The sequence below is a fragment of the Cedecea neteri genome (genome assembly GCF_000758305.1).
Lineage (GTDB): Bacteria > Pseudomonadota > Gammaproteobacteria > Enterobacterales > Enterobacteriaceae > Cedecea > Cedecea neteri_C.
In genome coordinates, this window is sequence record NZ_CP009458.1 from 1,833,338 (window position 1) to 2,064,023 (window position 230,686).

At 53.7% G+C, this 230,686-nt stretch carries 204 protein-coding genes, 4 tRNA genes, 3 rRNA genes and 1 riboswitch (2 of these 212 cut by a window edge); of the genes, 130 read left to right on the plus strand and 81 right to left on the minus strand.

Going from position 1 to position 230,686, the window contains the following annotated elements; genetic code table 11:
- From carA to folA, 6 genes are all read left to right on the plus strand, one after another.
- Nucleotides 1-45, plus strand: partial view of a glutamine-hydrolyzing carbamoyl-phosphate synthase small subunit gene (carA, locus tag LH23_RS08615; protein ID WP_039290200.1) — the end only. It extends 1,104 nt beyond the left edge of the window; 45 of the gene's 1,149 nt are visible here — the last part of the coding sequence; its start codon lies beyond the left edge, outside the window; the stop codon is at nucleotides 43-45.
- 18 nt (nucleotides 46-63) lie between these two features.
- Nucleotides 64-3,288, plus strand: a complete 3,225-nt coding sequence (carB, locus tag LH23_RS08620; RefSeq protein WP_008461705.1) for a carbamoyl-phosphate synthase large subunit — start codon at nucleotides 64-66, stop codon at nucleotides 3,286-3,288.
- Nucleotides 3,289-3,427: 139 nt separating this feature from the next.
- Nucleotides 3,428-3,661, plus strand: coding sequence for a YgdI/YgdR family lipoprotein (locus tag LH23_RS08625; protein WP_039290203.1), 234 nt, complete (start codon nucleotides 3,428-3,430; stop codon nucleotides 3,659-3,661).
- A 104-nt stretch (nucleotides 3,662-3,765) separates the two neighbouring features.
- On the plus strand, nucleotides 3,766-4,296 hold the full coding sequence (gene kefF, locus LH23_RS08630; protein ID WP_039290206.1) for a glutathione-regulated potassium-efflux system oxidoreductase KefF: 531 nt from the start codon (nucleotides 3,766-3,768) through the stop codon (nucleotides 4,294-4,296).
- The gene (kefC, locus tag LH23_RS08635) at nucleotides 4,289-6,151 is read left to right on the plus strand and encodes a glutathione-regulated potassium-efflux system protein KefC (protein ID WP_039290210.1); all 1,863 of its coding nucleotides are present in this window, start codon (nucleotides 4,289-4,291) and stop codon (nucleotides 6,149-6,151) included. Before kefF ends, kefC begins: the two co-directional genes overlap by 8 nt.
- Before the next feature lie 205 nt (nucleotides 6,152-6,356).
- Nucleotides 6,357-6,836 carry a type 3 dihydrofolate reductase gene (folA, locus tag LH23_RS08640; RefSeq protein ID WP_008461713.1) on the plus strand — a complete coding sequence of 160 codons (480 nt, stop codon included), beginning with the start codon at nucleotides 6,357-6,359 and terminating at the stop codon, nucleotides 6,834-6,836.
- Between the two features lie 36 nt (nucleotides 6,837-6,872).
- Here folA and apaH read toward each other — a convergent pair whose 3' ends face one another.
- From apaH to lptD, 6 genes are read right to left on the minus strand one after another with little or no spacing between them, the layout of a single operon-like run.
- Complete coding sequence (apaH, locus tag LH23_RS08645) at nucleotides 6,873-7,724, minus strand: bis(5'-nucleosyl)-tetraphosphatase (symmetrical) ApaH (RefSeq protein ID WP_039290213.1); 852 nt, start codon at nucleotides 7,722-7,724, stop codon at nucleotides 6,873-6,875.
- 4 nt (nucleotides 7,725-7,728) lie between these two features.
- Nucleotides 7,729-8,106 carry a Co2+/Mg2+ efflux protein ApaG gene (apaG, locus tag LH23_RS08650; RefSeq protein WP_039290216.1) on the minus strand — a complete coding sequence of 126 codons (378 nt, stop codon included), beginning with the start codon at nucleotides 8,104-8,106 and terminating at the stop codon, nucleotides 7,729-7,731.
- Between the two features lie 3 nt (nucleotides 8,107-8,109).
- Nucleotides 8,110-8,934 (minus strand): 16S rRNA (adenine(1518)-N(6)/adenine(1519)-N(6))-dimethyltransferase RsmA, encoded by an 825-nt coding sequence (gene rsmA, locus LH23_RS08655; RefSeq protein ID WP_039290219.1) that lies wholly within the window; start codon nucleotides 8,932-8,934, stop codon nucleotides 8,110-8,112.
- Nucleotides 8,931-9,920: a 4-hydroxythreonine-4-phosphate dehydrogenase PdxA gene (gene pdxA / locus LH23_RS08660; RefSeq protein WP_039290222.1), complete on the minus strand. Its 990-nt coding sequence runs from the start codon at nucleotides 9,918-9,920 to the stop codon at nucleotides 8,931-8,933. The genes rsmA and pdxA overlap by 4 nt, the downstream gene beginning before the upstream one ends.
- Nucleotides 9,913-11,205 carry a peptidylprolyl isomerase SurA gene (gene surA / locus LH23_RS08665; protein WP_008461725.1) on the minus strand — a complete coding sequence of 431 codons (1,293 nt, stop codon included), beginning with the start codon at nucleotides 11,203-11,205 and terminating at the stop codon, nucleotides 9,913-9,915. Before surA ends, pdxA begins: the two co-directional genes overlap by 8 nt.
- A 58-nt stretch (nucleotides 11,206-11,263) precedes the next feature.
- Nucleotides 11,264-13,627, minus strand: coding sequence for an LPS assembly protein LptD (lptD, locus tag LH23_RS08670; RefSeq protein ID WP_039290226.1), 2,364 nt, complete (start codon nucleotides 13,625-13,627; stop codon nucleotides 11,264-11,266).
- Nucleotides 13,628-13,808: 181 nt separating this feature from the next.
- Here lptD and djlA point away from each other — a divergent pair, with 181 nt between their 5' ends.
- On the plus strand, nucleotides 13,809-14,627 hold the full coding sequence (djlA, locus tag LH23_RS08675) for a co-chaperone DjlA (protein WP_008461730.1): 819 nt from the start codon (nucleotides 13,809-13,811) through the stop codon (nucleotides 14,625-14,627).
- A 30-nt stretch (nucleotides 14,628-14,657) separates the two neighbouring features.
- On the opposite strand, the gene rluA is transcribed toward djlA, so the two are convergent.
- The 3 genes from rluA to polB form a co-directional block, all read right to left on the minus strand.
- Nucleotides 14,658-15,317, minus strand: a complete 660-nt coding sequence (rluA, locus tag LH23_RS08680) for a bifunctional tRNA pseudouridine(32) synthase/23S rRNA pseudouridine(746) synthase RluA (protein ID WP_039290229.1) — start codon at nucleotides 15,315-15,317, stop codon at nucleotides 14,658-14,660.
- 135 nt (nucleotides 15,318-15,452) lie between these two features.
- Nucleotides 15,453-18,359, minus strand: coding sequence for an RNA polymerase-associated protein RapA (gene rapA, locus LH23_RS08685; protein WP_039290232.1), 2,907 nt, complete (start codon nucleotides 18,357-18,359; stop codon nucleotides 15,453-15,455).
- A 222-nt stretch (nucleotides 18,360-18,581) separates the two neighbouring features.
- Nucleotides 18,582-20,942, minus strand: coding sequence for a DNA polymerase II (polB, locus tag LH23_RS08690; RefSeq protein WP_039290235.1), 2,361 nt, complete (start codon nucleotides 20,940-20,942; stop codon nucleotides 18,582-18,584).
- Nucleotides 20,943-21,140: 198 nt separating this feature from the next.
- Here polB and LH23_RS08695 point away from each other — a divergent pair, with 198 nt between their 5' ends.
- Nucleotides 21,141-21,908, plus strand: coding sequence for a DedA family protein (locus tag LH23_RS08695; protein ID WP_039290238.1), 768 nt, complete (start codon nucleotides 21,141-21,143; stop codon nucleotides 21,906-21,908).
- Here the strand turns inward: LH23_RS08695 and thiQ are convergent.
- From thiQ to sgrR, 4 genes are all read right to left on the minus strand, one after another.
- The gene (gene thiQ, locus LH23_RS08700; RefSeq protein ID WP_039290241.1) at nucleotides 21,905-22,603 is read right to left on the minus strand and encodes a thiamine ABC transporter ATP-binding protein ThiQ; all 699 of its coding nucleotides are present in this window, start codon (nucleotides 22,601-22,603) and stop codon (nucleotides 21,905-21,907) included. The two genes, LH23_RS08695 and thiQ, sit on opposite strands and share 4 nt — an antisense overlap.
- On the minus strand, nucleotides 22,587-24,197 hold the full coding sequence (thiP, locus tag LH23_RS08705) for a thiamine/thiamine pyrophosphate ABC transporter permease ThiP (protein WP_039290244.1): 1,611 nt from the start codon (nucleotides 24,195-24,197) through the stop codon (nucleotides 22,587-22,589). The genes thiQ and thiP overlap by 17 nt, the downstream gene beginning before the upstream one ends.
- Nucleotides 24,173-25,156 carry a thiamine ABC transporter substrate binding subunit gene (gene thiB / locus LH23_RS08710; protein WP_039290247.1) on the minus strand — a complete coding sequence of 328 codons (984 nt, stop codon included), beginning with the start codon at nucleotides 25,154-25,156 and terminating at the stop codon, nucleotides 24,173-24,175. Before thiB ends, thiP begins: the two co-directional genes overlap by 25 nt.
- 31 nt (nucleotides 25,157-25,187) lie before the next feature.
- Nucleotides 25,188-25,289: riboswitch (TPP riboswitch) on the minus strand.
- Nucleotides 25,290-25,338: 49 nt separating this feature from the next.
- On the minus strand, nucleotides 25,339-26,997 hold the full coding sequence (gene sgrR, locus LH23_RS08715; protein WP_039290249.1) for an HTH-type transcriptional regulator SgrR: 1,659 nt from the start codon (nucleotides 26,995-26,997) through the stop codon (nucleotides 25,339-25,341).
- Nucleotides 26,998-27,084: 87 nt separating this feature from the next.
- Here sgrR and sgrT point away from each other — a divergent pair, with 87 nt between their 5' ends.
- Nucleotides 27,085-27,264, plus strand: coding sequence for a glucose uptake inhibitor SgrT (sgrT, locus tag LH23_RS08720; RefSeq protein ID WP_008461749.1), 180 nt, complete (start codon nucleotides 27,085-27,087; stop codon nucleotides 27,262-27,264).
- Nucleotides 27,265-27,376: 112 nt separating this feature from the next.
- Entirely contained in the window at nucleotides 27,377-28,555 is a 1,179-nt protein-coding gene (locus tag LH23_RS08725) for a sugar efflux transporter (RefSeq protein WP_039290253.1), read from the plus strand.
- 9 nt (nucleotides 28,556-28,564) lie between these two features.
- Here LH23_RS08725 and LH23_RS08730 read toward each other — a convergent pair whose 3' ends face one another.
- From LH23_RS08730 to leuL, 6 genes are all read right to left on the minus strand, one after another.
- Complete coding sequence (locus LH23_RS08730) at nucleotides 28,565-29,287, minus strand: CPBP family intramembrane glutamic endopeptidase (protein ID WP_081946064.1); 723 nt, start codon at nucleotides 29,285-29,287, stop codon at nucleotides 28,565-28,567.
- Nucleotides 29,288-29,417: 130 nt separating this feature from the next.
- Nucleotides 29,418-30,023, minus strand: coding sequence for a 3-isopropylmalate dehydratase small subunit (gene leuD, locus LH23_RS08735; protein WP_039290256.1), 606 nt, complete (start codon nucleotides 30,021-30,023; stop codon nucleotides 29,418-29,420).
- 11 nt (nucleotides 30,024-30,034) lie between these two features.
- Nucleotides 30,035-31,435 (minus strand): 3-isopropylmalate dehydratase large subunit, encoded by a 1,401-nt coding sequence (gene leuC / locus LH23_RS08740; protein WP_039290259.1) that lies wholly within the window; start codon nucleotides 31,433-31,435, stop codon nucleotides 30,035-30,037.
- Between the two features lie 2 nt (nucleotides 31,436-31,437).
- Entirely contained in the window at nucleotides 31,438-32,529 is a 1,092-nt protein-coding gene (gene leuB, locus LH23_RS08745) for a 3-isopropylmalate dehydrogenase (protein WP_039290263.1), read from the minus strand.
- The gene (leuA, locus tag LH23_RS08750) at nucleotides 32,529-34,106 is read right to left on the minus strand and encodes a 2-isopropylmalate synthase (protein WP_039290265.1); all 1,578 of its coding nucleotides are present in this window, start codon (nucleotides 34,104-34,106) and stop codon (nucleotides 32,529-32,531) included. Before leuA ends, leuB begins: the two co-directional genes overlap by 1 nt.
- 90 nt (nucleotides 34,107-34,196) lie before the next feature.
- Nucleotides 34,197-34,280, minus strand: coding sequence for a leu operon leader peptide (gene leuL / locus LH23_RS24430; protein ID WP_139827388.1), 84 nt, complete (start codon nucleotides 34,278-34,280; stop codon nucleotides 34,197-34,199).
- 442 nt (nucleotides 34,281-34,722) lie between these two features.
- Between leuL and leuO the strand changes: the two genes are divergently transcribed.
- The 20 genes from leuO (at nucleotide 34,723) to lpxC (ending at nucleotide 57,893) form a co-directional block, all read left to right on the plus strand.
- Nucleotides 34,723-35,667, plus strand: a complete 945-nt coding sequence (leuO, locus tag LH23_RS08755; protein ID WP_052050155.1) for a transcriptional regulator LeuO — start codon at nucleotides 34,723-34,725, stop codon at nucleotides 35,665-35,667.
- A gap of 404 nt (nucleotides 35,668-36,071) precedes the next feature.
- Nucleotides 36,072-37,796: an acetolactate synthase 3 large subunit gene (ilvI, locus tag LH23_RS08760; protein ID WP_039296477.1), complete on the plus strand. Its 1,725-nt coding sequence runs from the start codon at nucleotides 36,072-36,074 to the stop codon at nucleotides 37,794-37,796.
- A 2-nt stretch (nucleotides 37,797-37,798) separates the two neighbouring features.
- Nucleotides 37,799-38,290, plus strand: coding sequence for an acetolactate synthase small subunit (ilvN, locus tag LH23_RS08765; protein WP_008461768.1), 492 nt, complete (start codon nucleotides 37,799-37,801; stop codon nucleotides 38,288-38,290).
- A gap of 176 nt (nucleotides 38,291-38,466) precedes the next feature.
- A complete protein-coding gene (gene cra, locus LH23_RS08770) occupies nucleotides 38,467-39,471 on the plus strand; it encodes a catabolite repressor/activator (protein WP_008461770.1) in 1,005 nt (334 codons plus the stop codon).
- A gap of 562 nt (nucleotides 39,472-40,033) precedes the next feature.
- The gene (mraZ, locus tag LH23_RS08775; RefSeq protein ID WP_008461772.1) at nucleotides 40,034-40,492 is read left to right on the plus strand and encodes a division/cell wall cluster transcriptional repressor MraZ; all 459 of its coding nucleotides are present in this window, start codon (nucleotides 40,034-40,036) and stop codon (nucleotides 40,490-40,492) included.
- 2 nt (nucleotides 40,493-40,494) lie between these two features.
- The gene (gene rsmH, locus LH23_RS08780; protein ID WP_039290267.1) at nucleotides 40,495-41,436 is read left to right on the plus strand and encodes a 16S rRNA (cytosine(1402)-N(4))-methyltransferase RsmH; all 942 of its coding nucleotides are present in this window, start codon (nucleotides 40,495-40,497) and stop codon (nucleotides 41,434-41,436) included.
- Complete coding sequence (gene ftsL / locus LH23_RS08785) at nucleotides 41,433-41,795, plus strand: cell division protein FtsL (RefSeq protein WP_008461776.1); 363 nt, start codon at nucleotides 41,433-41,435, stop codon at nucleotides 41,793-41,795. The genes rsmH and ftsL overlap by 4 nt, the downstream gene beginning before the upstream one ends.
- Nucleotides 41,796-41,810: 15 nt before the next feature.
- On the plus strand, nucleotides 41,811-43,577 hold the full coding sequence (locus LH23_RS08790; protein WP_039290269.1) for a peptidoglycan glycosyltransferase FtsI: 1,767 nt from the start codon (nucleotides 41,811-41,813) through the stop codon (nucleotides 43,575-43,577).
- Nucleotides 43,564-45,051, plus strand: a complete 1,488-nt coding sequence (gene murE, locus LH23_RS08795; protein ID WP_039290270.1) for a UDP-N-acetylmuramoyl-L-alanyl-D-glutamate--2,6-diaminopimelate ligase — start codon at nucleotides 43,564-43,566, stop codon at nucleotides 45,049-45,051. The genes LH23_RS08790 and murE overlap by 14 nt, the downstream gene beginning before the upstream one ends.
- Nucleotides 45,048-46,406: a UDP-N-acetylmuramoyl-tripeptide--D-alanyl-D-alanine ligase gene (gene murF / locus LH23_RS08800; protein ID WP_039290273.1), complete on the plus strand. Its 1,359-nt coding sequence runs from the start codon at nucleotides 45,048-45,050 to the stop codon at nucleotides 46,404-46,406. Before murE ends, murF begins: the two co-directional genes overlap by 4 nt.
- Nucleotides 46,400-47,482 (plus strand): phospho-N-acetylmuramoyl-pentapeptide-transferase, encoded by a 1,083-nt coding sequence (gene mraY / locus LH23_RS08805; protein WP_039290277.1) that lies wholly within the window; start codon nucleotides 46,400-46,402, stop codon nucleotides 47,480-47,482. The genes murF and mraY overlap by 7 nt, the downstream gene beginning before the upstream one ends.
- 2 nt (nucleotides 47,483-47,484) lie before the next feature.
- Nucleotides 47,485-48,801 carry a UDP-N-acetylmuramoyl-L-alanine--D-glutamate ligase gene (gene murD, locus LH23_RS08810; RefSeq protein WP_039290279.1) on the plus strand — a complete coding sequence of 439 codons (1,317 nt, stop codon included), beginning with the start codon at nucleotides 47,485-47,487 and terminating at the stop codon, nucleotides 48,799-48,801.
- Nucleotides 48,801-50,045 carry a cell division protein FtsW gene (ftsW, locus tag LH23_RS08815; protein WP_039290282.1) on the plus strand — a complete coding sequence of 415 codons (1,245 nt, stop codon included), beginning with the start codon at nucleotides 48,801-48,803 and terminating at the stop codon, nucleotides 50,043-50,045. Before murD ends, ftsW begins: the two co-directional genes overlap by 1 nt.
- Nucleotides 50,042-51,109, plus strand: coding sequence for an undecaprenyldiphospho-muramoylpentapeptide beta-N-acetylglucosaminyltransferase (gene murG, locus LH23_RS08820; protein WP_039290284.1), 1,068 nt, complete (start codon nucleotides 50,042-50,044; stop codon nucleotides 51,107-51,109). The genes ftsW and murG overlap by 4 nt, the downstream gene beginning before the upstream one ends.
- 70 nt (nucleotides 51,110-51,179) lie before the next feature.
- On the plus strand, nucleotides 51,180-52,655 hold the full coding sequence (gene murC / locus LH23_RS08825; protein WP_039290287.1) for a UDP-N-acetylmuramate--L-alanine ligase: 1,476 nt from the start codon (nucleotides 51,180-51,182) through the stop codon (nucleotides 52,653-52,655).
- Entirely contained in the window at nucleotides 52,648-53,568 is a 921-nt protein-coding gene (locus tag LH23_RS08830) for a D-alanine--D-alanine ligase (RefSeq protein ID WP_039290290.1), read from the plus strand. The genes murC and LH23_RS08830 overlap by 8 nt, the downstream gene beginning before the upstream one ends.
- A gap of 1 nt (nucleotide 53,569) precedes the next feature.
- The gene (gene ftsQ, locus LH23_RS08835; protein WP_039290293.1) at nucleotides 53,570-54,406 is read left to right on the plus strand and encodes a cell division protein FtsQ; all 837 of its coding nucleotides are present in this window, start codon (nucleotides 53,570-53,572) and stop codon (nucleotides 54,404-54,406) included.
- Nucleotides 54,403-55,659, plus strand: coding sequence for a cell division protein FtsA (gene ftsA, locus LH23_RS08840; protein WP_008461798.1), 1,257 nt, complete (start codon nucleotides 54,403-54,405; stop codon nucleotides 55,657-55,659). Before ftsQ ends, ftsA begins: the two co-directional genes overlap by 4 nt.
- A 63-nt stretch (nucleotides 55,660-55,722) precedes the next feature.
- The gene (gene ftsZ / locus LH23_RS08845) at nucleotides 55,723-56,874 is read left to right on the plus strand and encodes a cell division protein FtsZ (RefSeq protein ID WP_008461800.1); all 1,152 of its coding nucleotides are present in this window, start codon (nucleotides 55,723-55,725) and stop codon (nucleotides 56,872-56,874) included.
- A gap of 101 nt (nucleotides 56,875-56,975) precedes the next feature.
- Nucleotides 56,976-57,893: a UDP-3-O-acyl-N-acetylglucosamine deacetylase gene (gene lpxC / locus LH23_RS08850; protein ID WP_039290297.1), complete on the plus strand. Its 918-nt coding sequence runs from the start codon at nucleotides 56,976-56,978 to the stop codon at nucleotides 57,891-57,893.
- 8 nt (nucleotides 57,894-57,901) lie between these two features.
- Here the strand turns inward: lpxC and LH23_RS08855 are convergent, their stop codons facing one another.
- Entirely contained in the window at nucleotides 57,902-58,417 is a 516-nt protein-coding gene (locus tag LH23_RS08855; protein ID WP_039290300.1) for a DUF721 domain-containing protein, read from the minus strand.
- Between the two features lie 22 nt (nucleotides 58,418-58,439).
- On the opposite strand from LH23_RS08855, the gene secM reads away from it, so the two are divergent.
- From secM to mutT, 3 genes are all read left to right on the plus strand, one after another.
- Nucleotides 58,440-58,946 (plus strand): secA translation cis-regulator SecM, encoded by a 507-nt coding sequence (gene secM, locus LH23_RS08860; RefSeq protein ID WP_039290302.1) that lies wholly within the window; start codon nucleotides 58,440-58,442, stop codon nucleotides 58,944-58,946.
- A 63-nt stretch (nucleotides 58,947-59,009) separates the two neighbouring features.
- Nucleotides 59,010-61,715, plus strand: coding sequence for a preprotein translocase subunit SecA (secA, locus tag LH23_RS08865; protein ID WP_039290305.1), 2,706 nt, complete (start codon nucleotides 59,010-59,012; stop codon nucleotides 61,713-61,715).
- Between the two features lie 62 nt (nucleotides 61,716-61,777).
- Nucleotides 61,778-62,167, plus strand: a complete 390-nt coding sequence (gene mutT, locus LH23_RS08870) for an 8-oxo-dGTP diphosphatase MutT (RefSeq protein ID WP_039296481.1) — start codon at nucleotides 61,778-61,780, stop codon at nucleotides 62,165-62,167.
- Here the strand turns inward: mutT and yacG are convergent.
- The 3 genes from yacG to coaE are packed head-to-tail and all read right to left on the minus strand — an operon-like array spanning nucleotide 62,164 to nucleotide 63,734.
- Nucleotides 62,164-62,361, minus strand: coding sequence for a DNA gyrase inhibitor YacG (gene yacG, locus LH23_RS08875; RefSeq protein ID WP_038475555.1), 198 nt, complete (start codon nucleotides 62,359-62,361; stop codon nucleotides 62,164-62,166). The two genes, mutT and yacG, sit on opposite strands and share 4 nt — an antisense overlap.
- A 9-nt stretch (nucleotides 62,362-62,370) precedes the next feature.
- Nucleotides 62,371-63,114, minus strand: a complete 744-nt coding sequence (zapD, locus tag LH23_RS08880; RefSeq protein WP_039290309.1) for a cell division protein ZapD — start codon at nucleotides 63,112-63,114, stop codon at nucleotides 62,371-62,373.
- Entirely contained in the window at nucleotides 63,114-63,734 is a 621-nt protein-coding gene (coaE, locus tag LH23_RS08885) for a dephospho-CoA kinase (RefSeq protein ID WP_039290311.1), read from the minus strand. Before coaE ends, zapD begins: the two co-directional genes overlap by 1 nt.
- Before the next feature lie 386 nt (nucleotides 63,735-64,120).
- Between coaE and LH23_RS08890 the strand changes: the two genes are divergently transcribed.
- Nucleotides 64,121-65,164 (plus strand): GMP reductase, encoded by a 1,044-nt coding sequence (locus LH23_RS08890; protein ID WP_039290313.1) that lies wholly within the window; start codon nucleotides 64,121-64,123, stop codon nucleotides 65,162-65,164.
- A 29-nt stretch (nucleotides 65,165-65,193) separates the two neighbouring features.
- Here the strand turns inward: LH23_RS08890 and hofC are convergent, their stop codons facing one another.
- From hofC to nadC, 4 genes are all read right to left on the minus strand, one after another.
- Nucleotides 65,194-66,402 carry a protein transport protein HofC gene (gene hofC, locus LH23_RS08895; RefSeq protein ID WP_039290316.1) on the minus strand — a complete coding sequence of 403 codons (1,209 nt, stop codon included), beginning with the start codon at nucleotides 66,400-66,402 and terminating at the stop codon, nucleotides 65,194-65,196.
- Nucleotides 66,395-67,774 (minus strand): type II secretion system protein GspE, encoded by a 1,380-nt coding sequence (gspE, locus tag LH23_RS08900; protein ID WP_039290320.1) that lies wholly within the window; start codon nucleotides 67,772-67,774, stop codon nucleotides 66,395-66,397. Before gspE ends, hofC begins: the two co-directional genes overlap by 8 nt.
- Nucleotides 67,771-68,226 carry a prepilin peptidase-dependent pilin gene (ppdD, locus tag LH23_RS08905; RefSeq protein WP_039290322.1) on the minus strand — a complete coding sequence of 152 codons (456 nt, stop codon included), beginning with the start codon at nucleotides 68,224-68,226 and terminating at the stop codon, nucleotides 67,771-67,773. Before ppdD ends, gspE begins: the two co-directional genes overlap by 4 nt.
- Nucleotides 68,227-68,410: 184 nt before the next feature.
- Nucleotides 68,411-69,301: a carboxylating nicotinate-nucleotide diphosphorylase gene (gene nadC, locus LH23_RS08910; protein WP_039290326.1), complete on the minus strand. Its 891-nt coding sequence runs from the start codon at nucleotides 69,299-69,301 to the stop codon at nucleotides 68,411-68,413.
- Nucleotides 69,302-69,384: 83 nt separating this feature from the next.
- Here nadC and ampD point away from each other — a divergent pair, with 83 nt between their 5' ends.
- Nucleotides 69,385-69,948, plus strand: coding sequence for a 1,6-anhydro-N-acetylmuramyl-L-alanine amidase AmpD (ampD, locus tag LH23_RS08915; protein WP_039290328.1), 564 nt, complete (start codon nucleotides 69,385-69,387; stop codon nucleotides 69,946-69,948).
- On the plus strand, nucleotides 69,945-70,799 hold the full coding sequence (ampE, locus tag LH23_RS08920; RefSeq protein ID WP_039290331.1) for a beta-lactamase regulator AmpE: 855 nt from the start codon (nucleotides 69,945-69,947) through the stop codon (nucleotides 70,797-70,799). The genes ampD and ampE overlap by 4 nt, the downstream gene beginning before the upstream one ends.
- A 50-nt stretch (nucleotides 70,800-70,849) precedes the next feature.
- Here the strand turns inward: ampE and aroP are convergent, their stop codons facing one another.
- Nucleotides 70,850-72,220, minus strand: a complete 1,371-nt coding sequence (gene aroP, locus LH23_RS08925) for an aromatic amino acid transporter AroP (RefSeq protein ID WP_166876758.1) — start codon at nucleotides 72,218-72,220, stop codon at nucleotides 70,850-70,852.
- A 537-nt stretch (nucleotides 72,221-72,757) separates the two neighbouring features.
- Here aroP and pdhR point away from each other — a divergent pair.
- The 6 genes from pdhR (at nucleotide 72,758) to yacL (ending at nucleotide 83,766) form a co-directional block, all read left to right on the plus strand.
- A complete protein-coding gene (gene pdhR / locus LH23_RS08930; RefSeq protein ID WP_039290334.1) occupies nucleotides 72,758-73,522 on the plus strand; it encodes a pyruvate dehydrogenase complex transcriptional repressor PdhR in 765 nt (254 codons plus the stop codon).
- A 119-nt stretch (nucleotides 73,523-73,641) separates the two neighbouring features.
- On the plus strand, nucleotides 73,642-76,305 hold the full coding sequence (gene aceE / locus LH23_RS08935; RefSeq protein ID WP_008461826.1) for a pyruvate dehydrogenase (acetyl-transferring), homodimeric type: 2,664 nt from the start codon (nucleotides 73,642-73,644) through the stop codon (nucleotides 76,303-76,305).
- Nucleotides 76,306-76,319: 14 nt separating this feature from the next.
- Complete coding sequence (gene aceF / locus LH23_RS08940) at nucleotides 76,320-78,209, plus strand: pyruvate dehydrogenase complex dihydrolipoyllysine-residue acetyltransferase (RefSeq protein WP_039290336.1); 1,890 nt, start codon at nucleotides 76,320-76,322, stop codon at nucleotides 78,207-78,209.
- Nucleotides 78,210-78,384: 175 nt separating this feature from the next.
- Nucleotides 78,385-79,809, plus strand: a complete 1,425-nt coding sequence (gene lpdA / locus LH23_RS08945; protein ID WP_008461828.1) for a dihydrolipoyl dehydrogenase — start codon at nucleotides 78,385-78,387, stop codon at nucleotides 79,807-79,809.
- Between the two features lie 782 nt (nucleotides 79,810-80,591).
- Nucleotides 80,592-83,189, plus strand: coding sequence for a bifunctional aconitate hydratase 2/2-methylisocitrate dehydratase (acnB, locus tag LH23_RS08950; RefSeq protein WP_156108017.1), 2,598 nt, complete (start codon nucleotides 80,592-80,594; stop codon nucleotides 83,187-83,189).
- A 214-nt stretch (nucleotides 83,190-83,403) separates the two neighbouring features.
- A complete protein-coding gene (gene yacL / locus LH23_RS08955) occupies nucleotides 83,404-83,766 on the plus strand; it encodes a protein YacL (RefSeq protein ID WP_039290342.1) in 363 nt (120 codons plus the stop codon).
- Between the two features lie 87 nt (nucleotides 83,767-83,853).
- Here the strand turns inward: yacL and LH23_RS08960 are convergent, their stop codons facing one another.
- Nucleotides 83,854-84,201 carry a YacC family pilotin-like protein gene (locus LH23_RS08960; protein ID WP_008461833.1) on the minus strand — a complete coding sequence of 116 codons (348 nt, stop codon included), beginning with the start codon at nucleotides 84,199-84,201 and terminating at the stop codon, nucleotides 83,854-83,856.
- Nucleotides 84,202-84,345: 144 nt separating this feature from the next.
- On the opposite strand from LH23_RS08960, the gene cueO reads away from it, so the two are divergent.
- Nucleotides 84,346-85,938 carry a multicopper oxidase CueO gene (gene cueO, locus LH23_RS08965; protein ID WP_039290345.1) on the plus strand — a complete coding sequence of 531 codons (1,593 nt, stop codon included), beginning with the start codon at nucleotides 84,346-84,348 and terminating at the stop codon, nucleotides 85,936-85,938.
- A 36-nt stretch (nucleotides 85,939-85,974) separates the two neighbouring features.
- Here the strand turns inward: cueO and LH23_RS08970 are convergent, their stop codons facing one another.
- A complete protein-coding gene (locus LH23_RS08970; protein WP_052050157.1) occupies nucleotides 85,975-88,380 on the minus strand; it encodes a glucose/quinate/shikimate family membrane-bound PQQ-dependent dehydrogenase in 2,406 nt (801 codons plus the stop codon).
- A 181-nt stretch (nucleotides 88,381-88,561) separates the two neighbouring features.
- Here LH23_RS08970 and hpt point away from each other — a divergent pair, with 181 nt between their 5' ends.
- Entirely contained in the window at nucleotides 88,562-89,098 is a 537-nt protein-coding gene (gene hpt / locus LH23_RS08975; RefSeq protein ID WP_008461837.1) for a hypoxanthine phosphoribosyltransferase, read from the plus strand.
- A 63-nt stretch (nucleotides 89,099-89,161) separates the two neighbouring features.
- Here the strand turns inward: hpt and can are convergent, their stop codons facing one another.
- Nucleotides 89,162-89,842 carry a carbonate dehydratase gene (gene can / locus LH23_RS08980; protein ID WP_008461838.1) on the minus strand — a complete coding sequence of 227 codons (681 nt, stop codon included), beginning with the start codon at nucleotides 89,840-89,842 and terminating at the stop codon, nucleotides 89,162-89,164.
- A gap of 97 nt (nucleotides 89,843-89,939) precedes the next feature.
- Here can and LH23_RS08985 point away from each other — a divergent pair, with 97 nt between their 5' ends.
- The 4 genes from LH23_RS08985 (at nucleotide 89,940) to LH23_RS09000 (ending at nucleotide 93,524) form a co-directional block, all read left to right on the plus strand.
- Nucleotides 89,940-90,866, plus strand: a complete 927-nt coding sequence (locus tag LH23_RS08985; RefSeq protein WP_008461839.1) for an ABC transporter ATP-binding protein — start codon at nucleotides 89,940-89,942, stop codon at nucleotides 90,864-90,866.
- Entirely contained in the window at nucleotides 90,863-91,633 is a 771-nt protein-coding gene (locus LH23_RS08990; RefSeq protein WP_039290350.1) for an ABC transporter permease, read from the plus strand. Before LH23_RS08985 ends, LH23_RS08990 begins: the two co-directional genes overlap by 4 nt.
- Nucleotides 91,634-91,748: 115 nt before the next feature.
- Complete coding sequence (locus tag LH23_RS08995) at nucleotides 91,749-92,180, plus strand: PTS sugar transporter subunit IIA (protein WP_039290353.1); 432 nt, start codon at nucleotides 91,749-91,751, stop codon at nucleotides 92,178-92,180.
- A 93-nt stretch (nucleotides 92,181-92,273) separates the two neighbouring features.
- On the plus strand, nucleotides 92,274-93,524 hold the full coding sequence (locus LH23_RS09000; protein ID WP_039290356.1) for a polysaccharide deacetylase family protein: 1,251 nt from the start codon (nucleotides 92,274-92,276) through the stop codon (nucleotides 93,522-93,524).
- A 41-nt stretch (nucleotides 93,525-93,565) separates the two neighbouring features.
- Here LH23_RS09000 and panD read toward each other — a convergent pair whose 3' ends face one another.
- From panD to thpR, 9 genes are all read right to left on the minus strand, one after another.
- On the minus strand, nucleotides 93,566-93,946 hold the full coding sequence (gene panD, locus LH23_RS09005) for an aspartate 1-decarboxylase (protein WP_008461846.1): 381 nt from the start codon (nucleotides 93,944-93,946) through the stop codon (nucleotides 93,566-93,568).
- A 92-nt stretch (nucleotides 93,947-94,038) separates the two neighbouring features.
- On the minus strand, nucleotides 94,039-94,893 hold the full coding sequence (panC, locus tag LH23_RS09010; protein ID WP_039290358.1) for a pantoate--beta-alanine ligase: 855 nt from the start codon (nucleotides 94,891-94,893) through the stop codon (nucleotides 94,039-94,041).
- 13 nt (nucleotides 94,894-94,906) lie between these two features.
- Nucleotides 94,907-95,701 carry a 3-methyl-2-oxobutanoate hydroxymethyltransferase gene (panB, locus tag LH23_RS09015; protein WP_039290361.1) on the minus strand — a complete coding sequence of 265 codons (795 nt, stop codon included), beginning with the start codon at nucleotides 95,699-95,701 and terminating at the stop codon, nucleotides 94,907-94,909.
- A gap of 44 nt (nucleotides 95,702-95,745) precedes the next feature.
- Nucleotides 95,746-96,225, minus strand: a complete 480-nt coding sequence (gene folK / locus LH23_RS09020) for a 2-amino-4-hydroxy-6-hydroxymethyldihydropteridine diphosphokinase (protein ID WP_008461854.1) — start codon at nucleotides 96,223-96,225, stop codon at nucleotides 95,746-95,748.
- The gene (pcnB, locus tag LH23_RS09025; protein WP_217808987.1) at nucleotides 96,222-97,622 is read right to left on the minus strand and encodes a polynucleotide adenylyltransferase PcnB; all 1,401 of its coding nucleotides are present in this window, start codon (nucleotides 97,620-97,622) and stop codon (nucleotides 96,222-96,224) included. Before pcnB ends, folK begins: the two co-directional genes overlap by 4 nt.
- 56 nt (nucleotides 97,623-97,678) lie before the next feature.
- On the minus strand, nucleotides 97,679-98,563 hold the full coding sequence (gene gluQRS / locus LH23_RS09030) for a tRNA glutamyl-Q(34) synthetase GluQRS (RefSeq protein WP_039290363.1): 885 nt from the start codon (nucleotides 98,561-98,563) through the stop codon (nucleotides 97,679-97,681).
- A 71-nt stretch (nucleotides 98,564-98,634) separates the two neighbouring features.
- Nucleotides 98,635-99,090 (minus strand): RNA polymerase-binding protein DksA, encoded by a 456-nt coding sequence (gene dksA / locus LH23_RS09035; protein WP_008460361.1) that lies wholly within the window; start codon nucleotides 99,088-99,090, stop codon nucleotides 98,635-98,637.
- A gap of 192 nt (nucleotides 99,091-99,282) precedes the next feature.
- Nucleotides 99,283-99,987: a DNA/RNA nuclease SfsA gene (gene sfsA, locus LH23_RS09040; RefSeq protein ID WP_039290365.1), complete on the minus strand. Its 705-nt coding sequence runs from the start codon at nucleotides 99,985-99,987 to the stop codon at nucleotides 99,283-99,285.
- Nucleotides 99,988-100,527: an RNA 2',3'-cyclic phosphodiesterase gene (thpR, locus tag LH23_RS09045; protein WP_039290369.1), complete on the minus strand. Its 540-nt coding sequence runs from the start codon at nucleotides 100,525-100,527 to the stop codon at nucleotides 99,988-99,990.
- Nucleotides 100,528-100,600: 73 nt separating this feature from the next.
- Here thpR and hrpB point away from each other — a divergent pair, with 73 nt between their 5' ends.
- From hrpB to fhuB, 6 genes are all read left to right on the plus strand, one after another.
- Nucleotides 100,601-103,036 (plus strand): ATP-dependent helicase HrpB, encoded by a 2,436-nt coding sequence (gene hrpB, locus LH23_RS09050; RefSeq protein ID WP_039290372.1) that lies wholly within the window; start codon nucleotides 100,601-100,603, stop codon nucleotides 103,034-103,036.
- 173 nt (nucleotides 103,037-103,209) lie between these two features.
- Nucleotides 103,210-105,768 carry a bifunctional glycosyl transferase/transpeptidase gene (gene mrcB / locus LH23_RS09055; RefSeq protein WP_039290375.1) on the plus strand — a complete coding sequence of 853 codons (2,559 nt, stop codon included), beginning with the start codon at nucleotides 103,210-103,212 and terminating at the stop codon, nucleotides 105,766-105,768.
- 256 nt (nucleotides 105,769-106,024) lie between these two features.
- Nucleotides 106,025-108,202, plus strand: a complete 2,178-nt coding sequence (fhuA, locus tag LH23_RS09060; protein ID WP_039290378.1) for a ferrichrome porin FhuA — start codon at nucleotides 106,025-106,027, stop codon at nucleotides 108,200-108,202.
- 48 nt (nucleotides 108,203-108,250) lie between these two features.
- Nucleotides 108,251-109,048 (plus strand): Fe3+-hydroxamate ABC transporter ATP-binding protein FhuC, encoded by a 798-nt coding sequence (gene fhuC / locus LH23_RS09065; RefSeq protein WP_039290381.1) that lies wholly within the window; start codon nucleotides 108,251-108,253, stop codon nucleotides 109,046-109,048.
- The gene (gene fhuD / locus LH23_RS09070; protein ID WP_039290383.1) at nucleotides 109,048-109,947 is read left to right on the plus strand and encodes a Fe(3+)-hydroxamate ABC transporter substrate-binding protein FhuD; all 900 of its coding nucleotides are present in this window, start codon (nucleotides 109,048-109,050) and stop codon (nucleotides 109,945-109,947) included. Before fhuC ends, fhuD begins: the two co-directional genes overlap by 1 nt.
- A complete protein-coding gene (gene fhuB / locus LH23_RS09075; protein WP_039290385.1) occupies nucleotides 109,947-111,923 on the plus strand; it encodes a Fe(3+)-hydroxamate ABC transporter permease FhuB in 1,977 nt (658 codons plus the stop codon). Before fhuD ends, fhuB begins: the two co-directional genes overlap by 1 nt.
- A gap of 215 nt (nucleotides 111,924-112,138) precedes the next feature.
- Here fhuB and hemL read toward each other — a convergent pair whose 3' ends face one another.
- Nucleotides 112,139-113,419 (minus strand): glutamate-1-semialdehyde 2,1-aminomutase, encoded by a 1,281-nt coding sequence (gene hemL / locus LH23_RS09080; protein WP_039290388.1) that lies wholly within the window; start codon nucleotides 113,417-113,419, stop codon nucleotides 112,139-112,141.
- A 177-nt stretch (nucleotides 113,420-113,596) separates the two neighbouring features.
- Here hemL and clcA point away from each other — a divergent pair, with 177 nt between their 5' ends.
- Complete coding sequence (gene clcA / locus LH23_RS09085; protein ID WP_039290391.1) at nucleotides 113,597-115,018, plus strand: H(+)/Cl(-) exchange transporter ClcA; 1,422 nt, start codon at nucleotides 113,597-113,599, stop codon at nucleotides 115,016-115,018.
- 80 nt (nucleotides 115,019-115,098) lie between these two features.
- Nucleotides 115,099-115,446: an iron-sulfur cluster insertion protein ErpA gene (erpA, locus tag LH23_RS09090; RefSeq protein WP_008456903.1), complete on the plus strand. Its 348-nt coding sequence runs from the start codon at nucleotides 115,099-115,101 to the stop codon at nucleotides 115,444-115,446.
- 49 nt (nucleotides 115,447-115,495) lie between these two features.
- On the opposite strand, the gene LH23_RS09095 is transcribed toward erpA, so the two are convergent.
- Genes LH23_RS09095 through mtnN form a run of 3 tightly spaced genes read right to left on the minus strand, consistent with a single transcriptional unit; the run spans nucleotide 115,496 to nucleotide 117,630 of the window.
- The gene (locus tag LH23_RS09095) at nucleotides 115,496-116,116 is read right to left on the minus strand and encodes a TRIC cation channel family protein (RefSeq protein ID WP_039290393.1); all 621 of its coding nucleotides are present in this window, start codon (nucleotides 116,114-116,116) and stop codon (nucleotides 115,496-115,498) included.
- Nucleotides 116,117-116,138: 22 nt separating this feature from the next.
- Complete coding sequence (gene btuF / locus LH23_RS09100; protein WP_039290397.1) at nucleotides 116,139-116,939, minus strand: vitamin B12 ABC transporter substrate-binding protein BtuF; 801 nt, start codon at nucleotides 116,937-116,939, stop codon at nucleotides 116,139-116,141.
- Nucleotides 116,932-117,630 carry a 5'-methylthioadenosine/S-adenosylhomocysteine nucleosidase gene (gene mtnN, locus LH23_RS09105; protein ID WP_039296490.1) on the minus strand — a complete coding sequence of 233 codons (699 nt, stop codon included), beginning with the start codon at nucleotides 117,628-117,630 and terminating at the stop codon, nucleotides 116,932-116,934. Before mtnN ends, btuF begins: the two co-directional genes overlap by 8 nt.
- A 94-nt stretch (nucleotides 117,631-117,724) precedes the next feature.
- Between mtnN and dgt the strand changes: the two genes are divergently transcribed.
- Nucleotides 117,725-119,239, plus strand: coding sequence for a dGTPase (gene dgt, locus LH23_RS09110; RefSeq protein WP_039290399.1), 1,515 nt, complete (start codon nucleotides 117,725-117,727; stop codon nucleotides 119,237-119,239).
- 142 nt (nucleotides 119,240-119,381) lie between these two features.
- Nucleotides 119,382-120,824 (plus strand): serine endoprotease DegP, encoded by a 1,443-nt coding sequence (gene degP, locus LH23_RS09115; protein ID WP_039290401.1) that lies wholly within the window; start codon nucleotides 119,382-119,384, stop codon nucleotides 120,822-120,824.
- A 57-nt stretch (nucleotides 120,825-120,881) separates the two neighbouring features.
- Here degP and LH23_RS09120 read toward each other — a convergent pair whose 3' ends face one another.
- The 4 genes from LH23_RS09120 to map all read right to left on the minus strand — a co-directional run bounded on the left by LH23_RS09120 (nucleotide 120,882) and on the right by map (nucleotide 125,835).
- Complete coding sequence (locus tag LH23_RS09120) at nucleotides 120,882-121,271, minus strand: DUF3461 family protein (protein ID WP_008456913.1); 390 nt, start codon at nucleotides 121,269-121,271, stop codon at nucleotides 120,882-120,884.
- Between the two features lie 110 nt (nucleotides 121,272-121,381).
- Entirely contained in the window at nucleotides 121,382-122,206 is an 825-nt protein-coding gene (gene dapD / locus LH23_RS09125) for a 2,3,4,5-tetrahydropyridine-2,6-dicarboxylate N-succinyltransferase (RefSeq protein WP_008456915.1), read from the minus strand.
- A gap of 97 nt (nucleotides 122,207-122,303) precedes the next feature.
- Complete coding sequence (glnD, locus tag LH23_RS09130) at nucleotides 122,304-124,976, minus strand: bifunctional uridylyltransferase/uridylyl-removing protein GlnD (protein ID WP_039290405.1); 2,673 nt, start codon at nucleotides 124,974-124,976, stop codon at nucleotides 122,304-122,306.
- 64 nt (nucleotides 124,977-125,040) lie between these two features.
- Nucleotides 125,041-125,835: a type I methionyl aminopeptidase gene (map, locus tag LH23_RS09135; protein ID WP_039296492.1), complete on the minus strand. Its 795-nt coding sequence runs from the start codon at nucleotides 125,833-125,835 to the stop codon at nucleotides 125,041-125,043.
- A gap of 313 nt (nucleotides 125,836-126,148) precedes the next feature.
- Between map and rpsB the strand changes: the two genes are divergently transcribed.
- The 21 genes from rpsB to LH23_RS09240 all read left to right on the plus strand — a co-directional run bounded on the left by rpsB (nucleotide 126,149) and on the right by LH23_RS09240 (nucleotide 150,268).
- A complete protein-coding gene (gene rpsB, locus LH23_RS09140; RefSeq protein WP_008456923.1) occupies nucleotides 126,149-126,874 on the plus strand; it encodes a 30S ribosomal protein S2 in 726 nt (241 codons plus the stop codon).
- Nucleotides 126,875-127,198: 324 nt separating this feature from the next.
- Complete coding sequence (gene tsf / locus LH23_RS09145; RefSeq protein WP_008456925.1) at nucleotides 127,199-128,050, plus strand: translation elongation factor Ts; 852 nt, start codon at nucleotides 127,199-127,201, stop codon at nucleotides 128,048-128,050.
- A 147-nt stretch (nucleotides 128,051-128,197) separates the two neighbouring features.
- On the plus strand, nucleotides 128,198-128,923 hold the full coding sequence (pyrH, locus tag LH23_RS09150; RefSeq protein ID WP_039290408.1) for a UMP kinase: 726 nt from the start codon (nucleotides 128,198-128,200) through the stop codon (nucleotides 128,921-128,923).
- Between the two features lie 138 nt (nucleotides 128,924-129,061).
- Complete coding sequence (gene frr, locus LH23_RS09155; protein ID WP_008456929.1) at nucleotides 129,062-129,619, plus strand: ribosome recycling factor; 558 nt, start codon at nucleotides 129,062-129,064, stop codon at nucleotides 129,617-129,619.
- Nucleotides 129,620-129,789: 170 nt separating this feature from the next.
- Nucleotides 129,790-130,989, plus strand: a complete 1,200-nt coding sequence (ispC, locus tag LH23_RS09160; RefSeq protein ID WP_039290411.1) for a 1-deoxy-D-xylulose-5-phosphate reductoisomerase — start codon at nucleotides 129,790-129,792, stop codon at nucleotides 130,987-130,989.
- Between the two features lie 186 nt (nucleotides 130,990-131,175).
- The gene (gene ispU / locus LH23_RS09165) at nucleotides 131,176-131,928 is read left to right on the plus strand and encodes a (2E,6E)-farnesyl-diphosphate-specific ditrans,polycis-undecaprenyl-diphosphate synthase (RefSeq protein WP_039290414.1); all 753 of its coding nucleotides are present in this window, start codon (nucleotides 131,176-131,178) and stop codon (nucleotides 131,926-131,928) included.
- An 18-nt stretch (nucleotides 131,929-131,946) separates the two neighbouring features.
- A complete protein-coding gene (gene cdsA, locus LH23_RS09170; RefSeq protein ID WP_039290417.1) occupies nucleotides 131,947-132,804 on the plus strand; it encodes a phosphatidate cytidylyltransferase in 858 nt (285 codons plus the stop codon).
- 11 nt (nucleotides 132,805-132,815) lie between these two features.
- Entirely contained in the window at nucleotides 132,816-134,168 is a 1,353-nt protein-coding gene (gene rseP, locus LH23_RS09175) for a sigma E protease regulator RseP (RefSeq protein WP_039290420.1), read from the plus strand.
- A 33-nt stretch (nucleotides 134,169-134,201) separates the two neighbouring features.
- Nucleotides 134,202-136,607, plus strand: coding sequence for an outer membrane protein assembly factor BamA (gene bamA / locus LH23_RS09180; protein WP_039290422.1), 2,406 nt, complete (start codon nucleotides 134,202-134,204; stop codon nucleotides 136,605-136,607).
- A 123-nt stretch (nucleotides 136,608-136,730) separates the two neighbouring features.
- Nucleotides 136,731-137,231 carry a molecular chaperone Skp gene (skp, locus tag LH23_RS09185; protein ID WP_008456940.1) on the plus strand — a complete coding sequence of 167 codons (501 nt, stop codon included), beginning with the start codon at nucleotides 136,731-136,733 and terminating at the stop codon, nucleotides 137,229-137,231.
- Nucleotides 137,232-137,234: 3 nt separating this feature from the next.
- Nucleotides 137,235-138,260 carry a UDP-3-O-(3-hydroxymyristoyl)glucosamine N-acyltransferase gene (lpxD, locus tag LH23_RS09190; RefSeq protein WP_039290426.1) on the plus strand — a complete coding sequence of 342 codons (1,026 nt, stop codon included), beginning with the start codon at nucleotides 137,235-137,237 and terminating at the stop codon, nucleotides 138,258-138,260.
- Nucleotides 138,261-138,408: 148 nt separating this feature from the next.
- Entirely contained in the window at nucleotides 138,409-138,864 is a 456-nt protein-coding gene (gene fabZ, locus LH23_RS09195) for a 3-hydroxyacyl-ACP dehydratase FabZ (protein ID WP_039290428.1), read from the plus strand.
- Nucleotides 138,865-138,867: 3 nt separating this feature from the next.
- Nucleotides 138,868-139,656 carry an acyl-ACP--UDP-N-acetylglucosamine O-acyltransferase gene (lpxA, locus tag LH23_RS09200; RefSeq protein ID WP_039290431.1) on the plus strand — a complete coding sequence of 263 codons (789 nt, stop codon included), beginning with the start codon at nucleotides 138,868-138,870 and terminating at the stop codon, nucleotides 139,654-139,656.
- On the plus strand, nucleotides 139,657-140,805 hold the full coding sequence (gene lpxB / locus LH23_RS09205) for a lipid-A-disaccharide synthase (RefSeq protein WP_039290434.1): 1,149 nt from the start codon (nucleotides 139,657-139,659) through the stop codon (nucleotides 140,803-140,805).
- Nucleotides 140,802-141,398 carry a ribonuclease HII gene (gene rnhB, locus LH23_RS09210; protein WP_039290436.1) on the plus strand — a complete coding sequence of 199 codons (597 nt, stop codon included), beginning with the start codon at nucleotides 140,802-140,804 and terminating at the stop codon, nucleotides 141,396-141,398. The genes lpxB and rnhB overlap by 4 nt, the downstream gene beginning before the upstream one ends.
- Before the next feature lie 34 nt (nucleotides 141,399-141,432).
- Nucleotides 141,433-144,915: a DNA polymerase III subunit alpha gene (dnaE, locus tag LH23_RS09215; protein WP_039290439.1), complete on the plus strand. Its 3,483-nt coding sequence runs from the start codon at nucleotides 141,433-141,435 to the stop codon at nucleotides 144,913-144,915.
- A gap of 12 nt (nucleotides 144,916-144,927) precedes the next feature.
- Entirely contained in the window at nucleotides 144,928-145,887 is a 960-nt protein-coding gene (accA, locus tag LH23_RS09220) for an acetyl-CoA carboxylase carboxyl transferase subunit alpha (RefSeq protein WP_008456951.1), read from the plus strand.
- 115 nt (nucleotides 145,888-146,002) lie between these two features.
- Nucleotides 146,003-148,144 (plus strand): lysine decarboxylase LdcC, encoded by a 2,142-nt coding sequence (locus tag LH23_RS09225; RefSeq protein WP_039290441.1) that lies wholly within the window; start codon nucleotides 146,003-146,005, stop codon nucleotides 148,142-148,144.
- A 57-nt stretch (nucleotides 148,145-148,201) separates the two neighbouring features.
- Entirely contained in the window at nucleotides 148,202-148,591 is a 390-nt protein-coding gene (locus LH23_RS09230) for a VOC family protein (RefSeq protein ID WP_039290444.1), read from the plus strand.
- A 61-nt stretch (nucleotides 148,592-148,652) separates the two neighbouring features.
- Nucleotides 148,653-149,960 (plus strand): tRNA lysidine(34) synthetase TilS, encoded by a 1,308-nt coding sequence (gene tilS, locus LH23_RS09235; RefSeq protein ID WP_039290446.1) that lies wholly within the window; start codon nucleotides 148,653-148,655, stop codon nucleotides 149,958-149,960.
- Nucleotides 149,957-150,268, plus strand: coding sequence for a c-type cytochrome (locus LH23_RS09240; RefSeq protein ID WP_039290447.1), 312 nt, complete (start codon nucleotides 149,957-149,959; stop codon nucleotides 150,266-150,268). Before tilS ends, LH23_RS09240 begins: the two co-directional genes overlap by 4 nt.
- Before the next feature lie 55 nt (nucleotides 150,269-150,323).
- On the opposite strand, the gene rof is transcribed toward LH23_RS09240, so the two are convergent.
- Both rof and LH23_RS09250 read right to left on the minus strand, forming a co-directional pair.
- Entirely contained in the window at nucleotides 150,324-150,584 is a 261-nt protein-coding gene (rof, locus tag LH23_RS09245; protein ID WP_008456962.1) for a Rho-binding antiterminator, read from the minus strand.
- The gene (locus LH23_RS09250) at nucleotides 150,571-150,771 is read right to left on the minus strand and encodes a YaeP family protein (protein WP_008456963.1); all 201 of its coding nucleotides are present in this window, start codon (nucleotides 150,769-150,771) and stop codon (nucleotides 150,571-150,573) included. Before LH23_RS09250 ends, rof begins: the two co-directional genes overlap by 14 nt.
- Nucleotides 150,772-150,969: 198 nt before the next feature.
- Here LH23_RS09250 and LH23_RS09255 point away from each other — a divergent pair, with 198 nt between their 5' ends.
- The 3 genes from LH23_RS09255 to nlpE are packed head-to-tail and all read left to right on the plus strand — an operon-like array spanning nucleotide 150,970 to nucleotide 152,657.
- A complete protein-coding gene (locus LH23_RS09255; protein ID WP_008456965.1) occupies nucleotides 150,970-151,512 on the plus strand; it encodes a YaeQ family protein in 543 nt (180 codons plus the stop codon).
- On the plus strand, nucleotides 151,509-151,931 hold the full coding sequence (gene arfB, locus LH23_RS09260; protein ID WP_008456967.1) for an alternative ribosome rescue aminoacyl-tRNA hydrolase ArfB: 423 nt from the start codon (nucleotides 151,509-151,511) through the stop codon (nucleotides 151,929-151,931). The genes LH23_RS09255 and arfB overlap by 4 nt, the downstream gene beginning before the upstream one ends.
- Before the next feature lie 36 nt (nucleotides 151,932-151,967).
- The gene (gene nlpE, locus LH23_RS09265; RefSeq protein ID WP_039290451.1) at nucleotides 151,968-152,657 is read left to right on the plus strand and encodes an envelope stress response activation lipoprotein NlpE; all 690 of its coding nucleotides are present in this window, start codon (nucleotides 151,968-151,970) and stop codon (nucleotides 152,655-152,657) included.
- Nucleotides 152,658-152,705: 48 nt separating this feature from the next.
- On the opposite strand, the gene proS is transcribed toward nlpE, so the two are convergent.
- From proS to metN, 6 genes are all read right to left on the minus strand, one after another.
- Nucleotides 152,706-154,424 carry a proline--tRNA ligase gene (gene proS, locus LH23_RS09270; RefSeq protein ID WP_008456972.1) on the minus strand — a complete coding sequence of 573 codons (1,719 nt, stop codon included), beginning with the start codon at nucleotides 154,422-154,424 and terminating at the stop codon, nucleotides 152,706-152,708.
- A gap of 110 nt (nucleotides 154,425-154,534) precedes the next feature.
- Entirely contained in the window at nucleotides 154,535-155,242 is a 708-nt protein-coding gene (tsaA, locus tag LH23_RS09275; protein ID WP_039290455.1) for a tRNA (N6-threonylcarbamoyladenosine(37)-N6)-methyltransferase TrmO, read from the minus strand.
- A complete protein-coding gene (rcsF, locus tag LH23_RS09280; protein ID WP_008456976.1) occupies nucleotides 155,239-155,643 on the minus strand; it encodes an Rcs stress response system protein RcsF in 405 nt (134 codons plus the stop codon). The genes tsaA and rcsF overlap by 4 nt, the downstream gene beginning before the upstream one ends.
- Before the next feature lie 113 nt (nucleotides 155,644-155,756).
- Complete coding sequence (locus tag LH23_RS09285) at nucleotides 155,757-156,572, minus strand: MetQ/NlpA family lipoprotein (RefSeq protein ID WP_008456978.1); 816 nt, start codon at nucleotides 156,570-156,572, stop codon at nucleotides 155,757-155,759.
- Nucleotides 156,573-156,602: 30 nt separating this feature from the next.
- Entirely contained in the window at nucleotides 156,603-157,256 is a 654-nt protein-coding gene (locus LH23_RS09290) for a methionine ABC transporter permease MetI (protein WP_039290457.1), read from the minus strand.
- Entirely contained in the window at nucleotides 157,249-158,280 is a 1,032-nt protein-coding gene (gene metN, locus LH23_RS09295; protein ID WP_039290460.1) for a methionine ABC transporter ATP-binding protein MetN, read from the minus strand. Before metN ends, LH23_RS09290 begins: the two co-directional genes overlap by 8 nt.
- 188 nt (nucleotides 158,281-158,468) lie before the next feature.
- Between metN and gmhB the strand changes: the two genes are divergently transcribed.
- From gmhB to dkgB, 7 genes are all read left to right on the plus strand, one after another.
- Nucleotides 158,469-159,035: a D-glycero-beta-D-manno-heptose 1,7-bisphosphate 7-phosphatase gene (gene gmhB, locus LH23_RS09300; protein WP_039290463.1), complete on the plus strand. Its 567-nt coding sequence runs from the start codon at nucleotides 158,469-158,471 to the stop codon at nucleotides 159,033-159,035.
- A 372-nt stretch (nucleotides 159,036-159,407) separates the two neighbouring features.
- Nucleotides 159,408-160,947: ribosomal RNA gene (locus LH23_RS09305) — 16S ribosomal RNA — on the plus strand.
- 85 nt (nucleotides 160,948-161,032) lie between these two features.
- Nucleotides 161,033-161,108, plus strand: a tRNA-Glu gene (locus LH23_RS09310).
- 212 nt (nucleotides 161,109-161,320) lie between these two features.
- A 23S ribosomal RNA gene (locus LH23_RS09315) occupies nucleotides 161,321-164,226 on the plus strand.
- Nucleotides 164,227-164,325: 99 nt separating this feature from the next.
- Nucleotides 164,326-164,441, plus strand: a 5S ribosomal RNA gene (gene rrf, locus LH23_RS09320).
- Together the 16S, 23S and 5S rRNA genes with 2 tRNA genes alongside form the textbook arrangement of a ribosomal RNA operon.
- A 55-nt stretch (nucleotides 164,442-164,496) precedes the next feature.
- A tRNA-Asp gene (locus tag LH23_RS09325) sits at nucleotides 164,497-164,573 on the plus strand.
- Between the two features lie 175 nt (nucleotides 164,574-164,748).
- Nucleotides 164,749-165,555 carry a 2,5-didehydrogluconate reductase DkgB gene (gene dkgB, locus LH23_RS09330; protein ID WP_039290466.1) on the plus strand — a complete coding sequence of 269 codons (807 nt, stop codon included), beginning with the start codon at nucleotides 164,749-164,751 and terminating at the stop codon, nucleotides 165,553-165,555.
- Between the two features lie 6 nt (nucleotides 165,556-165,561).
- On the opposite strand, the gene yafC is transcribed toward dkgB, so the two are convergent.
- Nucleotides 165,562-166,464 carry a DNA-binding transcriptional regulator YafC gene (gene yafC, locus LH23_RS09335; RefSeq protein ID WP_039290469.1) on the minus strand — a complete coding sequence of 301 codons (903 nt, stop codon included), beginning with the start codon at nucleotides 166,462-166,464 and terminating at the stop codon, nucleotides 165,562-165,564.
- Nucleotides 166,465-166,568: 104 nt separating this feature from the next.
- On the opposite strand from yafC, the gene LH23_RS09340 reads away from it, so the two are divergent.
- From LH23_RS09340 to LH23_RS09350, 3 genes are all read left to right on the plus strand, one after another.
- A complete protein-coding gene (locus LH23_RS09340; protein ID WP_039290471.1) occupies nucleotides 166,569-167,744 on the plus strand; it encodes an MFS transporter in 1,176 nt (391 codons plus the stop codon).
- A 146-nt stretch (nucleotides 167,745-167,890) separates the two neighbouring features.
- Nucleotides 167,891-168,694, plus strand: coding sequence for an endonuclease/exonuclease/phosphatase family protein (locus LH23_RS09345; protein ID WP_039290472.1), 804 nt, complete (start codon nucleotides 167,891-167,893; stop codon nucleotides 168,692-168,694).
- Between the two features lie 71 nt (nucleotides 168,695-168,765).
- Nucleotides 168,766-169,533: a class I SAM-dependent methyltransferase gene (locus LH23_RS09350; protein WP_039290474.1), complete on the plus strand. Its 768-nt coding sequence runs from the start codon at nucleotides 168,766-168,768 to the stop codon at nucleotides 169,531-169,533.
- Nucleotides 169,534-169,579: 46 nt separating this feature from the next.
- Here LH23_RS09350 and mltD read toward each other — a convergent pair whose 3' ends face one another.
- The gene (gene mltD / locus LH23_RS09355; protein WP_039290477.1) at nucleotides 169,580-170,950 is read right to left on the minus strand and encodes a murein transglycosylase D; all 1,371 of its coding nucleotides are present in this window, start codon (nucleotides 170,948-170,950) and stop codon (nucleotides 169,580-169,582) included.
- A 70-nt stretch (nucleotides 170,951-171,020) separates the two neighbouring features.
- Complete coding sequence (gloB, locus tag LH23_RS09360; protein WP_039290480.1) at nucleotides 171,021-171,776, minus strand: hydroxyacylglutathione hydrolase; 756 nt, start codon at nucleotides 171,774-171,776, stop codon at nucleotides 171,021-171,023.
- Between the two features lie 35 nt (nucleotides 171,777-171,811).
- On the opposite strand from gloB, the gene LH23_RS09365 reads away from it, so the two are divergent.
- Nucleotides 171,812-172,576, plus strand: coding sequence for a class I SAM-dependent methyltransferase (locus LH23_RS09365; RefSeq protein WP_039290483.1), 765 nt, complete (start codon nucleotides 171,812-171,814; stop codon nucleotides 172,574-172,576).
- Here the strand turns inward: LH23_RS09365 and rnhA are convergent.
- Complete coding sequence (gene rnhA, locus LH23_RS09370; RefSeq protein ID WP_039290486.1) at nucleotides 172,530-173,006, minus strand: ribonuclease HI; 477 nt, start codon at nucleotides 173,004-173,006, stop codon at nucleotides 172,530-172,532. The two genes, LH23_RS09365 and rnhA, sit on opposite strands and share 47 nt — an antisense overlap.
- Nucleotides 173,007-173,072: 66 nt before the next feature.
- On the opposite strand from rnhA, the gene dnaQ reads away from it, so the two are divergent.
- Together dnaQ and LH23_RS09380 are read left to right on the plus strand one after the other, a co-directional pair.
- Nucleotides 173,073-173,804 (plus strand): DNA polymerase III subunit epsilon, encoded by a 732-nt coding sequence (gene dnaQ / locus LH23_RS09375; protein WP_039290488.1) that lies wholly within the window; start codon nucleotides 173,073-173,075, stop codon nucleotides 173,802-173,804.
- A gap of 134 nt (nucleotides 173,805-173,938) precedes the next feature.
- A tRNA-Asp gene (locus tag LH23_RS09380) sits at nucleotides 173,939-174,015 on the plus strand.
- Between the two features lie 113 nt (nucleotides 174,016-174,128).
- Here LH23_RS09380 and LH23_RS09385 read toward each other — a convergent pair.
- Together LH23_RS09385 and LH23_RS09390 are read right to left on the minus strand one after the other, a co-directional pair.
- The gene (locus LH23_RS09385) at nucleotides 174,129-175,052 is read right to left on the minus strand and encodes a DMT family transporter (RefSeq protein WP_039290491.1); all 924 of its coding nucleotides are present in this window, start codon (nucleotides 175,050-175,052) and stop codon (nucleotides 174,129-174,131) included.
- 147 nt (nucleotides 175,053-175,199) lie between these two features.
- On the minus strand, nucleotides 175,200-176,693 hold the full coding sequence (locus tag LH23_RS09390) for an NCS1 family nucleobase:cation symporter-1 (protein WP_039290494.1): 1,494 nt from the start codon (nucleotides 176,691-176,693) through the stop codon (nucleotides 175,200-175,202).
- A gap of 143 nt (nucleotides 176,694-176,836) precedes the next feature.
- Between LH23_RS09390 and LH23_RS09395 the strand changes: the two genes are divergently transcribed.
- From LH23_RS09395 to puuE, 3 genes are read left to right on the plus strand one after another with little or no spacing between them, the layout of a single operon-like run.
- Entirely contained in the window at nucleotides 176,837-177,550 is a 714-nt protein-coding gene (locus LH23_RS09395; protein ID WP_039290496.1) for a GntR family transcriptional regulator, read from the plus strand.
- Nucleotides 177,551-177,552: 2 nt separating this feature from the next.
- Nucleotides 177,553-178,290, plus strand: coding sequence for an allantoin racemase (hpxA, locus tag LH23_RS09400; protein WP_039290499.1), 738 nt, complete (start codon nucleotides 177,553-177,555; stop codon nucleotides 178,288-178,290).
- Nucleotides 178,291-178,307: 17 nt separating this feature from the next.
- Nucleotides 178,308-179,264 carry an allantoinase PuuE gene (gene puuE, locus LH23_RS09405; RefSeq protein WP_039290502.1) on the plus strand — a complete coding sequence of 319 codons (957 nt, stop codon included), beginning with the start codon at nucleotides 178,308-178,310 and terminating at the stop codon, nucleotides 179,262-179,264.
- 65 nt (nucleotides 179,265-179,329) lie between these two features.
- On the opposite strand, the gene hpxZ is transcribed toward puuE, so the two are convergent.
- From hpxZ to LH23_RS09425, 4 genes are read right to left on the minus strand one after another with little or no spacing between them, the layout of a single operon-like run.
- On the minus strand, nucleotides 179,330-179,713 hold the full coding sequence (gene hpxZ, locus LH23_RS09410; protein ID WP_008457285.1) for an oxalurate catabolism protein HpxZ: 384 nt from the start codon (nucleotides 179,711-179,713) through the stop codon (nucleotides 179,330-179,332).
- On the minus strand, nucleotides 179,714-181,090 hold the full coding sequence (locus tag LH23_RS09415) for an AtzE family amidohydrolase (RefSeq protein ID WP_039290506.1): 1,377 nt from the start codon (nucleotides 181,088-181,090) through the stop codon (nucleotides 179,714-179,716).
- On the minus strand, nucleotides 181,087-181,275 hold the full coding sequence (gene hpxX / locus LH23_RS09420; protein ID WP_039290509.1) for an oxalurate catabolism protein HpxX: 189 nt from the start codon (nucleotides 181,273-181,275) through the stop codon (nucleotides 181,087-181,089). Before hpxX ends, LH23_RS09415 begins: the two co-directional genes overlap by 4 nt.
- 11 nt (nucleotides 181,276-181,286) lie before the next feature.
- A complete protein-coding gene (locus tag LH23_RS09425; RefSeq protein ID WP_039290511.1) occupies nucleotides 181,287-182,870 on the minus strand; it encodes a gamma-glutamyltransferase family protein in 1,584 nt (527 codons plus the stop codon).
- 122 nt (nucleotides 182,871-182,992) lie between these two features.
- Here LH23_RS09425 and LH23_RS09430 point away from each other — a divergent pair, with 122 nt between their 5' ends.
- The 3 genes from LH23_RS09430 to hpxK all read left to right on the plus strand — a co-directional run bounded on the left by LH23_RS09430 (nucleotide 182,993) and on the right by hpxK (nucleotide 186,501).
- A complete protein-coding gene (locus LH23_RS09430) occupies nucleotides 182,993-183,832 on the plus strand; it encodes a MurR/RpiR family transcriptional regulator (protein WP_039296495.1) in 840 nt (279 codons plus the stop codon).
- Between the two features lie 186 nt (nucleotides 183,833-184,018).
- Entirely contained in the window at nucleotides 184,019-185,260 is a 1,242-nt protein-coding gene (locus LH23_RS09435) for a pyridoxal-phosphate-dependent aminotransferase family protein (protein WP_039290514.1), read from the plus strand.
- Nucleotides 185,260-186,501 carry an allantoate amidohydrolase gene (hpxK, locus tag LH23_RS09440; protein ID WP_039290517.1) on the plus strand — a complete coding sequence of 414 codons (1,242 nt, stop codon included), beginning with the start codon at nucleotides 185,260-185,262 and terminating at the stop codon, nucleotides 186,499-186,501. The genes LH23_RS09435 and hpxK overlap by 1 nt, the downstream gene beginning before the upstream one ends.
- A 44-nt stretch (nucleotides 186,502-186,545) precedes the next feature.
- Here hpxK and LH23_RS09445 read toward each other — a convergent pair whose 3' ends face one another.
- Nucleotides 186,546-187,313 (minus strand): amidohydrolase, encoded by a 768-nt coding sequence (locus LH23_RS09445; RefSeq protein ID WP_008457303.1) that lies wholly within the window; start codon nucleotides 187,311-187,313, stop codon nucleotides 186,546-186,548.
- A gap of 95 nt (nucleotides 187,314-187,408) precedes the next feature.
- Nucleotides 187,409-189,853, minus strand: a complete 2,445-nt coding sequence (fadE, locus tag LH23_RS09450; RefSeq protein WP_039290520.1) for an acyl-CoA dehydrogenase FadE — start codon at nucleotides 189,851-189,853, stop codon at nucleotides 187,409-187,411.
- Nucleotides 189,854-190,082: 229 nt separating this feature from the next.
- Here fadE and lpcA point away from each other — a divergent pair, with 229 nt between their 5' ends.
- The gene (gene lpcA, locus LH23_RS09455; protein ID WP_008457307.1) at nucleotides 190,083-190,664 is read left to right on the plus strand and encodes a D-sedoheptulose 7-phosphate isomerase; all 582 of its coding nucleotides are present in this window, start codon (nucleotides 190,083-190,085) and stop codon (nucleotides 190,662-190,664) included.
- A gap of 56 nt (nucleotides 190,665-190,720) precedes the next feature.
- Entirely contained in the window at nucleotides 190,721-191,488 is a 768-nt protein-coding gene (locus LH23_RS09460; RefSeq protein WP_039290522.1) for a class II glutamine amidotransferase, read from the plus strand.
- Here LH23_RS09460 and dpaA read toward each other — a convergent pair.
- The gene (gene dpaA / locus LH23_RS09465; RefSeq protein ID WP_039290525.1) at nucleotides 191,459-192,199 is read right to left on the minus strand and encodes a peptidoglycan meso-diaminopimelic acid protein amidase; all 741 of its coding nucleotides are present in this window, start codon (nucleotides 192,197-192,199) and stop codon (nucleotides 191,459-191,461) included. The genes LH23_RS09460 and dpaA overlap by 30 nt on opposite strands.
- Nucleotides 192,200-192,492: 293 nt before the next feature.
- Here dpaA and dinB point away from each other — a divergent pair, with 293 nt between their 5' ends.
- Entirely contained in the window at nucleotides 192,493-193,548 is a 1,056-nt protein-coding gene (dinB, locus tag LH23_RS09470) for a DNA polymerase IV (RefSeq protein WP_039290528.1), read from the plus strand.
- A 306-nt stretch (nucleotides 193,549-193,854) separates the two neighbouring features.
- Here dinB and pepD read toward each other — a convergent pair whose 3' ends face one another.
- Nucleotides 193,855-195,312, minus strand: coding sequence for a beta-Ala-His dipeptidase (gene pepD / locus LH23_RS09475; protein ID WP_039290531.1), 1,458 nt, complete (start codon nucleotides 195,310-195,312; stop codon nucleotides 193,855-193,857).
- A gap of 255 nt (nucleotides 195,313-195,567) precedes the next feature.
- Between pepD and gpt the strand changes: the two genes are divergently transcribed.
- The 3 genes from gpt to crl all read left to right on the plus strand — a co-directional run bounded on the left by gpt (nucleotide 195,568) and on the right by crl (nucleotide 197,854).
- Complete coding sequence (gene gpt, locus LH23_RS09480) at nucleotides 195,568-196,026, plus strand: xanthine phosphoribosyltransferase (RefSeq protein WP_008457349.1); 459 nt, start codon at nucleotides 195,568-195,570, stop codon at nucleotides 196,024-196,026.
- Nucleotides 196,027-196,147: 121 nt separating this feature from the next.
- A complete protein-coding gene (gene frsA / locus LH23_RS09485) occupies nucleotides 196,148-197,395 on the plus strand; it encodes an esterase FrsA (protein WP_039290539.1) in 1,248 nt (415 codons plus the stop codon).
- 57 nt (nucleotides 197,396-197,452) lie between these two features.
- Nucleotides 197,453-197,854, plus strand: a complete 402-nt coding sequence (gene crl, locus LH23_RS09490; RefSeq protein ID WP_039290542.1) for a sigma factor-binding protein Crl — start codon at nucleotides 197,453-197,455, stop codon at nucleotides 197,852-197,854.
- A 55-nt stretch (nucleotides 197,855-197,909) separates the two neighbouring features.
- Here the strand turns inward: crl and ompC are convergent, their stop codons facing one another.
- Complete coding sequence (gene ompC, locus LH23_RS09495) at nucleotides 197,910-199,007, minus strand: porin OmpC (RefSeq protein ID WP_039290544.1); 1,098 nt, start codon at nucleotides 199,005-199,007, stop codon at nucleotides 197,910-197,912.
- A gap of 298 nt (nucleotides 199,008-199,305) precedes the next feature.
- On the opposite strand from ompC, the gene proB reads away from it, so the two are divergent.
- The 9 genes from proB (at nucleotide 199,306) to LH23_RS09540 (ending at nucleotide 208,344) form a co-directional block, all read left to right on the plus strand.
- A complete protein-coding gene (gene proB, locus LH23_RS09500) occupies nucleotides 199,306-200,409 on the plus strand; it encodes a glutamate 5-kinase (RefSeq protein ID WP_039290547.1) in 1,104 nt (367 codons plus the stop codon).
- An 11-nt stretch (nucleotides 200,410-200,420) separates the two neighbouring features.
- Entirely contained in the window at nucleotides 200,421-201,674 is a 1,254-nt protein-coding gene (gene proA / locus LH23_RS09505) for a glutamate-5-semialdehyde dehydrogenase (RefSeq protein ID WP_039290549.1), read from the plus strand.
- A 111-nt stretch (nucleotides 201,675-201,785) separates the two neighbouring features.
- Nucleotides 201,786-201,861 (plus strand) — tRNA-Thr (locus LH23_RS09510).
- A 158-nt stretch (nucleotides 201,862-202,019) separates the two neighbouring features.
- Nucleotides 202,020-203,204, plus strand: a complete 1,185-nt coding sequence (locus LH23_RS09515; RefSeq protein ID WP_039296498.1) for a tyrosine-type recombinase/integrase — start codon at nucleotides 202,020-202,022, stop codon at nucleotides 203,202-203,204.
- Between the two features lie 224 nt (nucleotides 203,205-203,428).
- Entirely contained in the window at nucleotides 203,429-204,538 is a 1,110-nt protein-coding gene (locus tag LH23_RS09520) for a dsDNA nuclease domain-containing protein (protein WP_039290551.1), read from the plus strand.
- 8 nt (nucleotides 204,539-204,546) lie between these two features.
- Nucleotides 204,547-206,310, plus strand: coding sequence for a hypothetical protein (locus tag LH23_RS09525; RefSeq protein WP_039290554.1), 1,764 nt, complete (start codon nucleotides 204,547-204,549; stop codon nucleotides 206,308-206,310).
- A gap of 287 nt (nucleotides 206,311-206,597) precedes the next feature.
- Nucleotides 206,598-206,831 carry a hypothetical protein gene (locus tag LH23_RS09530; protein WP_039290557.1) on the plus strand — a complete coding sequence of 78 codons (234 nt, stop codon included), beginning with the start codon at nucleotides 206,598-206,600 and terminating at the stop codon, nucleotides 206,829-206,831.
- A gap of 469 nt (nucleotides 206,832-207,300) precedes the next feature.
- On the plus strand, nucleotides 207,301-207,777 hold the full coding sequence (locus LH23_RS09535) for a WbuC family cupin fold metalloprotein (RefSeq protein WP_039290559.1): 477 nt from the start codon (nucleotides 207,301-207,303) through the stop codon (nucleotides 207,775-207,777).
- A gap of 306 nt (nucleotides 207,778-208,083) precedes the next feature.
- Entirely contained in the window at nucleotides 208,084-208,344 is a 261-nt protein-coding gene (locus LH23_RS09540; protein WP_039290561.1) for a helix-turn-helix domain-containing protein, read from the plus strand.
- A gap of 50 nt (nucleotides 208,345-208,394) precedes the next feature.
- On the opposite strand, the gene LH23_RS09545 is transcribed toward LH23_RS09540, so the two are convergent.
- A complete protein-coding gene (locus LH23_RS09545) occupies nucleotides 208,395-208,859 on the minus strand; it encodes a hypothetical protein (protein WP_039290562.1) in 465 nt (154 codons plus the stop codon).
- Between the two features lie 156 nt (nucleotides 208,860-209,015).
- Between LH23_RS09545 and LH23_RS09550 the strand changes: the two genes are divergently transcribed.
- Nucleotides 209,016-209,543: a hypothetical protein gene (locus LH23_RS09550; protein WP_039290564.1), complete on the plus strand. Its 528-nt coding sequence runs from the start codon at nucleotides 209,016-209,018 to the stop codon at nucleotides 209,541-209,543.
- Between the two features lie 53 nt (nucleotides 209,544-209,596).
- Here LH23_RS09550 and LH23_RS09555 read toward each other — a convergent pair whose 3' ends face one another.
- Entirely contained in the window at nucleotides 209,597-210,106 is a 510-nt protein-coding gene (locus tag LH23_RS09555) for a hypothetical protein (RefSeq protein ID WP_039290566.1), read from the minus strand.
- 322 nt (nucleotides 210,107-210,428) lie between these two features.
- Nucleotides 210,429-211,922: an EAL domain-containing protein gene (locus LH23_RS09560; protein WP_081946067.1), complete on the minus strand. Its 1,494-nt coding sequence runs from the start codon at nucleotides 211,920-211,922 to the stop codon at nucleotides 210,429-210,431.
- Nucleotides 211,923-212,620: 698 nt separating this feature from the next.
- On the opposite strand from LH23_RS09560, the gene fimA reads away from it, so the two are divergent.
- From fimA to LH23_RS09600, 8 genes are all read left to right on the plus strand, one after another.
- Nucleotides 212,621-213,160 (plus strand): type 1 fimbrial major subunit FimA, encoded by a 540-nt coding sequence (fimA, locus tag LH23_RS09565; RefSeq protein ID WP_039290571.1) that lies wholly within the window; start codon nucleotides 212,621-212,623, stop codon nucleotides 213,158-213,160.
- A 75-nt stretch (nucleotides 213,161-213,235) separates the two neighbouring features.
- Nucleotides 213,236-213,775: a fimbrial protein gene (locus LH23_RS09570; RefSeq protein WP_039290575.1), complete on the plus strand. Its 540-nt coding sequence runs from the start codon at nucleotides 213,236-213,238 to the stop codon at nucleotides 213,773-213,775.
- A gap of 55 nt (nucleotides 213,776-213,830) precedes the next feature.
- The gene (locus LH23_RS09575; RefSeq protein ID WP_409335181.1) at nucleotides 213,831-214,535 is read left to right on the plus strand and encodes a fimbria/pilus periplasmic chaperone; all 705 of its coding nucleotides are present in this window, start codon (nucleotides 213,831-213,833) and stop codon (nucleotides 214,533-214,535) included.
- A 72-nt stretch (nucleotides 214,536-214,607) separates the two neighbouring features.
- A complete protein-coding gene (locus LH23_RS09580) occupies nucleotides 214,608-217,241 on the plus strand; it encodes a fimbrial biogenesis usher protein (RefSeq protein ID WP_039290581.1) in 2,634 nt (877 codons plus the stop codon).
- A 9-nt stretch (nucleotides 217,242-217,250) separates the two neighbouring features.
- Entirely contained in the window at nucleotides 217,251-217,778 is a 528-nt protein-coding gene (locus tag LH23_RS09585) for a fimbrial protein (RefSeq protein ID WP_039290585.1), read from the plus strand.
- A gap of 12 nt (nucleotides 217,779-217,790) precedes the next feature.
- Complete coding sequence (locus tag LH23_RS09590) at nucleotides 217,791-218,294, plus strand: fimbrial protein (RefSeq protein WP_039290588.1); 504 nt, start codon at nucleotides 217,791-217,793, stop codon at nucleotides 218,292-218,294.
- 16 nt (nucleotides 218,295-218,310) lie between these two features.
- On the plus strand, nucleotides 218,311-219,216 hold the full coding sequence (locus LH23_RS09595) for a fimbrial protein (RefSeq protein WP_039290590.1): 906 nt from the start codon (nucleotides 218,311-218,313) through the stop codon (nucleotides 219,214-219,216).
- A gap of 28 nt (nucleotides 219,217-219,244) precedes the next feature.
- The gene (locus LH23_RS09600; RefSeq protein ID WP_071842706.1) at nucleotides 219,245-220,678 is read left to right on the plus strand and encodes an EAL domain-containing protein; all 1,434 of its coding nucleotides are present in this window, start codon (nucleotides 219,245-219,247) and stop codon (nucleotides 220,676-220,678) included.
- 349 nt (nucleotides 220,679-221,027) lie between these two features.
- Here LH23_RS09600 and LH23_RS09605 read toward each other — a convergent pair whose 3' ends face one another.
- From LH23_RS09605 to LH23_RS09620, 4 genes are all read right to left on the minus strand, one after another.
- Nucleotides 221,028-221,246, minus strand: a complete 219-nt coding sequence (locus LH23_RS09605) for an acyl carrier protein (RefSeq protein ID WP_008454337.1) — start codon at nucleotides 221,244-221,246, stop codon at nucleotides 221,028-221,030.
- A gap of 17 nt (nucleotides 221,247-221,263) precedes the next feature.
- Entirely contained in the window at nucleotides 221,264-222,697 is a 1,434-nt protein-coding gene (locus LH23_RS09610) for an AMP-binding protein (RefSeq protein ID WP_039290593.1), read from the minus strand.
- On the minus strand, nucleotides 222,694-223,812 hold the full coding sequence (locus LH23_RS09615) for a cytochrome c552 (protein ID WP_039290596.1): 1,119 nt from the start codon (nucleotides 223,810-223,812) through the stop codon (nucleotides 222,694-222,696). Before LH23_RS09615 ends, LH23_RS09610 begins: the two co-directional genes overlap by 4 nt.
- Nucleotides 223,813-223,938: 126 nt before the next feature.
- The gene (locus tag LH23_RS09620) at nucleotides 223,939-225,078 is read right to left on the minus strand and encodes a D-alanyl-lipoteichoic acid biosynthesis protein DltD (protein ID WP_039290597.1); all 1,140 of its coding nucleotides are present in this window, start codon (nucleotides 225,076-225,078) and stop codon (nucleotides 223,939-223,941) included.
- 600 nt (nucleotides 225,079-225,678) lie between these two features.
- On the opposite strand from LH23_RS09620, the gene LH23_RS09625 reads away from it, so the two are divergent.
- The 5 genes from LH23_RS09625 (at nucleotide 225,679) to zinT (ending at nucleotide 229,242) form a co-directional block, all read left to right on the plus strand.
- Entirely contained in the window at nucleotides 225,679-226,191 is a 513-nt protein-coding gene (locus LH23_RS09625) for a GNAT family N-acetyltransferase (RefSeq protein ID WP_039296506.1), read from the plus strand.
- 5 nt (nucleotides 226,192-226,196) lie between these two features.
- A complete protein-coding gene (locus LH23_RS09630) occupies nucleotides 226,197-226,727 on the plus strand; it encodes a phospholipase D family protein (RefSeq protein WP_039290599.1) in 531 nt (176 codons plus the stop codon).
- Nucleotides 226,728-226,819: 92 nt separating this feature from the next.
- A complete protein-coding gene (locus LH23_RS09635; protein ID WP_039290602.1) occupies nucleotides 226,820-227,524 on the plus strand; it encodes a hypothetical protein in 705 nt (234 codons plus the stop codon).
- A 440-nt stretch (nucleotides 227,525-227,964) separates the two neighbouring features.
- Entirely contained in the window at nucleotides 227,965-228,402 is a 438-nt protein-coding gene (locus LH23_RS09640) for a hypothetical protein (RefSeq protein WP_039290605.1), read from the plus strand.
- 195 nt (nucleotides 228,403-228,597) lie between these two features.
- Nucleotides 228,598-229,242 (plus strand): metal-binding protein ZinT, encoded by a 645-nt coding sequence (gene zinT, locus LH23_RS09645; protein ID WP_039290607.1) that lies wholly within the window; start codon nucleotides 228,598-228,600, stop codon nucleotides 229,240-229,242.
- 36 nt (nucleotides 229,243-229,278) lie between these two features.
- Here the strand turns inward: zinT and LH23_RS09650 are convergent, their stop codons facing one another.
- The 3 genes from LH23_RS09650 to LH23_RS09660 all read right to left on the minus strand — a co-directional run.
- On the minus strand, nucleotides 229,279-229,962 hold the full coding sequence (locus tag LH23_RS09650; protein WP_039290609.1) for an outer membrane protein: 684 nt from the start codon (nucleotides 229,960-229,962) through the stop codon (nucleotides 229,279-229,281).
- Between the two features lie 18 nt (nucleotides 229,963-229,980).
- On the minus strand, nucleotides 229,981-230,478 hold the full coding sequence (locus LH23_RS09655; RefSeq protein WP_039290612.1) for a GlcG/HbpS family heme-binding protein: 498 nt from the start codon (nucleotides 230,476-230,478) through the stop codon (nucleotides 229,981-229,983).
- Nucleotides 230,479-230,570: 92 nt separating this feature from the next.
- Nucleotides 230,571-230,686 carry the final stretch of a response regulator transcription factor gene (locus LH23_RS09660; protein ID WP_039290614.1) on the minus strand. The gene runs 502 nt beyond the window's last position, so only the last 116 of its 618 coding nucleotides appear in the window; its start codon lies beyond the right edge, outside the window; its stop codon occupies nucleotides 230,571-230,573.

Sequence of the window (230,686 nt, forward strand, 5' to 3'; positions counted from 1 at the left end):
CACTTTATCGATTTGATTAAGCAATACCGTTCTACCGCTAAATAATCAGGAGCCGAGAAGACCATGCCAAAACGTACAGATATAAAAAGCATCCTGATCCTCGGTGCGGGCCCGATTGTTATCGGCCAGGCCTGTGAGTTTGACTACTCTGGCGCGCAGGCTTGTAAAGCGCTGCGTGAAGAGGGTTACCGCGTTATTCTGGTGAACTCCAACCCGGCCACCATCATGACCGACCCGGAAATGGCGGATGCAACCTACATCGAGCCAATTCACTGGGAAGTGGTACGCAAAATCATCGAAAAAGAGCGCCCGGATGCGGTGCTGCCAACCATGGGCGGCCAGACCGCGCTGAACTGTGCGCTGGAGCTTGAGCGTCAGGGCGTACTGGAAGAGTTCGGCGTCACCATGATCGGCGCTACCGCGGATGCCATCGACAAGGCTGAAGACCGTCGTCGCTTCGACATTGCGATGAAAAAAATCGGCCTGGACACCGCTCGTTCCGGCATCGCGCACAATATGGAAGAAGCGCTGGCGGTTGCGGCAGACGTGGGTTATCCGTGCATCATTCGTCCATCCTTTACCATGGGCGGCACCGGCGGCGGCATCGCTTATAACCGCGAAGAGTTTGAAGAGATTTGCGAGCGCGGCCTGGATCTCTCCCCAACCAAAGAGCTGCTGATTGATGAGTCGCTGATTGGCTGGAAAGAGTACGAGATGGAAGTGGTGCGTGATAAGAACGACAACTGCATCATCGTCTGCTCTATCGAAAACTTCGACCCGATGGGGATTCATACCGGTGACTCCATCACCGTGGCGCCAGCGCAAACGCTGACCGATAAAGAATACCAAATCATGCGTAACGCCTCGATGGCGGTACTGCGTGAAATCGGCGTGGAAACCGGCGGCTCAAACGTTCAGTTCTCCGTGAACCCAAAAACGGGCCGCCTGATTATCATCGAGATGAACCCGCGTGTGTCCCGTTCCTCCGCACTGGCGTCTAAAGCTACGGGCTTCCCGATTGCTAAAGTTGCTGCGAAGCTGGCGGTCGGTTACACCCTTGATGAGCTGATGAACGACATCACCGGCGGCCGTACTCCTGCCTCCTTCGAACCGTCCATCGACTATGTTGTGACGAAAATTCCTCGCTTTAACTTTGAGAAATTTGCTGGCGCAAACGACCGTCTGACCACCCAGATGAAATCCGTGGGTGAAGTCATGGCTATCGGCCGTACTCAGCAGGAATCACTGCAGAAAGCACTGCGTGGCCTGGAAGTGGGCGCTACCGGCTTCGACCCGAAAGTTAGCCTGGATGACCCGGAAGCGCTGACCAAAATCCGCCGCGAGCTGAAAGACGCGGGCGCAGAGCGCATCTGGTATGTGGCTGATGCATTCCGCGCGGGCCTGTCCGTAGATGGCGTGTTCAATCTGACCAACATCGACCGCTGGTTCCTGGTGCAGATTGAAGAGCTGGTGCGTCTGGAAGAGCAGGTGGCTGAAGTGGGCATCACCGGCCTGAACCATGACTTCCTGCGTATGCTGAAGCGCAAAGGTTTTGCGGATGCGCGCCTGGCTAAACTGGCTGGCGTTCGTGAAGCTGAAATTCGCAAACTGCGCGAGCAATATAACCTGCACCCTGTCTACAAACGCGTAGACACCTGTGCGGCAGAATTCGCGACCGACACCGCGTATATGTACTCCACGTATGAAGAAGAGTGTGAAGCGAACCCGAACCATGACCGTGACAAAATCATGGTGCTGGGCGGCGGGCCAAACCGTATCGGCCAGGGCATTGAGTTCGACTATTGCTGCGTACACGCCTCGCTGGCGCTGCGTGAAGATGGTTACGAAACCATTATGGTTAACTGTAACCCGGAAACCGTGTCTACCGACTACGACACCTCCGACCGCCTCTACTTCGAGCCTGTCACCTTTGAAGACGTGCTGGAAATCGTCCGCGTTGAGAAACCAAAAGGTGTCATCGTACAGTACGGCGGCCAGACTCCGCTGAAACTGGCTCGTGCGCTGGAAGCGGCAGGTGTGCCGGTTATCGGTACCAGCCCGGATGCTATCGACCGTGCGGAAGACCGTGAGCGCTTCCAGCACGCCGTTGAGCGCCTGAAACTGAAGCAACCTGCTAACGCCACCGTAACGGCTATCGAGCAGGCGGTAGAGAAAGCAGTTCAGATTGGCTACCCGCTGGTGGTTCGCCCTTCCTATGTGCTGGGCGGCCGCGCGATGGAAATCGTCTACGACGAAGCAGACCTTCGCCGTTACTTCCAGACCGCGGTGAGCGTTTCCAACGATGCACCGGTGCTGCTTGACCGCTTCCTTGACGATGCGGTGGAAGTGGACGTGGATGCCATTTGCGACGGTGAAACCGTGCTGATTGGCGGCATCATGGAACACATCGAGCAGGCGGGCGTTCACTCCGGTGACTCCGCATGTTCTCTGCCGGCTTACACTCTGAGCCAGGAAATCCAGGATGTGATGCGCCAACAGGTGCAGAAACTGGCCTTCGAGCTGCAGGTGCGTGGCCTGATGAACGTGCAGTTTGCGGTGAAGGACAATGAAGTTTACCTGATTGAAGTGAACCCACGTGCCGCGCGTACCGTGCCGTTCGTTTCTAAAGCGACGGGCGTGCCGCTGGCGAAAGTTGCCGCTCGCGTCATGGCAGGCAAAACGCTGGTTGAGCAGGGCGTCACCAAAGAAATCATCCCGCCTTACTACTCGGTGAAAGAAGTGGTGCTGCCGTTCAATAAATTCCCAGGCGTTGACCCGCTGTTAGGGCCAGAAATGCGTTCTACCGGGGAAGTGATGGGCGTAGGCCGTACTTTTGCAGAAGCTTTCTCTAAAGCGATGCTGGGCAGCCAGTCCACCATGCGTAAGCCAGGCCGCGCGCTTCTCTCCGTGCGTGAAGGTGACAAAGAGCGCGTAGTTGACCTGGCCGCGAAGCTGCTGAAACAGGGCTTCGAGCTGGATGCGACCCATGGTACAGCGATTGTGCTGGGCGAAGCGGGTATTAACCCACGCCTGGTGAACAAGGTGCATGAAGGGCGTCCGCACATTCAGGACCGTATCAAGAATGGCGAATACACCTACATCATCAACACCACCGCAGGTCGCCAGGCGATTGAAGATTCCAAGCTGATTCGCCGCAGCGCGCTGCAGTACAAAGTGCATTATGACACCACGCTGAACGGCGGTTTCGCTACGGCGATGGCGCTGAATGCCGATGCTACCGAGAAGGTGATTTCGGTGCAGGAAATGCATGCCCAAATTAAGGGCTAATCTTTCACATCCTGAAAGAATGTTCCGAAAATAACGCCAACGGCCTCTGAAAAGAGGCCGTTTTATTTTATACCCAGCGAGATAGTCTACAGTTTACCTGCACACAACTGAAAATGACTAAACACGCTGGGAGAACACCATGCAGAAACGAACTTTACTTGCTTCCCTTTTCACTGCCGCAACGCTGCTGACCGTGGCGGGCTGCTCGTCCAATCAGGCGGTTAAAACCAACGATGGCAAAACTATCGTGACCGACGGTAAACCGCAGGTTGATAAAGACACGGGCCTGGTGTCGTACAAAAATGCCGAAACGGGTAAAACCGAGCAGATCAACCGTGACCAGGTGAAAGAGATGAGCGAGCTGGATAACTAGTTAAGAAATATCCAACAACACGCTCAGCAATATTGACTGTTAGCCTGTCGATTAACTGACTAAACTCACTGTCATTAAAGGCAGTAGTGAAGACAGGCTTAACAATGATTCTTATAATTTATGCGCATCCCTATCCCCAGCATTCCCATGCCAACCGGCAAATGCTTGAGCGAGCCAAAGCGCTTCCGGGGGTAGAGATTCGCTCCCTCTATGAGCTTTATCCCGACTTTAATATCGACATTGCCGCTGAGCAGCAGGCGTTAAGCCGCGCTGATTTGGTTATCTGGCAGCATCCCATGCAGTGGTACAGTATGCCGCCGTTGATGAAATTATGGATAGATAAAGTGCTCTCGCACGGCTGGGCATACGGCAAAGGCGGGAATGCCCTGCACGGTAAAGACGTTATGTGGGCCGTGACAACCGGCGGCAGCGAAAAACATTTCGAACTGGGCGATCACCCAGGATTTGACGTTCTCGCCCAGCCTCTGCAGGCCACGGCGCTCTACTGCGGAATGCAGTGGCTTCCTGCCTTCGCGATTCATTTCACCTTTGTTTGTGATGAATTTACGCTTGCCCGCCAGGCGGATGACTATAAGCAGCGTTTAATTGACTGGCAGGAGGCTCACCGTGGATAGCCATAGCTTAATTCAGGCATTGATTTATCTCGGTTCTGCCGCGCTTATCGTGCCTATTGCCGTGCGGCTCGGATTAGGTTCTGTGCTGGGTTACCTGATTGCCGGCTGTATTATTGGGCCGTGGGGGCTAGGGCTGGTGACCGATGCCGAAACTATTCTGCACTTTGCTGAAATTGGCGTGGTGCTGATGCTCTTCGTTATCGGGCTTGAGCTTGATCCTCAGCGGCTATGGACGCTTCGCGCTTCGGTATTTGGCGGCGGTTTTCTGCAAATGGCAGCTTGCGGGTTGGCACTCGGCGCGTTTTGTATCGTGATGGGACTTAACTGGAAGATCGCATTACTTATCGGCCTGACGCTGGCGCTCTCATCCACTGCGATTGCCATGCAGGCGATGAACGAACGTAACCTGACCGTCACCCCGATGGGGCGAGGCGCGTTTGCCGTGCTGCTGTTCCAGGATATCGCGGCGATCCCTCTGGTGGCGATGATCCCGCTGCTGGCGAGCAGCGGTGGCACCATGACCTTTGCGACGTTTTTAATTTCCGCGCTTAAGGTAGCGGCGGCGCTTGCTTTGGTTGTACTGCTTGGGCGCTATGTCACCCGGCCAGTGCTGCGGTTTGTGGCGCGTTCGGGGTTACGTGAAGTGTTCAGCGCCGTGGCCCTGTTCCTGGTGTTTGGCTTTGGCCTGCTGCTCGAAGAGGCCGGGTTGTCGATGGCAATGGGGGCGTTTCTTGCCGGGGTGCTGTTAGCCAGCTCCGAATATCGTCACGCGCTGGAAAGTGATATTGAGCCGTTCAAAGGCCTGCTGCTGGGGCTGTTCTTTATCGGGGTTGGGATGTCTATCGACTTCGGGACTTTGCTCGACAACCCGCTGCGCATTCTTGTCCTACTGGTCGGTTTCCTGGTCATTAAAACGCTAGTGCTCTGGCTGGTCGCTAAGCCTTTAAAAGTGCCTCGCAGGCAGCGCCGCTGGTTTGCCGTTTTGCTGGGGCAGGGAAGTGAGTTTGCCTTCGTTATCTTCGGGGCGGCGCATATGGCGCAGGTGCTGGACGACGGCTGGTCGAAGTCGCTGACGCTTGCCGTGGCGCTATCCATGGCAGCCACGCCTTTACTCCTTGTTCTGCTGAACAGGCTCGAGAAAACGGGCAGCGAGCAGGCAGGAGAGGCCGACGAGATTGATGAAGAGCAACCTCGGGTCATCATCGCGGGCTTTGGGCGCTTTGGGCAGATTGCCGGCCGTCTGTTGCTGAGCAGCGGAGTGAATGTGGTTATCCTGGATCACGACCCTGACCATATAGAGACGCTGCGAAAATTTGGCACCAAAGTCTTTTACGGAGATGCCACCCGCGTTGACCTGCTTGAGTCAGCCGGAGCCGCAGGAGCTGAAGTGCTGATTAACGCCATTGACGATCCTGAAGCTAGCATGCAACTCACTGAGCTGGCGAAAGAACATTTCCCGCATCTGCAAATCCTTGCCCGTGCGCGTGATATTAATCACTACATCCGCCTGCGCCAGGCGGGGGTAGAGATGCCGGAACGTGAAACGTTCGAGAGCTCACTGAAGATTGGCCGCCGCGCGCTGGAGGGATTGGGCGTGGGTAAATACGAAGCGCGTGAGCGAGCTGACCACTTCCGCCGCTTTAACCTGCAAATGCTTGAAGAAATGGTGCCGACGGACGACAAGACAGCCGAGCGTGCGGATGTCTTTAAGCGTAACAGCGCGATGCTGACAGAGGTTATTAACGAGGATCGTGCACACCTGCACGTTATCCAACGTGATGGCTGGCAGGGAACGAAAGAAGGGCTTCACAGTGGTAAGCTTTCCGACGAACCCCCGGTCAGGCCAGCAGAGTGAACTTGCTGAAAAATATTTACTTTTCCTTATAGTGAACGGGGGTTAACGCTAACCCCTTGTTCCATATCCTGCAGTTGAAAATCAGGGCGCGATGGCCGCAGCAGAATAAAAAAAATTCTCGTTACGCGCCTTGCCCCCTGTCGACGAAAGATTGCGCTTTCCGTATAGTGGCGGCAATTTTTTTCATCATCCTTAGGTTATTTAAATGATCAGTCTGATTGCTGCTTTAGCGGTGGATCGCGTTATCGGCATGGAAAACGCCATGCCATGGGATTTGCCTGCCGACCTTGCCTGGTTCAAGCGCAATACGCTTAATAAACCTGTCGTTATGGGGCGCCTGACGTGGGAGTCTATTGGTCGCCCGCTGCCGGGACGTAAAAACATCGTGATCAGCAGCCAGGCCGGAAATGACGATCGCGTTGAGTGGGTGAAATCGGTGGAAGAGGCTATCAAAGCCTGCGGTGATGCCGAAGAAATTATGGTGATTGGCGGGGGACGCGTATACGAGCAGTTCCTGCCCAAGGCACAGCGCCTGTACCTGACCCATATTGATGCGGAAGTGGAAGGGGACACGCATTTCCCGGATTACGATCCGGATGAGTGGCAGTCAACCTTCAGTGAATTCCACGATGCCGACGAGAATAACTCCCACGGTTATTGCTTCGAAATTCTGGAGCGTCGTTAAGTTTTACCCCTCTCTCGATAGAGAGAGGGGTAATCTCTAAGAGGCGGCAGCGGTTTGATCTTCGCCGCTATCCTGCTGACGATTTGAAGGCTGTACGAACCAGGTTTTATCTTCCCAACGCAGGCAGGTCAGTTCTCCTCCCCAGCAGCATCCCGTGTCCAGCGCATAGATCCCTTCCGGCGTACCTTTTCCTTCCAGCGATGCCCAGTGACCAAAAGCCACCGAATATTCGTCGGTAACGGGGCCCGGAATCGCAAACCAGGGTTTCAGCGGTGAAGGCGCTTTGTCCGGTGTGTCTTTGCAGTACATATCCAACTGGCCGTTAGGGAAGCAATAGCGCATGCGGGTGAGTGAGTTAGTGATGAAACGCAGGCGAGCCAGACCGGAGAGATCGCTGGACCAGTTGTTGGGCATGTCGCCATACATTGCATCCAGGAACAGCGGATAGCTGTCGCTGGATAGAACGGCTTCGACATCACGCGCGCAGGCCAGCGCGGTGTTGATATCCCACTGCGGCGTGATCCCCGCATGTGACATAACAAGTTTTTTCTCTTCATCCACCTGAATGAGCGGCTGACGACGAAGCCAGTTGAGAAGCTCGTCGGCGTCAGGCGCTTCCAGCAGCGGCGTAACGCGGTCTTTAGGCTTGTTTCGACTGATGCCCGCAAAGACGGCCAGCAGATGCAGGTCGTGGTTACCAAGCACCACTCTTACGCTGTCACCCAGACTGCGAACATAGCGCAGCACTTCCAGGGAAGCAGGCCCGCGAGCCACCAGATCCCCTGTCAGCCACAGCGTATCTTCTTCAGGGTTGAAATTAACCTGCTGCAGCAACGCGATCAGTTCATCGTAGCAGCCGTGAACATCGCCAATCAGATATGTAGACATGGTATCAGTGAATGAAAGTTGGAATGGCCAGACGGAAAACCGGGATTTCGACCCTGAAGGCCTCTCCCTGTGCATCGACCATTTCATAATGGCCCTGCATGGTGCCGAGCGGCGTTTCGATAACCGCTCCGCTTGTGTACTGGTAGTCGTTGCCAGGCTCAATGTGCGGCTGTTCGCCGACAACACCTTCGCCCTGAACCTCGGTTTCTCGGCCGTTACCGTTGGTGATTAGCCAGTAACGGCCAAGTAGCTGAACTGCGGTTCGCCCCAGATTGCGAATAGTGACTGTGTACGCAAAGACGAAACGTTCTTCATCCGGTGAGGATTGCGACTCAATATAAACGCTTTGCACCTGTACGCATACGCGGGGCGAATCAAGCATGGTTTAGCTCTCCGATGGCTGTTGTGGGTGTTCAGCCAGATAGTTTGCAAGCTTACAGTACTGCTCAACGGAAATGTTTTCCGCACGCAGTGTCGCATCGACGCCAAGCTCCGCCAGCACGTCGGCACTGAACAGATGGCCGAGGCTATTACGGATGGTTTTACGACGCTTGTTAAAGGCTTCCGTCGTGATACGGCTCAGCACGCGCAGATCTTTAACCGGGTGCGGTAACGTCGTGTGTGGCACCAGACGCACAACGGCAGAGTCCACTTTTGGCGCTGGCGTAAACGCCGTTGGCGGTACTTCCAGCACAGGGATAACGTTGCAGTAATACTGCGCCATCACCGACAGGCGGCCATACGCTTTGCTGTTTGGCCCGGCGACTAAGCGGTTAACCACCTCTTTTTGCAGCATGAAGTGCATGTCTGCAATGGCATCAGTATAGCTAAAGAGATGGAACATCAGCGGCGTAGAGATGTTATACGGCAGGTTACCGAAAACGCGCAACGGCTGGCCAATTTTCTGCGAAAGATCGCCGAAATCCATGGTCATGGCATCCTGCTGATAAATGGTCAGCTTAGGAGCCAGGAACGGATGCGTTTGCAAACGGGCAGCAAGATCGCGGTCCAGTTCGATAACGGTCAGTTTATCCATGCGTTCGCCCACAGGCTCGGTCAGTGCGCCGAGGCCTGGGCCAATTTCGACCATTGCCTGGCCTGGCTGTGGGTTAATTGCGGAGACAATACTGTCGATAACGAACTGGTCATTAAGGAAGTTTTGTCCAAAACGTTTGCGGGCAAGGTGGCCCTGGTGGACTCGAGTATTCATTGACTATTTACAATCATTTTAATGGCGAGATTAAGCGCCGTAATAAAACTGCCGACATCGGCTTTTCCCTGGCCTGCCAGCTCAAGAGCGGTGCCGTGGTCAACCGAGGTACGGATAAAAGGTAATCCCAGCGTGATATTTACCGCGCGGCCGAAGCCCTGGTATTTCAACACGGGCAGACCCTGATCGTGATACATCGCCAGTACGGCGTCGGCACTATCGAGGTATTTAGGCTGGAATAGCGTATCTGCCGGTAATGGGCCAGAAAGGTGCATCCCCAGAGCGCGCATCTCATTTAACACCGGGATGATGGTGTCTATCTCTTCGGTGCCCATATGGCCACCTTCCCCGGCGTGCGGATTGAGACCGCAAACCAGCACATGCGGCTGCGGGATACCAAATTTGGTTTGCAGGTCATGATACAGGATGGTGACAATCTGGCGTAGTAAATCCGGCGTAATGGCGTCAGAAATTGCTTTTAGCGGCAGATGCGTTGTGGCAAGCGCAACTCGCAGCTCTTCCGTGGCCAGCATCATCACCACTTTTTCGCTGTGCGAACGCTCTTCGAAGAACTCGGTGTGACCAATAAACGGAATACCGGCATCGTTGATAATGCCTTTGTGTACTGGCCCGGTAATCAGCGCGGCAAACTCTCCGCTCAGGCAGCCATCGCATGCCCGGGCGAGCGTCTCGACGACGTAAGCACTGTTACGTACATCCAGTTGCCCTGGAACGACCGGCGCACGTAGCTCAACGGGCAGCACGGTCAACGTACCTGCAGCCTGCGGTTTTGCCGGTTGATTTGCTTCGAAAGGCTGGAGCGTCAGGGGGAGGCCGAGCAGAGAGGCTCTGGCGAGTAGCAATTCTGGAGAAGCGCAGACGACCAGTTCAACGGGCCAGTCGCGTTGCGCTAACGCGACGACCAGGTCGGGACCAATCCCGGCGGGTTCGCCGGGAGTGATGGTCACACGAAAGATGTTAGCCATTGCTGCCTATGATTTTCACGTAAGCGCTGGCGCGCTGTTCCTGCATCCAGGTTTGCGCTTCTTCTGAGAACTTGCGGTTGAACAGCATGCGGTAGGCACGATCTTTTTGCGCCGCATCAGTTCTGTCGACTTTACGAGTATCAAGTAGTTCGATCAGATGCCAGCCGAAGGAAGAGTGCACCGGGGCGCTCATCTGGCCTTTGTTCAGCTTCTGCAGTGCGTCGCGGAAAGCTGGATCATAAATATCCGTTGCCGCCCAGCCCAGATCGCCACCCTGGTTTGCTGAACCAGGATCGTCAGAGAACGATTTCGCGGCAGCAGCAAAGGTGGTTTTCCCGCTCTTAATGTCAGCGGCAATTTGCTCCAGCTTCTGGCGAGCCTGGGTATCGTTCATAATAGGCGACGTTTTCAGCAGGATGTGACGGGCGTGAACCTCAGTCACAGAAATATTCTGGTTCTGGCCGCGCATATCGTTAACTTTCAGGATGTGGAAGCCAACGCCTGAACGGATAGGCCCGATAATGTCGCCTTTCTTCGCCGTGCTCAATGCCTGGGCAAAAATAGAAGGCAGTTCCTGGATCCGACCCCAGCCCATTTGGCCGCCTTTCAGCGCCTGCTGGTCGGCAGAATAGCTAATAGCAAGCTTGCCGAAGTCTGCCCCGTTACGCGCCTGATCGACAACGTTACGCGCCTGTTTTTCTGCGTCATCAACCTGAGCCGAGCTTGGGTTTTCGGGCAGCGCAATCAGGATGTGGCTCAGGTTCAGTTCCGTACTGCTGTCGTTCTGGTTGCCAACCTGTTGTGCCAGGGCATCAACTTCCTGCGGCAGGATTGAGACGCGACGACGAACTTCATTGTTACGCACTTCCGAAATCGTCATCTCTTTACGGATCTGACTGCGGTAGGTGTTGTAGTTCACGCCATCATAGGCCAGACGGCTGCGCATCTGATCCATGGTCATGTTGTTCTGTTTGGCGATGTTGGCGATGGCCTGATCGAGCTCATCGTCGGTGATCTTCACACCCATCTTCTGGCCCATCTGCAGGATGATTTGATCCATGATCAGACGTTCAATGATTTGATGGCGAAGCGTCGCGTCGTCGGGAAGCTGTTGCCCCGCGTCGCGTGAGTTCATTTTGACGGACTGCATTAAGCCGTCAACATCGCTTTCGAGGACTACGCCGTTATTGACTACGGCAGCTACTTTGTCGACAACCTGCGGGGCTGCAAAAGTTGTGTTTGCCACAAGTGCGACACCAAGAAGCAGCGTTCTCCAGTTCTTCATACTTTTTCCATTTTACTTAGCCGCAAAGCGGATTATTTAGAGAATTCGTCAAAGTGAATTACATCGAGCTTTGGTACGGCAGAATGTTAGAACGCAGCATCTGCGGAATACCCAGGCCATAGTTGGAACTCAGACCGCGTAACTCAATGTTAAAGCCGATTACGTTATCGTATTTGCTTTGGTTATTTTCCCAGCCGTTGATTTTACGTTCGACGCCCACGCGAATGGCATAACAGCAAGAGCTGTACTGCACGGCGAACATAGAGTCAGCGGACTGTCGGGCATTGGTATCGTAGTAGTAGGCCCCGACAACTGACCAGCGATCCACGATTGGCCAGCTGGCGACCATACCGACCTGCGAAATCCCTTCTTTATACTGTTCGTAAGTCGAGTATGCCGGCAATGTTGCCTGAATATACTCCGGACTCGCATAACGATAGGTCAACTGCGCAATACGATCGGCGTCACGGCGGTATTCAATGGCGCCGTTACCGTTGGCCACGCTGCCCAGACGAGCATCATACTGAACGCCGCCACGCAGGCCCCAACGATCGGTCATACGCCAGTAAGTATCGCCGGCCCAAAGCATAGAGCCCGTTTTCTTATCTTTCTCCCAGTTGATGTTGTCATCTCCGGTACGGGACTGGGTGAAATAGTAGATTTGACCCGCGGATATGTTGAAACGTTCAACCGAAGCGTCATCATAAACGCGAGAAGTTACGCCCGTCGTTACCTGATTGGCCGAAGCAATACGGTCCAGACCACCGTAGGTACGATCGCGGAACAGCCCGCTGTAGTCAGACTGCAGCAGCGATGAGTCGTAGTTGTTGATAGCACTTTGGTTGCGATACGGCACGTACAGGTACTGAGCGCGCGGCTCCAGGGTCTGCGTCCAGCCGGCAACGGAGTCCATATCACGATCGAAGATCAGCTTACCATCCACTTTAAACTGAGGCAGCGTGCGGTTGACCGTGCTTTCTAAGGTGCTGGCGCTATTGATATTTTGTTTGTATTTATCAATGTTGTCCTGCTGATAATGGGTCATCATCAGCTTGGTTTCGGTATTCAGACTCGCCCAGCCGTTAGACAGCGGTAAGTTGATGACCGGCTCAAGGTGCAGACGCGTGGCGTCCGGGTAGTTAGAGTTCACGTTGGTGAACTTCACTGCCTGGCCATAAATACGCGTATCGAACGGACCCACGTCGTTCTGGTAGAAGTTGACGTCCAGCTGTGGCTCAGCGCGGTAGGAGCTTGTGCTGGCACCTAACTGGTTAGCAAACACCTGGAACTGTTTAGCCGACAAGGTAACGTCGAAGTTTTCAATCGCGTAGCCGACGCTGAATTTTTGCGTGGCATAGCCGTCAGTACTGCTACCGTACTGAGAGCTAAAGTCGTTGAAGTAGCGCGAGTCGCTGACCTTGGTGTAGTCGACGTTGAAGCGCCACACCTGATCCATGACTCCGCTGTGATTCCAGTAGAACAACCAGCGTCGGTCTTTTTCACCCTGCGGCACACCTGGTTCGTTCTTGTATTCGTCGTCCGATGGCAGATAGTCAAACTCCATCAGGCCCGCACCGGCCTGGGTCAGGTAACGGAATTCGTTCTGCCACTGGATACCGCCCCGCTTATCAATGTAATGAGGCGTGATAGTGGCATCGAAGTTTGGCGCAATGTTCCAGTAATACGGTAGCGTGAACTCAATGCCGTTGTTGGTGCTGTATTTAGCGCTAGGGATCAGGAAGCCCGAACGGCGTTTATCGCCAATAGGAAGTTGCAGATATGGACTGTAGAAGACCGGTACCGGGCCCAGCTTAAAGCGGGCATTCCAAATCTCCGCCACTTCTTCCTGTCTGTCCTGAATCACCTCAGTGCCGACCACGCTCCAGGTATTGGAACCCGGCAGGCAGGAGGTGAACGTCCCGTTTTCAAGAATCGTGTAGCGGTTGTCGCCGCGCTGTTTCATGAGGTCTGCGGTGCCGCGACCCTGGCGGCCAACCATCTGGTAATCACCGCTCCAGACGTTAGTATCTTTGGTGTTTAAATTTGACCATGCTTTCGGACCTTTCAGGATGACCTGATTGTCGTCGTAATGCACATTACCTAAGGCATCCACCGTGCGAACGGGATCCGCTTGACCGTCGACCTGCTTCTGGTGAAGCTGAACTTCGTCTGACTGCAGGCGGCTGTTGCCCTGCTGAACGTCAACATTCCCGGTAAACACGGCATTGTCCGGGTAATCACCTTTGGCGTGATCGGCCTGGATTGTCACCGGCAGGCTATTACCGTCGTCCTTAACCAATGGACGATTATAGCTTGGGATACCCAGCATACACTGCGAGGCAAGGTCGGCAGCCATACCTTGTTGGCTATAAAGGGCTGAACCAATCAGGGTGGCCAGCAAGGTGGGAATACGTTTTTTCATACGTGTTATTTGTTGTTCCGTCATCAGGGTATAGCGAAGGCAAACGGTCAGAGACTAACTTACTCATCACCACAGCGCTAGTGTTAATCCAGCCCATTAGCAGTATGCCGTTAGGCAGCGCTATCAATGGCGGGTATGATAAAGCAAATTCTAGACGACAGCATGACGATTTGGGGAGTATATGCAGTATTGGGGAAAAGTACTCGGTGTTGCTTTGGGTTTAATCTCGGGCGGCGGCTTTTGGGGCGTGGTGATAGGTTTTCTTATCGGCCATATGTTTGATAAGGCGCGTAGCCGTCGCGGGGCCTGGTTTGCTAACCAACAGCAGCGTCAGGCGATCTTTTTTTCTACCACTTTTGAAGTGATGGGGCACCTCACCAAATCGAAAGGCCGGGTAACGGAAGCCGATATTCAAATTGCTTCTTTACTGATGGACCGAATGCAGCTTCATGGTGAGGCTCGAGCAGCAGCTCAGCGCGCATTTCGGGCGGGTAAAGAAAATAATTATCCGCTCAGAGAGAAAATGGGACAGATGCGCAGCGTCTGTTTTGGTCGCTCTGACTTAATTCGGATGTTTCTGGAAATCCAAATTCAGGCCGCGTTTGCGGATGGCTCGTTGCACCCAAATGAGCGCCAGGTGCTGTATGTGATTGCCGAAGAACTGGGGATCTCTCGTGCTCAGTTCGACCAGTTCTTGCGCATGATGGAAGGCGGCCAGCAGTTCGGTGGTGGCCAGTACCAATACCAGCAATCACAAGGCGGCTTCGCGCAGCAGCAAAGGGGCCCGACGCTGGAGGATGCCTGCAAGGTGCTTGGGGTAAAAAGCAGCGATGAGCCAACGGTTATCAAGCGTGCGTACCGTAAGCTAATGAGTGAGCACCACCCGGACAAGCTGGTGGCAAAAGGTCTGCCGCCGGAAATGATGCAGATGGCGAAGCAAAAGGCTCAGGAGATTCAGGGTGCTTACGACCTGATTAAAACGGCAAAAGGGTTTAAATAGAAAAAAGCCTCTCAAATGAGAGGCTTTTCTTTAGAAGTCTGCCGGCGCTCTAAACGTCATTGGCGTACCGTAGCTCGGGTGCGTAATGGTGAGCATCTCAGCATGGAGCTGAAGACGCGGCGCCATGGCAAGCGCTTCTGGCGTCGCGTAGAAGCGGTCCCCGAGAATCGGGTGCCCCAGCGCCTGCATATGCACGCGAAGCTGATGTGAACGCCCGGTAATCGGCATGAGCTGTATACGAGCGGTATTATCCGCCGCGTATTCCAGCACCTGATATCCAGTCTGCGCAGACTTCCCTGTCTCGTAGCACACCTTTTGCTTTGGTCTGTTAGGCCAGTCGCAAATCAGCGGCAGATCCACCAAACCTTCTTCCAGTTGCGGATGGCCCCAAACGCGAGCCACGTACTGCTTTTTAGGCTCGCGTTCACGGAACTGGCGCTTCAGCTCTCGCTCTGCCGCTTTGGTCAGCGCCACCACAATCACGCCACTGGTCGCCATATCAAGCCGATGGACCGACTCCGCCAGCGGGAAGTCGCGCTGAATGCGCGTCATCACGCTGTCTTTGTGCTCATCAAGACGCCCCGGGACGGACAGCAGACCGCTGGGCTTGTTAACCACCATGATGTGCTCATCCTGGTAAAGGATAACCAGCCAGGGATCAAGAGGCGGATTGTAGGGTTCCATCAGCATTTACTCTGCATCCTTCAAGCTGCAGCCGCGTTGGCTGCTCTCACTTATCCCAGTCACTTACTTTAGTAAGCTCCTGGGATTCTCTCTTTTGCCGCCTTGCTGCAACTCGAATGATTTGAGTAAAGCGACGCATATTTACTGGTGCGTCACAACAATCAAACGCAGGGCATCAAGACGCCAGTTAGCCTGGCTCAGCGCTTCCATCACCTGCTGGCGATTGGTTTCAATAGCCGCAAGTTCGTCGTCACGAATGTTTGGGTTAACGGCTTTCAACGCTTCCAGACGGGACAGCTCAGCGCTCAGCTTCTCATCGGCTTCTTCACGAGCTGCGTCGATCAGCGCCTGTGCCGCATCGGCAACTTTCTCTTCCGCCACCTGCAGAATAGCGTGCACGTCGGACTGCACCGCATTCACCAGTTTGCTGCCGGTATGACGGTTAACCGCGCTGAGCTGGCGGTTAAAGCTTTCAAACTCCACCTGCGCCGCGAGGTTGGTGCCGTTTTTATCCACCAGCATGCGCACCGGCGTCGGCGGCAGGAAGCGGTTGAGCTGTAGCTGTTTAGGCGCTTTGGCCTCAACAACGTAAATCAGCTCCAGCAGCAGCGTACCCACCGGCAGCGCTTTGTTTTTCAGCAGAGACAGGGCACAGCTACCGGTATCGCCTGACAGGATCAAATCCAGGCCATTGCGGATGATCGGGTGTTCCCAGGTCACAAACTGCGCGTCTTCGCGGGATAAGGCTACGTCACGCTCGAAGGTGATTGTGCAGCCGTCTTCCGGCAGGCCCGGGAAGTCCGGGACCAGCATATGGTCGGACGGCGTAATCACGACCATGTTGTCGCCGCGATCGTCCTGGTTAATGCCGACGATATCAAACAGGTTCATCGCAAAGCTAACGAGGTTAGTGTCGTTATCTTGCTCGGAAATGGCTTCTGCCAGCGCCTGCGCTTTTTCACCGCCGTTGGAGTGAATTTCCAGCAGACGGTCGCGGCCCTGCTCAAGCTGCTGTTTAAGGGCATCGTGCTGCTCGCGGCACTGCTTGATCAGCGCGTCAAAGCCTTCGGTATTTTCCGGGGCCGCGAGATATTCGATCAGCTGCGGATAGACGCTGTCATAGATGGTGCGGCCGGTCGGGCAGGTATGCTCGAAGGCATCCAGACCGGCATGGTACCAGTCCACCAGGACCGACTGAGCGGTTTTTTCCAGGTACGGAACGTGGATCTGGATGTCGTGTGCCTGGCCAATACGGTCGAGACGACCAATACGCTGTTCCAGCAGGTCCGGGTTAAACGGCAGGTCAAACATGACCAGCTGGCTGGCGAACTGGAAGTTACGGCCTTCTGAGCCAATTTCGGAGCAGAGCAGAACCTGTGCACCGGTATCTTCTTCCGCAAACCAGGCTGCAGCGCGGTCGCGTTCGATGATGGACATGCCTTCATGGAAGACGGCGGCGCGGATGCCTTCGCGCTCGCGCAGAACTTGCTCCAGCTGAAGCGCCGTTGCGGCTTTGGCGCAGATCACCAGCACTTTCTGCGAACGGTGACTGGTCAGGTAACCCATCAGCCATTCAACGCGCGGGTCGAAGTTCCACCAGGTGCCGGTGTCGCCTTCGAATTCCTGATAAATCTGCTCCGGGTACAGCATGTCGCGGGCGCGATCTTCCACGGACTTACGCGCGGCCATAATACCGGAGACTTTAATCGCCGTTTGGTACTGGGTTGGCAGCGGTAGACGAATGGTGTGCAGTTCGCGTTTCGGGAAACCCTTCACGCCGTTACGGGTGTTACGGAACAGCACGCGGCTTGTGCCGTGCCTGTCCATCAGCATGGAGACCAGCTCCTGGCGTGCGGCTTCACTGCCTTCGCGATCGCTGTTGGCGGTTTGCAGCAGCGGCTCGATATCCTGCTCGCCGATCAGCTCACCCATGGTATTCAGTTGCTCATCGGTCAGATGGTCACCCGCCAGCAGCAAAGCAACGGCGTCTGCGACCGGGCGATAATTCTGCTGCTCGTCGACGAACATAGCGAAATCATGGAAGCGATTTGGATCCAGCAGGCGTAAGCGCGCGAAGTGGCTTTCCATGCCCAGCTGTTCAGGCGTGGCGGTCAGCAACAGAACGCCGGGTACATGCTCGGCCAGTTGTTCAATCGCCTGATATTCACGGCTAGGCGCGTCTTCGCTCCACACCAGGTGGTGGGCCTCATCGACAACCAGCAGATCCCACTCCGCTTCGCAGAGGTTTTCCAGGCGCTGTTTATTGCGGCGCACGAAGTCCAGCGAACAAATGACCAATTGTTCGGTGTCAAACGGGTTACTGCTGTCGTGCTGGGCTTCCGCGTAACGTTCATCGTCAAACAGCGCGAAGCGCAGGTTAAAGCGACGCAGCATTTCGACCAGCCACTGATGCTGCAGGGTTTCCGGCACCACAATCAGAACGCGTTCGGCACTGCCGGCCAGCAGTTGCTGGTGGATGATCATCCCGGCTTCAATGGTTTTACCCAGGCCAACTTCATCCGCGAGCAATACGCGCGGCGCATGGCGGCGGCCAACGTCATGAGCGATGTTTAGCTGGTGAGGGATCAGGCTGGTGCGCATCCCGCGAAGGCCGCTCCAAATCTGGCGCGACTGTTCACTCTGGTATTTGCGGGCGCGGAAACGCAGCGCAAAACGGTCCATACGGTCGATTTGCCCGGCAAACAGACGATCCTGCGGCTTGCTGAAGACCAGTTTGCTGTCGAGGAACACTTCGCGCAGCAGAACCTCTTGTTCTTCGGTATCGAGACGGGTGCCGAAGTAGGCGAGTAACCCCTTTTCTTCCTTAACTTCATCAACTTTCAGCTGCCAGCCTTCATGGCTGGTAATCACATCGCCTGGGTTAAACATCACGCGGGTGATCGGGGAGTCATTTCTGGCGTACAGACGATTTTCACCCGTTGCCGGGAAGAGCAGGGTAACCATACGCGCATCCAGCGCCACCACGGTTCCCAGTCCCAGTTCGCTTTCGGTATCGCTGATCCAACGTTGACCAAGTGTAAAAGGCATAAGTTTTCGGCTCTATTTCAGTGACTTAAATTTGCAGGCAATAGCATGGCAACCGCGCACAGGCGGCGCAGTTGTTTAAAATTGGGTCTAAGGATTCGAAGAAAGGGCGCTATGGTACTGGATGGCAACGGATTCGTCACGTACTCGTCATGCTTCAAATTACGGCGGCGCTGGCTGCGCGCTCTTAGCGCCTTGCCGTAAGCTGAGTTATGTCGAGTATTTTTAAAATAGCCCCATCTGCCCCGTCATCAGTGTAGCAAAGTCGTCCTCAAGGAAGGGCAAAATCCCCTCGGCGACGGGCTGCAGCTGGCGAGTCAGGTAGTGGTCATAATCCAGCGGAGACTGCTGATAATCAACCGGTTCCGGGCCGCTCAGGGTCATGACATATTTTATCGTACCGCGGTTCTGGTACTGTGCAGGCCTGCCCAGACGCTGGTTATGCTCATCGGCAAGCCTTGCCGCGCGAACGTGCGGCGGCACGTTTTTCTGGTACTCGCTTAACGGGCGACGCAGGCGCTTGCGATAGATGAGCTGTGAATCCAGCTCACCCGCCATCAGACTGGCAATGGTTTCGCGGATGTAGTCCTGATAGGGCTCGCCGCGGAAAATTCGCAAATAGAGCGTCTGCTGGAACTGCTGGGCGAGGGGCGTCCAGTCGGTGCGCACCGTTTCAAGCCCTTTAAAGACCATACGCTGTTCGTCGCCTTCCTGAATAAGCCCTGCGTAGCGCTTTTTGCTGCCCTGGTCCGTTCCCCGGATAGTCGGCATCAGAAAACGGCAGAAGTGCGTTTCGTACTCCAGCTCCAGGGCACAGTCGAGATTCAGCGTGGTTTTCAGATGCTGTTGCCACCAGGTGTTGACGTACTCAACCAGCTTCCTGCCAATTTGCGCGGCGTCTTCTTCGCTATGGGCTTTTTTCAGCCAGACAAAGGTTGAATCCGTATCGCCGTATATAACGTCATAGCCCTGGGATTCAATCAGGGCCTTTGTCTGGCGCATGATCTCATGACCGCGCATGGTGATCGACGAAGCCAGGCGTGGATCGAAAAAGCGACAGGCGCTGGTGCCCAGCACGCCGTAAAAGGCATTCATGATGATTTTGAGCGCCTGAGAGAGCGGTTTGTTACCGTGGCGCTTTGCCTCGTCCCGGCCATGCCAGATCTGGCTCACGATCTCCGGCAGGCAGTGTTTGTCGCGGGAGAACCAGCCGCCAATAAACCCTTCAACGGAGTGCGTCACATCGGGCTGGGCTGTACCTTCGACGAGCCCGACCGGATCGATTAAGAAAGTGCGGATAATCGACGGGTACAGGCTTTTATAATCGAGCACCAGCACTGAATCATACAGCCCTGGGCGCGAATCCATCACATAGCCGCCGGGGCTTGCCTGCGGCGGAACCTCGCCCAGATTGGGGGCGACATAGCCTGCACGGTGCATACGCGGGAAATAAAGGTGGCTGAATGCCGCAACCGAGCCGCCGTGTTTATCCAGCGGGAGCCCGTTGACCGTCGCCCGCTCCAGCAGGAAAGGCATTAGCTCTGTTTTGTGGAAAATACGCGTGACCAGTTCGCAGTCTTTGAGGTTATAGGTCGCCAGCGCGGGTTTGTCTTCGGCAAAGCGGCGGTCGATCTCATCCATACGATCCCAGGGATTATCAATCGACTTCCCTTCACCGAGAAGTTCGCGGGACACTGTTTCCAGCGAAAACGAAGAGAAATTCCAGAACGCCGATTTTAGCGCTTCAATGCCGTCGATAATCACCCGGCCCGCAAGTTGGGCAAAGAAAACGCCCTGCTTAAAGCCGTGCTCACGCCATTCTAGCGGGCTGTTGCCTCGTCCTAAACGAAGCGGAACCTGGTAGCGTTCGGCCATTTTTTGCAGCACGCGCAGGTCAAACTGCACGACGTTCCAGCCGATCAACACATCGGGATCGTGCTCGGCAAACCAGCTATTCAGCTTCTCCAGCAGCAAAGGACGGCTGGCGACATATTCCAGCGTAAAATCCAGGCCCGCAGCATCGCCGTTTTCAGGCCCGAGCATATAGACGTGGCGCTGCCCGCAGCCTTCGAGGCCGATGCAGTACAGCTCGCCGTGTCGATTCGTTTCGATATCCAGCGAGACCCATTTCAACGGCGGGCGGTATTCCGGGGCGGGTTTCAGGCGGGTATCCAGCAGCACATCGCCCTGAGGATGACCGCTAAACCAGACCGGCGCGGTAATAAAGCGTTCCATCAGGAAGCGCTCCGGCGGGCGAATATCCGCCTCATAGACCGTCACGCCGCCGTCGCGCAGCAGTTTCTCCAGCCGCATTAACTGGCGGTGCTGCTGGCAATACAGGCCCGCCACCGGCTGGCGATGGAAGTCTTTGAGTTCAAGCGGCGTAAGGCGGAACTGGTTTTCACCGACTAGCAGACGCTGCGCCTGGGCTAGCTGGGACTGGGGAATAAAAGCGACGGATTCCTGCGGCGGCAGGCGCACCTTAAGCGGGCCATCCTCCGTGGCCAGCCAGAAGTCGACTTCGGTACCGCGCGGGGTGTCTCGCCAGTGCCTGGTCAGCAGAAACCCCTGACGAGCTTGAGACACGCTGCATTCTCTCTCAGGAAAAGTGTTTAGATTATAGCGCAAACAACCGTTATTTACTGCATTTATATACAGTGTTGTTGGTCAGGCGTGTGAATTATCCGGAACTTTACCGTCTATTCTTTATTCATAGAAATGAGACCTTGACGCCTGTCACGTTAATTCTGGAGAATCGCCCGCTCGCTCATCGACGGAAAGCTTATGGAATCCTTGCTGGAACACTTTATTACACAGTCAGTGGCATATTCGCTTATCGCGGTGATGCTGGTGGCCTTTTTTGAGTCGCTGGCGCTGGTGGGGCTTATCCTGCCTGGCACGGTGATGATGGCCGGACTGGGTGCGCTGATCGGCAGTGGCCAGGTCAATTTCTATTATGCTTGGGGAGCCGGGATTATAGGTTGCCTGCTGGGCGACTGGATCTCGTTCTGGCTTGGGCAGCGCTTCAAAGGCCCGCTACACCGCTGGTCATTTATGAAGAAGAATAAGGCGCTGCTGGATAAGACCGAGCACGCGCTGCATCAGCACAGCATGTTTACCATTCTTGTCGGACGCTTTGTTGGCCCTACGCGCCCGCTAGTGCCGATGGTGGCCGGGATGCTGGATTTACCGCTGGCGAAGTTTTTGCCACCGAATATTATCGGCTGCCTGTTCTGGCCGCCGCTCTATTTTCTACCGGGTATCCTCGCCGGGGCAGCAATCGACATTCCTGCAGACATGAAAAGCGCGAGCTTCAAGTGGCTGCTTTTGGCGGTGGCTTTACTGCTTTGGCTGGCTGCGTGGCTAAGCTGGCGTTGGTATCGCAGCGGTAAGCAAGGCTCAGATCGACTGGCCCGCTATTTACCGCAGGCCCGACTAAACTGGCTGGCTCCGCTTATGCTGGTGGCGGGCATTGGCAGTTTTGTGGCCTTGCTGCAGCATCCATTAATGCCGGTTTACTGGGACATCCTGTGGAAGGTGCTGTCGCACTAATTGCCTATCCCCAACAGCGCGGAGGCGCTTGCCTCACCGCTGAGCAATGTGCCTGTTTCGCCGTCCCATGCAATGCGCCCGTCTTTTACCACGATGCTACGATGGGCGATACGGGCGGCATCTTCAATACTGTGAGAAACCATCAGCAGCGCCAGCTGTTGCTCCCGACACAGCTCATCGAGCAGCTGCAGCATCTCTTTGCGCAGCGCCGGATCGAGCGCCGAGAAAGGTTCGTCCAGCAGTAAAACGGGCTGCTGACGAACCAGGCAGCGGGCGAGGGCAACGCGCTGCCGTTGGCCGCCGGAAAGCTGAGACGGCAGGCGATCCAGCATGTCAGTTAACCCCACGCGTTCCACTATCTCTATCAGCCGCTGCTTCTGGGCTTCATCAAGTTTCATTCCCGGATGCATGCCCAGGGCGATATTTTGCCGGACGGTCAAATGGCTAAACAGATTATTTTCCTGGAAAAGCATGGAAACCGGGCGGGCTGAAGGCGGTGTCCGGGTGTGATCCACGCCGGCGATGACGATGCCGCCGCTGGCAGGCGGTAGGAACCCGGCGACCAGGCTCAGCAACGTACTTTTTCCCGCGCCGCTTGGCCCCAGGATGGCGATTCGTTCTCCCGCCGCAACCTTCAGGGAAAAGCGCATGGGTAAGTGCTGGTACAGCCAGGTTACATCAGTCAGAGTTAGCATCTTGCCCCGGAAGTTTTTCAATCAAGGTAAACAGCATAAAACAAAGCAGCAGCAGGAGCAGCGCTGTGATCGCGCCGTCCTGGCTGCGGTAAGAGCCGATCTGCTGATACAGCCAGAAGGGCAGGGTTCTAAAGTCTTCGTTACCGAACAGCGCCACTACGCCAAAATCGCCAATCGACAACACGCAGGCAAAGGCCAGCGCCTGAGCTATTGGGCGTTTCAGCGCTTTTAACTCAATGAATCGCAGGCGATTATAGCCGCTGATATCCAGCGACTGGCAAAGCTGTGTATAGCGTTCCGCTACGTCTCGCATGGGGTTTTCGAGCACTTTCAGGGCATAAGGAATCGCCATCAGCGCATTGGTAAAAATAACAATTCCGTCGGCAGATTGTGGCAGGCCCACGGTGTTGTTTAGCAGCAGGAAGAAGCCAGTGGCGAGGACGATGCCCGGCATCGCCAGAATCAACATACCGCTAAGTTCAATGGCCTGCCCGGCGAAGCGTTGGTTACGAAGCCGAAGTTCACGCGAGCTCCAAAGCAGCATCAGCGTTAGCGTCACGCTGATAAGCCCGGCGGCAATGGCAATTCTCAGTGAAGTCCAGAGCGCGTTCCACAGGGCAGGCTGCCGCAGCACGCTGCCCATGCTGCCGTTAATCCCGTCGACCATCACCGCCAGCAGCGGTGGGAGAAGCAGCAGCAGGGCGAGCAGAATAAGCAGGCCATCGCTAAGTTTTCGGCGCAGAGAATCCTGCGGATCCCGCCACCCCTGAAGCTGGCTGACGCCGACGGGAATCGCCTTACTTAACTTCTGGCTCAACAACACCAGGCCAAGGCAGCACGCCATTTGCAGCAGGGCCAGCAATGCCGCTTTGGCGGGATCGTAGTCGTAGCTTAATGCCTGAAAGATGGCCAGTTCGATGGTTGTTGCTTGCGGGCCTCCACCCAAGGAAAGCACGGTGGCGAAGCTCGCGAAGCAAAGCATAAAAATCAGGGCACCAACCGGGAGTATCTGTCGGCGCAGCCAGGGCCATTCGACAAAACGGAAGAAATTCCAGCCCTGCATTCCCAGCTGTGCCGCCAACTGGCGCTGTTCCGAAGGGATATTGTTCAGCGCCTGCAGCAGAAGGCGGGTCGCCATCGGCATATTAAAGAAGACGTGCGCCAGCAGAATGCCCTGCAGGCCATAAGGGGAAAAGTGCCATTCAAAGCCGAGCCAGCCGCAGAGCGTTGCCAGCCAGCCTTCTCGCCCATAAACGGAAAGAATGCCGAAGACGGCCACCAGTACCGGCAGTACCAGCGTCATGGCGCAAAGCCGAAGTAGCGCCAGTCGGCCTGGGAAACGGCGGCGGTAGAGCGCGCGGGCTAAAAATATTGCCGGGAAAACGGAAAATGCGGCGGAAAGAAATGCCTGCCAGAAGGAGAAACGCAGGACGTGCCAAAGATAGCCGTCCTGCAAGATGGCGAAGACATCCGTCTGCGGAGCGTTAAGCCACAGCGCCAGAAAAGCCGCCAGGGCTACCGCCACGACCAGCGTCGCGGCAAATAGCCCTGGATACAGCCAGCCTGGTATTAGTGGCTGACGGCGCGTTGCCATTCATTGATCCATGCTGCGCGTTGAGCAGCTACCTGCTGAGGGGTGAATTCCAGCGTGGTTTGCGGCTTCACCAGGCTGTCGAAGCCAGCAGGTAACGCTACGTTAGTCACCGGGTACATCCAGTTGCCGGTAGCAATGGTGTTCTGGAAACCTGGTGTGGCGATGAATTTGATAAATTTCTCGGCGAGTTCAGGCTGTTTGCTGTTCGCCAGTCTGCCCGCCACTTCAACCTGCAGGTAATGCCCTTCGCTGAAATCCGCGGCGGCGTAGTTGTCTTTCTTATCTTCAATGATGTGGTAGGCCGGGGAGGTGGTATAGCTCAGCACCAGGTCGGCTTCCCCTTTCAGGAACAAGCCGTAAGCTTCGCTCCAGCCTTTAGTGACGGTGACAGTTTTCTTCGCCAGCTTTTGCCAGGCTTCAGGGGCTTTATCGCCGTACACTTTTTGCATCCACAGCAGCAGGCCAAGCCCTGGGGTGCTGGTGCGTGGATCTTCGTAAATGACCTTCCATTTTTGATCGCTTTCAACCAACTCTTTCAGGCTTTTTGGCGGGTTTTTTAGCTTGTTCTTGTCGTATACGAAAGCAAAGTAGCCGTAATCGTAAGGCACGAAGGTGCTGTTTTTCCAGCCGCCAGGCACCTGAAGGGTGGCGTTTTCGACGTTAGAGGGGGCAAACAGTTTGGTTTGCGTGGCGGCTTCTACCAGATTGTTGTCCAGCCCCAGCACGACGTCTGCTTTGCTGTTCTTACCTTCCATGCGTACGCGGTTCAGCAGAGAAACGCCATCTTCAAGCGCCACAAATTTCAGCTCGCAGTTACAGTCGGCCTCAAAGGCTTTTTTCACCGCCGGGCCAGGGCCCCAGTCGGCGGCGAACGAGTCGTAGGTGTAGACGGTTAATACAGGTTTAGCGAAAACGGGCATGGCGGCCAGCGCCAGCAGCGGCAGAAACTTTTTGAACACTTTGCACCTCAGTAAAAGGGGGCAAAGGAATTGAGTTGATCGTCTCAAATCCCTTCGCCGGCGTTATCCGGATCAGGTTCGACGGGTATTATCTCAGCGCAGACAAACTGTCCTGGCACCCCGTTGAGCAGGAAGGATTCTACTGATTTCCTTTGGGTTACGGAAGTAATGTTACGAAAGCGTTATGGGCCCGGTGGGGCAAACCAGGCGGACTTGAAATCAAACCAGCCTAGCGTGTTCATCCGCACCCCGCGCATACTGCGCTGGCCTTCAATGCGCAACCAATGATGAATCAATGGGATAACGTCATTTCGCTCCAGCATTTGCTTGCACCATTCCGGCAGGGCCAGCGTTTTGCTGTGCCAGCGATGAGCATCGCCCTGCCAGTCGATGGGGATGCATTTTTGAATCAGCGGGACTTCATACAGCTGGGCAAACAGGGAGTATTCCAGCGGCATAGTGAAGTTCACGCTGTTCAGCCAGATGTCGCTCTCGGCCTCGCCCTGATGCCACTCCGCATAATCTATCTCCTGCACAATCAGCTTCACGCCCTGCTCAGCCAGTAATTCGGTCATGATGCTGCTGATCACCCGATGCTCTACGTGGTCGCGATAATAGGTGAGCGTAATGCTCTCCAGCCCGGCAGGTTTAGCCAGCAACGGCCCGGTGCGCGAATGGTGCCAGCGCGGGAGTAAACCATAGGCCGGGAACCAGTATTGTTGATACTGCTCGGTCGCGCGGTAGATAAGGTTGACCGGGGAGAGAATATGCCCAATCCACTGGCGAACGTCTTCATTGACGCCGAGGCTGGAGCGGCTGTCGAACAGCAGGTAGTAGCAGCCTTCTTCCGGGCGGCTTTCAACGGCTTTTTCGCTGTCCGGCATGCCCTGGAGCTGCACGCCACAGCTCGACTCTTCACCCACTTCGGGCAGGACCCAGAAGTTAACCTCGTCAATCAGCGCCCGAAAGCCAAAGTAATCATCAAAGGCGTGGATCTTTAGCTGGTTGCGGTTGTTCCGCGCCACGGAATAGGGGCCCGTGCCGATGGGCTGGCTGGCGAAATTTGTCATCGTTGTCCATTCCCGCGGCAGGATCATGGCGTTCACGCTGCCCAACAGCCACGGCAGCCAGTCATCCGGCTGGCTAAGATGGATATCCAGTGTCCAGATAGTCGGCGAGGTGATTTGTGTGATATGGGCAAAAAGCGGCAGGGCGTTGATGCGCTGCAGGGAAGATATGATATCGAGCATGTCCAGCTCGCGGCCGTGATGGAAATGGATGCCGGGGCGCAGGAAGAAACGCCAGCGTAAAGGGGAAATTTGCTGCCAATGGTGAGCAATATCCGCTTCGAGTTCCCCATTTTCCTCATTTATTCGCGTCAGGCCGCTAAAAATCTGGCGGGCGATGTGGGTTTCGGAGCGACGCAGCGCCGAACCGGGCAGCAGATTTAGCAGCGGGCGATAGTAAAGGACACGCAGAATATGTCTGCCCTGGCGAAAGCTGCGGCCTAAATGAGAGATGAGCATCTGGCGGACAGCGGCTTTGTCGCCGACGATTTGGACTAGCTGATCGATGCGATCTTGCTCCAGCAGATCTTCCGCCCTCTGCTGCTGAAGCGCCAGCCCGGTATAAAGAAAAGTGAGCTGCGAGCGCTTGCCTCGTCCGGCTTCCGCCTGCCAGCTTAGCCAGCCCTTTTCCTGCATCGCATTAAGCAGCGTACGCATATGGCGGCGGGAACAGCTCAGCAAATCCGCTAAATCATTCAGCGTGGTTTCCTGAGGTTTGCCTTCGCAGCATTGCCACAGGCGGATGAATTGTTGTTGCAGGCGTGACGAAGACATAAAAGAGGAACTCCAGGCGGAAACTCATCAATTTAACTTTCCCTATATTACGCCAATAATCATCCTCGATGAAGCGAGGAGGTGTTTATGAAGCGGTCATCACCTGCGAAGTTTTTCCAACAGTACTTTGCCGCAACACAGTTTGTTTGTTCTGGATGGCTGGCTCGCCTGACGGTGGAGCAAAGACTAAGGATGCTCGAAGACTTGATGCAGTGGGAGGTTACAACCCCGATGCCCGAGAACGCCAACGCGCCGACTCATGTGTGACTGAGTATTGGTGCTTTTCACCGGCCAGCAGCTGTTTACTGCTGGCTTTTTTCGTTTAATCTTTACGCATTTAACAAATACCTCTGACGACATCTCCTTTTAAGGACACTCCATGCTCTGGTTTTTGACCCGCGCACGCCGTTTTAACCCTGTTTACGCTGCCTTCATGGCCGTCTCTTTTATGATTGGCGTGGCCGGTGCGCTACAGGCTCCGACGCTTAGCCTCTTTTTAACTCGTGAAGTTGAAGTCAGGCCGTTTTGGGTCGGCCTGTTTTACACCGTTAACGCGATTGCCGGGATTGGTGTCAGTTTACTGCTGGCCAAAAGGTCAGACAGTCAGGGCGACAGGCGAAAACTGATTATGGTTTGCTGCGTGATGGCGGTGGCAAACTGCGTTCTGTTTGCCTTTAACCGTCATTATCTGACGCTGATTACGCTCGGCGTAATGTTTGCCTCAATAGCCAATACCGCCATGCCGCAGATTTTTGCCCTGGCGCGTGAATACGCCGACCGTTCCGCCCGCGAAGTGGTGATGTTCAGCTCGATCATGCGTGCGCAGCTTTCTTTGGCGTGGGTTATCGGGCCGCCACTCTCTTTTATGTTGGCACTGAAATATGGCTTTACCACGATGTTCCTTATCGCTGCCGGGATATTTGTTATTTCACTGGCGCTGATTATTTTCGCGCTGCCGTCAGTGCCGAGAGTTGAACAGCCCGCAGAGGTGGCGATAACGCAGGTCAGCGGCTGGAAAGACAGTAACGTGCGGATGTTGTTTATCGCTTCGATGCTGATGTGGACCTGCAACACCATGTACATCATCGATATGCCGCTGTGGATAAGCCAGGATCTCGGGTTGCCGGATGAGCTGGCGGGGTTATTAATGGGCACGGCGGCAGGGATTGAGATCCCCGCGATGATCCTCGCCGGCTACTACGTGAAGCGTTTTGGAAAACGTAACATGATGGTGGCGGCCGTTGCAGCGGGCATCCTGTTTTATGTTGGGCTGATCCTGTTCCACTCTAAAACGGCGCTGGTGGTCTTACAGCTGTTTAACGCGGTGTTTATCGGAATTATTGCGGGGATAGGCATGCTGTGGTTCCAGGATTTGATGCCGGGAAGACCGGGCTCTGCAACGACGCTATTCACCAACAGTATTTCAACGGGCGTGATTCTGGCTGGGATACTTCAAGGCGCGCTTGCGGAAGGTTTTGGTCACTATTCTGTTTACTGGCTGATGGCGGCACTTGCGGTGATCGCGCTGTTCCTGACTAGCCGGGTTAAGAACGTTTGATTTGAGCCGCTATTGAAGCGGCTTATCAAGTAAAAGCAAAAAGGAAAACGATATTGCATTGTTTAAGCCGTGCAAAATTATTGGCACAATCAGGCTGCCGGAGTAAACACGGGCCAGGCAAAGAATCACCGAAAAGATAAAAAGGCTAATAAACGTCGTTGCGTTCTGATATTGCGAGTGGCTGAAGGCAAAAAGAACGGATGCCATCAACATAGCGGCGTTTTTACCCACCTTGCCATACCCTTCACCTGCATTTAATAAAAAACCTCTAAAGATAACTTCTTCTAAAATGGGAGCCAGTAAAGTGGCTGTGAGTGCTACCAGCACTAAACTGCGCACAGGTAGCTGCTCTATGCTTTGCATCCAGGGTTCAGGGGAGCCAGTAAACTGTTGAATAATAACCAGCATAAATAATGCAATTGCCGGAAGTATCAGTCCAGAGGGGGTGACTTTCCCTAAAGGCAACGTCCCATAATGATTTTGATAGTGTCGCCAGATAATCAGGGTATACGGTAACCAAAAACAGATGATCAACGCGGGTATCGCCATACCCGACCGGAATAGAGCTGTAAATCCAGGCAGCATTGTGGCGAAAATGGATAATGCATACCAGCCAATCCAGGCTCCGATACAGATGAGTAAGTGAAGTAGCCTGTCCTGATTTTTAAGCATAAATCCGTCATTGTGGCTGTAAGTGATAAAGAGAACAGACAGCATTTTTTGCTGGCTCATCCGTGGCTTATTAAACGCGTGTCGTTATAAATAACGCTTTAGCATTATGCATTTAGTGAGGAAAAAGTGAATATTTGGCGGGTGTTAATACTGAAATAAAAGGGGCGCTGAGAAGGCGCCCCCTATTGTATTACCGCATAAATGCCGGCAGTTTTTGCTCGTAGCCTGAAATAGCGGCTTCGTGCTGCAGCGTCAGGCCGATACTGTCCAGGCCGTTCAGCATGCAGTGACGGCGGAAACTATCCAGTTCAAACGAATAGCTCTTCTCGTCCGCCAGAACCGTCTGGGCTTCCAGGTCGACGACAAACTTAATGCCAGGCTGGGCTTCGACCAGCTTGAACAACTCATCCACCTGCTCATCGCTCAAGATAACCGGCAACAGCTGGTTGTTAAACGAGTTGCCATAGAAAATGTCCGCAAAGCTTGGCGCAATCACCACTTTGAAACCGTAGTCGGTTAATGCCCACGGGGCGTGCTCACGAGAAGAGCCGCAGCCGAAGTTTTCGCGAGCCAGCAGAATTGAAGCACCTTTAAATTCTGGGTAGTTCAGCACGAACTCCGGGTTAGGGACTTGCCCTGCATCGTCCAAAAAACGCCAGTCGTTAAACAGGTGCGCACCAAAACCAGTGCGGGTTACCTTCTGCAAAAACTGCTTCGGGATAATGGCATCGGTATCGACGTTCGCCGCGTCCAGCGGAACGACCAGGCCGGTATGTTGGATAAATTTCTCTGCCATGGTGGTTCCTCTTATTTAAGTGTACGAATATCGGCAAAATGACCGGAAACAGCGGCCGCGGCGGCCATCGCCGGGCTGACCAGGTGAGTACGCCCGCCGCGACCCTGGCGACCTTCGAAGTTACGGTTGCTGGTGGAGGCGCAGCGCTCGCCAGGATTCAGGCGGTCGTTGTTCATGGCCAGGCACATGGAACACCCAGGCAAACGCCATTCAAAACCGGCTTCAATGAAGATCTTATCCAGCCCTTCAGACTCAGCCTGAGCTTTGACCGGGCCTGAGCCTGGTACAACCATGGCCAGCACGCCTGGCGCGACTCTACGGCCTTTGGCGACTTCAGCTGCTGCGCGCAGGTCTTCGATACGCGAGTTGGTGCAGGAGCCAATAAAGACTTTATCGATAGCCACTTCGGTCAGCGGAATACCCGGCTTCAGGCCCATATAGGCCAGCGCTTTTTCTGCCGAGGCACGTTCCACCGGATCGCTGAAGGATTCCGGGTTAGGAATATTATCGGTGACGGAAATCACCTGACCTGGGTTGGTTCCCCAGGTAACTTGCGGAGCAATATCGGCGGCGTCTAAGGTGACGATAGTGTCAAATTTCGCGCCTTCGTCGGTGCTTAAGGTTTTCCAGTACGCGACGGCTTCATCCCAGTCGGCCCCTTTTGGTGCATGCAGGCGGCCTTTCACATAGTCGAAGGTGGTTTCATCCGGCGCAACAATCCCGGCTTTAGCCCCCATTTCGATAGCCATGTTGCACAGCGTCATGCGGCCTTCCATGCTCAACGCACGAATAGCATCGCCGCAGAATTCAACCACGTGACCGGTGCCGCCGGCGCTGCCGGTTTTGCCGATGATGGCCAGCACGATGTCCTTGGCCGTGATCCCTGGAGCCGCTTTGCCCTGGACTTCAATTTTCATGGTTTTCGCACGGCCCTGTTTCAGGGTCTGCGTCGCCAGAACGTGCTCAACTTCGGAGGTCCCAATCCCAAAAGCCAGTGCACCGAATGCGCCGTGAGTAGCCGTATGGGAGTCGCCGCACACAATGGTCATGCCCGGCAGGGTGATCCCTTGTTCTGGCCCCATAACGTGAACGATGCCCTGATAAGGGTGGTTCAGATCGTACAGCTCAACGCCAAACTCTTTGCAGTTCTTCATCAGTTCCTGCATCTGGATACGAGCCATCTCGCCGGAAGCGTTGATGTCCTTGGTTTGGGTCGACACGTTATGGTCCATCGTGGCGAAGGTTTTCCCCGGCTGACGAACCGGGCGGCCATGGGCGCGCAATCCGTCAAAGGCCTGCGGGGAAGTCACTTCATGCACCAGATGGCGATCGATATACAGCAGCGGTGTCTCTTCCGGGGCTTCATACACGACGTGGGCATCGTACAACTTCTGATATAAGGTTCTGGCCATGATTATTTCCCCTGAGCGATGTAGCGGGCAATGATATCGCCCATTTCGTCGGTGCTGACTGCCTGACCGTCGCGGGCTAAATCGCCGGTGCGGTGGCCTTCTTCTAACGCGCGATTGATGGCGCTTTCGATAGCCTGTGCGGCTTCTTCGGCATCCAGGCTGTAGCGCAACAGCAGCGCCAGCGACAGGATCTGCGCGATAGGGTTGGCAATGTTCTTCCCGGCGATATCTGGCGCTGAACCGCCCGCAGGTTCGTATAAGCCAAAGCCTTGTTCGTTGAGGCTGGCAGAAGGCAACATGCCCATAGATCCGGTGATCATGGCGCATTCGTCGGACAGGATGTCACCGAACAGGTTGGAACACAGCAGAACGTCGAACTGCGATGGATCTTTAATTAACTGCATGGTGGCGTTGTCGATATACATGTGAGACAGCGACACATCGGGGTATTCTTTAGCGATTTCGTTGACGATTTCGCGCCACAACAGTGAGGTTTGCAGCACGTTTGCTTTATCAATCGAGGTCACTTTGCTGCGGCGCTTGCGGGCAGACTCAAAGGCGATGCGAGCAATGCGCTCGATCTCAAAGCGGTGGTAAACCTCAGTATCGAAGGCTTTCTCGTGCATACCGCTGCCTTCGCGGCCTTTCGGCTGGCCGAAGTAAATCCCTCCAGTCAGTTCGCGAACGCACAGAATGTCGAAGCCGTTTGCCGCAATGTCGGCTCGCAGCGGGCAAAACTCTTCCAGCCCCTGATACAGGCGCGCAGGGCGCAGGTTGCTGAAGAGTTTAAAATGTTTACGCAACGGCAGCAGGGCACCGCGCTCAGGTTGTTCCGCTGGCGGCAGATGTTCCCACTTCGGGCCACCTACAGAGCCGAACAGAATTGCATCAGCCTGCTCACAGCCTTCAACCGTGGCCGCAGGCAGAGGGCTGCCGTGACGATCAATGGCTGCGCCACCGACGTCATAGGAGCTGGTGCTGATGCGGATATCAAAGCGATTGCGAACTGCATCCAGTACTTTCAGGGCCTGAGCCATCACTTCCGGGCCAATACCGTCACCCGGCAAAACTGCAATATGGTAATTTTTCGACATTACACGGTTTCCTGATTTTGTTCTTTATTCTGATGTTGAGCTTTGCGTTGCAATTCTTTTTCGACTTCACCGGCGCGCCAAATGTTGTTCAGTACGTGGACCATGGCTTTGGCCGATGACTCGACGATGTCGGTTGTCAGGCCTACGCCGTGGAAGCGACGACCGTTGTAATCCACCACGATATCCACCTGGCCCAGCGCGTCTTTGCCCTGACCTTTGGCAGTTAAGCTGTATTTCACCAGCTCAATGTTGTAATCGGTGATGCGGTTAATTGCCTGATAGACTGCATCCACCGGGCCGTTACCGTTTGCTGCTTCAGCTTTGATCTCTTCGCCGCAAACCAGCTTCACGGATGCGGTCGCGATACCGTTAGAGCCAGACTGCACGCTGAAATAATCCAGGCTGAAGTGCTCTGGCTCTTCCTGTTGCTTGTTGATGAAGGCCAATGCTTCCAGGTCGTAATCAAACACCTGGCCTTTTTTGTCCGCCAGTTTCAGGAAGGCGTCGTACAGGTTATCCAGGTTGTAATCAGCCTCTTTGTAACCCATCTCGTCCATGCGGTGTTTAACTGCGGCACGGCCGGAGCGTGAGGTCAGGTTCAGCTGTACCTGATTCAAGCCGATGGATTCCGGCGTCATGATTTCGTAGTTTTCGCGATTTTTCAGCACGCCGTCCTGGTGGATGCCAGAAGAGTGGGCGAAGGCGCCGGTGCCGACGATAGCTTTGTTGGCCGGAATTGGCATGTTGCAGATTTGGCTAACCATCTGGCTGGTGCGCCAGATCTCCTGATGATTGATATTTGTGTGCAGGTTCATGATGTCCTTGCGCACCTTGATAGCCATGATGACTTCTTCCAGTGAACAGTTACCCGCTCGTTCGCCGATGCCGTTCATTGCGCCTTCAACCTGGCGAGCACCTGCGTGAACTGCCGCCATAGCATTACCTACGGCCAGCCCCAAATCGTCGTGGGTATGTACGGAAATAATTGCTTTATCAATGTTAGGCACGCGTTCATACAAGCCGGTGATGATGTTGGAGAACTCAAACGGCATGGTGTAACCGACGGTATCCGGGATGTTAATGGTGGTTGCGCCTGCGTTGATTGCGGCTTCCACTACACGAGCCAGATCTGCAATCGGCGTACGGCCAGCATCTTCGCAGGAGAATTCCACGTCATCGGTGTAGTTACGGGCGCGTTTCACCATATAAACGGCGCGCTCAATGACTTCGTCCAGCGTACTGCGCAGCTTGGTGGCGATGTGCATTGGAGAGGTGGCGATGAAAGTATGAATACGGAAGGCTTCAGCGACTTTTAAGGATTCAGCTGCAACATCGATGTCTTTCTCAACACAACGGGCCAGGCCGCAAACACGGCTGTTTTTGATATTGCGAGCGATAGTCTGTACGGATTCAAAATCACCAGGGGAAGAGACGGGAAAGCCGACCTCCATGACGTCGACGCCCATGCGCTCCAGCGCCATAGCGATCTGCAACTTCTCTTTTACACTCAGGCTTGCCTGTAAAGCCTGTTCGCCGTCGCGCAATGTAGTATCAAAAATAATGACTTGCTGGCTCATGGTTCGGTCCTTTATCTCTTTGGGTGCCTTCGCGACGAGCATAAAAAAACCCGCGCATTGGCGCGGGTTTTTTCTGTCTGAAGGCTTGAATCAACGCTGATTGTCGCCCACCAGTCTACCGCGCAAATAAGATGCGTTTAGTAGTAGACCAAGTAGGCGGACGGTGCGATTCATGTTTCAAGCCCTGTGCAATTTCGTGATGTATTTATTGGTACTTGATCTCAACGCAGGTGTCAACCTTTAGGCGAGCAGCAGGATCGTAGGAAGGATAAGCAGAAGATGTTCATTCAGTGAAAAATACTGTGAAATAATGTTTTCTTAATATATTAATTAAGATTAAGTTGTTTTTTATTATCTGATAATATGTTGAATTCTTGAAATTAACCTTATGAATATGACGGAACTCATGTATTGTTCCATTGTCTGATGGGCCTCTTATTTTTCGTTAAATATCGAAGTTTTTATGTCGGTGAGTTTTATGACGCGTTTCATTGTCATCAATAATAACGGTGCTGGTTACGCGAATTGTTAAAAGAGATGCTTGGCGGGAAATATTAAATGGAACTTCAAACGTATGTATTGTGAAATGGACCCCAATTCATTACTGGAGTAAAAAATGGATTGCAGAAGAAATAAGAGTCGGGAGGCTCTGGATGCCATAAAACCCCGGCTACGTAATGTAGACTTAAATTTGCTGACTGTTTTTGATACGGTAATGAGAGCGCAAAGTATCACCGGTGCCGCCAAGTTGTTGGGGATGTCTCAACCAGCTGTCAGCAACGCTGTTTCCCGGTTGAAAACAACTTTCAATGACGAATTATTTGTACGTAACGGGAGAACCATACAAGCAACGACAAGAGCTTTTCAGCTTTATGACGTGATTCGTGATGCCTTACAGATGGTCCAAAATGAGCTGCCTGAGGGCGATTTTGATCCCTTGATAAGCAAGCGTCAGTTTACGTTTTGCATAGCCAGTCCTTTGGACAGCAAAATAATGTCGCGTATTTTAGATGCTCTTAAATATACTGCGCCAAATGTTCAGTTAATTTTTAAGTCTTCTTTTAATGACGATGTTGAACGGCAGTTACGCTATCAGGAAGTTGACTTTTTGATTTGCTATGATGAAATTATGTGCCCGGAATTTAAAAAAATATCTTTGTTTGATGATGAAATGGTTTTAGTTACGGGCAAAGAACATCCTGGCTTTTGTTCGCCATTAACGGCGCGCGATTTCTATAATCAGAAACATGCAGTAACTTCCCCTGAATGTTATGGTTCGTTCAGTTCGCTCTGGTATGACACGTTGAATAAGCAAAAGGCGATTGCTTATCAGGGGATGGCAATGACCTGTGTATTAAACGTGGTTTCACAGACACGGCTAGTGGCTGTTGCACCACGCTGGCTGGTTGATAACGTATCTACTGATCTGAATCTTAAGGTATTCCCTGTGCCTTTTATCCAGAAAGAGCGCACCTGCTATTTATCGTGGCATAGCTCAGCCGGGCAAGATAAGGGCCATTTGTGGATGCAAAACCAAATAGCAAAAATCTTATACCAATAACATCAGCAGTATGTTGGATTTTCGGGCCTAAACAGCCCGTTTCCACTCCTTGATATAAAAAATCCAGTATTTTCAACTTAAGCATTTTCTGACGCCGATCTCCTGGCTGCAGCATCATGCTAAATTAATAGATAACACACTGTGTTTCTCCGCATCTTTGACATATTCGTCAATAGTCACCCCTCGTATTTAGTTGATCGCTCCACCATGCACGATTTTTATAGCGATGAGCGTAATTTCTTCTTTCCCGCTCGCACGGGGGGTAATTGCCTGACGGATCTTGAGCGGTTATGTTAATGGGCTAAACCTATAAAAACGATACAGGCAGAGACACAACCTGTCGCAACGACGGCGCGGAAATGATTTCTGCGTGCGGTCAAAAACGTGAGCCTGGAGGCAAAACCATGGAGATGTTGTCAGGAGCCGAGATGGTCGTCCGGTCGTTAATCGATCAGGGCGTAAAGCAAGTATTCGGCTATCCGGGAGGCGCAGTTCTCGATATTTATGATGCGCTTCATACTATGGGCGGGATCGATCATGTGCTGGTGCGCCATGAGCAGGCTGCCGTACATATGGCTGACGGCCTGGCGCGTGCTACCGGGGAGACCGGCGTTGTGCTGGTGACTTCGGGCCCTGGCGCGACGAATGCCATTACCGGCATCGCCACCGCCTATATGGATTCTATTCCGATGGTCGTGTTGTCCGGGCAGGTCGCGACTTCATTGATTGGTTACGACGCCTTTCAGGAATGCGATATGGTCGGTATCTCTCGACCTGTCGTGAAACATAGCTTCCTGGTAAAACAGGTCGAAGACATACCGGGGATCATCAAGAAGGCCTTCTGGTTAGCCTCAAGCGGCCGTCCGGGGCCTGTTGTGGTCGATTTACCCAAAGACATCATGAGTCCGCTGAATAAGTTGCCGTATGCCTGGCCAGACGCCGTTAGTATGCGCTCTTACAACCCAACGACGCAGGGCCACAAAGGGCAGATCAAGCGCGCCCTGCAGACGCTGATTGCGGCTAAAAAACCGGTGATGTACGTAGGCGGTGGGGCGATCAATTCAGCTTGTGAGGCAGAATTATTAACGCTTGCTGAAAAGCTCAACATTCCGGTTGTCTCTTCGCTGATGGGGCTTGGTGCGTTCCCGGCCACGCACCGGCAGTCGCTGGGTATGCTGGGCATGCACGGCACCTACGAAGCCAATATGACGATGCATCATTCGGACGTTATCTTTGCCGTTGGCGTGCGCTTTGATGACCGAACCACGAACAATCTCGCAAAATACTGCCCGAATGCGACAGTGTTGCATATTGATATTGATCCTACGTCTATCTCCAAAACAGTTGCGGCGGATATTCCAATTGTGGGGGATGCGCATCAGGTTCTGACTCAAATGCTGGACTTACTTGCCCAGGAAGAGATTCAGCAATCCGGGGATGATATTCGGGACTGGTGGCAACAAATTGAACAGTGGCGCGCTCGTCACTGCCTTGAGTTCGATCGCCATAGCCAGGCTATCAAGCCGCAGGCTGTTATTGAAACAGCTTATCGCCTGACGAACGGTGATGCTTATGTCACCTCCGATGTGGGCCAGCACCAAATGTTTGCCGCGCTTTATTATCCGTTCGATAAGCCACGACGTTGGATAAATTCAGGTGGCCTGGGCACGATGGGCTTTGGTCTTCCCGCCGCGCTTGGTGTGAAGATGGCGTTGCCGGATGAAACGGTCATTTGCGTCACCGGCGATGGCAGTATCCAGATGAATATCCAGGAGCTTTCTACCGCGCTGCAGTACGGCTTGTCGGTTCTGGTTTTGAACCTTAACAACCGTTACCTCGGCATGGTGAAACAGTGGCAGGACATGATTTATTCGGGTCGCCATTCCCAATCTTATATGGAGTCGCTCCCGGACTTTGTCCGCCTGGCTGAGGCTTATGGCCACGTAGGGATTAGCATCACTAAGCCAGAAGAGCTGGAAAGTAAACTTGCTCAGGCACTGGAAACGGTGCGCGGTGGGCGACTGGTGTTTGTCGATGTCACAGTTGATGGTACTGAACACGTTTATCCGATGCAGATTCGCGGTGGCGGTATGGATGAAATGTGGTTAAGCAAAACGGAGAGAACCTGATTATGCGCCGGATATTATCTGTCTTACTGGAAAATGAATCAGGTGCGTTGTCCCGGGTCATTGGTCTGTTCTCTCAGCGTGGCTACAACATTGAAAGTCTTACCGTAGCGCCTACGGATGATCCTACGCTTTCTCGTATGACGATCCAAACCGTTGGCGATGAGAAGGTATTGGAGCAGATTGAGAAGCAACTGCATAAGCTAGTGGATGTGCTACGCGTCAGTGAGCTGGGGCAGGGGGCATACGTTGAGCGTGAAATTATGCTGGTGAAAGTGCAGGCTAGCGGATACGGGCGGGAAGAGGTGAAACGCAGCACGGAAATTTTCCGTGGGCAAATCATTGATGTGACACCAACGCTATACACTGTCCAACTTGCCGGCACCAGCGATAAACTCAACGCGTTCCTTGATACAATCCGCGACGTTGCCAAAATCGTCGAAGTGGCTCGCTCAGGCATTGTTGGCGTTTCGCGCGGCGATAAGATCATGCGTTAGTCACTAATGTGATCTAATTCACATGCCCGGTAATCACTGCCGGGCTTTTTTTTGCAAATAAGAAAACAAGCGCCTGCAAAAGCGGTTGCCGGAGTTATTATTCTGCGTTTAGATGTAAATGTCGTTAACCATAGCCAGGGCATGGTTATGGATCACCTGGAGAGTAAGGGGCTACAGTGAAATTGGATGAAATCGCGCGTCTGGCTGGCGTGTCGCGCACCACAGCAAGCTATGTTATCAACGGAAAAGCAAAACAGTATCGCGTTAGCGATAAAACCGTTGAGAAAGTCATGGCGGTGGTACGTGAGCATAATTACCACCCTAATGCGGTAGCCGCCGGGCTACGTGCAGGACGCACGCGTTCTATCGGGCTGGTGATCCCAGACCTGGAAAACACCAGCTACACCCGTATAGCAAATTACCTTGAGCGTCAGGCTCGCCAGCGCGGCTATCAGTTGTTGATCGCTTGCTCTGAGGATCAACCCGACAACGAAATGCGCTGCATTGAACATCTTCTACAGCGGCAGGTTGATGCCATTATTGTGTCTACCTCCTTACCGCCTGAGCACCCTTTTTATCAGCGATGGGCAAACGATTCGTTTCCGATTATTGCGCTCGACCGTGCGTTAGACCGTGAACACTTCACCAGCGTTGTCGGTGCCGATCAGGACGATGCAGAAATGCTGGCTGAGGAGCTTCGCAAATTCCCAGGTGAAAATATCCTTTACCTTGGCGCGTTACCTGAACTGTCCGTGAGCTTCCTGCGTGAGCAAGGGTTCCGTACTGCCTGGAAAGATGATCCTCGTACTGTCAATTATCTCTACGCTAACAGCTATGAACGTGAGGCTGCCGCTCAGCTTTTTGAAAAATGGCTGGAAACTCACGAGATGCCTGATGCGTTGTACACAACGTCCTTCGCTCTGCTGCAGGGCGTAATGGATGTCACGCTGCGCCGTCAAGGGCGGCTGCCTTCGGAGTTGGCGATCGCCACCTTTGGCGATCATGAGCTGCTGGATTTCCTGCAGTGTCCGGTATTGGCGGTCGCACAGCGTCATCGCGATGTTGCTGAGCGAGTGCTGGAACTTGTGCTGGCAAGCCTTGATGAGCCGCGTAAGCCGAAGCCTGGGTTAACCCGAATTCGCCGCAATCTTTATCGTCGGGGTAGCCTAAGTCGTTACTGATAAAGAGATCATTATCAGCCACTTAAAGTTAATTAAGATTTTTCCCGTATATTTACCCTTATTTTTTAAGGCAATTAATTAGGCGGGAAAAATCGGGTAAAAAAATCCCCATCGAGAAATAAATCTCTTCTTTGTATTATTTTGTTACACACCCGCCGTTAAGAAATGTTGGATTATTAATCATTAGCAACCTCTCTTTACTTCTGTCTTGCGCAGAGCCAGCGCCAGACGGGCATCTGGCGCTGTTCACTCGCCTTGAAATACCTTAAAATGCCGCCCGCGTCGCAAACTGGGTACTTAATATTTCCCTAATCAAGTATTCGGTCGTTTTAACGCTGTTGATGTTTATTGGTCTTTTTCTTTCAAATATTCATAACGTTAATTTTGCCTCGCTATTGCGGGCTTTTTCACGCCAGCCATTTATCAATCGCTTAGGCGCGGGAATTTATTCCCGTAAGCGGCCTGGCTGGCTTGACAAGGTTTTCCTCCCCTCCGTAAACTCCTTTATGTGGGAATTTGTGGGTTAAAGTGGTGAAATGGGTCATTAAAGGGTGAGGCTGGCATGTTCCGTGGGGCAACGTTAGTCAATCTCGACAGCAAGGGGCGGCTCGCCGTACCTACCCGTTACAGGGAAAAGCTGATCGAAACCTCAGAAGGTCAGATGGTTTGTACCATCGACATCCATCACCCCTGCCTGCTGCTTTACACCGTTCCTGAGTGGGAAATCATTGAACAAAAGCTTGCCCGTCTGTCGAGCATGAACCCCGCAGAACGCCGCGTACAGCGTCTGTTATTGGGTCATGCCAGTGAATGTCAGATGGATAACGCCGGGCGATTGCTGTTGGCGCCCGTTTTACGGCAGCACGCCGGGCTTACCAAAGAAGTCATGCTGGTCGGCCAGTTCAATAAGTTTGAGCTGTGGGATGAAGCGACCTGGCATCAACAGGTCAAGGAAGATATCGACGCTGAGCAGGGTTCGACAAACACCTTGTCGGATCGTCTGCAGGACTTGTCACTTTAGAAATGATGGAAAATTTTAAACATACTACGGTGCTGCTGGACGAGGCCGTTAATGGCCTGAATATTCGTCCCGACGGCATCTACATTGATGGCACTTTTGGTCGCGGTGGCCATTCACGCCTGATTCTGTCCCAGCTCGGTGAGCAAGGACGGCTGCTGGCGATCGACCGCGATCCGCAGGCGATTGCTGCGGCTGCTGCTATCGATGACCCACGCTTCTCCATCATTCATGGCCCATTCTCTGCGCTTGCAGATTACGCACGTGAGCGCGAACTGGACGGTAAGATCGACGGCATTTTGCTGGATCTCGGCGTCTCTTCTCCTCAACTGGATGATGCAGAGCGCGGCTTTTCGTTTATGCGTGATGGTCCGCTGGATATGCGTATGGACCCAACGCGAGGTCAATCTGCCGCCCAATGGCTGATGACGGCTGAAGAAACCGACATTGCCTGGGTTATTAAAACTTTCGGCGAAGAACGTTTTGGTAAGCGCATTGCACGTGCCATCGTTGAGCGTAACCGCGAAGAGCCGATGACGCGTACCAAAGAGCTGGCGGCCGTGGTCTCTGCCGCTATGCCGGTCAAAGATAAGTTTAAGCACCCGGCGACCCGAACATTCCAGGCTATTCGGATCTGGATCAACAGCGAGCTGGATGAAATTGAAAAAGCGTTGAATGGCTCGCTGGAAGCGTTATCTCCCGGTGGCCGCTTATCGATCATCAGCTTCCATTCTCTGGAAGATCGTATCGTTAAACGTTTTATGCGCGAAAACAGCCGAGGGCCACAGGTCCCAGCTGGTTTACCGATGACGGAAGCACAATTGAATAAGCTGGGCGGTCGCCAGTTGAAGGCGCTAGGTAAGCTGATGCCAGGTGAAGAAGAAGTGGCGGAAAATCCACGCGCCCGTAGTTCTGTTTTGCGTATTGCGGAGAGGACTAACGCATGATCAATCGGGTGACAGAAACCCTCAGCAGAGTGACGCAGCTCGGTAGCAACGAGCGACATGCGTTGCCTGCCGTGATTGGTGGCGATCTTCTGCGCCATGGGAAACTGGCACTTTGCTTGTTTGTCGCCATTATCGTGACCGCGGTTTCCGTGGTCACAACGGCGCACCATACCCGTCTGCTTACCGCACAGCGTGAGCAGATGGTACTCGAACGTGATGCGCTGGATATTGAATGGCGCAACCTGATTCTTGAAGAAAACGCGCTCGGCGATCATAGCCGGGTAGAACGGATCGCGACGGAGAAGCTGCAACTGCAGCATGTCGATCCTTCACAGGAAAACATCGTAGTTCAGCAATAAGGAATCGTGCGGCAGATGAGAGCAGCGGCAAAAACGCTTAAACCAAAACGTCAGGAAGAACAGGCCAACTTTGTGAGTTGGCGTTTTGCGTTGCTCTGCGGTTGCATTCTGTTAGCGCTGGCTTTCCTTCTGGGCCGTGTCGCCTGGCTGCAAATCATTAACCCGGACATGCTGGTACGCCAGGGTGACATGCGTTCATTGCGCGTGCAGGAAGTGTCTACTTCCCGAGGGATGATAAGCGATCGCGCGGGACGCCCTCTGGCGGTTAGCGTACCGGTCAATGCCGTCTGGGCCGATCCAAAAGAATTGCATGACGCTGGTGGAGTGACGCTGGACAACCGCTGGAAGGCGCTGGCCGACGCACTAAAAATTCCTCTCGACCAGCTTTCATCCCGCGTGAACAGCAACCCCAATGGGCGATTTATTTATCTTGCGCGTCAGGTTAACCCGGATATTGGTGACTACATCAAAAAGCTTAAGCTTCCGGGAATTCACCTGCGGCAGGAATCTCGTCGCTACTATCCATCCGGCGAAGTGACTGCTCACCTTATCGGCTTCACCAACGTGGACAGCGAAGGGATCGAGGGGGTGGAAAAAAGCTTTGATAAATGGCTTACCGGTCAGCCGGGCGAGCGCATTGTGCGTAAAGATCGCTACGGGCGCGTTATCGAAGACATTTCCTCTACCGACAGCCAGGCCGCCCATAACCTGGCTTTGAGCATTGATGAACGCCTGCAGGCGCTGGTTTACCGCGAACTGAATAACGCTGTTGCTTTCAACAAAGCCGAATCGGGCAGCGCTGTTTTGGTTGATGTGAATACTGGTGAAGTTTTGGCGATGGCTAACAGCCCGTCCTACAACCCGAATAATCTGACCGGCACGGCAAAAGACGTAATGCGTAACCGCACCATCACCGACGTCTTCGAGCCAGGTTCCACCGTTAAGCCGATGGTGGTGATGACCGCGCTGCAGCGTGGCGTGGTAAATGAAAATACCGTACTGAATACAATTCCGTACCGCATTAATGGTCATGAGATCAAAGATGTGGCGCGGTACAGCGAATTGACCCTTACCGGGGTCTTACAGAAGTCGAGTAACGTCGGTGTTTCTAAGCTGGCGTTAGCGATGCCCTCCTCAGCGTTAGTAGATACTTACTCACGTTTTGGACTGGGAAAAGCGACCAATTTGGGGTTGGTCGGGGAACGCAGTGGCTTATATCCTCAAAAACAACGGTGGTCTGACATAGAGAGGGCCACCTTCTCTTTCGGCTATGGGCTAATGGTAACCCCGTTACAGTTAGCGCGAGTCTACGCAACGATTGGCAGCTATGGCATTTATCGCCCGCTGTCGATAACCAAAGTTGACCCGCCGGTTCCCGGTGAGCGTATCTTTGCTGAATCAACCGTCCGTACCGTGGTGCACATGATGGAAAGCGTGGCACTGCCAGGCGGCGGCGGCGTGAAGGCGGCCATTAAGGGCTACCGTATTGCGATTAAAACCGGTACTGCGAAAAAAGTCGGGCCGGACGGTAAGTACATAAACAAATACATTGCTTACACCGCAGGCGTTGCGCCAGCCAGCCAGCCGCGATTTGCGCTGGTGGTGGTTATCAATGACCCGCAGGGCGGTAAGTATTACGGCGGTGCCGTATCTGCACCTGTGTTCGGTGCCATCATGGGCGGCGTACTGCGCACCATGAACATCGAGCCGGATGCGCTGGCGACCGGTGAGAAAAGCGAATTTGTAATTAATCAGAAAGAGGCATCAGGTGGCAGATCGTAATTTGAGCGACCTTCTTGCTCCGTGGGTAGCCGGGCTACCTGCGAGAGCGCTGCGAGAGATGACACTCGACAGTCGCGTGGCGGCTGCGGGCGATCTTTTTGTGGCCGTGGTCGGTCATCAGGCGGACGGGCGTCGTTATATCCCGCAGGCGATAGCACAGGGTGTGGCTGCCGTGATCGCAGAAGCGGACGGTGAAGCGGCGGATGGTGAAGTTCGCGAGATGCACGGCGTACCGGTTATTTACCTGAGCCAACTGCATCAGCGCCTTTCTGCATTGGCTGGCCGTTTCTATCACCAGCCTTCTGAATCCTTGCGTCTGGTTGGTGTTACCGGCACCAATGGCAAAACGACAACGACTCAACTGTTGGCACAGTGGGCACAGCTGTTGGGTGAAACCAGCGCCGTGATGGGGACCGTAGGCAATGGCCTACTCGGGCAGGTTGTGCCGACAGAAAATACCACCGGCTCTGCGGTAGACGTGCAGCACGTGCTGGCGAGCCTGAAGGCTCAGGGCGCAGCCTTTGGCGCGATGGAAGTTTCATCCCATGGTCTGGTTCAGCATCGTGTGGCGGCGCTGAAGTTTGCCGCGTCGGTGTTTACCAATTTAAGCCGCGATCACCTTGATTATCATGGTGATATGGCGAATTACGAAGCCGCTAAGTGGCTGTTGTTTTCCGAGCATGACTGCGGTCAGGCGATTATCAACGCCGATGACGAAGTGGGTCACCGCTGGCTGGCGCGCCTGCCGGATGCTGTGGCGGTCACCATGGAAAATAACCTTGAGCCGGGTGCACATGGGCGCTGGCTGAAAGCTGATGAAGTGATTTATCACGACGGTGGGGCGACAATTCGCTTCAGTTCATCGTGGGGTGAAGGCGAGATCGAAAGCCGTCTGATGGGCGCGTTTAACGTCAGTAACCTACTGTTGGCTTTAGCCACGTTGCTGGCGCTGGGTTATCCGCTCGAAGCATTAATTGAAACTGGCCCGCGTCTGCAACCAGTTTGTGGGCGAATGGAAGTGTTCAGCACTGACGGCAAACCTACCGTGGTTGTGGATTATGCCCACACGCCGGATGCGCTGGAAAAAGCGCTGCAGGCAGCTCGTCTGCACTGTTCCGGCAAGTTGTGGTGCGTGTTTGGCTGTGGCGGCGACCGCGACAAGGGCAAGCGGCCTATTATGGGCGGGATTGCCGAGCAATATGCCGATGTGGTGGTGGTAACAGATGACAACCCGCGCACCGAAGAACCGAAGGCTATCGTCAACGATATTCTGACCGGTATGCTGGATGCTGGCCGTGCGCACGTTGTACTGGGGCGCGCAGAAGCGGTGACCAACGCGATTATGCAGGCCAAAGAAAATGACGTGGTTCTGCTGGCAGGTAAAGGACACGAGGACTATCAGATTGTCGGCAACCGTCGTCTGGATTACTCCGACCGCGTCACCGCGGCTCGTCTGTTAGGGGTTGTGGCATGATTCGCGTCTCCCTGAAGCAACTGGCGTCCATTCTTAATGGACAGCTACATGGCGCAGACGCCGACATTATTGATGTCACAACGGATACCCGCAAGCTGACGGCTGGCTGTCTGTTTGTTGCGCTGAAAGGCGAACGTTTTGATGCCCATGACTTTGCCGCCGATGCGGTGAAAGGTGGTGCTGGTGCATTATTAGTTAACCGTAAGCTGGATATTGATGTGCCCCAACTGATTGTGGCCGATACCCGCCTTGCATTTGGTGAACTAGGCGCGTGGGTTCGCCAGCAGGTGCCAACTCGCGTTGTGGCACTAACCGGCTCTTCCGGCAAAACTTCCGTGAAGGAAATGGCGGCGTCTATTCTGCGTCAGTGCGGCAACACGCTTTATACCGCAGGCAATCTGAATAACGATATTGGCGTGCCAATGACGCTGCTGCGCCTGACGCCGGAATACGACTATGCCGTTATTGAGCTGGGTGCAAACCACCAGGGGGAAATCGCCTGGACCGTAGGGTTAACCCGCCCGGAAGCGGCGCTGGTGAATAACCTGGCGGCTGCGCATCTTGAAGGCTTTGGTTCCCTGGCTGGCGTGGCGAAAGCTAAAGGCGAGATCTTTACCGGCCTCGCTGCAAACGGCACGGCGATCCTCAACGCCGATAATAACGACTGGCTGAACTGGCAGGCGATTATTGGCGATCGCAAAACCTGGCGCTTCTCACCCAACGCGGCAGGCAGTGATTTCACCGCGACGAATATCCATATCACCTCCCACGGCACAGAATTTACTCTGCATACCCCTCAGGGCGATGTTGATGTCGTTCTGCCGCTGCCGGGTCGCCACAATATTGCTAACTCTCTGGCAGCTACCGCATTAGCGATGGCCGTTGGTGCGACGCTCGAAGCTGTAAAAGCAGGGCTCGCTGAGCTTAAAGCGGTGCCGGGTCGTCTGTTCCCTATCCAGCTTGCAGAGAACCAGCTGCTGCTGGACGACAGCTACAACGCTAACGTGGGCTCAATGACTGCGGCGGCACAGGTATTGTCAGAAATGCCGGGTTACCGAGTGATGGTAGTTGGCGATATGGGCGAGCTGGGCGATGAAGCCGAAGCTTGCCATCGTCAGGTTGGCGAAGCCGCTAAAGCCGCAGGTATTGACCGTGTTTTGAGCGTTGGCGTGTTAAGCAAAACGCTCAGTGACGCATCAGAAGTTGGTGAACATTTTACTGATAAACAGGCCGTGGTGGAGCGTTTGAAAGCGCTTATCGCGGAACATTCAATTTTAACCATTTTGGTGAAAGGTTCACGTAGTGCGGCCATGGAAGAGGTGGTTCGCGCATTACAGGAGAAACAAGCATGCTAGTTTGGCTGGCCGAACATTTGGTCAAATATTATTCCGGCTTTAACGTCTTTTCCTATCTGACGTTTCGCGCCATCGTCAGCCTGCTGACCGCTCTGTTTATCTCCCTGTGGATGGGGCCGCGTATGATCGCACGTTTACAGCAACTCTCCTTCGGGCAAGTTGTACGTAACGATGGCCCTGAGTCTCACTTTAGCAAGAAAGGGACGCCAACCATGGGCGGGATTATGATCCTGACCGCCATTGTGGTGTCCGTACTGATGTGGGCTTATCCCTCGAACCCTTACGTCTGGTGCGTGCTGTTTGTGCTGATCGGTTTCGGGATCGTTGGCTTTGTCGATGACTACCGCAAAGTGGTTCGTAAGGACACCAAAGGGCTGATTGCGCGCTGGAAATATTTCTGGATGTCGGTGATTGCGCTGGTCGTTGCTTTCACAATGTATGCAGCCGGGAAAGGGACGCCAGCAACTGAACTTGTTGTGCCGTTCTTCAAGGACGTTATGCCGCAGCTTGGCCTGTTCTACGTGCTGCTTGCGTACTTCGTTATTGTCGGCACCGGTAATGCGGTAAACCTGACCGATGGCCTTGATGGCCTGGCGATTATGCCGACCGTATTCGTTGCCGCTGGTTTTGCACTGGTGGCATGGGCGACGGGGAACATGAACTTTGCGGGTTATCTGCACATACCTTACCTGCGCCACGCGGGCGAACTGGTTATCGTCTGTACGGCGATTGTCGGCGCCGGCCTGGGCTTCCTGTGGTTCAACACTTACCCGGCTCAGGTCTTCATGGGTGATGTGGGCTCCCTGGCTCTCGGCGGGGCGCTTGGGACGATCGCGGTACTGCTGCGCCAGGAGTTCCTGCTGGTGATTATGGGCGGCGTGTTCGTTGTTGAAACGTTATCGGTGATCCTGCAGGTAGGCTCGTTCAAGCTCAGAGGACAGCGTATCTTCCGTATGGCGCCCATTCACCATCATTATGAATTGAAAGGCTGGCCGGAGCCGCGCGTGATTGTGCGCTTCTGGATTATTTCGCTGATGCTGGTGCTGATTGGCCTGGCTACGCTGAAGGTTCGCTAAACATGGCAGATTACCAGGGTAAAAACGTTGTCATCATTGGACTGGGCCTGACGGGCCTGTCCTGCGTGGATTTCTTTATTGCGCGCGGCATTACGCCACGCGTAATGGATACCCGCATCTCTCCTCCTGGTCTCGATAAACTGCCTGAGAGCGTTGACCGCCATACCGGTTCGCTGAATGAAGACTGGTTGCTGGCGGCGGATTTGATTATTGCCAGCCCTGGCGTGGCGCTTGCTACTCCAGCCTTGAGTGCGGCGGTGGATGCCGGGATTGAGGTAATCGGTGATATCGAACTGTTTTGCCGTGAAGCCCAGGCTCCGATCGTCGCCATCACCGGCTCTAACGGTAAAAGTACCGTGACTACCCTGGTGGGAGAGATGGCGAAAGCAGCTGGTGTGAATGTGGGCGTGGGCGGAAATATTGGGCTGCCTGCTTTAATGCTGCTGGACAAAGGCTGCGAGCTTTATGTCCTGGAACTCTCCAGTTTCCAACTGGAAACCACCCATAGTTTGAAAGCGGCGGCGGCGACCGTTCTGAACGTGACTGAAGATCATATGGATCGCTATCCGTTCGGGATGCAGCAATATCGTGCGGCAAAACTGAGCATCTATGAAAATGCCAAAGTTTGCGTGGTCAACGCAGATGACGCGCTGACGATGCCGGTTCGTGGCGCGGACGAGCGCTGTATCAGCTTTGGTGTCGACGTCGGCGATTATCATCTTAATCGCCAGCAGGGCGACACCTGGTTGCGGGTGAAAGGGGAGAAAATCCTCAACACCAAAGAAATGAAACTGGTTGGGCAGCATAACTATACCAACGCTCTGGCCGCGCTGGCGCTAGCGGACGCGGTGAATCTTCCCCGCTCCAGCAGCCTGAAAGCACTGACTACCTATACCGGTCTGGCGCATCGCTTCCAGCTAGCCTGGGAACGTAATGGCGTTCGCTGGATTAATGATTCTAAGGCCACCAACGTTGGCAGCACAGAAGCGGCGTTAAATGGTCTGCACGTTGAAGGGACGCTGCATCTGCTGTTAGGCGGTGACGGGAAGTCTGCCGACTTCTCACCTTTAGCTCGCTACCTGCAGGGCGATCGCGTTCGCCTGTACTGCTTTGGTCGTGACGGTGCGGAACTGGCTGAGTTGCGCCCGGATATTGCCGAGCAGACAGAAACCATGGAGCAGGCAATGAAACTTGCCGCGGGCCGTGTGGAGTTTGGCGATATGGTGTTGCTCTCCCCAGCTTGCGCCAGTCTCGATCAGTTTAAAAACTTTGAACAACGCGGCGACATGTTTACTCAATTAGCGAAGGAGCTAGGCTGATGCGTTTATCTCTCCCTCGCCTTCGCGTTCCCCGCATTCCAGGGTTTGGTATCCTGGCCTGGGTCGCTTCGGCGTTAAAAGGGTGGGTAATGGGCTCCCGCGAGGCCGACGCCAACAGCATGGTGCTGTATGACCGCACGCTGCTCTGGCTGACCTTAGGCCTGGCCGCGATCGGTTTTATTATGGTGACTTCGGCGTCGATGCCGGTTGGCCAGCGTCTGGCAAACGATCCGTTTCTGTTTGCTAAACGCGACGGGCTCTACATCATCGTCGCGTTTGTGCTGGCGATGGTGACGCTGCGTTTGCCGATGGATTTCTGGCAGCGCCACAGTACGGCGATGCTGCTGGCTTCGATCGTGATGCTGCTGATTGTACTGGTCGTCGGTAGTTCGGTTAACGGGGCATCGCGCTGGATTGCTTTCGGCCCGCTGCGTATTCAGCCCGCTGAATTTTCCAAGCTGTCACTGTTCTGTTATCTCGCAAACTATCTTGTGCGCAAGGTGGATGAAGTTCGAAATAACCTGCGCGGCTTCCTGAAGCCAATGGGCGTGATTCTGGTGATGGCCGTTCTACTGCTGGCTCAGCCTGACCTGGGTACCGTAGTTGTGCTGTTTGTCACTACGCTGGCAATGCTGTTCCTTGCAGGGGCAAAGCTGTGGCAGTTTATCGCGATTATCGGGATGGGGATCTCGGCGGTTATCCTGCTGATCCTCGCCGAGCCTTACCGTATCCGCCGCGTTACATCGTTCTGGAACCCGTGGGAAGATCCGTTCGGCAGCGGCTACCAGTTAACGCAATCGCTGATGGCTTTCGGGCGCGGTGAATTGTGGGGGCAAGGGCTGGGGAACTCGGTTCAGAAGCTGGAATATCTGCCTGAAGCGCACACTGACTTCATCTTCTCGATCATCGGTGAGGAGCTGGGATATATCGGTGTGGTGCTTGCTCTTTTGATGGTATTCTTCGTCGCTTTTCGTGCGATGTCCATCGGCAAACGTGCGCTGGAATTGGATCAGCGTTTCTCCGGTTTCCTGGCGTGTTCTATCGGGATCTGGTTTAGCTTCCAGGCGCTGGTTAACGTCGGCGCTGCTGCGGGTATGTTGCCGACTAAAGGCCTGACACTGCCGCTTATCAGTTACGGCGGTTCCAGCCTGCTGATTATGTCGACGGCAATTATGCTGCTGTTGAGAATAGATTATGAAACGCGTCTGGCTAAGGCCCAGGCGTTTACACGGAGTGCCAAATGACGGGCAAAGCGAAGCGATTGATGGTGATGGCGGGTGGCACCGGTGGGCATGTTTTCCCAGGGCTGGCTGTGGCTCATCACCTTCAGGCGGAAGGGTGGGATATTCGCTGGCTTGGTACTGCGGACCGTATGGAAGCCGATCTGGTGCCGAAAAACGGGATTGAGATCGACTTTATTCGCATTTCTGGCCTGCGCGGCAAGGGCGTAAAAGCCTTGTTGCTGGCCCCTGTGCGTATTTTCAACGCGTGGCGCCAGGCTCGCGCCATCATGAAAGCATGGAAACCTGATGTTGTGCTGGGCATGGGCGGTTATGTTTCCGGGCCTGGTGGCCTGGCTGCCTGGTCTCTTGGCATTCCCGTTGTCTTGCATGAACAAAACGGCATAGCCGGTTTGACAAATAAATGGCTGGCAAAGATCGCCACCAAGGTAATGCAAGCCTTTCCCGGCGCATTCCCTAAAGCGGAGGTCGTTGGCAACCCGGTGCGGACAGATGTGCTTGCTTTACCGCTGCCGCAAGTGCGTTTTGCCGGAAGAGAAGGCCCGGTTCGTGTGCTGGTTGTCGGTGGTTCTCAGGGCGCTCGCGTGTTGAACCAAACCATGCCGCAGGTCGCAGGGCGTTTAGGTGAATCCGTGACTATCTGGCACCAAACCGGAAAGGGTGGTCAGGCGGTTGTGCAGCAGGCTTATGCTGAAGCAGGGCAGCCTCAGCACAAGGTCACCGAGTTTATTGATGATATGGCAGCAGCCTACGAATGGGCTGATGTTGTGGTTTGTCGCTCAGGGGCATTAACCGTGAGTGAAATCGCAGCTGCAGGGTTACCAGCCTTGTTTGTTCCTTTCCAGCACAAAGATCGGCAGCAGTACTGGAATGCACTGCCGCTGGAAAAGGCTGGCGCTGCGAAAATACTGGAGCAACCGCAGTTTACCGTGGATGCCGTTACCCGTGCCCTGGCGGGGTGGGACAGAGCAACGTTGCTGGCAATGGCCGAGCGCGCGCGCGCTGCCTCCATTCCTGATGCAACTGAACGTGTAGCAAACGAAGTCAGCGCCGCAGCGCGCGCGTAATACTTGTGGGTGGCAAATTGTCGCCCGTAAATTTGATGTAATGGCGGCATGCCGCTTGCAGGTTTAGAGAATGAATACACAACAACTGGCGAAACTGCGTTCAATTGTGCCCGAGATGCGTCGCGTCCGGCACATTCACTTTGTTGGCATCGGCGGCGCCGGTATGGGCGGTATTGCCGAAGTATTGGCTAACGAAGGTTACCAGATCAGCGGTTCCGATCTGGCGCCGAACCCGGTTACGCAGCAGTTGTCGGCACTGGGTGCCACGATTTATTTCAACCATCGCCCGGAAAACGTGCGCGATGCAAGCGTGGTTGTTGTTTCTACGGCGATTTCTGCGGATAACCCGGAAATTGTTGCTGCCCATGAAGCGCGTATTCCGGTCATTCGCCGTGCAGAAATGCTTGCTGAACTGATGCGTTTCCGTCACGGCATTGCGATTGCGGGGACGCATGGTAAAACCACGACAACGGCGATGGTATCGAGCATTTATGCCGAAGCAGGCCTGGACCCAACCTTTGTCAATGGCGGCCTGGTGAAAGCTGCAGGCGTCCATGCTCGTCTGGGCCACAGTCGCTACCTGATTGCTGAGGCTGATGAAAGTGATGCCTCGTTCCTGCATCTGCAGCCGATGGTCTCAATTGTGACCAATATCGAAGCCGATCACATGGATACTTACCAGGGCGACTTCGAAAATTTAAAGCAGACGTTTATTAATTTCCTGCACAACTTGCCGTTTTATGGACGTGCGGTGATGTGCGTAGACGATCCGGTAATTCGTGAGCTTCTGCCGCGCGTGGGTCGTCAAATCACCACATATGGTTTTAGCGACGATGCAGATGTTCGCGTTGAAAATTATCAGCAGAAAGGCGCTCAGGGCTTTTTCACCATCGTGCGCCAGGACAAGCCTGAGATGCATGTGGTGTTGAATGCACCTGGCCGTCATAACGCGCTGAATGCGGCTGCTGCAGTTGCCGTTGCGACGGAAGAGGGTATCGAAGACGACTCTATTTTGCGTGCGCTCGAAAGCTTCCAGGGGACGGGGCGTCGTTTTGATTTCCTGGGCGAATATCCTCTGGCTCCGGTAAATGGCAAAACGGGTACCGCAATGCTGGTGGACGACTATGGCCACCACCCGACGGAAGTGGACGCCACCATTAAGGCTGCGCGCGCAGGCTGGCCGGATAAAAATCTGGTGATGATTTTCCAGCCACACCGCTATACGCGTACGCGTGATTTGTATGATGACTTTGCTGGGGTGCTGTCCCAGGTTGACTCCCTGGTGATGCTGGACGTTTATCCTGCAGGTGAGGCACCGATTCCAGGAGCAGATAGCCGCTCTTTATGCCGCACTATTCGTGGCCGTGGCAAAGTGGACCCAATTTTAGTTTCCGATCACGCGGAAGTAGCGGAGATTTTGGCACCGGTTCTGACGGGAAATGATTTGATCCTCGTTCAAGGTGCCGGGAATATCGGCAAAATCGCCCGAAACCTGGCTGAAATCAAATTGCAGCCTCAAACTAAAGAGGAAGGGCGTCATGGCTGATAAGATCGCCGTTCTTCTCGGAGGCACCTCCGCTGAGCGTGAGGTTTCTTTGCAATCCGGCAGCGCGGTGCTGGCGGGATTAAAAGAAGCCGGTATTGATGCACATGCTTTTGATCCACAAAGCGAGTCTCTACTTGAGCTGAAGGCTCAGGGGTTTGACAAGGTTTTTATCGCGCTGCACGGTCGCGGTGGTGAAGACGGGACTTTGCAAGGGCTGTTGGAGTTTCTTCAACTGCCTTATACCGGTAGCGGCGTTATGGCGTCGGCGATAACGATGGATAAGCTGCGCAGCAAACTGCTGTGGCAGGGCGCGGGTTTGCCCGTTGCACCATGGGTTGCCGTTAATCGCCAGGATTTCGCTGCGGGACTGAGTACTGCGCTGCTTGAGCGTTTTACTGCGTTAGGTGTGCCGGTTATCGTTAAGCCGAGTCGTGAAGGTTCCAGTGTAGGCATGTCTAAGGTGGATAGCCTGGATGCTCTGCCAGCCGCGCTTGAACTGGCCTTTGAGCATGATGATGAAGTGCTGGTTGAAAAATGGTTGAGCGGCCCGGAATACACGGTTGCGATTTTAGGTGAGGAAATTTTACCGTCTATTCGCATCCAACCCGCTGGAACCTTCTATGATTATGAGGCGAAGTATCTCTCTGATGAAACTCAATATTTCTGCCCTGGCGGATTAATTGAGCAAAGAGAGCAGGAATTGCAGGCATTAGTTCTGCAGGCCTGGCAGATTCTCGGCTGTAGCGGCTGGGGCCGTGTCGATGTGATGCTGGATAGCGATGGTCAGTTTTACCTGTTAGAAGTGAACACTTCTCCGGGGATGACCAGCCACAGCCTGGTGCCGATGGCGGCTCGTCAGGCGGGGATGAGCTTCTCACAACTGGTTGTACGTATTTTGGAACTGGCGGACTGATATGTCGCAGGCTGCACTGAACGCGCGTAATCGTGCCGAGGAAAATGCCAGCTCTCGGCGTAGCAACGGGTCCCGTCTGGCAGGGATGATTTTCCTGTGTGCGGTACTGTTGAGCGTGTTTATCGGTGGTTGGATTGTGGTGGGCTGGATGGAAGATGCCCAGCGTTTGCCACTCTCCAGACTGGTGGTGACCGGAGAGCGGCACTACACACGTAATGATGATATACGCCAGTCTATTCTGGCCCTGGGGCCTCCGGGTACTTTTATGACCCAGGATGTCAATATCATCCAACAGCAGATAGAGCGCTTGCCCTGGATCAAGCAGGCAAGCGTTAGAAAGCAGTGGCCGGACGAATTGAAGATTCATCTGGTTGAATATGTGCCGGTAGCGCGTTGGAATGACCAGCATATGGTTGACGCAGAGGGAAATTCCTTCAGCGTACCAGCAGAACGCACCAGTAAGCAGAATTTGCCGATGCTTTCCGGCCCGGAAGGTAGCGAAAACGAAGTTCTGCAAGGTTACCGTGACATGGGCGTGGTGTTGGCAAAGGATAAATTTACGTTGAAACAAGCGGCTATGACCGCTCGCCGCTCCTGGCAGTTGACGCTGAATAACGGAATTAAGCTCAACCTTGGTCGGGGCGACACGATGAAACGTCTGGATCGTTTTGTAGAACTGTACCCGGTTCTGCAGCAGCAGGCGCAGGCTGATAACAAACGGATCAGTTATGTCGACCTGCGATACGATTCAGGCGCCGCGGTAGGTTGGGAGGCACTTCCTCCTCCGGTACCTAATCCGAATCAGCAACAGAATCAGGCACAGGCAGAACAACAATGATCAAGGCGACGGACAGAAAACTGGTAGTTGGACTGGAGATTGGCACCGCGAAGGTTGCCGCTTTAGTAGGGGAAGTTCTGCCCGACGGTATGGTCAATATTATTGGCGTGGGCAGTTGCCCTTCGCGTGGTATGGACAAAGGCGGAGTAAACGACCTCGAGTCGGTGGTTAAATGCGTTCAACGGGCGATTGACCAGGCTGAATTGATGGCAGACTGCCAGATATCTTCAGTTTACCTGGCGCTGTCCGGCAAGCATATCAGCTGCCAAAACGAGATAGGCATGGTGCCGATTTCGGAAGAGGAAGTGACGCAGGAAGATGTTGAAAATGTGGTGCATACGGCAAAATCAGTGCGTGTTCGCGATGAACACCGCGTTCTGCATGTGATTCCACAGGAATACGCTATTGATTACCAGGAAGGGATCAAAAACCCGGTAGGCCTGTCCGGTGTCCGTATGCAGGCGAAAGTGCATTTGATTACCTGCCATAACGATATGGCGAAAAACATCGTGAAAGCGGTTGAACGTTGTGGTTTGAAAGTTGACCAATTAATTTTTGCCGGTCTGGCCGCAAGCTATGCGGTACTGACCGAAGATGAACGCGAGCTGGGTGTCTGTGTTGTGGACATCGGCGGTGGTACCATGGATATGGCGGTGTATACCGGCGGCGCGTTGCGTCACACCAAAGTTATCCCTTATGCCGGGAACGTGGTGACCAGTGATATCGCCTATGCCTTCGGGACGCCACCGAGCGATGCGGAAGCGATTAAAGTTCGCCATGGTTGTGCTCTGGGATCTATCGTCGGTAAAGACGAGAACGTTGAAGTTCCTAGCGTGGGTGGTCGTCCGCCGCGCAGCCTTCAGCGTCAGACGCTGGCCGAAGTGATTGAGCCCCGCTACACAGAGTTGCTCAACCTGGTCAACGAAGAGATTTTGCAGTTACAGGAACAGCTCCGCCAGCAGGGTGTTAAACATCACCTGGCGGCGGGGATTGTGTTAACCGGCGGCGCGGCACAAATTGAAGGCCTGGCAGCCTGTGCTCAGCGTGTGTTCCATACGCAGGTGCGTATCGGTCAGCCGTTGAATATTACTGGCCTTACTGATTATGCCCAGGAGTCGTATTACTCGACCGCAGTAGGGTTGCTGCACTACGGGAAAGAATCACATCTCAGTGGTGAAGCAGAAGTGGAAAAAAGGACCTCTGTCGGCTCATGGTTTAAGCGACTGAATAGCTGGCTGAGAAAAGAATTTTAATTTTTATAAGAGACCGGAGACAATTAGCGGTCTCAGGCGACAGGCACAAAACGGAGAGAAACTATGTTTGAACCTATGGAACTGACCAACGACGCGGTGATTAAAGTCATCGGCGTCGGTGGCGGCGGCGGTAATGCCGTTGAACACATGGTGCGCGAACGCATCGAAGGCGTTGAATTCTTTGCGGTTAACACAGATGCTCAGGCACTGCGTAAAACTGCTGTTGGCCAGACGATCCAGATCGGTAATGGGATCACTAAAGGTCTGGGCGCAGGCGCAAATCCAGAAGTGGGTCGTAACGCTGCGGAAGAAGACCGCGAAGCTTTACGTGCTGCGCTGGACGGGGCAGACATGGTGTTCATCGCTGCAGGTATGGGTGGTGGTACCGGTACCGGCGCTGCACCTGTTGTGGCTGAAGTTGCTAAAGATTTGGGTATCCTGACCGTTGCCGTCGTGACTAAGCCTTTCAACTTTGAAGGCAAGAAGCGTATGGCATTCGCTGAGCAGGGCATCGCCGAGCTGTCCAAGCATGTTGACTCCCTTATCACTATTCCGAACGACAAGCTGTTGAAAGTGCTGGGTCGTGGTATTTCTCTGCTGGACGCATTTGGTGCGGCAAACGACGTACTGAAAGGTGCTGTGCAGGGTATTGCCGAGCTGATCACTCGTCCTGGTCTGATGAACGTTGACTTCGCGGACGTACGTACCGTGATGTCCGAAATGGGCTACGCCATGATGGGCTCCGGCGTTGCTAGCGGCGAAGATCGTGCTGAAGAAGCGGCAGAAATGGCTATCTCCAGCCCACTGCTGGAAGATATCGACCTGTCTGGTGCTCGTGGCGTGCTGGTTAACATCACCGCTGGCTTCGACCTGCGTCTGGATGAGTTCGAAACCGTGGGTAACACCATTCGTGCGTTCGCGTCCGACAATGCAACCGTGGTTATCGGTACTTCTCTGGATCCAGAGATGAACGACGAACTGCGCGTTACCGTTGTTGCTACTGGTATCGGTATGGACAAACGTCCTGAGATTACCCTGGTGACTAACAAGCAGGTACAGCAGCCGGTGATGGATCGTTACCAGCAGCATGGTATGGCTCCGCTGACGCAAGAGCAAAAGCCGGCCGCTAAGGTGGTTAACGACAATACACCACAGACGGCGAAAGAGCCTGATTATCTGGATATTCCAGCGTTCCTGCGTAAGCAAGCTGATTAAGAATAAACCGGAAGTTGGGAATATTCGCTCTTTGTGCTAAACTGGCCTGCCGTTAGTGATATACACTCTCGGCTAGCTTAGTAATTTGGCGGGATTATACGATGATCAAACAAAGGACACTTAAACGTATCGTTCAGGCGACTGGCGTCGGTTTACATACCGGCAAGAAAGTCACGCTGACGCTACGCCCTGCGCCGGCAAATACCGGGGTCATCTATCGTCGCACCGACTTGAATCCTCCGGTAGATTTTCCGGCTGATGCCAAATCCGTGCGGGATACCATGCTCTGTACTTGTCTGGTAAACGAGCATGATGTACGGATTTCTACCGTAGAGCACCTCAACGCTGCCCTGGCAGGGCTGGGTATCGACAACATTATTGTTGAAGTTGATGCACCAGAAATCCCTATCATGGACGGCAGTGCGGCGCCGTTTGTCTATCTGCTGCTTGATGCAGGGATCGACGAACTGAACTCGGCCAAGAAATTTATACGTCTGAAAGAGACGGTTCGTGTGGAAGATGGCGATAAATGGGCTGAAATGTCACCGTTTAATGGTTTCTCGTTGGACTTTACCATCGACTTCAACCATCCGGCGATTGATGCAAGCACCCAGCGCTACACCATGAACTTCTCTGCTGAAGCATTCATGCGTCAGATTAGCCGTGCGCGTACCTTCGGTTTTATGCGTGATATCGAATATCTGCAGTCCCGTGGCCTGTGCCTGGGCGGCAGCTTCGATTGTGCCATCGTTGTTGACGATTATCGCGTATTGAACGAAGACGGCCTGCGTTTTGAAGATGAATTCGTTCGTCACAAAATGCTGGATGCGATCGGCGATCTGTTCATGTGTGGCCATAATATTATCGGCGCATTTACCGCCTATAAATCAGGTCACGCGTTGAACAACAAACTGCTGCAGGCTGTTTTGGCTAAGCAGGAAGCCTGGGAATGGGCGACCTTCGAAGACGAAGCCGAACTTCCGCTGGCGTTTAAAGCACCTAAAATGGTGCTGGCGTAACGCTTGAATTAGCGATTACGACTGGTTTTGCTGGTACCCTCTCCGGCCAGTGAAGCCAGTCGTTCTATTGTTGCTCTTAATTTCTCCGGGCTACGTTTAGCCACCTCTCTCAACGCTTCCGCACTCTCTTTACTCAATTGGCGATTCACTTCGTATTTCTCAGTCTCTGTCTGAGTGGTGTTTTCTTGAACAGAATCCTGCCCTTTTACCGCCAGCGAAGGATTAATCCTGATGTCGATTGATGTCAATGATGGTAATATTTGGGCGCGTAATGCACTCAGCAGCGTGGCTTGTTCATAGCGTAAACGCATCAGCCAGCTGGCATTTGCGGTTTCAAGGACGAGAATGCCCTGACGAAAGTTGGCCACCCGGCACCAGGGATGCAGTGGAGCAGGTAAAATGCCTTTCACTGCCCGGTTAAGGCGTAGTAAAGCGACGGCACGTTGCTGTACGTTTTGCAGCATGCTTTCCTGACCGGCTTCGTCAAACAGATTTTCTAAAGATTGCGGGCGACTGTCGCGCATACATTAAGCTCCGGCGGAAAAAGTGATTGGTATTCTAAATCGTTGGCGACAATTTGGCAGACGTTATTTCTGGCCGCATCTCCTGTTGGGGATGGTCGCGGCGAGTTTTGGCATGCCTGCGCTCAACGGTAACACAGAAACCGGCGTGCCCGCTGAAGCTTCCGCCAGCCGTCACGATTCGGCACGGCAGCTGCGTTTTGATAGCCTTGTTCAACTGCAAGAAAGCACCCGCCGTCCTTCCTTTAGTGTGGACTATTGGCACCAGCATGCAATCCGCACCGTTATCCGTCATCTTTCCTTTGCTATGGCACCTCAGGCTTTGCCTGTGGCCCAGGAAAATGTGCCGCTTCAGGCACAGCACCTTGCCCTGCTCGACACGCTTAGTGCGCTGTTAACGCAAGAAAGTAAACCTCCCGTTATTGTTCGCCAGACTGCGTTTACGGCATCTCCTGTGGGGGACGTTTTCAGTACCGTGGTATGGATCCGTCAGGTACAGGGCATCCGTGCAGGCCCGCTTTGCCTCAGCTAATTCATCTTCCAAACTAACAACAATTTATTGACCGCACTGACGGCAGGCGTTTGAGAATTTATTATGCTAATCAAATTATTAACTAAAGTTTTCGGTAGTCGTAACGATCGTACACTGCGCCGTATGCGCAAAGTTGTTTCCGTGATCAACAGCATGGAACCGCAGATGGAAAAGCTCACTGACGATGAGCTGAAAGCTAAAACTGGTGAGTTCCGCGCGCGCCTGGAAAAAGGTGAAGTGTTGGAAAACCTGATCCCAGAAGCTTTCGCCGTTGTTCGTGAAGCCAGTAAGCGTGTCTTCGGTATGCGCCACTTCGACGTACAGCTGCTGGGCGGTATGGTCCTGAACGATCGCTGCATCGCGGAAATGCGTACTGGTGAAGGTAAAACCCTTACCGCAACGCTGCCTGCTTACCTGAACGCACTGAGCGGCAAAGGTGTGCACGTTGTTACCGTGAACGACTATCTGGCACAGCGTGATGCCGAAAACAACCGCCCTCTGTTTGAATATCTGGGCCTGAGCGTAGGTATCAACCTGCCAGGCATGCCGGCTCCGGCTAAGCGTGAAGCTTACGCCGCAGACATTACCTACGGCACCAACAACGAATACGGTTTCGACTACCTCCGCGACAACATGGCTTTCAGCCCTGAAGAGCGCGTGCAGCGTAAGCTTCACTATGCGCTGGTGGATGAAGTTGACTCCATTCTGATCGATGAGGCGCGTACGCCGCTAATCATCTCCGGTCCGGCCGAAGACAGCTCTGAGCTGTACAAACGCGTGAACAAAATCATTCCACACCTGATGCGTCAGGAAAAAGAAGACTCCGACACCTTCCAGGGTGAAGGCCACTTCTCTGTGGATGAAAAATCTCGTCAGGTTAACCTGACCGAACGCGGTCTGGTGCTGATTGAAGAGCTTTTGGTGCAAGAAGGCATGATGGAAGAGGGTGAGTCATTGTACTCTCCTGCCAATATCATGTTGATGCACCACGTAACAGCTGCGCTGCGTGCCCATGCGCTGTTCACCCGCGACGTTGACTACATCGTGAAAGATGGCGAAGTCATTATCGTTGACGAACATACCGGCCGTACCATGCAGGGACGTCGTTGGTCAGATGGTCTTCACCAGGCCGTCGAAGCGAAAGAAGGCGTCGAGATTCAAAATGAAAACCAGACGCTGGCGTCTATCACCTTCCAGAACTACTTCCGTCTTTACGAGAAGCTGGCGGGGATGACCGGTACTGCAGACACCGAAGCGTTTGAATTTAGCTCCATTTATAAGCTCGATACCATCGTTGTGCCGACTAACCGCCCAATGATCCGTAAAGATATGCCGGATCTGGTCTACATGACCGAACTGGATAAAATCGGCGCAATTATCGAAGACATTAAAGAGCGTACCGCAAACGGACAACCCGTTTTGGTCGGGACCATCTCCATTGAGAAATCTGAAGTGGTTTCTCAAGAGCTGACCAAAGCCGGTATTAAGCACAACGTACTGAACGCTAAGTTCCACGCCAACGAAGCGGCTATCGTTGCTCAGGCGGGTTACCCAGCTGCAGTGACCATCGCAACGAACATGGCGGGTCGTGGTACGGATATCGTGTTGGGCGGTAGCTGGCAGGAAGAGATTGCCGAGCTGGACGATCCAACCCCAGAACAAATTGCTCAGATCAAAGCGGACTGGAAGGTTCGCCACGACGCGGTACTGGCGTCAGGCGGTCTGCATATTATCGGTACCGAGCGTCATGAATCCCGTCGTATCGATAACCAGCTGCGTGGTCGTTCTGGCCGTCAGGGTGATGCCGGTTCATCCCGCTTCTACCTGTCGATGGAAGATGCCCTGATGCGTATCTTCGCCTCAGATCGCGTGTCCAACATGATGCGTAAACTCGGCATGAAGCCGGGCGAGGCGATTGAACACCCTTGGGTAACCAAGGCGATTGCCAACGCACAGCGTAAAGTTGAAAGTCGTAACTTTGATATTCGTAAACAGCTGCTGGAATACGATGACGTTGCGAACGATCAGCGCCGCGCTATTTATACCCAGCGTAATGAGCTGCTCGACGTTACGGATGTGAGCGAAACTATCGCCAGTATTCGTGAAGACGTCTTCAAAGTTACCATCGATGCACATATTCCGCCTCAGTCTCTGGAAGAAATGTGGGATGTAGAAGGTCTGGAAGAGCGCCTGAAAAACGACTTTGATCTCGAGATGCCGATCAAGGAGTGGCTGGATAAAGAACCTGAGCTGCATGAAGAAACGCTGCGTGAGCGTATCCTGCAGACGGCGATTGAGCTTTATCAGCGTAAAGAAGAAGTTGTTGGTGCAGAAATGATGCGCCACTTCGAAAAAGGCGTGATGCTGCAAACGCTCGATTCCCTGTGGAAAGAGCATCTGGCGGCAATGGATTACCTGCGTCAGGGCATCCACCTGCGTGGTTATGCGCAGAAAGATCCGAAGCAGGAATATAAGCGCGAATCCTTCTCTATGTTTGCCGCGATGTTGGAATCACTGAAATATGAAGTGATCAGCACCCTGAGCAAAGTCCAGGTACGCCTGCCGGAAGAAGTGGAAGCGATGGAACAGCAGCGTCGTGAAGAAGCCGAGCGCCTGGCACGTATGCAGCAGCTTAGCCATGTGGATGACGAAACTCAGGCCGCACAGGCGCTGGCAGCAGAAACTGGCGATCGTAAAGTGGGGAGGAACGATCCTTGCCCATGTGGTTCCGGTAAAAAATACAAACAGTGCCATGGCCGTCTGAGCTAAGGTCTGACAGAATCGAAAAGGCGCAGCTTGCTGCGCCTTTTTTACGCATGGAGTTTGAGAATATGAAGCAACTGCAAATCGCCGTCGGCATTATTCGTAATCAGCAGGGTGAAATTTTTATCACGCAGCGTGCAGCCGATGCACACATGGCGAACAAATGGGAATTCCCCGGTGGGAAGATTGAGGCCGGTGAGTCCCCGGAGCAGGCGGTGATCCGCGAACTACAGGAAGAAACCGGTATTGTGGCGCAAACTGCCAGCCTGTTTGAAACCCTGGAGTATCAGTTCCCGGATCGCCAAATTTCCCTGTGGTTTTATCTGGTTGAACAGTGGGAAGGAGAACCCTGGGGCAAAGAAGGGCAGCCAGGACGTTGGGTTGCTCAGAGGGAGCTCATCGCTGACGAGTTTCCGCCAGCCAACGAGCCCGTTATTTTAAAACTGCTGAACGCTTAGCGTTCCTGTTCTTCGCTCCAGCCTTCGCTTTCAGAGAGGTCGCCGCTGCTGGGAATACGTTTTTCCTCTGCGGCCCATTCTCCAAGATCGATAAGCTGGCAGCGTTTGCTGCAGAACGGCCGGTAAGGGCTGCTCTCGTTCCAGATAACGGCTTTACCGCAGCCCGGGCAATTGACGATAGTCTCTTCGCTCATGTTTCTTCCTTAACAGCAGGCTAGCTCAAAGTCGAGGCGTTCCGGAACCAAGCCATTTTCCGAATCTAGCGGCATAAAACGAATCGCAAAGCGGCTTTTATGGCCCGAAATCTGTGGATAAAGCTGGTCGCCAAGAGTGAGATGTAGGCGAAGCAGGTCGGCATCATCGCCGTTGTCCTGGTAGAACCCATTGAGGCTGGTTTGTTTCCGGAACGGCGCAGAATTGCGGATGATGTCCAGCAGAAGGTCGAGCGACTGTTTCACAGGTTCGAGACTGTTTAGCCAAAAGTTAACCTGAGCATCGCGTTGTTCCTGGGGCAGATAAAGCCAAATGTGCAGGGTAGGCAGGTCGAAGCTACAGCAGCCGCCTGGGATGCTAAGACGCTGACGTACTAGTGCAATAAGCCGGTCTTCTCGCAGTATCTGCCCTATACGCGGCGCGGCCATTAGCACACTGCCACAGCTCTCCAACTGGCTTCGCAGTGAGTCGATACGCTGCATATCAACCCCCGGGACTTCCGACCAGCTCAGCAGTTTACGCTGCTGACGGCTTATCTCTTTGAGAATATCAGTGCGAATTTCGCCCCTTTCAAACACATCCAGTAAGTCACCGACGTTACGAAAAAAATGCAGCGCCTTTGCGCTGTCATTGATAGGAAGTGCTGACTGCATCTGTTGGATCAAAAACTCAATACGCAGCCATGTGCGCATTTTCTCATTCAATGGGTGTTCGAAAAGAACCTGAGTGTTCATTATTCTGCTTCCTGTTGTGCGGCCAGACTAGCCAGTTTCAGGTACTGGCGATGCAGGCGGTCAACATGCACGACAACGTCCTGGGGACTGCCGTCATTATTAATTACATCATCTGCCACGGCGAGACGAGCTTCCCGGGAGGCCTGAGCGTCCAGGATCTGCTGTGCGTTTTCGCGGGAAACATTGTCCCGCAGCATAGTACGCGCAATCTGGGTCTCGGGGGAAACATCCACCACTAAAATCCGGTCCGCCTTTTGTTGCAGATTATTTTCTACCAACAGAGGGACTACCCACAACACGTAAGGTGAGGTAGCACGGGCAATCTCATCACGGGTTTGCTGCTGGATAATGGGATGTAGCAGGTTATTAACCCATTGCTTTTGCTGCGGGGAGCTGAAGATCGTTTCTCTCAACGCCCGACGGTTTAAAGAACCATCTTCCAGAAGGATCTCTGGGCCAAAATGTTGAGAAATGAGAGCTAACGCACGTTGGCCTGGCTCAACAACCTGACGGGCAATCACATCTGCATCGATGACGGTGACTCCAGCGCGGGAAAAGGCTTCGGCGACGGTACTTTTACCACTGCCAATGCCGCCCGTAAGTGCAACCGTGAAAACCATAAATAACCGATCCTGATGCTATATTTATCAATAAGATAAAGGCCTTTCTACAACGTGATTCTCAGTGGGTTTGCACCACATAAAAATCTGATATTCGCCGTCTGAGGGCCTTTTACCGTTTACCAGGTAAATTTAAACGATTGTAGCGTAAAAAAGTCGGTTTTCGCAGTCTTGCGGAGTCATTATTACTGCGTATGATAGCGTCACTGGAGTTGGCTGTTGTTTGCTCGTTTTATTTTAAGCCACAGGTACGTTTACCGTGCTTGCTCACCCCAGTGTCTGATTTCTTTCTCTCTGGGTTTGGGCTTACCTCTGTACTGTGTCTTGAGTAATGAAGAGCCTACCGCCGATCGCGTTCATCGCTATTCGACCCAGGGATCTGCACCATGCGTATTGAAGAAGATTTGAAGTTAGGTTTTAAAGACGTTTTAATCCGCCCAAAACGCTCCACCCTCAAAAGCCGTTCAGACGTTGAGCTGGAACGTCAATTCACATTCAAGCATTCCGGTATCACGTGGTCTGGCGTCCCTATTATTGCTGCAAATATGGACACTGTAGGCACTTTCGCGATGGCGCAGGCGCTGGCCTCATTCGATATCCTTACCGCCGTGCACAAACACTACTCTGTAGAAGAGTGGAGCAACTTTATTCGTTCCGTGCCTGAAAGCCTGCTGCGCCATATCATGGTCTCAACCGGTACGTCTGATGCAGATTTTGCCAAAACTAAGCAGATTCTGGCCCTGACGCCTGCGCTGAAATTTATCTGCATCGATGTGGCAAACGGCTACTCTGAACACTTCACCCAGTTCGTCAGCAAAGCGCGCGAAGCATGGCCTGACAAAGTTATCTGTGCGGGTAACGTGGTTACCGGTGAAATGTGTGAAGAACTGATCCTCTCCGGGGCTGATATCGTGAAAGTGGGCATTGGCCCTGGTTCTGTATGTACCACGCGCGTTAAAACCGGCGTGGGCTATCCTCAGCTTTCCGCCGTCATTGAATGTGCTGACGCAGCTCACGGCTTAGGCGGCCAGATCGTCAGTGACGGTGGCTGTACTGTGCCGGGCGATGTGGCTAAAGCCTTTGGTGGTGGCGCTGACTTCGTTATGCTGGGCGGTATGCTGGCAGGGCATGAAGAAAGCGGTGGTACTGTTGTCGAACAGGATGGCGAGAAGTTTATGCTGTTCTACGGTATGAGCTCCGAGTCGGCTATGACCCGTCACGTAGGCGGTGTTGCGCAGTACCGCGCCGCAGAAGGCAAAACCGTTAAGCTGCCTCTGCGAGGGCCGGTGGAAAATACCGCTCGCGATATCCTTGGCGGCCTGCGTTCTGCCTGTACCTATGTAGGTGCCTCTCGCCTTAAAGAGCTGACCAAGCGCACAACTTTCATCCGCGTAGCGGAACAGGAAAACCGCGTTTTCAATAGCCTCTGATGAGCATCGATGACGCAGCTCAGGTTGCGTCATCCTCCTCCGCCCATGGCATCCCCCATCTGGAAAATAGGCAGATACATGGCGATCACCAGTGTGCCAATGATCAAGCCAATGACCAGCATCATGACGGGCTCCAGCGTGGCGGCAAGATTTTCAGCTAGCTCCTGCGTTTTCTCATAATGCCAGTGCGCCAGGCGCTCGAGCATAAGATCCAGAGAACCAGATTCTTCACCAATACGAACCAGCTGTTGGCAAAGTGGTGTGAAATACCCGGACTGCTCCAGTGCCTGCCATAGAGGCTTCCCTTCTGAAACCCGATCGCGAACATCAGCAATTTGCCGCTGCCAGAGGCGTTGGGTCAGCGTTTTCTCTACCGCTTCAAGGCCCTGCAACAGGGGAACACCAGAATGCTGAGACAGCGTCAGTACGGTAAAAATCTGGCTGAGTAACTGGCCTCGCCTCAAGGGGGCAATCACCGGTATTTTTAACAGCAGTAATTGTTCTTTTTCTCGAACAGCGGGTTGTGTACGGCGAAGCCACCAGCCGATAACCACTAAGAGCATAAAGGTTAAAAACCACCATCCCCCTTGAGACGTTGCCCACTCTGAAAGGCTCATTACTGCTTGGGTGATTGCGGGCAGCGGCGCGTTAAAAGAACGATAAATATTGGCAAACTCAGGCAGGACAAATCCAACCATGCCTGCCGTTACCAGCAATGCCACAACCAAAATAAAGAGTGGATAGCGCAGGGCTTTCATAACCTTTTTGGTCAGTTGGTATTGTTGTTCTTGTTGCTCGGCCAGTCGCTGGCAGCACTCAGCAAGCCTTCCCGTCAGCTCTCCGGTATGCAGCAAGGCAATAAACAGGGGCGGGAAGATATGAGGCCATTGCTTAAGCGTTTCCGAAAACGGTATCCCCTGCGCTACCTGTCGCTCTATGTGCTGTAATAATGCTGACCATGCAGGTTTTGGATGCTGGCGGGCTATGAGCAACAGCGCGTCAGTTAAGGCGATACCTGCATGGAGCAGCGCTGCAAGCTGCCGGACAAAGTCAATTTTGTGCTGAATATGCCAACAGGATCTTCCTGACAGCGATGATTTTTTAACGGACAGGAGCTGAAGCTGCTGTTGAGCAAGTTCCTCCTCAAGCGAAGCGCGTTCGTCGGCAAGCGATTCACCGCTCTTGAGCTGGCCTTCGTTGTCTATGGCTTCCCAGTGCCAGAGCAGAGGCCTAGACATTTGGCACACCTAGCACACGGTAAACCTCCTCCAACGTTGTATGGCCTTGTTCTACGGCGACGCAGCCACTTTCGAAAAGCGTACTCATCCCTTGCTCTTTAGCGAGACTTTGAATGTTACTTGCGGGTTCGCCTTCTGTGATGGCTTGCCTTAAGTCGGTCGATAGCGGCAGGATTTCAAATAACGCAGTTCGCCCATAATATCCTCCGTAGCAACGTTCACACCCTGTTGCCTGCCAATTGGGCAGTGCGGAAGGCCAAATGTGCGCAGGTAATGTTATGGCTGGCTCGTGGTGTGTTCTGCAGTGAGGGCAAAGTTTTCTGACTAGCCTTTGAGCCACGATGAGATTCACCGCAGACGCGATCATCCAGCGAGGAACAGCCATTTGCTCCAGGCGGACAAGCGTTTCAACGGTGGAGTTGGTGTGCAATGTCGATAAAACCAGGTGCCCGGTCTGGGCAGCTTTGATGGCAATTTCTGCTGTTTCTCCATCCCTGATTTCACCGACCATAATGACGTCTGGATCCTGCCTCAGCAACGCTCGCAGGACGTTCTGGAAGGTGAGGCCGGCCTTAGGGTTTATCTGCGTCTGATTCAGCCCTTCCTGTGGGATTTCTATTGGGTCTTCTACGCTGCAGACGTTGATGTCTGGTTGGTTAAGCGCCGTTAGGGCACTGTAGAGCGTAATGGTTTTTCCGCTGCCCGTTGGACCGGTTACCAGAATCATGCCCTGCGGGGCCTGGAGCGATTGCTCAAGTTGTTTTGTTCCATCTTCTGACATGCCCAGTGCGTGAATATCCATATGTTGTTTGCCCTGCTGAAGAAGCCGTAAAACGATCTTTTCTCCATAACGGCAGGGCAGCGTCGAGACGCGAAATGACGCTTTTACGTCCTCGGTCAGGTAGTCCATTTGCCCATCCTGCGGAAGTCGCTTTTCTGCGATATCCAGGTTAGCAAGAATTTTTAGCCTTGCAGTGACGGGCGCGGCCATTGCCTGAGGCAGTAGCGGCTGGCATTGCAGCACGCCGTCAATGCGAAGCCGGATTCGATAGGCATTCTCGAAAGGCTCAAAATGGATATCGGATGCACGTTGCTGTACGGCGGTGGCAAGGGCTGTATTTAAGAGTGCGACCACTGAAGTGCTGCGATCGTGTTCCGAAGGTTGAGAGGGCTCCCGCGTTTGCCATTTCTCAAGCCGCTCAATGGGCCAGATCTCTACATCAATGTGTTTATCACAAAGAAAACGGAGTGCTTCGTACATTTGCTCGTTTGGGGCTTCTACAGCAGCAATTCGCACTGTGTCGGGTGTTTCTTCTACAAATATGGCGTTGTAGTGCTGGCATAGGGCATTAAGCTGTTCTTTTGTGCTCATTTGCCAGCCCCCGCTTGCGTTTCGTTAAAGCGGAATACATCTTCACAGGCTTGTTTTAGCGGCGATCCGTTTTCAGCATTACAAACCCTTGCCCAGCCAGCTACGCCGTTCGCATCGCTCCACTGAGGGGTGAACGTTACCGCCAGCCCGTTCAGGGACTCCTGGCCGTTGAGCGTCACAATGCCGCTGGCAACGCTCATTGAACTGATGTAGCGCGTCGTTTTGGTTTCAGCGATGCCGTTACTGCCGGCATTGCAACCGGAGAGTCCCCCACGCTCGATGGCACAAAGCTCGACGGCGGTACGATAGGGGAGGAAGGTTTGCAGCATATCGGTCAATGCTGCTTTACGAAGGTAGTTTTGATAGCCTGGAATACCGATGGCGCTAAGAATGGCGATGATGCCTATCACCACCATGAGCTCAATTAGCGTAAATCCTTTTTGCTTGTTCATCTGTCGCTCCTTTTGGTTAGAGAGCAACACTGTGCTGAACCGGCGAAGCAATAGCGAATGGGGAAGCGGGGATTCGGGAAATGCCTTCCGCGTTAGTTGACGCAGTTGTATGTATCGACAATCAAAATGGAAGTCAGTACGCAAAAAGCGGGCGCAACACAGGTTGGCCCGCTGTGGTGTTGCATTAGCGGAAGCGCATAGACAAGTCGAGGGCGCGTATGTGCTTAGTCAGAGCGCCCACAGAGATGTAGTCCACGCCCGTATCAGCGAAGGTTCTCAGCGTCTCTTTGGTCACATTGCCCGAGACCTCCAGGCGCGCTTTCCCTTGAGTAAGTGCCACAGCCTCACGCATTTTCTCAACGGTAAAGTTGTCCAGCATGATGATGTCAGCCCCGGCTTTTAGTGCCTGGTCCAGTTCATCGAGAGACTCAACTTCCACTTCTACCGGCACGTCCGGATGCATCCAGAATGCTTTCTCCACGGCCTGACGGATAGAGCCGGAAGCGATAATGTGGTTTTCTTTGATCAGGAAAGCATCGGAAAGGCCGAGGCGATGGTTGCTGCCCCCGCCGCATAGCACGGCATATTTCAGCGCGGTGCGCAGGCCAGGAAGCGTTTTACGGGTATCCAGCAACTGCGTTTTAGTGCCCTCAAGCAGCGCCACGTAACTGTGAACTTCGCTGGCTACGCCTGAGAGCGTTTGCACGAAGTTCAATGCCGTTCTTTCTCCGGTCAGGAGAATGCGGGCTGGGCCATTGAGCTCAAAAAGTGGCTGATTGATGCTGACTTCAGCACCATCTTCAACATGCCAGGTCACCGTCACGTCGCCGCCAAGCTGAATAAAGACTTCTTCTACCCAGCGTTTACCGCAAAAAATGCCATTTTCACGGGTGATAACGACCGCATGAGACGTGCTTTCTGGGGGTAATAATTGTGCCGTGATGTCGTTATTCGGGTCGACTTCACCCCCCAGATCTTCCCGCAGCGCCTGGGATACGGCGAGAGGGATATCAAGGGTAATTCGTTCGAGCAGCTCGTCACGTCGGCGGTCAGGATTATAACGGCGGGGCGGCATGATAAAACTCCGGAATGAATAAGTTAGTATCGTTTCATGCTACTCTGAAGCGACTTCAAGTACCACTCTAAGGAGAACCTCTCATGCAGCTTAAAGACGGCTGGCTGGTGGGGGTAAAACATCTGCCATCCCCGCATTGTGACGGCCGACCGGAAGAGGAAAATCCCTCGTTGCTGGTGGTGCACAATATCAGTTTGCCGCCGGGGGAGTTCGGTGGCCCATGGATTGACGCATTATTTGCCGGAACGCTAGATCCTGCCGAGCATCCTTACTTTGCCGGTATTTCGCATTTGCGCGTGTCAGCCCATTGTCTGATTCGCCGGGACGGCGAAATTGTTCAGTACGTGCCTTTCGATAAACGAGCCTGGCATGCGGGCGTCTCAAGCTACCGGGGCAGAGAGAAGTGCAACGACTTTTCTATCGGTATTGAGCTGGAAGGTACCGACACACTGGCTTATACCGACGCTCAATATGAACAACTCACTGCTTTAGCTAACTTACTGATTCAACACTATCCTGATATAGCGAAACACATGACGGGCCACAGCGACATAGCGCCCGGTCGGAAGACCGACCCTGGCCCTTCGTTTGACTGGCCGCGCTTTTTGGGTGCGGTTGAAGAGGCAACTGACAAGGAGAGCACATGACCCTGTTTACCCTGCTGTTAGTCCTGATGGGCGAGCGATTGTTCAAAATGGGCGAGCACTGGCAGTTAGATCACCGTCTTGAAGTGCTGTTCGGGCGGGTTAAGCATTTTTCTTTGTTAAGAACGCTGCTAATGACTGCGGCCTTTATGGCCGTTGTTTTCCTGATCCTCCGTGCTTTGCATGGATTATTGTTCAATGTCCCGCTGCTGGTGTTCTGGATTGCGCTAGGTGTGTTGTGCATCGGGGCCGGTCAGGTCAGGCTGCATTACCATTCGTATCTTAAAGCTGCCAGCCATGATGATGAGCATGCCCGCGATGCGATGGCCGCCGAACTGACATTGATTCATGGTGTTCCGCCTGAGTGCAGCGAGCGTGAATACCTGCGTGAGCTTCAAAACGCGCTGCTGTGGATTAACTTCCGCTTCTATCTTGCCCCGCTGTTTTGGTTCGTGGTGGGCGGAGTCTGGGGGCCGGTTACGCTCGCGGGATATGCTTTCCTGCGTGCATGGCAAACCTGGCTTGCTCGGCACCACACGGCGCATGAGCGCTTGCTCTCAGGGATTGATGGCATTCTTCACGTACTGGACTGGGTGCCTGTTCGCCTGGTTGGGGTCGCTTATGCTCTGCTGGGCCACGGCGAGCGAGCGCTTCCCGCGTGGTTTGCTTCTCTTGCCGACAGGCATACTTCTCAGTACCAGGTTTTGACGCAGTTAGCCCAGTACTCGCTGGCGAGAGAACCCCATCAGGATAAGATGAAAACGCCGAAAGCTGCGGTATCGCTGGCGAAAAAGATTTCATTGGTGATTGTGGCGGTTGTGGCGTTACTGACGATTTACGGGACTTTGGTCTAAGCAGGAAGGCTTGTAACAAAACGCCCCGCAAATGCGGGGCGTTTTGTTTATCAGGCTTTTACAGCCTTCAGGTTTTTCTGTTTCAGGAAATATCCAACACCCAGAATCGCAATCCACACTGGGATCAGATAAACCGAGATAGCCATGCCCGGCGTAATCAGCATGATGACCAGCACGCCAACCATAAACAGCAGGCAGACCCAGTTTCCTAACGGATAGAACAGAGCAGGGAAGCGGGTTTTTACCCCTTGCTGCTGCTTGGCGCGACGGAACTTCATGTGCGCCAGGCTGATCATTGCCCAGTTGATCACCAGGGCGGAGACCACCAGAGCCATCAGCAGGCCGAAAGCGGATTCCGGTGCCAGGTAGTTAATCAGCACGCAAAGGGCGGTAAAGCCTGCGGAAACCAGAATCGTGTTCACCGGCACACCGCGCTTATCGACGCTTTTCAGCATCTTCGGCGCGTTGCCCTGCTGCGCCAGGCCGAACAGCATACGGCTGTTGCAGTAAACGCAGCTGTTGTAAACCGACAGGGCAGCGGTGAGTACCACGATATTCAGGGCGTTAGCCACGAAAGTATCGCCCAGCTCATGGAAGATCAGCACGAATGGACTGGTGTCTGCGGTAACACGCGTCCACGGCAGCAGAGAAAGCAGAATCGCCAGCGATCCCACATAGAAAATCAGAATACGATAGATAACCTGGTTGGTCGCTTTTGGAATGCTCACTTCCGGGTTGTCTGCCTCGGCGGCAGTAATACCGACCAGCTCAAGCCCTCCGAAGGAGAACATAATGATAGCCATCATCATGACCAGCCCGGTAATACCGTGCGGCAGGAAGCCGCCCTGATCCCAGAGGTTGCTGACGGATGCCTGCGGGCCGCCGTTGCCGCTAAACAGCAGCCAGCCGCCGAACAGGATCATGGCGATAACCGCCACCACTTTAATAATGGCGAACCAGAACTCCATCTCACCAAAGACTTTAACGTTAGTTAAGTTGATGGCGTTGATAGCGACGAAGAACACCGCCGCCGTGGCCCAGGTCGGGATCTCTGGCCACCAGAATTGAATGTATTTGCCGACAGCCGTCAGTTCAGCCATGGCGACCAGAACGTAGAGTACCCAGTAGTTCCAGCCAGAAGCGAAGCCCGCGAAACCACCCCAGTACTTATAAGCAAAATGGCTGAAGGACCCGGCTACCGGCTCCTCAACGACCATTTCACCCAACTGGCGCATAATTAAAAAAGCAATAAACCCGGCGATAGCATAGCCGAGAATAATTGCCGGACCTGCGGACTGGATGACGGATGCGCTGCCCAGAAACAGGCCCGTCCCGATAGCTCCACCCAGCGCGATCAGCTGAATATGGCGGTTTTTTAGACCGCGCTTCAGCGTGTCGCCGTGCTGTTGACCTTCCATCATGTAACCTCGTAGTGGTTAATGTCTGCGCTACATTGACGCGGATGTAATTGTTGTATTCCGTAATGTGTAGTCTTTTTTTTACGGTTATCAATTATGAATTTTGCGGATAGGGCTACCGCATCGCAAAGAATAGTGTTAAGCGCAGGCCTTTGCACCTGCTTTCTGCCACTGCTCTGACGAGTTGGGCAAAAAGAAACCATTTGTAAAAAAGGGGGGAGGGAAATGTGAGGTCGGAATAGTTCTTGAGCAGCCGTTTTACGTCACAAAAATGACATACATTTACCGCATCTCTCGGTTGTTTTTGAAAAATATATCGTTTCATAAACGTTAACTTACCGCTTTGTGGGTAAACGTGAGTTAGTGCCCAGGTTATGGTTTTGAAAACCCCTTCTTTTGTTATTGTTAAAATGTGCCTGCTTTCATGATTTCAATCAAAACCAATATGGACAGAAGGTGAATACTTTGTTACTTTTAGCCTCACGAACGTGAAATTGGTCTTACCAATTGACTCCGGGCTAATGGCAGAGATAGGGAACGATGGCCTACAGCAAAATCCGCCAACCAAAATTATCCGATGTGATAGAGCAGCAGCTGGAGTTTCTCATCCTTGAGGGCACTCTACGCCCGGGCGAAAAACTTCCACCTGAACGCGAACTGGCGAAACAATTTGATGTTTCCCGACCTTCGCTGCGTGAGGCCATCCAGCGCCTCGAAGCTAAGGGTTTGCTGCTTCGTCGCCAGGGCGGCGGTACTTTTGTCCAGAACAGCCTTTGGCAGAGCCTTAGCGACCCGCTGGTCGAACTGCTCTCAGACCATCCCGAATCCCAGTTTGATCTGCTTGAAACCCGCCATGCGCTTGAAGGCATTGCCGCTTATTACGCGGCGCTGCGCGGAACCGAAGAAGATCTCTCGCGCATTGGTGATTGTCATATTGCCATCCAGCAGGCTCAGGAGTCCGGCGATTTAGACGCCGAAGCCGATGCCGTCATGCAGTATCAAATTGCCGTAACCGAAGCTGCGCATAATGTTGTGCTTCTTCATTTATTACGCTGCATGGAGCCTATGCTCGAACAGAACGTTCGCCAGAATTTTGAATTGCTCTACGCGCGCCGCGAGATGTTGGCGCAAGTGAGCAGCCATCGCGCCAGCATTTTTGCGGCGATTATGGCTCGCCAGCCGGAGCAGGCGCGAGAAGCGTCGCACCGTCACCTGGCGTTTATTGAGGAAATATTGCTGGATCGCAGCCGTGAGCAGAGCCGTCGTGAGCGCTCTCTCCGTCTTCTTCAGCAACGTAAGGATTAAGCGCCAAACTTTAGAGCGCGGCAACTAAACACAGAACCTGTCTTATTGTGTTTTCTCGCGAAAATACAATGGGACAGGTTCCAGATAATCAACGTATTAGACAGATAAGGAATACCCCCATGTCAGAACGTTTCCCAAATGACGTGGATCCGATTGAAACTCGCGACTGGCTACAGGCGATCGAATCGGTTATCCGTGAAGAAGGTGTTGAGCGTGCACAGTATCTGATTGATCAGTTGCTGTCCGAAGCCAGCAAAGGCGGCGTGAAAGTCGCTGCTTCTGCAGGTGCTCGCAACTATGTGAACACCATTGCCGTTGAAGACGAACCGGAATATCCGGGCAATCTGGATCTGGAACGCCGTATCCGTTCTGCTATCCGCTGGAACGCCATCATGACCGTTCTGCGTGCATCCAAGAAAGATCTGGAACTGGGCGGCCACATGGCATCCTTCCAGTCTTCTGCGACCGTTTACGAAGTGTGCTTCAACCACTTCTTCCGTGCAGCTAACGAGAAAGACGGCGGCGATCTGGTGTACTTCCAGGGCCACATCTCTCCGGGCATCTACGCACGTGCTTTCCTTGAAGGCCGCCTGACCGAAGAGCAGATGAACAATTTCCGTCAGGAAGTTCACGGTAAAGGTCTGTCTTCTTATCCGCACCCTAAACTGATGCCAGAATTCTGGCAGTTCCCGACCGTTTCCATGGGGCTGGGCCCAATCGGTGCGATCTACCAGGCTAAGTTCCTGAAATATCTGGAACACCGTGGCCTGAAAGACACCTCTGAGCAAACCGTTTACGCCTTCCTGGGCGACGGTGAAATGGATGAGCCAGAATCTAAAGGCGCGATCACCATCGCGACCCGTGAGAAGCTGGACAACCTGTGCTTCATCATCAACTGTAACCTGCAGCGTCTGGATGGTCCGGTCACCGGTAACGGCAAGATCATCAACGAACTGGAAGGCATCTTCAGCGGTGCTGGCTGGAACGTAATCAAAGTGATGTGGGGCGGTCGTTGGGATGAGCTGCTGCGTAAAGATACCAGCGGTAAACTGATCCAACTGATGAACGAAACCGTTGACGGTGACTATCAGACCTTCAAATCCAAAGACGGCGCTTACGTTCGTGAGCACTTCTTCGGCAAATACCCTGAAACCGCAGCGCTGGTTGCAGACTGGACTGATGAGCAGATCTGGGCCCTGAACCGCGGTGGTCACGATCCGAAGAAAGTCTACGCTGCACTGAAAAAAGCGCAGGAAACCAAAGGTAAAGCGACCGTTATCCTGGCCCACACCATCAAAGGTTACGGCATGGGCGATACCGCAGAAGGTAAAAACATCGCTCACCAGGTGAAGAAAATGAACATGGACGGCGTGCGTTATATCCGCGACCGTTTCAATGTGCCAGTGACCGATGAGCAGGTAGAAAACCTGTCTTACATCACCTTCCCTGAAGGCACCGAAGAGCACAAGTACCTGCATGAACGTCGCCAGGCACTGAAAGGCTACCTGCCTGCTCGTCAGCCTAACTTCTCCGAAAAACTGGAACTGCCTGCGCTGGAAGACTTCTCTCAGCTGCTGGAAGAGCAGAACAAAGAGATCTCCACCACCATCGCCTTCGTTCGTGCCCTGAACGTGATGCTGAAGAACCCGTCTATCAAAGACCGTCTGGTTCCAATCATCGCCGATGAAGCGCGTACCTTTGGTATGGAAGGTCTGTTCCGTCAGATCGGTATCTACAGCCCGAACGGCCAGCAGTACACCCCGCAGGACCGTGAGCAGGTTGCATACTACAAAGAAGACGAGAAAGGCCAGATTCTGCAGGAAGGGATCAACGAACTGGGTGCGGGCGCATCCTGGCTGGCGGCTGCGACCTCTTACAGCACCAACAACCTGCCGATGATTCCGTTCTACATCTACTACTCTATGTTCGGTTTCCAGCGTATCGGTGACCTGTGCTGGCAGGCTGGCGACCAACAGGCTCGCGGCTTCCTGGTCGGCGGGACTTCCGGTCGTACTACTCTGAACGGTGAAGGTCTGCAGCACGAAGATGGTCACAGCCACATTCAGTCTCTGACTATCCCTAACTGTATCTCTTACGACCCGTCTTACGCGTACGAAGTGGCTGTCATCATGCACGACGGTCTGACCCGTATGTACGGTGAAGCGCAAGAGAACATTTACTACTACATCACCACTCTGAACGAAAACTACCACATGCCGGCTATGCCAGCAGGTGCCGAGGAAGGTATCCGTAAAGGTATCTACAAACTCGAAACCGTTGCAGGTAGCAAAGGTAAAGTTCAGCTGCTGGGCTCCGGTTCTATCCTGCGTCACGTACGTGAAGCAGCACAGATCCTGGCGAACGACTACGGCGTGGGCTCTGACGTGTACAGCGTAACCTCCTTCACCGAACTGGCTCGTGATGGCCAGGATTGTGAGCGCTGGAACATGCTGCACCCAATGGAAACTCCGCGCGTACCTTACATCGCTCAGGTGATGAACGATGCTCCAGCGGTTGCTTCTACTGACTATATGAAACTGTTCGCTGAGCAGGTTCGTACTTACGTACCAGCGGATGATTATCGCGTACTGGGTACTGACGGCTTCGGTCGTTCTGACAGCCGCGAAAACCTGCGTCACCACTTCGAAGTTGATGCTTCTTACGTGGTAGTAGCAGCCCTGGGCGAACTGGCTAAACGTGGCGAAATCGATAAGAAAGTGGTTGCAGACGCAATTACCAAATTCAACATCGATGCAGAAAAAGTTAACCCGCGTCTGGCGTAAGAGGTAAAGAGACAATGGCTATCGAAATCAAAGTACCAGACATCGGCGCTGATGAAGTTGAAATCACCGAGATTCTGGTCAAAGTTGGCGACAAAGTTGAAGCTGAACAGTCGCTGATCACTGTAGAAGGCGATAAAGCCTCTATGGAAGTTCCGTCTCCACAGGCTGGCGTCGTGAAAGAGATCAAAGTCTCTGTCGGCGACAAAACCGAGACCGGTAAACTGATCATGATTTTCGATTCCGCCGAAGGTGCAGCAGCCGCTGCACCTGCTAAGGCAGAAGAGAAGAAAGAAGCCGCTCCGGCCGCAGCACCTGCTGCCGCGAGCGCAAAAGACGTTAATGTGCCAGACATCGGCGGTGACGAAGTTGAAGTTACCGAGATCATGGTGAAAGTGGGCGACACCGTTGCCGCTGAACAGTCTTTGATCACCGTAGAAGGCGACAAAGCTTCTATGGAAGTCCCTGCTCCGTTCGCGGGCGTGGTGAAAGAGATCAAAATCAGCACTGGCGACAAAGTGTCTACCGACTCTCTGATCATGGTCTTCGAAGTGGCGGGTGCCGCACCTGCAGCCGCTCCGGCACAGGCTGCTGCTCCGGCTGCTGCCGCAGCACCTGCGGCTTCCGGCTCTAAAGACGTTAACGTCCCGGACATCGGCGGTGATGAAGTTGAAGTCACTGAAGTGATGGTCAAAGTGGGCGACAAAGTTGCCGCCGAGCAGTCACTGATCACCGTTGAAGGCGACAAAGCTTCCATGGAAGTGCCTGCGCCATTCGCCGGTACCGTGAAAGAAATCAAAATCAGCACCGGCGACAAAGTATCTACCGGCTCCCTGATCATGGTCTTCGAAGTGGAAGGCGCTGCGCCTGCTGCGGCTCCGACTGCTGCTGCACCAGCGCCAGCCGCTGCGGCACCAGCCCCGGCAGCCAAAGCCGCTGCACCTGCTGCTAAAGCAGAAGGCAAATCTGAATTTGCTGAAAACGACGCGTACGTTCACGCTACTCCGCTGATCCGTCGTCTGGCTCGCGAATTCGGCGTTAATCTGGCGAAAGTGAAAGGCACCGGCCGTAAAGGTCGTATCCTGCGCGAAGACGTTCAGGCTTACGTGAAAGACGCTGTTAAGCGCGCTGAAGCAGCTCCGGCTGCGACCGGCGGCGGTCTGCCAGGCATGCTGCCATGGCCGAAAGTGGACTTCAGCAAGTTCGGCGAAATCGAAGAAGTGGAAATGGGCCGCATCCAGAAAATCTCTGGTGCTAACCTGAGCCGTAACTGGGTGATGATCCCGCACGTTACCCACTTCGACAAAACCGATATCACCGATCTGGAAGCGTTCCGTAAGCAGCAGAACGACGAAGCCGCTAAGCGTAAGCTGGACGTGAAGTTCACCCCTGTGGTGTTCATCATGAAAGCCGTTGCTGCCGCGCTGGAGCAGATGCCTCGCTTCAACAGTTCCCTGTCCGAAGATGGCCAGAAGCTGACGCTGAAAAAATACATCAACATCGGTGTGGCGGTTGATACTCCTAATGGTCTGGTTGTTCCAGTCTTCAAAGACGTGAACAAGAAGAGCATCACCGAGCTGTCTCGCGAACTGATGGCTATCTCCAAGAAAGCTCGTGACGGCAAGCTGACCGCTGGCGAAATGCAGGGCGGCTGCTTCACCATCTCCAGCCTGGGCGGTATCGGGACAACTCACTTCGCGCCGATCGTTAACGCGCCAGAAGTGGCTATCCTGGGTGTCTCCAAGTCTGCGATGGAGCCGGTCTGGAACGGTAAAGAGTTCACGCCGCGTCTGATGATGCCAATGTCTCTTTCCTTCGACCACCGCGTAATCGACGGCGCTGATGGGGCTCGCTTCATCACCATCATCAACAACATGTTGTCTGATATTCGCCGCCTGGTGATGTAATTGAAAAGCCGGCCAATCGGCCGGCTTTTTTCTGGTAATCTCATGGTGTTTGTGAGGTTATTGGCGAAAGCGACAATTCGTGAGCCGTTTGTTGTTTCAAAATTGTTAACAATTTTGTAAACTGCGGGCGGATAGAACGACCCGGTGGACGACGGGTATAAATTAAGAGGTCATGATGAGCACAGAAATCAAAACTCAGGTCGTAGTACTTGGGGCAGGCCCGGCAGGTTACTCCGCAGCATTCCGCGCCGCGGATTTAGGTCTGGAAACCGTCATCGTAGAGCGTTACAGCACCCTTGGTGGTGTTTGTCTGAACGTCGGCTGTATCCCTTCTAAAGCGCTGCTGCACGTTGCTAAAGTTATCGAAGAAGCAAAAGCACTGGCCGAACACGGCATCGTTTTCGGTGAGCCGAAAACCGATATCGACAAAATTCGTACCTGGAAAGAGAAAGTTATCACTCAGCTGACCGGCGGCCTGGCGGGTATGGCCAAAGGCCGTAAAGTGAAAGTGGTAAACGGTCTGGGTAAATTCACCGGGGCTAATACCCTGGAAGTGGAAGGCGAAAACGGTAAAACCGTGATCAACTTCGACAACGCTATCATCGCGGCGGGTTCCCGTCCGATCGAGCTGCCGTTCATTCCTCATGAAGATCCACGCGTGTGGGATTCCACAGATGCGCTGGAGCTGAAATCCGTACCTAAACGCCTGCTGGTTATGGGCGGCGGTATCATCGGTCTGGAAATGGGCACCGTATACCATGCGCTGGGTTCAGACATTGACGTGGTTGAAATGTTTGACCAGGTTATCCCGGCTGCGGACAAAGACATCGTTAAAGTCTTCACCAAACGCATCAGCAAGAAATTCAACCTGATGCTGGAAACTAAAGTGACTGCCGTTGAAGCGAAAGAAGACGGTATCTATGTTTCCATGGAAGGCAAAAAAGCCCCTGCAGAACCACAGCGTTACGACGCGGTTCTGGTGGCTATCGGCCGCGTGCCGAACGGTAAAAACCTTGATGCAGGCAAAGCCGGTGTTGAAGTGGACGACCGTGGCTTTATCCGCGTTGACAAACAGCTGCGCACCAACGTGCCGCACATCTTTGCTATCGGCGACATCGTCGGTCAGCCAATGCTGGCACACAAAGGTGTTCACGAAGGCCACGTTGCCGCAGAAGTTATCGCCGGCATGAAGCACTACTTCGATCCGAAAGTGATCCCATCTATCGCTTACACCGAGCCAGAAGTTGCATGGGTTGGTCTGACTGAGAAAGAAGCGAAAGAGAAAGGCATCAGCTACGAAACCGCCACCTTCCCGTGGGCTGCTTCTGGCCGTGCTATCGCTTCCGACTGCGCAGACGGTATGACCAAGCTTATCTTCGACAAAGAGACTCACCGCGTTATCGGTGGGGCGATTGTCGGGACCAACGGCGGCGAGCTGCTGGGCGAAATCGGTCTGGCTATCGAGATGGGTTGTGACGCAGAAGACATCGCGCTCACCATCCACGCTCACCCGACGCTGCACGAATCCGTTGGCCTGGCGGCTGAAGTCTTCGAAGGTAGCATCACCGACCTGCCAAACGCCAAAGCGAAGAAAAAGTAGCTTTCAGCGTTTGATAAAGCGGCCCTCAGGGGCCGTTTTTTTTGCCTGTAAAAGGCCGCCCTTGCGAGCGGCCAGTAGCTTAATTGCCCAGGTTCAAAACGAACTGAACGGTAATGTCTGAAATATTCCAGCCACCCTGGCTCAGCGAAAGCAGCGAACCTAACAACAGAAGCAGCGCGTACAGCAAACGCATTTCCATTGCGTGTATACCCTTTTGGGCTACGGCGATTCCTTCTTCACCGGGAAAGGCAGAATCAGGCAAGTGTTTGAGGCTTGCCACGTAGAGCGGTTGAGCTGCTCCCATGCCCGGCGACTGGCTGCTACGCCAGCGAAGCAGGCCAGGAGTAACGTTACGGTAAATAACCTCTTCTACAAATCAACATGTTAAGTTTGCAGTGAGTTACATCAATTTTCATAAGGCTGTACGCAAAAAATACAATTCATCTTGCCGTGAGTCATTTTCAGATGCAGAATAGACAGCGTTTGAGGCTTGCCACAAAACATTTCCTTTCATCGTGTGCTACCACTTTGTCAGGGCAAACTAACCGCCGAAAGGCGGTTTTTTTGTGTCTGATGGTCATATCAAAAAGTAATCTATTCCCCCTTAACGATTCAGCAAAGTTTTAATGTTGCTTTTTTGTAAACAGATTAACACCCCCTGAAAATCCTGCTATGCTGCCCGACGCGGTACCGGGCATTTACCCTACAAACTGCTGTCTCACAGGAGCGTGAAGAGAGAGATCCGGTAGCGCCAAATGACAATGAGAGCGAGGAGAACCGTCGTGCTAGAAGAATACCGTAAGCACGTAGCTGAACGTGCCGCAGAAGGGATTGTTCCAAAACCCTTAGATGCCACCCAAATGGCCGCACTGGTTGAGCTGCTGAAAACCCCACCAGCAGGTGAAGAAGCATTCCTGTTAGATCTGATTACTAACCGTGTACCGCCGGGCGTTGATGAAGCCGCCTACGTGAAAGCCGGTTTCCTTGCTGCCATTGCCAAAGGCGATGCCACATCCCCGCTGATTTCCCCTGAAAAAGCTGTTGAACTGCTGGGCACCATGCAGGGTGGCTACAACATTCATCCGCTGATTGACGCGCTGGATAACGAAAAGCTGGCACCGATTGCCGCCCAAGCGCTGTCCCACACGCTGCTGATGTTTGATAACTTCTACGACGTAGAAGAGAAGGCCAAAGCGGGCAACACCTACGCTCAGCAAGTGCTGAAGTCCTGGTCCGAAGCCGAATGGTTCCTGTCTCGCCCTAAACTGGCCGAGAAAATCACCGTTACCGTCTTTAAAGTCACCGGTGAAACTAACACCGATGACCTGTCTCCGGCGCCGGACGCATGGTCCCGCCCGGATATCCCTCTGCACGCCCTGGCGATGCTGAAAAACGCCCGCGAAGGTATTGAGCCCGATCAAGCTGGCGTGATCGGCCCGATCAAGCAGATCGAAGCGCTGCAGAAAAAAGGTTTCCCGCTGGCCTACGTGGGCGATGTTGTGGGCACCGGCTCTTCCCGTAAATCAGCTACCAACTCCGTGCTGTGGTTTATGGGCGATGACATTCCGAACGTGCCGAACAAGCGCGGCGGCGGCGTTGTGCTGGGCGGAAAAATCGCCCCAATCTTCTTCAACACCATGGAAGATGCTGGTGCATTGCCGATCGAAGTTGACGTTAACGATCTGAATATGGGCGATGTGATCGACATTTACCCGTACAAAGGCGAAGTGCGTAACCACGAAACCAATGCGGTGATCGCCAACTTTGAATTGAAAACAGACGTGCTGCTGGATGAAGTCCGCGCCGGTGGCCGTATTCCGTTGATCATCGGCCGTGGCCTGACGACCAAAGCACGCGAAGCGCTGAGCCTGCCGCATAGCGACGTATTCGTTCAGGCGAAAGACGTTGCCGCCAGCACCCGCGGTTACTCGCTGGCGCAGAAAATGGTTGGCCGCGCCTGTGGCGTGGATGGTATTCGCCCTGGCGCTTACTGCGAGCCGAAGATGACTTCCGTAGGTTCCCAGGACACCACCGGGCCGATGACCCGTGATGAGCTGAAAGACCTGGCTTGCCTTGGTTTCTCTGCGGATCTGGTCATGCAGTCCTTCTGCCACACTGCGGCTTATCCGAAGCCGGTGGACGTGACAACGCACCACACGCTGCCTGACTTCATCATGAACCGTGGCGGCGTCTCTCTGCGTCCGGGCGATGGCGTTATTCACTCATGGCTGAACCGCATGCTGCTGCCGGATACCGTCGGCACCGGCGGTGACTCCCACACCCGTTTCCCTATCGGGATTTCCTTCCCGGCAGGTTCCGGCCTGGTGGCGTTTGCCGCAGCGACCGGCGTTATGCCGCTGGATATGCCTGAGTCCGTGCTGGTTCGCTTTAAAGGCGAAATGCAGCCGGGTATTACCCTGCGTGATTTGGTACATGCGATCCCGCTGTACGCGATCAAACAGGGCCTGCTGACCGTGGAGAAGAAGGGTAAGAAAAACATCTTCTCTGGCCGTATCCTGGAAATCGAAGGCCTGCCGACGCTGAAAGTTGAGCAGGCGTTTGAGCTGACCGATGCTTCCGCAGAGCGTTCGGCCGCAGGTTGCACCATTAAGCTGGATCGCGAACCGATCGAAGAGTACCTGAATTCCAACATCGTGCTGCTGAAGTGGATGATTGCCGAAGGTTACGGCGACCGTCGTACGCTTGAGCGCCGTATTCAGGGCATGGAAAAATGGCTGGCAGATCCGCAGCTGATGGAAGCCGACGCGGACGCAGAATATGCGGCAGTGATCGACATCGATCTGAACGATATCAAAGAGCCAATCCTCTGCGCGCCAAACGACCCGGATGATGCTCGTCTACTGTCCGACGTGGCCGGGGAGAAGATCGACGAAGTGTTTATCGGTTCCTGCATGACCAACATTGGTCATTTCCGTGCGGCAGGTAAACTGCTGGACAGCCACAAAGGCCAGCTGCCAACTCGCCTGTGGGTGGCACCGCCAACCCGTATGGACGCTGCTCAGCTGACGGAAGAAGGCTATTACAGCGTGTTCGGTAAGAGCGGCGCTCGTATCGAAATTCCAGGCTGCTCCCTGTGCATGGGTAACCAGGCTCGTGTGGCTGATGGCGCGACGGTCGTGTCGACTTCAACCCGTAACTTCCCGAACCGTTTGGGAACCGGCGCGAATGTCTTCCTGGCGTCTGCTGAGCTGGCGGCCGTGGCTTCCCTGTTGGGTAAACTGCCAACCCCTGACGAATATCAGACCTTCATGACTCAGGTTGATAAAACGGCTGTAGATACCTACCGCTACCTGAACTTTGACCAGCTGTCTCAGTACACCGAGAAAGCGGACGGCGTCATCTTCCAGACCGCGGTATAAACAGCAAAACCGTCTCTGAAGAGACGGTTTTCTAGTGTTTGCACCCTCTCCTGCGAGAGAGGGATGGGGTGAGGGCATCAGATCGCAGGGTCTCGCTCTCACCTTTTTATTTCTTGTCCTTCTACTCGCCACGCTGTTTTCCCCTGACTTTGCTGCGATAATTAAGCCTATAGGCGTGGGTGAGGATTTCCCCCGCGATGTAGAGGAAACAGCGATGGACTATGAATTTCTGCGTGACATCACCGGCGTGGTGAAGGTGCGTATGTCAATGGGGCACGAGGTTGTCGGCCACTGGTTTAATGAGGAAGTAAAGGAGAACCTGGCGCTTCTGGATGAAGTCGAGCAGGCCGTGCTTTCCGTGAAAGGCAGCGAGCGTCAGTGGCAGCGTGCCGGGCATGAATATACCCTGTGGCTGGACGAGGAAGAGGTGATCGTCCGCGCTAACCAGCTGGAAATCTCCGGGGATGAGATGGAAGAGGGGATGAGCTACTACGACGAAGAAAGCCTTTCTTTTTGCGGCGTAGAGGACTTCCTGCAGGTGGTACACGCTTACCGGGAATTTCTGCAGCAGCGTTAATCTACTTGGAGCCGTTAGTGCTCCACGTCGTTTGCAGCCAATGACCGTGGTTGCACGGTCATTAGTTTAGCCTCGGTGGGGAAAGCGTTACTTAACGTAGGCCAGCAGGCTTAAGGAATCGCGCGCCAGAGATTTGCATTTTGTTGCCGTGGGGATGGCAATACCGCTCAAATCTTTGTAGCTGTCTTCACCCAATGCTTTCATGTTCCAGCTATCGTAGTTGCTGAGATCCCATTGATTTTGTTGGGCAAAAAATACCAGAGCGCGTCGGATCTGGCCGTTAGGGAGGTTTTGGTAGCCACAATCATTTTTTAAGAACACAAATACCGCAGTCAGATCGGCCATATCTTCTGCTTCAGACTCACTCAGCGCCAGGCTGCTGGTAGAAAAAGCCAGCAAAATGCCCAGTAATAACGCCCTAACTCCCATCTTCATCACGTCTACCACTTTTTCTCAGATACGAAACGTTAACACAGTTAAATGGGCGTCGACGATATTTATTATGAGCTTAAAACTTGACCTTACCGTTAGGGAAAGGTTTATGCTCGCCGACAAGTATGCCAACTAAAGGAACTGACTATGCATCGCCGTAATTTTTTAAAATATACCGCGGCGCTGGGGGCTTTCAGCGCGCTGCCACTCTGGAGCCGTGCCGCGCTGGCGGCAGATCGTCCGGCGTTGCCTATCCCACCTTTGCTTGCCCCGGATGCTAAAAATAGCATTCGCCTCACCGTAAACGCAGGAAAGAGCGTTTTTGCCGGGAAATCGGCCACAACCTGGGGCTATAACGGCGCTTTGCTTGGCCCGGCGTTAAAGTTAACGCAAGGGGAAGCGGTCACGGTCGATATTCATAATAGCCTGGCAGAAGAGACCACGTTGCACTGGCATGGGCTTGAGGTCGGCGGGGAAGTTGATGGCGGCCCTCAGGGCGTTATCGCCGCTGGAGCAAAACGCAGCGTCACCTTTACGCCGCAGCAGCGAGCGGCGACCTGTTGGTTCCACCCGCATCAGCATGGCAAAACCGGGCATCAAGTAGCCATGGGGCTTGGTGGTCTGGTACTGATTGAAGACAACGAAAGCGCTCAATTGATGCTGCCGAAGCAGTGGGGCATCGATGATATTCCGCTGATTATTCAAGATAAGCGCTTCGGTAAGGACGGCGAGATTGACTACAAGTTAGACGTCATGAGTGCGGCCGTAGGCTGGTTTGGCGACACGCTGCTGTGTAACGGTGCCGTTTATCCCCAACACACCAATCCGCGCGGCTGGCTGCGCCTGCGTTTGCTTAATGGCTGTAATGCCCGTTCATTGAACATCGCTGCCAGCGACAATCGCCCGCTTTACGTCATCGCCAGCGACGGCGGATTGCTGGCAGAGCCAGTCAAAGTCACAGAGCTGGAAATTCTGATGGGGGAACGGTTTGAGGTGCTGGTTGATACCCGTGACGGCAAGCCATTTGATATCGTCACGCTGCCGGTGAAGCAAATGGGCATGACAGTGGCGCCTTTTGACAAGCCAGCCCCGGTGGTTCGCATCCAGCCGCTGATTATCGCGGCTTCCGGCACGCTGCCGGATAAACTTGTTGACGTACCCGCGCTCCCTTCGCTGGAAGGCGTGACCGAACGCTGGCTGCAACTGATGATGGATCCGATGCTCGACATGATGGGCATGCAGGCACTGATGGACAAATACGGCATGCAGGCCATGGCGGGCATGTCGATGGACGGCCACGGTGATATGGGCGCAATGGGCCATGGCAACATGAAGAACATGGACCACGGCAGCATGGGGAGTATGAATCACGGCGGCATGAGCCACGGATTTGATTTCCACAATGCCAACAAAATTAACGGGAAAGCTTTCGATATGGCGACCCCGGCGTTTGCTGCACAAAAGGGGAAATACGAGAAGTGGACGATATCCGGGGAAGGCGACATGATGCTGCACCCGTTCCATATTCACGGCACCCAGTTCCGTATCCTGTCCGAAAATGGTAAACCGGTGGCGGCGCATCGCCAGGGCTGGAAAGACACGGTGAAGGTAGAAGGTGCGCGCAGCGAAGTGCTGGTGAAGTTCGATCATGCTGCACCAAAGGAAGCGGCCTATATGGCGCACTGCCATCTGCTGGAGCATGAAGATACCGGGATGATGCTCGGTTTTACCGTCGCATAAAAGAAAGAGCGGGTGGCCTGAGCCACCCGCAATGTTTTATTTTGCGTCGTCCGGCAGAGCGTACGCCACAATATAATCCCCCATCTTCGTACCGAAGGAACCGTGGCCACCTGCGGAAATCACCACATACTGCTTACCGTTAACTTCATACGTCATCGGCGTAGCCTGTCCACCGGCTGGCAGACGCGCTTCCCACAGCTGTTTCCCGTCACGCATATCAAACGCGCGCAGGTAGTTATCCGCGGTGGCACCAATAAACATTACGTTACCTGCGGTGGAGATTGGGCCGCCCAGCATTGGCATCCCCATGCGGAATTTCATTGGAATACCGGTTGGGAACGGCATGCTGTCTTCCACGGTACCAATACGTTTCTTCCACACGATTTCGTTGGTTTTCAGATCAACGCCGGAGATGTAGCCCCAGGCTGGCTGTTTACACGGCAAACCGAGCGGCGACAGGAACGGGTTGAGCGTAACGCCATACGGCACGCCGTACTGCGGCTGAACGCCGGATTCTGTGCCTGAACCTTTCGCGTCTTTTGGTGGCTCCATTGGGTTACCAGGCCCGCGTGGAATCAATTTGGACACGAACGGCAGCGCCATCGGGTTGGTCATTGCGACCTGGTTATTCGGGTCAACGGAGATCCCGCCCCACTCGAACATGCCCAGGTTGCCCGGGAACACCAGCGTCCCTTTTTCGGAAGGCGGGGTAAAGATGCCTTCATAGCGCATGCTGTGGAACATCACGCGGCAGACCAACTGATCGAACATGGTCGCGCCCCACATATCCGCCCCGCTCAGATCTTTCTTCGGCCGGAAGGTCAACTCGGAGAATGGCTGGGTAGGGGAAACATGGTCGCCTTTGGCGGCACCTTGCGGCACAGGCTGCTCCGGGGCTGGTACCACTAATTTACCGTCGCGACGGTCCAGCACAAAGATGTTGCCGGTTTTCGCCGGGGCGTAGACAACCGGTACCTTGTTGCCGTTTTTGTCGGTGATATCCGCCAGCGTTGGCTGGGCAGGCATGTCCATATCCCACAGATCGTGGTGGACGGTCTGATAGGACCAGGCCAGCTTACCGGTGGTGGCATTCAACGCCACGATGCTGCTGGCGTAGCGTTCCTGCTCTGGCGTGCGGTTGCCGCCCCAAATGTCTGGCGTGGTCACGCCCATCGGCAGGTAAACCAGGTCCAGTTTTGCGTCATAGGCCGCTGGAGCCCACGAGTTCGGCGAGTTCAGCGTGTAATGATGCTCATCATCCGGAATAGCGTTTGGATCTTTCGCGCCAGGGTCAAACGCCCACAGTAGTTTACCGGTATTAACGTCAAAACCACGGATCACGCCGGAAGGCTCACGGGTAGAGAAGTTGTCGGTCACTGCGCCGGCAATCACAATCACCTTATCGGTGACGATAGGCGGTGAGGTCGGCTCATACATGCCCGGCGTGGTCACCGGCTGGTTGGTCTGCAGGTTCAGAATACCTTTGTTCGCAAAGCTCTCACACAGCTTGCCGGTATCGGCGTTAAGCGCGAACAGGCGGCCATCGTTCACCGGCAGAATGATGCGGCGAGGGCAGTCGGCCACAACATCCGGAGAGGCGTTATCCGCGGTGGCTTCGTGGTAAGAAACGCCACGGCAGGTCACATGCTGGAATGAAGGGTCGGTATTTAACTGAGGGTCAAACTTCCACTTTTCTTTCCCGGTAGAGGCATCCAGCGCGAACAGCTGCTGGTGCGCGGTGCACAGGTAAAGCATGTCGCGGATTTTGATCGGGGTGACTTCGTTGGTGATTTCACCCGGGTCGGTAGCACGCTTAACGTCCCCAGTCTGGAAGCGCCATGCTTCCTTCAACTGACCCACGTTTTGCGTGGTGATCTGCTTGAGCGGAGAGAAACGCTGCCCTTCCTGATTGCGGCCATAAGCTGGCCAGTCGGCATCTGGAATGGCAGAGTCTGCGGTAGCTGCGGCATTATCCAGATTCAGCGTACCGTTGATCTCCTGAGGGTCGTTAAAGCCCGCCCAGACCAGCACGACGGCGGTAATCAGCAGGGAAACCACCAGCGATGCCGCCGCGCCGCTTGCAGGGATCGCCAGGCGGCGATACACAAACGGCAACAGAAGCCAGACGCCAAAGAAGACAAGCACGTCGCAGCGTGGCGTCAGCGCCCAGAAGTCGAAGCCGACCTCCCAGACGCCCCAGGCCATCGTACACAGCAGCAGTGCCGCGTAGAGCCAAAGCGCAGAAGCTTTGCTCTTCCACAGCAGCCAGGCGACGCCGAGCATCACCAGGCCGGCGATCGGGTAGTACCACGACCCGCCGATAGCCACTAACCATATCCCGCCAAAGAGTAAATAGAGCCCGCAAATTACAGCGAAGAGGGCTGAGAGGGTCACAAATAGTTGCGATCCGGTTTTATTTATTTTCACAATTATCACACTCATAAAGGTTTGATAGCATTTAATTATAGTTATTAACAAGTGTGATGGTTGTCACATTTATGGCTTTTTTTTGAAGTGGGGATGTGAAGGCGATTTGCTGGTATACTCCACGCCTCAATATTTTGTGTTGGCTGCAGGTGAACCAGCATTAAATTATTTGTTTTTAAATCATATGGTTAGAGATATGAAACATACTGTTGAAGTGATGATCCCGGAAGCGGAGATCAAAGCCCGTGTCGCTGAGTTGGGTCGTCAAATCACCGAACACTATCGCGACAGCGGCAGTGATATGGTGCTGGTGGGTCTGCTGCGTGGTTCATTTATGTTTATGGCGGATCTGTGCCGTGAAGTTCAGGTTTCCCATGAAGTCGATTTTATGACCGCATCAAGCTACGGTAGCGGCATGTCCACCACTCGTGATGTGAAGATCCTGAAAGATCTGGACGAAGACATCCGCGGGAAAGATGTGCTGATCGTGGAAGATATCATCGACTCCGGCAACACCCTGAGCAAAGTGCGTGAGATCCTGAGCCTGCGCGAACCAAAATCTCTGGCCATTTGTACACTGCTGGATAAACCGACCCGCCGCGAAGTGAACGTCAACGTTGAATACGTTGGCTTCTCTATTCCGGACGAATTCGTCGTTGGTTACGGCATCGACTATGCCCAGCGTTATCGCCACCTGCCGTTCGTTGGCAAAGTTGTGATGCTCGACGAGTAATCTACGTCGGGTAACGAAAAAAGGGCCTTAAAAGGCCCTTTTTGCTATCCACTTTTCACGGAATTACTGCGAAGCTGCGCGATTCCGGTGGCTATGGTGAGTATTCTTCAGGTTGGCTATGCCGCTGCGGTAACCTTGCTCGAGTGACTCGCGGCTGGTGGCCGTTACCTCAAGGTCGCGCAGGCGCCCGTCGTGAATACCGTAAACCCAGCCGTGAACCGTGACTTTCTGGCCGCGTTTCCAGGCAGACTGCATGATGGTGGAATGGCCGATGTTGTACACCTGCTCCATGACGTTCAGTTCACAGAGCGTATCCATCCGCTGTTCCGGTGCCAGTTCCCCTAAGAGCGAACTATGCTTGAACCACAGGTCGCGAATATGCAGCAGCCAGTTGTTAATTAAGCCCAGCTCCGGGTTTTCGACCGCAGCCTGAACGCCGCCGCAGCCATAGTGACCGCAGATAATAATGTGCTCAACTTCAAGGACGTCTACGGCGTACTGCACAACGGAAAGGCAATTCAGATCGGTATGAACAACCAGGTTCGCCACGTTACGGTGAACAAAGAGTTCGCCTGGCTCCAGACCGGTAAGGCGTTCGGCGGGAACACGGCTGTCGGAGCAGCCAATCCAGAGAAAGCGGGGTTTTTGTGCCTGGGCAAGTCTTTCGAAGAAACCGGGGTCTTCCTCAACCAGCATTTTTGACCAAAGTTCATTATTGCTGATAAGGGAATCAATGTCTTTCATGTGAGGTTAACGCCTGTCACCCGAGAAGTGCGATGGGGTAATATAGGGTAACTCAACAAATTTATAAACAAGTACCGAATAAGGTAAGCGAATACCCATGACAATTGCATTGGAACTGGAACAGTTAACGAAAACCTATCCCGGCGGCGTTCAGGCGCTGCGCGGGATAGATCTTCGTGTTGAGGCGGGCGACTTCTATGCGCTGCTCGGCCCTAACGGTGCGGGAAAATCCACCACCATCGGTATCATCAGCTCGTTGGTGAATAAAACCTCCGGCCGCGTGCGGGTGTTTGGCTACGATCTGCAAAAAGACGTGGTCAACGCTAAACGCCAGCTTGGCCTGGTTCCCCAGGAATTCAACTTCAACCCGTTTGAGACGGTGCAGCAGATCGTCGTGCATCAGGCGGGCTACTACGGCGTTGAGCGTAGTGAAGCGATAGCCCGGAGCGAAAAGTATTTAAAACAGCTCGATCTGTGGGAAAAACGCAACGAACGTGCGCGTATGTTATCCGGGGGGATGAAGCGCCGCCTGATGATTGCCCGTGCGTTGATGCATGAACCTAAGTTGCTGATTCTGGATGAACCAACCGCTGGCGTAGACATTGAACTGCGCCGTTCTATGTGGGGCTTCCTGAAAGATCTCAACGACAAGGGCACTACTATTATTCTGACTACCCACTATCTGGAAGAAGCCGAAATGCTGTGCCGCAACATCGGTATTATCCAGCGCGGTGAATTGGTAGAGAACACGTCGATGAAATCGCTGCTTTCCAAGCTGAAATCAGAAACCTTCATCCTGGATCTGGCACCGAAGAGCCCACTACCTAAGCTGGATGGCTATCAGTATCGGCTGGTGGATACCTCCACACTAGAAGTTGAAGTTCTGCGTGAGCAGGGGATTAACAGCGTGTTTAGCCAGCTAAGCGCGCAGGGAATTCAGGTGCAGAGTATGCGTAACAAAGCTAACCGTCTCGAAGAGTTGTTCGTGACGTTGGTAAACGGTAAACAAGGGGATCAGGCATGATGCAGCTGTACTGGGTGGCGCTGAAAAGCATCTGGACCAAAGAGGTTCACCGCTTCGCCCGTATCTGGATCCAGACGCTGGTTCCGCCGGTCATCACCATGACCCTGTATTTCATTATCTTCGGTAACCTGATTGGCTCGCGTATCGGCGAAATGCATGGCTTCACCTACATGCAGTTCATCGTGCCGGGCCTGATCATGATGGCGGTGATCACCAATGCCTATGCCAACGTCGCTTCCTCATTCTTCAGCGCGAAGTTCCAGCGTAACATTGAAGAGCTGCTGGTGGCGCCGGTACCTACGCATGTGATCATCGCAGGCTATGTTGGCGGCGGCGTCGCGCGTGGTCTGTGCGTGGGCATTCTGGTCACGGCGGTGTCGCTGTTCTTCGTCCCGTTCCAGGTGCATTCCTGGCTGTTCGTGGCGCTGACGCTGGTACTGACGGCTATTCTGTTCTCGCTGGCCGGTCTGCTGAACGCCGTCTTTGCCAAAACGTTCGATGATATCAGCCTGATCCCGACCTTTGTGCTGACGCCGCTGACCTATCTCGGCGGGGTGTTTTATTCCCTGACCCTGCTGCCGCCGTTCTGGCAGGCGCTCTCGCACCTGAACCCGATCGTCTACATGATTAGCGGCTTCCGTTTTGGTTTCCTGGGTATTACCGATGTGCCATTGGTAACTACCGTCGGCGTACTAGTAATCTTTATTGCCGTGTTTTACCTGCTGTGCTGGTATCTCATCCAGCGCGGCCGTGGACTCCGAACCTAATCGTTTCTGATTAAATCCCCCTTTTTAGGGGGATTTTTTTACGCCAAATTGATACGCATCAGGCTACTTATTCAGCGTTCTGGCACACTGTCGCTCCGTAAACAGGAGAGATTTTATGCTTGGCTGGGTCATTGCCGGACACGACGACTACGCACAAAAGATACTGGATGCTCTCGAACAGCGCTTTGGTCCACAGCCTCAGTGCTGCGCGGTGAATTTCTGGCGCGGGTTAAGCACCAATATGCTAAGCCGGATGATGTGTGATGCCCTTCACCACTGTGACTCGGGCGATGGCGTGATCTTTCTGACCGATATCAGCGGGGCGGAACCTTATCGTGCGGCGGCATTAATGAACCACAAGCATGAGCATTGCGAAGTGATCGCCGGGGTAACGCTGCCGTTGCTTCTAGCTATGCGTGAACAGCGGGAAAATATCTCCAGCGAAGCTTTTCGGCTGCTTATTGTGGAGCAGGGCGGGGATGCGGTGACCAGCCTGTGGCATCAGCAGCAAAAGAACCCGCCGTTTGTATTGCTACACAAATATTAAGGGTATCTATTTGTTCGGGGTTGGTATTCACCCGTCTTTTGCTAAACTAATGACTTCCTTCTGTCTTTCCGACAAAAAACTGATTAATTCGCCATGTTAACTCGCCTTGTTTATTGCGTCATGCTGGTCATCAGCATCGGAACTGCCCAGGCAAGCCTGCTCAGTAGCCATGACACCCCCGCCCAATATATGCAAACCACCGAAGATGCCGATATTTGGGCGCAGGTTGGTGATAATGTGATTTCCGTAGGCCGTATCGGCCAGGGGCAAATCCTGGCGGTGGTGCCGACGCCCGCAGACTACTACGAGTTTAATTTCGGCTTCGGTACCGGGTTTATCGACAAGGCGCATCTTGGCCCGGTAAAAGGCAAGCAGCGAGTGGAAGACCGGCTGGGCGATCTCAACAATCCGTTGAGTAACCAAAACTTGATCACCTTCCGCGACGTGGCTATTTATAGCGAGCCGGCAACGTCTTCAGCGGTGTTCGGCACGCTGGCAGATAACCTGCGTTACCCAATCATCGGCAAACTCAAAGATCGCCTGAACCAGACCTGGTACCAAATCCGCATCGGCAACCGCCTGGGCTACATCAGCAGTCTGGACGCGCAGCCGGATAACGGCATTCCGGTTCTGACCTATCACCATATTCTGCGTGATGAGGAAAATACGCGTTTCCGCCATACGTCGACGACAACCTCGGTGGTGGCGTTCAGCAACCAGATGACCTGGCTGCGTGATATGGGCTACACCACGCTGACGATGTATCAGCTGGAAGGCTACGTGCGTAACCGTATGAACCTCCCGGCTCGCTCGGTGGTAATTACCTTCGATGACGGGTTGAAATCAGTCTATCGCTACGCGTTCCCGATTCTGAAACAGTACGGCTTTAAAGCGACGGCTTACATTATCTCGTCGCGCATTAAGCGCCATCCACAGCCGTGGAATCCAAAGTCTCTGCAGTTTATGAGTATTTCTGAGCTGGAGGCGATTCAGAGCGTGTTCGATATTCAGTCACACACGCATTTTTTGCATCGCGTGGATAACTACCGCCGCCCGATTCTTCTGAGCCGCAGCTACCACAATATCCTGTTTGATTTTGAGCACTCGCGCCGCGCGCTGTCGCAGTTTAATCCGCACGTGCTTTACCTGTCTTATCCGTTTGGCGGCTATAACGATGTTGCGGTGAAAGCGGCGAACGACGCAGGGTTCCATATGGCGGTAACCACGGTGCGTGGGAAGGTGAAACCGGGAGATAATCCGTTCCTGCTGAAGCGGCTTTATATTATGAGGACGGATTCGCTGGAGACGATGTCGAGGACAATTACTAATCAGCCTGAGTCGTAAGCTAACCAATTCCCTCTCCCGAGTGGGGAGAGGGGCGGTTGTTACGCGACCTGAACCGGCACGGCTTTTGCGAGACGTTTCATCTCATTCTCACCGTCAAAGTAGGCCACTTTTGGCTGCCAGCTGCGAGCTTGCTCATCTGGCATAGTGACGTAGCTGGCGATAATCAGGATGTCGCCGACGTCGGCGCAGTGTGCCGCCGCGCCGTTAACGGAGATGATTTTAGAGCCGCGTTCACCGGCGATAGCGTAGGTAGAAAAACGCTTCCCGTTGGTGACGTTGTAGATATCGATGGCTTCATATTCCAGAATGCCTGCCGCCTCAAGGAAGTCCTGATCGATGGCGCAGGAGCCTTCGTAATGCAAGTCCGCCTGAGTCACTTTGACGCGGTGTAACTTGCCTTGCAGCATGGTGCGAATCATAAACTTGAACCTTTGTTACTGGGCTTAAAAAGCGCGGATATCACCCGCGCCGTGGATATTCGAGGCAGTATTGCCCTTTTTATTTGGGCTGTCTACTGCGCCAGATCGACGGTGACGTTATCAATCAGTCGGGCCTGACCGAGCCAGGCTGCCATCAGGATCACCGCACGTTTGCTTTCCGCTGACAGCTCCAACAAAGTGTCCGCATCGCGGATTTGCAGGTCATCAGAACGGAAACCTTTTTCGTTTAACTCGGTCGCTGCGAGAATCAGCATCTCTTCGGTATCACGATCGCCGCTACGCAGTTTTTCCGCCAGGCCGTTCATTACCTTGCTTAATCCCGGGGCGATTTTACGCTGATCCGCCGTCAGGTAACCATTACGTGAGCTGAGCGCCAGGCCGTCTTTAGCGCGCACGGTCGGCACGCCAATAATCTCAATGTCGTAACCCATATCGGCGACCATTTTGCGGATCAGCGCTAGCTGCTGATAATCCTTCTGGCCAAAACAGGCGACGTCGGGCTGCACGAGGTTGAACAGCTTGCTGACGATGGTGGATACGCCACGGAAATGCCCTGGGCGGCTGGCGCCTTCCAGCATGGTGGAGATGCCTGGCACGTCCACAAAGGTTTGCGTGTCGAGACCCTGAGGGTAAACGTCAACCGGCGCCGGGGCAAAGACCATATCCACCTTGCGGCGATTCAACTTTTCGCAATCTTCCTGCAGAGTGCGCGGGTAGCGGGCTAAGTCATCCGGCCTGTCAAACTGCATCGGGTTAACGAAAATACTGACCACGACCACATCAGCAACGGCTTTGGCTTCTTCCACCAGCGTCATGTGCCCATCGTGCAGGTTGCCCATGGTCGGCACCAGAGCAATGCGCTTGCCTTCCTGGCGCCAGCGGCGAATCTGCTGACGCAGCAGCGGTAACGTTTCGATAATCAGCACAACCTATCTCCTGTCAGTAAAAACTGTGTTCGTTGCCCGGGTAACTGCCGGATTCGACTTCACTAATGTACTGGCGCACCGCGGCGCGAATATCGCCGGTCTCAGCAAGGAAATTCTTCGCAAACTTAGGAATGTGGCCGCCGGTTATCCCGAAGGCATCATGCATGACCAGAATTTGCCCGTCCGTGACATTGCCCGCGCCGATGCCAATCACCGGGATAGAAAGCGCTTCGGTTACGCGCTTAGCCAGCTCAACGGGAACACATTCCAGCACCAGTAGTTGGGCACCTGCGGCCTCGAGCGCTAAAGCATCGTCCAGCAGCGTTTGCGCGGCCTGCTCGTCACGGCCCTGAACTTTGTAGCCGCCAAAAATATTGACCGACTGCGGCGTTAACCCCAAATGCCCACAAACTGGAACGGCGCGCTCCGTCAGCATTTTCACCGTATCAGCCAGCCAGCGCCCGCCTTCGATTTTCACCATGTTAGCCCCGGCGCGCATCACCTCTGCGGAGTTGGCAAATGCCTGCTCCGGCGTGGCGTAGGCCATAAACGGTAGGTCGGCCAGCAGCAGGCAGTTTGGTGCGCCGCGGCGAACAGCGCGAGTGTGGTAGGCAATGTCTGCCACCGTGACCGGCAGCGTAGAGTCGTGGCCCTGCACCGTCATGCCCAGCGAATCGCCAACCAGCAAAACGCCGACGCCTTCGTCTGCAAACAGCTTAGCGAAGCTAAAGTCATAGGCGGTAAGGGTGGCGAATTTCTTGTTGTCCTGCTTGAGCTTACGCAGGGTGGAGGTGGTAGTGGGTTTCATCATCATCCCCGGAGAAAGGTTAGAACAGGATACGGGCGCGCTGTTTACCAGCGAGTAATGCCCTCCTGGGAGAGGCTAGCCAGTATCGCGGCAACAGACTGCCCGTCGGGAAAGCGGCATTCTGGTGCTATTTCCAGTAGAGGAACCAGCATAAACGCGCGGTTCTTCATGTCGTAATGAGGCACGGTCAGGCGTTCGGTGTGCATCACCTCATCGCCAAACAGCATAAGATCGAGATCTAACGTCCGCGGCCCCCAGCGCTCGGCTTTGCGCACGCGGCCATGCTCCAGTTCAATACGTTGAGTATGATCCAGAAGAGCTTCGGCAGACAGGTCGGTGTCCAGCACCACGGCAGCATTCAGATAATCTGGCTGATCCTGCGGGCCAAGCGGGGGAGTGCGGTAAAACGAGGAAGTGGCCACCATTCGGCTTTGTGGAATGGCGGCCAGGGCGTCAAGGGCAGATGATACCTGCTCCAGCGGCGACGCCTGGTTACTGCCCAGCGCGATATACGCGAGGGTCATGAATTACCTTCACGGCGTGGCGCGCGTTTGCGCGGGCGACGCGTGCGGCGGCGTGCGGCAGGCTCATCGCCAAGGTCGTTCAGCATATCTTTTTGCATTGGCGGCGCAGCTACCTGGAACTCGCCCCACCATTTGGTCAGACGCAGCAGTTCCTGGTTGTTTTCGACTTCCGCGCGGAGCGCCAGCAGGTCGTAAGACGCCCGGAACTTAGGATGCTCCATCAGCTTCCAGGCGCGTTTACCCTGGCGGCGCGAGAGGCGAAGCTGCAGGCCCCAAATGTCGCGCACCAGCGTAGTAATGCGTTTCGGAATCGCCAGCGCGCGGCAGGCTTCATCCAGCACTTCATTCATCGCCAATGCAAAGGCGTCGTAGTAAGCGAGGCCACTTTCCTGGGCGATTTTTTGCGCCATTTCCAACTGTGGATACCAGAACATTGCCGCAAACAGGAACGCCGGGTTCACGCGCATATCGTTGTGAATGCGGGTATCGGTGTTCTTCAGCACCAGCGCAATAATGCGCTCCATTGGGCTGTCGCCCTGCTCGGTGAAGTAGCGGGTGATGATAGGGAACAGCGGCTGGAAGAGCTGATATTCACGCAGCAGCTGGTAGGTTTCAAATCCGTACCCTGCCTGCAGAAGCTTGAGCGACTCTTCGAATAGACGTGCCGGGGGCACATCGTTAAGCAGCGTGGCGAGGCGAGGAATCGGTTCGCCAGTTTCCGGGCTGATGGTCATATCCAGCTTGGCGGCAAAGCGCACGGCGCGCAGCATTCGCACCGGATCTTCGCGGTAGCGCGTTTCCGGGTCGCCAATCAGGCGAATAATGCCTTTGTTCAGATCGTTCAGGCCGCCGACGTAATCCCGCACGGAGAAATCGGCCACGCTGTAATAAAGACTGTTGATAGTGAAGTCACGACGCTGGGCATCTTCTTCGATAGAACCAAAGATGTTATCACGCAGCAGCATGCCGTTCTGGCCACGCTGCGAGGTCTGACGGTCGGCAGACTGCTGCTCTTCATGATGGCCGCGGAAGGTGGCCACTTCGATGATTTCAGGCCCGAACATGACGTGAGCCAGGCGGAAACGGCGGCCAACCAGGCGGCAGTTACGGAACAGTTTGCGAACTTGTTCCGGCGTCGCGCTGGTGGTGACGTCGAAATCTTTCGGTTTTTTGCCCAGCAGTAGGTCGCGGACGCCGCCGCCGACGAGGTAGGCCTCGTAGCCTGCTTTGTTTAAACGGTAGAGCACCTTGAGGGCATTTTCACTGATATCTTTGCGGGAAATAGCGTGCTGGTCACGCGGGATAACAGTAATGTGCGGGAGAGTTTCGGTCTCCTCGACCACGACGTCATCGCGGTTAAGCACCTTGCGGCAAAAATTAGCGACTCGGGTAAAAATAGTCCACCTCGGCAGTGTCAATCATAGGGACAAAAAAAACAGCGGCTAATCATAGCTCAGTGTGGGGCATTTGAGAATGATGTATTCACCGGCACACTATTAAGCGACCAGTTCATGACGGCTTGCTCAAGCAACCTTTCTAGCGTCAGATCCTGCCAGCCGTCCGCTACTTGTTGATTTAAAAAGCGCAATGCGTCCACCAGCATTGGGCGAGGATCGCCCTGCGGCAGCGCGGGCGCGTGATTCTGCTTCGAAAGCTTAGAACCCTGCTCGTTGAGCGCCAGCGGCAGATGAATATAGCCGGGGGTGGGCCAGCCAAACTGCTGGTATAGCGAAATTTGCCGTACCGTCGGCTCAATCAAATCTGCCCCTCGCACGATCTCCGTCACGCCCTGGAAATGGTCATCCACGACGACAGCAAGATTATAGGCGAACAGACCGTCACGACGGTGAATGATGAAATCTTCCCGCGCCAAAGCTTCATCAGCATGCAATTGCCCGCGCAGGCCGTCCTGGAAGCTCAGCACCGGGTTGTTCTGCACCAGACGCATTGCGGCGTTTTGCGGCCCGTTGCCAAGGGTTCTGCAATGCCCATCGTAGAAACCGCCGATCTGCTGAATACGGCTGCGGGTGCAGGTGCAGTAATAGCTCAGTCCCTGCTGCTGCAGCCAGGCCAGCGCGGCACGATAGGCTTCATGGCGGTGAGATTGCCATAGCACGTCGCCATCCCAGTGCAGGCCGTAATGCTCAAGCTGCTTGAGGATAGTGTCGGCGGCGCCGGGGACTTCGCGAGGAGGATCGATATCTTCGATGCGTACCAGCCAGCGGCCCTGTTGAGCGCGAGCCTGAAGGTAGCTGCCGAGAGCGGCAATCAGTGAGCCAAAATGCAGTTCCCCGGAAGGTGAGGGGGCAAAACGGCCAATGTAGAGTTGAGCTGACATTTTTTGGGGTGCAATAAAGTAATATGGCGGGAGAGTCTCCCGCCATAGAGGTTTGGCATTTCCGAGGGCCGTTAGCCGGCCATCTGTTTTTCGCGGATTTCTGCCAACGTTTTGCAGTCGATACACAAATCAGCGGTCGGACGTGCTTCAAGGCGACGAATGCCGATTTCTACACCGCAGGATTCGCAGTAGCCGAAATCTTCGTCTTCCACTTTCTTGAGCGTTTTTTCGATCTTTTTGATCAGTTTGCGTTCACGATCGCGGTTACGCAGTTCGAGGCTGAACTCTTCTTCCTGGGCAGCACGGTCTACCGGATCCGGGAAGTTAGCAGCTTCATCCTGCATGTGCGAAACGGTGCGATCTACCTCGTCCCTGAGCTGATTACGCCATGCTTCAAGAATAAGCTTGAAGTGCGACAGCTGGGCTTCGTTCATGTACTCTTCGCCCGTTTTCTCCTGGTATGGCTCCACCCCAGCGATGGCGAGAATACTCAGGGACGACGTTTTACGCTTTTGCCCTTCTTGCATGTTGCTTCTCCTTAACACGCACTTATCGGTCCCCTGTCGGGGTAAAATCAGGCCGCTATAAATAGCAGATGCTTTTCAGGTTGGCAATTATATAAAACTCCTCTCTTGACAACCGTGTGAAGAAAAGCTTATTTGCGAAACGACCCGACTATAAAAAAGACAATACGTTATCTGCCCTTAACCAGATGCTGATTATAAATAGACAGGCAACGGCGTAGTTAGAGTCATCCTCTCGGCAGAAAGTTCTGCTTTCCAGGCGATAATTTCAACCCCACACTGCTGTGCCTCGGTTAACAGCCGCGCATACTTCTCATCAATGTGGCGGGCTGGCGAGACGCTATTTATAGCAGAATGTAAAACCGCAAACAGTAGCACCGCGCGCTCTCCTTGCTGAACCACATTCATCAACTCTCTCAAATGCTTTTGGCCCCGCAGGCTAACGGCATCGGGAAAATAGCCTTTATCCTGCTCGAGCAACGTGACTGATTTCACTTCAATATAGCAGTTAACCTTGTTACTCGCTTGTAACATAAAGTCAATTCTGCTGCGTTCTTCACCGTATTTTACTTCGGCCTGAAGGCTGTCATAGCCTGACAGTTCTGCCGGCGGCGAAGCTGTCAGCATCTCTCTGACCAGAGTGTTCGCGCGTAACGTATTAACGCAAATTATCTCACCCTTTTGTGTTTGAGTAAGCTCCCAGGTATGGGGGTATTTGCGCGTTGGGTTGGCCGATGTGGAATACCAGACCGTGTCGCCCGGCGTGGCGCAGCCGGTCATTGCTCCGGTATTGGGGCAATGCAGCGTCATGGTTTCGCCCTCGGCGGTCACAACGTCCGCCAGAAAGCGTTTATAGCGTTTAATCAGCGTGGCGGACTGCAGCGCGGGTGAAAACTCCATCTACTCTTCCTTATTAGTCAGTGGCCAGTGTTCCAGTGCCTGATAGCGAGTTCTGCCCTGTTCAAAAACGGACTCGTACAGCGAAAATTCATTCACCTGAAATTGCCAGCTAAAGCCCGGCGCGGGGATTGCCACGGAACGTATGGCATTGCGATAAAGCGTCACGTGGGGGTGAAACGGCTGCGGAGACTGATAGCAGCCGCTGCGTGCGGCCTGGGAACGTAGCATATTGGCCAGTTGCAGCAAGCCGCGCGGAGCATGGCGTGGTCCCAACCAGACGACGCTTGAACGCAGCCATTGTCCGGCATCGTCCAGGCGCAGCGTGAAGCCGGGCTGGCTAATTCTTCCGGCAAGGCGGCACAAGGCCTGGCGTTTTTCGTCGGAGACCTCCCCTAAAAAAGCCAGCGTGAGGTGCAGATTGGCCGCGGCTACCGGTCTGCCAGTATCCGCCGGGAACTGGGCGGCTCGCCAGTGAATGATTTGCTGCTGAACCTCGGACGGTAACGTCAGGGCAAAAAACAGGCGTCGATTTTCGGCCATGGTTGTCTCTCGGTTATGGTTTGGCGGGATGCTACAATGCGCGACTGCCGATGTTAACCCTTAGGAGCCGTTTGTGTCCTCATTACCGGTTGCGGCCGTACTGTCGGAAGTGCTGAAAGCGCTTGAGTACGCCCCGCAAGTTTTGCTCAACGCCCCTACCGGCGCAGGTAAATCTACCTGGTTGCCGCTGCAAATCCTCCAGCAGAGTAAGCTGGAAGGTCGCATTTTGCTGCTTGAACCTCGTCGCCTTGCCGCCCGCAATGTTGCTCAGCGGCTGGCCGAGTTATTGGGTGAGAAACCGGGAGAAACTGTCGGCTACCGGATACGGGCTGACAGCTGCGTGGGGCCAAACACCCGGCTTGAGGTGGTGACCGAAGGGATTTTAACGCGGTTGATCCAACAGGATCCCGAGCTTAACGGTATTGGGCTTGTGATCCTCGATGAATTTCATGAGCGCAGTCTTCAGGCCGATCTCGCCCTGGCGCTGCTGCTGGACGTGCAGGCCGGGCTTCGCGATGACCTTAAAATCCTGATTATGTCGGCGACGCTGGACAATCAGCGCCTGCAGCAATGCCTGCCGGATGCGCCGGTGATTACCTCTGAAGGTCGTGCTTTCCCGGTTGAGCGCCGCTATATGGCTCTGCCAGCGCATCAGCGCTTTGATGAAGCCGTTGGCGCCGCCGTGGCCGGCTTGCTGCGTGAGGAGTCAGGATCGCTGCTGTTGTTTTTACCCGGCGTGGGTGAAATTCAGCGCGTGCAGGAACAACTCAAAGAGCGGGTGGCGAGCGATGTTCAGCTATGCCCGCTGTACGGCGCTTTACCCCTGAGCGAGCAGCGTAAAGCGATTCTGCCCGCCGCAGCGGGAACCCGGAAGGTGGTGCTGGCGACTAATATTGCCGAGACCAGTTTGACCATTGAAGGTATCCGCCTGGTGGTGGATGCAGCGCAGGAGCGCGTCGCTCGCTTTGATGCTCGTACCGGGCTGACCCGGCTGGTCACTCAGCGTGTGAGTCAGGCGTCAATGACCCAGCGTGCCGGGCGCGCCGGGCGTCTGGAACCGGGGATTTGCCTGCATCTGATCGCTGCCGATCAGGCCGAACGTGCGGCGGCCCAGAGCGAACCGGAAATCTTACAAAGCGATTTATCAGGCCTGCTGCTGGAGCTATTGCAATGGGGCTGCCAGGACGCGCGCCAGCTAACCTGGCTTGATGTGCCGCCGGAGGCAAACCTTGCTGCAGCCCAACGTCTGCTACGTCAGCTAGGGGCCGTTGACGAGCAGCAACGCCTGACGGCAGAAGGGCAAAGAATGGCGCAGATGGGTAACGACCCGCGTCTTGCCTCGATGCTGGTGAAGGCCAAAACGCCGGATGAACAGGCCACAGCCGCGTGGCTTGCGGCAATCCTGGAAGAGCCGCCGCGTACTCAGGGGGGCGGTGATTTACGAACGTTTTTCGACAGCAGGAATGGTAATTGGCGGCAACGCGCCGCGCAGTTGCTGAAAAGAATAAATGCCCGAAGCGGGGAGCCGGATATCTCTCTAGCTATGCCGCTGCTGGCAAGCGGGTTTGCCGATCGTATCGCCCGGCGGCGCGGGGCAGAAGGCCGTTATCAGTTAGCCAACGGCATGGGCGCGATGCTGGAGCAGGATGACGCGATGACGCGGCATGAATGGCTGATAGCGCCGCTTTTGCTGCAGGGTAGCCAGTCGCCGGATGCCCGCATTCTGCTGGCGCTGCCGCTGGATGTTGAAGAGCTTGTCGCGCGTATTCCGCAGCTGCTGACGGAAAGTGATTCGGTGGAGTGGGATGAAGAGCGGGGGGCGTTAAAAGCCTGGCGGCGTCGTCAAATCGGCAAATTAGTGGTGAAAACTCAGCTGTTAGCGAAGCCTTCTGAAGAGGAAATGCAGCAGGCGATTTTAAACGGCATTCGCGAACGCGGGCTTGGGCTGCTGGAGTGGTCCGTTCCGGCTCAGCAGCTGCGGTTGCGCCTGAGCTGCGCGGCCCGCTGGCTGCCGGAGCAGAAATGGCCTGCGGTGGATGATGATTCCCTGCTGGCGAAGCTCGAAGACTGGCTGTTGCCGGAAATGCGAGGCGTGCATTCGCTGCGTGCGTTGAAAAATATCGATCTTAGCCGGGCGCTGGGCAACTTGCTTGACTGGCCAATGCGTCAACGGCTGGATAGTGCCCTGCCAACTCATTACACTGTGCCGACCGGAAGCCAGATTGCGATTCGCTATGACAGCGAAAATCCGCCTGTACTGGCTGTGCGTATCCAGGAAATGTTTGGTGAAGCACAGACGCCTTGCATCGCCGAGGGGCGCGTTCCGCTGGTGCTTGAGCTATTATCTCCGGCGCAGCGGCCGTTGCAGATCACCCGTGACTTAACGGCGTTCTGGAACGGGGCCTGGCGCGAAGTGCAGAAAGAGATGAAGGGACGTTATCCGAAGCACGTCTGGCCGGACGATCCGGCGAATACTGCCCCGACGCGCCGGACGAAAAAGTATTCCTGAGAGCACTGGCTGGTGCCCTCACCCCGACCCTCTCCCATAGGGAGAGGGAGGAAGCACGAGAAGACTTTCTGAGTAAGGGTGTCTGGTTGTTTTTTTGAGAGATTTCTTCTTTCGCATTGCGCGGAAGAACGGAGAATCGGGCCTTTGCGCCTGAACTTTTGTGGAGAAGATGCATGGCGGGGAATGACCGCGAGCCGATTGGACGTAAAGGAAAACCAACGCGTCCGGCGAAAGAGAAGGTGAGCCGTCGTCGACTCAAGGAAGAGGAGTATGACGACGAGTACGAAGACGATGATTACGAGGACGAAGAACCTATGCCGCCACGTAAAGGAAAAGGTAAGGGGAAAGGCTCGGGCCGCCCGTCGAAAAAACGCCGTTTCTTCTGGCTGTTAGTGAAGCTGGCGATCATCTTCTTTGTGGTGCTGGTTATTTACGGCGTGTACCTCGATCAGCAGATCCGCAGCCGCATTGACGGCAAAGTCTGGCAGCTTCCGGCGGCGGTCTATGGCCGCATGGTGAACCTTGAGCCGGATATGCCTTACAGCAAAGCGGAGATGGTGAAGCTGCTGGAAGCGACGCAGTATCGCCAGGTATCGAGCATGACGCGTCCGGGCGAGTTCACCGTGCAGGGGAACAACATCGAGCTGATTCGCCGTCCGTTTGACTTCCCGGACGGCAAAGAAGGGCAGATTCGTGCGCGCCTGGTATTCGACGGTGGCCATCTGGAATCCATCCAGAACATGGATAATAACCGCAGCTTCGGTATTTTCCGCCTCGACCCGCGCCTGATTACCATGCTTTCTTCGCCAAACGGCGAGCAGCGTCTGTTCGTGCCGCGTTCCGGTTTCCCGGATCTGCTGGTGGACACGCTGATTGCGACCGAAGACCGCCATTTCTACGAGCATGACGGGATCAGCATTTACTCCATTGGCCGCGCCGTTGTCGCTAACCTGACGGCTGGCCGTGCGGTGCAGGGCGGCAGTACGCTGACTCAGCAGCTGGTGAAAAACCTCTTCCTGAGCAACCAGCGTACGCTGTGGCGTAAAGCCAACGAAGCCTACATGGCGCTGATCATGGACGCCCGCTACGACAAAGATCGTATCCTTGAGCTGTATCTGAACGAGGTGTACCTCGGCCAGAGCGGCGACGATCAGATTCGTGGCTTCCCGCTGGCCAGCCTTTATTACTTCGGCCGCCCGGTGGAAGAGCTGAGCCTCGACCAGCAGGCATTGCTGGTGGGGATGGTAAAAGGCGCTTCGCTGTATAACCCATGGCGTAATCCGAAGCTGGCGCTTGAACGTCGTAACCTGGTCCTGCGTCTGCTGCAGGAACAGAAAGTTATCGATCAGGAGCTGTACGACATGCTGAGCGCGCGTCCTCTGGGCGTGCAGCCTCGCGGCGGCGTGATTTCTCCGCAGCCTGCCTTTATGCAGATGGTGCGTCAGGAGCTACAGGACAAGCTGGGCGACAAGGTGAAAGACCTGTCCGGCGTGAAGATCTTTACCACCTTTGATTCCGTGTCTCAGGATGCGGCAGAAAAAGCGGTGACCGAAGGCGTGCCGGTGCTGCGTGCTTCCCGTAAGCTGAACGATCTGGAAGCGGCGATGGTCATTGTTGACCGCTTTACCGGTGAAGTTCGTGCGGTTGTCGGCGGCGCGGAACCTCAGTTTGCGGGCTTTAACCGTGCGCTGCAGGCTCGTCGCTCCATTGGCTCGCTGGCAAAACCGGCCACTTATCTGACGGCGCTGAGCCAGCCGGACAAGTTCCGCCTGAACACCTGGCTTGCCGATGCCCCGATTGGCATCAAACTGTCGAATGGCCAGGTCTGGTCGCCGCAGAACGATAACCACCAGTACAGCGGGCAAGTGATGCTGGTGGATGCGCTGACGCGCTCGATGAACGTGCCAACCGTAAACCTGGGGATGACGCTGGGCTTGCCGGCCATTACCGATACCTGGACCAAGCTTGGGGTACCAAAAGACCAGCTTAATCCGGTGCCGGCGATGATTCTGGGGGCACTGAACCTGACGCCTATTCAGGTTGCGCAGGCCTTCCAGACGATTGCCAGCGGCGGGAACCGCGCCACGCTTTCCGCGCTGCGCTCGGTGATTGCTGAAGACGGCACCGTGCTGTACCAGAGCTTCCCACAGGCGGAACAGGCGGTGCCTGCACAGGCCGCCTATCTGACGCTGTTTGGTATGCAACAGGTGGTGGCTCGCGGCACAGGCCGTGCGCTGGGCGGGAAATACCCGAACCTGCATCTGGCCGGGAAAACCGGGACCACCAACAACAATGTGGATACCTGGTTTGCCGGCGTTGATGGCCGTGAAGTGACCATTACCTGGGTAGGGCGCGATAACAACCAGCCAACCAAGCTGTACGGTGCAAGCGGCGCAATGTCGCTGTACCAGCGTTATTTGTCAAACCAGTCTCCGATCCCGCTGGATCTGACCCAGCCGGAAGATATCGTGGATATGGGCGTCAACAGTGCGGGTTACTTCATGTGTAGCGGCGGTGGTGACCGTGTGCTGCCAGTCTGGACGACGAATCCGAGCGCGCTTTGCCAGCAAAGCCAGCAGGAAGAGCAGTCGGCTAACCCGTTCAGCCAGACGCCAGCAGGCCAGCAGCCGCAGCAACAACCGCAGCAGCAGCCTCAGCAGCAACAGCCCGCTCAGGAACAGAAGAGCGACGGCGTTGCCGGCTGGATTAAGGACATGTTCGGCAGCAATTAAGCCTCGCTTCACTTACAAACCTCTCCCTAACCGGGGGAGGTTTTTTTTCGCTTTTTTTACCCGCCATAACGAGTTTCTTATCTTAAATTTCACGGCCAATTAACACCCTATAAACCATCTGGTTATTTCTTATTCCCTTAATAAGACTAAGGGTGTGAGGCGCTTGCTATGCAGCCAGCGTTTCGTCTATTATCCTGCGGGCATAATAATAATTATCGTTTACGTTATCATTTACCATTTCACCAGAGAAAATATCATGGCGCGTTCACTCCCAGGTCTGCCAGCCAAAAACCCTGTCCGTAAGCTTGCTCTGTTTGTAGCGGCGGCGGTGGGCACCGTCAGCGTTAATAGCTTCGCGGCGGACACCGGCACGACCAAAAAAGAAGACACTATTACCGTTTCAGCCGCCGCAGTGCCTGCCGAAAGCGCATGGGGGCCATCGCCAACCATCGCCGCTAAACGCAGCGCCACGGCGACCAAAACCGATACCCCGATTGAAAAGACCCCGCAGTCTATTTCGGTGGTGACCAGCGAAGAGATGCAGACGCATCAATTCCAGTCCGTAAAAGAAGCGTTGGGCTATACGCCGGGTATCACAGTTTCGACTCGTGGTGCTTCAAATACCTATGATGCGGTAAAAATTCGCGGCTTTGGTTCGGTGAACCAGAACAACTATCTGGATGGTTTAAAGCTGCAGGGTGATTTCTATAACGAAGTTATCATCGACCCTTATATGCTGGAGCGCGTGGAGCTGATGCGCGGCCCAACGTCCGTGCTGTACGGCAAAAGCAGCCCTGGCGGTATTATCTCAATGGTTAGCAAGCGTCCAACCACTGAACCGCTGCGTGAAGTGCAGTTTAAAATGGGTACAGATAACCTGTACCAGACTGGTTTCGATTTCAGCGATGCGCTGGATGATGCCGGCGTTTACTCTTACCGTCTGACCGGCGTGGCGCGTTCTAACGATGACCAGCAGCGTGATGCGAAACAGAAGCGTTACGCGATTGCGCCATCTTTCTCCTGGCGTCCGGACGACAAAACTAACTTTACCTTCCTGTCTGATTTCCAGAATCAGCCAGAAACGGGTTATTACGGTTGGTTGCCGAAGGAGGGGACAGTTCAGCCTCTGCCAAACGGCAAGCGCCTGAGCACCGATTTCAACGAAGGTGCTAATAACAATACCTATTCCCTGTCCCACAAAATGGTGGGGTATAGCTTTGAACATGGCTTTAACGACACCTTTACCGTGCGTCAGAACCTTCGCTATACCGAATCCAAAACCTCGCAGAAAAGCGTTTATGGCACAGGCGTCGACTCGACGGGCTATATGCTTAACCGCGGTACCGTTGTGGATAACGAAAAACTGCATAACTTTGCGGTTGATACCCAGCTAGAAAGTAAATTCTCTACCGCTGATGTTGAGCATACTCTGCTGACGGGTGTTGATTTCCAGCGCATGCGAAATGACATTAATGCGACCTTCGGTAGCGCGCCGCAGTTGGATCTTTATAATCCGGTTTACAGTGACTTTGATTTTGGCGATGCGGCCCCTTACCAGCAGAACAAGCAGAAGCAGACCGGTATTTATGTTCAGGATCAGGCCGAGTGGAACAAGTTTGTCCTGACAATGGGTGGACGTTATGACTGGCTGACTCAGTCGACCCGAGCTTACCAGGCTAACAATTACACCGAGCGCAGTGATAACCAGTTCACAGGTCGTGCAGGGTTAAACTATCTGTTTGATAACGGTATTACGCCGTACGTCAGCTACAGCGAATCCTTCGAACCAAACTCCGGCGCAGATTTCTACGGCAATACTTTCAAACCTTCTAAAGGTCGCCAGTATGAAGCCGGCGTGAAGTATGTACCGAAGGATATGCCAGTTGTGATTACAGGGGCGGTCTACCAACTGACCAAAACCAATAATCTGATGTCAGATCCTGATACCTCACACGGTTTTTCTTCCATCCAGGGCGGCGAGATTCGTTCACGCGGCGTAGAGCTGGAGGCGAAAGCGGCGCTGAATGCCAATATCAACGTTACTGCGTCCTACACCTATACGGATGCGAAATACACCAAAGACTCGACGCTTGAAAACAAAACTCCTGAGCAGGTTCCTGCGCACATGGCTTCCCTGTGGGGGGATTACACCTTCAACAGCGGCGTGCTGAGTGGCCTGACGTTGGGTACCGGCGGTCGTTTCCTTGGCTCCAGCTACGGCGACCCGGCTAACACCTTCAAAGTGGGCAGCGCAGCGGTGATGGATGCAGTCGTGAAGTATGACCTTGGTCGCTTCGGGCTGAACGGCTCCAGCATTGCGGTCAACGTGAACAACCTGCTTGATCGCGAATACGTTGCCAGCTGCTTCGCAACCTACGGTTGCTTCTGGGGCGCTGAGCGTCAGGTGGTTGCTACTGCGACCTTCCGCTTCTAACTTGTCTCCCGGGCACGGTTCGCCGTGCCCTTCACTAAGATGGCTACCATGCAGGATAAACAGCTTCATCCCGACACGACTTTTAGCCTCACTGATGTCACGTTTCGCGTGCCCGGCCGCACGCTACTCCATCCGCTGTCTATCACCTTCCCGGTGGGTAAAGTCACTGGCCTGATTGGCCATAACGGCTCCGGTAAATCGACGCTGCTGAAAATGCTGGGTCGCCACCAGAAACCTTCTGAAGGTGAAATTCTGCTGAACTCGCAGCCGCTGGATAGCTGGGGCAGCAAAGCTTTCGCCCGGCAGGTGGCCTATCTTCCCCAGCAGCTTCCTGCCGCTGAGGGTATGACGGTGCGTGAGCTGGTTGCGATTGGTCGTTATCCGTGGCATGGGGCTTTAGGGCGTTTTGGGGTGGCTGACCGTGAGCTGGTGGATGAGGCAATCAGTCTGGTAGGACTAAAGCCGTTTGCGCATCGCCTGGTGGACAGCTTGTCCGGCGGCGAGCGCCAGCGGGCATGGATCGCCATGCTGGTGGCGCAGGATAGCCGCTGCCTGCTGCTGGATGAGCCAACGTCTGCGCTGGATATCGCTCATCAGGTTGACGTGCTGGCGCTGATCCATCGCCTTAGCCAGGAGCGCGGCCTGACGGTGGTTGCCGTTCTGCACGATATCAATATGGCTGCGAGATATTGCGACAATCTGGTGGCACTGCGCGGCGGCGAAATGATCGCGCAAGGGACGCCGGAAGCGTTAATGCAAAGCGAGACGCTGGAGCATATCTACGGTATTCCGATGGGCATCCTGCCGCACCCGGCGGGGGCTGCGCCGGTGAGTTTTGTTTATTGATGAGCCGTATGAATGACTTTCTTTTAACCCGTCGCCGCCTTCTGGCGGCGATGGCGCTTTCACCGCTGCTGCTAAAATTACCTGCCGCACAGGCGGCGGTGCCGGATGCAAAACGCATCATCGCCCTGGAATGGCTGCCCGTTGAGCTGATGATGGCGCTCGGCGTCACGCCGATGGCCGTCGCTGATATCCCTAATTACCAAATCTGGGTGAACGAACCTAAGCTGCCGGCAGGCGTGATTGATGTTGGCCTGCGCACCGAACCCAACCTCGAGCTGATGGCGCAGCTAAAACCGTCTCTGATTCTCTATTCTGCAGGCTACGGCCCTTCGCCAGAAAAAATCACCCGTATCGCACCAGGGCTTGGGTTCAATTTTAACGATGGCTCCGGCAAACCGCTGGAGATTGCGCGTAAATCGCTCATTCAGCTGGGTGATACGCTGGGCATGCAGCAGGCCGCCAGTCGGCATCTGGCCGAATTTGATGCGTTTATTGCCAATATGAAGCCTCGCTTTGTCGCGCGCGGCAACCGCCCGGTGCTGCTGATGTCATTTTTGGATAATCGCCATGCGCTGGTGGTGGGCAAACACAGTTTGTTCCAGCAGGTGATGGATTTGCTGGGGGTGACGAATGCCTGGCAAGAAGAGACGAACTTCTGGGGAACCGCCGTTGTTGGGATTGAACGCCTGGCGTCGATCAAAGACGCCGATGTGCTGTGTTTCGACCATAAAAACGAAGCGGTAGCCCGCCAGGTAACGGCCACGCCGCTGTGGAAAGCGATGCCGTTTATCCGCCAGAACCGTTTTCAGCAAGTTCCCGCCGTCTGGCTTTATGGCACGACGATGTCAGCTATGCACTTCGCCCGCGTGCTGGACGATGGCCTGAGGAGCCTGGCCTGATGAAACGTCACGTTATTTTCCCCGCCAGCTTGCTGCTGGTGCTGTTTGTCTGCGCGCTATGGCTGACGCTGCATAACATGCATGGCGTTTTACCCTCTTCGCAGTGGCGCAGCGCTTTTGTCGCGCCGGACATCGACAATGTTCAACAGATGCTGTTTCACTTCAGCTTGCTGCCGCGTCTCGCAATATCGCTGTTGGTCGGGGCAGGGTTGGGCCTCGTCGGCGTCCTGTTCCAGCAGGTGCTGCGCAATCCGCTGGCGGAGCCGACAACGCTTGGCGTAGCCAGCGGGGCTCAGCTTGGCGTCACGGTTGCTACGCTTTGGGTGCTGCCGCTGGCTACCCAGCCGTTTGCAGCGCTGATTGGTGCGGCGGTCGTTGGCCTGCTCGTCTTTGGCGTTGCCTGGGGCAAGCGGATGTCGCCGGTCACGCTGATTCTTGCGGGCCTGGTGCTGAGTCTTTATTGCGGCGCGGTCAACCAACTGCTGGCTATCTTCCACCATGACCAGCTTCAGAATATGTTCCTGTGGAGCACCGGATCGCTCAATCAGCAGGACTGGAGCAGCGTTGAAAGTCTGTGGCCACGCCTGCTGGGCGGCCTGCTGCTAACGCTGCTGTTGCTGCGTCCGTTGACGCTGATGGGACTGGATGACGGCGTGGCGCGCAATCTGGGCCTGGCGCTTTCTCTGGTACGGCTGGCGACGCTGGCGCTGGCGATTGTGATCAGCGCTCAGTTGGTTAATGCGGTCGGGATAGTCGGTTTTATCGGGCTGTTTGCGCCGCTGTTGGCCAAAATGCTGGGGGCTCGACGCCTGGCCGCTCGTTTGTTCCTTGCCCCGCTAATTGGGGCGCTGATTCTCTGGCTGTCTGACCAGGTTGTGGTCTGGCTTTCCAGCGTGTGGGGCGAAGTCTCAACCGGGACGGTCACCGCGTTGATTGGCGCGCCTATCCTGCTGTGGCTGCTGCCGCGTCTGCGCACCAGCGGTGCGCCGTCCATGAGCGCCGGAGACCACGTTCAGGCTGAACGCCAGCGCGTACTGTTTTGGATCGCCGCTGGTCTTGGCATTCTGCTGCTGGTGATTGCCGCTGCGTTGGCGCTGGGACGTGATGCTGATGGCTGGCGCTGGCTAAGTGGCGCGCTCTTTGACGATGTGCTGCCGTGGCGCTGGCCGCGCGTTATGGCGGCTTTGACCGCGGGCGTGATGCTGGCGGTTGCGGGCTGCCTGATCCAGCGGTTAACCGGCAATGCGATGGCCAGCCCGGAAGTCTTGGGCATTAGCTCCGGCGCGGCCTTCGGCGTGGTGCTGATGCTGTTTATTGTGCCGGGGAATGCGTTTGTCTGGCTGCTGCCGGCGGGCAGTCTTGGTGCGGCGGTCACGCTGCTGATCATCATGATGGCTGCCGGACGAGGCGGGTTTTCACCTCAGCGTATGCTGTTGGCCGGGATGGCGCTCAGCACCGCCTTTACCATGCTGCTGATGATGCTGATGGCAAGCGGCGATCCGCGTATGGCAACGCTGCTGACCTGGATTTCAGGCTCGACGTATAACGTTACAGGCGAGCAGGCGGTCAGAACGCTGGTTGTCATGGTCGGGCTGTTAGCCATCACGCCGCTGCTGCGCCGCTGGCTGGTGATTTTACCGCTGGGTGGTGCTACTGCTCGGGCGGTGGGAATGGCGTTAACGCCATCGCGCTTTGCGCTGCTGTTGCTGGCGGCAACGCTTACCGCCACGGCGACGTTAATTGTCGGCCCACTGAGCTTTGTCGGGCTGATGGCGCCGCACATTGCGCGTATGCTTGGGTTCCGCAGGGCAATGCCGCAGATAGCGATGGCCGGGATTTTTGGCGGGATGTTAATGATTCTGGCTGACTGGTGCGGCAGGATGATTCTGTTCCCGAATCAGGTGCCTGCGGGGCTGCTGGCGACGTTTATCGGTGCGCCTTATTTCGTTTATTTGCTGAGAAAGCAGGGGCGGTAGCCCCTCACCCTAACCCTCTCCCCAAAGGGGAGAGGGAACTGGACAGTGCATAAATCAGTTATTTTCCCCCTCTTACTAAAGGGGAGAGGGTACTGGAAAGAGCATAAATCAGTTATTTTCCCCCTCTTACTAAAGGGGAGAGGGTACTGGAAAGAGCATAAATCTGCTTTTTCCCCCTCTCCCTTCCAGGGAGAGGGCCGGGGTGAGGGTAAAAATTACAGCTTCGCAAACACGCGGCGTGCCGCATCGATGGTCCGCTGAATATCTTCTTTGCTATGCGCCACGGACATAAAGCCCGCTTCAAACGCTGACGGCGCAAGGTAGACACCTTCTTCCAGCATCAGGTGGAAGAAGCGCTTAAAGCGCTCCACGTCGCACGCAACCACGTCTTTATAGCTGGTGACGGTTTCGGCATCGGTAAAGAACAGGCCGAACATGCCGCCGACGTTATTCACCACCAGCGGGATGTTTTCTGCTTTCGCCGCATTCAACAGGCCGTTAGCCAGCATTTCCGTCAGCTCGGTCAGGGTTTGATGAACGCCGGGCTGAGACACTTCTGTCAGGCAGGCGTAGCCCGCTGCCATCGCAATAGGGTTACCGGAGAGCGTGCCTGCCTGGTAAACCGGGCCGGTTGGTGCCAGTGCGTCCATGATTTCACGACGGCCACCGAAGGCACCGACCGGCATCCCGCCGCCGATGATTTTGCCGAGGCAGGTCAGGTCTGGCTCGACGTCGTAGTAAGACTGAGCGCCCGCCAGCGCCACACGGAAGCCGGTCATCACTTCGTCAATGATCAGCAGTGCGCCAAATTCGTCGCACAGCGCGCGCAGGCCCGGTAGGAAGTCCGCATGCGGAGGAATACAGTTCATGTTGCCCGCGACGGGTTCAACGATGATACAGGCCACGTCCTGAGGATATTGCTCGAAGGCTTCGCGCACGGAAGCCAAATCGTTATAGGTGCAGGTCAGGGTGTGCTTAGCAAAGTCTGCCGGCACGCCCGGAGAGTTAGGCTGGCCGAGCGTCAGAGCGCCGGATCCGGCTTTCACCAGCAGGCAATCTGCGTGGCCGTGGTAGCAGCCTTCGAACTTGATGATTTTATCCCGGCCGGTGTAGCCGCGAGCCAGGCGGATAGCGCTCATGGTGGCTTCGGTGCCGGAGTTCACCATACGAACCATGTCCATGGTGGGCACCAGTTCACAAACCAGCTCCGCCATTTTCACTTCCATTTCGGTTGGCGCGCCAAAGCTCAGGCCGTGCTCAACGGCTTCGATAACCGCATTGCGGATCGCTGGATGGTTGTGGCCGAGCACCATTGGGCCCCATGAGCCAACGTAATCGATATAGGCTTTACCGTCTGCGTCATACAGGTAAGCCCCGTCCGCACGCTCGATAAACAGAGGCACTCCGCCTACGCCGGTAAAGGCGCGTACTGGAGAGTTAACGCCGCCGGGAATGACCTGGCGGGCTGCGGCGTACAGGTTTTCAGACTTACTCATGAATCGGCTCCTGATTCGTGGAAATGGTGACAGCGGGCTATTCTATGTGAAACCTGCCCCGCGTTGAAATATTTGCCCAAATCAAACGTTACGGTTTATTAGCTAATTTAATAAGACGAAGGTCTTTTCTGTGGGTAAAATGCCCGCCTTATTTGTATGACTAAACGGTTAGAACCCATGAATTTAGCCCATAACTCTCTCGATCAGGCGCAAAGCGTCCAACAGCGTCGCGGGGCTATTCTGCGTCGCCTGATTGGCCAGGATAAAATGCCGCTAATGATTTTGCTGATGGCCGCGGTGGTTGGCACGCTGGCGGGCCTGGTCGGCGTGGCGTTTGAGAAGTCGGTTAACTGGGTGCTTCAGCACCGCATCGGTATGCTGGCGCAGGTCGCGGACAGCGCCTGGCTGGTGTGGCCGCTGGCGTTTATCAGCTCGGCGCTGCTGGCGATGGTGGGCTATTTTCTGGTACGCCGCTTTGCGCCCGAAGCCGGTGGGTCGGGCATTCCTGAAATCGAAGGGGCGCTGGAAGACTTACGGCCAGTGCGCTGGTGGCGCGTGATCCCGGTGAAATTCATCGGCGGGATGGGTACGCTCGGCGCGGGAATGGTGCTGGGGCGCGAAGGGCCGACCGTGCAGCTTGGTGGTAACATCGGGCGAATGGTGACGGACATCTTCCGCATGAAAAGTGCGGAAGCCCGTCATTCGCTGCTGGCAACCGGCGCTGCTGCCGGGCTGTCTGCGGCATTTAATGCGCCGCTGGCCGGGATCCTGTTTATCATCGAAGAGATGCGCACCCAGTTCCGCTATAACCTGATTTCGATAAAAGCGGTATTTATCGGCGTGATTATGTCGAGCATCGTGTTCCGGATCTTTAATACCGAAACCACGGTGATTCAGGTAGGCAAACTGGCGGACGCGCCGGTCAATACACTCTGGCTGTATCTGATCCTCGGCATGATTTTTGGCATTGTCGGCGTGGTGTTTAACCGGCTGGTGATCGGCGCTCAGGATATGTTCCAGCGCATTCACGGCGGCAACATAAAGAAGTGGGTGCTGATCGGCGGGCTTATTGGCGGGCTTTGCGGCGTACTGGGGCTTATTCAGCAGGCGGCGTCCGGCGGCGGGTTTAGCCTTATCCCGATTGCGGCCGTGGGGAATTACACCATCGGCATGCTGTTGTTCCTGTTTGTGGCTCGCGTGATAACCACCTTGCTCTGTTTCTCCTCCGGCGCACCGGGCGGTATTTTTGCCCCGATGCTGGCGCTGGGCACGCTGCTTGGCACCGCGTTTGGCACGGCTTGTGCCGCCTGGTTCCCGACCTATCATCTTGATATGGGCACTTTTGCGATTGCGGGAATGGGGGCGTTACTCGCCGCCTCACTGCGTGCGCCGCTCACCGCTATCGTGCTGGTGCTTGAGATGACGGATAATTACCAGCTCATTTTGCCAATGATTATCACCTGCCTCGGGGCGACACTGTTGGCACAATTTTTGGGCGGGAAACCGCTATACTCGGTGATTCTGGCAAGAACTCTGGCAAAACAAGAAGCTGAGAAAGCGCGAGCGGGCGAGCAGGCTTCCGCCGGGCAGAATACTTGAACGAATTACTCGGGTATTAGATAATGCCGCAAAAGTGCGGGTTGTTTTCTGCCCGACTTGTTAATTGTTGGGAGCAAAAAATGAGTGATGACGTAGTAGCGCTGCCGCTGCAGTTTACCGAAGCCGCAGCCAATAAAGTGAAAAGTCTGATTGCAGACGAAGAGAACCCGAATCTGAAACTTCGCGTCTATATCACCGGTGGTGGTTGCAGCGGCTTCCAGTATGGCTTTACCTTTGACGACCAGATCAACGACGGCGACATGACCATCGAGAAACAGGGTGTTGCTCTGGTTGTGGATCCAATGAGCCTGCAATATCTGGTCGGTGGCGCGGTGGATTACAGCGAAGGCCTGGAAGGCTCCCGCTTCGTGGTGACTAACCCGAACGCGAAAAGCACCTGCGGGTGTGGTTCCTCCTTCAGCATCTGATAAGTTGCTGAAACAAAAAGCCGCGTATCAAACGCGGCTTTTTTTATCGCTATTGTCGGTCTGTTAGCGCAAAGGTCGGCAGTTTCAGGTGCCAGCGGATGGCCGCGAGGCGGATCGCCAGCGTAACCACCATGCCAATCATGCTGGCCTGCTCAAGCGGGACGTTAAAGGTGTGGTACGCCGTCGCGTGAACAATACCGCCGATAATGCAGGCTGTGGCGTAAATCTCGGTGCGCAGAATCATCGGCACTTCACGGGCCAGTACGTCACGAATAATCCCGCCGCCTACGCCGGTCACCACGCCCATGCAAATCGCCACTAGCGGGCTGGCATCGGCCAGAAATGCTTTATTGACGCCGATGCCAACAAATACCGCCAGGCCGACGGCATCCAGCACGGGAAGCACCCACTTAGGCAGACGTCGCGGCTGGCGTACCAGGACTATCGTCAACATACAGGTCACCATGGCGACCACAAGGTCCGTGGGATCTTTCACCCAGAATACCGGGCCGTTGGCTAATGCCATATCGCGGATTGTTCCCCCGCCTACCGCGGTAACTACCCCGAGCACTAGCACGCCAAAGGGATCCATCCGCAGTTTCCCGGCCAACAAAACGCCGGAAATAGCGAACACGGCGGTACCGACAATATCCAGCCAATAGACCAGCATTTATGACCCTCAGAGCATGACGTTAAGCTTTCGCCAGCTCTTCGCAGAGCTGTTTTGCGGCGAAGATAATACGCGGGCCCGAGCGAGTAAACCAGTCATCATTCACGGCAATAACCGGAACTTTCAACTGATTACTCCAGAACTGCTGTACCGACGGAATATTGCTCGCATCGCCCGAAATAATAATAGCCTGTGGCTGGCGCGTCAGAACCTGTTCGCGACTGACCTGCGGCCAGGGAACCCGGCTGTCGGCAAAAATATTGCGCCCACCGCAAAGCTCAACCACTTCGTTCTGAATGGAATCTTTGCTGGTAGTAAACAGTGGCTGCTGGCTGAACTGCAGGAACACTTTTTTGCTTTGGCTATGGCCGTAGCGAGCTTTTAGCGCGGCGAACTCGCTGGAGAGTGTGTCAGCCGCTTTGATTGCCTTTTCGGGCGTGGGGCTTAGCGGCGCGAGCTGGCGCAGCGCTGCCTCAACGTCGGCTACGCTTTTAGGATCGAGCCAGATGACCTTAATGCCCAGCGAAACCAGTTGGTTCACCTGCCTGTCCGGATTACCCCCGCGCCAGGCGAGTACTGCGTCCGGTTTGAGGGCAACGATGCGCTCGAAGTTCACGCCCTGCCAGTTGGCTAACTGTTCAATCTGCTTTGCCTGAGGTGGGTAATCAGAGTAAGCACTCACCGCAATAGGGGTAATACCGGCTGCGAAGGCCAGTTCGGTATTAGCGGGAGAGAGGGAGATAACCCGAGGCGCCGCAAACAGCAGCGCCGGGAGGCAAAGAAGCAGGGCGGTCGCCCCGCGCCAAAAGGTGAACTTAGCCACGAGCCAGGTGCTGAACCAGTTTTTCCACCATCAGAGTGGATTGCTTGGCGGCGACGGCCAGGAACTCTTCGAAGCTCAGGTGGGACTGCTGATCGGCCACGTCGGAGATGGCGCGAACCACCACAAACGGCGTGTTGAAGTTATGGCAAACGTGGCCGATGGCCGTCGCTTCCATTTCTACCGCCACGGCCTGTGGGAAGTTGTGGCGAATTTTTGCCAGTGCCACGGAGCCGTTAATAAACGCATCGCCGCTGACGATCAGGCCGCGGACTGCGTGCAGATCCAGCTCTTTAATGCAGGTTTCTGCTGCCTCAATAAGCTTTTTATCGGCAATGAAAGCCGCCGGGCAGCCCGCCATCTGGCCATATTCGTAACCGAAAGCAGTGACGTCAGCATCGTGATAGCGCACTTCGTCGGATACCACGATATCGCCCACTTTCAGTGTCGGTGCCAGGCCGCCTGCGGAACCGGTATTGATGATCACGTCTGGCTTGCAGTGTTCCAGCAGCAGCGTAGCACCCATGGCCGCAGAAACTTTGCCGATGCCGGACTTCAGCAGTGCCACTTCAACGCCGTTTAGCGTCCCGGTATAAATTTCGCAACCGGCGATGCTCAGAGTGTGACGGTTTTCGATTTTGTCACGCAGCAGCGTAACTTCTTCTTCCATTGCACCAATAATGCCTGCTTTCATAGAGATACTCGCTAATGTGGTGGAACATGACTCAATTTTCGGGGCATAGTCTATCATGGCAAACAGTCTCCTTATCAACGGAACAGGAGTGGGCATGAGCGAAATAGACTTCCGCAAAAAAATTAACTGGCACCGACGCTTCCGCTCGCCCGAAGGAGAGAAGAGCGAACTTGAGATCCTGCGTATTTTCGAAAGCGATCGCGGCAGGATCATTAATTCTCCCGCAATCCGCCGTCTGCAGCAGAAAACCCAGGTTTTCCCGCTTGAGCGTAATGCTGCCGTGCGCACCCGTCTTACCCATTCGCTGGAGGTGCAGCAGGTCGGGCGCTACATTGCCAAAGAGATCCTCAGCCGCCTAAAAGAGCAGAAGGCGCTGGAGAAATATGGACTCGATGAGCTAACCGGCCCGTTTGAAAGCATAGTGGAAATGGCCTGCCTGATGCATGACATCGGCAATCCGCCATTCGGCCATTTTGGCGAGTCGGCAATTAACGACTGGTTCCGTCAGCGCCTGCAGCCGAAAGATAGCGGCGGGCAGCCACGGAGTGACGATCGCTGCAAGGTGGATGCCCTCCGGCTGCGTGAAGGCGAAGAAGGATTAAATACTCTACGCGGCAAAGTTCGCCAGGACTTGTGCCATTTTGAAGGCAATGCGCAAGGCATCCGGCTGGTACACAGCCTGCTACGTATGAACCTGACCTGGGCGCAGGTCGGCTGCATTCTCAAATACACCCGTCCGGCCTGGTTTGCCCAAAAGCCGCCAGCAAGCCACGCTTATTTGATGAAGAAGCCGGGCTTTTATTTATCGGAAGAAGGATACATCGAGCGCCTGCGCAAAGAGTTGAACCTGGGCGAGTACAGCCGTTTTCCGCTGACCTGGATCATGGAGGCTGCAGACGATATCTCTTACTGCGTGGCGGATCTCGAAGATGCTGTGGAAAAACGTATTTTCAGCGTCGAGCAGCTTTATCAGCATCTGACCGAGTCCTGGGGCGAGCAGAAGAAAGGCGATCTCTTTGAGCTGGTAGTCAAAGATGCCTGGGAGAAATCCCGCACCAACCAAATGCGCCGCAGTGCGGAAGATCAGTTCTTCATGTACCTGCGCGTCAATACACTAAACAAACTGGCACCGTATGCCGCCCAGCGTTTTATCGACAATTTGCCTGAGATTTATTCCGGCGAGTTCAATCATGCGCTGCTGGAGGACGACAGCCCGTATGCCCGATTGCTGGAGCTTTACAAGCAGGTCGCTGTGCGTCAGGTCTTCAGCCACCCGGATATTGAGCAACTGGAGCTGCAGGGCTACCGGGTTATCAGCGGTTTACTGGATATTTACAGTCCCTTACTCGCACTTTCAACGGAGGACTTTACTGAGTTGGTGAGTAAGGAAAGCCTGCGTCGTCTGCCGATTGAATCAAGACTTTTCCGCAAACTTTCAACTAAACATAGGCTTGCTTATGTGGAAGCCGTCAGCGCTTTGCACCCGGCAAGCCTTGATTTTTCCGTGTGGGAATACTATTTCCGTGCAAGGCTTATTCAGGATTACATCAGTGGAATGACCGATTTATATGCCTGGGATGAGTATCGACGCCTGATGGCGGTGGAGTGAGTTCTATTGGGAGTTTTGTAAAGATGAACAATAAATTTTTACTTTTTCCATGCACTTAAGCGCTGAACTTCGCGCGTAAACTTCACTCTGAATGGTGTACCAACACAGCAATTTTGCGTTATTTGAAAGTTGAGATGATTCCATGAAAAAAACCACGTTAGCAATGAGTGCGCTGGCTCTTAGTCTGGGTTTGGCGCTGAGTCCGATGTCTGCCTCCGCCGCTGAGACGGCCTCTTCCGCATCTGCTGCGCAGCCGCTGCCAAGCCTTGCGCCGATGCTGGAGCAGGTGATGCCTTCAGTGGTGAGTATCAACGTTGAAGGGAGCACAACGGTAAATACTCCGCGTATGGGGCGTAATTTCCAGCAATTCTTCGGCGATAACTCACCGTTCTGCCAGGACGGTTCTCCGTTCCAAAGTTCACCTTTCTGCCAGGGCGGTGGCGCTCAGGGCGGCGGTGACGGCAGCAGCCAGCAGCAGAAGTTTATGGCCCTGGGTTCTGGGGTAATTATTGATGCTGCGAAAGGCTATGTCGTCACGAATAACCACGTAGTGGATAACGCCACTGTGATTAAAGTTCAGCTGAGCGATGGCCGTAAGTTTGACGCCAAAGTGGTGGGTAAAGACCCACGCTCCGATATCGCGCTTATTCAGCTGCAGGATCCTAAAAACCTGACGGCGATTAAAATTGCCGACTCCGACGCGCTGCGCGTGGGGGATTACACCGTAGCCATTGGTAACCCGTATGGCCTGGGTGAAACCGTGACCTCCGGTATCGTTTCTGCACTGGGCCGTAGCGGCCTGAATGTTGAAAACTACGAGAACTTTATCCAGACCGATGCGGCGATCAACCGCGGTAACTCCGGTGGGGCGCTGGTTAACCTGAACGGCGAGCTGATCGGTATCAACACTGCGATTCTGGCCCCGGACGGCGGTAACATCGGTATCGGCTTTGCTATCCCGAGCAACATGGTGAAAAACCTGACTGCTCAGATGGTCCAGTATGGCCAGGTTCGCCGCGGCGAGCTGGGGATTATGGGCACTGAGCTGAACTCCGAGCTGGCGAAAGCGATGAAAGTTGACGCTCAGCGTGGCGCGTTTGTCAGCCAGGTCATGCCGAACTCTTCCGCAGCTAAAGCAGGGATCAAAGCAGGGGATGTGATCACCACGCTGAACGGCAAGGCGATCAGTAGCTTTGCCGCGCTGCGCGCAGAAGTTGGTTCCATGCCGGTGGGCAGCAAAATCTCGCTGGGCCTGCTGCGTGATGGCAAGCCAGTCACGGTGAACCTGGAGCTGCAGCAAAGCACTCAGAATCAGGTTGATGCCGCCACTATCTTCACCGGTATTGAAGGTGCGGAGATGAGCAACCGCGGCGGTAAAGACCAGAAAGGCGTGCAGGTCACCAGCGTGAAGCCAAATACCCCGGCCGCGCGTATTGGCCTGAAAAAAGGTGACATTATTGTCGGCGTGAACCAGCAGGCGGTGAACAATATCGCTGAGCTGCGTAAAGTGATGGACAGCAAGCCGTCGGTGATGGCGCTGAGCATTCAACGTGGTGATGCGCAGATTTACCTGCTGATGCAGTAATCTTCGTGTAGAACTGAAAAGGGCCGCTTTCGCGGCCCTTTTTTATGGATTTCTGAACTACTTATTGCGGGTCAGTTTTTCCAGATCGGACTCAATTTCGCTGATCTTGTTGGTTACCACGGATTCGAGGTGACGCAGATCGTCGAGGATCTTACGCTTTAGATCGACTTCGGTGCGATCGCGCTGGCAAAGCTGATCGAGTTCATCGATGACATAGCGCAGGTTGGGGCTGATCTCCTGCACTTCTTTGTAGCCCTGGCCTACACCATCGGCCACCACGGTTTTGCGCTGGCGTGGGTATTTAAACTTCACGCTTTTGGCAAAAAACTCGCCCTTATCCTTCTGGAAATAGACTTTCAGGATATCGTTGTTGGCTTCCTGCCGGAGGCTGTAACGATCGATTTCATCAGGATTGGTAATACCCAGACTTTTTAAATTATCGTACATAAGCGGTACCCTTCAATATCAATAACCATTAGAGAATTAACGGAAAATTCCTTTTCCGCTAGTGCCAGATGCAAAAAAGGCGGGATAACCCGCCTTTTGGTGCAAAAAACTTAGTCGATGGTACGCAGCAGTTCGTTGATGCCCACTTTACCGCGGGTTTTGGCGTCAACTTTCTTCACGATTACCGCGCAGTACAGGCTGTAAGAGCCGTCTTTAGAAGGCAGGTTGCCGGAAACGACAACGGAGCCTGCTGGCACGCGGCCATAGTGGACTTCACCGGTTTCACGGTCATAGATACGGGTGCTTTGGCCGATGTAAACGCCCATGGAGATCACGGAACCTTCTTCAACGATAACGCCTTCAACCACTTCGGAACGTGCGCCGATGAAGCAGTTGTCTTCGATGATGGTTGGGTTGGCCTGCAGTGGTTCCAGTACGCCACCGATGCCAACGCCGCCGGACAGGTGAACGTTTTTACCGATCTGCGCGCAAGAACCTACGGTAGCCCAGGTGTCGACCATTGTGCCTTCATCAACATAAGCACCGATATTGACGTAGGAAGGCATCAGCACGGTGTTACGTGCGATGAACGCGCCCTGGCGGACTGCCGCTGGTGGCACAACGCGGAAGCCTTCTTTCTGGAAACGCGCTTCGTCGTAGTCGGCGAATTTCATCGGAACTTTATCAAAATAGCGGCTTTCAGCGCCTTCGATTACTTTGTTGTCGTTAATGCGGAAAGAAAGCAGTACGGCCTTCTTCAGCCACTGGTGGGTGACCCACTGGCCATCAATTTTTTCAGCAACGCGCAGCGCACCGCTGTCGAGCAGGGCAATCACCTGATTTACCGCTTCGCGGGTCACGGTATCAACATTTGCCGGGGTGATCTCGGCGCGACGCTCGAAAGCGGTTTCGATTACATTTTGTAGCTGCTGCATGATGAACATTTCCTGATTGTGACTTACCTTTCAACTTTTGGGCGACAATCAACTTGACTGTCGCTCTCGGGCTAAAAAGGTAAAAAATAAAAGACCGTTATTTATCGTTTGGATTAAGGGCCGCTGTCAACCGTTGCTGCACTTCCTGCTGGAGCACATTATTAAGTGCACGCCGGTCCGCGGTGGCGATTATAAATAAATCTTCTACTCGCTCACCAATTGTCGTAATTCTCGCCCCGTAGAGCGAAATACCGAGATCGGCGAACACTTCGCCCACCCTGGCCAAAAGACCTGGTTGATCGAGTGCAATCAGCTCAAGGAATGTTCGCCTGTCGGTGTGCGTTGGCAGGAAGTTGACTTCGGTATCGACGGTAAAGTGACGCAGTTTTGCCGACTGGCGACGCGGCTGTGGTGGCTGCCAGGTCGTCTGGGTGATTGCCTGCTCGAGACTGTGGCGAATAATATTGTGCCGATCAATGGACAGCGGGCTGCCGTCGGGCTCGAGCACGATAAAGGTGTCCATCGCCATGCCGTCACGGGTCGTGAAGATCTGCGCGTCGTGAACGCTGAGGTTACGGCGGTCGAGTTCGGCGCAGACGGCGGCAAACAGATAAGGCCTGTCCGGGCTCCAGATAAAGATCTCAGTGCCACCGCGCGTTGCCTGCGGGCTAAGCAGGATCATCGGCTGACTAAGATCGTGCTTGAGCAAATGCCGGGCATGCCACGCAATCTGGTTTGGCGTATGGCGAACAAAGTAGTTCGCCCGGCAGCGCGCCCAGATGTGATGCAGGGCTTCCTCATTAATGTTGTCCATCCGCAGCAGCGCAAGCGCCTGAAGCTGGTGGTGGCGAACGCGTTCGCGCATATCCGGGCTGTTCTGCATCCCGCGGCGCAGCTGTTTCTCGGTGGCGAAGTACAGCTCACGCAGCAGGCTTTGCTTCCAGCTGTTCCAAAGCGTTTCGTTGGTCGCACAGATATCTGCCACCGTCAGGCAGACCAGATAACGCAGGCGGTTTTCGGTCTGAACCTCTTCGGCAAATTGTTTAATGACTTCAGGATCCTGAATATCACGGCGCTGGGCGGTGACGGACATCAGCAGATGCTGGCGGACCAGCCACGCAACCAACTGAGTTTCCCGGGAGTTCAGGCCATGAAGCTCGGCAAATTTCAGTACATCCTGCGCGCCCAGCACGGAATGATCGCCGCCTCGCCCTTTGGCGATATCGTGGAAGAGGGCGGCAATTAAAATCAGCTCAGGATGGGAAAGACGCGGCCAGAGATCGACGCACAGCGGATGCTTCGATCGAGTTTCTTCTTTCGCGAAGCTTTCCAGCTTTTGCAGGACGCGAATAGTGTGTTCATCCACAGTGTAGGCGTGGAACAGGTCGAACTGCATCTGGCCGACAATATGCGACCACTGCGGCATATAGGCCCACAGCACGCTATGGCGATGCATTGGCACCAGCGCACGGCTGACTGCCCCAGGGTGGCGCAGCATTACCAGAAACAGCTCGCGCGCTTCCGGAATGTAGCAGAGCGGCTGGGTCAGGTGACGGCGGGCGTGACGAAGGTGGCGCAGCGTTGTGGAGTAAATGCCGGTGATGTCGCGGTTACGCACCATCATGTAAAACATGCGCAGAATAGCCTGCGGCTCGCGCATAAACAGGGTTTCATCCCGCAGATCGATAAGCGTGCCGCGCAGTTGGAAGTCATCATCCAGCGGGCGCGGTTTTTCGCTGGCGTCCAGTGCCAGAATGGCTTCATCGAACAGCTGCAGAAGCATCTGGTTCAGCTCGCCCACGCGACGGGTGACACGATAGAAGTCCTTCATCATGTGTTCAACCGGCTCGTTGCCTTCGCCGCTGTAGTGCAGGCGCTGGGCCACGCTAAGCTGGCGGTCAAACAGCAGCCGGTTGTCGTAGCGATTGACTTCCAGGTGCAGGGCGAAGCGAATGCGCCACAGCAAATGTTGGCATTCATCCAGCTCTTTGCGCTCGGCTTCGGTCAGGAAGCCAAAATCCACCATTTCGCCCATGGAGGTGGCGCCGAAGTGGCGGCGGGCAACCCACTGCAGCGTGTGAATGTCACGCAGGCCGCCGGGGCTGCTTTTGATGTCCGGCTCAAGGTTGTAGCTGGTGCCGTGATAGCGCTGGTGGCGCTCGTTTTGCTCTTCGACTTTGGCGGCAAAGAACTTTGCCGACGGCCAGAAACCTTCGCTGAAAATGTGTTTCTGGAGCTCAAGGAACAGGGCGACATCGCCAATTAACAAGCGAGATTCGATGAGGTTAGTGGCCACCGTCAGGTCTGATAAACCTTCCAGCAGGCATTCTTCCAGCGTACGTACGCTGTGACCGACTTCCAGCTTCACGTCCCAAAGCAGAGTCAGTAGCTCGCCGATTTTTTGCGCCTGGGCGTCGGTCAGCCGCTTGCGGCTCAGGATCAGCAGGTCGATATCCGACAGCGGGTGAAGCTCGGCACGACCATAGCCGCCCACGGCAACCAGCGCGGCTTCTGGCACATCGGCAAAGCCGTAGGCAATCCACAGCCGCTGAAGCAGCTGATCGATAAACTCGGTACGGGCTTCAATCAGCCGTTCAGCGGAAACGCCGCTATCGAAAGCTTTACCCAGCCATTTCTGGAAGGTATCTAAGTGCGACTTGATGTCTGCGCAGTTAAGTTCGGCTTCCTGCCAGCTGTTTGGATAGTCCGGCTGGCCGGCGATCTCGGGTTCGGTGGTGTTGGCAAACTGCTCTGGCAAAGCTGGACTCATTGTGCGCTACCCATAAAAAAAGCCGGCTCAGGGCCGGCTTAGATTGCTGACTGACGTCAGGGCATCATTCGTTATGCGAAATCACTGCCGGGATGGTGTCATCTTTACGCAGGGTCATAATCTCGCAGCCGTTCTCCGTCACCACAATAGTATGCTCGTATTGAGCAGACAAGCTGCGATCTTTGGTTTTCACCGTCCAGCCGTCTTTCATGGTGCGAATGCGGTAATCACCGGCGTTAACCATCGGTTCAATGGTGAAGGTCATACCCGGCTGAAGCACTACGCCGCCGTCGTCTGCGTCATAGTGAAGTACCTGAGGCTCTTCATGGAATACGCGGCCAATGCCGTGACCACAGTACTCACGTACGACAGAGAAACCTTCGGCTTCAACGAACTTCTGAATTGCCGCGCCGAGGCTGCGCAGGCGGATGCCCGGTTTCACCATACGCAGCGCCAGATACAGGCTTTCCTGCGTAATGCGGCACAGGCGTTCGCCGAGAATCGTCGGTTTGCCCACGATGAACATTTTAGAGGTGTCGCCGTGGTATTCGTCTTTAATAACGGTCACGTCGATATTGACGATATCGCCGTCTTTCAGCACTTTTTCATCGTCCGGAATGCCGTGGCAAACCACTTCGTTGATAGAGATACAGACGGATTTTGGGAAGCCGTGATAGCCCAGACAAGCGGAAATAGCCTGCTGTTCATTCACAATGTAATCATTACAGATGCGATCCAGCTCGCCGGTGGTAATGCCCGGTTTAACGTGGGATTCGATCATTTCCAGCACTTCGGCAGCCAGACGGCCAGCGACGCGCATTTTTTCGATTTCTTCAGGTGTCTTAATTGAGATAGCCATATCAGATCCGCAGATGTCGATCATGTCGACACAAATGAACAGGGAAGTTGCTGTAATGGTATCAGGGGGGGCCTCTCCCTGCAAAATTGAGAATCATCAAGTGCGTATCACGGCAACAACTATTGGAGTCTGGGCGCCATTTATGGTATAAAGCGCGCCGGACTTGTATTCCGATTTTTCGGGTACAGCCAAATACGCTCACTTTGTGTAAATAACACACACGTATCGACACATATTCCGGGGTGCCCTTTGGGGTCGGCAATATGGGATACGTGGAGGCATAACCCCATACTTTATATAGAGGTTTTAAAACATGGCTACTGTTTCCATGCGCGACATGCTCAAGGCTGGTGTTCACTTTGGTCACCAGACCCGTTACTGGAACCCGAAAATGAAGCCTTTCATCTTCGGCGCACGTAACAAAGTTCACATCATCAACCTTGAGAAAACTGTACCAATGTTCAATGAAGCTCTGGCTGAACTGAACAAGATTTCTTCTCGCAAAGGCAAAATCCTTTTCGTTGGTACTAAACGCGCTGCAAGCGAAGCGGTGAAAGACGCTGCTAACAGCTGCGATCAGTTCTTCGTGAACCATCGCTGGTTGGGCGGCATGCTGACTAACTGGAAAACCGTTCGTCAGTCCATCAAACGTCTGAAAGACCTGGAAACTCAGGCTCAAGACGGTACTTTCGACAAGCTGACTAAGAAAGAAGCGCTGATGCGCACTCGTGAGCTGGACAAGCTGGAAAACAGCCTGGGCGGTATCAAAGACATGGGCGGCCTGCCGGACGCACTGTTTGTTATCGATGCCGATCACGAGCACATCGCTATCAAAGAAGCAAACAACCTGGGTATCCCAGTATTTGCTATCGTTGATACCAACTCTGATCCGGACGGTGTTGATTTCGTTATCCCTGGTAACGACGATGCTATCCGTGCTGTTAGCCTGTACCTGGGCGCTGTAGCTGCAACCGTTCGTGAAGGCCGTTCTCAGGATCTGGCTTCCCAGGCGGAAGAAAGCTTCGTAGAAGCAGAATAATAAGGTTTGATGATTCCCCAAGAGATTTCGAGTTGCAGGACAAAACGCCGGGTCGTTTTGAACAGCGTTTGCGCTGGCCCCGAAGGGGTAAGGCCATAAGGCCGAATCACGCGGCAAACTCGAGAATTCCTGGGAGCTTACATCAGTAAGTGACCAGGATGAGCGAGTGAAGGTAACGCACCTGCGGCTCGAAATATAAAGGGGAAAGCCCTTATTTAACCAGGTAGTATCTCGTTTGGTTAGGGGCCTTTTTATGGCCCCTTTTTCACTTTTAAGCCCGTCTGGCCAATGCGCCGGGCAGGCAACATCTCCGAGGATTTTAGAATGGCTGAAATTACCGCATCCCTGGTAAAAGAGCTGCGTGAGCGTACTGGCGCTGGCATGATGGATTGTAAAAAAGCGCTGACCGAAGCCAACGGCGACATCGAGCTGGCAATCGAGAACATGCGTAAATCCGGTGCGATCAAAGCAGCTAAGAAAGCAGGCAACGTTGCTGCTGACGGCGTGATCATCACTAAGATCGACGGCAACTACGGCGTGATTCTGGAAGTTAACTGCCAGACTGACTTCGTTGCTAAAGACGGCGGTTTCCAGGCATTTGCTAACAAAGTTCTGGATGCAGCAGTTGCTGGTAAAATCACCGACGTTGAAGTTCTGAAAGCGCAGTTCGAAGAAGAGCGCGTTGCACTGGTTGCTAAAATCGGTGAGAACATTAACATCCGTCGCGTTTCTTCCCTGGAAGGCGAAGTTCTGGGTTCTTACCAGCACGGCGCACGTATCGGTGTTCTGGTTGCCGCTAAAGGTGCTGATGAAGAGCTGGTTAAACAGCTGGCAATGCACATCGCTGCAAGCAAGCCTGAGTTCGTTAAGCCTGAAGACGTTTCTGCAGAAGTTGTAGAGAAAGAGTACCAGGTTCAGTTGGACATCGCGATGCAGTCCGGTAAACCAAAAGAAATCGCAGAGAAAATGGTTGAAGGCCGCATGAAGAAATTCACCGGTGAAGTTTCTCTGACTGGTCAGCCGTTCGTCATGGACCCAAGCAAAACTGTTGCTCAGCTGCTGAAAGAGCACAATGCTGACGTGACTAACTTCATCCGCTTCGAAGTGGGTGAAGGTATCGAGAAAGTTGAGACTGACTTTGCAGCAGAAGTTGCTGCCATGTCCAAGCAGTCTTAATGGTTTAAAAGGAACCGCCAACCGGCGGTTCCTTTTTATCCAGCCTTACAATTTCAGAGCGCTCCGTTAGGCGAGCGGGCTGAAATGCGACAGAATGTCGCCAGAATTAACCATCCCCCATTCGTTGACTGTTCTCAGGAAAGAAACATGGCTACCAATGCAAAACCCGTCTACAAACGTATTCTGCTCAAACTGAGCGGCGAAGCTCTGCAAGGCACAGAAGGCTTTGGTATTGACGCGAGTATTCTGGACCGTATGGCTCAGGAAATTAAAGAGCTGGTGGAACTTGGCATTCAGGTCGGGGTGGTAATCGGCGGTGGCAACTTATTCCGTGGTGCAGGTCTGGCTAAAGCCGGCATGAACCGCGTCGTGGGCGACCACATGGGCATGCTGGCGACCGTAATGAATGGCCTGGCAATGCGCGATGCGCTCCACCGCGCCTATGTGAACGCCCGCCTGATGTCCGCTATTCCATTGAATGGCGTTTGTGATAACTACAGCTGGGCAGAAGCTATCAGCCTGCTGCGTGCTAACCGCGTAGTTATCCTGTCTGCCGGTACCGGTAACCCGTTCTTTACCACTGACTCTGCGGCCTGCCTGCGTGGAATCGAAATCGAAGCAGACGTGGTACTGAAAGCTACTAAAGTGGATGGTGTGTTTACCGCCGATCCGGCAAAAGATCCTTCAGCTACCATGTACGATCAACTGACCTACAGTGAAGTGCTGGATAAAGAGCTGAAAGTGATGGATCTTGCCGCGTTCACCCTTGCTCGCGACCACAAATTGCCGATCCGCGTGTTCAATATGAACAAGCCGGGTGCGCTGCGTCGTGTGGTAATGGGTGAGAAAGAAGGCACTTTAATTACTGAATAATTTCAGTTGCCCGGCAATCAGGGTAAGATTTGGCTTTATCTACAGCCAGGAATAAACAGGGCTATACTTAGCCTGCAGCTTCAAAGCTGCAGAGAATAAGCGTGGTCTGCCTTAAACCAGTTTTCAAGGATTCGTAACGTGATTAGCGATATCAGAAAAGATGCTGAAGTGCGTATGGATAAATGCGTCGAAGCGTTTAAAAACCAAATCAGCAAAATCCGTACCGGCCGCGCTTCTCCAAGCCTGCTGGACGGCATCGTCGTAGAATACTACGGCACACCAACGCCGCTGCGCCAGCTGGCCAGCGTCACCGTTGAAGATACCCGTACTCTGAAGATCAACGTCTTCGATCGTTCTATGGGCCCGGCGGTAGAGAAAGCGATCATGGCTTCTGACCTGGGTCTGAACCCAAGCTCTGCGGGCACCGATATCCGCGTTCCGCTGCCTCCGCTGACCGAAGAGCGTCGTAAAGACCTGATCAAAGTGGTTCGTGGTGAAGCCGAAGGCGCACGCGTGGCTGTTCGTAACGTTCGCCGCGACGCTAACGACAAAGTTAAAGCGCTGCTGAAAGACAAAGAGATCAGCGAAGATGACGATCGTCGTTCTCAGGACGACGTGCAGAAGCTGACTGACGCTGCTATCAAAAAAGTGGATGCGGCTCTGTCTGAAAAAGAAACCGAGCTGATGCAGTTCTAATCCACAATTTTTGTGGAAAATTCGCCGCCCAGTAAGCCCTCGCGTACCGCGAAGTGTTTACGAGCGGCGTTTTGCTTTATAAAAACGTCAAGTAAAGGCGTAGACAATGGGCCTCCCGCGCCGCAAACTATTGCGCCATTAACCCTTCATTTTACGACCCCGAGTACCTCATGAAGCAGCTCACTATTCTTGGTTCCACCGGCTCTATTGGCGTCAGCACGCTAAGCGTCGTTCGTCATAATCCTGAAAAATTTGCCGTTACGGCTCTGGTTGCGGGCAGTAATGTCGGGAAAATGGTTGAACAGTGCCTGGCGTTCTCGCCGAAGTATGCGGTCATGGCCAGTGAGTCTGCGGCGGCGGAAGTCCGTCGTGCCCTGAAAGAGCAGGGGAGTAAAACGGAGGTAATGGCCGGCGAGCAGGCGGCTTGCGAAGTCGCTACGCTTGGCGAAGTGGATCAGGTGATGGCTGCTATTGTGGGCGTGGCAGGGTTGTCTTCAACGCTTGCCGCTATCTCAGCGGGTAAACAGGTTCTGCTGGCAAACAAAGAGTCGCTGATCACCTGCGGCCGTTTGTTTATGGAAGCTGTTGCACGCAGCAAAGCGCAGTTGTTGCCCATCGACAGCGAACATAACGCCATTTTTCAGAGTATGCCGGAAACAATCCAGCGTAACCTGGGATACGCTAGCCTCGAAGATAATGGCGTATCGTCTATTATCCTCACCGGATCGGGTGGCCCGTTCCGGGAAACGGCTTATGCAGACCTGGCGGCGATGACGCCGGATCAGGCTTGCAGCCACCCGAACTGGTCTATGGGGCGTAAGATTTCCGTCGACTCGGCCACCATGATGAACAAAGGTCTCGAATACATTGAAGCTCGCTGGTTGTTCAATGCTTCAGCTGCACAAATGGAAGTGCTGATTCACCCTCAGTCTGTCATTCATTCCATGGTTCGTTACCGCGATGGCAGCGTGCTGGCTCAGCTTGGTGAGCCCGACATGCGCACGCCTATTGCTCATGCGATGGCTTACCCTGCACGCGTAGAATCTGGTGTTACATCGCTCGATTTCTGCAAAATCGGTTCGCTGACTTTCATGGAACCTGACTTTGAGCGCTATCCATGCCTGAAGTTAGCCATTGATGCCAGCGCGCAAGGGCAGGCGGCGACAACCGCGCTGAATGCCGCGAACGAAGTGGTCGTAGAGGCGTTCCTGAACCAGCAGGTCAGATTTACCGATATCGCAGTGCTAAACCGCAGCGTGCTGGAGCAAATGAACTTAGCTGAACCGCAAAGTGTGGATGAAGTGCTTAGTGTGGATGCTATTGCTCGTGAAATCGCCAGGAAACAAGTGATGCATCTCGCAAGCCGGTGATAATTTATCCGGCTGAAGTGCCGCCATTTGTTCGCTTTGTGCTTCAGTGATATAGTCTGCGCCACTTAATCGCCAGATGTGACTGAGCGTTAAGTGGAAAGCCGTGTCACAACACGGCTTTTTTATGCACCAGGCTTCAATATTCCTGAGTACCGCTTAATTTTTTTCAGGGAATCATTACGCGTTATGTTGTCTGCTAATCAACAATTAAGCGAATCCTTAACTACGCATGGCGCCCGCCATGTTGCCATCATTATGGATGGCAATGGCCGTTGGGCTAAGCGTCAGGGGAAAATGAGGGTTTTCGGTCATAAAGCCGGAGCAAAATCGGTACGCCGCGCTGTGACTTTTGCAGCCAACAACGGTATCGATGCGCTGACGCTTTACGCTTTTAGCAGCGAGAACTGGAACCGCCCCGCTCAGGAAGTGACCGCATTGATGGAGCTGTTCGTCTGGGCATTAGACAGTGAGGTGAAAAGCCTGCACCGTCATAATGTTCGCTTGCGTATTATCGGCGATACCAGCCGATTTAATCTCCGCCTGCAGGAAAGAATCAAAAAAGCGGAAGCATTAACCAGTGAGAATACTGGGCTGACGCTCAATATCGCTGCGAATTATGGCGGGCGTTGGGATATCATTCAGGGAGTGCGACAGCTTGCGTCGCAGGTGCAGGAAGGCTTATTGCGCCCGGATCAGATTGATGAAGACCTGCTCGGTCAGCAGATCTGCATGCATGAACTGGCTCCCGTAGATTTAGTAATTAGGACAGGAGGAGAGCATCGCATCAGTAACTTCCTCATCTGGCAAATTGCCTATGCGGAACTTTATTTTACCGATGTTCTTTGGCCTGATTTCGATGAACAAGACTTTGAAGGTGCGCTAAATGCTTTTGCAAACCGAGAGCGTCGTTTTGGTGGCACAGCACCTGGTGGTGAATAAGCCTGTTGGGGGTCACTTTTGCTGAAGTATCGCCTGATTTCCGCGTTTATTATGATTCCCGTTGTCATCGCGGCGCTGTTTTGGCTTCCGCCAGTAGGATTTGCGATTGCTACGCTGGTGATTTGTATGCTGGCTGCATGGGAATGGGGGCAACTCGCCGGTTTCGTTGCTCGTTCGCAGCGCGTCTGGCTGGCGGTGCTATGTGGTCTGTTGCTTGCCGTCATGCTGATTTCGTTGCCGGAGTATCGGCATTCGGTGCATTTGCCGATAATCGAATTCTCACTTTGGACATCGCTAGTGTGGTGGGTCGCGGCGCTGCTGTTGGTCCTGTTTTACCCGGCCTCTGCTGCATTGTGGCGTAATTCCAAACCGCTTCGACTGGTCTTTGGCCTGCTAACCATTGTTCCCTTCTTTTGGGGCATGGTAGCGCTGCGCAGCTGGCATTATGATATCAACCACTACAGCGGCTCTGTTTGGTTGCTGTATGTGATGTTCCTGGTCTGGGGCGCAGACTCTGGCGCTTATGTTTTTGGGAAAATGTTTGGCAAGCATAAACTTGCGCCAAAGGTCTCGCCTGGTAAGACCTGGCAAGGGTTTATTGGTGGCCTTGCGACTTCCGCGGTCATCTCGTTGCTGTTCGGCATGTGGGCGAATTTGAACGTAGCTCCCGTTGTTCTGCTAACCTGTTCCATTGTTGCCGCGCTGGCTTCCGTTTTAGGTGATTTGACCGAAAGTATGTTCAAACGCGAAGCGGGAATTAAAGATAGTGGTCACCTTATCCCGGGACATGGTGGTATTCTTGACCGTATTGACAGTCTGACAGCGGCGGTGCCGGTGTTTGCCTGTCTGCTGCTTCTGGTATTCAGGACGATTTAACGGAAGGTTTTATGTTGAGCATACTCTGGAATTTGGCTGCGTTTATCGTTGCACTGGGTGTTTTGATTACCGTGCACGAGTTCGGCCATTTTTGGGTTGCTCGCCGCTGTGGCGTTCGTGTGGAACGCTTCTCCATCGGGTTTGGTAAGGCGCTTTGGCGTCGTACCGACCGTCAGGGAACCGAATTTGTTATCGCTCTGATCCCGCTGGGTGGCTACGTTAAAATGCTGGATGAACGCGTTGAACCGGTGCTGCCGGAAATGCGTCATGCTGCGTTTAACAACAAAACAGTTTCTCAGCGTGCGGCTATTATCGCCGCTGGCCCCATCGCTAACTTCATCTTCGCTATCTTTGCCTATTGGCTGGTGTTTATCATTGGCATTCCAAGCCTGCGTCCGGTGATCGGTGAAATAACCCCCAACTCTATCGCTGCGGAAGCACAAATTAGCCCCGGTATGGAACTAAAAGCGATAGATGGTATCGAAACGCCTGATTGGGATGCCGTTCGTTTAGCTTTAATCGGTAAAATTGGCGATGCGAGTGCGAGAGTTTCTTATGCACCGTTTGGGACGAATCAAACGCGCGATGTAACCCTTGATCTAAGTCATTGGCAGTTTGAACCTGATAAACAGGATCCGGTCGTATCACTTGGATTCAGGCCCCGTGGTCCGCAGATTGAAAACGTGCTGGACGAAGTTCAGCCGCAGTCTGCAGCCAATAAGGCTGGTTTGCAAGCAGGGGACAGGATCGTTAAAGTCAACGGTCAGCCGCTCCTTCAGTGGAGTGAATTTGTAAACCTGGTGCGTGACAATCCAGGGCAGCCGCTGGCCATAGAGATTGAAAGACAGGGGAGCCCCTTGTCTTTGACGCTGATACCGGATACAAAACCGGGTAAAGCGAAAGCAGAAGGGTTTGCAGGGGTGGTACCTAAAATTATCCCGCTGCCCGATGAGTACAAAACAGTGCGTCAGTATGGGCCGTTTACCGCTGTAGCAGAAGCCACGGATAAAACCTGGCAACTGATGAAGCTGACGGTCAACATGCTGGGGAAATTAATAACCGGTGATGTAAAACTGAACAACCTCAGTGGGCCAATCTCCATAGCTCAAGGGGCAGGTATGTCGGCGGAATATGGGTTGATTTACTTCCTGATGTTCCTGGCGCTTATCAGCGTCAACTTAGGGATTATTAACCTGTTTCCACTTCCCGTCCTTGACGGCGGGCACCTGCTCTTTTTGGCGGTTGAGAAACTGAAAGGCACTCCGGTTTCCGAGCGAGTTCAGGACTTCAGTTATCGCATTGGCTCTATTTTGCTGGTGCTATTAATGGGGCTTGCACTTTTCAATGATTTCTCTCGTTTATAGAGAGAATTAGGTTAGGAAGAACGCATAACAACGATGGCGATGAAAAAGCTCCTCATAGCGTCGCTGCTGTTTAGCAGCGCCACCGTATACGGTGCAGACGGGTTCGTGGTGAAAGATATTCATTTCGAAGGCCTGCAGCGAGTCGCCGTCGGTGCGGCCCTCCTCAGTATGCCGGTTCGCGTAGGCGATACCGTCTCTGACGAGGATATCAGTAATACAATCCGCTCACTGTTTGCCACCGGCAACTTTGAAGATGTGCGCGTTCTGCGTGATGGTAATACGCTGCTCGTGCAGGTCAAAGAGCGTCCAACCATTGCCAGCATCACCTTCTCCGGCAACAAGTCGGTGAAAGATGACATGCTCAAGCAGAATCTTGAAGCTTCCGGCGTACGGGTGGGGGAATCCCTCGACCGCACGACCCTGGGTGACATCGAGAAAGGGCTGGAAGATTTCTACTACAGCGTCGGGAAATACAGCGCCAGCGTTAAAGCTGTCGTCACCCCACTGCCGCGTAATCGCGTTGACCTGAAGCTGGTGTTCCAGGAAGGTGTTTCCGCGAAAATCCAGCAGATCAACATCGTTGGCAACCACGCGTTTAGCACGGATGAGCTGATCTCCCGCTTCCAACTGCGTGATGAAGTGCCGTGGTGGAACGTTGTTGGCGATCGTAAATACCAGAAGCAAAAGCTGGCGGGTGACCTTGAAACCCTGCGCAGCTACTATCTGGATCGCGGCTATGCGCGTTTCAATATTGATTCCACGCAGGTGAGCCTGACGCCGGACAAGAAAAGCATTTATGTGACCATCAACATCACCGAAGGCGAGCAGTACAAGATCGCCGGCGTGGATGTGAAAGGCAATCTGGCCGGGCATTCTGCTGAAATCGAAAGCCTGACCAAGATGCAGCCGGGTGAGCTGTATAACGGCACCAAAGTCACCAAAATGGAAGACGACATTAAGAAACTGCTGGGTCGCTATGGCTACGCCTATCCGCGCGTACAGACTCAGCCAGAAATTAATGATGCTGACAAAACTGTGAAGCTGCACGTTAACGTCGATTCCGGTAACCGTTACTACGTGCGTAAGATCCGCTTCGAAGGTAACGACACCAGTAAAGATGCCGTTCTGCGCCGCGAAATGCGCCAGATGGAAGGCGCGTGGCTGGGCAGCAACCTCGTTGATGCTGGTAAAGAGCGTCTGAACCGCCTGGGTTACTTCGAGACTGTCGATGTGGACACCCAGCGCGTATCTGGCAGCCCGGATCAGGTTGACGTTGTTTATAAAGTTAAAGAGCGTAACACCGGGAGCTTCAACTTCGGTGTTGGCTACGGTACCGAAAGCGGTGTGAGCTTCCAGGTCGGTGTTCAGCAGGATAACTGGTTGGGTACGGGTTACTCAGTGGGTATCAGCGGCACCAAAAACGACTACCAGACTTACGCGGAACTGTCAGCGACCGATCCGTACTTCACGGTTGATGGTGTTAGCCTTGGTGGTCGTCTCTTCTTCAACGACTTCAAAGCTGATGACGCGGACCTGTCTGACTACACCAACAAGAGCTACGGCCTGGATACGACACTGGGCTTCCCGGTGAACGAATACAACACGCTGCGTCTTGGTTTGGGTTACGTACATAACGATCTGTCGAATATGCAGCCACAGATAGCCATGTGGCGCTACCTGGATTCTGTGGGCCAGCACCCAACTCAGAATGCCAACGACAACAGTTTCTCGGCAGATGACTTCACTCTGAACTATGGTTGGACATACAACAATCTTGACCGCGGGTACTTCCCGACGGATGGTTCTCGCGTCAACCTGAATGGTAAAGTTACCATCCCGGGTTCCGATAACGAGTTCTATAAAGTGACGTTAGATACGGCGAGTTACTTCCCAATCAATGACGATCACACGTGGGTTGTGCTGGGTCGTACCCGTTGGGGCTACGGCGATGGTCTGGGCGGTAAAGAACTGCCGTTCTACGAGAACTTCTATGCCGGTGGTTCCAGTACCGTGCGTGGTTTCCAGTCAAACAACATTGGTCCAAAAGCCGCTTATTACGGCCCGAACCAGCGTAACTGTGGAACCGGCGCTGTGTGTAACTCTAACGATGCGGTGGGCGGTAACGCCATGGGCGTAGCCAGCCTTGAGCTGATTACTCCAACGCCGTTCCTGAGTGAGAAGTACTCAAACTCTGTTCGTACTTCCCTGTTTGTCGATGCAGGTACCGTTTGGGATACCAAATGGGAGAACACCGACGCGACCAGAGCGGCAGGTATACCTGATTACAGCACGCCAAGTAACATCCGTATGTCTGCAGGTATTGCGCTGCAGTGGATGTCGCCTCTGGGGCCGCTGGTCTTCTCTTATGCTCAGCCGTATAAGAAATATGATGGAGACAAGGCAGAACAGTTCCAGTTTAACATTGGTAAAACCTGGTAATTTGTTCTGCGCGATGGAACGCAACAGCAGTGAGGCGCTGCACCTGTTAGCCGTTTAGACAGTTAGCGGGTGCTCGCAAAAAACAGTGTCTTCGGACGCCTATGGGATGGTAAGGAGTTTATAGTGAAAAAGTGGTTAGTTGCCGCAGGTCTCGGGATTGCTATGGTTGCTTCAGCCGGCGCTCAGGCTGCCTCCAGCATCGCAGTAGTTAACATGGGCAACCTGTTCCAACAGGTCGCACAAAACACCGGTGTTTCTAAAACCCTGGAAAATGAGTTCAAAGGCCGCGCCAGCGAACTGCAGGGAATGGAAAACGATCTGCAATCCAAAATGCAGCGCCTGCAGCGCGATGGTTCAACCATGAAAGCTTCAGATCGCAGCAAAATGGAAAAAGACGTCATGGCTCAGCGCCAGTCGTTCTCCGAAAAAGCACAGGCTTTTGAGCAGGATCGTAATCGTCGTTCCAACGAAGAGCGCAGCAAACTGGTCACTCGTATCCAGGCCGCTGTGAAGAAAGTTGCAGATGACAAAGGTTATGATGTTGTTCTGGATGCAAACACCGTTGCTTACGCAGGCAACGACGTTAAAGACATCACTGCAGACGTACTGAAACAGGTTAAATAAGTAATGTCTTCAATTCGACTGGCTGAATTAGCCCAGCAGTTGGATGCAGAATTGCACGGTGATGGCGATATCGTCATCACCGGCGTCGCATCTATGCAAACTGCCCAGTCTGGCCACATTACGTTCATGGTTAATCCTCGCTATCGTGAACAGCTGGCTGTCTGCCAGGCTTCTGCCGTCGTGATGACCGAAGCCGACCTTCCATACGCTAAAAGCGCTGCACTGGTAGTGAAGAACCCCTACCTGACCTATGCTCGTATGGCTCAAATTCTTGATACCACGCCTCAGCCTGCAAGCGACATTGCGCCAAGCGCAGTTATCGATGCAACGGCGAGGCTTGGCCAAAATGTTTCTGTCGGCGCAAATGCCGTTATCGAATCTGGCGTTGAACTGGGCGATAACGTAGTAATTGGCGCCGGCTGCTTCGTAGGCAAAAATACTAAAATCGGTGCAGGTAGCCGTTTATGGGCCAATGTCTCTATCTATCACAACATCGAAATCGGTGCTCAGTGCCTGATTCAGTCCAGCACGGTGATAGGTTCAGACGGTTTTGGTTACGCTAACGATCGCGGCAATTGGGTTAAGATTCCTCAGCTCGGCCGGGTGATTATTGGCGATCGCGTTGAAATTGGTGCTTGTACGACGATCGATCGCGGTGCGCTGGATGACACGATCATCGGCAATGGTGTTATCATTGATAACCAGTGCCAGATTGCACATAACGTTGTGATTGGCGACAATACTGCGGTTGCGGGTGGCGTTATCATGGCAGGCAGCCTGAAAATTGGCCGTTACTGCATGATTGGTGGTGCCAGCGTAATCAACGGCCATATGGAAATCTGTGACAAGGTGACCGTGACCGGAATGGGAATGGTGATGCGTCCGATCACTGAACCAGGAGTTTACTCCTCGGGTATCCCTCTCCAGCCGAACAAAGCGTGGCGTAAAACCGCTGCCCTGGTGATGAACATCGATGAGATGAGCAAACGCTTAAAAACCATCGAACGTAAGGTCAATCAACAAGACTGATCGTCACCTGCTCCCTGCGCTGCCGTGTTTCCGGCCATTAGGGCTGGAGCGTGAGCCGCGCTTTTTGATTTGCGGCCTGCTGGCATTCTTTGATTGCCGCAGGCCGTGTTATTATTGTCATTTAGAATATTTAGACAGGAAGAGTATTTTGACAACTGACACTCATACTCTGCACATTGAAGAGATTTTAGAGCTTCTGCCGCACCGTTATCCGTTCTTGCTGGTTGATCGTGTGCTGGATTTTGAAGAAGGTCGTTTTCTGCGCGCAGTTAAAAATGTCTCTGTAAATGAGCCGTTTTTCCAGGGCCACTTCCCTGGTAAGCCGATTTTCCCGGGTGTATTGATCCTGGAAGCGATGGCGCAGGCTACCGGTATTCTTGCGTTTAAAAGCGTGGGTAAACTTGAGCCGGGTGAGCTGTATTACTTTGCTGGCATTGATGAAGCGCGCTTTAAGCGTCCTGTTGTGCCTGGCGATCAAATGATTATGGAAGTGACCTTTGAGAAAACTCGTCGTGGTTTGACGCGTTTCAAAGGTGTTGCAATCGTTGACGGCAAGATTGTCTGCGAAGCAACCATGATGTGTGCACGCAGCCGGGAGGCATAATACGTGATTGATAAGTCCGCCTTTATTCATCCAACCGCTATTGTGGAAGAAGGTGCCATCATTGGTGCTAACGTTCATATTGGTCCGTTTTGTCTCGTAGGTCCAAACGTTGAAATTGGCGAAGGCACGGTTCTGAAATCTCATGTTGTCGTCAATGGTCATACTAAAATCGGCCGTGACAATGAGATCTACCAGTTCGCGTCTATCGGCGAGGTTAACCAGGATCTGAAATATGCGGGTGAGCCAACTCGCGTGGAAATTGGCGATCGCAACCGCATTCGCGAAAGCGTCACCATCCATCGCGGTACGGTGCAAGATGCTGGATTAACGAAGGTGGGAAGCGATAACCTGCTGATGATCAATGCGCACGTTGCGCATGATTGCCAGATTGGCGATCGCGTTATCCTTGCGAACAACGCAACGCTCGCGGGTCACGTGCAAATTGGGGATCACGCCATCATCGGTGGAATGACCGCGGTGCATCAGTTCTGCATCATCGGCGCTCACGTGATGGTTGGTGGCTGTTCCGGTGTTGCTCAGGACGTTCCACCTTACGTTATTGCGCAGGGCAACCATGCGACGCCGTTTGGTGTGAACATTGAAGGCCTGAAGCGTCGTGGTTTCAGCAAAGAAGCACTGCACGCTATTCGTAACGCCTACAAGATCCTCTATCGCAGCGGCAAAACGCTTGAAGAGGCGAAGCCGGAAATTGCTGAAATCGCAGCTCAGCATCCGGAAGTGAATGCATTCATTGAATTCTTTGCCCGCTCAACGCGCGGTTTGATTCGTTAAATGAAGCCTGGTCGTCCCCTCACGATTGCCCTGGTCGCCGGAGAAACTTCCGGCGATATTCTTGGTGCCGGACTTATTCGCGAACTGAAAGCTCGCGTGCCTGATGCCCGCTTTGTTGGCGTGGCAGGGCCGCTTATGCAGGCTGAAGGTTGTGAAGCCTGGTATGAAATGGAAGAGCTTGCGGTCATGGGCATCGTTGAAGTGCTTGGCCGTTTACGTCGCCTGCTGCACATCCGCAGCGATCTCACGAAGCGTTTCACCGAGCTGCAGCCCGATGTGTTTGTCGGCATCGACGCCCCAGATTTTAATATCACGCTCGAAGGCAATCTAAAGAAACAAGGGATCCGCACGATCCACTACGTCAGCCCATCCGTTTGGGCATGGCGACAAAAACGCGTTTTCAAAATTGGCAGATCGACCGATCTGGTGCTGGCTTTTCTGCCTTTCGAAAAAGCGTTTTACGACAGGTTTAATGTACCGTGTCGTTTCATCGGGCACACCATGGCGGATGCCATGCCGCTCGATCCGGATAAAAACGCTGCTCGCGCGGCGTTAGGCATTGCGACAGATGCAAAATGCCTGGCACTATTGCCCGGTAGCCGTGGCGCCGAGGTTGAAATGCTTAGCGCGGACTTCCTCAGAACAGCGCAATTGCTTCGTAAGCGCTGGCCTGCACTGGAAGTCGTGGTGCCGCTGGTGAATGCAAAGCGTCGAGAACAGTTTGAGAAGATCAAAGCTGAGATTGCCCCTGAGTTGCATGTACATCTGCTGAATGGCAAAGCACGTGAAGCGATGATTGCCAGTGACGCAGCGCTCCTTGCCTCCGGCACGGCTGCGCTTGAATGTATGTTGGCCAAATGCCCAATGGTGGTTGGCTACCGCATGAAGCCGTTCACGTTCTGGCTGGCAAAACGTCTGGTGAAAACCGATTACGTTTCCTTGCCAAATTTGCTGGCGGGCCGAGAGCTGGTTAAAGAGCTGCTGCAAAACGAATGTGAGCCTATCGGGCTTGCCTGTGCGCTGGAACCGTTGCTCGAAGACGGGGCTGTCAGCCATCAGATGCACGATACCTTCCGGGATTTGCATCAGCAGATCCGTTGTAATGCGGACAAGCAGGCGGCGGACGCCGTGCTGGAGCTGGCTCAATGATCGAATTTGTTTACCCGCATACGCACCTTGTCGCGGGCGTGGATGAAGTAGGGCGCGGGCCTCTGGTTGGCGCCGTGGTCACTGCCGCAGTGATCCTCGATCCAGCAAAGCCGATTATTGGGCTGGCGGATTCGAAAAAATTATCTGAAAAACGCCGTCTGGCGCTGTATGACGAAATTGTTGAAAAGGCATTAAGCTGGAGTCTGGGCCGTGCCGAGCCGAGCGAAATCGACAACATCAACATTTTGCATGCCACGATGCTGGCCATGCAGCGTGCGGTTGCGGGCCTGAGTGTTGTGCCTGAATATGTGCTGATTGACGGCAACCGTTGCCCGGCATTGCCTATGCCGTCGCTGGCGGTTGTTAAAGGCGACAGTCGGGTGGCAGAAATCAGCGCGGCGTCAATACTTGCCAAAGTCACGCGCGATCGTGAAATGGCCGAGCTGGATCTCAGTTTCCCGCAATACGGTTTTGCTCAACACAAGGGCTACCCAACCGCTTTTCATCTTGAAAAGCTTGCCGAGCATGGCGCCACTGAGCATCATCGCCGCAGCTTTGGCCCCGTCAAACGTGCGCTTGGGCTCGTCTCCTGAGCGTTAGTAGCTGATACAGAGTAATTGGTGAGAGATGGCTGAACCACGTTTCATTCACCTTCGGGTGCACAGCGACTATTCCATGATTGATGGGCTGGCTAAGACCGGGCCGCTGGTAAAAAAAGCCGCGGCGCTGGGGATGCCTGCTCTCGCTATCACCGATTTCACCAACCTCTGTGGTTTGGTCAAATTCTACGGTTCTGGTCACGGAGCCGGTATCAAGCCAATCATAGGGGCGGACTTCAACGTTGCCAATGAACTGCTGGGCGATGAGCTTAGCCATTTGACGGTGCTGGCGGCGAATAATGAAGGCTATCAAAACCTCACTTTACTGATCTCTCGTGCCTACCAGCGTGGCTACGGCGCAGCGGGCCCGATTATTGACCGCGAATGGCTGGTCGAGCTAAACGAAGGGCTGATTCTGCTCTCCGGCGGGCGCATGGGAGATATTGGCAAAAGTCTGCTTCGTGGAAACCAGCCGCTGGTCGATCAGTGCCTGGAATTCTGGCAGCAGCATTTTGCCGATCGCTTCTATCTGGAACTGATTCGCACCGGCCGTGTGGACGAAGAGAACTATCTTCACGCCGCTGTGGCACTGGCTGACGAACGCGGCTTGCCAGTGGTTGCCACTAACGATGTCCGCTTTATTGATGCCGGTGACTTTGATGCCCACGAGATCCGCGTGGCGATCCACGACGGTTTCACGCTGGACGATCCCAAGCGCCCGCGCAACTACTCCGCCCAGCAATATATGCGTAGCGAAGAAGAGATGTGCGAGCTGTTTTCGGACATCCCGGAAGCGCTGGAAAACAGCGTTGAGATTGCCAAACGCTGCAACGTTACCGTGCGCCTGGGCGAGTACTTCCTGCCGCAGTTCCCGACGGGAGAGATGACCACCGAAGACTTCCTGGTCATGAAATCGAAAGAGGGGCTGGAGGAACGTCTTGAGTTCCTGTTCCCGGAACCAGAAGTGCGTGCGCAGAAGCGCCCTGAGTACGACGAGCGCCTGGATATCGAGCTGCAGGTTATCAACCAGATGGGCTTCCCCGGCTACTTCCTGATCGTGATGGAGTTTATCCAGTGGTCGAAGGATAACGGCGTGCCGGTCGGGCCGGGCCGCGGTTCCGGTGCGGGTTCGCTGGTGGCCTATGCGCTGAAAATCACCGATCTCGATCCGCTTGAGTTTGACCTGCTGTTCGAACGATTCCTTAACCCGGAACGTGTTTCGATGCCTGACTTCGACGTCGATTTCTGCATGGAAAAACGCGACCAGGTGATCGACCACGTTTCCGAAATGTATGGGCGCGAAGCGGTTTCCCAGATTATTACCTTCGGTACGATGGCGGCGAAGGCGGTTATTCGTGACGTAGGTCGCGTACTCGGTCACCCTTACGGCTTTGTCGATCGTATTTCCAAACTGGTGCCACCGGATCCCGGCATGACGCTGGCAAAAGCTTTTGAGGCGGAGCCGCAACTGCCAGAGATCTATGAGGCTGACGAAGAAGTTAAAGCGCTGATCGACATGGCGCGCAAGCTGGAAGGCGTCACGCGTAACGCCGGTAAGCATGCCGGGGGTGTGGTTATCGCCCCAACCAAAATTACAGATTTTGCGCCGCTTTATTGTGACGATCAGGGGCAGCACCCGGTTACCCAGTTCGACAAGAACGACGTTGAATATGCGGGCCTGGTGAAGTTTGACTTCCTGGGGCTGCGTACGCTGACGATCATCGACTGGGCGCTGAAAATGATCAACCCGCGTCGGGCAAAACAGGGGCTGGAGCCGATTGATATCGCCGCCATCCCGCTCGACGATAAGAAAAGCTTCGACATGCTGCAGCGCTCGGAAACCACCGCGGTCTTCCAGCTTGAATCCCGCGGTATGAAAGACCTGATTAAGCGCCTGCAGCCTGACTGTTTCGAAGACATGATCGCCCTTGTGGCACTTTTCCGTCCGGGCCCGCTACAGTCGGGCATGGTAGATAACTTCATCGACCGTAAGCACGGGCGTGAAGCGATTTCTTATCCGGACGTGGAATGGCAGCACGAAAGCCTGAAACCGGTACTGGAGCCCACCTACGGCATCATCCTGTATCAGGAACAGGTTATGCAGATTGCCCAGGTGCTTTCCGGTTATACCCTCGGTGGCGCGGATATGCTGCGTCGTGCGATGGGGAAAAAGAAACCGGAAGAGATGGCCAAGCAGCGCGGCACCTTTGAAGAGGGCGCGATCAAAAACGGCGTCGACGGCGAGCTGTCGATGAAAATCTTTGACCTGGTAGAGAAATTTGCCGGGTACGGCTTTAACAAATCTCACTCCGCTGCCTATGCTTTGGTTTCGTACCAGACGCTGTGGCTGAAAGCGCACTACCCGGCAGAGTTTATGGCGGCCGTGATGACCGCCGATATGGATAACACCGAGAAAGTGGTGGGCCTGGTGGATGAGTGCTGGCGCATGGGGCTGAAAGTCCTGTCGCCGGATATTAACTCTGGTCTTTACCATTTCCACGTTAACGATGACGGGGAAATTGTTTACGGCATCGGCGCGATAAAAGGCGTGGGCGAAGGCCCGATTGAAGCCATTATCGAAGCGCGTAATCAGGGCGGGCATTTCCTCGATCTCTTTGATTTGTGTGCGCGCTCCGATATCAAAAAGCTTAACCGCCGGGTGCTGGAAAAACTCATTATGTCCGGGGCTTTTGACCGCCTTGGGCCTCACCGCGCGGCGCTGATGAATGCGCTGGGTGATGCGTTAAAAGCCGCTGACCAGCACGCGAAAGCGGAAGCTATTGGCCAGGCCGATATGTTCGGCGTTCTGGCGGAAGAGCCCGAGCAGGTCGAAAAATCCTACGCCAGCGTGATTCCCTGGCCTGAACAAGTGGTGCTGGAAGGGGAGCGTGAGACGCTTGGGCTGTATCTTACCGGCCACCCGATTAATCAGTACCTGAAAGAAATTGAGCGCTATGTAGGTGGCATGCGCCTGAAAGAGATGCACCCGACGGAACGTGGTAAAATGACCACGGCTGCGGGTCTGGTGATTGCTTCGCGGGTTATGGTCACCAAGCGAGGTAATCGCATCGGCATCTGTACGCTGGATGACCGCTCTGGTCGTCTGGAAGTGATGTTATTCACAGATGCGCTAGAAAAATACCAGCATCTGCTGGAAAAAGACCGTATCCTGATCGTTAGCGGACAGGTCAGCTTTGATGACTTCAGCGGAGGGCTTAAAATGACGGCCCGCGAGCTGATGGACATCGACGAAGCCCGTGAAAAGTACGCGCGTGGGCTTGCTATCTCGCTGACGGACAGGCAAATTGATGACCAGCTTTTAAACCGTCTCCGTCAGTCTCTGGAACCCCATCGTTCGGGGACAATTCCAGTACATCTCTACTATCAGAGGGTGGATGCACGAGCCCGGTTGCGCTTCGGTGCAACATGGCGTGTTTCCCCTAGCGATCGTTTACTTAACGATCTGCGAACGCTGATTGGTTCGGAGCAGGTGGAACTGGAGTTTGACTAAAACAGGAATATTATGAGTCTGAATTTCCTTGATTTCGAACAGCCGATTGCAGAGCTGGAAGCGAAAATCGATTCCCTGACGGCCGTTAGCCGCCAGGATGAAAAACTGGATATTAATCTGGACGAAGAAGTGCAGCGTCTGCGCGAGAAAAGCGTTGAGCTGACCCGCAAGATCTTCGCTGATTTAGGCGCATGGCAGATTGCGCAGCTGGCGCGCCATCCGCAGCGTCCGTACACCCTGGATTACGTTCGTCTGGCTTTTGATGAGTTCGACGAACTGGCCGGCGACCGTGCCTATGCCGACGATAAAGCTATCGTGGGCGGTATTGCGCGTCTGGAAGGTCGTCCGGTGATGATCATTGGTCATCAGAAAGGGCGCGAAACCAAAGAGAAAATCCGTCGTAACTTCGGTATGCCGGCCCCAGAAGGCTACCGTAAAGCGCTGCGTCTGATGGAAATGGCTGAACGCTTTAACATGCCGATCATTACCTTCATCGACACGCCGGGTGCTTATCCGGGCGTTGGCGCCGAAGAACGTGGTCAGTCCGAAGCGATCGCCCGCAACCTGCGTGAAATGTCCCGCCTGAAAGTGCCGGTCATTTGTACCGTTATCGGTGAAGGTGGTTCCGGCGGCGCGCTGGCCATTGGCGTGGGTGACAAAGTGAACATGCTGCAATACAGCACCTACTCCGTTATCTCCCCGGAAGGCTGTGCGTCTATCCTGTGGAAGAGCGCGGATAAAGCCCCGCTGGCCGCAGAAGCGATGGGGATCATTGCTCCTCGCCTGAAAGAGCTGAAGCTGATCGATACCGTGATCCCTGAGCCGTTGGGCGGTGCGCACCGTAATCCAGAAGTGATGGCCGCTTCCCTGCGTGCACAGCTTCTGGCCGATCTGGCGGATCTCGACGTGCTGAATAAAGACGAGTTGTTGAATCGTCGTTACCAGCGCCTGATGAGCTACGGCTACGCCTGATTTCATGCTGTAAAATAGCGATAAGGGTCGGATTTTCCGGCCCTTTTTGCATTTATCGCTTCATGGAAAACCCCATTGCGCTATGCTTAGCCAGATGATTTCCAGGAGGTGAACATTGAATACCATTGCGATTATGGGGCCGCACGGCGTTTTCTACAAAGACGAGCCCATCAAGGAACTGCACCGCGCGCTTGAGCTGCAGGGTTTTCAGCTCATCTACCCCACCAACAGCACTGACCTGCTTAAGCTGATTGAGCACAACCCGCGTATCTGCGGCGTGGTCTTTGACTGGGACGAATACAGTCTCGACCTGTGCAGCGAAATTAATCTGCTCAACGAAAACCTGCCGCTGTATGCGTTTATCAACACCCACTCCTCTCTGAACGTTAGCGTGAATGAAATGCGCATGGCGCTGTGGTTCTTCGAGTATGCGCTGAGCGCGGCCGACGACATCGCCCTGCGTATTCGCCAGTACACCGACGAGTATCTGGATACGATTACGCCGCCGCTGACCAAAGCACTATTCACCTATGTAAAAGAAGGGAAGTACACCTTTTGTACGCCGGGGCACATGGCCGGTACCGCCTACCAGAAAAGCCCGGTCGGCTGCCTGTTTTACGACTTCTTCGGCGGTAACACGCTGAAGGCGGACGTGTCGATTTCGGTCACGGAGCTGGGCTCGCTGCTAGACCATACCGGCCCTCATCTGGAGGCGGAGGAATATATTGCCCGCACCTTCGGTGCCGAGCAAAGCTATATGGTGACCAACGGTACTTCGACATCCAACAAGATAGTTGGGATGTATGCCGCACCATCCGGCAGCACGATTCTGGTCGATCGTAACTGCCATAAATCGCTGACCCATCTGTTGATGATGACCAATCTGGTGCCGATCTGGCTGAAGCCTACGCGTAACGCGCTGGGGATCCTGGGCGGTATTCCGCAGCGTGAATTCACTCGTGAAAATATCGAGAAAAAGGTCGCTGAAACCCCGAATGCGCAGTGGCCAGTACACGCGGTTATCACCAACTCGACCTACGACGGGCTGCTGTATAACACCGATTTCATCAAAAAAACGCTGGATGTGCCGTCGATTCACTTTGACTCCGCCTGGGTGCCCTATACCAACTTCCACCCGATTTATCAGGGAAAAAGCGGCATGAGTGGTGACCGGGTGCCGGGGAAAATTATCTATGAAACCCAGTCGACCCATAAGCTGCTGGCGGCGTTCTCCCAGGCTTCGCTGATTCACATTAAAGGTGATTACGATGAAGAGACCTTTAACGAAGCCTACATGATGCATACCACCACTTCCCCGAGTTATCCGCTGGTGGCCTCGATTGAAACAGCCGCGGCGATGCTGCGTGGTAACACGGGGAAGCGGCTGATTAACCGTTCCGTTGAGCGGGCGCTGCATTTCCGTCGTGAAGTGCAGCGCCTGCGCGAAGAATCAGAAGACTGGTTCTTCGATATCTGGCAGCCCGATCATGTTGATGAGGCGGAGTGCTGGCCCATTTCCCCCGGACAGGAAGACTGGCATGGTTTCAGGGATGCCGATGCGGATCACATGTACCTGGATCCGATCAAAGTGACTATTCTGACGCCGGGCATGAGTGAGCTAGGCGAGATGGCAGAAGAGGGGATCCCGGCGGCGCTGGTGGCCAAGTTCCTCGATGAGCGAGGTGTTGTTGTCGAGAAAACTGGCCCGTATAACCTGCTGTTCCTGTTCAGTATTGGGATTGATAAGACAAAAGCGCTGAGTCTGCTGCGTGGGCTGACGGAGTTTAAGCGCTCCTACGATCTTAATCTGCGAGTGAAGAATATGCTGCCGGATCTGTACGCGGAAGATCCAGACTTCTATCGCAACATGCGCATTCAGACGCTGGCGCAGGGGATCCACAAGCTGATCAAGCAACATAACCTGCCCGATCTGATGCTGCGCGCTTTTGATGTCCTGCCTGAAATGCGTATGACGCCGCACGAGGCTTATCAGCAGCAGGTGAAAGGCAATGTTGAAACGGTAGAGATAGAGGAACTGTTGGGCAGAGTGTCGGCCAATATGATCCTGCCTTATCCGCCGGGCGTGCCGGTGGTGATGCCGGGAGAAGTCATTACCAAAGAGAGCCGGGCGGTGCTCGACTTCCTGCTGATGCTGTGTTCTGTTGGGGAACATTATCCGGGCTTTGAAACGGATATTCACGGAGCAAAACTCGGTGAGGACGGCGTCTACAGAGTACGAGTCTTAAAAGAGGCTTGAGTGCTTGCTTTGCAGGGAAGCGATGATTACCTTGCCTGAAGTGACTAAGGAGATTTTATGCTGGGTTTAAAGCAAATTCATCACGTCGCGATTATCGCGTCGGACTACGAACGCAGTAAGCAATTCTATTGCGATGTGCTGGAGTTTACGCTGGAAGCGGAAGTTTACCGCAAAGAGCGGGACTCCTGGAAAGGCGATCTGGCGCTGAATGGCCAGTACGTTATTGAGTTGTTCTCCTTCCCGTTTCCGCCCGTACGCCCAAGCCGCCCGGAGGCCTGCGGACTTCGTCACCTGGCATTCAGCGTGGAAAACATCGACCAGGCGATTACGCATCTGGAAAGCCACGGCGTGAAATGCGAACCCATTCGCGTCGATCCCTATACCAATAAACGTTTTACCTTCTTCAGCGATCCCGACGGCCTGCCGCTGGAACTTTATCAGCAGTAAACCTTGCCAGCGCTGTGAATGCCCGGTAATTTGCCGGGCAAACCCTTCATAACGACGAACTATGACTAGCCGCGAACTTCAGTCTTTTCTGCATCCTCACCGCCAGTTGCTGGTGGCGTTTAGCGGTGGGCTGGATTCGACGGTTCTGCTACATCAAGTCGTTACCCTGCGAGATACCCTGCAACCTGACCTGAATATCAGGGCGATGCATATCCACCATGGCCTCAGCCCAAGAGCAGACAGCTGGGTGGCGCATTGCCGGGCTCTTTGTGAGAAATGGAGCGTGCCTTTCGAAGTGGCTTATGTCCAGCTTCCTTCCGGTGGTCAAGGGATTGAAGGAGAGGCCAGAGCGGCTCGCTATCAGGCGCTTTCAGGCTCGCTTTTGGCAGGCGAAGTGTTGCTCACGGCGCAGCATTTAGACGACCAGTGTGAGACCTTCCTGTTGGCGCTTAAACGCGGCAGCGGCCCGGCAGGGCTGGCATCGATGCCTGCGATTTTGCCCTTCGGCGACACTTCATTGCTGCGTCCGCTGCTGACAACCTCACGTGCACAGCTCGAGGAGTGGGCTGGCGTTCACCGGCTAAGCTGGATTGAAGACGAAAGCAATCAGGACGATAAGTATGACCGGAATTTTCTACGCCTGAAAATCGTTCCTCTGTTGCAGGAAAGATGGCCTCATTTTTCCCGCAGCGTAGCCCGTAGCGCGGAGTTATGCGGCGAGCAAGAGCAACTTCTTGATGAGCTGCTTGCCGAACAGTTGGATAACTTGATGTCGCCCCAGGGCGCGTTGCGCATTGAGCCGATGCTGACGATGAGCGAAGCCAGACGATTTGCTCTCGTGCGCCGCTGGCTGGCATACCATCGCGCTGCGATGCCGTCTCGGGCTTCTCTTCATCGTTTATGGCAGGAAGTTGCCTTAAGCCGGGAAGACGCGAATCCTCGCTTTCGCCTCGGCGAACATGAAGTCAGGCGTTTTCAGGGGGAACTGTATTGGGTTCCGTTTCTGAACATCGATCGTGAAAAAAGTTATCTATGGCCTGCGCCTTATCGTCCCCTGAATCTCCCTGGACTGGGAATGATTTCACTCAGCGAGAATGGAATGGCAGTGCGCGCGCCAGCAGAGGACGAAACTGTTAGTCTGCGTTTTAGGGCTTCGGGTTTGCTGCATATTGTCGGCCGTGATAAAGGGCGAACGCTAAAAAAAATCTGGCAGGAATTGCGCATTCCTCCATGGGTACGTGACGCCACGCCGCTGTTGTTTTATGGCGAGCAACTTATCGCTGCCCCAGGCATTTTTGTCACTCGTGAAGGGCAGGCTACGGAACATTCATGCTGGCACATAGACTGGCAAAAGGGAGTTGAGCAATGAAAAAAGTCGTACTGCTGCTTGGGCTGATGGCCTGCAGTTTACCCGCTCTGGCGAAAGGCGATGCTCAGGCCGGAGAGGCAAAGGCCATGACCTGCGTTGCCTGCCATGGCATGAGTGGGAAAGCTTCTGCGCCGCTGTACCCGAACATTGGTGGGCAGAGCGAAGCTTATCTGGAGCATTCGCTTCAGGCTTATAAAAAAGGGGAGCGCAGCGGTGGGCAGGCAGAAATCATGAAGGCTTACGTCAGCGGGCTTTCAGACGAGGATATCTCTAACTTAGCGGCCTACTACGCCTCAATGAAGCCGTAAACAAAACGGGCAGCCTCGATAGCTGCCCGTTTTGTTTGAGATGGGGTGACCAGATTTATTCGACGCTCACCACGATAGTGCCGATTTCGGGGTGGCTAAAGCTGTTAATTTTATCGAGGCGTAACTCACGCGTAGCGCCGGCGTTATCGACAACCAGGTATTCGACGTTTTTACGAGAAACCAGATCGCTCGCTTTGGCTTTCAAAACCTCCCCGTCTTTTAACTCCAGCGTCAGTAACAAATGATGCTGGCAGGCGAGCTCGAGATTGTCATAATCATCACAGTTGATGGGTTGATACGCATCATTCATTGACATAATCGCTCACCAGTAAGTTCGCGGCAGCATAAGCCGCCTGTTCCCTGACCGACTCCGAGACGGCCTCGCTGGAGGCAACTTCGTTCAGAGCCTTCAATACGCATCCTAAGGCATCAGGAATATAGCCTAAATCACCGCTGGCAATTTCCGCGTAGCGTTGCCGAACTAATTCACAATACTTTTCCACATACCCTCCTCTCAGAGTCCCGACTTCAGACCTACTCGTGGGGTCAAGTCTAAGCCTACGAAGATAAACTCTGTTTAGCAAGGTGACTATACCACAGCAATGTAACCGATATCAGCCACGCAAATATACTCGTCATACACAGAGCCGAATGTACGTTATTTCGCTACAATAGCGCGCAATTGTGTATGGAGAAGTGTGATGGCGTTAAAAGCGACAATTTATAAGGCGACGGTGAATGTGGCCGATCTCGATCGTAATCGGTTTCTGGACAGCAGCCTGACGCTGGCGCGTCACCCTTCGGAAACGCAGGAACGCATGATGCTGCGCCTGCTGGCATGGATTAAATATGCGGATGAGCGTCTGGAATTTACCCGTGGTCTCAGCGCAGAAGACGAGCCGGAAATTTGGCGTAAAAACGATCACCTTGGCATTGATTTGTGGGTAGAACTAGGGTTACCGGAAGAACGTCGGGTGAAAAAAGCCTGCAGCCAGTCGGCTGAGGTGGCATTGTTTACCTATAATAGTCGGGCAGCGGAAATTTGGTGGCAGCAAAACCAGACCCGGCTGAGCCAGTTTAAAAACCTGTCCATCTGGTATCTGGATGACGCACAGTTGGCGAAGCTAAGCGAGTTTGGCACACGCACAATGAACCTACAGGCGACGATTCAGGATGGCGCAATCTGGCTGTCCGACAGCGAGAATAATCTGGAAATTCACTTTACGGCCTGGCTGCAACAATGATTTCCGTGTCGCGAACGGTCGTTATCCCGGACAATGAAGTCACGATTACCGCAATTCGCGCCCAGGGGGCTGGCGGGCAGCATGTGAATAAAACCTCAACGGCGATTCATTTGCGCTTTGATATCCCTGCCTCTAGCCTGCCAGAGTCGTATAAGATACGTCTGCTGGCAGTCAGTCACCATTTGATCACGCCTGAGGGCGTGGTGGTGATTAAAGCTCAGGAATACCGAAGCCAGGAAATGAACCGCGAAGCGGCGGTGGCTCGCCTGGTTTCACTGATACAAGAACTCACCGTAGTGCAGAAGAGCCGCCGCGCCACAAAGCCGACGCGGGCTTCCAAAGAACGGCGTCTGGCCTCGAAGGCGCAGAAATCGACAACCAAAGCACTACGCGGCAAAGTTCGTCGCCATCCGGAGTAGCGGCGAACGTTAGGACAACGGCATAAGGAATAAAGCATGAAGAAGAGTCTTCTGGCTGCGCTGGCAGCGCTCAGCCTGTTCACGCTATTTGGCTGTAATAATCGTACGGAAACGCAAACTTTGATCCCGGCTCAGGCGGCAGAGCTGAAACCTATGCAGCAGAGCTATCGCGGCGTAGTGCCGTGTGCGGATTGTGAAGGGATTGAAACCTCGCTGTTCCTGGAAAAGGACGGCACCTGGGTGATGAATCAAACTTACCAGGGTAAAGGAGCCTCATTTGCCAGCTACGGTAAATGGGCGCGCACTGCCGATAAGCTGGTCTTAACCGACAGCGAAGGCGAAAAACAATATTTCCACCCTAAGGGTGACAGCCTGGTGATGCTGGATCGCGAAGGTAATCCGATCGATTCGCAGTTCAACTACACGCTAAAAGCGGTGGATGCGAAGCTGCCTTCAACGCCAATGCCGATGAAAGGCAAGTATAAATACATGGCTGACGCGGCATCATTCCAGGATTGTGCGACCGGTAAAACCTTTACCGTTGCGGATAACGCCGAACTGGAAAGAGCCTATGCGGCAGCGCGCGGCAAGAACAGCGCGCCAATCCTGCTGGTGGTAGAAGGGCACTTTACGTTGCAGGCTTCTCCAGACAGCGGAGAGCTGCAAAAAGCTCTGGTCGCCGATAAAGGCGCGAAGTTTAAGCCCGGCAAAGAGTGTAACGACTAAAATGAAAAAGCCCTGCAAATGCAGGGCTTTTTTATACTCAGTGGCGAACTAGCCTTTGATCTGCTTTACCAGGAAATCAACGATCTCGTTGGTTTTGATCATCTGCTTCTCACCGGCACGGCGATGTTTGTATTCGATCTCTTCGTTGTCGAGATTGCGGTCGCCGATAACGATAGTGTGAGGAATACCAATCAGCTCCATGTCGGCAAACATCACGCCAGGACGCTCTTTACGGTCATCCAGCAACACGTCGATACCCTGTGCACGCAGCGTGGTATACAGCTCTTCAGCCAGCTGCTGCACGCGGAATGACTTGTGCATGTTCATTGGCAGAATCGCAACGTGGAACGGCGCGATAGCGTCCGGCCACAGAATACCGCGATCGTCAAAGTTCTGTTCAATCGCAGCCGCGACCACGCGGGTAACACCGATACCATAGCAACCCATAGTCAGCGTCTGGTTACGACCATCTTCACCCTGAACGGCGGCTTTCAGCGCTTCAGAGTACTTGGTACCCAACTGGAAGATATGACCCACTTCGATGCCGCGCTTGATCATCAAGGTGCCTTTGCCATCCGGGCTTGGATCGCCGGCAACAACGTTACGGATATCTGCCACTTCCGGCAGCGCAACATCGCGTTCCCAGTTAATACCGATGAAGTGCTTCCCGTCGATGTTTGCGCCAGCGGCGAAATCGCTCATCGCGGCAACGCTGCGGTCAATCACAACCGGAACAGGCAGGTTGATTGGGCCCAGGGAGCCAGGACCAGCTTTCACGATGTCGCGAATTTCTTGTTCGGTGGCGAACGTCAGCGGGCTTGCTACCTGCGGCAGCTTCTCAGCTTTCACTTCGTTCAGCTCGTGATCGCCACGAACCAGCAAAGCAACCAGCGGATAAGCGCTGCCTTCGGTGGCTTTCACCAGCAAAGTCTTAACCGTTTTCTCGATTGGCAGGTTGAACTGCTCAACCAGCTCGGCGATGGTTTTTGCGTTCGGGGTGTCGATCTGGCTCATTTCAGCGGTTGGCGCTGCGCGGCCTGCTGCTGGTGCTAATGCTTCAGCGAATTCGATGTTTGCCGCATAGTCTGAGCTGTCAGAGAAGATCACATCATCCTCACCGCTTTGGGCCAGCACCTGGAACTCATGGGAGGCGCTGCCGCCAATAGAACCGGTATCTGCCTGAACGGCGCGGAAATCCAGACCCATGCGCGAGAAGATCTTGCTGTAGGCCTCATACATTTTGTCATAGGTTTCCTGCAGAGATTCCTGAGACGTATGGAACGAGTAGGCGTCTTTCATCAGGAATTCGCGGGAACGCATCACGCCAAAGCGTGGGCGAACTTCGTCACGGAATTTGGTCTGGATCTGGAACAGATTCAGCGGCAGCTGCTTGTAGGAGCTAAGCTCGTTGCGAATCAGGTCGGTGATCACTTCTTCGTGGGTTGGACCCAGGACGAAAGGACGTTCACCGCGATCAACAAAACGCAGCAGCTCCGGGCCGTATTGCTCCCAACGTCCACTCTCCTGCCACAGGTCTGCGGGCTGAACCACCGGCATGCACATTTCGATAGCACCGGCATTGTTCATTTCTTCACGCACGATGTTTTCGACTTTCTTCAGGACGCGCAAACCGGTCGGCAGCCAGGTGTATAAACCGGAGGCCAGCTTGCGGATCATCCCGGCGCGCAGCATCAGCTGGTGGCTGACTACTTCAGCGTCGGCAGGTGTCTCCTTCAGAGTGGAGAGCAGATATTGGCTAGTACGCATGTTGTTACGGTTCCATTTGAACGGCAGAGCGCAGGCCACCGGCGGCCTGCTTCAAAAAAAGTGGTTTAGTTTACCAGTGTGGCAGAGATGTCAAAAGAGAGAGGGCTAAATTAACTCGTTTCGAGGGCGAACACTTCAAAACCTTGTTCTGTGACACGCCAGCGAACGTTAAAGTCCAGCAGCAGAACGGCATAAGTTTTCCCGACATCCTCTCCTTTGCGATAGGCAGGACGAGGATCCTGGGCAAGCACCTGGCTGATAAAACGCGCAAGATGCGGATATCGTTTTTCTAGACCAGTTAACTGGTGCTGCACTTCTGGCGTAAAAGTCACAGGCGTGTCTGCCTGCGGAGCCAGCTGTGCATAACCAGCACGTGCATCCGGCACGGCTTCTGCAAATGGCAGGTACGGTTTGATATCCACAATGGGCGTACCATCCACCAAATCCAGACTACCGAGCTGCAAGATCACTTCGTCTTTCTGGCAACGAATACCTTTAAGCTCAACCAGCGACATGCCGACAGGATTAGGGCGAAACGTAGAGCGTGTAGCAAACACGCCCATTCGCGCGTTTCCGCCAAGGCGGGGAGGGCGCACGGTTGGGCGCCAGCCGCCTTCCATCGTTTGATGGAAGACAAACAGCAGCCACAGATGGCTAAACTCTTCCAGCCCACGAACGGCATCGGCCTGATTGTAAGGTGCAAGCAGATGCAGTTCACCACCGCCGTCTTTGACCAGACCGGGCTGGCGTGGGACGGCGAACTTTTCTTTATAAGGGGAGCGAATAACGCCTATTTGTGCAAATTGAAATGGGGTCATTGCGCCGAAACTTGCAGCGCGGATCCAACGCAAACAGCCTGACGGTAGCACCCTGGCGTACCGGTCGTGATGTCGCAGCTGTGTTGTAGAACCGCATTGGCTTTCATTTTAGAGGCATTAATCTGCATGCGTTTACGCGCTGTCGGGATATTCGGAGGAGAATCCTGATTGCTTGCCTGGCAAGACTCGCCGCTGACTTCGCCTAAATCTCGGAACGGTTTACCCACTAAGTCTTCTGCGTTGGTGTAGATTCTGACCGGAACAGGACGAGGCGCTTTCGGTTTCTCTGTTTCTGTCTTCGGCGCAGCAGCCGTGCTTTGGACGGGTTCTACTGGGGATCTGCTTAGCATTGAACAGCCGCTCAGCGCGAAGGCTAATAAACAGATCGGTAAAGCACGCATAATATTTCCTCAATGAATGTAAAACGGGGAACATTGAAGCAAGCTCGAACCAAAATAACAAGGCGGGCTTGCGCCCGCCTTTAATTATTTACGTAAAACTGAAGAATGGAAACTTACCAGCCTTTAACCGCGCCGCCGTTAAAGACTTTGTTAGCCGCTTCGTTCACTTCGTCAGACTGGTATGCCTGAACGAACTTCTTCACGTTCTCTGCATCTTTGTTGTCTTCGCGAGAAACGATCAGGTTCACGTAAGGAGAGTTTTTGTCTTCAACGAAGATACCGTCTTTCGCTGGTGTCAGGCCAATCTGGCTGGCGTAAGTGGTGTTGATGATAGCCAAAGCAATCTGCGCATCGTCAAGAGAACGTGGCAGCTGTGGTGCTTCCAGCTCAACCAGCTTCAGGTTTTTCGGGTTCTCGGTGACATCCAGCACGGTTGGCAGCAGGCCAACGCCGTCTTTCAGTTTGATCAGCCCTTCTTTCTGCAGCAGCAGCAGAGAGCGGCCGAGGTTAGTTGGGTCGTTTGGCAGTGCTACCTGAGAACCCGGCTGCAGTTCAGCCAGTGATTTGATTTTTTTAGAGTAGCCGGCAATTGGATAAACAAAAGTATTGCCTACGGAAACCAGCTTATACCCACGATCTTTGATCTGCTGATCCAGGTAAGGTTTGTGCTGGAAGGCGTTAACGTCGATATCGCCTTTGCTGAGCGCTTCGTTTGGCAGAACATAGTCGGTAAAGGTCACCAGCTCAACATCCAGGCCATATTTCTCTTTGGCCACTTTCTGAGCCACTTCCGCAACCTGCTGCTCAGCCCCGGCAATCACACCGACTTTAATGTGGTTTGGATCTTTTTCTTCCTGACCGCAACCCACCAGGGCCAGAGAGCCAATCAGAGCGCCGACCGCGGCGAACGTTTTAAAGTTAAAAGCCATGTCCTTTTCCTTGTATGAATGCAGTTGTGTTTATTTGTGTGTAACAGCCCGGACGATGCGATCGCCAGAGAATTGAATTAAGTAAACCAGCACGACCAGCAGCACCAACACGGTATTCATGACGGTAGCGTTGTAACCGATATACCCGTACTGATACCCAATCTGCCCCAGACCACCGGCACCGACGGCACCGCCCATAGCAGAATAGCCCACTAAAGTGATAAGGGTAATCGTCGCGGCATTGACCAGGCCTGGAAGCGCTTCTGGAAGCAGTACTTTGCGAATGATTTGCAGCGGCGTGGCGCCCATCGCGCGTGAAGCTTCAATCAGGCCGGTTGGAATTTCCAGCAGGGCATTTTCAACCATACGTGCAATAAACGGCGCGGCGCCCACGGTCAGCGGAACGATCGCAGCCTGCAGGCCGATGGAGGTTCCCACAATCGCGCGAGTAAACGGAATCATCCATACCAGCAAGATAATGAATGGAATGGAGCGGAAAATGTTTACCAGGGCAGAAATGCTGCGATAGAGCTTCGCGTTGGCGCTAATTTGCCCGGGGCGAGTGATGTATAGCAGCACGCCCACCGGCAGGCCAATCACAAATCCGAAGAAACCGGAAACAAAGGTCATGGCCAGCGTTTCATACACGCCGCGTACCAGTAACCAAATCATTGCTTCAGACATAACCCAGCACCTCTACTTTCACGTGTTGCTCCTGCAGCCAGGCAATAGCCGCTTGCGTATCTTTTGGCTCGCCGTGCATTTCGCACAGCATGATGCCGAACTTCACGCCACCGGCATAATCCATCTGCGCGCTAATAATGTTGCTGTTCACGTTGAAAGTACGTGCTGTTTCTGAGAGAAGGGGGGCATCCACCGACTGACCAGTGAACTCCAGGCGTAATAAAGGTACCGCATTTTCTTTACGCTCTGCGCTCAAACGCTGCGCGTAATCTTCCGGCACATCAAGGTGCAGCGTGGACTGAATAAATTGCTGCGCCAGAGGCGTTTTCGGATGGGAGAACACTTCGCTCACAGTATCCTGCTCAATAAGCTCGCCGTTGCTGATCACGGCCACGCAGTCACAAATGCGTTTGACCACATCCATCTCGTGAGTGATGAGCAAAATAGTCAGGCCCAGGCGGCGGTTAATGTCTTTCAGTAATTCCAAAATGGAACGGGTCGTGGCTGGATCCAGCGCGCTGGTGGCTTCGTCGCACAGCAGGACCTTTGGGTTACTGGCAAGTGCACGGGCAATCGCTACGCGCTGCTTCTGACCGCCGGAAAGGTTTGCAGGCCAGGCATCGTGTTTTTCACCTAAACCCACCAAGTCCAGCAGCTCGGTAACGCGACGCTTAATCTCTTCTTTTGGTGTGTTATCCAGCTCAAGCGGTAGAGCGACGTTGCCGAAAACAGTTCGCGAAGAAAGCAGGTTAAAGTGCTGGAAGATCATGCCAATCTGGCGACGAGCTTTAGTTAGCTGGGTTTCAGAAAGCGTTGTCAGGTCCTGGCCGTCAACCAGAACTGAACCTTCGGTTGGGCGCTCCAGCAGGTTTACACAGCGGATCAGGGTACTTTTACCCGCGCCGGACGCGCCAATCACGCCATAAATTTGCCCGGCAGGCACGTGCAGACTGACATTATTCAATGCCTGTATGCTGCGGTTGCCCTGCTGGAACACCTTGGTGATATTTGAAAGTTTAATCATTGAGTCATTTATTATCGTATAGGTATTAGCCGTGGAATTTTCTGCTACCAGTAACCAAAGTTACCGTAATCGATATGGATGTTAAGGCATCCAGACGTCTAAATCAATCAGCGAGTGAAGGACTGTTCTCTCCTTATTACTAAATCATGCGATACTAAGCGCAATTAACCCGTTTCAGGAGTTCTCAAGTGGCACAGTCCGTACCCGCTATTTTTCTCGACCGCGATGGCACCATTAATGTCGATCATGGCTATGTATATGAAGTTGACCGATTCGAATTTATTGATGGTGTTATAGAAGCAATGCGCGAATTAAAAGAGATGGGCTTTGCTCTGGTGCTGGTGACTAACCAGTCTGGCATTGCGCGGGGGATGTTCACCGAGGCTGACTTTGAAAACTTGACCGAATGGATGGACTGGTCGCTGGCCGACCGAGGTGTCGATCTCGACGGCATCTATTATTGTCCTCATCACCCGGAAGGGAGTGTGGAAGAGTTTAGCCAGACTTGTGATTGCCGCAAGCCGCAGCCTGGAATGCTGATTTCTGCCCGCGACTTCCTGCACATTGATATGGCTTCTTCTTATATGGTTGGCGACAAAATTGAAGATATGCAGGCCGGTGCTGCCGCAATGGTGGGAACTAAAGTGTTGGTTCGTACGGGTAAACCTGTCACAGAAGAAGGTGAGGCGGCCGCAGATTTGGTCATAAACAGCCTTGCTGACCTGCCAAAAGCCATCAAACAGCGCCAAAAATAAGCGTTTCGCTTAAAAAACATGCGGTCAGAAAGTTTTTTCAAATTAGGGGTTGTCAGGCTCTGAGAACTCCCTATAATGCGCCTCCACTGACACGGCGAAGCGGCTTCGAAAGCGGCTTCACAACCCGGAAGTCAGTCAGACGAAAGCGAAAATAAACGCTTGACTCTGAAAGAGGAAAGCGTAATATACGCCACCTCGAGTTAGCAAGCGAAAGCAACTGACTCATTGCTCTTTAACAATTTATCAGACAATCTGTGTGGGCACTCGCAGGATTGATATCTCAGCATCTTCGGATGCAAACAAATATCAAGTCTTGAAGAGTGACTACTGATTTTATAAACAGTTTTAATTCTTTGAGCATCAAACACTTTTAAATTGAAGAGTTTGATCATGGCTCAGATTGAACGCTGGCGGCAGGCCTAACACATGCAAGTCGAGCGGTAGCACGGGGAGCTTGCTCCTGGGTGACGAGCGGCGGACGGGTGAGTAATGTCTGGGGATCTGCCTGATGGAGGGGGATAACTACTGGAAACGGTAGCTAATACCGCATAACGTCGCAAGACCAAAGAGGGGGACCTTCGGGCCTCTTGCCATCAGATGAACCCAGATGGGATTAGCTAGTAGGTGGGGTAATGGCTCACCTAGGCGACGATCCCTAGCTGGTCTGAGAGGATGACCAGCCACACTGGAACTGAGACACGGTCCAGACTCCTACGGGAGGCAGCAGTGGGGAATATTGCACAATGGGCGCAAGCCTGATGCAGCCATGCCGCGTGTATGAAGAAGGCCTTCGGGTTGTAAAGTACTTTCAGCGAGGAGGAAGGCATTAAGGTTAATAACCTTAGTGATTGACGTTACTCGCAGAAGAAGCACCGGCTAACTCCGTGCCAGCAGCCGCGGTAATACGGAGGGTGCAAGCGTTAATCGGAATTACTGGGCGTAAAGCGCACGCAGGCGGTTTGTTAAGTCGGATGTGAAATCCCCGGGCTCAACCTGGGAACTGCATTCGAAACTGGCAAGCTTGAGTCTTGTAGAGGGGGGTAGAATTCCAGGTGTAGCGGTGAAATGCGTAGAGATCTGGAGGAATACCGGTGGCGAAGGCGGCCCCCTGGACAAAGACTGACGCTCAGGTGCGAAAGCGTGGGGAGCAAACAGGATTAGATACCCTGGTAGTCCACGCCGTAAACGATGTCGACTTGGAGGTTGTGCCCTTGAGGCGTGGCTTCCGGAGCTAACGCGTTAAGTCGACCGCCTGGGGAGTACGGCCGCAAGGTTAAAACTCAAATGAATTGACGGGGGCCCGCACAAGCGGTGGAGCATGTGGTTTAATTCGATGCAACGCGAAGAACCTTACCTACTCTTGACATCCAGAGAACTTTCCAGAGATGGATTGGTGCCTTCGGGAACTCTGAGACAGGTGCTGCATGGCTGTCGTCAGCTCGTGTTGTGAAATGTTGGGTTAAGTCCCGCAACGAGCGCAACCCTTATCCTTTGTTGCCAGCGGTTCGGCCGGGAACTCAAAGGAGACTGCCAGTGATAAACTGGAGGAAGGTGGGGATGACGTCAAGTCATCATGGCCCTTACGAGTAGGGCTACACACGTGCTACAATGGCGCATACAAAGAGAAGCGACCTCGCGAGAGCAAGCGGACCTCATAAAGTGCGTCGTAGTCCGGATTGGAGTCTGCAACTCGACTCCATGAAGTCGGAATCGCTAGTAATCGTAGATCAGAATGTTACGGTGAATACGTTCCCGGGCCTTGTACACACCGCCCGTCACACCATGGGAGTGGGTTGCAAAAGAAGTAGGTAGCTTAACCTTCGGGAGGGCGCTTACCACTTTGTGATTCATGACTGGGGTGAAGTCGTAACAAGGTAACCGTAGGGGAACCTGCGGTTGGATCACCTCCTTACCTAATAGATACAACCCGCGTAGTGCTCACACAGATTGTCTGATAGATGTAGAGAAGCAAGGCGTCTTGCGATTGAGACTTCAGTGTCCCCTTCGTCTAGAGGCCCAGGACACCGCCCTTTCACGGCGGTAACAGGGGTTCGAATCCCCTAGGGGACGCCACTTGCTGGTATGTAAGTGAAAGTTGCGTGCCATTATATCTCAAAGCTGACTTGAAAGAGTCATGTTTGAGATATTTGCTCTTTAACAATCCGGAACAAGCTGAAAATTGAAACGACATGTCGTCTCGTTCTTCCGTAATAAAGAATGAGGTTAAGACATGTTCGAGTCTCTCAAATTTTCATAATCTGAAGCGAAACATCTTCGGGTTGTGAGGTTAAGCGACTAAGCGTACACGGTGGATGCCCTGGCAGTCAGAGGCGATGAAGGACGTGCTAATCTGCGATAAGCGTCGGTAAGGTGATATGAACCGTTATAGCCGGCGATTTCCGAATGGGGAAACCCAGTGTGTTTCGACACACTATCATTACGTGAATACATAGCGTAATGAAGCGAACCGGGGGAACTGAAACATCTAAGTACCCCGAGGAAAAGAAATCAACCGAGATTCCCCCAGTAGCGGCGAGCGAACGGGGAGCAGCCCAGAACCTGAATCAGTTTGTGTGTTAGTGGAAGCGTCTGGAAAGTCGCAGGGTACAGGGTGATACTCCCGTACACTAAAATGCACAGGCTGTGAGTTCGAAGAGTAGGGCGGGACACGTGGTATCCTGTCTGAATATGGGGGGACCATCCTCCAAGGCTAAATACTCCTGACTGACCGATAGTGAACCAGTACCGTGAGGGAAAGGCGAAAAGAACCCCGGCGAGGGGAGTGAAAAAGAACCTGAAACCGTGTACGTACAAGCAGTGGGAGCCTCTTTATGGGGTGACTGCGTACCTTTTGTATAATGGGTCAGCGACTTATATTCTGTAGCAAGGTTAACCGTATAGGGGAGCCGCAGGGAAACCGAGTCTTAACTGGGCGTTAAGTTGCAGGGTATAGACCCGAAACCCGGTGATCTAGCCATGGGCAGGTTGAAGGTTGGGTAACACTAACTGGAGGACCGAACCGACTAATGTTGAAAAATTAGCGGATGACTTGTGGCTGGGGGTGAAAGGCCAATCAAACCGGGAGATAGCTGGTTCTCCCCGAAAGCTATTTAGGTAGCGCCTCGTGAACTCATCTTCGGGGGTAGAGCACTGTTTCGGCTAGGGGGCCATCCCGGCTTACCAACCCGATGCAAACTACGAATACCGAAGAATGTTATCATGGGAGACACACGGCGGGTGCTAACGTCCGTCGTGAAGAGGGAAACAACCCAGACCGCCAGCTAAGGTCCCAAAGTCATGGTTAAGTGGGAAACGATGTGGGAAGGCACAGACAGCCAGGATGTTGGCTTAGAAGCAGCCATCATTTAAAGAAAGCGTAATAGCTCACTGGTCGAGTCGGCCTGCGCGGAAGATGTAACGGGGCTAAACCATGCACCGAAGCTGCGGCAGCGACACTATGTGTTGTTGGGTAGGGGAGCGTTCTGTAAGCCGTTGAAGGTGAACTGTGAGGTTTGCTGGAGGTATCAGAAGTGCGAATGCTGACATAAGTAACGATAAAGCGGGTGAAAAGCCCGCTCGCCGGAAGACCAAGGGTTCCTGTCCAACGTTAATCGGGGCAGGGTGAGTCGACCCCTAAGGCGAGGCCGAAAGGCGTAGTCGATGGGAAACAGGTTAATATTCCTGTACTCGGTGTTACTGCGAAGGGGGGACGGAGAAGGCTATGTTAGCCGGGCGACGGTTGTCCCGGTTTAAGCATGTAGGCGGAGAGTTTAGGTAAATCCGGACTCTTATTAACGCTGAGGTGTGATGACGAGGCACTACGGTGCTGAAGTAACAAATGCCCTGCTTCCAGGAAAAGCCTCTAAGCATCAGGTAACATTGAATCGTACCCCAAACCGACACAGGTGGTCAGGTAGAGAATACCAAGGCGCTTGAGAGAACTCGGGTGAAGGAACTAGGCAAAATGGTGCCGTAACTTCGGGAGAAGGCACGCTGTCGTTAGGTGAAACCCCTCGCGGGTGGAGCTGAAGGCAGTCGAAGATACCAGCTGGCTGCAACTGTTTATTAAAAACACAGCACTGTGCAAACACGAAAGTGGACGTATACGGTGTGACGCCTGCCCGGTGCCGGAAGGTTAATTGATGGGGTTATCCGCAAGGAGAAGCTCTTGATCGAAGCCCCGGTAAACGGCGGCCGTAACTATAACGGTCCTAAGGTAGCGAAATTCCTTGTCGGGTAAGTTCCGACCTGCACGAATGGCGTAATGATGGCCAGGCTGTCTCCACCCGAGACTCAGTGAAATTGAAATCGCTGTGAAGATGCAGTGTACCCGCGGCAAGACGGAAAGACCCCGTGAACCTTTACTATAGCTTGACACTGAACATTGAGCCTTGATGTGTAGGATAGGTGGGAGGCTTTGAAGCGTGGACGCCAGTCTGCGTGGAGCCAACCTTGAAATACCACCCTTTAATGTTTGATGTTCTAACGTAGACCCGTGATCCGGGTTGCGGACAGTGTCTGGTGGGTAGTTTGACTGGGGCGGTCTCCTCCTAAAGCGTAACGGAGGAGCACGAAGGTTAGCTAATCACGGTCGGACATCGTGAGGTTAGTGCAAAGGCATAAGCTAGCTTGACTGCGAGAGTGACGGCTCGAGCAGGTGCGAAAGCAGGTCTTAGTGATCCGGTGGTTCTGAATGGAAGGGCCATCGCTCAACGGATAAAAGGTACTCCGGGGATAACAGGCTGATACCGCCCAAGAGTTCATATCGACGGCGGTGTTTGGCACCTCGATGTCGGCTCATCACATCCTGGGGCTGAAGTAGGTCCCAAGGGTATGGCTGTTCGCCATTTAAAGTGGTACGCGAGCTGGGTTTAGAACGTCGTGAGACAGTTCGGTCCCTATCTGCCGTGGGCGCTGGAGAATTGAGGGGGGCTGCTCCTAGTACGAGAGGACCGGAGTGGACGCATCACTGGTGTTCGGGTTGTCATGCCAATGGCATTGCCCGGTAGCTAAATGCGGAAGAGATAAGCGCTGAAAGCATCTAAGCGCGAAACTTGCCCCGAGATGAGTTCTCCCTGACTCCTTGAGAGTCCTGAAGGAACGTTGAAGACTACGACGTTGATAGGCTGGGTGTGTAAGCGTAGCGATACGTTGAGCTAACCAGTACTAATGATCCGTGAGGCTTAACCTTACAACACCGAAGGTGTTTTAGAGAGAAGTAAATTTTCAGCTTAGTTCAGGATTTAGTTGATGGTTATATAAAAATATAACGGTCAATAAACAGAATTTGCCTGGCGGCCGTAGCGCGGTGGTCCCACCTGACCCCATGCCGAACTCAGAAGTGAAACGCCGTAGCGCCGATGGTAGTGTGGGGTCTCCCCATGCGAGAGTAGGGAACTGCCAGGCATCAAATTAAGCAGTAAACCGGGGCAACAAACCGGTGGTTGTAGAAAAATTCGGTGGAGCGGTAGTTCAGTCGGTTAGAATACCTGCCTGTCACGCAGGGGGTCGCGGGTTCGAGTCCCGTCCGTTCCGCCACTTATTTAAGCCCTGAGTCTTAGACTCAGGGCTTTTTTGTTTTTAAATTTCATCATCTGCGATGACATTGTTGCTGATTTAGCAAAAATCTTCTGCATTTATTCGTCTTTTTCACCTGAGTCCTCCCCGGCATACTCTGCCTCATACAAACGCACACCCTATAATGAGGTTAATAATGGCAATTCCTGCATTCGGTCTGGGCACTTTCCGCCTGAAAGACGACGTCGTCATCGCATCGGTTAAAACTGCACTGGAGCTGGGCTATCGCGCGGTAGACACTGCTCAAATCTATGATAATGAAGCAGCCGTTGGCCAGGCTCTGGAAGAAAGCGGTATTCCGCGTGATGAGCTGTTTATCACCACCAAAATCTGGATCGAAAATCTTAGTAAGGACAAGCTGATCCCAAGCCTGAAAGAGAGCCTGGCGAAGCTGCGCACTGATTATGTCGATCTGACGCTGATCCACTGGCCATCGCCAAACGATGCTGTACCTGTGGCAGAATTTATGCAGGCACTGTTGGCGGCTAAAGAAGCCGGTTTGACTCGCCAGATCGGGATTTCGAACTTCACGGTTGATCTGATGCAGCAGGCTATTGATGCTGTAGGCGCTGAAAATATTGCGACCAACCAGATCGAACTGTCGCCATACCTGCAAAACCGCACCGTTGTTGAGTGGGCAAAACAGCATAACATCCACATCACGTCTTACATGACGCTGGCGTATGGTAAGGCACTGGCGGATGAAACGATTGGCCGCATTGCACAGAAACATCAGGCGACCCCTGCTCAGGTGATTCTGGCGTGGGCGATGGCTCTGGGTTACGCAGTTATTCCTTCATCTACCAAACGTGTGAATCTCGAAAGTAACCTGCAGGCGCTGAACTTGAAGCTGGATGCAGAAGACATGGCGGCTATTGCTGCTCTGGAATGCAATGACCGCCTGGTGAGCCCGGAAGGTCTGGCACCAAAGTGGGATAACTAAACCAGATTACGGCCCTTCAGGGGGCCGTTTTACTGCGTCACTCAGAAAATCAATAAATGCACGAATACGGGTACTGACCGCCCGGTCGCTATAGTACACCGCGCTAAAAGGCATATTGACCGGCAAAAGCTTGTCCGCAAGCACCTCAACAAACTCTCCGCTTTCAATTTCTTTATCAATCATAAAATCTGACAGACAGGCGATACCGTTTCCCGTCAGGCACAGCTGCTTAAGCGTTTCTCCACTATTCGAAGATAATCCAGGCTTGATCTCAAAAAGCTGCCCATCTGCCTGCGAAACCGGCCAGCGGTTAAGAGATGAGGGTTCGGTAAAGCCCAGGCAGACGTGATTCACCAGATCGGCGGCATTCTCCGGTGTACCGTTAGCGGCCAGATACTCAGGTGAAGCAATAATCTTGCGGTAGCTACTAAAGAGCGGCCGGGCACGCAGGCTTGAGTCGGTTAAATTGCCCACGCGAATAGCCACATCGACTTTACGTTCGATCAGGTTAATGAAGGTTTCTGAAGAGACAAGCGAGAGCGTCATCTCAGGGTAGCGTTCGCGAAACGGTTTTATCAGCGGCATCAGTAAATGCAGCATGACCGGCGTTGCGGCATCAATGCGCAATAATCCCCGCGGCGTTTGCTTGCTTTCCATCACTTCATTTTCGGCGGCGGCCATCGCCTGCAGAATCTGCTGTACGTTACGGAAGTAGCGTTCACCTTCCTCCGTCAGGCTCAGCTGCCGAGTTGTGCGGTTGAGCAGGCTTACACCCAGCTTCATCTCCAGCTTTTTAACCGTTCTGCTTACCGCAGAGTTAGCCTGTCCCAGCTGTTCTGCTGCGCGGCTGAAGCTCCCGCTTTCTACTACGGCAACGAAAATCGCAAGTTCTTCCGATGTAGCCTTCATTATTGCTCCACAAGCAAAATTCTATTGAGATTTTACATATTTTTGTTATTTAAGCATCCCGCCATACTGCGTGTCATCAAAAGACACCTGTTATGGAGTAAATTATGCCTCTGGCGCTTCTCGCACTGACAATCAGTGCGTTCGCAATCGGTACCACCGAATTTGTGATTGTCGGGCTTGTACCGACCATTGCTGAGCAGCTCGCTATCTCTGTGCCGTCGGCAGGATTGCTGGTTTCTATCTATGCCCTGGGCGTAGCAATTGGCGCGCCTGTTCTCACAGCTTTAACGGGCAAACTTCCGCGTAAACAGCTGCTGATCGGGCTTATGGCGCTGTTCACCGTGGGTAACGTCATCGCCTGGCTATCGCCTAATTACGAGACTCTGGTTGTGGCACGTCTGCTAACTGGTCTGGCACACGGCGTGTTTTTCTCTATTGGCTCAACGATTGCCACAAGCCTTGTGCCTAAAGAGAAAGCAGCTTCGGCCATTGCCATTATGTTTGGTGGCCTGACGGTAGCGTTGGTGACCGGCGTGCCATTAGGAACGTTCATCGGGCAGCATTTCGGCTGGCGTGAAACCTTCCTCGCGGTTTCTGCTATTGGCGTGATCGCGTTAATCAGCAGCATGATCCTTATCCCGAAAGATATTCCTAACCGTGCGGTGGCGGGAATAAAAGAACAATTACAGGTATTAACACATCCACGTCTGGTGCTGATCTATCTGGTTACCGCTCTCGGCTACGGTGGCGTGTTTACCGCCTTCACTTTCCTTGCTCCAATGATGCAGGATCTGGCCGGCTTCTCACCTTCTGCAGTTAGCTGGATCCTTCTAGGTTATGGTGTATCGGTGGCTATCGGTAACATCTGGGGGGGAAAACTGGCGGATCGTCACGGTGCCGTACCGGCTCTGAAGTTTATCTTTGCCGCTTTGGCCGCGTTACTTCTGGTCTTCCAGTTCACCGCGCATTCGCATGTTGCTGCCTTGCTGACGATTTTGGTGATGGGTGTTTTTGCTTTCGGCAATGTGCCGGGATTACAGGTTTATGTTGTCCAAAAAGCTGAGCAATACACCCCAAATGCGGTAGATGTTGCCTCCGGGCTCAACATTGCGGCATTTAACGTAGGGATTGCCCTGGGCTCGATTATTGGTGGGCAGACTGTACAGAACTTCGGCCTGGCACAAACGCCATGGATTGGTGCTGTGATTGTTGTCCTGGCGTTGTTGCTGATTGGCTTAAGTGGCCGACTCGATAAGCAATCGCGGGTTGCTATCAGTTAAGTTTTACCTTTCCGGGGCGTGACTGTTTACGCTCCGGGAAGGCAATGGTTTGTAATGGTCGTTGAAAGTCTGCGCTAAAGTCCCTATAACTGAAAGATAGCCTGCGAACTGCAGGCAAGTTGAGTTACAGAGGTCGTTAGCCAAACGTGCACAAGAATACCTATGCCATGCGATATGTAGCCGGACAGCCAGCAGAGCGCATTCTGCCTCCTGGTTCGTTTGCGACTATCGGTCAGGCATTACCCCCCGGTGAACCTTTACCCGGTCAGGACACAATACGTGTTCTGGTGTGGAATATCTTTAAGCAGCAGCGAGCCGACTGGCTTTCGGTGCTGCAAACCTTCGGCAAAGATGCACACCTGATGTTGTTACAGGAAGCGCAAACGACGCCCGAACTGGTCAGGTTTGCGACCACTAACTATCTGGCTGCCGATCAGGTCCCTGCTTTTGTTTTACCCCAGCATCCCTCGGGCGTAATGACGCTGTCTGCTGCTCATCCGGTTTATTGCTGCCCGCTGCGCGAACGTGAGCCGATCCTACGCTTGTCTAAATCAGCCTTGGTCACGGTCTACCCGCTGCCTGACGGGCGTATGTTGATGGTAATTAATATCCACGCCGTCAATTTTAGCCTCGGTGTTGATGTCTACAGCAAGCAACTGGGGCCTATTGGAGACCAGATCGGGCATCACAATGGGCCGGTGATCATGGCCGGTGATTTCAATGCCTGGAGCCGCCCGCGTATGAATGCACTCTTCCGTTTTGCCCGCGAGATGACGCTCAGGGAAGTCCGCTTTACTGACGACCACCGCCGCCGGGCGTTTGGTCGTCCTCTCGATTTCGTGTTCTATCGTGGCCTGAACGTCACCGAAGCTTCGGTGCTGGTGACCCGTGCATCAGACCATAATCCGCTACTAGTTGAATTCCGTCCCGGCAAGCCTGAGCTGAAATAAGGTTCGTCAGGTCTGCCGTTGGGCAGACCTGTGCGCTGCCCTTTTTCTCACTTAACCGCAAGGACATAACGATGACAACGCAATCCCATCACGACAAAGTTGGCCAGCAGTTTGGATCTCAGGCCAGCGCCTATTTAACCAGTACGGTTCATGCTTCCGGGCGCGATCTGGAGCGGCTTAGCGCAAGGCTGAATGACTTCCCGCATGCCACGCTCCTGGATATGGGATGTGGAGCAGGGCACGCCAGTTTTATTGCCGCGGCTAAAGTGAAATCGGTGGTGGCTTATGATCTGTCCGAGCAGATGCTGACGGTCGTTGCTGAGGCGGCAACAACGCGTGGAATAGCGAATATCGCGACGCGTCAGGGATATGCGGAATCATTGCCGTTTGACGACGCTACTTTTGACGTGGTGATCAGTCGCTATTCAGCACATCACTGGCACGATGTCGGCCAGGCGCTGCGTGAAGTAAAGCGCGTGCTTAAGCCTGGTGGTATTGCCATCTTTATGGATGTGACCTCGCCAGGCCATCCGGTGAAGGATATCTGGCTGCAAACGGTCGAGGCCCTGCGTGATACCTCGCATGTGCGTAACTATTCCAGCGGAGAGTGGCTTAGCCTGTTCAATGATGCGGGCCTGGTCACGCACAGTGTGTTGTGCGACAGGTTGAATCTGGAGTTTACCAGCTGGATCGCCAGAATGCGCACGCCGATAGTGTTATCGGACGCGATCCGCGCCTATCAAAAAAGTGCCTCGGACGAGGTGAAGCAATACTTTGAATTACAGCGGGATGGATCGTTCACCAGCGATATCATCATGCTGGAAGCGCGAAAGGCGTGACGTAAAAAAGAAAAGGCACCGTAAGGTGCCTTTTTTGTTCTGGCTATCAGGTATCCGGAGAGTTGTTGCCGCTGACAAACAGCGTCAAACGGTCACCCGGTTTCAGGTCATCGGTACCGCTGTTCCAGCGCATCACATCTTTGATGTTCACGCCGTGGCGTTTAGCAATACTCGATAACGAGTCGCCTTTGCGCACCTGATAAGTGATGCTGCTGTTATCGGCCAGCTGCGTTGAGCTACTTTTCACGCTGAGCGTCTGCCCAACTTTAAGGTGAGCACCGCGCAGGTTATTCCAGCTCTGCAAATCCTTAGCGTTCACACCGAGGCGTGAAGCAATGCTGGACAGAGTATCCCCTGAACGCACTTTATAAGATTTGTTGCCGCCCGCGTTGAGGCGGTTATCCGCCACCAGCGTTGGCTGTAAAGCATCGATCTCACCAGAAGCCAGAGAGGCTTTCAGCTGATCGGCATGCTTCTTCGGCACCATCACATAGCGCTGATTTTTTCCAACGGTAGTGCTTTTCACGCCGGCGTTGAAGGTCTTCAGGTTGGTGAGCGACATGCCAGCCATTTCGGCGACCTGCGTTAACTCAACCGGATTGCTCACTTCAACACGCGCCAGCGCGCGGCTTTCATCCGTTGTCGGCAGACGTACGCCGTACTTCTGACTGTTTTTGAGTATGTCACTCAACGCCAGCATTTTCGGTACGTAGATCTTTGTTTCACGCGGCAAAGCCAGCGACCAGAAATCGGTAGGTTTACCCCGCGATTTGTTCGCTTTAATGGCGTTTAACACACGGCCTTCACCGCTGTTATACGCCGCCACGGTCAACAACCAGTCACCGTCAAACATCTTGTTCAAACGCTGCATCATGTCCAGTGCTGCGGTGGTGGAAGCCACTACATCACGGCGTGCATCGTACGCTTTGGTCTGCTTCAGACCGTAATTGCGCCCCGTACTTGGAATAATCTGCCAAATGCCTGCGGCATTCGCGCTAGACGTCGCGTGGGGGTCAAAAGCGCTCTCCACTATGGGTAGTAGTACTAGTTCCATTGGCATGTTGCGTTTCTTAACTTGCCCGGCAATCCAGTACATATACGGCTCTGCCCGTAATGTTACATCGTGGAGATAGCTCTTATTACTCAGGTACTTCTGTTTCTGTTCGCGGATACGGACGTTTTCCGGTATCCCCATCTTTAGCTCGTTGCCGATGAAGTTCCACAGGTTTTGATCTTGCGCGAGGAAGGTTCCATCATCCATCCATCGCGCGGAGGTCGCTCGACCCGTGTACTTTCCTGCTTCACCTTGACCAGCTGCAGACAGACTCTGTGCGTGCTGTTGAATGTTGGCATCATGCTTTGACGCCTGGCACCCGACAAGCAAGACAGAGGCGAGTAGTATCGCTTTTGCCTTCATGTGTGTGTCAATGGTTGCTTAAAAGACGAGCGATGATACCGTCGCCTTTTCGACAACACAACCAGAATATTCAGAAGCTGTCCTTCTTTGTCCTTAACCAGGCGAATATCTCCTGGGGTTGTTGCAAGTTTGTTTCTTTTTTGATTTTTTCTTTTAAAACAGTATCTTCAGTGCGTAAAAAAATATTTATTTCGCGTTCAGTTTGCAAAGAAGACGGCAAGGTTGAATGATTTTTTGCGCGTAACTCCTTAACTTTCCGATAGTATCCTCCTAAATGCTCATCATGGGGTAGAATACTTAAGGCAAATTTTATGTTTGATTCCGTATACTCATGTGCGCAACAAATCAGTGTATCGGCAGGTAGTTCATTAAGCTTTTGAAATGAATTAAACATTTGTTCTGCTGTGCCTTCAAAAAGCCTTCCGCAGCCGCCTGAAAACATTGTGTCGCCGCAAAATAGATAAGGAAAACTAAAAACAGAGATATGTCCTAAAGTGTGACCAGGTGTTGCTATCACGCGAAATTCACGCCCAAGCAGGCTAAACTTATTCCCTTCGCCCACGATCTGAGTGGCACCTTTCTGCCGGGTTTCCTCCGGGCCGTAGACCTCAATTTTCGGATATTTGTCCTTTAATTGCTGAACGCCGCCCACGTGATCGGCATGATGATGGGTCAGCAGAATGGCCTCCGGCTGCCAGCCGTTTTCCTCTATAGCTTTCAAGACCGGTGCGGCGTCGCCCGGATCAACGATCACACATTTTCCCTGCTCGTTATTAAGCACCCAGATGTAGTTATCCTGGAAGGCACGAATACTGTTAAGATTCATAGTTCAACCTCTCTATAGCCATTAAGAAGGTAGTGATGAAACCGGCAAGGATACCTGAGATTATCACTTCCCCCTATCATTGGGCGCAGCTGCGATGGGGAGAACACTATCGGAACGCACTCGAAGAGCAGCTCCGCCCGTGGCTGGCAAAAATGTTCGGCTTTCACTTATTGAAAATCGGCAACCTGAGTGCGGAAGTGAACACTGAAGCCTGCGCGATTTCGCATCAGGTTAATGTGGCCCAGCAGGGTGAACATCTACAGGTTAATGCCGATCCTCTGCACTTGCCGTTTGCGGCGAAGTCGGTGGATGCTTGCCTGTTGGCACACACCTTGCCGTGGTGCCCGGATCCCCACCGCTTGCTGCGGGAAGTGGATCGTGTCCTGATCGACGACGGCTGGATCGTGCTCAGCAGTTTTAATCCCATTAGCTTGCTGGGGCTGGGCAAAACGGTCCCGTTCCTGCGTAAGCGTGCGCCTTATAATAGCCGAATGTTTACCCCAATGAGGCAGCAAGACTGGCTATCGTTACTGAATTTTGAAGTGATGTACCGGCGCAGTTTTCAGGTGCTACCCTGGCATAAGCAAGGGGGACGTTTGCTGAGTACGCATCTGCCGGCGCTGGGCTGTATGCACGTTATCGTGGCGCGGAAACGTACGTTGCCACTAACGCTAAACCCAATGAAGAGCCGCAAAGCGAAAAATCAGATTCGCTCGGCGGTAGGAGCCACGCGGCAGTACCGCGAAGCTGTTGTTAAGGTGCCGCCGCATCCGGCTGATACCCCACATCCTCATGAGTAGGGCGAGAGGCCGCGTTGCGTGCCAGCTCGTCACATCGCTCATTTTCCGGGTGGCCCGCATGCCCTTTGACCCATTCCCACTTAATCTGATGGTGGCTTAAGGCGGCATCCAGGCGCTTCCATAAATCGACGTTTTTCACCGGCTTTTTATCCGCCGTCTTCCAGCCACGTTTTTTCCAGTTGTGGATCCACTGGGTAATGCCCTGGCGGACGTACTGGCTGTCGGTGCTGAGGACCACATCGCAGGGTTCGATCAGCGCCTCAAGCGCGACGATAGCGGCCATCATCTCCATGCGGTTATTGGTGGTGAGGCGAAACCCTTCGCTGAAGATTTTCTCGTGCTGCTTGTACCGCAAAATCGCACCGAAACCGCCCGGCCCTGGATTTCCCAGGCAGGAGCCATCGGTGAAAACTTCTACCTGTTTACGCATCTCTGGTAGACTTCCTGTGATGAAAACGTCAAGTCTGACACAAACGAGCGCGATGAGCACAGCTATATGATTTCTACCCCCACCAGACAAATAGTCCTCGATACCGAAACCACCGGTATGAACCAGATCGGTGCTCATTATGAAGGGCATCGGATTATCGAGATCGGTGCGGTTGAAGTGATCAACCGCCGCCTGACGGGCAACAACTTCCACGTCTACCTCAAGCCCGACCGGCTGGTGGACCCTGAAGCTTTTGGCGTTCACGGTATTGCGGACGAATTCCTGGCGGATAAGCCGACCTTCGATCAGGTTGCAGACTCGTTCCTCGACTATATTCGCGGCGCCGAGCTGGTCATTCATAACGCCTCGTTTGATATCGGCTTTATGGACTACGAGTTCAGCAAGCTGCGGCGCGACATTCCCAAAACGGACACCTTCTGCAAGGTCACCGACAGCCTGGCAATGGCCCGCAAGATGTTCCCGGGCAAGCGAAACAGCCTCGATGCGCTCTGCTCACGCTATGAAATAGATAACAGCAAACGTACGCTGCACGGCGCATTGCTCGATGCCCAAATCCTGGCCGACGTTTATCTGATGATGACCGGCGGGCAAACGTCACTCAAATTCTCTATGGAAGGTGATGTGCAGCAGCAGCAGGGTAGCGGCGGTATTCAGCGTGTGGTGCGTCGTGCATCAGGCATGCGGGTGATCCACGCCAGTGATGAAGAACTGGTGGCCCATGAATCCCGTCTTGATTTGGTGCAGAAGAAAGGCGGCAGCTGTCTCTGGCGCAGCTAAAAATAGCCAAAATGAGTTAAAAATCGCCACTCAGGTGATTTTTGCGGCAAACGGTTAATTTTATGATAAAAAGCGTTGACGGTTATCGGGGCAATCCGTAATATCCGCTTCGTTCCCGACGGGGAACAAAACGCGGAGCGGTAGTTCAGTCGGTTAGAATACCTGCCTGTCACGCAGGGGGTCGCGGGTTCGAGTCCCGTCCGTTCCGCCACAATTCAGAAGGCCTGAGTCAGCAATGACTCAGGCCTTCGTCGTTTCTGCCTTTCGTAAAAATTCGCCGCTATCCCCGCGCAGTCATAGCGCGAGGATGGGGTGACGTTCTCCCTAGTGCCTGCTGGCCAACGCCACGCCGATCAAAATAGTCGCAATCCCGATGATATGGAAAAGATGCAGCGTTTCGCCGAGAAACACCAGCGACAGCACCACGCCAAAGACGGGAATCAGGTGAATGCTAAGCCCGGCGCGCGCGGCTCCGACGGCCTCCACACAGCGTCCGTACAGCAGGTAGGAAACAAAAGAGGGGAATGCACCGAGGAACACGACCGCTGAAATCGTCATGGAATTCCAGTGCGGCACAGCCCCGGTGCTCATTTCATGCAGCCACAGCGGCAGCGTCACCACCAGCGCGATAGCCACCTGAACGCCCAGCAGCCCCATGCGGCTAATATCGGAAGGGATTTTTCGGATCCACAGCGTATACAGCGCAAAGCAGGCCATGGCCGCCAGCAGCATCAGGTCACCCGACGAAAACGCCATTTGCAGCAGCCCGTGAATATCGCCCTTAAAGATAATAAACAGCACGCCACAGCAGGAAATGGCCAGGCCTACCACCTGCTTAACGCTGAGTTTGTGGCCAAAGAACAGCGCGCCAAACAGCATAATCAGCACCGGTATACAGGAGTTAAGCAACAGCGCGTTGGTACTCGAAGTGTGGTGCAGGCCGATATACACCAGCAGGCTAAAGCAGACGATCCCCGTCACCGACACCGCGACAATCCAGCCCAGATACTCCCGATAGCGACGAAAGTCCCTTTTTATATAAGGCAGCGCAAACGGCAGAATCACAATCAGCGCCACCAGCCAGCGCATAAAGGTGAGCCCCACCGGAGGAATATCGTTGCGAACGGCTTTGCCGACGATGTAATTGCACGCCCAAAGCAGCGGCGGGATGGTGAACAGGAGCAAAACATACCAGGCCGAGGGCTTATGGGGGGCAGCCTCAGTGGCCGACTTCTTACTGCTGAGCAAGGGACTCTCCTTTGACACGGAATTTTGCTGGAAAGGGCGAAGGGAGAATATATTACTCGCTGTCGGGCCAGCCGTCGTCGTGGAGAAGAAAAAGAGTATGTCTGAACATTAAAGGGCCTGAACCCGTGTGGGCCCAGGCATCAAGGTTTACTCTTTGGAGGTGGCTACGCGGCCAGCAAAACCGGCAGCAACGCCGACCTTTTCACTACGCGCCAGCCAGCGGTAGCAGCTCAGGCCGAGGAAGACGCCGATAAACCAGCTGAAGTTGGCGACTTCATGCAGCGAAGGAATAAAGCTGATGGTCAGGCAGACGGCAACCGAAGGTACCAGGGCGATAATCGCTTTCGGGTTAAAGCCGTTGCTGTACCAGTAGCGGCCTTTCGGCGTGTCGTTAAACAGATCGTCGACGTGAATTTTACCGCCTTTCACCAGGTAGAAGTCCGCCAGCAGGATGCCGAACAGCGGCCCAATGAACGAGCCCAGCACATCCAGCGTGTAGTGGATCAGCTCCGGGGACTGGAACAGGTTCCACGGCGTCAGCAGCACAGAACCCACCGCGGCGATCATTCCGCCTGCACGGAAACTGATCTTCTGAGGCGAGCAGTTAGAGAAGTCGAACGCCGGAGAAACAAAGTTCGCCACGATATTGATCCCGATAGTCGCGGTGATCATCGTCAACAGGCCAATCGCCATCGCGAGGCTGTTACCGATATGGCTCACGGTTTCGATCGGGTCAGTGATCATCTTGCCGAACAGCGACTGAGTACCGGACACAATCACCACGGTCACAATAGAGAACAGCAGGAAGTTAAACGGCAGGCCCCAGCGGTTGCCGCGGCGGATCTCATTCATGCTTTTACCGTAGCGAGAGAAGTCGCCAAAGTTCAGCAGCGGGCCGGAGAAGTACGACACCACCAGCGCGGTGGCGGTGATCATCTGCCACACCTGCTCGCCGGAGCTAAGCTGCTTGCTGGCTAAGGTAAAGGAGATGCCATCGAAGCCGGTCTGATACAGGATCCAGCCTGCCAGCGCCATCATCACGATGTATACGGCAGGGCCGGCGATATCAATGAAGCGCTTAATCGCGTTCATCCCATGCCAGAACACCATCGCCTGTAGCACCCACATAATGCCAAAGCAGATCCAGCCGAGCTGAGACAGGCCGAGGAAGCTCACGCCCGTCATTGGGGCAAGCGTTGGCCAGAACTTCAACAGCACCAGCATTAAGGCGTTAGCGGCCAGGTAAGTTTGTATCCCGTACCAGGCGAAGGCGATAAGCCCGCGGATCACCGCCGGAATATTCGCGCCGAAGACGCCGAAAGCCTGGCGGCAAATTACCGCGTAAGGCACGCCCGCCATCTGGCTGGGTTTAGCGACCAGGTTGGCACAAAACTGCACGATGCAAATCCCTGCCAGCAGGCAGATCAGCACCTGCCAGCTGGCAAGCCCGAGCGTAAAGAAGCTGGCTGCCACCACATAGCCGCCCATGCTGTGTACATCAGACATCCAAAACGAAAAAATATTATACCAGGACCAAGTCTGGTGGCGGGTTGGGGCCAGGTCATCGTTGCACAGGCGCGGGCTGTAGCCGGCGTTGGCACTCTCTTTCATGGCTGTTGCGTTGTTCTCTATACCTGGCATGGGATCTGCTCCTATAAAAACAGAAGATGGATTACGTCTGCCATAGGTATTGCAGGAACCAGGCCAGGTTTGCATTTCTTGTATTCAATTATCAATGATATTGTATACAAATAAAGGGTGCCTGGTGCTAACAGGAGAGGTGAATGAAACGTGATTTCGGGGTGACAGCCCCAGCAGAACTGCATAATAAAGAAGCCGTTATCTGGCAATCGCTGATGACGGCGATGGTCGAACACCAGCTGCCGCCGGGCAGCAAACTGCCGGAAGAAGCGCTGGCGGACGTTTTTGGCATCAGCCGAACTGGGATCCGTAAAGTCTTAACGCGCCTCGCAACGGTGCAAATGATCACCATGCTGCCCGGGCGTGGTGCATTTGTGGCGATGCCGGACGTCGAAGAATCAAAAGCGATCTTCCAGACGCGCTCCGTTCTCGAATGCGCCAACCTGCCTCATGTACTCGAGCATCTTCAGGCTCCGCACCTTGCTGCGCTGCGTAAAATCATCCAGCAGGAAGAAAAGGCGCACCGCGACGGAGACGGGCCGGCGGCAATCCGCCTGTCCGCGGCGTTTCATATTCAACTGCAGGCTATTTCCGGCAACGCCGTGCTGACGGAAATGGTCACCAGTTTGACGCACCGCTCCTCGCTGGTGATCGCTGCCTGGGGCGCGCCGTGGCAGCGGGGCTGCCGCTGTGACGATCATGAACACCTTATTGATCTGCTGCGTAAAAAAGACATTGAGCCGCTGACCCTGGCGATGAAGCACCACTTCGATCACATCGTTTCCAGCCTGCATTTTGAGCGCAGCGGTGAAACCACCCCAGACTTCGCCCGCCTCTTTGGCACCCGACAGGAATAACCATGCCACAGCCTATTATTCAAGTGATCAACCCTAACACCAGCCTGGCGATGACGCACACCATTGCAGAAGCCGCGCGTAGCGTTGCCGCTCCCGGTACGCAAATCCTCGCGACTTGCCCGGAGCAGGGTGTGGAGTCAATCGAAGGGCACTTTGATGAAGCCATTGCGGCCATCGGCGTGCTGGAACAAATTCAGCAGGGCAAAGCGCAGGGCGCGAACGGGCACGTCATCGCCTGCTTTGGCGACCCTGGTCTGCTGGCGGCGCGCGAGATAGCCAGCGGGCCGGTGATTGGTATTGCCGAAGCGGCCATGCATATGGCCACGATGGTCGCCACCCGCTTCTCTATTGTCACCACGCTGCCACGCACGGTTATCATCGCCCGCCATTTGCTGCAGCAATACGGCTTCGAGCATCACTGCGCGGCGCTGCATGCCATCGATCTGCCCGTGCTGGCGCTGGAAGACGGCACCGGGCTGGCTCAACGCATGGTGCGTGAGCGCTGCATTCAGGCCAAAAAAGAAGACAATAGCGGGGCAATCGTGCTGGGCTGCGGCGGCATGGCAAACCTGGCGAAAGAGCTGACTGAAGAGATTGGCATCCCGGTTATCGACGGCGTCACCGCGGCGGTGAAACTGGTGGAGTCGCTGGTTGCGCTGGGCATCGGCACCAGCAAATTTGGCGATCTCGCTTATCCGAATAAAAAGCCGCTTTCCGGCTCTTTTGCTCGCCTGGGTTAAGGTTACAGAGGCCATCTATGACGGAAGAACAAAAGCGTAATCGCTACCCTTTTACCGAAAACTATCCGCGCGATCTCGCCGGTTATGCGGGAAATCCTCCCCATGCGCAGTGGCCGAACGGCGCGCGTATTGCGGTTCAGTTTGTCCTGAACTTTGAAGAAGGGGCGGAAAACAACGTGCTGCACGGCGACAGCGGCTCGGAACAATTTCTCTCCGACATCATCGGGGCGGCCAGTTTCCCCGATCGCCATATGTCGATGGATTCCCTGTACGAATACGGCTCCCGGTCAGGATTCTGGCGTATCCACAATGAATTTCAGAAGCGCGGTCTGCCTCTGACGGTGTTTGGCGTCGCCATGGCCCTGGCCCGCAACCCGGAGATTGTGGACGCGATCAAAGCCGCCGATTACGACGTGGTCAGCCACGGCTGGCGCTGGATTCATTATCAGAATATGGACGTTGCCACCGAGCGCCAGCACCTGCACCAGGCGATGGAAATCCTTGAAGATCTGTTTGGCTCCCGCCCGCTGGGCTGGTACACCGGGCGCGACAGCCCCAATACCCGCAGGCTGGTGGTTGAGCACGGCGGTATCCTGTACGACAGCGATTACTACGGCGACGATCTGCCTTTCTGGAGCAAAGTAGCCTGCGAAGACGGCAGCACCAAACCCCATCTGATCGTGCCGTATACGCTGGATACCAATGACATGCGCTTCGCCACCGCGCAGGGGTTCAATACCGCTGAGCAGTTCTATACCTACCTGAAAGACAGTTTCGACGTGCTGTATGAAGAAGGCGACACGGCACCGAAGATGATGTCCATCGGTATGCACTGCCGTCTGTTAGGGCGACCAGGCCGGTTCCGGGCGCTGCAGCGTTTTCTGGATTACGTGCAGCAACATGAAGGGGTGTGGATTTGCAGAAGACAGGACATTGCCGAGCATTGGGTGAAGACACATCCGTATATTGAGTAATACTTTTTGCTATCAGGATGTTATCCCCTCTCCCTTTCGGGGAGAGGGCCAGGGTGAGGGGGAAATCACCCCATTAAACTCACATGCGCCGCCACAATCTTCCAGCCTGACGCAAACCGGACCCAGGTCTGCATCTGGCGGCCAATCTTATCGCTGCCTTCCCGCGTAAACTCTGTGCTTGCCACTGCCAGATCGTCGCTAAATGTTGTAATGACGGTGTTTCTCAGCTGGCGATCCAGCCCCTTCGGCGAACGCCCGTTGCGGAAAGCGCGGATCTGCTCAATGCCATACAGGTTTTCCGTCGCGCCAAAACGCACGGTGCGAGCATCCTCCCAGAACAGCTCATCCAGAACGGCGACGTCGTTGGTAATCAGCGCCTGCTCATAGCGATAAAATGCCGCAGTGACTTCATTTAAAACGGCCGGGCGGTCGATATTATCTCGCATCATTTAACTTACCTTCGTCTGTAAAATACCCTGAGATTCCAGGCGGCGAGCGGCCTGCAAACATACGTCTTCCCGCCACGGTGCGGCAATTAATTGCACGCCAATTGGTAAACCGCTGGCCGCGATCAGCGGGGCGCTGACAACCGGCAGCCCGAGGAAAGAGATCGGCTGTGTCAGGATCCCCATACTGGCTTTGACCGGGATCTCCTGCCCGTTGATGTGCATGGTCTGCTGGCCGATAAGCGTGGCGCTGCAGGGCGTGGCGGGCGCAATAAGCAGATCAAAATGGTCAAACAGCGGCAGCGTGCGATCGCGGAACCAAGCCCGGAAGCGCTGTGCCTGCGTATACCAGGCCGACGGCGTCATGGCCCCGGCCAGCAGGCGTTCGCGCGAGTTAGGTTCGAAGCGTTCAGGGCTGGCTCGCAGCGCAGGCAAGTACTGATTTCCCCCTTCGGCGGCGGTCAGCAAAAAAGCCGCCGAACGGGCGAGTTCAGCCTCTGGCATAGAAACTTTTTCCGTGGCCAGGAGCGCTTTGGCCACCCGGCTGATGGCCTCTTTGGCATCCGCATCACACCAGTTTTCAAAGAAACCATCCAGCATCGCCACGCGAAGCGGCGTATCACGCTCAAGCGCTGTGCAAACCGGCTCAATGGCGCGTGAGGCCTGAAAAGGATCGCTGCCGTCATAGCCTTGCAGCACATCGTAAACCGCCGCGACATCCTCCACGCTGCGAGCCAGCGGGCCGATATGGTCGAGGCTCGCGACAAAAGGATGGCTGCCGCCGCGCGACAGGCGACCAAAAGTTGGCTTCAGGCCAACAAGTCCGCAGAGTGACGACGGGACACGGATCGAGCCGTTGGTGTCGGTGCCTAGGGTGAAATTCACCATGCCAGCTGCCACCGCCGCCGCTGAGCCACCGGACGAACCGCCAGCAATACGCGAGAGATCGTGCGGGTTTTTGGTGGCTCCGTAATAACTGTTTTCCGTGGTAAAGCCGTAGGCATAGGCATCCATATTCAACGCCCCGCTTAGCATTCCCCCCGCTTTTTGTAGCTGCGTAATGGCGAAAGCATCATCGGATGCTGCCGGTTGTCCGGCAAACAGCTCCGCGCCTGAAAGGGTTGTTACCCCCTTAATATCGAAAAGATTTTTTACTGCGTAAGGCACACCCGCCAGCGCAGGCAAAGGGCTGCCGCTGGCAATAAGCTGGTCAACCGAGGCGGCCTCTGCCAGCAGACGGCTCTGAGTGACTTCGGTAAAAGCGTTTAGCTGCGGGTTTCGCTGTTCAATCTTTGCCAGCGTTTGCTGGGCCAGTTCGGTAGCTGAAAAATCTTTGTCCCGCAGCCCCTGCTGGATCTGGCGGATAGAAAGGGCGGTCATAATGTATAGACTCCGGCGCTTTCCTGGCGGTCGGCAAGCGGGAAGGCCATCAGCGGTTCAGCCATCGCCGCAATGCGTGCCAGCTGCAACTCCAGCTCTTTTCGGCGCTCGTCGGTCAGCGGCACGGCGAGCAGTTGCTCCATCAGGGCAATGTAGTGCTGCCAGTCAAAAGAAGATTGGTTCATTCGCATTTTCCTCAAAAGCCTGCGGCGCTGCCGTTGCTGCGCGGGTCCCACGCACCTTCGAGCATGCCATTGGTGTGTCTGACGATGGCGCCGGCGTGGCCGACAATCTCGCTAAAGGCGGGGACTGTTTCTACCTCGTGTCCAAGGGCTTCAAGCGCGCTTACGGTGTCCTGGCTGAATCGGCTCTCAAGCTTGAGGCTGTCGGAAACCTGCCCCCAGGTACGGCCGAGCAGCCAGCGCGGCGCGCAGATCGCCTCCTGTAAATCGACGCCCTGAAGCACATAGCGGGTAAAGATTGTGGCCTGCGTCTGTGGCTGCCCGTCGCCACCCATCGAGCCGTAAACCAGCGTTCTGCCATCAGCGAGTCTGGCCGCCGCCGGGTTTAGGGTGTGGAACGGTTTTTTGCCCGGCGCCAGCGCCAGCAGATGCTCTGCATCGAGGCTGAAAGAAGCGCCGCGGTTTTGCCACAGCACGCCGCTTTTAGGCAGCACAACCCCGCTGCCGAATTCGTGATAAATACTCTGGATAAACGACACAGCCAGGCCGTTACCGTCTATAACGCCCATCCAGACCGTGTCGCCGGGGCCTTTGCCTTTACCCCACGGCGCGGCGCTCTGGTCGTCAATTTTTGCGGCCAGCAGATCCAGCTCTTCGGGATCTAACAGATTTTGTATTGAGGTCGCGATCAGGCGCGGGTCGGTGATATGTGTGTCGCGAAGCGCAAAGGCTTTTTTAGTGGCTTCCACAATGCGGTGTACGGTCTGAACTTCACTGGCGTTTGCCATCGACAGGCGGTCGGTAATGCCGAGGATCGCCAGCGAGACCAGCCCTTGCGTCGGTGGTGCGAGGTTAAAAACTTCCCCGGCCTGGTGCTCAAGCCGTAGCGGTTTGGTGCGTGTTGCCCGGTGTGCGGCCAGATCGGCCGCTGTGACTGGCAGTCCCAGTTCGGCCAGCTCTTCGGCAATGATTGAAGCCAGTGGGCCACGATAGAAACTGTCCAGGCCTTCAACCGTCATTCGCGTCAGGGTCGCGGCCAGTAGGGGCTGTGTGAAACGACTCCCGATCGCGGGCACTTCACCACGCTGCAGGAACGTGTCGGCAAAACCGGGAATATCAACCAGCTCGGCGTATTTGCTTTGTGTCGCGTTCGCCTGAGAGGCGGTGACCGGGATCCCGTCCGCCGCATAGCGAATAGCGTCTGCCATCAGGCGGGAAAGCGGCAACTGCCCGCCGCCAAGCTCTGACGACACTTTTAGCGCTTCTGCCCAGCCGCTCAACGTGCCGGGCACGGTCAATGCAGCGCGAGTGCCGCGATGGGGAATGGCGCGTTCTCCCCGGTAGAAATCCAGCGATGCCAGTGAGCCGGCAGCGCCGCTGGCGTCGATGGCAACGGGTTCGCCTTCAGGCGGAACAATCAGCCAAAATCCGTCCCCGCCTATGCCGTTCATATGTGGATAAACCACCGCGATAGTGGCGGCTGCGGCGACCATCGCTTCAATCGCATCGCCGCCCTGGCGCAGGACGGAGAGCGCACTTTCAGAGGCCAGGTGGTGAGGCGTCACCGCCATACCACCGGGGGCCATATTGCTTTGCATATTTTTCTTCTCTTGCAGGAATTCCGCTCGGATAGGGAAATCAGAAGCAAGAGATGTTCCAGGTTGACGAGGATCGTTTCACTGTGTCAGGCTTCGATGAAACAAAAGTTACAGGAGTCAGCATGAAACAGTTAGACGAGCGGTTGCGGGCGTCATGGGCGCTTTTTTCCCCGCAGGAGCAGCGCGTGGCTTCATTCATCGTTGACCATTTTGATGACTTGATCAGCTACAACAGCGCTGAGCTGGCGCGGCTTTCAGGCGTGTCCAAGGCCACCGTGAGTCGCCTGTTTAAGCGCTTAGGTTATGAACGTTACAAGGATATGCGCGAAGAACTGCGTACCCTGCGCCAGAGCGGGATGCCGCTGACGGAAAACCGCGATGCCGTGCAGGGCAACACGCTGCTGGCGCGCCATTACAAGCAGGAAATGGCGAACCTTACTCAACTGGTGAATCAGCTGGAAGCAGGCCCTTTTGCCGAAGTGGTCACTGCCCTTGTGACCGGGAAGCGTCTGTTTATCATTGGGATGCGTAACTCCTGGCCGGTGGCGATGCACTTGCGCCAGCAGCTTTTGCAGGTGCGCAGCGGCGTACATTTGCTCCCGCAGCCGGGGCAGACGCTGGCGGAAGAGCTGGTGGATATTGGCCCGGAAGATTGCGTCGTCACCGTGGCATTTCGCCGCCGGACACGCATTATCAAGCCGCTGCTGGCAAGCCTGCAGCAGCGCGGTATACCGCTGGTGGTGTTGAGTGAACCCGGTTCAGTGGGGCTGACCCCCCATTCTGGCTGGCATTTGAGCGCGCCGCTCGATAGCGTTTCGGCGTTCGACAGCTACAGCAGCGCCATGAGCCTGGTGAATTTACTGGCTAACGCGGTGCTGCATGAGTCATTGACCAGCGGGCGTCAGCGTATCCATAATATCGCTGAATTGTATACAGAGCTGGATGAGCTCGAACAGCGTTAATGCTCCTCACTGGTGCAGATGCACAGTTCGGGTGAGCCAAAAGAGTTCATCGTTTTTACCCAAACCTGTTTTTCCGTGCTGGCTTAGGTCTGTCAGCCGGAAAAAATTTTGCCTGCGGCTGGCACATTAGTTGCAAAAGATGATTATAAGAATCTTTTGTTTCAATCTCAGACTCAAGGAATCGCCATGTTTGATATTCAGCAGTTTTCCCAGATCAACCCGCCGCACCGTTTGCTGATGGGGCCAGGCCCGATCAATGCCGATCCGCGCGTGCTGCGTGCCATGGCGAGCCAGCTTATCGGCCAGTATGACCCGGTGATGACGGGTTACATGAATGAGGTGATGGTGCTGTACCGCCAGCTGTTCCGCACGGAAAACAAGTGGACGATGCTGGTGGACGGCACTTCCCGCGCCGGGATCGAGGCCATTTTACTGTCGGCTATTCGCCCTGGCGATAAAGTGCTGGTGCCAGTGTTTGGCCGCTTTGGTCACCTGCTGTGTGAGATTGCCCGCCGCTGCCGCGCTGAAGTGCACACCATTGAAGTGCCGTGGGGTGAAGTGTTCAGCCCGCAGCAAATCGAAGACGCCATCAAAGCGGTGAAACCTCGCCTGCTGTTGACCGTGCAGGGCGATACTTCTACCACGATGCTGCAGCCGCTGGCCGAACTGGGTGAGATCTGCCGCCGCCACGGCGTGCTGTTTTACACCGATGCCACGGCGTCGTTTGGCGGGAACGAACTGCTCACCGATGCCTGGGGGCTGGATGCCGTTTCCGCCGGGCTGCAAAAGTGCCTGGGCGGGCCGTCAGGCAGCTCACCGGTTACTCTTAGCCCGCAGATGGAAGAGGCAATTCGCCGCCGTAAATGCGTGGAAGAAGGCATTCGCACCGCCGCCCATCAGGACGGGGACGAAGAGATGATCTACTCCAACTACTTCGATCTGGGCATGATCATGGATTACTGGGGGCCAGAACGCCTGAACCACCACACGGAAGCGACGAGCATGCTGTTTGCCGCCCGCGAATGCGCCCGCATTATCCTGGAAGAAGGTCTGGATGCAGGCATTGCCCGTCATGAATTGCATGGCAGAGCGATGGTGGCGGGGATTCAGGGCATGGGGCTGGAGACCTTCGGCGACCTTAAGCACAAGATGAACAACGTCCTCGGCGTGACTATCCCGACTCAGGTTCACGGCGAAGAAGTGCGTAAACTTCTTCTGGAAGACTTCCATATCGAGATCGGCACTTCCTTCGGCCCGCTGCAGGGCAAAATCTGGCGCATCGGCACCATGGGCTATAACGCCCGCAAAGACTGCGTGCTGCAAACGCTCACCGCGCTGGAAGCGGTGCTTAACCGCCTCGGCTTTAAAAGCGTTCAGGGCGAAGCGATGCAGGCGGCGTGGAACGTTTACGCGCAGGATGCCCGCTAATGGATGCTAACTATGCCGCAGTTGCCGCCCAGCGCGTCATGGACAGGGCCGACCAACTGGCCGCTATCAGCGAAACCTCGGGCCAGCTGACCCGCGTTTACCTTTCGGTGCAGCATCTGCGGGCGAATCAGCTGGTGGCTGACTGGATGGAGCAGCTCGGCATGACGACCTGGCAGGATGCGGTCGGCAATGTTTGTGGGCGCTACGAGGGCAGGCAAGAAGGCGCGCAGGCGATTCTGCTCGGGTCTCATCTTGATACGGTGCGCAATGCGGGCCGCTACGATGGGATGCTCGGCGTGCTGTGCGCCCTGGAAGTTGTCGCCTACCTCTATCAAAACAATATCCAGCTCGAACAGGCCATCGAAATTGTCGGCTTTGGCGATGAAGAGGGCACCCGCTTCGGGGTCACGCTGCTGGGGAGCCGGGGCATCACCGGCAGCTGGCCGGAGCATTGGCTGAGCTGTGAAGATGCCAGCGGCGTCAGCGTGGCGCAGGCCATGACGATTGCCGGGCTGGATCCCACCCGGATTGCCAGCGCAGAGCGGCCGAAAAGCGATTTCAGCGCCTATCTGGAACTGCATATCGAGCAGGGACCGGTGCTGGAAGAGCAGGGGCTGGCGCTGGGCGTGGTCACGGCCATTAACGGCGCCCGCCGCCTGAACTGCAGCTTTACCGGCCATGCGGGCCATGCCGGAACGGTGCCGATGGCGCTGCGCAAAGATGCGCTGGCCGCCGCCGCCGAGTGGATGACCTTTATTGAATCTGCCACGCGCCGCCACGGCCCCGACGAAGTGGCCACGGTGGGAACGTTAAGCTGCGCGCCAGGCGCGGTGAATGTTATCCCTGGCGACGTTCAGCTTACGCTGGATATTCGCAGCCCGCGGGATGAAAGCCTGGTTAGCTTGCTGGGTCAGCTTCTTGCCGAAGGGGAAGCGATTGCCGCCCGTCGCGGGATTCAGTTTAGTGCAGAAGCCTACTACGCTATTCCGGCCACGCCGTGTGATGCGACGTTGCAGGCAACGCTAACGCAGGCGGTGAGTGAAGTTCAGGGGCGGAGCCTGTCGTTGCCTAGCGGTGCAGGGCACGACGCCATCGCCATCGCCGAGCGTTGGCCGAGCGCGATGCTGTTCGTTCGCTGCGAGAAGGGGATAAGTCACCATCCGGCGGAGTCCGTCATTGAAAGCGACGTGGCGCTTGCGGTGCAGGCTTACACTCGCGCCGTCACTCTGCTGGCGGAATAATAAAAAAACCGGCCTGAACGGGCCGGTTTCTTCCTACTTCATGCTCACAGGCTGAAAGGATCTGCATCCTGCCAGGCCGGGAATTTCTCCCGATACTCCCGCAGCGCAATCAGCGAAAGATCGGCATCAAGTCTGGCTGCCTGGTGTGGCTCAACGCTAGCCAGGATCTCGCCCTGCGGGCTGATAATCCGGCTGTCGCCCCGGTAATGGTGGCCGTTGCCGTCGGTGCCCACGCGGTTGCAGCCAGCCACATAAGCCTGGTTCTCGATTGCGCGCGCCTGGAGCAGGCTTTGCCAGTGCAGCGAGCGCGGCGCGGGCCAGTTGGCGACGTACAGCGCCAGATCGTAATCGTTGCGGTTGCGGGACCACACCGGGAAGCGCAGGTCGTAGCAAACCAGCGGTAAAATACGCCAGCCCTTCCACTCAATAATCACGCGTTCTTCCCCGGCCTGATAATGATGATGCTCATCGGCCATGCGGAACAGGTGGCGCTTATCGTAAAAGTGGACTTTGCCGTCCGGCTGAACCAGCAGGAAGCGGTTCACCGGCCCTCGTTCGGTTTGCAGAGCGGCGCTGCCGGCGATCATCGCCTGCGTTTGCTGGGCTTTGAACTGCATCCAGTCAATCACTTCCTGTTCCGGCATTGACTGCACGGCGGCTTCCATCGCAAAGCCGGTGGTGAACATTTCCGGCAGAATAATCAGGTCACGCCCGCGCACGCCTTCCAGCAGCACATCAAAGTGACGCAGGTTTGCGGCACCGTCCATCCAGACGAGCGGTTGTTGCAGAACGGAAACTTTCAGACCAGACACCATCGGCAGCCTCTTAGCAGAATATTTCTTCCACTTTAGCACGAGAAAACGTGCTTTTGTTGGCAATAAAAACCCCGCTTTCGCGGGGTTAATGGTTAGGCGGCTTCAACCTTTCTGTGCTTTTCCGGCACCTTCACCGGCTGTGTTGCCAGTGCCTCCGGATCAAACTCATCCACGTTGATGCTGCGCAGGCGGCTGGCTTCGGCTTTGGTCAGAATCGCCGCTTCATCGGCGGTGATCTTGCCTTCACCCAGCAGCTGCTTCGCCAGTTCATCCAGGCGAGTGAACGGCAGGTTGCGCTTCAGCTCTTTGCACACGCGCTGGTGGATTGGCTCGGCGGCCATAATATCCAGCAGGGCGGCTTCCAGCAGGCCAGCAGGGTTATGCTCGCTTGGCGTCAGGTACTGACCACGTCCAATACGCGAACGGGTTGCGGACGGCACTTGCAGGATTTTCGCCAGCTTGTGGTCAAGCGCATCGGACGGCGCATCGTAACGGCGACCCAGCGGGAAGATAACCAGGCGCAGCGTACCGGCCACAAAGCGGTTCGGGAAGTTGCGCAGCAGGTCATCAATCGCCTGTTCGGCCTGGAACAGTGCATCCTGCACGCCCCAATGAACCAGCGGCAGATCGGCTTCGTTACGACCTTCGTCTTCGTAGCGTTTCAGCACCGCCGTCGCCAGATAAAGCTGGCTCAGCACATCCCCCAGGCGAGCAGAGATACGCTCCCGGCGCTTCAGGCTACCGCCCAGCACGGCCATAGAGACATCCGACAGCAGCGCCAGGTTTGCGCTCAGGCGGTTGATGTACTGGTAGTAGCGTTTAGTCGCATCGCGGGTTGGCGTGCTGCTGCCGAGGCCGTTGGTCAGGCCCAGCCACAGGCTGCGCATTTTGTTGCTGCCCACGTGGCCGATATGCTTGAACAGCAGCTTATCGAAGGCATTCACATCGTTATTCTGCGCCGCGGCCATTTCTTCAAGCACGTACGGATGGCAGCGAATTGCGCCCTGGCCGAAGATGATCATGCTGCGGGTCAGAATGTTGGCGCCTTCAACGGTGATAGCAATTGGGGCACCCTGGTAAGCACGGGCCACGAAGTTAGTGTCACCGAGCATAATGCCTTTCCCGCCGACGATATCCATCGCATCAAGAATGGCGCGCTGGCCGCGGTGGGTACAGTGGTACTTAACAATCGCAGACAGTACGGCAGGTTTCTCACCGAGCACGATGCCGTAGGTAATTAAAGAGGCTGCAGCATCCATAACATAGGCGTTACCGGCGATGCGTGCCAGCGGCTCTTCAATCCCTTCCATTTTGCCGATAGAGATTTTGAACTGACGGCGGATGTGAGCGTAAGCGCCCGTTGCCATTGCCACGGATTTCAGGCCGCCGGTGGCGTTAGACGGCAGAGTAATGCCGCGACCTACGGACAGGCACTCAACCAGCATACGCCAGCCCTGGCCGGCCATTTTCGGGCCACCGATAATAAAGTCGATAGGGACAAAGATGTCTTGCCCACGGGTTGGGCCGTTCTGGAACGGCACGTTCAGCGGGAAGTGACGCTTGCCGATTTCCACGCCAGGGGTGTGGGTTGGGATCAGCGCACAGGTAATGCCGAGGTCTTCTTCGCCGCCGAGCAGGCGGTTCGGGTCAGACAATTTAAACGCCAGGCCCAGCACGGTGGCGATAGGGGCGAGAGTGATATAGCGTTTGTTCCAGGTCAGGCGCATACCGAGCACCTGTTCACCCTGCCATTCACCCATGCAAACCACGCCGCTGTCCGGGATTGCACCGGCATCGGAACCGGCTTCCGGGCTGGTCAGCGCGAAGCAAGGAATTTCCAGACCGCGCGCCAGGCGTGGCAGGTAGTGATCTTTTTGCTCTTCGGTACCGTAATGCTGCAGCAGTTCGCCAGGGCCTAAAGAGTTAGGCACGCCGACGGTAATCGCCAGGATCCCGGAAACGCCGGACAGTTTTTGCAGCACGCGAGCCTGTGCATAGGCAGAAAACTCGAGGCCGCCGTACTCTTTTTTGATGATCATCGCGAAGAAGCGATGCTCTTTCAGGTAAGCCCACAGCTCAGGGGGCAGGTCGGCCAGTTCATGGGTGATCTGGAAGTCGTTCGCCATGCGGCAGGCTTCTTCCACCGGGCCATCAAGGAACGCCTGTTCCTCTTCGGTCAGCTTTGGCTGCGGGTAGTTATGCAGTTTCTGCCAGTCCGGCTTGCCGCGGAACAGATCGCCTTCCCACCAGGTCGTCCCGGCGTCGATAGCTTCTTTTTCGGTACGGGACATTGGCGGCATGACTTTACGGAAGCCACGGAAGACCGGCGCGGAGATCAGCGATTTACGCAGCGGGGTCACCAGCAGCGGCACCAGAATCACCGCCAGCGGAACCAGCACCCAGAAAGACCAGATGCCAGCGAAGCCCAGCGCGGCAGTCCACGCGAGCAGAATCACGCTGCTAAGCAGCAGATTTGCCTGGTGATAGAACAACACACCCAGCAGAACAACGGTAAGGACAATGCTTAAAATCAACATAAAGAAAGCTCCCTTGCTTGTAGGAGGTCTGACCACTTGTGATGTATTGGTTGTAGTGGATGTTGCTTTCTTTAGCAATGTGTTTACAAAATAATTACAACCTTGCTCACATTGTTGCCGCACTTCCGAGGAAAACCCCGGCTTAACGCGTGGGGTTACGCTTCTCGCTTTCGGCGCTATCCGGTACACTGCGGGATGTGAAATTCACTCAAACCTCAAGGACCTCCTCATGTACCAGGATCTTATTCGTAGTGAGCTCAATGAAGCGGCGGAAACGCTGACTAACTTCCTTAAGGATGAAGCCAACATTCATGCCATCCAGCGCGCAGCGGTGCTGCTGGCAGACAGTTTCAAAGCGGGCGGCAAAGTACTGTCCTGCGGGAACGGTGGCTCACACTGCGATGCTATGCACTTTGCGGAAGAGTTAACTGGCCGCTACCGTGAGAACCGCCCGGGCTACCCGGCGATCGCGATTTCTGACGTGAGCCACATCTCCTGCGTCAGCAACGATTTTGGCTACGACTATGTCTTCTCTCGCTACGTTGAAGCCGTTGGCCGCGAAGGCGACGTGCTGCTGGGGATCTCCACGTCCGGCAACTCCGGCAACGTTATCAAAGCGATTGAAGCTGCCCGAGCGAAAGGCATGAAAGTCATTACCCTGACCGGCAAAGACGGCGGGAAAATGGCCGGTACGGCAGACATCGAAATTCGCGTGCCGCACTTCGGCTATGCGGACCGCATTCAGGAAATTCACATCAAAGTGATCCACATCCTGATTCAGTTAATCGAAAAAGAAATGGTTAAAGCTTAGCCCGTAATGTTCCCTGCTCCTCCCGGAGCAGGGGCATTCGTTGTGGGAGAGAAGAGATGTGCGAATTGCTCGGGATGAGTGCCAACGTACCGACGGATATCTGTTTTAGTTTTACCGGACTGGTGCAGCGCGGAGGCGGAACAGGCCCCCATAAAGACGGCTGGGGTATTACCTTCTACGAAGGGAAAGGCTGTCGCACTTTTAAAGATCCGCAGCCGAGCTTTAACTCGCCCATCGCCCGCCTCGTCCAGGACTACCCCATTAAATCCTGCTCGGTTGTGGCGCACATTCGCCAGGCGAACCGCGGCAAAGTGGCGCTGGAAAATACCCATCCGTTCACCCGCGAACTGTGGGGCCGCAACTGGACCTATGCCCATAACGGGCAGCTAAAGGGCTATCGCACGCTGGAAACGGGGACGTTCCGCCCGATTGGTGAAACGGACAGCGAGCAGGCGTTCTGCTGGCTGCTGCACAAACTCACTCAGCGCTACCCGCGCACGCCGGGCAATATGGAAGCGGTGTTCCGCTACATCACTGAACTGGGTGCAGAGCTAAGAGAAAAAGGCGTGTTTAACATGCTGCTGTCGGACGGGCGCTATGTGATGGCGTTTTGCTCGACGAACCTGTTCTGGATCACCCGCAGAGCGCCATTCGGCGTCGCTAAACTGCTGGATCAGGACGTGGAAATTGATTTTCAGGAAGAGACCACACCAAACGATGTGGTCACGGTCATTGCGACTCAGCCGCTGACCGCCAACGAAACCTGGCACAAAATTGAGCCAGGCAAGTCGGCGTTATTTTGCCTCGGTGAGCTTATAGTTTGAAGCCAGCTGCGGCTGAACTGGCGTCATCACGGCAGGTTTGCTGATGATGTAGTTCCCGCTGACCACGGCCACGCCCGGTGGCTGATGGTTGGCCGCGAAGTAGTCATAGCCCGGCTTCAGTTCTTTCCAGAAGTTGATGTAGGTGGAGTACTTGTGGCGTTCCATATTGGCGTCCGTCATGCGGAACGGGAAGATACTGACCTGCACGCGCGGTTGGCCAAACACTAAAGCCCCGGTCACAAACTGGAAGATTTCGTCGATGCCGGAGTCGGTCATGGCATAGCAGCCAATCGACACGCAGGCGCCATGAATCATCAGGTATTTCCCTTCATAGCCGTGAGCGCGGTCAAATTCATTCGGGAAGCCGATATTAATGGCTTTATAGAAGCGGCTGTCCGGTTTTAACTGACTGCGATCAACGCTGTAAAAACCTTCCGGGCTTTTAAAATCGCCCTGACGCTGTTTTGGCCCCAGGCCGCCGGAATAGTTACAGATACGGTAACTGTTGAGCAGCTGATACTGCTCGCCCATTTTCACCCACAGTTCCAGGGTGCGCTCTTCTTTAAAGATTTGAATATAAACCGGGGAGCCCATTAGCTGCTGTCTGCTATCTTTGCCGACAGGGGCGGCGACACCGCTGCTGTTAAGCAGGCTGGCGAAAGAGAAAAACGGCATAGAGAGCATCGCAATAATCAGTGCGATCTTACGCATACTGCTTGATTCCTTGATAAACCTGAAACTAACAGCCAGGACGGCTAAAGAGACCCGAAATCAGAAAATTCTGTACAGGATTGCGCTCACATTAGCATCGTGGCTAATTTTCGCAAGCGCCAGACGCGGGCGTTTACATATTTTATTGGAATCAATTGGAGTTTTTGCGGTGTGTCACTTTATGCCCGTGCTGACGCCGCTCGCTGGGTTGTTCATCGTCTACCTGAGACGATTTCCTCATTTTGAAAATTAGCTGTATACTTATCCAGTGTTATTTTTCTGGTTGAGTGAGCATGCGCAAAATCATTCATGTCGATATGGACTGCTTTTTTGCCGCCGTTGAGATGCGTGATAATCCGGCCCTGCACGATATTCCCCTCGCTATTGGCGGCAGCGCCCAGCGGCGCGGCGTGATCAGCACGGCGAACTACCCAGCCAGAAAATACGGCGTGCGCAGTGCAATGTCGACCGCGATGGCGCTAAAACTCTGCCCGCATCTCACTCTATTACCGGGTCGGTTCGACGCCTATAAAGAAGCCTCCAACCACATTCGCGAAATCTTCTCACGCTATACACCGCTCATCGAACCCTTGTCGCTTGATGAAGCCTATCTGGACGTCACCGACAGCGAACACTGCCAGGGCTCGGCGACGTTAATTGCCCGTGAGATTCGACAGGCTATCTCCGACGAACTAAACCTGACCGCCTCGGCGGGTATCGCGCCGATTAAATTTTTGGCGAAGATTGCGTCTGATCTGAATAAACCCAACGGCCAGTTTGTGATTACGCCCGAGCAGGTACCGGACTTTTTAGCGACGCTGCCGCTCGGCAAAATTCCCGGCGTGGGCAAAGTCACGGTGTCAAAGCTGGAAACGCTCGGCCTAAGAACTTGCGCCGATGTGCAAAATGCGGACCTGGCCATGCTGTTAAAACGCTTTGGGAAATTTGGCCGGGTACTTTGGGAACGCAGCCAGGGCATTGATGAGCGGGAGATCAGTAACGATCGCCAGAGAAAGTCGGTGGGGGTAGAGCGGACGCTGGCGGAAGACATTCATGAATGGCCAGAGTGTGAAGAGATTATTGAACGGCTGTACCCTGAACTTGAGCGAAGGCTGGCCAAAGAGCGGGCCGATCTGCGCATTGCCCGGCAGGGCATCAAGCTGAAGTTTAATGATTTTCAGCTGACGACCCAGGAGCACGTCTGGCCGAAGCTGAATAAAGAAGATCTGATCGCAACGGCTCGTAAAACCTGGGAGGAGCGGCGGGGAGGGCGCGGCGTCCGTCTGGTGGGGCTGCATGTGACCCTGCTCGACCCACAGCTGGAGAGGCAGTTGCTGCTGGGGCTGTAAATAAGACCCTCATCCCGGCCTTCTCCCTGCAAGGGAGAAGGGGGAAAACACGTTTTCGCTGAACGCAAAGCAAACAAAGAAAATCCCTTCTCGTTTTTAGATAAATCGTTAGGGAGAAAGAGAAAAGTAAGGCAGATAAAGAAAATCCCCTCTCGATTTTAGAGAAATCGGCTGGGAGAAAAAGGCAAGTAAGGCAGACAAAGAAAATCCCCTCTCGATTTTAGAGAAATCGCCTGGGAGAAAAAGGAAAGTAAGGCAGACAAAGAAAATCCCCTCTCCCTTATAGGGAGAGGGTTAGGGTAAAACTTACTTCGCCGGAATCGCCTTCAGCAGCTCGGTCAGCAGCGTCCAGTACTGGCCCACGCTCTCAATATGTACCTGCTCGTCCGGGGAATGTGGGCCGGTAATGGTTGGCCCGATAGATACCATATCCATCTCCGGGTACGGCTTTTTGAACAGACCGCATTCCAGGCCGGCGTGGATAACCATGATGTTCGGCGTCTGGTTGAACAGCTTCTGGTAAGTCTCGCGCACCAGGGCCATCACCGGAGACTTAGCGTCTGGCTGCCAGCCAGGATAGCTACCTTTCGCCACGGTTTTTGCCCCGGCCAGTTCACCCAGGGACTCCAGCACGCTAACCACGTAGTCTTTACCGGAATCGATCAGGGAACGAATCAGGCAGATAATTTCTGCGCTGTCGTCGCCCATGGTCACGACGCCCGCGTTCAGGGAAGTCTCAACCACGCCTTTCACTTCATCTGAATTACGGATAACGCCGTTTGGCGTCGCGTTCAGCAGGTGCAGGAAGGTATCGCGCGTTTTCGCGGTTAGCGCCTGTTTGTCAGACGTTGTGGCTTCCACCAGCACGGTGATGTTCTTCTCTACCGCAGACAGTTCGTTTTTCAGAACGGCCAGGTAGTCGTTTGCCGCAGACTTCAGCTCGGCCGCTTTCGCCGCAGGCACGGCCAGCGTGGCGAAGGCTTCGCGCGGAATCGCGTTACGCAGGGTACCGCCGTTCAGATCGAGCAGGCGCGCGTCCAGTTCCGCGGCATGAGCCAGCAGGAAGCGAGCGAGCAGCTTGTTGGCGTTACCCAGACCCAAATGAATATCTGCGCCAGAGTGGCCGCCTTTCAGCCCTTTGATGGTCAGCTTGAAGGTGTCAAAACCAGCCGGAACGGCTTCACGCTGCAGCGGCAGCGTAGTGATGAAGTCGATCCCGCCCGCGCAGCCCATGTAGATCTCACCTTCCGTTTCGGAGTCGGTGTTGATCAGGATATCGGCCTGCATCCAGCCTGCCTGCAGACCAAATGCGCCGTCCATCCCGGCTTCTTCGGTCATGGTCAGCAGCACTTCCAGCGGGCCATGAGCCACGTTATCGTCAGCCAACACCGCCAGTGCGGAGGCCATCCCGATGCCGTTGTCTGCGCCCAGCGTGGTGCCGCGCGCTTTTACCCACTCGCCGTCGATGTACGGCTGGATAGGATCTTTAGCGAAGTCATGAACGGTGTCGTTGTTTTTCTGCGGCACCATGTCGAGGTGCGCCTGCAGCGCCACAGGTTTGCGGTTTTCCATGCCCGGCGTAGCAGGCTTGCGAATCAGGATATTCCCCACCTGATCACGTTCGACGTGCAGGCCTTTTTCTTTTGCCCAGGACAGGATGTGTTCCGCCAGCGCTTCTTCATGATAGGACGGATGCGGAATAGAACAGATTTTGGCAAAAATATCCCACAGTGGCTGTGGCGATAATTGAGACAATTCAGACACGTTGAGTCTCCCTGGAGTCGTTTTTTTGGCTGACCGGTTACGTTTTTAGCCGGGTTCAGATACACCACAAGCACGGCTTGCGCGATGTCCTGAGAATACCACTTTCTTTTGTTGCGTGAAGGCTGAATACGAGCAAAATCGGCTGCCAATGGCCTGCAACACTGGTTTTTAGTGCGTCAGATCTCTATAATCTCGCGCAACCAAAACTCCTTCGAATACTTTTTAAGCCGTTATTTACAGGCCGGGACACTTCACATGAGCGAAAAATACGTCGTCACCTGGGACATGTTGCAGATTCACGCCCGCAAACTGGCTCAGCGCCTGCTGCCAGCCGAACAGTGGAAAGGCATTATTGCCGTTAGCCGTGGTGGCCTGGTGCCGGGCGCGCTGCTGGCTCGTGAACTGGGTATTCGCCATGTTGATACCGTTTGCATCTCCAGCTACGACCACGACAACCAGCGTGAGCTGACCGTGCTGAAGCGTGCGGAAGGCGACGGTGAAGGTTTCATCGTGATCGATGACCTTGTTGACACCGGCGGCACCGCGGTAGCCATTCGCGAAATGTATCCGAAAGCTCACTTCGTCACTATCTTCGCCAAACCAGCCGGTCAGCCGCTGGTGGACGATTACGTGATTGATATCCCGCAGGACACCTGGATTGAGCAGCCGTGGGATATGGGCGTGGTGTTTGTGCCGCCGTTGGCTGGCCGTTAATCCCTCCATGGTTTGAGCTTTGTCATTTATTTGGCGCCCGGCATAGCCGGGCGTTTGTGTTATTTGGACCGTATCAGGCTACAATAGCGACGTTTCTCGTATTCATGGAGGCAGTGAAACGATGTCGCAGGCCAACCTCAGCGAAACCCTCTTTAAGCCCAGATTCAAACACCCGGAAACGTCCACGCTTGTCCGTCGCGCGCGACATACCGCCACGCCCGCGATTCAGTCCGCGCTGGATGGCAAAAACGTGCCCCACTGGTACCGCATGATCAACCGCCTGATGTGGATCTGGCGTGGGGTCGATCCGCGTGAAATTCTCGAAGTCCAGGCGCGGATTGCCTGCACCGAGGCTGAACGTACCAACGACGAGCTGTTTGACACCGTGATGGGCTACCGCGGGGGCAACTGGATCTACGAATGGTCGAAGCAGGCGATGCTCTGGCAGCAGCGTGCCGGCCAGGAAACGGACGAAGAGAAAATCGGCAAATGCTGGCTGCAGGCGGCGAATCTCTACAGCATTGCGGCCTATCCTCACCTGAAAGGGGATGCGCTGGCGGAACAGGCCCAGGTGCTGGCTAACCGGGCTTACGAAGAGGCCGCGCCCCGGCTGTCCGGCGGGCTGCGTGAGCTTGAATTCCCGATGACCGGCGGCGGCACCATCAGCGGCTTTCTGCATATGCCGAAAGGGGCTGAAGGGCCATTCCCGACCGTGCTGATGTGCGGCGGCCTTGACGCTTTACAGAGCGATTATTACAGCCTGTTCGAGAAATATTTTGCTCCTCAGGGAATCGCGATGCTGACCATCGACATGCCGTCAGTCGGTTTTTCCTCTAAGTGGAAACTGACCCAGGATTCCAGCGTATTGCACCAGCACGTGCTCAAAGCACTCCCGAATATTCCGTGGGTTGATCACACTCGCGTTGCGGCATTTGGCTTCCGATTTGGCGCCAACGTTGCTGTGCGCCTGGCCTACCTCGAAGCGCCGCGCCTGAAAGCCGTCGCCTGCCTTGGGCCGGTGGTTCACGCCCTGCTGAGTGACCCGCAGCGCCAGGCCAACGTGCCGGAAATGTATATCGACGTGCTGGCGAGCCGCCTGGGCATGACCAGCATCTCTGATAGCGCGCTGAGTGTGGAACTGAACCGCTACTCCCTGAAAACGCAGGGCCTGCTGGGCCGTCGCTGCCCAACACCGATGCTGTCCGGTTTTTGGGAGAATGACCCGTTCAGCCCGGAAGAAGAATCCCGTTTAATCACTTCGTCATCTGCCGACGGCAAATTACTCCAGATCCCGTTCAAACCGGTGTATCAAAACTTTGACAAGGCGCTCAAAGAAATTACCGGCTGGGTGAAACAAAGATTACGTTAAATATTTGCTAAATTTCGACGGTTTGCTAAAACAGTTGCTTCACAACAGGAGATCGTAATGACGTTACCGAGTGGACACCCGAAAAGTAGACTGATCAGAAAGTTCGCCTCGCTTGGCCCGTATATCCGGGAAGAGCAGTGTGAAGACAACCGTTTCTTCTTCGATTGCCTGGCGGTGTGCGTTAACGTAAAGCCCGCGCCGGAGAAACGCGAGTTTTGGGGATGGTGGATGGTGCTGGAAGCCCAGGAAAAGCAGTTTACCTACACCTGGCAGTTCGGCCTGTTTGATAAAGACGGCAAATGGACGGCCACCCCGGCAAAAGATAAAGAAGTGGATGAAAAACTGGAGCAGACGCTGCGCGGTTTCCACGGACGCCTGAAAGATTTACTCGCCACCCTTGAACTTGGGCTGGTGCCTGCCGAGAACTTTGCGGAAAAGCCGCTTAAACTCTCCGCCTGAAAATAAAAAATCCCCGTCAATCTGACGGGGATTTTTTTGTCCGCAGTATCGCGAATTAGAACTGGTAAACCAGGCCTACCGCAACAACGTCGTCGTTGTTCAGCTTCAGCTTGTTGTTGTCGCTCAGCTGGTTGATTTTGTAATCAACGAAGGTAGACATGTTTTTGTTGAAGTAGTAAGTCGCTGCTACGTCGATGTATTTCACCAGATCCGCATCGCCCACGCCTTCAATATCTTTCGCTTTAGACTGCACGTAACCGATGGATGGACGCAGGCCGAAGTCGAACTGGTACTGTGCAATGGCTTCGAATGCCTGGTTTTTGTTAGCAAAACCGCTCACTTTGGTGGACACGCCATTGATGATGGACGTCCCGCTCAGCACGGTCATGTTGCTGGTTTCAGCGTAGATAGCGGCCAGGTAAACGTTGTTTTTGTCGTATTTCAGACCGGTGGTCCAGGCTTCAGCTTTGTCGCCTTTACCGAACGCGCCAGTTTTCTGCAGGTTGGTACGGTTAGAGTTCGCGTACGCAGCCCCTACGCTCAGGCCGGTGTCAGCGATGTCGTAAGACAGGCTGGTGCCGAAGCCGTCGCCGTTCTGTTTAGACGTATCGCGACCGTCGTTCTGGTTTTTGCCCTGGTATTGCAGAGCCATCTTCAGGCCGTCAACCAGACCGAAGAAGTTGTTGTTGCGGTAAGTCGCCACGCCGTTAGTACGACCGGTCATGAAGTTATCGGTTTTAACGAAAGAGTCGTCGCCGAACTCAGGCATCATATCGGTGTAAGAGGCGATGTTATACAGCACGCCGTAGTTACGACCGTAGTCGAAGGAGCCATAGTTACCGGCTTTCAGGCCAGCAAATGCCAGGCGAGTTTTTGCTGCAGTTGGATCACCTTCAACTTTGTTGCCGGCAATCTGGTATTCCCACTGACCGAAACCGGTCAGCTGGTCGTTAATCTGGGTTTCGCCTTTGAAGCCGAAACGAGCGTAAGTTTGGTCACCATCAGCGCTGCTGTTATCGCTGAAGTAATGTTCGGCTTTTACGCGTCCGTACAGGTCCAGCTTGTTGCCGTTCTTGTTATACACTTCAGCTGCCTGAGCTGCAGAAGCCGCCATGATGCCCATTACCACTAATGCCAGTGTGCTCTTTTTCATTTGTTATCCCAAGAATGATGAACGCTTGCAAAATTGTTCTGGGAGTCGGGCTCCCGCTAAAAACAGGAAGGGTTTTATCGTTCTCAGATTAAAGATTTATGACAATTTAGGAGAAAGATTAAATAAACGTAATAAAGTTTGAATGTCATAAAAATGTAAAATATATCCGCTATCGTCAGCGATCCTTTCTTGCTTATTAACCCTTTTCCCACGCCGCCTGTTGGCAAGCCGCGCGACTCCTGTTACAACGTCATCTGGCTTTTTAATTTCCCCTTATTTGTAGAAACGGCAGAGAATCATGAGTGACAGCCAGACGCTGGTCGTAAAACTAGGCACCAGCGTATTAACCGGTGGCTCCCGCCGCCTGAACCGCGCCCATATTGTTGAACTGGTTCGCCAGTGTGCCCAGCTGCACGCGGCGGGGCATCGTATTGTGATTGTGACCTCCGGGGCGATTGCCGCCGGACGTGAACACCTCGGCTACCCCGAACTCCCCGCCACCATCGCGTCCAAGCAACTGCTGGCCGCGGTAGGGCAAAGTCGCCTGATTCAGCTCTGGGAACAGTTGTTCTCTATCTACGGCATTCACGTCGGGCAGATGTTGCTGACCCGCGCCGATATGGAAGACCGTGAACGCTTCCTTAATGCCCGTGACACGCTCAGAGCGCTGTTAGATAACAACATTGTGCCGGTCATTAATGAAAACGACGCCGTGGCGACGGCGGAAATCAAAGTCGGCGATAACGACAACCTTTCCGCACTGGCCGCGATTCTCGCCGGAGCCGACAAGCTGCTGCTGCTCACCGATCAGCAGGGCCTGTACACCGCTGACCCGCGTAATAACCCGGAAGCTGAACTGATTAAAGAAGTGCACGGCATTGACGATGCGCTGCGCGCCATTGCGGGCGACAGCGTTTCTGGCCTTGGCACGGGTGGCATGGGCACTAAGCTCCAGGCGGCCGACGTGGCCTGCCGCGCGGGTATCGACGTCATTATCGCCGCAGGCAGCAAGCCCGGCGTTATTGGCGACGTCATGGCCGGCAACTCTGTGGGGACGCGCTTCCACGCGCAGCAGTCTCCGCTGGAGAACCGCAAACGCTGGATCTTTGGTGCTCCGCCAGCCGGTGAAATCACCGTGGATGACGGTGCCCTGTCCGCTATTCTGGAGCGCGGCAGCTCATTGCTGCCAAAAGGCATCAAAAGCGTGAGCGGCAACTTCTCCCGCGGGGAAGTGATCCGCATTCGTAGCCTGGAAGGGCGCGACATCGCCCACGGCGTTTGTCGCTACAACAGCGACGCGCTGCGCCGCATTGCCGGGCATCACTCCCAGCAAATCGACGAAATCCTCGGCTATGAATACGGCCCGGTGGCCGTGCATCGCGACGACATGATTGTTAATTAAGGAGCAGATCAATGCTTGAACAAATGGGCAAAGCGGCAAAAGAGGCCTCTTACCAGCTGGCACTGCTCTCCGGCCGCGAAAAAAACCGCGTGCTGGAAAAAATTGCCGACTACCTTGAAGCGCGTTCGGAACAGATCCTGACCGCCAACCAGCAGGACGTGGACGAGGCGCGTAAAAACGGCCTCAGCGAAGCGATGCTTGACCGCCTGCAGCTCACCCCGGCCCGCCTGAAGGGCATCGCCGACGATGTGCGCCAGGTGTGTAGCCTCGCCGACCCGGTAGGGCAGGTAATCGACGGCGGGTTGCTGGATAGCGGGCTACGCATTGAACGCCGCCGCGTGCCGCTCGGCGTGGTGGGCGTGATCTATGAAGCTCGCCCGAACGTGACCGTAGACGTCGCCTCTCTGTGCCTGAAAACCGGCAACGCCGCCATTCTGCGCGGCGGGAAAGAAACCTGGCGCACCAACAACGCCACGGTGGCGGTGATCCAGCAGGCGCTGGAAGAGTGCGGCCTGCCAAAAGCGGCGGTTCAGGCGATTGAAAACCCGGACCGCGCGCTGGTCACCGAAATGCTGCGTCTCGATCGCTACATCGACATGCTGATCCCACGCGGTGGCGCGGGCCTGCATAAACTTTGCCGTGAACAGTCGACGATCCCGGTGATCACCGGCGGCATCGGCGTGTGCCACATCGTGGTGGACGACACCGCCGAAATTGAACCGGCGCTGAAAATCATCGTCAACGCCAAAACCCAGCGCCCGAGCACCTGTAACACGGTGGAAACGCTGCTGGTGCACCAGGCGATTGCCGACCGCTTCCTGCCTGCGCTGAGCAAGCAGATGGCCGAGTCTGGCGTGACGCTGCATGCGGACGAAAAATCGCTGCCTGTGCTGCAAACCGGCCCGGCAGTTGTGGAAGCGGTGAAAGAGGCGGATTACAACGACGAATGGCTGTCGCTGCACCTGAATGTGAAAGTGGTGGCGGATCTTGATGATGCCATCGCCCATATTCGCGAGCACGGCACCCAGCATTCGGACGCTATTCTGACCCGCACGCTGCGCAACGCGAACCGCTTTATTAACGAAGTGGATTCCTCTGCCGTGTACGTCAACGCCTCAACTCGCTTCACCGACGGCGCTCAGTTCGGCCTTGGTGCGGAAGTGGCGGTCAGCACCCAGAAGCTGCACGCTCGCGGCCCGATGGGGCTGGAAGCCTTAACCACCTACAAGTGGATCGGCTTCGGCGACGACACGATTCGTGCGTAATTGAAGACAGGGTGATGCAAAAACCAGCAGTCAGTTTGATAAGTGGTTGACGCATCACCCATTCTTCCTTACCCTTTTACACCGCAGCCACGCTCGTGGCGCGTCCTGAAAGCCGATATAGCTCAGTTGGTAGAGCAGCGCATTCGTAATGCGAAGGTCGTAGGTTCGACTCCTATTATCGGCACCATTTCAAACTCTTCCCAAGTCTACCTAAATCAACTTAAAGCCCGTATATAGCGGTTTCTGGCCCGTGTCTTATCTCCTTCAACTGGACTCAACCGAAATCAAGTCACAGTTGGGGGCATAAATGGGGCATTCTGTGTTCGGTCCAGGGAGATGCCCCCAATCAAGCTTAATGCGCGGCAGGTAGATGCTGGTAAACCCAGAGAGAAAGCCTACAAGCTAGCAGATGGTGCAGGCTTGTATCTTGAAGTTGTTCTTTCTGGTTCTCGATACTGGCGGATGAAATATCGATTCAATCGAAAAGAGAAACGTATGGCTTTTGGTGTCTATCCGGCAGTGTCCCTTGCACAAGCGAGGGCACTACGTGATGAAGCCAAGAAAAAGCTGGCCGAAGGTATCGACCTATCGTTTGCCAAGAAAGAAGAAAAGTTGGTTCGCGATGTGCAGCTCAATAATACGTTTCAGGCTGTGGCGCTTGAATGGCACGGAACGAAGGTGAGCCGGTGGTCAGAAGGTTATGCCTCCGACATTATCGAAGCCTTCAATAAAGATATTTTCCCTTATATTGGCCAACTGCCGGTGAATGACATCAAGCCTTTGGTTCTGCTGAATGTGCTACGTCGAATGGAAAGCCGTGGCGCGACAGAGAAGGCCAATAAGGTTCGCCAGCGCTGCAGCGAAGTTTTTCGTTACGCCATCGTTACCGGTCGTGCGGAATACAATCCTGAAGCGGATCTTACCAGCGCGATGTCAGGGCGTGAATCGAAGCATTACCCCTTCCTGACTGTTGACGAGTTACCAGCTTTCTTCAAAGCTATCTCTGGAGATACAGGAAGCCCGCTAGTTGTTCTTGCCGCTCGTCTGCGGGTACTTATGGGAGTTCGTATTGGCGAGCTCCGAGGTGCTTTCTGGAGTGAGTTTGATCTTGAAAAAGCGGTGTGGGAAATTCCTGCCGAGCGGATGAAGATGAAACGGCCCCATCTTGTACCCCTCTCTACCCAAGCGCTGGAAATCGTACAGCAACTCAAAGTGATGTCAGGGCAATATCCACTGGTGTTCCCAGGACGTAATGATCCCCGCAAGACGATGAGTGAAGCGAGTATTAATCAGGTGTTTAAGCGGATTGGATATACGGGGAAGGTAACGGGGCATGGTTTCCGTCACACGATGAGTACGATTTTGCACGAGGAAGGGTTCAATACGGCATGGATTGAAACCCAGCTGGCTCACGTTGATAAAAATGCGATTCGTGGGACGTATAACCGTGCGTTGTATCTGGAAGGTAGGAGGGAGATGATGCAGTGGTATGCAGATTATATTGAAGCATCTTTAACTAAGGTTATATAAGCCTGTAAATAGGGAAAACGAGTTTTTAAAGTTTTCCCTAGAGGTGCCATCTTTCAACTGTATAAAAAAACAGTATTTAAAACAGTGCATTAGATCACTAAAAGTGATCTTACAAATTTATTTTTTTTGATTTTCGTGATACACATCGCCTTAAATGGTTTAATTTGCATCCACATCCATCACTGGATGACGATGGAAATTTTTAGCTGTTGTAGGAGAGCAGGGTGGCTAAAAATAAAGCGGCAAACGCCGGGGTTGATGCGTTAACTGGTTTTGAGTTTCAAAGAAACTGTGCATTGTATCTTTTGTTAGATAATTTCAATTCTTTTATCAATAAAGAGTTCTTTATTTGTATCGAACATCACGATGATTTTCTATTTTGTTATAAAACTGATTGCTTAAGTTATATAAACGAGATACATGCCTATCAAGCAAAGAAACTTAGCGGGAAAATATGGACTATCGATTCTAGGTTTTCTGAGATGGTATCTAAAATACTATTGGTGGGCGAAAACTTAAGAAATGATGCTTTTGAAAAAAGTGAAGATTATAAACACCAGCTAACATTTATATCAAATACAGAAATAGAATTAAAATACTCACCGTCAAAGGCGTTAAAAAAAGAAGGTATTACTGAGCAGATATTAAGGATTAATGAGCAAAACTCTATCTGTGCTTATGATGAATTACATAAAAACATTCAGAATAAAATTGAAGAGAAAGTTACAGATATTTGTAATGAAGAATCTTCTGTTTTCCATCGTAAAGAACTAAGTAACCTAAAAATTCAGTGGGTAGATTTTCCAAGAACAGCTGCAAAACAAAAAGAGTCGCTTATTGGACTTATGTCTAGAAAGTTTTCTCATATAGCTGACCCGAAAGCAGCCATCGAGGTAATACTTGCTCTATTTAGAAATGTGGAAACTGTATATAATCAAGGGCAGGAAATATGTCTACTCGATCCAACAAAAAGGGTTGAAGGCGAAGATGTTAAGAAAGTTATGAATATAATTGATTCACAGCAAAAGGCATTCGACTATTGGCGTGACGAAGCACAGCAATTCTCAATGAAATTCAGAATACCACTTAGCATACAGAAAAATCATGAAAACTATATACTTAACTCTTTTGAACTACTCAAGGATATGAGTAATTACGATTATCAAATCATTAAAGACTTTGTTAGAAATAATGATTACACAACTCAATATTTTTCTCTTCAAGACGCATTAACTGCATATGTTGATAATGTTAGAAAATCTCATTCTATAAACCTAGATAATATTGATACATTTTTTGCAGTTCTGTGTTCATACGTTGAGTGCTACGATTAAGGTAAACCATGAAGACAATTATAAAGTTTGATAGATTGTTTGTTGTCTCTGAAAGTCATAATTTATATTTCGACCAAAAGTTTTCAAATAAAATAAACATAATAAGTGGGTGTAATACCTCAGGTAAAAGCACTTTAATACAGAGTATTTTATTTACCTTTGGAATTAACGATGTTAAAGATGGCTTGAGCGAAATTATTCGATACAACCCTACGTTCAGATTGGATTTCAGCATCACTAAAGGAGGCGTAGATAAAAAATATATAATTGTAAGAGAGCTTGGTAGCATATATTTAAAAGAGGATGGGGGAAATGTTTTTAGTTTTCATGGAATTGACTCTGATGGTCGAGTTGAACATGTGAAGCTTAAGGAGATGTTATCTCAATTATTTTATTTTAACATGCTTTTAGAACAGAAGGGTGAGCTAAAAAAAGCATCGATAGAATGCATGTTCCTGCCTTATTATATTTCTCAATCTGTAGGGTGGGTTTATTTAAGAGAGTCATTCTCTAATCTTGGTTTTTATAAAGACTTTAAAGATACGTATCTTGATTATTATCTTGGCATAGAAAATTCTTTTGATAAAGAACATTTTTATAAATTAACAAAAGAGCGGACACAACTTCAGTCGAAGATCTCCTCATTGAATAAATATAGCGCCGAGCCTCACTTTGTTGTTTCTAAATTACTGGATGAAGAGTTTGGTGATGAGGCTCAGAAGTATATAGATGGTTATATTAAATTAGTAGCATCATTAGATGAAGAACGTGATGTATATACTGGTTTGTGTAATAAGTTATCCTTAACTAAAAATCATGTCAAGATACTAAGAAGAACTAAAAGAAATATTAAAAACCAAAACTATAACAATATTGATCGTTGTCCTGCATGTACGCAAATACTTCCTTATTCCTTAGAAGGGTTATATGGTTATTATCAAAACATCAATGATACTAATAAACTATCGGAGCAAATAAATAATAAAATACAAAAAATACAGTCTGACATTAATGGTTCACTTGCGAAGATTAAAAAGTTAGAAATTGATATATCTTCAAAGTATTCATATTTTCTTGAGAAAAAATCACAAAATTTATCTGTCAACACATGGATCGATAATAAAGCAAACATACGTCTGTTAGGCAATATTCATGAAGAGATAGAAGAATATACAAAAAGGTCTGATGAAATTAAAGGATTAATTGATGGGATGGGAGAGGAGCAGTCTCTTTTTGTCGAGCGGTTTAACAAAGAAAAAGATTTCAAGGAAATATTTAAAAAATATCTTAATGATATGCAGTTGTTCAATGTAACAGAACCTAGATATACAGATCTTTATAAAATAAATTCATTTCCTTTTCAAGGTGTTGAACTTCATAAAACTGTAATGTCATATCATTTTGCATTAAATTCTTTAATAAGAAAAACAGACAATATACATCGACTTCCATTTATGCTTGACGCAATTCTTAAGGAAGATATCGATGACAGAAATTTTGATCTCATACTGTCGTTTGTGGGAAAAAATCTTCCGACTGATACTCAATCATTTATATCAATGTCTGAGTATGCTGAAGATAACCTCTTGAAAGATGGTAAAGAGATAAGTGCATTCCGAAGATCCAAGGTTAAAGATATTAAAAATCGATACTTCCCTGATGGTACGAATTTATTCTTTATTGGTGATGGGAAGCGTGAGAGAGCATTTTTATCAAAACCTTTGGATTTAAACCTCGATATTTTCGTTGATACATGTCGGCTTACTGAATGATTTCTTTAGTTAATAGCGAATGCACAAGTTTGCGCATTCGCTATTTATGCTATATATTTTTTTCCGTATGTAATATTGCAAGGAGTTTTTCACCGAATATCATAGGGCCAGATAGACAGGGGAACAACTATGGTTTTTACAGCATTACAACTCTTCAAAACCTCTCCGATGAAACCCGCGTGGGCATCGTGTTGCTGCTTAGATTAATGGGATAGCTATGCATGTGCGATCTCTATGATAAAGCACATTATTACTATTCTTTATTCGATTAACGGATGGAGGGTATAATGACGAGCCTTTACGAAATGATGCAACTTAGTGATTATGATTCCATGGTTAACAGGGAATTTACATATAAGGGGAAAAGTGTAGGTCAGCTCAAAGGATTCTGTGATCTCGATAACCAATACCTTGTATTCATAACTGAAACAGGCCAGAAAAAAATTAGATGGGATATGAACGATGGTAATGGACGTTCACAGTTAAACCCCTTGATGCACCACTACAAACTGGTTGAGTAACTTTTAACTTAACCACACAGGCCACTGGCATCTGCTGGTGGTCTTTTTTTAAGCTTACTGTAAATGGTTGTTTGCGGGCAAAGGGGGCTGAATGGCAGATTTGAAAGACCTGTCTTGACCTGCCCCATTAATCAACACACCCCAATGTGACCAATGGAGTGCCCCCAAGCCCGTAGACAAATCTGCCCTATGTTGGAGTGTCCTCATCAGCCAAATGAGGACACCCCCATGAAAAAGCGTTTTACCGATACCCAGCTCACGCCCAGTCTGAAACAAACCCTGGCCAAAACGCCGATGGCAGTGTAAATACACCCGTTCTGGGGCTATGGGACATCAGCAGCAGCGTCTATAATCCGGACAGAGATTTTTCCTGCTAAAGCCGCGGCTAATCGTCAGTTGAGATAGCATCAAACCTTGCGATATCAAGGTTCCTGGTTGCCGTGAGCGACCTACATTCACAAAGGTTAATATGAAACAAATTACGTTCAGCGATCTACAAAAACAAAGCGAGCAGGCGGCAAACTCCCCTCGCTTACGTGCCAATCGTAATCTCCATCCTGAATTGAGCGATCCTGTTCAGCGCCTGGCTATTGCTATGGAACCGGGTACCTATGTTCGCCCTCATCGCCACCCGCACACGTTTGAGCTGCTGACATCCCTTAGTGGGCGCTTTTTGGTATTGCATTTTGATGACAAAGGCAACGTGACCCACCGCGTTGTGCTAGGTGAAGACTGCAAGGTGCTGGAGACGGATGCCGGGACCTGGCATGCGGTTTTATCGCTGGATAAAGGTGGGGTCATTTTCGAGGTAAAACATGGGGCGTACCAGCCCGTAGCCGAGCAAGATATGGCCCCATGGGCACCTGCTGAAAACGAGCCGGGAGCGGCTGAGTTGATGAAATGGTATACCGTGGTGCAAGTGGGGGATGGCGGTTTTTCCCTGTAATATTACCGCAGCCTCTCGTACTTTTTCCTGACCTGACGAAATAAACGTAAAGCCGTATACAGCGGCTTTAGCCCATTCTTATCTCGATAAGCATCCCTGAAAAACGAACCATTCACTTTTAGGGATCTTATGATGTATTGATTCCCAGTTTGTCAGGCAGATACTGACAACGAGAGAAATAGATCGCAGCATTCCACTCTGAAGCCATCCCAACTACAGCCCCCAATCCTAAGTACTCCTTAGTAGATTTCCATGTCCTTTGCGGCGAGTATTTAACCGATTTTCTAACGCAAAGGAGTCAACAACATGGAAAGAACAGATATGCATCCCGCGGATATCATTGCCGGTTTAAGAAAGCAGAAATCCTCTCTGGCAGCATTGTCCCGGCAGGTGGGGCTTAGCTCGTCGACGCTATCGAATGCGTTGGTTCGCCCGTGGCCTAAAGGCGAGCATATTATTGCGGAAGCGTTAGGTATGGCGCCGTCGGAGATTTGGCCCAGCCGTTATTACGATGAAATGAGCAACCTTATCGATCGCCAGAAATTAATCCGTTCATACAGCCTATAAGGCAACCAGAGGCATAGCGCTGAATTCAGCTGCTATGCCTCCGCTATACATTAAATCTTCGGGCCTTCCAGGTGGCATTGGTATGCAGTGCCGCCGTGTTCGGCCACAAACCAGTCAATAGCGCCGCCTGTAAGGCGATTGATTTCTACATTGGAAACCAAGCCCCAGGTTTTTTGGTCGCGTGAACCTTCGATTTTATAGGCGATCTCTTTGTCATTCACGACCGGTTGCACTACCCGGAACCAGGTGTCGTCGCGGCCCTGCGGTTCACCGCCGATGTCCACGATCACCGCTTCGGTCATCCACTGGGTTGTCTGGCCGTTGCCCACGCAGGTGCTGCCTTTATCGGCCTGAATATTGAAACACAGCTGGTCATTATCCATATAAGGCGCAGGCCAAATCTCCGAGGACGTCGTTGAACTCTTATCTTGTGGCTCACAGACAACGAGCGAAGGCTTAGCCGTCACGGCGGGTAGGCTCAGGAATAGGGCAAAGGCGAGGTATTTGCGTTTCATTACCGACAGTCCATATTCGTAGTAAAAGGGGAAACTAACATGAAGACCGTTAATTTAGTGAGTGCCGTTGTCTTAAGCAACAAGATTATATTGCTATTAAATAACAACTCGAGTGCTCTATAATCCCGGCACTTAAAATACCTCAGGGAATTTATAATGAAGTCAATTCTTGCTGGCAGCGCAATCGTTGGGGCTGCGCTTATCGTTTCATCCTTAATTAGTTCCGGCCCGGTTTTATTTAAGAGTGAAAATATTATCCCCGTTACCGGCGGTGCAGTGAAACTCGGTAACATCTACGATGAACACAAAGTTGTTTCCGTGAAAATGATTTTTGATGACAACGTCTCGAATCAGGAATTTTTGGAGCAGGCTAATGCGGATGATTATAAAACCGCCTATAAAAACAAGCTCACAGAGCTGGCTAATTTAGTCAATCAAGGTCGCAAAGAAGCAGAGAAAACGACGGCAGAAAGCCTGACGCTGACAAAACCAGCAAAATTAGAAATCACCACTGCAGTAAGGTACCGCAGCGAGTACCAGCCGGTATTCACCCTGGCACTGGGCACGAAAACGGTTGATTTACCGGTTGGCACTCAGCTTTACGCAAAATCTATTGAATCGGTAGATGCCTTCCTGAAGGAGCAGAAACCGCAGTTTGACTCGGCGCTGTACCTCAAAAAGTAGTTTTTTCATTAGGTTAAAGCCCGTTAATAAGGGCTTTAACCCAGCCTTTCGCATTAGCTTCTAAACCCATTGCTTTTACAAATCAGCGCGCTGGTCCTGAGGGTAAAGGCCAGCTTATCAGCGTAGTGGCTGTAGTAGTTGTGCTCTTCTTCCAGGCCTTTATCCTGCGCCAGTTGAACGGTTTTCAGCGAGCAGGTGCGATAAATCAGGTCTTTTTGCATTGTTGTTTGTGTTTCCCGCTGTTTAGCTGGCGACATGGCAGCCCATTTTTCCGACAGCGAATAATCGTAAACTACCTTATTCCCTTTGGCCTGGATCGCCTCGACGGTAACCACTTCGTCTACTTTGAGACGCTCCTGGCCACGCATACGTTTTTTATCTTCAGCAGCGGCATATGCGGCCAGCGCGTTGACATCCATCTCCTGGATTTTCTGTGTATAGGCCTGGACATAGGCGTCTGGTTGGGCGTAATGCCTGGCGTAAGCCTGCCTAATCTGGGGATCGCTGGCGCTGCACCCGCTGATGATCACCGGCAGCAGAGCGATTAATCTTCTCTTTATCATTGTTTATATCCATTGTTACCAGGAGGTTGTCAGCCAGTCAGCTTAGACCATTTTTCATCAATGGGTGCCGTTATTTACTGCCGGCCCCCGGGTGAGGCCGCTCCGGCAGTGGCCGGAATTAATCTGAATGATTCTGCGGCAATCAATAAATGCGATAGAACGCTTATTTATTCATGATATGTGCATATGTCTGGCAATATGTTACTCGCCAGTCTGACAATAAACGAAATACCCAGGACAGAGAGATTTTTATTCCCGTCCGCCAGAAAATGTGAATTATGGAAGTGTTTTATAAGCAGAATAACACTGTTAAATATAAAGGTTATTGAATGCCGCGAAAAACTAATGCATCTAACTCCTCGCGGAGCACTGGTTTTGAAATGTAGTATCCCTGAAATAAATTGACGCCCATTTGCTTTAGCATAATGAGCTTTTGTAGGCTATCAACACCTTCTGCGATGCACTGGCTGCCTGTCACGCTGGCATAATAGATTAGACCATCAATAAGATTTTTATCGTCGAGGTTATTGATAAACGTTTCTACAATGTAGCGATCAAGCTTGTAACTATTAAATTTTATCTGCCTGACTGGAAACGCAACGCTATTTTTGGCGAAGCAATCATCCAGCGCAAGTTTTACGCCCAGGCCGGTAAGCTGATTTAATACGGCTACCGTTTTAGACTCATAGCTTAAATCCACATTTTCGTTGATATCCAAAACAAGGCAGCGTATCCAGGTCGGATCAAGCAGCTGGGCTTTGGCAGTCTCAACAATTTTAAACAGGGCAGTACCCTCAGTGAGGGCCCGTGGAATATTGACTGAAAACTCCAGTTTTCCTGCATAGTTGTTTATATTCACCACGGCTTCTCTGATGATGTAAGCCGTGAGCATGACCCACGTTTCTCTGGTCCTGATCTCATGGAAAAAGTCTTTCGGCAACAATACGTTGCCGTTGGTGTACCAGCGACAGAAGATCTCGAATCCTACGATCTGCATCTCGCTGTCTACGATGGGCTGGAAAACGGGGAAGATCAGACCATGCTGCAGGGCGTGGGTGATTTTTCTCTCCTCGCTGCTGAGCAGTCTGGTCGTTAAGCCCCTGGGCTTCGACTGGCGCTGCGTTTTACGATGCCGGCCCGGCAACAGTCTGGCCATCATCGGGTGAATGGCCGCCAGTTTTTTTAACCCGCTCGAACGCAGGTTATAGAGCGTTTTAGTACTGAAGTTTTTTATTGCCGCAGCGTCCTCTTTATCAGAGGTACTGAAAAGCTCCAGTAGCGTATTGACCTCATGAATTGTAAGACCTTCGTGACGTAATCCGCCATTACGTTCCTCTTGCCTGGCTAGCGAGACGAGCGTTGGAATGCTTTTAATATCCTGATGAAGCGTACTTCTGAGTTTAACCACGCTGGTATAAATACTGACGATCCTGATGGTGCTGAGGTTGGCGCTTCGCGGCAGAACGTTTTTAAAATAACTAAAAAGCCATGAAGATGACAGGCTGCTTATTATCAGGGTATTGATCTTATGGTGATGCATCTGTAACAGCGATATCAGGCTTTTCAGCGTCATCAGCATCTGAAAAGGATCTTCAGGAATAAAGACAATTAGATAATTGAAATCATCATTTTCATTCTTTTTAGAAATCAGTCGGCTGTTTTTTTCCGGGCTAATCAGTTTTGTGTTCATTCCCTTTTCATGGAGCAATGCAGAAAGACCTGTTGCAGAAAAATGACAGGCAGAAAGTATGTGATAAACAAACTCAACATGGGAATGTTGAGATGGCACAGGCAATAACGGTGAGGTTATATTCATATCAATTATCCATTAGTCATTATTTTATATACCCGATGCAATAGGTTTTATTGCGTGGTATATCCTCGCCAGAGGTATTTTTGATATGTGAAAGCCTGGCCGGCGCAGCATGAAAGTTGTCTGCGTCAGGTGTTACGGTTTTGATGTGCAAGCTAAGATTTGCGGTGCAATGCCAGATTAATGATGCATGTTAAATTCCTTTTTAAAAAAATCCGCTAGAGGGAAATCGCCAGTAATATGAATGATAAATTCAATGCAATGAATGTTTTATAATTATTTTAAGTGAAATCATCCCTGCTGGTTTTTTGGATTTTTCCTTGTTTTTGAATTTTTGGGAACGTTACTGTTTCACCTCTAGTTTCTTTACAGCGTGTAGAATGTCAATAGAAATTAATTTTAAAACCGTGATTGAGAATAAACTCAGGGAAAATTCCGAATAGGATTAAATATAAAAAACATTTAAAATCAATGCAATATGATGATATTGATGTTTTGTTAAATATAATTTCAAAAACGATTTAAGATACTTTATTAATATTTCACCCCGGCTCCCCACCAATATTGAGAGGGTAGCTCTCTTAGGGGCGAGCTTATGTGAATAGGCGATCGTTTCGTGAAGCTGAAACATAGGTCTTATGGAAGGCATAGCGACTGCCGGTTCTGATTCGTTTTAGTGAAATTGTTTAAAGGAATAAATTATGAAAATCAAAAATCTGGCTTTCGTTGTACTGTCAGCCCTCTCTCTGAGCTCGGGAGCGGCTTATGCCGTTACGGTTAACGGTGGCACCGTTCATTTCAAAGGTGAAATTGTTAACGCGGCCTGCGCCGTTGATGCGGGCTCGGTGGACCAGACTGTTCAACTGGGTCAGGTTCGTTCCGCCCGACTGGCAGCGGTAGGCAGCACCAGTTCTGCGGTAGGTTTCAACATCCAACTGAATGATTGCGATACCACTGTTTCCACCAAAGCCTCCGTTGCGTTCTCTGGCGTAGCCGTGACCGGTAAAACCGACACGCTGGCAATTCAGGGGCCTGCGGCGGGCGGTGCGACTAATGTGGGGATTCAGATCCTCGACAGCACCAGCACACCGCTGGCACTGGATGGGGCAACCTTCAGCGCCAAAACTACGCTGAATGATGGCACCAATATTATTCCTCTGCAGGCTCGTTACATCGCGCTGGGTGCGGCTACAGCCGGTACCGCCAATGCGGACGCGACCTTTAAAGTTCAGTACGAGTAATCAGTCAGTCATACAGGGAAATCACTCGGGGCCAGGGACGGCCCGTCATCTACTACGGATTTGAAGGTGATAATGATGAGAGGAATAAAGCGGGTTCTATTGGGCGTTCTTCTGCCCTCGCTGGCGCTGGCCGGTAATCGAACGCATGTCATGCTGCCGGGCGGCAATATGCGCTTCCAGGGCACGATCGTTGCCGAATCCTGTCGCGTAGAAGCGGGCGATCGCCAAATGACGGTCGAAATGGGCAGGATCAGCAGCAATCGCTTCCACGCGCCAGGCGAAGACAGCGACCCGGTGCCTTTTGCTCTCCACCTTCAGGACTGTAATACCAATGTTAGCCGGCACGTTGGCGTGGCGTTTATGGGCGTTGCTGACGGCAAAAACCCGGCGGTACTTTCGGTGGGCGAGGGGCCCGGCATAGCTGAAGGCGTGGGCGTTGCCCTCTTTGATGCCGAGGAGCGCCAAATCCCATTGAATGCCCCTGCAAAGGTCTGGACCCGGATATACGCCGGGCCAAACACTCTCCATTTTATCGCCAAATATCGCGCCACCGGGCATCAGGTTACCGGGGGACTGGCGAATGCTCAGGCCTGGTTTGCTTTGACCTATTTGTAGCCTGGCCCCAGGTGTAGTGGACACAAACAACAACGACAAGGACAAAGGTGCGAGCGTGACAAAAAGCTTACTAAGAGGTCGCGGTTTACTGGCGGCGATGATGATAGCTGCGGCAATGGGCTTTATGGCTCGAGCAGAGGCAGGGGTGGCGTTAGGGGCAACTCGCGTTATTTATCCTGAAGGGCAAAAGCAGGTTCAGCTGGCAGTGACCAGCAACGATGAAAAAAGCACTTACCTTATTCAGTCGTGGGTAGAAAACGCCAATGGCGATAAAGACAGCCGTTTCGTGATTACCCCGCCGCTGTTTGCCATCAAAGGGAAAAAAGAAACCACGTTACGCATTTTAGATGCAACCAATAACCAGCTGCCGAAGGATCGGGAGAGCCTGTTCTGGCTGAACGTGAAAGCCATTCCTTCCATGGAAAAATCAAAGCTGAATGAGAACACGCTCCAGCTGGCGATCATCAGCCGAATCAAGCTTTATTACCGCCCGGATAACCTGGCGTTGGCCCCGGAGAAAGCGGCAGAAAAACTGACCTTTAGCCGCAGCAACGGTCAGCTGATTTTAAACAATCCCACCCCGTATTACCTGACGGTGACAGACATTAATGCCGGCACCCGCGTGCTGGACAATGCGCTTGTCCCGCCGCTGGGAAAAACCTCCGTGAAGCTACCGGCCGATGCCGGGACCAACATCACTTACCAGACCATTAACGACTTCGGTGCGCTGACGCCACGGATGCAGGGCGTTATGCAGTAATTCAGGACAGGCCGTCCTGCGTTAAATAACAACGAAGAACTGACTGCCGGGCGAATGCGGACCGGAGGGACAATGTCACATCTAAAATATGGATTAGCGCGTTTCGGCTCCCGTCGCCCACGGCGCAAATTAGTTTCTTTTTTTACTCTGGTACAAACGCCGCTGGCACTTTTAATTGCTATGCAGGCCTGTTCCGCCCATGCGGATTTGTATTTTAACCCGCGCTTTTTAGCCGACGATCCTTCGGCAGTGGCTGATTTGTCCAGTTTTGAAAGTGGGCAGGAAGCGCCGCCGGGGACTTACCGCGTCGATATTTATCTCAATGAAGGGTTTGTCACCACGCGGGACGTTAAATTCGAGACAGCAAAGAGCAGCAGCGGCCTGGCTCCCTGCCTGACGCGTGAGCAATGGGCCGGAATGGGCGTTAACGTGGCGGCCATTGCTGGCATGAATGCCCTGGCGTCGGATGCCTGCGTGCCGATGACTGAGCTTATCCCGGAGTCCACTGCCGGGTTTGATGTCGGCCTGCAAAGGCTGAATCTGACTGTGCCGCAGGCGTTTATGGGCAATCGGGCAAGAGGGTACATCCCGCCTGATCGCTGGGATAACGGCATTAACGCCGGTCTGCTGAATTACAATTTCACCGGCAATAGCGTGCAAAACGATCGCGGTGGTAACAGCAATTATGCGTGGCTGAACCTTCAGAGCGGGATCAATGTCGGGGCATGGCGACTGCGTGACAACACCACCTGGAGCTACAACAGCGGCGGCGGCAATTCAGCGAGCGAAAATAAATGGCAGCACGTCAACACCTGGCTCGAGCGGGATATTATTTCGCTGCGCTCCCGGTTAACGCTGGGCGATAGCTATACAGACAGCGATATTTTTGACGGGATCAATTTCCGGGGGGCTCAGCTGGCCTCCGACGACAATATGCTGCCCGATAGCATGAAAGGCTTTGCGCCGGTGATTCGCGGCATTGCCCGGGGCACGGCGCACGTCATCGTCAAACAAAATGGCTATGAAATTTATCAGGGCACCGTTCCGCCCGGCCCGTTCACGATTAACGATCTCTATGCGGCCACTAGCGGCGGCGATCTGCAGGTCACTATCAAGGAAACCGACGGCAGCAGCCAGATTTTTAGCGTGCCGTGGTCATCCGTGCCCGTTTTACAACGCGAAGGGCGCACCCGTTTTTCCCTGACCGCCGGGGAGTATCGCAGCGGCAATCGCCAGCAGGAAGAACCTAAGTTCTTCCAGGGCACGGTGCTGCAGGGTTTGCCCGATGGCTGGACGCTTTATGGCGGCAGCCAGTTGGCTGACCGTTACCGCAGCTTCAACCTGGGCGTAGGGAAAAACATGGGCGTGCTGGGGGCGCTGTCGATGGACGTCACCCAGGCCAATGCCAGGCTTGCGGATGACAGCGAACACCAGGGGCAGTCGCTTCGCTTCCTCTATAACAAATCGCTGAATGAACTGGGCACCAATATTCAACTGGTGGGCTACCGGTATTCAACCAGCGGCTATTTTACCCTCGCCGACAGCGCCTACAGCCGGATGAGCGGTTACAGCGTGGAAACGCAGGACGGCGTGATTCAGGTTAAGCCTAAGTTTACCGACTACTACAACCTCGCCTACAACAAGCGTGGCAGGGTGCAGTTGAGTCTGACCCAGCAGTTGGGCAGAACCACAACGCTTTATCTCAGCGGCAGCCACCAGACCTACTGGAACAGCAGCAGCGCTGACGAGCAGATGCAGGTGGGGTTGAACACCGCCGTGGATGACATCAACTGGACGGTTAGCTACAGCCTGACGAAAAACGCCTGGCAGGACGGGCGCGACCAAATGCTGGCGGTAAACGTCAATATCCCGTTCAGCCACTGGCTGCGTTCCGACAGCAAATCCGTCTGGCGTAACGCCAACGCCAGCTACAGCGCATCACACGATCTTAATGGCCGGATGACTAACCTGGCCGGGTTGTACGGCACGCTGCTGGAGGACAATAACCTGAGCTATAGCGTGCAGACCGGCTACGCGGGCGGCGGGCACGGGAATAGCAGCAGCACAGGTTATGCCGCTTTGAACTATCGCGGCGGATACGGCAACGCGAACGTGGGCTATAGCCGCAGCGACGGCATGAAACAGGTTTACTACGGTGCGAGCGGCGGTGTGCTGGCGCACGCGGATGGCGTGACCTTCAGCCAGCCGCTTAACAGCACGGTCGTGCTGGTGAAAGCACCCGGGGCCGGTGATGTCAAAGTCGAAAACCAAACCGGCGTGCGTACCGACTGGCGTGGTTATGCCGTGCTCCCGTACGCCAGCGATTACCGCGAAAACAGGATCGCGCTGGATACCAACACGCTGGCCGACAACGTTGACCTTCAGGATGCCGTCGCCAACGTGGTGCCAACCCACGGTGCCGTGGTGCGTGCGGAATTCAAGCCACAGGTCGGGGTGAAAATGCTTATGACGCTGACCCACAACAGCAAGCCTGTGCCTTTCGGGGCCATTGTGACCGTCGAAGGCCTGTCGGTGAGTAGTATTGTGGCCGACAGCGGGCAGGTGTATCTGAGCGGCATGCCGCTGGTGGGCAAGGTGTTGGCCAAATGGGGTGACGGGCCGGGCGCCAGCTGCGTGGCGGACTATCGTCTGGGTGAAGAGAGCCAGAAGCAGATGCTGAGCTCGCTGTCGGCGCTGTGTCGCTAAGGAATAAGCATGACTAAATCTCTTTATATCGTCGGCATCGCCCTGTCACTGTTTGCCGCCTGTGCGGAAGCGGCAGACAGCACGATTACGATTCGCGGCAATGTCCGGGATAACGCCTGCTCGGTTGCGGCGGAGTCAAAAGATTTCACCGTCGACCTGATGAACAACCCGGCCAAACAGTTTTCTGCGGTGGGGGCCACCACGCCGCTGGTGCCTTTTCGCATCGTGCTTTCCCCGTGTGGCGGCCTGGCGACCGCGGTGAAAGTGGGATTTACCGGCGTGGCGGATAGCATCAACACCAGTTTATTAAAGCTGGACAGCGGTGTATCGGCGGCAGCAGGCATGGGGATCCAAATCCTGGACAATACCCGGATACCGATGCCGATCAACGCAGGATCGTCGGCTATTCAGTGGACCACGTTAAAGCCTGGTCAGACTAACGTGTTGGGTTTTTATGCACGCCTGATGGCAACACAGCTGCCGGTCACCGCCGGACACGTAAATGCGACCGCAATATTCACACTTGAATTTCAGTAACCGGAGGCGGACATGAAATGGATTCTACCCGGGAGGGTGTTTGCCGGAGTACTGCTGGTGCTCTCTGCCACGGCGAAGGCGGATGACGTCACTATTACCGTGAACGGCAGAGTGGTAGCGAAGCCTTGTACGATTTCGACCCCCACGGCGACGGTCGATCTGGGCGATCTCTATACCTTTAGCCTGGTGCAGGCTGGTGCCTCATCTGCCTGGCATGATGTTGCGCTGAGTTTGACCAACTGCCCGGTCGGGACCTCTAAAGTGACCGCGACGTTCAGCGGTACGGCGGATGCCACGGGGTATTACGCCAATCAGGGCACGGCGCGTAACCTCCAGCTTCAACTGCAGGATAGCGGCGGTGCGACGTTGAATAACGGCGCCAATAAAACGGTGCCAGTCGATGCCGGCAGCCAGGCGGCGAGTTTTCCTCTGCAGGTCAGGGCGATAACAGTCAACGGCGGGACTACCCAGGGAACTATTCAGGCGGTGATCAATGTCACCTACACCTGGTCCTGATCGCAAGGAGGATGGAATGAAAAAAATCATCGCGTTATTGGCCACGGTGGCCGGTCTGGGGTGGTCAACCGCAAGCCAGGCATTTACCTGCCAGTCGCTGGGGACATCCATCAGCGGCTCCGGCACCGTGAACGTCAAGGTTAATCTTGTGCCGTCCATTTCGGCAGGGCAAAACTTAGTGGTCGATCTTTCCCAGTCGATTCAGTGCAAAAACGATGCTCCCGCCCAATATACCGATCCGGTAAGGATCAAGTCCGGCTCCGCGTATCAGGGCGTGCTCTCTGCTTTCCGAGGGTCATTAGGCTATTACGGGGTGCAATATCCTTTCCCTACAACAACCGAAACTGCCTGGGTAAACCACACCTGGGGCGATTATCGTGGCTGGCAGGCCGTGCTGTATTTAACGCCCATCAGCACCGCCAGCGGCGTGGTAGTTAAAGCCAACACCATGATTGCCCAGCTTATTCTGGAAAAAGAAGACTCCATTAACGGAAATCGCCAGATCATCAACTGGAATATTTACGCCAACAACGATGTTGTGGTGCCCACCGGCGGCTGCGATGTGTCCGCCCGTAACGTGACGGTTAATCTGCCGGATTACCCTGGCACAGCGCCTGCGCCCGTCACCGTGCGCTGCTCGCAAAACCAGAGGATTGGTTACTTTTTGTCAGGCAACACGCTGGGCAGCGATAACTCCATTTTCACCAATACGTCAGCCAGCTCGCCTGCACAGGGGATTGGCGTTCAGCTGTTGCGTAATGGCGCCGCTTTAGGAGCAGGCAGCGCCAACACTGTTTCTCTGGGAACGGTAGGGACAACCCCGGTTAATCTGGGGCTGACGGCCACCTACGCACGAACCACCGGGCAGGTTACAGCGGGCAATGTGCAGTCGATAATCGGGGTGACGTTTGTTTACCAGTAGCGGCACACCCGAAAAGGTGAGCGAGCGTGTGACTTACATTCTCTCGCCCTGCAACATGATGGCGTGCGGGCTGGCGAATTTGTTATCCGCAAGTCAAACCTGCACGGTATTTTTCCCTGGCTCAGGGAAGGAAAGATCGCAGGAAGAGAGCGGGGCGCGATTTGTGGTCTATCTGCCCGATCAGCCCTACTGGCTGCTTGCCGTCTTGCGACAGGTGGCCCAATTGCTCGATCGAAACGACGGCCAGCTATCCATGCTCATTTTGAGCCGTAGCTCAGCCTCATGGATCTGGCGTTCGCTGCAGAAGTTAGTGAAAAAAGACGCTTATCTGAGCGGCGTGCGGGTAGCTCCGTCCGATCTGCCCAGCGCCAGCCTGGCTGCGCTGCTGCGGGGAGACTGGGATAACAGCGTTAGCCTCAAAAAACACGCCCTTGAAGAGGAACTGGTGAGCCAGATCCGGCCAGAGGGGCTGACCCGAAAAGAGCTGGATGTGTTGGTGGACTCCCTGGCCGGGCAGACGATTCAGGAGCAGGCGAAACAGCGCGGCGTCAGCCATAAAACGCTGTATGTACAGCGCATGTCCGGGCTAAAGAAAATGACCCATCCGCTGCTGCATGAGAAAGCGCCGATCGCGAGCAATCAGCAGAAAAAAGGAGACACAGCGGGGACGCTGGCTGCCCTTTCACCGTTTGAAAGGGAGCTGGTTTATGCCATCCACAATCGCCAGATTTACCCCGTATTCCAGCCTATTGTGAACGGTGGCTTGCAGCTAAAAGGGCTCGAAATCCTTGCCCGCTGGCATCGAAACGGGCAAACCCTACAGCCTGCTGAGTTTTTGCCGCAGATCCGCTCCAGCTATACATGGCGGCTATTAACGGCCTTTATGCTGCAAGAGGCGGTGGGCGGCATTAATCAGTACCAGGGGGCGTATTATTTTGCCGTTAATATTCCGGCTGCAATTTCAAACAGCGAAAGTCTGTTCGGCATTATTAAACAGCTGAGTACCCGGCTGATAAACCCGTTCTGGACGGACAGGCTGGTGCTGGAAATCTCAGAAGATCTGAATTTGAATCAGCATCAGGAGAGCCGGTTCTTTATTACCCAGCTTCAGCATCAGGGATACCGGGTTATGCTTGATGATTGCTTTTCGCAGAGCAGCGTTTATTTCCCGGTGCGGGCGGTGCGGTTTAACGATTACAAACTGGACCGTAAAGTCGTGGCAGACGCGCAGTATGAACCTCACGCGCTGGCGCTGATCAAAAGCCTGGCATATTACTGCGAATTAACGGGAAGTTATTGTGTTGCCGAGGGCATTGATAGCCGAGAGAAATTAAGGCTGCTGCTGGCATCCGGGGTACATCTCTTTCAGGGATACGGTATTTATAAGCCTGTTTTCAAGTTTGAATTACGGCAAATGATTGAGGCTTTGAAAAAAAGAGAGACGGTGCAGCCTATAGCCTGAGTCAGCGCTTTTTTACCCTCACCCTAACCCTCTCCCTGAAAGGGAGAGGGGATAAAACTTATGGCGCTACTCTTTTCCCCTTCTCCCAGGCAGGGATAGGGGATAAAACTTATGGCGCTACACTTTTCCCCTTCCCCCTGGCAGGGATAGGGGATAAAACTTATGGCGCTACACTTTTCCCCTTCCCCCTGGCAGGGATAGGGGATAAAAAGCGTTTTGCGCTGCCTCTTTTCCCTCTAGCTTTGCAGGGGAAGAGGGATAAATCGCGTCCCCTGCCTACTCTTTTCCCCCTCTCCCCTTTGGGGAGAGGGCCGGGGTGAGGGGCAGAACGATTCCCGAATGTTTAGGATTAGCGATTCTCTTCAATATAACGCGCCAGATCCGCCGGGGTTTTCAGCACGGTGGCGACTTCCGTCGGCGGGATCATACAGCCGTACACATCCTGTACTTCCAGTACCAGATCAACGGCCAGAATAGAGTCGAGAATATCGGACTCGATCAGCTCATCGTTGAAGCCGACCTTGCGGGACAGCACTTTTTCAAACAGGGCGAGAATTTCTTGTTCCATCTTATTTTCCTGGGTCATTAATTCGTGCGAGCCTGGGTATCCAGCAGCTTGCGGTCGATTTTGCCGTTAGGGTTCAGCGGCAAAGCGTCTTTAATAATGATTTGTGAAGGCACCATATAAGGCGGGATCACCTTCGCGAGCGAAGTTTTGATCGCCTCCGGGGCCAGGCCGGTGACGCAGAACGCCGCAATGCGCAACACGCCGCCGCCGGATTTCATCAGCGGCAACACCACGGCTTCGCTAATGCCGGACATCGCCAGCAGGCGGTTTTCTATTTCGTTGATTTCAATGCGGTAGCCGTTCAGCTTGATCTGGCTGTCATTACGGCCCTGGCAATAGAGCAGCCCATCTTCGTAGCCGAGATCGCCGGTGCGGTAGCCGCGGTAGTGTTCACTTTCGCGGCGCAGCAACTTCGCGGTGTTTTCCTGCGGCAGGCCGAGATAGCCGCGCATGACGTTTTTCCCCCAGATGATCAGCTCACCTTCGGAGGTAATCTCCATGTGGGATTCTGGCATCATGGTGCCTACCGGCAACACGTCGTTTTCGCTGTGCAAGATCTCGTCGGTGATTTCAATCACCGTGGTGGCGATGGTCGCCTCAGTCGGGCCATAGGAATTGAGGATTTTGGCCTGCGGGAAACGGCGGCGTAGCTGTTTTACCAGCGCCTTATTCAGCACTTCGCCGATGAAAACAAACACGCTCAGCGCGGGCAAATACTCGGCGCTGAACTGCGGGGAAAGCAGCTTCTGGTAGGCGAAAGAGGGGGTGGAAACCCAGGCCGAAACCTCGTTGGTTTTCAGGCGATCAAGCCAGTTTTCAGCGGCAATATCCTCCTTGGCATTCAGCACAATGTGCCCGCCGGTGGCGAGGTTCGCCAGCAAAGGAATCAGGGACAGGTCGAAGCTGAACACCGCGTGGTTCATTAACACCGGCACGTGCGGCAGCGCAAAGTCCTCGCGCACCCACTTCATGAAGTGCCACAGGCTCTCGCGGCCAATCTGCACGCCTTTCGGTTTCCCGGTGCTGCCTGAGGTAAACATGATGTAGGCCAGGTCAGGTTCGGCCAGCACGCTGCCGGTTTCGCCGGTCGCCACAAACTGCTTCGCCACGACGTCGTAATAGTAAGGGGCGCTGGCAAGCTGGCAGATCTCTTTCAGCCGCTCCTGTGGGTAGATGCAGTCCACCGGGATATACGGCATGTTGTGCAGCAGGCAGCTGTAAATTGCCACGGCAAATTCGGCCTGCTGATGCCCGTATAAAACCACCGGGGTGCCGGCGGGTTGTTCGCACTTCGCATAACGTTGTGCCCAGTCGGTTGCGGCGACGGAAAGCTGTTGCCAGGTCAGGGCGGTATCGCTGCCGCTGATGGCTAACTGGCCAGGACGCGCGGGGTCAAGTAATGCCGCACGCAGAAAATCCTGCAGTTCCTGAAGCTCTGGATGAAGGTTCATAGAGGTGACATTCCGCTAAAGATGTAGAGGGAGACCGCGGCGCTAGCCAGCGTCAGAATTCGTCCAAAAAACGCGATAACCGGATGGCGTAACCCGTTACTCAAGGCCGGGCTGCGTTTGGTTGACCAAAGCAGCATGTTATGGGCAACGGAAATGGCGCCGAACAGCGCGCCGCTGATGACGTAGTGTCGTTCAAGCCCGTTCCAGGCCCCCATGCAAAAGAGCGTGCAGAAGATGCCCACGTTCTGTGCCAGGGTTTTATTTTGACGGAAGAAATCGAGCTTCATCAGATTCATGTAAATCGGCATAAAGACCACGTCGCGCAGCCACTCAGACAGGCTGATGTGGAAGCGGCGCCAGAAGTCCTGCGGGTTTTTAGCCAGAATCGGCATATTGAAGTTGGCCGGAATATTCAGGCCAAACAGCCGCCCGGCACCGATGGCCATGTTGCTGTAGCCCGCAAAATCAAAATAGAGATAGGCGCTGTAGGCGATAGACATCACCACGCCGACGGTGAGGGTGAACGGCCGGTGGCTCCAGGACTCAATCACCAGATTGTCGATCAGCATCGCAAACAAAAACTTCTGCACGACGCCGGTGACGATTTGCTCCACGGCCAGTAAAAACTGTTCGCGGGTCAACCTGAATACCGGCTTATTAATGTCGCCGACCCAGGTTCTCCAGCGATACATTGGGCCCGCGAGAATAATAAACGGCATAAACAGATAGCAGAAATAATGCAAAAAGTTCTGGCCATCTTTTTTGCTGCGGTAAAGCAACACGTCAATGGCGCGGAAGGTCATGAACGACAGGCCAATCATGCCCCAGTGATTATTCAGGTGTAACTTCACCAGCAATAGCGGCAGCAGAGTGAGGGTGACCGCTTGCCAGGTTTTTAACCAGCCTTTCTCTTTCAGGGTGACGAGAAGATAAAACGCAAAGAATACCGCCACTGGAACCAGGTAATCGCCCTGGAAGATATATCCCCAACCTAACGCCGCGAGCACGGAGAATGCGGCTAAATAGGTGAGCCGGTAATGCAATACGCGGTTAACCAGCGCAAACACCAGTGCCGATGAAAACAGAAAGAAAAAAAATGCCCCGGAGCTATACATCATTCATCCTTCAGAATTTTTGATATTCAAAATGCACTTTGATACTCATGCTGTCGTCCACGGAAGACCACGTAATCACCGTGATGCCCAGCAAGAGGTAAAGCACAAACAGGCGAACGGCAGTTTTCATCGTGTAAAGCTCTCGGCAATAAAGCGGTCCATGGCAACCCAAGCCAGCTCGGTGGGATGCAGGCGATCCCAGTTCCAGCCGTTTTGATAAGGCTGGGCGTACATATCGAAATAGCGCACCTGGTTTTGCTCGAGATACGCCCTGATCTGGCGGTCAACGGGCTGGAATTTCTGCGTGTTTTTCAGCGCCCACGGGTTAAGCGGATCGACGATCACCACGAACTGGGCGTGGCGAGATTTGAGCAGATCGATACTGGCCTTGAAGGCTTCCATCTGGCGGTTTACCACCGGCGTTTCATACCACTCTTCCGCCGTTTTTCCGTCTTCGTACACGCTTTTGTCCATCCACAAGGTGGCGGCGCTTTGCTGACGAACCTGGTTCAGTACGCGGGCGTGAGTCAGCTGTTCGTTCCAGTCTGGCGCGGCGTATTTTTCAGCGGGAGCGGGCCATGGGCGGTGAGGTTCAGGCGCAATGCGCAGCCACGCCAGCCAGTGGTTTTTTACCAGCGTGCAGAAGTTAGCAAACTCATAATTAACGGACTGCCAAATAACATTTGGATGCCAGCCATATATTTTCATTTCGCCCAGGGTTAAATGGCTGATGTCCTCTTCATCAATATGATGTAAGTAATTGACCAGGAAAGGACGGGCTTTTTCATCCGCCATCAGCGGGTTAAAAATAGCGGCCGGGAAATGATCGGCAAAAATAGCCGGAGGAATAGTGTCAAAATAAAAACTGTCCGGCGCAAACAGCAGAACAATTTTACTGTTGGCATTTATATCGTTTTTAAAACGCGACAGCAGCAGGAATTGCGTGATGTTATCGACATAACTATCGCCATAAGCCACGACCGGCTGGTGTAATTGCTTATTAAAGTAATTATATACAGCGTAATGTTCATCTTCGGATGTCGACACCTCAGAAGCCCCGAGGAAAAATAATGCATTGCCTTGTAATGCATGGGAAATTGTCGCTATTTTCTCTTTTTGTTCTTTCGCCGTGCCGTCCATCGATTTAATCAGCGGCTGGAATGTTAGCGGCGCGGACAAGCCCGTCACCAGGGCCGGAACGCATAAGACCAGAACGGCAAGCAGCGCCATCAGGATATGTAGGCAGAGAGTATTTTTGATCTTCATTATTAATGTAAGGCTACATGACAACCATTTGTTTAAAATTTGTTATTTTGTCTCAACACAACAAATCGTCCCTGTGTACCGCTGCACTATATACCAGCCTTCCCCTCGATGATGAGCGTTGCTGTGTAACGGTATGTACAATGAACTTTGCGTGGTAATAAAAGTCTGTGGGGCTAAGCCCTGCGTAAACCAGGGCAGAGAGTGGGGATTATCACGGCGGTTTATGTCAGGCCACCTCACTTTTCTGTTCAGATTTATGACAAAGTAAATCGACCATCAACAGATGAAAAAGAATATGTAAAATATTATCTTTATAGATTTTATATCTTGATTTTTTATTTTGGCGAGATTTTTTATGTTGGCATTTAAAGTTGTTATAAAAAAGATGTTTATTTATTTATAAATTAACTGTGTCATGTGCGTTTTTTATTAATGGCATTGATTTTATTGGTTTTATTTTGTTTTTCATCAGTGTGTTTGACGTGTCTCTCGCTTCTCGAAGGATTAAAGAAAATAAAGCTGCATTTTCTCGACTGAAAGCGCAATATGCTTATCCGATCCGTTATCAGTTACCTGGAGCCTTCGCCGCGAGTGAATGCTATGAGTTTAAAAATACGCAGAGCAAAACCTGAAGATGCCCCGCTTTTGGCGGCGCTGGGAAGTACAAGCTATCGCTATCACTTTGAACGGCATTGGGTTTCCGGGGCAGAACTGCAGGCCTTTATTGAGCAGGAATACGCTCAGGATACGTTAACTGAAAGCCTGGCGGATCCGACGGTTAGCTGGTTTATTGCTGAGGCTGAAAAGCCCGTGGGATTTGCCAAAATCAGCTGGAACCGCCCGGTGCCCGAGCAGGCGTGTTCAGGCGCTCTGCTGCACAAACTCTACCTCGCACCCGGTGAGACAGGCAAAAACTACGGCAAGCTGATTTTCGACGAAATGCTCCAGCTGGCGCAGCAGCGAGAGCAGAATTACTTCTGGCTGGAAGTGCTGGAGGGGAACGAAGGTGCACGGCGCTTTTATGAAGCGCAGGGCATGCGCCACTTAACCAGCGAAACGTTTTCCAGCGCCACGCAAACCAGCACCATTTATATTCTCGGCAAACGTCTTTAAACATCATGAAATCAGCACTTTTATCTGCCTTTTTCATTGCCGCGCTTAGCCTGCCAGCCGCCGCCATGTCCACACCAAACGTTCAGGTAGGCTTCTCACCAGAAGGCTCGGCGCGGGCACTGGTGCTGCAGACGATTGCCGGGGCGCGAAAATCTATCCGCATGATAGGTTATTCGTTCCAGGCGCCCGATATTGTTCAGGCGCTGGTGGATGCGAAAAAGCGGGGCGTTGACGTCCGCGTGGTGGTGGATAAAAAGCGTAATCAGAATAAAGCGAGCCTGAAAGCCATGAACCTTGCGGCGGCGAACGGTATTCAGCTTCGTATTGACGGGCACTACCACATTCAGCATGACAAGACGATCGTTGTGGATGAGCGAACCGTTGAAACCGGCTCGTTCAACTTTGCGCCTTCCGCCGAAACTGAAAACAGTGAAAATGTGGTGATACTAAGCAATATGCCAGATATCGCCAGGCAGTATGTTGCCCACTGGGAAAGCCGCTGGGCGCTGGGTGTGCCTTTTCAACTATCCCCCTGAATAACCTCATCTTCCTTAAATTTGGTAGGTAAAGTTTTGAACAGTCCTGCCGATGTCATCCCCTTCTGGGATTATGACTTTAAGGACAGTTAATGCTGCAACAATTGAACCTCTTCGTGCTGGCAACGGCATTATTACTCGTCGGATGCTCTTCAAAACCTGCACCTGAGACCCAAAAGCGAGTTGCAACGCAGACCGTGACCGCCGTGAACCAGTCGCAGCTGACTATTGAAAGCTGGGAAGACATCGAAACCGATTTCAGCCGTCCAACTGACAAACAGCTACGTTATGTCACCCAGGGCGATACCGCGAAAGTCACGGCGTTGAAAACGCTGCAATTCGTCGCCCTGACTTTTGCGGGCGGCGGGCAGGTCAGTGGCTTTAGCAAGGAAGACTTAAAAGGTTCCGAGGCACAGGGCGTAATCAATCCTTCTATTACTTACCTTACCCCGCGCGTGAGCGACATCATGAAAAAAGAGATGGATCGCCAGCCGATGAGAAAATACAACAACCCGCTGATCATCAAGCCAAAAACCTGGAGGCTGATGTATAAGAATCTGGCGGGCGGTGACGACAATTATCGGTTAATAATGAAAACGACGCTCAGTCGTAGTGCGACAGACAAAATAGGGAAAGGCAACTACATGCTCGTGGAGTGTGTTTCTACCGAAACGACACCGGAATATACCCTTCCGCAATGGCAGGCTAATAATTACGCCAAAGTGAACGAGGTGACACAGCAGGTATTGGATAGCTGTCTCGCAAAATTTACTACCGAGGCGCATGCCTTCCTTTAATGACGAAGGGAGTAAGCACTTTAAAAAGAATGCCTGGATAACTTCATCGGGCATTCAGTTATCCCCTTGCTGTTCAGTAAATGTATCAGCGCCTGCTTCAGCGTAAGCTCATCTCGTTGTTTCCCCGCATACAGAATTGCCGATTTCAGCCGGCATATGGTCAAACATTTTTACACGATCGGCAGTAGGTTAATTTCGGATTTTTTTATTTATATCAAAGAAATCATTGATCGTTTTATATCCACTTCACTCAAATGTTGACCGGGTTTTTTATGAGCGATATTGTGCGATTGTCATGTAACTATATGACATGGAAAGAATTATCCTGATTCGTTAAATGGAGTTTAAATGATGGCGGCGCTGATATTCGTGGGGCTGTGGATGTCGCTGGCAACGCGACGGCGCGTTCTGCGCGAAGCCAGAACCCTTGAGGTCGTTAGATGAAGCGTCTCTTCCTGTTGTTACTACTTCCCGGCGTGGTTGCCGCATCCCAAACTGATTCAATCAATTGGCCAGCTGCACTGGAAGGCATTGCCGCTGGCGATCAGCTCTGGTTGAACAAAGTCTCTGAACTTGCCGCCGCAGCTGACATTAAGCAGGCCATAAATCTGGAAGAGGCTTTGTCTCAAACCCTGACGGCTAACACTCCGGCAGCACTAAACGCGCTCAGTGTCATTGATGTCGGTAAATGGCCGCATATGATCGGGACAGATATGGTTTGCGGCGTCCCGGTCGAAAAGTCTTCACTTGTCGTGGAGGACTTCTATCAGCGTACCCGACTGGCGCTGCTCAGCACCGACAAAGGCGCAAACTGTTTGTGGTTTCTTGAAGCGACCTATGAAGAATGGAAAGCTGACAAAGCTCATCAGACTCAATAACATCATCACCCGGTCAGCTCAACTGACCGGGTCTTTCTCGTCGTTTTTCCTTGATTTTCCTTACCTGTAATTATTGAAACTAACCCCATTTTCTCTTCATCCAGGATATTCATTCCCGCTGAAAACCTGATTGATGTTTTAATTGTTATGTTATAACGTTTGTTTTTTCGTGTAAGGAATACACAGGGGAACAATATGATCATGAAAAAATCGGCGTTTATTTTGGGCATGGGCGTGTTGCTGGCGAGCCATCAGGTGCTGGCGCACGGCCACCATCACGGCAAACCGCTTACGGAAGTGGAACAAAAGGCGAGCGAAGGGATCTTTGACGACGTTAACGTGAAAGATCGTGCGCTGTCCGACTGGGACGGGATCTGGCAGTCGGTCAATCCCTTGCTGCTCAGCGGCGACCTCGATCCGGTGCTGGAGAAAAAAGCCAAAAAGAGCGGCAAAAGCCTGGCGGAATATCGCGCGTATTATCAAAAGGGCTATGCGACAAACGTGGAGATGATTGGGATTGAGAATAACGTCATCGAGTTTCACATCGGCAAAGAGGTACAAAGTTGTCATTACGACTATGCCGGGCACAAAATCCTGACCTACACCTCGGGAAAGAAGGGCGTTCGCTACCTGTTTGAGTGCAAAGACGCGCAGTCCAAAGCGCCAAAGTTCGTGCAGTTTAGCGATCACATCATCGCCCCGCGCCAGTCGCAGCATTTCCATATCTTTATGGGAAGTGAATCACAGGAGGTCTTGCTGAAAGAGATGGATAACTGGCCGACGTATTACCCGTACAACATGACCAAAGCGCAGGTTGTCGACGAGATGCTGCATCACTAACAACGTAAAAGGGCGGCCCGGTGGCCGCCTTAGTGTTTAGAACAGGTAGCGAGTGCCAATAGTGAACTCGCTGGAGGCCAGGCGGGCCTTCATCTGCTCATCCTTCAGGCCGCGCACGTTGCCGAAGGTGTTATAGCCGCTTTCCACTTTCCCCATATCCACGTAGCGATAGCCCACGTCGAAGCTCAGGCGGTCGATTGGCGAGTAGCTAATGCCCGCGCCCAGCGAATAAGCGAGATTGTTTTGTGTGCTGTCGGCGTATTCCCGGGTGACGTTGCCCTGCCAGCCACCGGCCTTCACTTTCGCAATGCCCACGCCAGCGGTGCCAAACAGCGACACGCCATAGCCAATGTCGTAATCGCGATAGACGTTCAGCATCAGCCGTTCGGTGTTCAGCTTCAGGTGGTTGAGGCTGGTCGGGAAGGCGGTTGAGCCGCTGGTAAACTCAGTTTTCTGGCGAAAGGTGTATTCCCCTTCGGTGCGCCAGCCGTTGCCGTACTGGTAGCCCGCCGCCAGTGACGCGCCGCTGAGTCTGTCTTTCTCTTTACCGTCAACAAACTGGCCGACGCCGGGGCGGCTGCTGGTGTCCTGGTCGCTGGCGCGCTGCTCGCTGTGGACGTATTTTGCCGAAGCGTAGTAGCCTTCATCGCTGGTGGCTGCGACGGCATGGCCTGCGCTCAGCAGAAGCGCCAGCGTCAGTAAGCTTTTCTTGTAATGCATGTCCTGCTCCTTGTGGTGTTATCCCGCGTTCAATTCTTTCTCAATAGCTTTTAAGCCTTCCAGGGCGCAGGCCTGATCCAGATGTCCGCCCGGTGCGCCGCCGACGCCGACCGCGCCAATCACCTGTTCACCGGCCTTCACCGGCACGCCGCCCGCCAGCAGCAGGAAGCCAGGAATATCACGCAGGTTGGCCGCGCCCGCATTGGACTGAGAGCCCTTCATCACGTTGTCGGTTGGGTTTTTGGTGGTCAGCGAGGTGAAGGCCTTCATGCGGCTGGCTTCCACGGTATGCGGCCCGGCGTTGTCCATGCGCTTCATTACCAATGGCGTACCGGCGCGATCGACCACGGTGACCGCCACGTTGTAGTTATCTTTAGCACAGGCCTGAAGGACGCTTTGCGCCAGCTTATCGGCAAGTTCAAGGGAGATGTTTTTCTGGCTCAGCACGCCGGTGGCGGCGCTGGCCGTGGAGGCAAGACTGCTCAGCAGCAGGGCGCTTAACAGAAGACGTTTCATGATGTTGCTCCAGAGTTGTTGGCTATGGGGCAATACTATGCAACGAGGCTTTGGCGGGAAATTGGCGCGAACACCTAACTTTCCAGGTAGTTTTACTTAGTCTCTTTGGCGATGTCGCCGTAGGTTTTCAGCAGTTTGGGCAGGGAGTTGACTTCCAGTTTGGAGAAAATATTAGCGCGGTGAGCCTCCACGGTGCGCGGCGACAGCG

Excerpts from the sequence above, each read along its gene's own strand:
- leuB (WP_039290263.1), bottom strand. The coding sequence starts at position 32,529 with ATGTCGAAAAATTACCATATTGCAGTTTTGCCGGGTGACGGTATTGGC.
- murC (WP_039290287.1), top strand. The coding sequence starts at position 51,180 with ATGAATACACAACAACTGGCGAAACTGCGTTCAATTGTGCCCGAGATG.
- puuE (WP_039290502.1), top strand. The coding sequence starts at position 178,308 with ATGACGGAAGAACAAAAGCGTAATCGCTACCCTTTTACCGAAAACTAT.
- LH23_RS09605 (WP_008454337.1), bottom strand. The coding sequence starts at position 221,246 with ATGGAACAAGAAATTCTCGCCCTGTTTGAAAAAGTGCTGTCCCGCAAG.
- aroP (WP_166876758.1), bottom strand. The coding sequence starts at position 72,220 with ATGATGGAAGGTCAACAGCACGGCGACACGCTGAAGCGCGGTCTAAAA.
- degP (WP_039290401.1), top strand. The coding sequence starts at position 119,382 with ATGAAAAAAACCACGTTAGCAATGAGTGCGCTGGCTCTTAGTCTGGGT.
- LH23_RS08985 (WP_008461839.1), top strand. The coding sequence starts at position 89,940 with ATGACAATTGCATTGGAACTGGAACAGTTAACGAAAACCTATCCCGGC.
- gspE (WP_039290320.1), bottom strand. The coding sequence starts at position 67,774 with ATGAGCACAAAAGAACAGCTTAATGCCCTATGCCAGCACTACAACGCC.
- LH23_RS09625 (WP_039296506.1), top strand. The coding sequence starts at position 225,679 with ATGAGTTTAAAAATACGCAGAGCAAAACCTGAAGATGCCCCGCTTTTG.
- LH23_RS09545 (WP_039290562.1), bottom strand. The coding sequence starts at position 208,859 with ATGAAACGCAAATACCTCGCCTTTGCCCTATTCCTGAGCCTACCCGCC.
- lpdA (WP_008461828.1), top strand. The coding sequence starts at position 78,385 with ATGAGCACAGAAATCAAAACTCAGGTCGTAGTACTTGGGGCAGGCCCG.
- pdhR (WP_039290334.1), top strand. The coding sequence starts at position 72,758 with ATGGCCTACAGCAAAATCCGCCAACCAAAATTATCCGATGTGATAGAG.
- LH23_RS08725 (WP_039290253.1), top strand. The coding sequence starts at position 27,377 with ATGCTCTGGTTTTTGACCCGCGCACGCCGTTTTAACCCTGTTTACGCT.
- tilS (WP_039290446.1), top strand. The coding sequence starts at position 148,653 with ATGACTAGCCGCGAACTTCAGTCTTTTCTGCATCCTCACCGCCAGTTG.
- hofC (WP_039290316.1), bottom strand. The coding sequence starts at position 66,402 with ATGTCTAGGCCTCTGCTCTGGCACTGGGAAGCCATAGACAACGAAGGC.
- LH23_RS09460 (WP_039290522.1), top strand. The coding sequence starts at position 190,721 with ATGTGCGAATTGCTCGGGATGAGTGCCAACGTACCGACGGATATCTGT.
- nadC (WP_039290326.1), bottom strand. The coding sequence starts at position 69,301 with ATGCCGCCCCGCCGTTATAATCCTGACCGCCGACGTGACGAGCTGCTC.
- ilvN (WP_008461768.1), top strand. The coding sequence starts at position 37,799 with ATGCGCCGGATATTATCTGTCTTACTGGAAAATGAATCAGGTGCGTTG.
- LH23_RS09255 (WP_008456965.1), top strand. The coding sequence starts at position 150,970 with ATGGCGTTAAAAGCGACAATTTATAAGGCGACGGTGAATGTGGCCGAT.
- aceF (WP_039290336.1), top strand. The coding sequence starts at position 76,320 with ATGGCTATCGAAATCAAAGTACCAGACATCGGCGCTGATGAAGTTGAA.
- LH23_RS09570 (WP_039290575.1), top strand. The coding sequence starts at position 213,236 with ATGAGAGGAATAAAGCGGGTTCTATTGGGCGTTCTTCTGCCCTCGCTG.
- can (WP_008461838.1), bottom strand. The coding sequence starts at position 89,842 with ATGAAAGACATTGATTCCCTTATCAGCAATAATGAACTTTGGTCAAAA.
- ampE (WP_039290331.1), top strand. The coding sequence starts at position 69,945 with ATGACCCTGTTTACCCTGCTGTTAGTCCTGATGGGCGAGCGATTGTTC.
- LH23_RS09425 (WP_039290511.1), bottom strand. The coding sequence starts at position 182,870 with ATGCAAAGCAATATGGCCCCCGGTGGTATGGCGGTGACGCCTCACCAC.
- hemL (WP_039290388.1), bottom strand. The coding sequence starts at position 113,419 with ATGAGTAAGTCTGAAAACCTGTACGCCGCAGCCCGCCAGGTCATTCCC.
- rcsF (WP_008456976.1), bottom strand. The coding sequence starts at position 155,643 with ATGCGTGCTTTACCGATCTGTTTATTAGCCTTCGCGCTGAGCGGCTGT.
- zinT (WP_039290607.1), top strand. The coding sequence starts at position 228,598 with ATGATCATGAAAAAATCGGCGTTTATTTTGGGCATGGGCGTGTTGCTG.
- kefF (WP_039290206.1), top strand. The coding sequence starts at position 3,766 with ATGATTCTTATAATTTATGCGCATCCCTATCCCCAGCATTCCCATGCC.
- dnaQ (WP_039290488.1), top strand. The coding sequence starts at position 173,073 with ATGATTTCTACCCCCACCAGACAAATAGTCCTCGATACCGAAACCACC.
- leuD (WP_039290256.1), bottom strand. The coding sequence starts at position 30,023 with ATGGCAGAGAAATTTATCCAACATACCGGCCTGGTCGTTCCGCTGGAC.
- sgrT (WP_008461749.1), top strand. The coding sequence starts at position 27,085 with ATGAAGCGGTCATCACCTGCGAAGTTTTTCCAACAGTACTTTGCCGCA.
- cueO (WP_039290345.1), top strand. The coding sequence starts at position 84,346 with ATGCATCGCCGTAATTTTTTAAAATATACCGCGGCGCTGGGGGCTTTC.
- fhuD (WP_039290383.1), top strand. The coding sequence starts at position 109,048 with ATGAGCCGTATGAATGACTTTCTTTTAACCCGTCGCCGCCTTCTGGCG.
- glnD (WP_039290405.1), bottom strand. The coding sequence starts at position 124,976 with ATGAGTCCAGCTTTGCCAGAGCAGTTTGCCAACACCACCGAACCCGAG.
- gpt (WP_008457349.1), top strand. The coding sequence starts at position 195,568 with ATGAGCGAAAAATACGTCGTCACCTGGGACATGTTGCAGATTCACGCC.
- LH23_RS09635 (WP_039290602.1), top strand. The coding sequence starts at position 226,820 with ATGCTGCAACAATTGAACCTCTTCGTGCTGGCAACGGCATTATTACTC.
- LH23_RS09395 (WP_039290496.1), top strand. The coding sequence starts at position 176,837 with ATGAAACGTGATTTCGGGGTGACAGCCCCAGCAGAACTGCATAATAAA.
- LH23_RS09290 (WP_039290457.1), bottom strand. The coding sequence starts at position 157,256 with ATGTCTGAAGCAATGATTTGGTTACTGGTACGCGGCGTGTATGAAACG.
- LH23_RS09095 (WP_039290393.1), bottom strand. The coding sequence starts at position 116,116 with ATGCTGGTCTATTGGCTGGATATTGTCGGTACCGCCGTGTTCGCTATT.
- LH23_RS09285 (WP_008456978.1), bottom strand. The coding sequence starts at position 156,572 with ATGGCTTTTAACTTTAAAACGTTCGCCGCGGTCGGCGCTCTGATTGGC.
- rsmH (WP_039290267.1), top strand. The coding sequence starts at position 40,495 with ATGATGGAAAATTTTAAACATACTACGGTGCTGCTGGACGAGGCCGTT.
- ftsA (WP_008461798.1), top strand. The coding sequence starts at position 54,403 with ATGATCAAGGCGACGGACAGAAAACTGGTAGTTGGACTGGAGATTGGC.
- zapD (WP_039290309.1), bottom strand. The coding sequence starts at position 63,114 with ATGAACACTCAGGTTCTTTTCGAACACCCATTGAATGAGAAAATGCGC.
- folK (WP_008461854.1), bottom strand. The coding sequence starts at position 96,225 with ATGACCCTCGCGTATATCGCGCTGGGCAGTAACCAGGCGTCGCCGCTG.
- leuO (WP_052050155.1), top strand. The coding sequence starts at position 34,723 with ATGGATTGCAGAAGAAATAAGAGTCGGGAGGCTCTGGATGCCATAAAA.
- nlpE (WP_039290451.1), top strand. The coding sequence starts at position 151,968 with ATGAAGAAGAGTCTTCTGGCTGCGCTGGCAGCGCTCAGCCTGTTCACG.
- yacL (WP_039290342.1), top strand. The coding sequence starts at position 83,404 with ATGGACTATGAATTTCTGCGTGACATCACCGGCGTGGTGAAGGTGCGT.
- hpt (WP_008461837.1), top strand. The coding sequence starts at position 88,562 with ATGAAACATACTGTTGAAGTGATGATCCCGGAAGCGGAGATCAAAGCC.
- LH23_RS09560 (WP_081946067.1), bottom strand. The coding sequence starts at position 211,922 with ATGAATATAACCTCACCGTTATTGCCTGTGCCATCTCAACATTCCCAT.
- thpR (WP_039290369.1), bottom strand. The coding sequence starts at position 100,527 with ATGGCCGAAAATCGACGCCTGTTTTTTGCCCTGACGTTACCGTCCGAG.
- hpxZ (WP_008457285.1), bottom strand. The coding sequence starts at position 179,713 with ATGATGCGAGATAATATCGACCGCCCGGCCGTTTTAAATGAAGTCACT.
- rluA (WP_039290229.1), bottom strand. The coding sequence starts at position 15,317 with ATGCTGATGGAACCCTACAATCCGCCTCTTGATCCCTGGCTGGTTATC.
- LH23_RS09230 (WP_039290444.1), top strand. The coding sequence starts at position 148,202 with ATGCTGGGTTTAAAGCAAATTCATCACGTCGCGATTATCGCGTCGGAC.
- LH23_RS09610 (WP_039290593.1), bottom strand. The coding sequence starts at position 222,697 with ATGAACCTTCATCCAGAGCTTCAGGAACTGCAGGATTTTCTGCGTGCG.
- crl (WP_039290542.1), top strand. The coding sequence starts at position 197,453 with ATGACGTTACCGAGTGGACACCCGAAAAGTAGACTGATCAGAAAGTTC.
- rnhB (WP_039290436.1), top strand. The coding sequence starts at position 140,802 with ATGATCGAATTTGTTTACCCGCATACGCACCTTGTCGCGGGCGTGGAT.
- LH23_RS09580 (WP_039290581.1), top strand. The coding sequence starts at position 214,608 with ATGTCACATCTAAAATATGGATTAGCGCGTTTCGGCTCCCGTCGCCCA.
- dpaA (WP_039290525.1), bottom strand. The coding sequence starts at position 192,199 with ATGCGTAAGATCGCACTGATTATTGCGATGCTCTCTATGCCGTTTTTC.
- ftsL (WP_008461776.1), top strand. The coding sequence starts at position 41,433 with ATGATCAATCGGGTGACAGAAACCCTCAGCAGAGTGACGCAGCTCGGT.
- LH23_RS09340 (WP_039290471.1), top strand. The coding sequence starts at position 166,569 with ATGCCTCTGGCGCTTCTCGCACTGACAATCAGTGCGTTCGCAATCGGT.
- LH23_RS09595 (WP_039290590.1), top strand. The coding sequence starts at position 218,311 with ATGAAAAAAATCATCGCGTTATTGGCCACGGTGGCCGGTCTGGGGTGG.
- proS (WP_008456972.1), bottom strand. The coding sequence starts at position 154,424 with ATGCGTACTAGCCAATATCTGCTCTCCACTCTGAAGGAGACACCTGCC.
- LH23_RS09390 (WP_039290494.1), bottom strand. The coding sequence starts at position 176,693 with ATGCCAGGTATAGAGAACAACGCAACAGCCATGAAAGAGAGTGCCAAC.
- secA (WP_039290305.1), top strand. The coding sequence starts at position 59,010 with ATGCTAATCAAATTATTAACTAAAGTTTTCGGTAGTCGTAACGATCGT.
- aceE (WP_008461826.1), top strand. The coding sequence starts at position 73,642 with ATGTCAGAACGTTTCCCAAATGACGTGGATCCGATTGAAACTCGCGAC.
- surA (WP_008461725.1), bottom strand. The coding sequence starts at position 11,205 with ATGAAGAACTGGAGAACGCTGCTTCTTGGTGTCGCACTTGTGGCAAAC.
- apaH (WP_039290213.1), bottom strand. The coding sequence starts at position 7,724 with ATGTCTACATATCTGATTGGCGATGTTCACGGCTGCTACGATGAACTG.
- ispC (WP_039290411.1), top strand. The coding sequence starts at position 129,790 with ATGAAGCAGCTCACTATTCTTGGTTCCACCGGCTCTATTGGCGTCAGC.
- LH23_RS09120 (WP_008456913.1), bottom strand. The coding sequence starts at position 121,271 with ATGTACGATAATTTAAAAAGTCTGGGTATTACCAATCCTGATGAAATC.
- LH23_RS08790 (WP_039290269.1), top strand. The coding sequence starts at position 41,811 with ATGAGAGCAGCGGCAAAAACGCTTAAACCAAAACGTCAGGAAGAACAG.
- LH23_RS09365 (WP_039290483.1), top strand. The coding sequence starts at position 171,812 with ATGAAACCGGCAAGGATACCTGAGATTATCACTTCCCCCTATCATTGG.
- LH23_RS09525 (WP_039290554.1), top strand. The coding sequence starts at position 204,547 with ATGAAGACAATTATAAAGTTTGATAGATTGTTTGTTGTCTCTGAAAGT.
- LH23_RS09555 (WP_039290566.1), bottom strand. The coding sequence starts at position 210,106 with ATGATAAAGAGAAGATTAATCGCTCTGCTGCCGGTGATCATCAGCGGG.
- lpxD (WP_039290426.1), top strand. The coding sequence starts at position 137,235 with ATGTCTTCAATTCGACTGGCTGAATTAGCCCAGCAGTTGGATGCAGAA.
- folA (WP_008461713.1), top strand. The coding sequence starts at position 6,357 with ATGATCAGTCTGATTGCTGCTTTAGCGGTGGATCGCGTTATCGGCATG.
- mrcB (WP_039290375.1), top strand. The coding sequence starts at position 103,210 with ATGGCGGGGAATGACCGCGAGCCGATTGGACGTAAAGGAAAACCAACG.
- LH23_RS08890 (WP_039290313.1), top strand. The coding sequence starts at position 64,121 with ATGCGTATTGAAGAAGATTTGAAGTTAGGTTTTAAAGACGTTTTAATC.
- rapA (WP_039290232.1), bottom strand. The coding sequence starts at position 18,359 with ATGCCTTTTACACTTGGTCAACGTTGGATCAGCGATACCGAAAGCGAA.
- LH23_RS09000 (WP_039290356.1), top strand. The coding sequence starts at position 92,274 with ATGTTAACTCGCCTTGTTTATTGCGTCATGCTGGTCATCAGCATCGGA.
- map (WP_039296492.1), bottom strand. The coding sequence starts at position 125,835 with ATGGCTATCTCAATTAAGACACCTGAAGAAATCGAAAAAATGCGCGTC.
- dkgB (WP_039290466.1), top strand. The coding sequence starts at position 164,749 with ATGGCAATTCCTGCATTCGGTCTGGGCACTTTCCGCCTGAAAGACGAC.
- LH23_RS09640 (WP_039290605.1), top strand. The coding sequence starts at position 227,965 with ATGAAGCGTCTCTTCCTGTTGTTACTACTTCCCGGCGTGGTTGCCGCA.
- gloB (WP_039290480.1), bottom strand. The coding sequence starts at position 171,776 with ATGAATCTTAACAGTATTCGTGCCTTCCAGGATAACTACATCTGGGTG.
- ampD (WP_039290328.1), top strand. The coding sequence starts at position 69,385 with ATGCAGCTTAAAGACGGCTGGCTGGTGGGGGTAAAACATCTGCCATCC.
- fimA (WP_039290571.1), top strand. The coding sequence starts at position 212,621 with ATGAAAATCAAAAATCTGGCTTTCGTTGTACTGTCAGCCCTCTCTCTG.
- ompC (WP_039290544.1), bottom strand. The coding sequence starts at position 199,007 with ATGAAAAAGAGCACACTGGCATTAGTGGTAATGGGCATCATGGCGGCT.
- hpxK (WP_039290517.1), top strand. The coding sequence starts at position 185,260 with ATGGATGCTAACTATGCCGCAGTTGCCGCCCAGCGCGTCATGGACAGG.
- LH23_RS09650 (WP_039290609.1), bottom strand. The coding sequence starts at position 229,962 with ATGCATTACAAGAAAAGCTTACTGACGCTGGCGCTTCTGCTGAGCGCA.
- coaE (WP_039290311.1), bottom strand. The coding sequence starts at position 63,734 with ATGGTTTTCACGGTTGCACTTACGGGCGGCATTGGCAGTGGTAAAAGT.
- murD (WP_039290279.1), top strand. The coding sequence starts at position 47,485 with ATGGCAGATTACCAGGGTAAAAACGTTGTCATCATTGGACTGGGCCTG.
- rof (WP_008456962.1), bottom strand. The coding sequence starts at position 150,584 with ATGTCAATGAATGATGCGTATCAACCCATCAACTGTGATGATTATGAC.
- apaG (WP_039290216.1), bottom strand. The coding sequence starts at position 8,106 with ATGCTTGATTCGCCCCGCGTATGCGTACAGGTGCAAAGCGTTTATATT.
- fhuB (WP_039290385.1), top strand. The coding sequence starts at position 109,947 with ATGAAACGTCACGTTATTTTCCCCGCCAGCTTGCTGCTGGTGCTGTTT.
- mtnN (WP_039296490.1), bottom strand. The coding sequence starts at position 117,630 with ATGAAAGCAGGCATTATTGGTGCAATGGAAGAAGAAGTTACGCTGCTG.
- lpcA (WP_008457307.1), top strand. The coding sequence starts at position 190,083 with ATGTACCAGGATCTTATTCGTAGTGAGCTCAATGAAGCGGCGGAAACG.
- LH23_RS09550 (WP_039290564.1), top strand. The coding sequence starts at position 209,016 with ATGAAGTCAATTCTTGCTGGCAGCGCAATCGTTGGGGCTGCGCTTATC.
- proB (WP_039290547.1), top strand. The coding sequence starts at position 199,306 with ATGAGTGACAGCCAGACGCTGGTCGTAAAACTAGGCACCAGCGTATTA.
- rpsB (WP_008456923.1), top strand. The coding sequence starts at position 126,149 with ATGGCTACTGTTTCCATGCGCGACATGCTCAAGGCTGGTGTTCACTTT.
- tsf (WP_008456925.1), top strand. The coding sequence starts at position 127,199 with ATGGCTGAAATTACCGCATCCCTGGTAAAAGAGCTGCGTGAGCGTACT.
- thiP (WP_039290244.1), bottom strand. The coding sequence starts at position 24,197 with ATGGCAACGCGCCGTCAGCCACTAATACCAGGCTGGCTGTATCCAGGG.
- dapD (WP_008456915.1), bottom strand. The coding sequence starts at position 122,206 with ATGCAGCAGCTACAAAATGTAATCGAAACCGCTTTCGAGCGTCGCGCC.
- LH23_RS09430 (WP_039296495.1), top strand. The coding sequence starts at position 182,993 with ATGAAACAGTTAGACGAGCGGTTGCGGGCGTCATGGGCGCTTTTTTCC.
- LH23_RS09590 (WP_039290588.1), top strand. The coding sequence starts at position 217,791 with ATGAAATGGATTCTACCCGGGAGGGTGTTTGCCGGAGTACTGCTGGTG.
- erpA (WP_008456903.1), top strand. The coding sequence starts at position 115,099 with ATGAGTGATGACGTAGTAGCGCTGCCGCTGCAGTTTACCGAAGCCGCA.
- fhuA (WP_039290378.1), top strand. The coding sequence starts at position 106,025 with ATGGCGCGTTCACTCCCAGGTCTGCCAGCCAAAAACCCTGTCCGTAAG.
- mraY (WP_039290277.1), top strand. The coding sequence starts at position 46,400 with ATGCTAGTTTGGCTGGCCGAACATTTGGTCAAATATTATTCCGGCTTT.
- leuC (WP_039290259.1), bottom strand. The coding sequence starts at position 31,435 with ATGGCCAGAACCTTATATCAGAAGTTGTACGATGCCCACGTCGTGTAT.
- dinB (WP_039290528.1), top strand. The coding sequence starts at position 192,493 with ATGCGCAAAATCATTCATGTCGATATGGACTGCTTTTTTGCCGCCGTT.
- LH23_RS09630 (WP_039290599.1), top strand. The coding sequence starts at position 226,197 with ATGAAATCAGCACTTTTATCTGCCTTTTTCATTGCCGCGCTTAGCCTG.
- LH23_RS09415 (WP_039290506.1), bottom strand. The coding sequence starts at position 181,090 with ATGACCGCCCTTTCTATCCGCCAGATCCAGCAGGGGCTGCGGGACAAA.
- pyrH (WP_039290408.1), top strand. The coding sequence starts at position 128,198 with ATGGCTACCAATGCAAAACCCGTCTACAAACGTATTCTGCTCAAACTG.
- rseP (WP_039290420.1), top strand. The coding sequence starts at position 132,816 with ATGTTGAGCATACTCTGGAATTTGGCTGCGTTTATCGTTGCACTGGGT.
- lpxC (WP_039290297.1), top strand. The coding sequence starts at position 56,976 with ATGATCAAACAAAGGACACTTAAACGTATCGTTCAGGCGACTGGCGTC.
- LH23_RS09435 (WP_039290514.1), top strand. The coding sequence starts at position 184,019 with ATGTTTGATATTCAGCAGTTTTCCCAGATCAACCCGCCGCACCGTTTG.
- proA (WP_039290549.1), top strand. The coding sequence starts at position 200,421 with ATGCTTGAACAAATGGGCAAAGCGGCAAAAGAGGCCTCTTACCAGCTG.
- LH23_RS09655 (WP_039290612.1), bottom strand. The coding sequence starts at position 230,478 with ATGAAACGTCTTCTGTTAAGCGCCCTGCTGCTGAGCAGTCTTGCCTCC.
- gluQRS (WP_039290363.1), bottom strand. The coding sequence starts at position 98,563 with ATGTCAGCTCAACTCTACATTGGCCGTTTTGCCCCCTCACCTTCCGGG.
- hpxA (WP_039290499.1), top strand. The coding sequence starts at position 177,553 with ATGCCACAGCCTATTATTCAAGTGATCAACCCTAACACCAGCCTGGCG.
- lptD (WP_039290226.1), bottom strand. The coding sequence starts at position 13,627 with ATGAAAAAACGTATTCCCACCTTGCTGGCCACCCTGATTGGTTCAGCC.
- mltD (WP_039290477.1), bottom strand. The coding sequence starts at position 170,950 with ATGAAGGCAAAAGCGATACTACTCGCCTCTGTCTTGCTTGTCGGGTGC.
- LH23_RS08995 (WP_039290353.1), top strand. The coding sequence starts at position 91,749 with ATGCTTGGCTGGGTCATTGCCGGACACGACGACTACGCACAAAAGATA.
- murG (WP_039290284.1), top strand. The coding sequence starts at position 50,042 with ATGACGGGCAAAGCGAAGCGATTGATGGTGATGGCGGGTGGCACCGGT.
- accA (WP_008456951.1), top strand. The coding sequence starts at position 144,928 with ATGAGTCTGAATTTCCTTGATTTCGAACAGCCGATTGCAGAGCTGGAA.
- mutT (WP_039296481.1), top strand. The coding sequence starts at position 61,778 with ATGAAGCAACTGCAAATCGCCGTCGGCATTATTCGTAATCAGCAGGGT.
- yafC (WP_039290469.1), bottom strand. The coding sequence starts at position 166,464 with ATGAAGGCTACATCGGAAGAACTTGCGATTTTCGTTGCCGTAGTAGAA.
- rnhA (WP_039290486.1), bottom strand. The coding sequence starts at position 173,006 with ATGCGTAAACAGGTAGAAGTTTTCACCGATGGCTCCTGCCTGGGAAAT.
- metN (WP_039290460.1), bottom strand. The coding sequence starts at position 158,280 with ATGATTAAACTTTCAAATATCACCAAGGTGTTCCAGCAGGGCAACCGC.
- LH23_RS09540 (WP_039290561.1), top strand. The coding sequence starts at position 208,084 with ATGGAAAGAACAGATATGCATCCCGCGGATATCATTGCCGGTTTAAGA.
- ispU (WP_039290414.1), top strand. The coding sequence starts at position 131,176 with ATGTTGTCTGCTAATCAACAATTAAGCGAATCCTTAACTACGCATGGC.
- pdxA (WP_039290222.1), bottom strand. The coding sequence starts at position 9,920 with ATGGCTAACATCTTTCGTGTGACCATCACTCCCGGCGAACCCGCCGGG.
- LH23_RS08970 (WP_052050157.1), bottom strand. The coding sequence starts at position 88,380 with ATGAGTGTGATAATTGTGAAAATAAATAAAACCGGATCGCAACTATTT.
- djlA (WP_008461730.1), top strand. The coding sequence starts at position 13,809 with ATGCAGTATTGGGGAAAAGTACTCGGTGTTGCTTTGGGTTTAATCTCG.
- LH23_RS08960 (WP_008461833.1), bottom strand. The coding sequence starts at position 84,201 with ATGAAGATGGGAGTTAGGGCGTTATTACTGGGCATTTTGCTGGCTTTT.
- frsA (WP_039290539.1), top strand. The coding sequence starts at position 196,148 with ATGTCGCAGGCCAACCTCAGCGAAACCCTCTTTAAGCCCAGATTCAAA.
- clcA (WP_039290391.1), top strand. The coding sequence starts at position 113,597 with ATGAATTTAGCCCATAACTCTCTCGATCAGGCGCAAAGCGTCCAACAG.
- dgt (WP_039290399.1), top strand. The coding sequence starts at position 117,725 with ATGAGCGAAATAGACTTCCGCAAAAAAATTAACTGGCACCGACGCTTC.
- ppdD (WP_039290322.1), bottom strand. The coding sequence starts at position 68,226 with ATGAACAAGCAAAAAGGATTTACGCTAATTGAGCTCATGGTGGTGATA.
- LH23_RS09585 (WP_039290585.1), top strand. The coding sequence starts at position 217,251 with ATGACTAAATCTCTTTATATCGTCGGCATCGCCCTGTCACTGTTTGCC.
- LH23_RS09620 (WP_039290597.1), bottom strand. The coding sequence starts at position 225,078 with ATGAAGATCAAAAATACTCTCTGCCTACATATCCTGATGGCGCTGCTT.
- LH23_RS09530 (WP_039290557.1), top strand. The coding sequence starts at position 206,598 with ATGACGAGCCTTTACGAAATGATGCAACTTAGTGATTATGATTCCATG.
- ftsQ (WP_039290293.1), top strand. The coding sequence starts at position 53,570 with ATGTCGCAGGCTGCACTGAACGCGCGTAATCGTGCCGAGGAAAATGCC.
- lpxB (WP_039290434.1), top strand. The coding sequence starts at position 139,657 with ATGAAGCCTGGTCGTCCCCTCACGATTGCCCTGGTCGCCGGAGAAACT.
- panD (WP_008461846.1), bottom strand. The coding sequence starts at position 93,946 with ATGATTCGCACCATGCTGCAAGGCAAGTTACACCGCGTCAAAGTGACT.
- LH23_RS08625 (WP_039290203.1), top strand. The coding sequence starts at position 3,428 with ATGCAGAAACGAACTTTACTTGCTTCCCTTTTCACTGCCGCAACGCTG.
- carB (WP_008461705.1), top strand. The coding sequence starts at position 64 with ATGCCAAAACGTACAGATATAAAAAGCATCCTGATCCTCGGTGCGGGC.
- fhuC (WP_039290381.1), top strand. The coding sequence starts at position 108,251 with ATGCAGGATAAACAGCTTCATCCCGACACGACTTTTAGCCTCACTGAT.
- mraZ (WP_008461772.1), top strand. The coding sequence starts at position 40,034 with ATGTTCCGTGGGGCAACGTTAGTCAATCTCGACAGCAAGGGGCGGCTC.
- leuL (WP_139827388.1), bottom strand. The coding sequence starts at position 34,280 with ATGAATCGCACCGTCCGCCTACTTGGTCTACTACTAAACGCATCTTAT.
- LH23_RS08990 (WP_039290350.1), top strand. The coding sequence starts at position 90,863 with ATGATGCAGCTGTACTGGGTGGCGCTGAAAAGCATCTGGACCAAAGAG.
- sfsA (WP_039290365.1), bottom strand. The coding sequence starts at position 99,987 with ATGGAGTTTTCACCCGCGCTGCAGTCCGCCACGCTGATTAAACGCTAT.
- LH23_RS08855 (WP_039290300.1), bottom strand. The coding sequence starts at position 58,417 with ATGCGCGACAGTCGCCCGCAATCTTTAGAAAATCTGTTTGACGAAGCC.
- LH23_RS08695 (WP_039290238.1), top strand. The coding sequence starts at position 21,141 with ATGGAATCCTTGCTGGAACACTTTATTACACAGTCAGTGGCATATTCG.
- tsaA (WP_039290455.1), bottom strand. The coding sequence starts at position 155,242 with ATGACCCCATTTCAATTTGCACAAATAGGCGTTATTCGCTCCCCTTAT.
- panB (WP_039290361.1), bottom strand. The coding sequence starts at position 95,701 with ATGAAACCCACTACCACCTCCACCCTGCGTAAGCTCAAGCAGGACAAC.
- dnaE (WP_039290439.1), top strand. The coding sequence starts at position 141,433 with ATGGCTGAACCACGTTTCATTCACCTTCGGGTGCACAGCGACTATTCC.
- yacG (WP_038475555.1), bottom strand. The coding sequence starts at position 62,361 with ATGAGCGAAGAGACTATCGTCAATTGCCCGGGCTGCGGTAAAGCCGTT.
- LH23_RS08730 (WP_081946064.1), bottom strand. The coding sequence starts at position 29,287 with ATGAGCCAGCAAAAAATGCTGTCTGTTCTCTTTATCACTTACAGCCAC.
- LH23_RS09535 (WP_039290559.1), top strand. The coding sequence starts at position 207,301 with ATGAAACAAATTACGTTCAGCGATCTACAAAAACAAAGCGAGCAGGCG.
- LH23_RS09240 (WP_039290447.1), top strand. The coding sequence starts at position 149,957 with ATGAAAAAAGTCGTACTGCTGCTTGGGCTGATGGCCTGCAGTTTACCC.
- LH23_RS09615 (WP_039290596.1), bottom strand. The coding sequence starts at position 223,812 with ATGTATAGCTCCGGGGCATTTTTTTTCTTTCTGTTTTCATCGGCACTG.
- bamA (WP_039290422.1), top strand. The coding sequence starts at position 134,202 with ATGGCGATGAAAAAGCTCCTCATAGCGTCGCTGCTGTTTAGCAGCGCC.
- ilvI (WP_039296477.1), top strand. The coding sequence starts at position 36,072 with ATGGAGATGTTGTCAGGAGCCGAGATGGTCGTCCGGTCGTTAATCGAT.
- arfB (WP_008456967.1), top strand. The coding sequence starts at position 151,509 with ATGATTTCCGTGTCGCGAACGGTCGTTATCCCGGACAATGAAGTCACG.
- murF (WP_039290273.1), top strand. The coding sequence starts at position 45,048 with ATGATTCGCGTCTCCCTGAAGCAACTGGCGTCCATTCTTAATGGACAG.
- dksA (WP_008460361.1), bottom strand. The coding sequence starts at position 99,090 with ATGCAAGAAGGGCAAAAGCGTAAAACGTCGTCCCTGAGTATTCTCGCC.
- ftsW (WP_039290282.1), top strand. The coding sequence starts at position 48,801 with ATGCGTTTATCTCTCCCTCGCCTTCGCGTTCCCCGCATTCCAGGGTTT.
- hpxX (WP_039290509.1), bottom strand. The coding sequence starts at position 181,275 with ATGAACCAATCTTCTTTTGACTGGCAGCACTACATTGCCCTGATGGAG.
- LH23_RS08830 (WP_039290290.1), top strand. The coding sequence starts at position 52,648 with ATGGCTGATAAGATCGCCGTTCTTCTCGGAGGCACCTCCGCTGAGCGT.
- ftsZ (WP_008461800.1), top strand. The coding sequence starts at position 55,723 with ATGTTTGAACCTATGGAACTGACCAACGACGCGGTGATTAAAGTCATC.
- leuA (WP_039290265.1), bottom strand. The coding sequence starts at position 34,106 with ATGAGCCAGCAAGTCATTATTTTTGATACTACATTGCGCGACGGCGAA.
- rsmA (WP_039290219.1), bottom strand. The coding sequence starts at position 8,934 with ATGAATACTCGAGTCCACCAGGGCCACCTTGCCCGCAAACGTTTTGGA.
- sgrR (WP_039290249.1), bottom strand. The coding sequence starts at position 26,997 with ATGTCTTCGTCACGCCTGCAACAACAATTCATCCGCCTGTGGCAATGC.
- thiQ (WP_039290241.1), bottom strand. The coding sequence starts at position 22,603 with ATGCTAACTCTGACTGATGTAACCTGGCTGTACCAGCACTTACCCATG.
- LH23_RS09350 (WP_039290474.1), top strand. The coding sequence starts at position 168,766 with ATGACAACGCAATCCCATCACGACAAAGTTGGCCAGCAGTTTGGATCT.
- fadE (WP_039290520.1), bottom strand. The coding sequence starts at position 189,853 with ATGTTGATTTTAAGCATTGTCCTTACCGTTGTTCTGCTGGGTGTGTTG.